This is a genomic window from Streptomyces sp. NPDC051576 (assembly GCF_040681835.1).
GTDB lineage: Bacteria > Actinomycetota > Actinomycetes > Streptomycetales > Streptomycetaceae > Streptomyces.
In genome coordinates this window covers 395,408-623,473 of sequence record NZ_JBFAZO010000005.1, presented here as the reverse complement: position 1 = coordinate 623,473, position 228,066 = coordinate 395,408, and the positions used below count along the sequence as shown (strand labels likewise).

Here is a 228,066-nt window from a genome sequence, read left to right as displayed (position 1 = left end):
TACGTCATCTACACCTCGGGCTCCACCGGCCGCCCCAAGGGCGTCGTCGTCACCCAGCGAGGCATCGCCAACCTCTTCCACAGCCACCGCCACGACCTGCACCAGGTGGCCAGGGAGCGCACCGGACTGCGGCGGCTGCGCGTCGGCCACGCCTGGTCGTTCTCCTTCGACGCCTCCTGGCAGCCGCAGTTGTGGCTGCTGGACGGACACGCGCTGCACATCGCGGACGACGAGACCCGCCGCGATCCCGAGCTCCTGGCCGCGTTCATCCGGGGCCGGGGCATCGACTTCATCGAGGTCACCCCCTCGCTGCTCGCGCAGATGGCGGACAGCGGTCTGATCGGCGCCGAGGGCGACTGCCCGCTCTCCGTGGTCGGCTTCGGCGGCGAGGCCGTACCCGAATCGCTGTGGACACGGCTGGCCGCACTGTCGGACACCGAGGCGTTCAACCTGTACGGCCCTACCGAGGCCACCGTCGACGCCCTCGTCGGCCGGGTCCGCGACAGCGCCTCCCCGGTCGTCGGACGCCCCGTCCACGAGTCCCGCGCCTACGTCCTCGACACCGCCCTGCGCCCCGTACCGCCCGGCGTCACCGGCGAGTTGTACCTGTCGGGCCCCGGCCTGGCCCGCGGCTACCTCGACCGCCCCGCCCTCACCGCCGAACGCTTCGTCGCCGACCCGTACGCCACCCGGCCCGGCGCGCGCATGTACCGCACCGGTGACCTGGCCCGCTGGACCGAGGACGGTCTGCTGGAGTTCGCCGGCCGCACCGACGACCAGGTCAAGATCCGCGGCTACCGCATCGAACTCGCCGAGATCGAGGCCGCGTTGGACACCCACCCGGCCGTCACCCGGACGGTCGTGGTCGCCCGCGAACACCGGCCCGGCATACGCCAGTTGATCGCCTACGCGGTCGCGGGCGGGACGGATGGCACTGAGCTGCGCGCCCATGCCGCCGCCGTACTGCCCGACTACATGGTCCCGGCCGCCGTGGTCGTCCTCGACCGACTGCCGCTGATGACCAACGGCAAGCTCGACCGATCCGCCCTGCCCGCACCGGACTTCACCGCGAGGGGCGGCGGTCGGGCCCCGGCGAACGACACCGAGCACACCCTGCGCGACCTGTTCGCGGACGCCCTCGGGCTGCCCGCCGAGGCGGTCGGGGCGGACGACGACTTCTTCACCTTCGGCGGCGACAGCATCGTCGCCATGCAACTCGTCGCCCGCGCAAGGGCGGGCGGCCTGCGCGTCACCCCGCGCCAGGTCTTCCAGCACCGCACCGTCGCCGCCCTCGCGGCCGTCGCCGTACCGCTCGGCACCGACGAACGCCACGCCGTGCACGACGACGGCACCGGCACCGTCTCCCTCACCCCGATCATGCGCGGCCTGCTGGAGCGCGGCGGACCCATCGCCGCCTACCACCAGGCGGCCCTGGTCCAGACCCCGGCCGACCTGACCGAACCCGGCCTGCTGGCCGTCCTCAAGGCCCTCGCCGACCGGCACGACATGCTCCGCGCCCGGCTCGACCGCGTACCCGAGTGGACCCTGCGGGTGCCGGCGGCGCGGGACACCGACGTCAGCACCTGGCTCACCCGGGCCGACGTCCGAGGCGCGGACGAGACCGCCCTGCGCGCCGCCATCTCCCGGCACGCCGAGACGGCCCGGGCCGGGCTCGACCCGGACAACGGGGCGATGGTGCGGGCCGTCTGGTTCGACGCCGGACCCGGACGGCCGGGACGGCTGCTGATCCTCGTCCACCACCTGGTGATCGACGGCGTCTCCTGGCGCGTCCTGCTGCCCGACCTGGCCACTGCCTGGGCGGCGGTCAGGGGCGGCCGTACGCCCGAACTCGCCCCCGTGGAGCTGTCGTTCGCCCGCTGGGCCCAGCTCCTCGGCACCCGCGCCACCGACCCCGCCACCGAGGACGAACTGCCCTGGTGGACCTCCACGCTCGCGGAGGGCGCCGAACTCCCGCTGGCCCGCCCGCTCGACCCGGCCCGCGACACGGTCGCCACCACCCGGTACCTCTCCCTGTCCCTGCCCGCCGACGTGACCGGCCCTCTGCTGAGCCGGGCACCGGCCGCCTTCGGCGCGACCGTCAACGACGTCTTGCTGACCGCGTTCGCACTCGCCGTCGGCGACTGGCGGGCAAGGGAGTCGGGCGCGGAACGGACAGGCGGGCCCGTCCTGGTGGACGTGGAGGGACACGGCCGCGAGGAGCGACTCGCGGGCGACGCCGACCTGTCCCGCACGGTCGGCTGGTTCACCAGCGTCGTACCCGTACGACTCGACCCGGGCGAGGGCGACTTGACGGACGCCTTCGCGGGCGGGCCCGCGCTGGACGCGGCCCTGTCCCGGATCCGCGACCACCTCGCCGCGCTGCCCACGGCCGGCATCGGACACGGACTGCTGCGGCACCTCAACCCCGGGACAGGTCCGCGGCTCGCCCAACTCGGTGAGCCGCAGATCGAGTTCAACTACATGGGTCGCTTCGACCGCCCGTCAGCGGCCGACTGGTCCTACGCCCCCGAGGACGACGCGGCCGACCTCGACGCCGACCCCGGTCAGCCGATGTCCCACGCGCTGACCCTCAACGCCATCACCGAGGACCGCCCCGAGGGCCCGGAACTGAGCGCCCACTGGGCGTACGCCGCCGAACTCCTCACCGAGGAGCAGGTGGCGGACCTGGCCCGCACCTGGTTCCGGGCGCTGGAGGCGGTCGTACACCGGGCATCCGCCCTGAACTCACCCACCACCCACGGCAATTGATCCCGACGGAAGGCAAGGAACCCCCGACATGAGCAACCCGTTCGAGAACCCCGAAGGCGTCTACTCCGTCCTCGTCAACGACGAGGGCCAGTACAGCCTGTGGCCCGACTTCGTGGACGTACCGGCAGGCTGGACGGTCGCGCACGGACCCGCCGGCCGGCAGGAGTGCCTGGACCACATCGAGACCAACTGGACGGACATGAGGCCGAAGAGCCTGGTCGACGGGGCCTGAGCACACGAAAGGGGGGCGGGTCCGAGTGAATTCGGACCCGCCCCCCATGCGTGTCTCGTCGGTCAGGAAGCGGGCTGCTCCACCTTCGTCGACGCCTTGCCGTCCACCGCCGCCGCGAGCTGCGGCACCAGCCGGTCCAGGACGTAGGGGATGCTCAACACGGTGGACAGGGACACGGCGTTGCCGTAGTCACTGGTCTCCTTGATGAAGACCTCGCGGCCCTGCTTCACCACGTTCAGATCGCCGTAGATCTTGTCGCTGTGCAGCTTGGTGACGGCCGTGGTGGTGTCCGGCACGATCCACACGGCGACCTTCTGGTCGAGCAGGTCGTAGCGTTCCTTGCTGATGTTCGCGCCGAACGTGTCACCGATGACCTTGTCGAGATCCTTCGGGAGCGAGAAGCCCAGGTCGGACAGGAGCCGGGAGCGCGGGTCCTGGCTGCCGTAGACGAAGACGCCCTCGTACGGGGTCGCCATGACGGCCGACGTACCGGCGAACGCGGGGTTGGCCTTCTTCGCGGCGGCGAACTTGGCTTCGACGCCCGACACCAGCGTCTTGGCCTCGGAGGCCTTGCCGAGCGCCTGGCCGATCTCCTCGGTCTGCTGCTGCCACGGCACGCCGTAGTCGTTGTACGCCTTCGGCTGGGCGACGACCGGCGCGAACTGCGACAGGCTCTGGTACTGGGCCTTGGTGAGGCCCGAGTAGACCGCGAGGATGAGATCGGGCTTCAGCGCGGCGATCTTCTCCACCTGCGGGCCCGTGCCGGTGTCCTTGAGGACGGTCGGCGCCGGTGAACTGCCCAGCTTGTCCTTGGCCCAGGGGCCGATGGCGCCCTTGTAGCCGCCCAGCCACTCGGTCGTGCCGACCGGCACCTTGCCCAGGGCGAGGACCGCGTCCTGGTCGGTGAGACCGACGGTGACGATGCGCTTGGGCTCGGACTTGATCGTCGTACTGCCGAACTTGTGGGCGATCGTCACGGGGAACGCGTCGGCGGACGCCTTCGAGTCCGACCCGGACGTGTTGGAGGCCGACGAGGAGGAGTCGGAGTCGGAGGAACCGCAGCCCACCGCCGTGACGGCCAGCAGGAGTACGGAGGCGAGCAGGCCGGACAGCCGGAAGGCTCTGGTGGCGCGGGGCATCGGATGATCCTTCTGTTCGTCGCGATGGGTCGGCGGGGGGTGGCGGATCTAGTGGGTGTCGGGGGCGGCCCCGGAGGAGCGGCTGCCGGACCAGGCCTGCCACAGGGCGGCGTACGGGCCCTGGGCGGTGAGGAGTTCGTCGTGCGTGCCGTTCTCCACGACCCGGCCGTCGTCCAGCACGATCACCCGGTCCGCGGTGGCGGCCTGGCTGAGCCGGTGCGCCACGACCAGTGCGGTACGGCCGCGCAGGGCCTGTTCGGCGGCCTCGTCCAACTGGCGGGCGCCCGAACTGCCCGCCTCCGCCGTCGCCTCGTCGAGGACGACGACCGGCGGGTCGGCCAACAGCAGCCGGGCCAGGGCGAGTTGCTGGGCGCGGTCGGCGGTCAGCCGGTGGCCGCCGTCGCCGACGACCGTGTCCAGGCCCTCCGGCAGCGCCTCGGCCCAGCCGAGCGCGCCCACCGTGTCCAGTGCCTCACGGAGTTCCTCGACATGCGCGTCCGGGCGGGCCAGCCGCAGATCGTCGGCGAGCGACCCGGCGAACACATGGACCTCCTGCGTCACCAACCCGACCAACTGCCCGGCCTCGTCCGGCTCCGCGCCGCCGACATCGATCCGGCCCGACTGCGAACGGTGCAGTCCCGCGACGAGTTTGGCGAGAGTCGTCTTGCCGGCACCCGTCGTGCCGACGAGCGCGACCCGTTCCTTGGGCCGGATCTCCAGATCGACGTCGTGCAGCACCGGGCGGCCCGGCACATACGCGTGGGAGACACCCGTCAGCGTCACGGACGGGGGCCCGGCGACGGCCGTACGGTCGTCCGCGCGGTCGGTGACGGTAGGCGCGGGCTCGTCCACTACACCAACAAGCCGTGCCAGTCCGGCCGTTGCCGACTGGGCGTCGTCCAGCAGCACCAGCGCGGTGTTGACCGGCCCGAAGAGACTGTGGAAGTACAGCGCGGCGGCGGTGGCCGTACCGACCGAGGCGGAACCGTCTCGGACCAGCAGGAACCCGGTCACCAGGACGGCGGACAGCCCCAGGTACTCGGCGATGTGCAGCCGACTGTAGAAGCGCAGCATCAGCCGCACCCCGCTCATCGTCAACTCCACGGCCGCACGCGAGCGTTCGGTGACCTGCCGGGTGTGCCCGTGCTGCAAGCGGTACGCCCGTACCGTCCGTGCCCCGCCGATGGTGTCCAGCAACTGCTGCTGCTGGGTCCCGGTCGCGATGCGCTCCTTGGCGTACAGGGGAACGGCGTTGCGCACATACCAGCGGGCCGTGTGCGCCTGCACCGGCACGGCGATCAGCGCCGCGAGCAGGAACCGCCAGTCCAGCAGGGCGAGCGCGCCCAGGGTCAGCAGGATCGACAACGCGGACCGCGCGAGTTCGGGCAGTGCCCCGCGCACCGCGTCGGCGACTCGTGAAACATCCCTGGTGACACGGGAGTTGAGGTCGCCGGAGCCGGCCTTTTCGATGCGGTCCAGGGGCAGTGACAGCGCCCGCTCCACGAACAGTTCACGGAGCCGGGCGAGCGCGGTCTCCCCGAGCCGGGACACCAGCGACATGCCGAGTGCGGTGGTCACGCCCTGCACCAGGGCGACCCCGGCGAGCGCGACCACCGGCAGGGTGAGCGCGTCGGGGGAGCGGTGCTCGGTGACCACGTCGACGATATGGCCCAGCAGGGGCTGGGTGAGCAGCCCGACGGCCGTGGCGACCACCATCAGACCGAACCCGGCGACGGCCAACCCTCGCTGAGGCCGCAGAAGTTCACGGACCGCGGCGCGGGTGCGGGCCGGGGTGGCGGTGGGGAGGAGGGCCCGGTCGGAGTCAGTCCCCAGGCCTTCCGGCCGTATGCCTTCCGCCGTCATGCCAGCACCGCCGTCCGGTAGGTCGCGTCGGTCCGTACGAGCTCCGCGTGGGTGCCCTCGGCGCCGACGCGTCCGGCGTCCAGGAGGACCACGTGGTCGGCGACGGCGAGCAGCGCGGGGCTGTTGGTCACCACGATCGTGGTGCGGCCCCGGCGCAGATCGCGCAGTCCGTCCGCGATACGGGCCTCGGTCACGGTGTCGACCGCCGTGGTCGGGTCGTGCACGACCAGGACGGACGGCTCGGCACGCAACGCCCTTGCCAGCAGCACGCGTTGGCGCTGTCCGCCGGACAGGGACCGGCCGCCCTCGCCGACACCGGTAGCGGTGCCGTGCGGCAGGGAGTCGGCCACCTCGTCGGCGCGGGCGGCGGCCATGGCGCGTTCGGTGAGGAGATCGGCCTCGCCACCTTGGGAGCCGTCCTCCGGTGTCACGTTCTCTGCCAACGAGCCCTCGAACAGGGCCGCGTCATGGGCGGCGACCAGCACCGCCGCCCGAAGTGCCGCCGGATCCAGGCGACTCAGCGGTACGCCGTCCAGCTCGACCGAACCCGACTCCGGGTCCGCCTCCCGGCCCAGACAGCGCAACAGGGCCTCGGCACCGGCCGGATCAGTCACCGCTATACCGGTCAACCGCCCTGCGCGCAGGGCGAGATCGACACCGTCGAGCCCACCGAGCCGTACGCCCCGCAGCCGCAGTTCGCCGCGCACGGGCTCGGCGACCGGGTCGTCGCCGTCCACGACGGCGGGACTGGTGGCGAGTACTTCGGCGACCCGCGCGGCCGATGCCCGGCCCTGCGCCAGTTCGGCGTTGACCCAGGCGAACGTCTCCAACGGCCCCAGCAGGAACAGCGCGAGCCCCACCGCCGACACCAACTGCCCCAACGTAAGAGATCCGTCGAGCGCGAGTCGACCACCCACCAGGGCGATCAGCGCGATGAACCCGCCGGTGAGCGCGAGCACAAGGCCGGTCTGCCAGGACTCGGCACGCGCCGAACGCAGCGTGGCGGCAAGGGAGATGCGACTTGTACGGCGGTACCGTTCGACGGCCGCCTGCTGTGCGCCGAGACCCTTCAGCACTCGGAGCCCGGCCACCAAGTCGGCGGCCACGCCCGACGCATGGGCGGCCCGGTCCTGCTCGGCCTCGCTGCGGCGCTCCAACGGCTTGCTGAGCAGATGCCCCAGCCACAGCAGAACCGGCGTGCCCAGCAGCACGATCAGCCCGAGCGTGACGGAGATCAGCAGGAGTGCGACGGCGCTCACGGCGACGCCCGAGACGGCCCAAATCCCGCTCATCAAGGCCATGTTGACGGCACCGACCCGCTTGGCGTCCTCGGTGGCGACATTGGCCAGCTCACCGGGCAGCCGTCCCACCTCGGCACCGCCGCGGGCATCGAGCACCCGGCCCACGATCGCCAACCGGAGTGTGTGCGCGGCCTCTTCGGCTCCGCGCTCCCCGGCCTTGGCACCCAGACGGAAGCTCCACGACAACGTCACGTACATGACGGCCAGGACGACGAGCCAGAGCACCAGACGTCCGGCCTTCTGACCGGCCACGGCCTGATCGATGACGACACCGATGAGCACCGGCACCAGGGCTTCCCCCAGTTGGTGCACGCATCCGAGCGCCGAGCCGAGAGCGACGCGCCGAACCTGTCCCTTGACCGAGCGCGTCAGGACGTCCCGCCCCGACAGTTCCCCTGCTCCCACCAGCCACCCTCCGGAAACCGGCCAACTTAGGCAAGGCTACCTTAAGTGAATTGAGGGCGATGGGAGCCCTTTCTACCCGCCCCATTGGTAACGGAGCGGTTCCGATACCGCCGATCGCCGGGGCGTCGGCGCCCGACGCCGAGCGGTACCCTTCCCGGAGTGCGCCCTTTTGCGCGGCGCACGCCGGCAAGGCAGTACGCGAATTCGGGAGGACCGGCGTTGCACGTCCAGGAATGGCTCGACACGGTTCCAGCGGTGGCCGTCTACGCCGTGGTGGCGCTGGTCATCGGGGTGGAGAGCCTGGGCATCCCGCTGCCGGGCGAGATCGTCCTGGTCTCGGCGGCGCTCCTCTCTTCCCAGCACTCCGGCATCAACCCCGTCGTCCTCGGCGCCTGCGCCAGCCTCGGCGCGGTCATCGGCGACTCGATCGGCTATGCGATCGGCCGCAAGGGCGGACGCCCCCTGCTCGCCTGGCTCGGCGACAGATTCCCCAAGCACTTCAGCGAAGGCCATGTCGCCACCGCCGAGCGCTCCTTCGAGAAGTGGGGCATGTGGGCCGTCTTCTTCGGCCGCTTCATCGCCCTGCTCCGCATCTTCGCCGGCCCGCTCGCGGGCGTACTGCGCATGCCGTACTGGAAGTTCCTGACCGCCAATCTCCTCGGCGGAGTCATCTGGGCGGGCGGCACCACGGCGGTCGTCTACTACGTGGGAATCGTCGCCGAGGACTGGCTCAAGCGCTTCTCGTACTTCGGCCTGGCGGCGGCGGTGCTGGTGGGCGCGGCCTCCATGCTGATCGTCCGCCGCAAGGCGCAGAAGATGTCAGCAGAGAAGAAGGAACCCGAGCCGGTCAGCGCCGCCGACTGAAAGCGCCCCTTCAGGGGCGCGGGGAACGGCGCAAAACCACAGGCAAACCGCACTCGCCACCGACCTACTCATGCACCCCCTGATGCGCCTTGGCCAACTCCGCGTACATGGTTCCGTTGAGGGTCAACCCCTCCCGTTCCTCACCGGTGAGAGCCCGCCGCACCTTCGCCGGCACCCCCGCGACCAGTGACCCCGCCGGCACAACCATCCCCTGTGGCACCAACGCCTGCGCCGCGACCAGCGAACCCGCCCCGATCACCGCGCCGTTGAGCACCGTGGCCCCCATCCCGATGAGGCAGTCGTCCTCGACGGTCGCTCCGTGCACGACGGCGTTGTGCCCGACGGACACCCGCTCCCCGACCGTCACCGGAAAGCCGGGGTCGGCATGCAGCGTGCAGTTGTCCTGAATATTGCTGCTGGCCCCCACCGCGATCCGCTCGACGTCACCGCGCAACACCGCTCCGTACCAGACACTCGCCCCCGCCGCCACGGTCACGTCCCCGATCACCGACGCCGTGGGCGCCACGAAAGCGCCCTCGTCGATCTTCGGTTCCCTGCCGCCGATACCCGTGATCAACGCCCTGTGCGTCATGGTGCCCTCGCTTCCGTCGGAGACACCCGCACGGTACGTCATCGGGTAGGGCGAAGATCACAGCGGCCGGACCTCATGGGTGTGGCTGACGCTGAGTACCGTGAGCGGGTGCCCAAGCGCAAGAACACGTTCTCAAAATGGCCGCGCCAGCTCGCGCAGCGCGCCGTCCACGCGGGCTGGGCCTGGGTGCAGCGCACGGGCTCGGTGACGGCCGAGAACCCCGGCCGCTTCCACTTCGGCTCCATCGGCGAAGCCACCCGGCTCGCCTTCCCGCTGGGCACGGTCTTCGGCGAACCCTGGATCCACCTCGGCGCCCACTGCATCGTCGGCGAACAGGTCACCCTCACCGCGGGCCTGATGCCCGACCTCGACCTCGGCCCCGACCCCATCCTGCGCCTCGGCGACGGTGTCGTCCTCGGCCGCGGCAGCCATGTCATCGCCGACACGACGGTCACCATCGGCAGCGACTGCTACTTCGGGCCGTACGTCTACGTCACCTCCACGAACCACTCCTACGACGACCCGCACGAGCCCATCGGCAAGCAGTGGCCGCGCATGGAACCCGTCGAGATCGGCCCCGGCTGCTGGATCGGCACCGGCGCGGTGATCCTGCCGGGCGCCCGCATCGGCCGGAACGTGGTGGTGGCCGCCGGCGCGGTGGTCCGCGGCACGGTCCCCGACCACTCCGTGGTGGCGGGCGCCCCCGCCCGGGTCGTACGCCGCTGGACCCCTGCCGAGGGCTGGCAGCCCCCGCTCCGCACCCCGGCCCCGGTCCCGATCCCCGCGGACGTGACCCCGGACCAACTCCGAGCCCTCGCGGACCTGGACGAGGAGAGCGCGGCACGGTTGGCCGAGCTGGACGACGACACGATCGCGCACTTGGCGAACTCGGACGCGGAGGCCTGAGCGGGCCTCCGGCCGGATGTCCGGTGTTGCCTCAGCCGGGGGCCGGGCGCCGCCCGCCCGGTGCTCCCTTCAGCTCGGTGTTCCCCTCAACCGGGTGCCGGGGGACGGGAGTTGGACCGGTGTTGCAGTCAGCAGGCAGCGCGGCCCTCACCCCGTCGCCAACAACACCGTCCCCACCAACGCCAACCCCGCCCCCGCGGCCTGCACCGCCCGAAGCCGCTCCCGCAGGAAGCCGCGTGCGGCGAGGGACGTCACCACCGGGTAGAGCGAGGCCAGCACCGCCGCCACCGTCACCGGACCGTGCTGCGCGGCGATCGCGTACGTTCCGTTGGCCGCCACATCGGCGAGGCCCACGAAGGCCAGTGCCGGTAGTGAACTCCAGGGGAAGCCGCCCTCAGGGAGCGCGGGCCCGCCCCGTCGTACGGAGACGTAGAGTGCTGCGCCACCCGTGGCCACGTTCGTCAGGCGCTGTACGAACAGGGCGAGGAAGAGGCCGGTGACCGTGGTGGACGCCTCCGCGATCAGGGCGAAGACCGTGCCGAAGCCGAGCGCGGCGACGAGGGCCAGCAGGATGGCTTGGCGTTGCACGGCCGCGCCCCGCAGTTGAGGGCCGCCCGCCAGGACGACCCCGGTGACGGCGACCGCGATCCCGGCCACCTGTATCAGCCCGGGCCGCTCCCCGAGGAAGAGCCCCACGCCGACCGGTACGGCCACGCTCAGTGTCGCGAGCGGGGAGACGACCCCCATCGGGCCGAGAGCGAGCGCTTTGTAGAAGGAGAGGAGGGCGATCGGCCCCACCAACCCGGCCGCGAACGCGAACCACAGCCGCGGCCCGGCCTCGCTCCAGCCGCCGGTGGCCACGACGACCGCGCCGAGCACGGCCGCCGCGATCCCCTGGGAGACGACGACCACCGTCAGGGCCGGGAACCGTCGGGTCAGCATGCCGCCGCCGAAGTCGGCCAACCCCCACAGGAGGCTGGTGGCCAGGGCGAAGAATGCTGTCACGGGGTGCCTCGCAGTACAGTTCGGTGAACAATCGGGTGCACCACACCGTAGTTCAGCTGAGTAAACTCTGTCATCCATAATATTGAACTGAAGGTAGGGGCGGAACGTTGTCGGACCTCGACCTGCTGACCCAGTCCCTGGCGCGCAACGTCAGGCACTGGCGCTCCGTGCGCGGCTTCACCCTGGACGTGCTCGCCGCCCGCGCGGCCGTCAGCCGGGGCATGCTCATCCAGATCGAGCAGGCCCGCACCAACCCGAGCATCGGTACGGTCGTCAAGATCGGCGACGCCCTCGGCGTCAGCATCACCACCCTCCTCGACTACGAACAGGGCCCGAAGGTCCGCATCGTCCCCGCCGAGCGGGCCGTACGGCTGTGGCACACCGACGCCGGCAGCTACAACCGCCTCCTCGCCGGCACCGAGGCCCCCGGTCCGCTGGAGATGTGGGACTGGCGGCTGATGCCGGGGGAGAGCAGTCCCTCCGAGCCGCACCCCACGGGCACGGTCGAGCTCGTCCATGTCACCACCGGCGAGCTGACCCTCACCGTGGACGGCGAGGACCACCTCGTCCCGGCCGGCGCGAGCGCCACCTTCGAGGCCAACACCCCGCACACCTACGGCAATCGGGGCGATGAGCCGATGGAGATGGTGATGGCGGTGTCCGTCCCGCCGGTGCACCGGGACACCCCGTGAAAGGCCGCCGTACGGCTGTTAGCGTGCCGCCATGCGCGCACCCATCGGACACTTCGACCACGCCACCCCCGCCCCCGACTGCCTCGACGAGCTGACCGGCCCGGTCGCCGACGCCGTGCGCGACTGGCGCGGCAGCGTCCCCGCCGACCAGATCGTCTACGTCGAGACGGACCCGGAGTGGGCCGACACCGCCACCTTCGTGGAGCACTACGGCCGCGAACTGCTGGAGCGGTCCGCCAACTGTGTCGTGGTCGCCGGAAAGCGCGGCGGCGAGACCATGCTCGCCGCATGTGTCGTCCTGTCCACCACCCGTGTCGACGTCAACGGCGCCGTACGCCGCCAACTCGGCGCCCGCAAGGCCTCGTTCGCGTCGATGGACACGGCGACCGGCGAGAGCGGCATGGAGTACGGCGGCATCACCCCCATCGGACTCCCCGCCGACTGGCCGGTGTTGGTGGACCCGGCCGTCGTCGACCTCCCGTACGTCCTGGTCGGCAGCGGGCGTCGACGCGGCAAACTCCTCGTCCCCGGAAAGGCGTTCGCCGAGATTCCGGGCGCGGTGGTACTGGAGGGACTCGGGGTCGCCTGACCTCAGGCCGTCGTGTGGTGGGCCAGCACCCCGTGCGGGTCCGCCTCGCCCGGCACCAGTGCCGGATCGGCGTGCACCAGGGCCGCAGTGAGCCGCGGCACCGCGTGCAGCAGCGCGTGTTCCGCCGCCACCGCGACCGCGTGGGCCTGCCGTACCGTCGCCTCCCCGTCCACGACCACCGCCACCTCGGCGCGCAACCGGTGCCCGATCCAGCGCAGCCTCAACTCGCCCACCCCGCGCACCCCTTCGACCTCCCGCACGGCGTGCTCGGCCCGGTCCACCAGCTCGGGATCGACGGCGTCCATCACGCGCCGGAACACCTCGCGCGCCGCGTCCCGCAGCACCAGGACGATCGCGGCCGTGATCGCCAACCCCACGATCGGGTCGGCGAGTTGCCAGCCCAGCGCCGAACCGCCGGCCCCGAGCAGTACGGCCAGCGAGGTGAACCCGTCCGTACGGGCATGGAGTCCGTCGGCGACCAGCGCGGCCGACCCGATGTCCCGGCCGACCCGCATCCGGTACCGGGCCACCCACTCGTTGCCCACGAACCCGGCCAACGCGGCCACCGCGACCGCCGCGACGTGCTGGACGGGACGCGGATCGAGCAGCCGGTCCACCGCCGCCCACGCCGCGAAGGCGGCGGACGCGGCGATCGTCAGCACGATCGCGATACCGGCCAGGTCCTCGGCGCGCCCGTAGCCGTACGTGAAGCGCCGGGTCGCCGCCCGGCGGCCGAGCACGAACGCGATGCCGAGCGGTACGGCGGTCAGCGCGTCCGCCGCGTTGTGCACCGTGTCGCCGAGCAGCGCCACCGACCCGGACATGACCACCACGACCGCCTGCACCAGCGCTGTCGCCCCGAGCACCGCGAGCGAGACCCAGAGGGCGCGCATACCGCGGGCGGAGGACTCCAGCGCGGAGTCGAGTTTGTCGGCGGTCTCGTGGGAGTGGGGGGTGAGGAGATGGCCGAGGCGGTGGCGGACGCCCCCGGGGGAGTGGCCGTGATGATGGTGGTGCTCGTGGTGGTGATGGTCGCTCACGTGCGTCCCCTTCCGGTGCGTGGGTGGACGTACGGCGCCCACAGGGCCATTATGTGCGTATGAGCGCACGCATGCACCTATCAACTGCGCATGATGCGCATCCGCGTACCCCGGGCGAGGAACAGTTCGCGCTCGCCGCCGAACTCCTCGCCCTTCTCGGTGACCGCACCCGCCTGACACTGCTGCACGCGCTGACGAGGGGCGAGTCCGATGTCTCCACCCTCACGGAGGTGTGCGACGCGGCCCGTCCGGCCGTCAGCCAGCACCTGGCGCGGCTGCGCCTCGCGGGCCTTGTGACCACCCGCAAGGAGGGCCGCCGGGTGATCTACTCGCTCGGCGACGGCCATCTGCGCAGGCTCGTGGACGAGGCCCTGAACGTGGCCGACCACCGGCTCAACGACCGTCCGCCGCACGACTGACGACCCGTCAGTGGCCGGGGTCCTTGCCCAGGTACGACTCCGCGAACGCGAGCCCGGCGGACGGGGATCGGAAGACGCGGCGCAGTCGGGCCAGCGTGGTGCCCGCGCGGTACGGGTCGCCGGACGAGGCGCCGTGGTACACCTCGGACAGCCACTGGGAGAACTCCTGGTACTCCCACACGCGGCCCAGGCAGGCGTCCGAATAGCCGTCCAGGCCCGCGGAGTCGCCCGACGTGGCATGCGCGACGAGCGCGTCGCCGAGCAGGAACGCGTCGTGCAGGGCGAGGTTCATGCCCTTCGCCGCGATCGGCGCGGTGAGATGGGCCGCGTCGCCCGCGAGGTGGAGCCGGCCGAACACCATGGGTTCGACCACGTAGTTGTGCATGTCGAGCACGCGCTTCTCGATCAGCCGGCCCTCGGTCAGCGGCGGGGCGCCGGTCGCGGCGAGCCGGTGCTGGAGTTCGGCCCAGACGCGGTCGTGCGGCCAGTTGTCGGGGTCGTCGCCGGGCGGGCACTCCAGGTAGTAGCGGGTGACTTCGGGGCTGCGCGCCATGTGCCCGGCGAAGCCACGCGGGTTGACGCCGAACAGCACACAGTCCGAGGACGGCGGTGCCTCGGCCAGCAGCGCGAGCCAGCCGATGCCGTAGTCGTGCCGTGCGACGCGGGCCCGCTCCACGGGTATCGCCGCCCGGCTCACCCCGCGCGCACCGTCGCAGCCCGCGATGAAGTCGCCGTACACGACCCGCCGTTGACCGCTCTCCGGGTCGGTGTACGACACCGCGGGCCGGTCGGTCTCCAGGTCGTGCAGCTCGACGTCCCGCACTCCGAAGCGGATCTCGCCGCCCCGCACGTCCGCGTACTCCCGCACCAGGTCCGTCACCAGCAACGGCTGCGGATAGACGAAGTGGTGATGGCCCGTCAACTCCGTGTAGGAGAACCGGTGCCGCTGCCCGCCGAAGCGGAACTCGCACTCGGTGTGCCGCTGCGCCCGCTCCAACAGGGTGTCGGCGAGGCCCCGTTGCTGAAGCCCGTGGACCGCCCACTCCTCGATGACTCCGGCCCGGGGGCGCCGCTCGATGAACTCGCGGGTCTCCGTCTCCAGTACCAGGCAGTCGAGGCCGGCCGCGCGCAGGATGTTGCCGATGGTGAGTCCGGCGGGACCGGCGCCTACGACGACGACCGAACGGCGTTCCGGGGGCGCGGAGTTGAGGTGGGGGGAGACAGGGCTGGTCACGCCCGCATTATGTCAGGGGCTGTGTGCCGCTCTGTGAAAGAGAGGGTCATCCCAGTCGGGGAATCTCGATCGCCGGGCAGCGGTCCATCACCATCTCCAGGCCCGCTGCCCGGGTCCGCTCGTACGCGGTCCCGTCGATCACGCCGAGCTGGAACCAGACGGCCTTCGCACCCTTGGCGACCGCCTCGTCGGCGACCGCGCCGGCGAGATCGCTGTTGACGAAGACATCGACGACGTCGACCTCGAAGGGGATGTCCGCGAGGGAGGCGTACCCCTGCTCGCCGTGGACCGTCTCCGCCTTGGGGTGCACGGGGATCACACTCTTGCCGAAGCGCTGCAACACGTCCGCGACGCCGTACGCCGCGCGGGACTGGTTCGAGGACAGCCCCACGACGGCCCAGGTGTCGCCGGACTCGGTGAGGATCTTGCGGACCGTTGCTGAGTCGCCGTACACGCTCGGCCTCCTGGGATTCGTTCGTCGCCTGCTGCCCGGGACAACAGCAGGCGACGCCCGGAGATTCCTTCAGTCCTGGACCACGGACGTGTTGAGGCCCTCGGCGTAGTGGTTGTGGGCGATCCGGATGCCCGAACTGCCATGGAAGACGAACAGCGGAGAGGTGTACGGCGGCTGGTCCGGTGCGGCGAGGCGGCGGACGGTGTTGTCGGTGAAGCTGAATCCGCCGACGCTCTTGGCGTTGACCACGGTGACGTCGCCGATGTCGAAGGTGTTGTGCTCGACCGAGATGTCGTGGTGCACCGGGTGCGCCGGGTCGACGACCTGGTTGGTCGGCTCCACGAAGATGACGGGACCGCTGGGCCGGGTGAAGGTGTTGTCGCGGATCGTGAGGTCGGAGACCGGCCCGGACTCGTACCACTGGTAGGCGTCGGCGGAGACGTAGACGCTGGCCATGGACATCGCGTCGAACCGGTTGCCGGTGATCAGGACGGGCTTGCGGGTGGTGACCAGGATGCCGCGGGTCGGCACGTTGCGGAACACGTTGCCGGAGATGACGACCGACGGCGTGGCCGTGATGTTCTCGACGACGGAGCCGCCGATCTGGACGCCTGCGGGCACCGGCCGGTCGAAGGTGACGGTCATCGAGGTCAGCGACTTCGAGTGGTCCATGCCGCTCGGCCCGTCGACGGCGGTGACCTTCGCGTGCGGGTCCGTCACCGGGGTCATCGTCCGCTGGTCGGTGAACTCGACCTCGTCACCCGGCGCGAACTGCGGGAAGCCGGCGGTCTGCGGGTGTTCGTAGGCGAGGGTGAGGGTGTTCGGGCCGGGCTTCCCGACGACTTCGAGGTAGGTGCCGTGGATGTTGATCGGGTCGTCGTGCGGTCCGTCGAAGACGCTGCGGGTGATGGAGACCTTGCCCTTCACGCCGGACATCTGCACGAAGTCCGCGAACGAGGCGCTGGACCGGCCGGACTTCGGATCGGGGGCGAAGTTCACCTTGTCGATGGAGATGTTCTCGCTGAACTGCCCGACCACGCCGAAGGATTGAAGGTAATAGGCGTTCATCGAGCGCATCGTGACGTTCTTGGACTGCCAGATGAAGGCGCCCGGTTCGGTCCGCTCGATATTGCGCATCTGGTAGACGAGCCCGGCGTCCGACGGCTGTGACGCGGTGGTGTAGTCGATGCGGATACGGCGGTCGCCGAGGTCGGTGACCGAGGAGACGTCGTTGAACAGAGGGTTGTCCCCGCGCCAGGTCTTCTGCGCCACCGGGTCGTGGATCTGCGTGTACTGGAGCCCGTCGACCCCCGACCAGTACGGCTGCCCGGTGGCCGGGCTCTTCTCGCCGAGCCAGGTGATGTGCGTGCCGTTCACCTCGTACGGGCTGCCGGCGGGGATCTTCAGGACGCGGTAGGCGTGCCCGTCGCTGACACCGGTGGTGGCGACGGTCGCGTCGATGACCTCGGGCGCCGCGTAGTCGAAGGAGAAGTTCTGGAAGGTCACATCGGTCGAGCGGATGGACGCGAACGCCGTCTGGAGACCGTGGTAGACGAGCTTGGCCCCGCCGCCGTCGACGGTGACATCGTGCATGTCCTCGATCAGCAGCCCGATCTTCTTGTCCCGGTAACGCTCGTCGGCGCCAACGGTGTTGGAGACATACAGCTCCCGCGTCTCGGCCCGCTCGGGGTAGAGCTGATAGGTGCCCTTCGAGAAGACGATCCGCACCGGCCGGTGGCGGTCGACGCTCTTGGCGTGCCGCAGCGCCGCGACGACGGCGGGCGTCGAGTCCGTCCGGCCCGTGGGGTCGGCGCCGTAGGCGTCCACGTCGACCACCGCGACCGACGGCGTCTGCCGCGCCGCGGCGACGGGAGTGCCGCCGCCCACGAGCAGCGCGAGCGCCACCCCGAGAAAAAGGTACCGAGACATAGCCCCTCCGGAGCATTCATGAGCACGAAACACCCGATGAATAGGCGGGGTTGGTGCCGATTTTCTGGCCTCAACTCCGAGAGGAGTGTCCATAGACCCGACCTCTAGGTCAATGGTCCGGACGAACGTTGGAGGCTCACGCCTTCGGCGGTGCCGTGCTCGCGCGGATCACCAACTCGGGGTCGAAGAGGAGCTCCCCGACGGGTACGTCACGGTTGCCGACCAGGGCGAGGACACTGCGGCCCACCTCCGAGGCCAGTCGGTCGGCCGGCTGGCGGACCGTGGTGAGCGGGGGGTCGACGAAGTCCATGATCATGGAGCCGTCGTAGCCGACGACCGACACATCACCCGGGACGTCGTACCCCTGCCGACGCGCTCCCCGGATCGCGCCCAGCGCCATGTAGTCGCTGGCGGCGACGACGGCGGTGGCACCCCGCGCCAGGAGCGAGATCGCGGCGGACTGTCCGCCCTCCACGGTGTAGGACTGCCGGACCACCCACTGCTCCGGGTCCTCGACGCCGCGCTTGGCCAGTGAGGCGACGAAGCCGCTGACCCGGCGGTCGGCTGGGCGGTTGCCGACCGGGCCCGAGGCCATCCCGATACGGCGGTGGCCCAGCCGGTACAGGTGGTCGACGGCGAGTTCGGCGGCGAGCAGATCGTCGGTGGAGAAGACCGGCGCCTCGCTCACGCCCTCGAACCGGCCGTTGACCCCGACGAACGGGATCCTGCGGGACAGCAGGAGTTCGTACGTCGCCGGGTCCGCGCCCTCCAGCGTGTTGCTGGCCGAGAGGAACACCACGGCGGCGACGCCCCGGTCGGCGAGCGAGGTCACGAAGTCCAACTCCTGAACTCCGCCCGGGAAGCACGGGCACAGCACCGTCTTCAATCCGTGCGGGGCGAGGATCGACTCGATGCGCTCGGCGACATCGGCGAAGAACGGGTTGGACACCAGCTCGGTGACGACCGCGACGAGTTGACCTCGGGTCTGTCGCTCGTACCCCAGCTCGGCCATGGCCCGCTCGACCGCCTCGCGGGTCGTGCGGGACACGCCCTGGCGCCGGTTGATGACCCGGCTGACCGTGGCCTCGCTCACCTGCGCCCGGTCCGCGACCTCGGTGATGCCGACCTTCATACGGTCCCTTCCGCCTTGACTTGCAGGATGGTGATGAAAACTTTCAGCTTGTTCCTCCGTGCAACGTAGCAGTTGAGTTGCGTGTCTTCCATGTTTCTCACGCATGACCATTGAACCGTCACTTCGGCCCCTGCTAGCTTTCCGGCCACCACTCGGCCCCCGCCCCGCAGTCACCGAAGACCGGGAGACCCGATGAAGCCCTCGCGGCTCATGCTGCTCACCGCTGTTGCCCTGCTCGCACCCCTGGCCCCCGCGCTGCCGGCCGCCGCCGCTGCTTCCGCCGCCCGTCCCCAACTCACCATCCCCGACCCGGGGTTCGAGAACGGGGGCACAGGCTGGACCTTCACCTCGGGCGCCGGAGTCGGCACCGGCAACAAGCACGGCGGCACCCGCTTCCTCTACCTCGACGCAGGAGCCGGCAAGAGTGCGGAACTGACCATCGTCGCGCCCCGGAACGGCGGCTACGACTTCTCCGCGTGGATCGGCAGTGCCGGCACCGGCGGCACGTACACGGTCCGGCGCAACGGGCAGACCGTCGAGACGATCACGCTGCCACAGCATCCCGGCTACGCCCGCTACACCATCAGCGGCGTCCGGTTGAGGACCGGCGACCGGCTCCAGATCGAATTCGGCTCCGGGACCTCCTGGGTCAACGCCGACGACCTGATGATTTCGCCCGCCGCGCCCGCCCACCCCGAGGTCACCTCGTCCGACCCCGAGATCGCCGAGATGTTCGCCTGGGCCCAGAAGAAGGCCAACAGCTGGGTCCAACTGCCCGGCACCGTGGGCCCGGTCAACGTCGACGAGTACCAGACCGGAGGCACCGGCACCGCGTCGTACGCGCCCACCTACTGGGCCGGATACGCCAACCGCAGCGCCTACTACTCCCGCGACATGACCCACCAGCTCGCCGGCGCCCATCTCATCGGCCTCGACGCCGAGAACGAGACGATGCTCCGCTCGTACGCGCAGTCGGCCACCGCCGAGCACAAGTACTTCCCGGTGTGGTCCCTCAACTTCGACGCCAAGACCTACCTGAGCATCGACTACAAGAGCCCGGACGATTTCGTGCGCGAGGTGCCCGCCGCCTTCGAACTCGTCGAGAAGGCGGCCCAGGCCTATCTCTGGACCGGCGACCGCAGATACGTCGACGACCCGGTGCTGTGGGACTTCTACCGGCACGCCACCGAGCAGTTCATCGACCTGCACAACTCCGCCAAGGACAACGGCAAGGTCAAGGTCGCCGAAGGCACCGGCCAGGGCATCTTCCAGGGCGCCGCCAGCTACAACGAGCAGGACGGCGACGGCCTCGCCGAGGCCGGGGACGGCATCGCCTCCGAGTACCAGGCGTATCTGGCGATGGCCGTCCTCGCGCGCGGCAAGGGTGACACCGCGCTGGCCAGGACCTACGACAAGCGTGCCGCCGACCTGAAGACGTACTTCAACGACGACTGGAGCGGCACCGGCAGCGGCGCCGACATGGTCCGCGCCTACACCCTGTCCGGCACCCCGGTCACCGGCTGGGGCAAGGAGAACAGCGTCTTCATGCCGATGAAGCAGATCATCGACCCCGGCCCGCGCAACGACGCCTATCTCGACTACATCCAGGCACAGGAGCTGGGCCCGGACGGCTCGCCCAACATCGAGTCGACGACCTACCTGCCCGACATGTTCTTCAAGAACAACCGCGCCGACACCGCGTGGTGGTGGATGAAGAAGATCTACGGCGAACGGGACACCCAGCACGTCAACGCCAGCCAGGGCCCCGACGGCGACTACCCCGAGGTGTCCTTCACCCTCGTCAGCCAGACCATCCAGGGCCTGATGGGCATCACCCCGGACGCGCCCAACCACAAGGTGACCACCCAGTCGCGGCTGCCCTCCGGCATGACGTGGCTCCAGGCGGCGGACGTCCCCATCGGTACGGGCACGGTCACCGTCCGCCACGACGGCGCGACGAAGACCACCCTCACGAACAACTCCCGCAAGGACGCCTACAGTTGGGAGGCCCGCTTCCCTGGCGTCCACAAGAAGATCAAGGTCAACGGCGTGCCGCAGCGCATCCGCACCGAGACCGTCGACGGGGTCACCTACACCTACGCGACGCCGACGGTACGGGCCGGGGCGACGGCGGTGGTGCAGGTGAGCGACTGACGCGAACTCCCGCTCAGCGAGGCGTCCGTAGCGCGGCGGCCAGATCGTCGAGGTGCCGCGCGACCGGACCGAGGGTGAGCAGGCCGCTGCCCGCTCCGGCCAACTCGGCTGCGGCGGGAGTCAGTTCCGCGTGTGCGCGCTCCATCGTGTCCCGGTCGTCCACGGCGAGCGCCGCGCGGGCGGCCAGGCACCACAGGGCTTCGAACAGCAGGTCGCGCGGCGGGTCGGGGAGCGAACGCAGCATGGCCCGGGCGTCGTCGGGGTGGTCCTGGGCCAGCAGTACGAGGGGGCGGGCCCACGGTTCGTACGGTCCCCAGTCGATGCGCTCGTCGGTCTGCGCGGGCTGCCCCTGCCGTAGTCGCAGGCTCAGCAACGCCAGCGGCAGCAGGCCGTGTTCGAGCCCGGGCATGCCGGCTCCGTCCAGCCGTCGTGCCGCTTCCCGGTAGGCCGCCGCCACCTCCGTCGGCTGCGCACCGCCGGTCTCGGCGAGCCGTAGCACCCGGTACCACTGGGTGAACACGCCCACCAGCGGCAGTTCATGACGTTCCGCCAGGTGATCTGCGGCCGTCGCGTGGCCGTCGGCCCCGGTGAAGTCCGAGAGGGCGCTGCGGGCCTGAAGCCGGACCAGATTGCCGAGAACCTCGTAGGTGACCATGCCGTGCCGGGCGGACAGGGTGATCAACTCGGCGCCGATCGCGTCCCGTTGCGGGGCCAGGCCGGCGCGGTGGAAGGTCTGCATGAACACCCCGTTGAGGGCGAAGGCCAGCAGCGCGGGGTCGTTCAGCTGCCGGGCCAGGTCCTCCGCCTGGCGGGCGGCCTGGGGGCCGCGTGCCGAACGGGTGCCGCGCGACTCCAGGGCGATCGTCGCCAACAGGCGGGCCCGCGCGGCGAGATGAGCCTCTGGCGGGAGCGCGGCCAGGGTGTGCTCGGCCGCCGCCACCGTGTCCGCCGCCTGCTGAGGGTCGTCGACGCGGGTCCAGATCGCCGGGACGTCGTAGGCGCCGATCACGCGGGCGGTGAGTTCGGTGTCGCCCAGTTCCCGTGCCGCCGTGATCGCCGCCAGACGGTGCTTGCGAGCGGCCTGAAGGCCACCGCCTCCGGTCACCGCGAGATCGCGCAGCAGCCCCACCGTCGACTCCAGGCGCGCACGGGCACCGGAGGCCACGGTCCGGTCGTAGGCGGCGGCAGCCTGCGCCCAGACGCGCTCCGCCGGACCGACGGGCCCCGGATCCAGATGCGCGGCATGGCCGAGGATGTCCGCCTCCAGGCGGCGCAGGGCCGGGCCCGGGTCCGCGCCGAGCTGTTCCACGAGGAGGGCGCGCGCCCGGCGCAGTACGGCGAGCGCGTCGCCCTGGCGGCCGGTGCGGTACAGGGCCAGCGCCAACAGCCGCCAGGCGTCCTCGCGCCACGGATGCTCGGCCACATGAGCGTCCAGGTCGGGCACCGCCTCGGCGCCCTGCCCCAGGCCGAGTTGGGCCTCGGCCCGGCGCTCGACGGCGTGCAGCCGCAGCTCGCCGAGGCGGGAGCGTTCCGCACGGGCCCAGGCCGCCTCGCCGAAGTCGGCGTAGGCGGGACCCCGCCACCAGCCCAGCGCCTCCTCCAGTTGGGCGAGCGCGGGCCGGTCCGGCAGGGTCCCGGCCGTGGTCACCGCCCGCTCGAACCGCCAGGCGTCCACGGCCTCCGGCCCGGCCCGCAGCGCGTACCCCGGACCCTCGGTGACCAGCAGCCGGGCCGGAGTACGCGGCGGACGCTCCGGTTCCAGTGCCCGCCGCAGCGCGGCCACGAAGGTGCGCATCGCGCCCAACGCGTCGGCGGGCGGCGCCTCTTGGTCCGCCCAGAGATCCTCGACGAGCCGCGCGACAGGGACGACCCGGCGCCGGGCGACGAGCAGCCGAGCCAGCACGGCCCGGTGCCGGGGACCCTTCAGGGCGATCGCGTCCCCGGCGCCGTCCCAGGCCGCCACCGGCCCCAGCACCCCGAACCCGACCTCCATCGCCGACCACCCTTTCCGGGGCATCGCCCCAGGTCACCGTAGCGCGCTCACTCGATGCTCATCGGCACGCGGCAGGCTCGACGGCGACGGAACAAGAGAAGTACGGAACAAGAGAAGTACGTACGAAGGAAGGGTGCACCATGCCACCGGCCATCCCCGGCTTCACCTACCACCGCGTCCCCGTCGCGGACGGCGTGTCCCTGAACGCGGCCGTGTCCGGCTCGGGCAGCCCGATCGTGCTGCTGCACGGCTTTCCGCAGACCCACCTCATGTGGCGCCATGTCGCCGCCGACCTCGCGGCCGACCACACCGTGATCTGCCCCGACCTGCGCGGCTACGGCGCGAGCGACAAGCCCGCCGAGACCGACGGCTCCGCTTACGCCAAGCGCACCATGGCCGCGGACGTCATCGCCCTCGCCCACGCCCTGGGACACGACCGCTTTGCCCTCGCCGGACACGACCGCGGCGCGCTGGTCGCCTTCCGCGCCGGACTCGACCACCCCGACACGATCACGCACCTGGCCTGTCTCGACGTACTCCCCACCCTGGACATGTGGGACGTCATGCACGGCGTCACCGCCGCCGTGGGCTTCCACCTCTATCTGATGGCCCAACCCCCGGGCCTGCCCGAGCAGTTGATCGCCGCCGCACCCGACGCGTTCTTCGGCCACTTCCTCGACCTCTGGACCAACGCCCCCCAGGCGATCCCCGCCGACATCCGCTCCGCCTACCTGGAAGCCTGCCGCGCCGCGATCCCCTCGATCGTCGCCGACTACCGCGCCTCCGCCGGCCTCGACCTCGCCCACGACCGGACGGACCGGGACGCCGGCCACCGGCTGCGGATGCCGGTCGCCGTACTCCAGCAGGACTGGGGCGCCGCCCTTGGCTTCGACGCGGCGGCGCTGTGGAGTGCATGGGCACCGGACCTGCGGCACTCCACCGTCGCCTGCGGCCACTTCATGGCGGAGGAGGCCCCTGCCATGGTGGCCAAGACACTGCGTGACCTGGTCGCCGCAGGCTGAAGGGGGAGACGGGCGAACGGGTGACCGCCGACCCGATCCCCAGGACGACCAGGACGACCAGGACGGCCGGACGAGTGCAATCGGCCCGGAGATCCGCGTCCCGTACCCGGATGCCGGAGGAACCACGCGGCAACGGCATCCTGGCGGACCGGGTCACCGCCCCCGGCAGGAACTGCGCCCGCACTCCTCGGACCCGGCCCGCACGACGGCACCCCAGGCGCATCGACCCGCAGGGTGAACCGCGCCACCCGGGCTGCAACAGAGCGAACATGCATGCGTACGGCCCTCCGCCCGCCTACGCTCAGGCCGTGCTGCGCATCATCGACGCCCGAACCGGCGAGCCCCTCGAAGCCGCCCCCGCCCGCCGTGGCCTGACCAGGGTCGAGGCGCACGCGTCCGGCCTCGATCCCACGGCACTACGCGTCCTCCTCGTCGCCGACCTCCTCGTGCGCGCCCTCGAACTCGGCGGCACCCCCGTGTTCGCCCTGCTCACCGGAGACCGGGAGAAACCCGAACTCCGGGCCGCCGCCCGCACGTTGGGCATCCGCCCCTTCGAGGACGGCGGAGACCTCGGCTCCGGACTCGGCGAGGCCCAGGTCCTGCACGTGACGGCCGAGGGCGGTGCCACACCCGGGGGAGTCCTGGTCGCCGTAGCGCCCGTCGAATCCCCTACGGCCGTCGCGGACCTCTCCGACCCGGGCGCGCTCCGCCTCGCCCTGCTCTCGCACGCACGGGACCTGCCGGTACGGCTCGACGCGGACGCGCTGGACGAGGCGCGGCGGACCCTGGCGCACTGGCGCGGGTCGGTCGCCGACTGGGCGCGCAGGCCCTCGCGGCCGGTGCCCGACGAGGTGCGCGGGCAGTTGCGGGCCGCGTGGGAGGACGACCTGAACGTGCCCGAGGTGCTGGAGGTGCTGCGCCGGGTGGAGAGCTGGCCCGGCCTGCCGGACGGCGCCCGCTTCGAGACCTACGCCTATGCCGACCGGCTGCTCGGTCTCGAACTCACCCGTGACATCGGGTCGTTGGCATGAGCGCCCGCGCCGGAGCCCGCCCGCTGCGCCGACTGGTCGTGCTGCGGCACGCCAAGTCCGCCTGGCCCGAGGGCGTTCCAGATCATCAGCGTCCCCTCGCCCCGCGTGGCCGCCGGGACGCGCCGGCCGCCGGTCTGGCGCTCGCCGCGGCCGACTCGCTGCCCGACCTCGCCCTCTGCTCCACGGCCGTACGCGCCCGCCAGACCTGGGAGTTGGCCTCCGCCGAGTGGGGCACGCCACCGCCGGTGCGGTACGAGCCGGGGCTGTACGCGGCCGACGCGGCGGAACTCCTCGATGCCGTCCGCCAAGTGCCGCACGAGGTCGAGACGTTGCTCCTGATCGGGCACAACCCCGGCCTGGAGGAACTGGTCCTGGACCTCGCCGGCGACAGCCTCGACGACGCTCTCGACGAGGTCCGCGTGAAGTTCCCGACCTCGGCGATCGCGGTCCTGGCCTGGCACGGCGACACCTGGCAGGACCTCGCCCCGGGCACGGCCCTGCTGACGGGCTTCGTCGTGCCGAGGGGCAGGAAGAAGTAGCCCTGTGGCTAGGGGAGTTGGAGGAACTCCCGGGCGCCGCGCAGCCGTGTGCGGATGTCCGCCTGTGTCGCGGCGCAGTCCAGACGCACCTCCAGAGCGGTGCCCTCCTTGCGCCCGGCGGGGAGACGGTCGGTGTCCAGTCCGTCGCGTCGGGCGATGAGCACGCCGAGTTCGTGTCGGCTCAGGGCGTCCGGGCCCGCGAGGTGGAACATGCCGGGCCGGTCGGACAGGGCGAGTTCCAGCAGGGCGGCGGCCAGATCCTCTACGTGGACCGGGCAGCGGACGACGTCGGTGAACAGGACGCCGTCGCGGGTACCGGCGGCCAGTTCGTGGACCATGCGCTCGTGCACGGAGTCGCCCGTCCCGATGATCAGTGAGGTGCGCGCGACCGCGGCGGCCGGTGCCAGCAGGCGTACGGCGGTCTCGGCGGCGGCCTTCGCCGCCCCGTAGGGGGTGACCGGGTCGGGCAGGCGGGACTCGTCGTAGGAGATCCGGGAACCGGAGAACACGGCGTCGCTGGAGACGTGGACCAGGCGGCACCCGTGGCGCACCGCAGCCGTCGTCACGCGGAACGAACCGTCGGCGGTGACCGCCCAGTCGCTCTGTCCGCTGGTCGCGTTGATGATCGCGTCCGGGGTCAACTCGGCGAGGAGGAAGTCGAGTTGGTCGGCATCGCGGAGGTCGAGCCGGTGCCAGGAGACGCCGGGCAGGTCACCGGGGCGGGAGGAACAGTATGTCGCCGCCGCGGACCATCCCGCCGCGCTCGCCCGGCGCAGGAGTTCCGTGCCCAGGAAGCCGCTGCCGCCGACGACCAGGATCTTCACGGCGGTCAGCCGACGTGCACGCGGGGCCGGCGTGCGGGGTCCGGTTCCGCGCGGCGCAGTACCTCGCGGGTGACCGGGGCGACCTCGCCGTCGCCGAAGATCAGGAAGCGGATCAGATGGCTTACGGGGTTGCCCTCGGTCCAGGTGAAGTAGGCGTGCGGGACCTCGCCGGTGCGGTCGCGCAGGGCGAGCAGGACGGCGGCGATCGCGTTGGGCACCGTAGGACCCTCGATCCGCAACCGTCGTACGCCGTGCTTCTCGTCGCCGTGCACGGCGATGTCCGCCGAGAAGTCCGAGGAGTCGCGGACGAGTACTTCCAGGAACAGCACCGGGCCGCCGTCCGGGATGTGGGTCTCCTCGCGCTGGCTGTACTCCTTGGCGCGGTACTCCCGAGTGCTGTGCTCCTGCGGCTCGTTGGCGATCAGTCGCAACGGGCCGCTGCGCGCCGCCTCCTCGACGAACCGGGCCGCCGCGCTGTCGAACGTGACCTCGGCGGCGCGCAGTTCGAAGGCGCGGTGGACGCGCGAACCGAACGACGTCACCAGGATCAGCACGATGAAGATGCCCGCGATCTTGATGCCGTCGGGCCGCTCGATGACGTTCGTGACCAGCGTGTAGCCGAACACGGCGGTGATCGCGCCGAACCCGAGGGTCGCCCTCCGATGGCCCCGCTTGTGCACGGTGACCGTGGAGGCGAACGCGGCGGAGAGCATCAGCACCAGCACACCGGTCGCGTACGCCCCGCTCTGCGCGTCGACGCTCGCGTGGAACCACAGCGTGATCAGCACGGCCGTGACCATGAACACGAGCACCAGCGGACGTACCGCCCGCGTCCACTCCGGGGCCATGCCGTAGCGCGGCAGATAGCGGGGGACGAGGTTCAGCAGTCCGGCGAGTGCGGAGGCGCCCGCGAACCACAGGATGGCGATCGTCGAGACGTCGTAGAGCGTGCCGAAGGCCTGGCCCAGGTGCTCGTGCGCGAGATAGGCGAGCGCGCGGCCGTTCGCCGGGCCGCCGGTCTTGAACGCGCTCTGCGGGATCAGGATGGTGGTCGCCAGGCTGGACAGGAGCAGAAAGCCGGACATGATCACGGCGGCCGTGGTGAGCAGCTTGCGGGTCTCCCGGATGCGGCCCGTCGGCTTCTCGTAGGTGTCCGTCGGATCACCCTTGACCTGCGGCATCACCGCCACACCCGTCTCGAAGCCGGACATGCCGAGCGCCAGCTTGGGGAACACGAGCAGGGCCACGCCGACCATCGCGAGCGGCGAGGAGTGCGCGGCCGTCATCGCGTCCGTCCAGTCGCCGATCCGCACCGGATGGCTCAGCACCTCCCAGGCGGACACCGCGAGGACGACGAGGTTGAGCGTGAGGTAGGTGCCCACCAGGACCACCGCGATCCCGATGGCCTCCCGGAACCCCTTGAGGAAGACCGCGCCCAGCGCGCCGACCAGCACCAGGGTGATCCAGGTGTTGCCACCCTGCATCCAGCCGGGCGCGAAGGGGTTCTCCACCACATGCGCCGCCGCGTCCGCCGCCGACAGGGTGACCGTGATCATGAAGTCCGTCGCCGCGAAGCCCAGCAGCACCAGGACGAAGATCTTCCCCGACCACCACGGCAGCAGCCGCTCCAGCATGGCGATCGACCCCTCGCCGTGCGGACTCTCGTGCGCCACCCGCCGGTAGACCGGCAGCGCCCCGAGCAGGGTCAGCCCGATCAGCACGACCGTCGCGAGCGGGGAGAGCAGTCCGGCGGCCAGCGCGGCGATGCCCGGCTGGTAGCCCAGTGTGGAGAAGTAGTCGACGCCGGTCAGGCACATGACCCGCCACCAGCGGTGGCCCTCGTGCTCCGGGTTCGGGGTGGCGTGCGGGCCCGGGTGCCGGGCGCTCTGCTCGCTCAGGCCGTCCAGGAGCCAGGCCCGGCAGCGGTCCGCGGCGGACTCGGGGCCGCCGGACCCGGTGGTCTCCGCGGGGTCCACCTGCGTGCCGGTCATGCTGAGAACTCCCTGTGATCGGACGACCGTGCCCGGTGCCCGGGCAACGAGGAGCGAGTATCCACCACATCGTCACCCGCACCCGGACCGGGGGCGACCCCTGGCGCTGCGCATAGGCTGGCCGGATGCAGGACGAGTACCGCACAGTGGCCCGCCAGGGCGTGCACGAGACCGAGGTCAACCGCTCCCGCTTCCTGTGCGCCCTCGCCCCCGCGGCCACCGAACAGGAGGCACAGGACTTCGTCGCCCGGATCCGCAAGGAGCACACGGACGCCACCCACAACTGCTTTGCCTACGTCATCGGCGCCGACGCCGCGATCCAGAAGGCGAGCGACGACGGCGAACCCGGCGGCACCGCGGGCGTCCCCATGCTCCAGATGCTGCTGCGCCGCGACATGCGCTACGTCGTCGCCGTCGTCACCCGCTACTACGGCGGCGTCAAGCTCGGCGCGGGCGGCCTCATCAGGGCCTACGGCGGCTCGGTCGGCGAAGCCCTCGACACCCTCGGCACTATCACCCGCCGCCGCTTCCGGCTGGCCACGGTCACCGTCGACCACCAGCGGGCCGGCAAGCTCCAGAACGACCTGCGCGCGACCGGCCGCGAGGTACGGGACGTCCGCTACGGCGAGGCCGTCACCATCGAGATCGGCCTGCCGGACGCCGATGTGGACGCCTTCCGGGGCTGGCTGGCCGACGCCACGGCGGGAACGGCGGGACTGGAACTGGGCGGCGAGGCGTACGGAGACGCGTGAGGTCTGTCAGGTTGCCCATGTCCAGACCTGGTTGGAGCTTCCCGCGCAGCCGAAGCCCTGCACGGTCTGACCGTCCTGCCCCGAGCCGGAGGCCTCCGCGTCCAGGCAGCAGTGGCTGTCCCGATTGACCACCTCGTACCGGGAGTTGTGCCCGGGCACCCGGTACGGCGCCCACTTCTGGGCCGCCGTGCCGTTGCACCCCCACACCTGCACGTTGTCGCCGTGGGCGTCGAGACACCGGGCGACATCGACGGCGTGCACGCTTCGACTGGCATGGGAACCCTGTGTCTCTCGCGTGGTGCGTGTGACGTGAGGTTGGCGCAACAGGCCTGTGCGACCGGGCAGTTGAGGGTGCCGGCTTGGTGAGCGCTCGGCGAGGGCGCACCCGGGGTGGTGTCACCGATCCGCATATTGCGCATATTTACTGTCATAAGCTCCCGAATGCGTGGGAACTCCGGGGTCAATGGTGGATCAGGGGCCGGCAGGCGCTAGCGTGGTGGCTCCATGAAACTGCTGCACACCTCCGACTGGCACCTGGGCCGGGCGTTCCATCGCGTGAACATGCTCGGGGCTCAGGCCGACTTCGTGGGCCATCTGATGACTACCGTGCGTGAGCACGAGGTGGATGCCGTGGTCGTGTCGGGGGATGTGTACGACCGGGCGGTGCCGCCCCTGGCCGCCGTCGAGCTGTTCGACGACACCCTGCACCGGCTCGCGGACCTGGGTGTGCCCACGGTGATGATCTCTGGCAACCACGACTCGGCCCGCCGCCTCGGTGTGGGCGCCGGTCTGATCGACCGCGCGGGCATCTTCCTGCGGACCGAGCCGTCGGCCTGCGGGACGCCCGTGGTGATCCCGGACGCGTTCGGCGACGTGGCCTTCTACGGTCTGCCGTATCTCGAACCCGCCCTGGTGAAGGCCGAGTTCGGGGTGGAGAAGGCCGGGCACGAAGCGGTGCTCGCCGCCGCCATGGACCGCGTCCGCGCCGATCTCGCCGCCCGTGCGCCCGGCACCCGTTCCGTGGTCCTCGCGCATGCCTTCGTCACCGGCGGCGAGGCCAGCGACAGCGAGCGGGACATCACCGTCGGCGGGGTCGCCGCCGTACCGGCCGGAGTCTTCGACGGCGTCGACTATGTGGCGCTGGGGCATCTGCACGGCTCCCAGACGATCACCGGGCGCGTGCGCTACTCGGGCTCCCCGCTGCCGTACTCCTTCTCCGAGGCCGACCACCGCAAGTCCATGTGGCTCGTCGACCTGGACGCCGGCGGGGCCGTCACCGCCGAACGCGTCGACTGTCCGGTGCCGCGTGAACTGGCCCGGATCCGGGGCACGTTGGAGGAACTGCTCGACGACCCCGACCTCGCCCGGCACGAGGAGGCGTGGGTCGAGGCGACGCTCACCGACCCGGTGCGCCCGGCCGAACCCATGGCCCGGCTCACCGAGCGTTTCCCGCACACGCTCACCCTCGTCTTCGACCCCGAGCGGTCCCCCGACGACCCCGACGTGTCCTACGCCAGACGTCTCGCGGGCCGCGACGACCGGGAGATCGCCGACGACTTCGTGGCCCATGTCCGCGGCGCCGGACCCGACGGGGACGAACAGGCCGTGCTCCAGGCCGCGTTCGACGCCGTGCGCGCGGACGCGGTCGTCCGGGAGGTGACGCCGTGAACGCGCGGCCGACGCGGACGGAGGGCGGTGCCCGGTGAGGCTGCATCGGCTCGACATCACCGCCTTCGGGCCCTTCGGCGGCTCCCAGACCGTCGACTTCGACGAACTGTCCGCCGCCGGCCTCTTCCTTCTGCACGGCCCGACCGGCGCCGGCAAGACCTCCGTCCTCGACGCCGTGTGCTACGCCCTCTACGGCTCGGTGCCGGGCGTCCGCCAGAGCGGCCAGGGGCTCACCCTGCGCAGCGACCACGCGGCGGCCGGCACCCGCACCGAGGTACGGCTCGAACTGACCGTCGCCGGGCGGCGGTTGGAACTCACCCGGCAGCCGCCCTGGGAGCGCCCCAAGAAGCGCGGCACGGGCAGCACCCTCGACAAGGCACAGAGCTGGCTGCGCGAGTACGACGCGACGGCCGGCACCTGGAAGGACCTCAGCCGCTCGCACCAGGAGATCGGCGAGGAGATCACCCAGCTCCTCGGGATGAGCAGGGAGCAGTTCTGCCAGGTCGTGCTGCTGCCTCAGGGGGAGTTCGCGCGCTTCCTGCGCTCCGACGCCGAGGCGCGCGGCAAGCTGCTTGGCCGGCTCTTCGACACCCACCGGTTCGCCGAGGTCGAGAAGCGGCTCGCCGAGCGGCGGCGTGCCACCGAGGCCCAGGTCCGTGAGGGCGACGGCGAGTTGCTGGCCGACGCGCACCGCATGCAGCAGGCCGCAGGCGACGCCATGGAGCTGCCGGACCTCTCCCCGGGTGAACCCGGCCTCGCCGAGGCGGTGTTGACCGCGGCGGCCGTCGCCCGCAGCACCGCACGCGAGCAACTGACCGTCGCGCGCAGCCGTCTCGCCGCCGCCGAGTCCGCCCAGGCCGCCGCCGACCGGGAACTGGCCGACGTCCGCGAACTGGCCCGTCTGCAACAGCGGTTCGCCCAGGCTCAGGAGCGGGCCGCGCTCATGGAGGAGCGGGCCGACGGCTACCGGCAGGCGCAGACGCGGATGGAACGGGCCCGCAAGGCGCAGGCCGTGGCACCCGCGCTGGAGCTGCGCGAGGCCGCCGACCGCGAGCACCGCGAAGCCGCCCGGGCCGAGGCACGCGCGCGCGACCTGCTGCCGGAGACCTTCGCGGCCGCCGGCGCGGCCGGACTCGCCGCCGCCGCACGCCGGGCCGCCGAGGAACTGGGCGGCCTGGAGTCGGCCCGTCGCGCCGAACAGCGGCTCGCCGAACTCGGCTCCGAGCGCGCGGAGTTGGACCGGCAGGAGCGCGCCGACGACGACGTACGGCAGGAGGGGGAGGCCTGGCTCGCGGAGTGGGACACGACCCGCACAGGACTCCAGGCGCGGATCGAGTCGGCGCAGGAGGCCGCCACCAGGGCCGAGCAGCTCGGCGTGCGGCGCGAGCCCGCCGAGCGGCGGCTGGCAGCGGCCCGGCAGCGGGACCAGTTCGCCGGAGACACGGAGGACACCCAGCGGCAGGTGCTCACCTTCGCCGAACGTGCCGTCGAGGCCCGCGACCACTGGCTCGACCTCAAGGAACAGCGGCTGAACGGCATCGCCGCCGAGCTCGCCGCCCACCTCACCGACGGCGCGCCCTGCGCCGTCTGCGGAGCCACCGAACACCCCGCGCCCGCCCGTAAATCCGCCGGACACGTCGACCGCGCGGCGGAGGAACAGGCCCTCGCCGCCCACCAGCGCGCCGAGGAGCAGCGCACCGAGGCCGAGCGGCGCCTGGGCCTCGTCCGGGAGGCGCTCGCCGCCGCCACCGCCGAGGCCGGTGACACACCGACCGGTCAACTCGCCGACGAGGTCGCCGAGTTGGAGCGACTGTACGAGCAGGCGCGCCGGGACGCGTCCTGGCTGCACCCCGCCACCGAGGAGCTGCGCCGGGCCGAGCAGGAGCACGACCGGCGGACCGCGATCCAGCAGCAGGCCGCCCTCAGAGCCGCTTCCCGCACCACCCTCCGCGACAGCCAGGACCGCGAACGGGCCGCGCTGGAGGAGGAGTTGGCGCACTCGCGGGGCACCGCCGACAGCGTCGCCGCCCGCGCCGCCCAACTGGAGCGGCAGGCCGCTCTTCTCACCGACGCGGCCGACACCGCGCGCGCCGCCGAGGACACCGCGCAGCGGCTCAAGGACGCCGACGCCCGGCTGGCCGACGCCGCCTTCCGCGCCGGGTTCGACACCCCGCAGGCAGCGGCGGACGCCCTCCTCGACGACAGCGCCCATCGCGAACTCCAACGGCGCCTGGACGCCTGGCAGTCCGAGGAGGCCGCCGTACGCGCCGTACTGGCCGAGCCCGAAACTGCGGCAGCCGCGCGACAGGCCCCCGCCGACCTGGACCAGGCGGAGCGCGTCGCGACCGCGGCCGTCCGGCGGACCCGCGAGGCCGCCTCCGGGTGCGACGCGGCGGCCCGGCGCTGCGCGGAACTCGACCGGCTCTCCGCCCGATCGGCGGCCGGAGCCCGGCAACTGGCGCCGCTGCGCGAGGAGTACGACCGGGTCGCCCGCCTCGCCGCCCTCACCGCGGGCACCTCGGCCGACAACGAACGCCGGATGCGCCTGGAGTCGTACGTCCTCGCGGCCCGTCTGGAACAGGTGGCCGCCGCCGCGACCGTACGGCTGCAGCGCATGTCGTCCGGCCGCTACACCCTCGTCCACTCCGACGACCGGGCCGGGCGCGGGCGCAGCGGACTCGGGCTGCATGTCGTCGACGCGTGGACCGGGCGGGAACGGGACACGGCGACGCTGTCAGGCGGCGAGACGTTCTTCGCCTCGCTCGCCCTCGCCCTCGGGCTCGCGGACGTGGTCACCGACGAGGCCGGCGGGGTCCGGCTCGACACCCTGTTCATCGACGAGGGCTTCGGCAGCCTCGACGAGCAGACTCTCGACGAGGTCCTCGACGTCCTCGACTCGCTGCGCGAACGGGACCGCAGCGTCGGCATCGTCAGCCATGTCGCCGATCTCCGGCGGCGCGTCCACGCGCAGTTGGAGATCGTGAAGGGGCGGGCGGGGTCGGCAGTGCGGCAGCGGGGTCAGTGACCGAGCGGTCGGCGGGCCAGCGGCGAGGAGTAGACGACACTGGTCGTGACCGATCCCAGGCCGCCGATCCGACCCGACACCTCCTCCAGATGCCGCATCGAGCGCGCCGCGACCTTGATCATGAAGCAGTCGTCGCCCGTCACATGATGCGCCTCCAGGATCTCCGGCGTCGCCGCGACCAGGTCGTGGAAGGGCTTGTAGTTGCCGTTCGGATACCGCAACCGCACGAACGCGAGGATCGGCAGCCCCAGCCGCTCCGGATCCACGACCGCCGCGTACCCCTGGATCACCCCCGCCTCCTCAAGCCGCCGCACCCGCTCGGTCACCGCGCTCGCGGACATGTCGACGGCACGGGCCAGCTCGGCGAAACTCACCCGGCCGTCCCGCTGGAGGACGTCGAGGATGCGCCAGTCCGTGGCGTCCGGGGAATACATGGTCATTCCTGAGAAATAGCAGGGAGATCCCCGGTCGATCAAGGGATATGCCGGTGATCACCACTTCAGGGAAGCGACCAGCGACCGTAGATTTCTGGCCGTAGAAGCCTCTCGCTGAAAGGCCGGACCATGAGCAGCACCACCGCCGTCAACCCTGTCCTACGGGTCGCCCCCGCCGCTCCCTCCGTAGCGGCCGCCCACTTCCGTGCGAGCCTCGCCTTCCACGCCGACGTCTCCGATGTGGCCGCCGCGCTGGCGACGGGCGGCGATCCCGGTTTCGTCGTGCTCGACTCCCGGTCCACCGAGTCCTGGGACCAGGGCCACGTCCCCGGCGCACTCCACCTCCCCACCGCCCTCATCCCCGAACAGGCCGAGCAACTCCTCGACCGCTCCGTGCCGGTCGTCACGTACTGCTGGGGCCCGGGCTGCAACGGCGCCACCCGAGCCGCCCTCGCCCTCGCCGAACTCGGCTTCCAGGTCAAGGAGATGCTCGGGGGCTTCGAGTACTGGGTGCGCGAGGGTTTCGAGTTCGAGACGTGGGAGGGCCGTGAACGGCGTGTGCCAGATCCGTTGACGGCGCCGGCGGAGGCGGCGGACTGCGGCTGCTGAAACCGCGACCGCACCCTGAACCGGCCGTCCGAGCAAGGGAGTTGATGGGCAGGCAACCCGACGCGCCGGACCCCGAAGGGTGAACTGTGGGATCGCTGTGCGTGTAGGTTCTGCCCATGGCGCGATACGTGGAACCGGACACGGTGGTGCAGTGGGTGGAGTCGGGCGGCGGGCCGCTCATAGCGGTGCCGGAGACGGTGCTGCCGTTCTGGACGGGAGCCGACGGCGATGAACTGGCCTCGGACTACGACCGGGCGTGCGAGGTCGGCGGTTGCGTAGGCCTCCTGCCCGTGGGGGACAGCGCGGCCCTGGTCCTCGGGGACGATCCCGCGACGACCTGCTTCCTGCCGGACCACGGCACGTTCGTACGGTGGGGTGCCGCGAACTCCGAGGACGACATGCTGGCCGGAGTGCCTGCCGCGCTCGCCACGGCGACCTGGGAGAACGAGGTGCGGTGGGACGTACCCGGACCGGTGGTGCTCTTCGACTCGGCGTGGCCGGGGCGGGACTCGGAGGGCACCGAGCATCTGAAGGTCGACCTGGAACCGGGCCGCTACGCCGTCCGCGAGGGGCGGGCCCAGCCGGGCCCGGAGACCTGGCTGGTCCTCGTCCATCTGCGACGACTCCCGGACTGAACCGACGCCCCGCCCGGGAGCAGTCGCACCCGCGTCAGAGCCGCGACAACTCGTCCACCAGGTCGTCCAGGCCCAGTGAACCCTGCGACAACGCGGCCATGTGCCACGCCTTCAGGTCGAAGGTGTCGCCGTGCCGCTGCCGCGCGTTCTCCCGGCCCAACAGCCAGGCCCGCTCGCCGAGTTTGTAGCCGATCGCCTGGCCCGGGATGGTCAGGTAGCGGGTCAGTTCGCTCTCCACGAAGTCCGCCGGACGGCTGCTGTGCGCGCCGAAGAACTCCTCGGCCAACTCCGGCGTCCACCGCTCACCGGGATGGAACGGCGAGTCGGCCGGAATCTCCAGCTCCAGGTGCATACCGATGTCGACGACGACCCGGGCGGCCCGCATCATCTGCGCGTCGAGATAGCCGAGCCGCTGCTCGGCGTCCTCCAGGAAGCCCAGCTCGTCCATCAGCCGCTCCGCGTACAGCGCCCAGCCCTCCGCGTTGGCGCTGACCTGGCCCACGGCCGCCTGGTAGCGCGACAGATCCTCGGCGACATGCGCCCACTGCGCGAGCTGGAGGTGATGGCCGGGGACGCCCTCGTGGTACCAGGTCGAGACGAGGTCGTAGACCGGGAAACGGGTCTGGCCCATCGTCGGCAGCCAGGTGCGGCCCGGGCGCGAGAAGTCCTCCGACGGCGGCGTGTAGTAGGGCGCCGCCGCACTGCCCGGAGGGGCGATGTGCGACTCCACCTTCCGCACCCGCTCGGCGAGTTCGAAGTGCGTGCCGTCCAGTTGCTCGATCGCCCGGTCCATCAGGCCCTGGAGCCACTCGCGGGCTTCGTCGACGCCCTCGATGTGCCGGCCGTGCTCGTCGAGGTGCGCGAGCGCCACCCACGGCGTGCTCGCGCCGGGCAGGACCTTCTCGGCCTCCCGCTTCATCTCGGCGAGCAGCCGGTGGTACTCGGACCAGCCGTACGCGTACGCCTCGTCGAGATCGAGGTCCGTACCGTTGAAGTAGCGCGACCAGCGCGCGTACCGCTCCCGGCCCACCGTGTTCGGCGCGCCCTCGATGGCCGGCGCGTACACATCGCGGAGCCAGTCCCGCAGTTCCACCAGGGCCGCGGTCGCCGCACGGGCCGCCTCGTCCAACTCGGGGCGCAGCGCCTCGGGGCCCGCCGAGGCGAAGTCCTCGAACCAGCCGCGTCCGTGGCCGTCCGTGTCCGACCACTCCGTGAGCTGGCCGATGAAGGTGGCCGTCGGCCGCGGACCCGCGTACAGCTTGCGGTCCAGGCCCAGCACGAGGGACTCGCGGTAACCCGCCAGCGCGGTCGGTACCGCGCGCAGCCGCTCGACGATCGCCGCCCAGTCCTCGTCGGTCCCGGTCGGTGTCACCGTGAACACCTCGCGCACCGAGTGCGCGGGCGTGTGCATGTTGCCGACCGTGCGCAGGCCCTCCTCGGCCTCGTGCACGGCGAGTTCGGCGGTGAGCCGCTCGCGCAGCAGGCGCGCGCAGCGGCGCTCGATGTCACTGTTCGCGCCGGGTTGGCGCTCCGCCTCGTCGAGCTTCGCGAGGGTCGCCCGCTGAAGCTCCGCGAGTCGTTCCTGACCTGCGGGGGAGAGATCGGGCAGGCGGCTCGAACTCTCCTTCACGCCGAGATACGTACCGGTCACCGGGTCGAGGGCGATGAGATCGTCGACATAGGCGTCGGCGACCTGCCGGGGCAGCGGAGTGTTGGTCTGAGACATGGGGACCATCCTCATACGGGGGACTCGGCGCCGTCACCCCGATATCACCCCGATTCAGCTACGGGCGTGGCAAGCGGCAGCAGGGGCCCGCAGTCCCACTGCTGGAAGATCAACCGGGTCTCCACCCGGGCCACTTCACGCCGCGACGTGAACTCGTCGATGACCAGTCGTTGCAGATCGGCCATGTCCGCGACGGCCACATGGACGAGATAGTCGTCGGGCCCGGTCAGATGGAACACGGTCCGCGACTCCGGCAGCGCCCGGATCCGCTCGACGAACGGCCCCACCAGCTCCCGCCGGTGCGGACGCACCTGCACCGACAGCAGTGCCTCCAGCCCGCGCCCCAACTTGGCGGGATCGACCCGCAGTTGATGCCCGAGGATCACACCGGCCCGGCGCAGCCTCGTCACCCGGTCCAGACACGTCGACGGAGCGACCCCGACCTGCGCGGCGAGATCCCGGTACGTAGCCCGGGCGTCGTTCTGCAACAACCGCAGCAGATGGAGGTCCACCGGATCCAGTACGATGGTTTCGCTCATCGATCGAACGTAACACGGGCTTGGCACCTCTGCGGCCGGTGATTGTTCACCCTTGAGCACATGGACTCAGCGAGCCTCCACCCCTCCCCGGCCCCGCGCGCACTGGCCACCGAAGCCGTGCACGCCGGCCGTGACGACCTCGCCCGGCAGGGCCTGCACGCCCCGCCCATCGACCTGTCGACCACCTACCCGTCGTACGACAGCCGTGGCGAGGCCGCCCGCATCGACGCCTTCGCCACCACCGGCGCCGAACCCGAAGGACCGCCCGTCTACGGCCGCCTCGGCAACCCGACCGTCGCCCGCTTCGAGACCGCCCTCGCCCGACTCGAAGGCACCGACAGCGCGGTGGCGTTCGCCAGCGGCATGGCGGCCCTGACCGCGGTCCTGCTGGCCCGCGCCTCGACCGGCTTGCGACACGTCGTGGCCGTACGACCCCTCTACGGCTGCAGCGACCACCTCCTCACCGCCGGGCTGCTCGGCTCCGAGGTGACCTGGACCGACCCGGCCGGGATCGCCGACGCGCTGCGCCCCGACACCGGCCTGGTGCTGGTCGAGTCCCCGGCCAACCCGACCCTCGCGGAACTCGACCTGCGCGCCGTCGCCCACTCCTGCGGCTCGGTGCCCCTCCTCGCGGACAACACCTTCGCCACACCCGTCCTGCAACGCCCCGCCGAACACGGCGCACGGCTCGTCCTGCACAGCGCCACCAAGTACCTCGGCGGGCACGGCGACGTGATGGCGGGAGTGGTGGCCTGCGACGAGGAGTTCGCCGGGCGACTGCGGCAGATCCGCTTCGCTACCGGCGGCGTACTCCATCCACTGGCCGGCTATCTGCTCCTGCGCGGCCTCGCGACCCTTCCGGTACGGGTGCGAGCCGCCTCCGCGAACGCCGCCGAACTCGCGCGCCGCCTCAGCGCGGACCCACGCGTCGCCCGCGTCCACTACCCGCGCATCGGCGGCGCGATGATCGCCTTCGAGGTCCACGGCGACCCCCACGAGGTCATCGCGGGGGTCCACCTAATCACCCCGGCGGTGAGCCTGGGCAGTGTCGACACCCTGATCCAGCATCCGGCCTCGATCAGCCATCGAGTGGTGGACGCGGAGGACAGGAGGGGAGCGGGCGTGAGCGACCGGTTGCTGAGGCTGTCGGTGGGCTTGGAGGACGTAGCGGACCTGTGGGCAGATTTGGATGGGGCGCTCGCGCCCCTCCCAAGGGGCGCGGGGCTGTCCTCATATGCGGCTCCGCCGCGGGGCGCACCTGGCTACAGAGCACCCGCACCTGTCAACAAAGCGGCAGCTTCTACGGAGCGTCGGCCCGCCCGAACTCCGTAACGTCCACAGAACTCGCCGCCGCCTCCAGTCGAGCGGTGACCACCAAGGTCCCCTCCTCGATCTGGTAATCGAGCGGCAGCCCAAGCCCCCGCATCGCCGCGACCATCCCCGTGTTGGACGCCTGAGTCACGGCATACACGCTCTCGCACCCGGCCTCGACGGCCATCGCCACCAGGCGTCCCAGCAACTCGCTCCCGATCCCGCGCCGTTGCCAGTCGTCCTCGACGAGGAGCGCGACCTCCGTCTCGTCGCCGTCCCACAGCAGGTGCCCGAGCCCGACGATCCGCCCGGAGGCCGTCTGCACGGCCAGCGTCCGGCCGAAGCGCGGGGAGAGCAGGTGGTTCAGATAGCGGTCGGCGTCGTCGACAGGGCCGTGATAGCGCATGCCGAGCGTCCGCGCCGAGCACCGCTCGTGCATGTCCCGGGCCGCGTCCAGATCGCCGGTGTCCGCACGCCGTACGGTGATCGCGTTGCCCTCGGGCAGCGTCAGTACGTCCTGGCTGCGCGGGATGCGGGGACCGAGCCGGGCGTCCAGCTCGACCAGCGCCCGTGCCCGGGCGAACTCGGTGGGCGTGAACGGCAGATACGGCCGCTCCACCGTGATCACTCCGCCCTCCGGGGCCCGCAGCCGCATGACCGTCTCCTCCAACGCCCCCTCCACCGGCACCGACTCCGGCTCGCGCCCCTTGCCCGCGACGGTCGCGGGCAGCGAACGGATGGTGCACCGGCCCAGCAACTGCCGCAGCGCCAGCGGCAGTTCCGCCGCGTCCAGGGCCGTCCGCGTGGCCAGGCCCAGGACACGGGTCGGCGCGTCCACCAGATCATGGGCGTCGGCCCGCTCGATCCAGGTGCCCGAACCGCCGGCCGACGACACCGCCCGGGTGATCTCGGACGCCGCGACCTCACCCGGCGCACGCAGCAGGAACTCGTCCACCGTGCCCTCGGCCAGCGGATGCGTCTGCAGGCTGAGGATGTCGACCTGCCGCCCGGCCAACGCGGTGCACAGGGCCGCCAGTGATCCCGGCGCGTCCCGCACGGTCGTCCGCATCCGCCACAGTGCCGCCGGCGCGGCGACGGCGTCGGGCGTCCCGGACGACTGCTCGGACTCGGAATGGGTCCCGGACGGGGACTGCGCCTCGGACGGCCCGGTCCGCCGCGCGTCAGCGGCCGGCCGGGCACCGGTATCGCCCGTCGGCGGCGCATGACCGTGGCGGCGTGACCACCATGTGTGGAACCCCGCCGTGGCGACCAGGGCCAGCGCGGAGATCGCCAGCAGTCCCGGGCCGTCGGGCCCGTGCCCCACCAGATCGGCCACGACGTCCGCCACCGCGACCGCCGTGAACAGCGCCGCCAGCTCCACCAGGTCCCGTCGCCAGTGGTGCACCGGACGCCCGTGCCTCGTGCGCGTCACATCAGACATGTCTCGATTCATGCAACCACTGTGAAGGAAGGGTGTTGCGTGATCACGAACGCTCTGTGACCGACCGGTAAAAGCGTGGTTCTGTACCTTTTGCTGTTCTTTTTACGAGTGCGGTGCACCGGAGGTCAGCCCGGTCGCCCTACGTCACGCGGCCACCTCCTCCACCAGCGCACTGCGCAGCCGACGCGCCTGGGTGACCAGTCGGGACGAACCGCTCCGGGCCGCCGTCTGCGCCAGATGCGGCAGCTCACCCCGCGCTCCGGACCGCTCCGCGCACTCTGCGGCCACGCCGAGCAGGTCCCCGAGCCCACGGGTGCGCGCGGGCCTGGCCTCGCCGTCGAGGTCGGCCAACAGCGCGGCCAGGGTGTGGCGGAGGATCCCCCAAATCGTCGCGTTCGCTCCGGTGGCCGCCCCGGTCCGCACCGACTCGGTGAGCCGCGACGGCTTCACGGCCCCGCTGCGCACCAGCTCCCCGAGATCCGTGCCCAGCCGCGCCACGTCCAACTGCCCACGTGCCGCGAGCACCAGCAACGCGTCCACGGCGGCGAGCCGGTCCTCGGGGTGACGGGCGCCGAGCCCGTACGCCACACACAGGTGCGTCGCCTCACCGGCCGCACCGTCGGACTCGGCCAGCGACGGGAGTACGGCGGCGGCGCCACGGGTGTCGTCCAGGGCGACGGCGGACAGGTCCCGCACCAGCCGGGCCGCGACCAGCTCACGCCGCTCGGGGAGTATCGCGAGCCAGTGCCGCTGCATGTCCCGGCTCCAGTGGTAGCAGTACCAGTGGTCGCCGTAGACGGTCACCGGCCGCCCCAGCGTCCGGAACTGCTCCGGGAACTCGTCCTGCACATCGAGGAGTTCACCGAACTCCAGCAGGACGCGCGGACCGAACGCGCGTCGTTTGCTCAGCGGCAGGGCGGGGCTGTCGGACATCAGCCAGCGGGCGAGCCGGGTGCCCTCCGCCGTGCCCAGGGCCTCCGCGCGCTCGGCGGCAGCGGCTGCCGCCGCCCGGTCCCCGCGGCGCACCCGCAGCAGCGCCTGCGCGAAGTCCGCGGCCGACACCCGTGCACCCAACTGCCGATAGGTGTCCAGCCGGCCCACCAACTCGTCCGGCTCCAGCAGGCCCGTGCTCCAGCTCGGAGTCGACAGCAGGAACGGCAGCGGCTCCGCGCGCAGCCGGTACGCCACCTCCCATACCCGGGCGTCGAAGGCCCGCGACAACGCGCTGTGTCCGCACTCCCGGGACCGGTGACTGTGGCGTGCCCCGTCGTGGAGCGTTGCGGTGAGCACTTTGCCCCGGACGGTGGCCAGCAGGAGTTCGAGCGCGGACTCCGTGCTGCCGAAGCTGTGGTGCGATCCCTTGAAGTAGTCGTCCGGACGCCGGGTGGACTCGGCATCGGTGCGCTCCCACCAGCGGCGCGCGACCACCGGTCCCAACGCCTCCGCCAGCGATGCGTGGTCCCGGTGCGCATGGCGGACGAGTCCGTCCAGCACGCGCTCGAACGCCGTCACGTCGCCCGCGCCCGCCAGCAACACCCCCACCTCCTCGGCGAGTTCGACCGCCGACTCGGGCGTGGGCGAGAGACGCACCGGCTCCGGCGCCGGTGGGAGCAGCTCCTCGTACACCGTCGAGGCCGCCGTCACCGGCGCGGCACCCAGCGTCTTGACCGCACGCGCGCGCAGAGCGGGGACCAACTGGTCGGCCGCTGCCGCGAGTTCGGCCAGCGCGTCGGGGGAGCCGATCTTCTTGGCATGTCGCTCGACCAGCTTCAGTGCCCGCTCCTGCACCTCCGCGTCCTCGTGTCCGAAGGCCTGCGCGAGGGCGGGCAGCACCTCGGCGGCGGCCGACGCGTCGCGCGCCAGCACCTTCCCCAGCAGCACGAGCTGTGCCCGGACGAGCTTCTTCTCGGATCGGAACAACACCGCGTCCGACAGCTCCGCGAGCCGACGCGGCGTCAACTCCCCGTCCAGAGCCAGCGAACCGAGCACCGCCTGAGCATGCGAGGCCACCATGGACACCCCGTCCGAGGCGAGCGCCAGCCAGTCGGCGATCCGCTCCCGCTGCTCCTCACGGGTCAGGGCGAGCGCCTTCAGCAGGCGCAGGAACACCCGGTTGTCGAGGGTCGTACCGCCCCGCAGCAGCCGGGCCACGCACGCGTCCACCGTCCGCCTCCTGTCCAGGGTGCCTTCGGCGGAGAGCTGGGCGAGCGCGTCGACCCAACTGTTCGGCCCCTCCGCCGAGGCCCACTCCAGCGGGCTGCCGATGTCCTCGGTCTCGAAGACCGCGGCCACCAGCTCCGCGAGGTGCGGGTCCTTGCGCAGCCGGTCGAGCAGTGTGTCCCCGCGCTGCCACAGGTGGCCGACGTGCTCCACCCAGCCCCGCACATAGGCGTCCGTCGTCGGCACCGGGCAGCCGGAGAGCCGTACCAGGCCGGCCATCAGCTCGTACGGCACGCTCGACGAGGCCGGGCGCCCGGCGAGGCGGTGCGTCACATCGGCGAGCCAGTCGGTGTCGCGGTCGCCCAGGATGTCGATCAGCAGCGCCGGGGACGACTGCCCCCAGCGCATGTCGGAGGCGGCGATCCAGGTCGCCGCGGCGGCCGCCCCTGTCTCGCAGGCGGCGCCGGCCGCGTGCAGCGCCGGGTAGGCGCGGCGGGACTTCACCTCCCAGGGCGCCTTGCGCAGCTCCTTGCGGAGTTCCTTCAACTCCGGCACGAACGCCCGCCGTTCGGTGTCCGTCAACCCGTCGAGCAGTCCGACCGCCTCGGCCGTCCGGCCCGCCCGCACCGCGTCCATCAGCGAACTCATCGCACACCCCCGTCGACCCGCACCTCGACCTGCTCCGCGGCGGCGCCCCGCCGCACCATCCGTACCGCCAGCGCGTGCTTGCACGGCCCGCGTCCGCCCCGGTACTTCGCCCACCACACGCAACTGCAACTCAGTACCCCCGCCTCGTCCCGCACCCGGTGGACATGCCCGTCCTCGGCGGTCACCGTCCCGAGCGCGCCCTCCAGAGTCACCGCCCCCGCGGCCACCAGCGCGCGGGCCGAACGCAGCCGCGGGTTGTGACGCTCCACGCGCCGCGCGTCGTACGGCAGTTCACGGTGGAAGTAGGCCGCCTCCGCCGTGTCGTACCCGACCCGGCCCGAGGTGCCCAGCCTGACCAGCGCGGCCCGGACCCGCTCGGGACTGAGCCCCGAAGAGGCGGCCAGGTCGGCGACGTCGATGCGGGGCTCCCAGGCCAGCAGCACGGCGATCAACTCGGCGTCCTCGCCCGCCTCGTCGGTGGCGAGCGCGTCCAGGACCCCGCCCTCGCCGGAGAATCCGCGCGACGCGTCCGGCGACAGGGTGAGGGTGAGCCGCATGCCCGGCAGGACGGCCTCCCAGGCACCGGCCGTGGCGGCGGCGCCGATGACCGAGGGGCCGTAGATCCGCAGGGCCGTCGCATGGCGCAGGACCCGCTGGAGTGCGATCAGCCGCTCCGGGCCCGGCAGGCACACCGCGCCCGGCACGGGGCGGGTGGTCGGACGCAGACCGCGCCCCGCCGGTACGACCCAGCGCGGGCCGCTGGCGGCGCCGCGAGCGCCCGCCTTCGGCAGCGAGCGCAGGAACCGCACCGCCTCCGCCGCGGGCAGCTCGGCCCGCAGGTCGAAGCCGGCCGCTATGACCTGGGCCTCCGCGAAGCCGCGCAGCCACCGGTCCGGCAGCGGCACCTTCTTCTCCACCACCGGGCCGTCCAGCGTGGTCACCGCCAACTCCTCGGGCCCGACGCGGAGATGGAGCGGATCGTCGGAGCCGATCCGGGACAGGGCCTCGCGCAGCGGGTTGTTCACGTCGACGTTCGTCGTGCCGTGTCCCACCTCGTCGCCGTCGAGGCCGGGGCCCAGGACGTCCAGTCGCGCGTACACCCCGCCGCAGCCCGAGAAGGACTCGAAGCGCAGCCGGTCGCCGCCCGCCGTCACCACCGGGTCGAGAGAGGAGGGCAGCTGGCGCTGGTAGTACCGCGCTGACGCCACGTCGGCCACCGCCAGCAGCGCGGCCGAGGCCACCTGAGGCGAGGTCAGGAAGCCCGCGAAGAAACGCGGATGATCGGTGCGGCCCGAAGGGGTCGCGCCGTGGGAGGTCTCGAGCCCGAGGCGCCGCTCACCCGCCGCCGACTCCAGCACGGAGGGTCGGCGATAGGTCACGGCCTGCAAAGATCGCGTCATGGAAAAACCGTAGAGGCCACCACTGACAATCGGCCCTGACCTGCGAAAACACGGTCCGCGAGGGGAGGTTGGGGTGGTCTGGGGCACGCCGCGCACCGGGGGATGACGCCGGTGCGCGGCCCACGTCCGAGGGTAGTGGAGTTACTGGCCGACCCGTCCCGGCTGAAGGGTCTGCGTGAACAGCACGGTGCCGTCCGACTCCCGCAGACGGACCGTCAGTTCCCCGCTGTGGCCGTCGATGTCGACCTCGCCGAAGAACTGGTAGCCCTCGGCCGGTGACACGTTCTGCGCGGTCGGCGCCTTCACGAACACCCGCTCCGGACCGAAGGTGTTGTCGAGGGTGCTGGCCGGGAAGGCCCCCGCGTTCAGCGGGCCGGAGACGAACTCCCAGAACGGCTCGAAGTCGGTGAACGCGGCCCGAGAGGGCTGGTAGTGCTGGGCGGAGGTGTGGTGCACGTCCGCCGTCAGCCACACCGTGCCAGTGATCCGCCGGTGCTTGATGTACCGCAGCAGCTCGGCGATCTGCAGCTCACGCCCCAGCGGCGCGCCCGGGTCGCCCTGTGCGACGGCCTCGATGTTGGCCTTGCCCTCGGTGGCGTCGGGCACGACCAGGCCGAGCGGCATGTCGGCGGCGATCACCTTCCACACCGCGCGGGACCGTGACAACTCCCGCTTCAGCCACTCCAGTTGCTCGTGGCCGAGGATGCCCTGCGGGTCCACGGTCTGTTTGTCGGGCGAGTTGGCGTTGCGGTAGGTCCGCATGTCCAGGACGAACACGTCGAGCAGCGGTCCGTGCCGCATCACACGCTGGACCCGGCCCTCCTTCGCGCCCGGCCGCAGCGTCGAGATCGGGAAGTACTCGCTGAACGCGCGCCGGGCCCGCACCGCCAGGGCGTCGACGCTCTTCTCGGTGTAGCGGGTGTCGGAGGCGGCGATCACCTCGCCCGGGTACCAGTTGTTGCGGACCTCGTGGTCGTCCCACTGGATGACCGACGGGACCTGGGCGTTGAACCGCTTCAGGTTCTCGTCGAGCAGGTTGTAGCGGAAGTTGCCGCGGAACTCGGCGAGGGTCTCGGCGACCTTGGACTTCTCCTCGGTGGTGATGTTCCGGTACAGGCTGCCGTCGGGCAGGGCCTGCGTCGCCGTGATCGGACCGTCGGCGTAGATGTTGTCGCCGCTGCACACGAAGAAGTCCGGGTCCAGCTTGGCCATCGCGTCGTAGATGCGGTAACCGCCGAGGTCCGGGTTGATGCCCCAGCCCTGGCCCGCGAGGTCGCCGGACCACAGGAACCGCACACCGCGCCGCCCGGTCGGCACCGTACGGAACGTGCCGGTGACCGGCTCGCCGGTACGGCGCGGGTCGTCGGGGTCGGCGAGCACCACGCGGTAGTGGATCTGCTGTCCCGAGGGCAGCCCGTGCAGCCGGGTGGTGCCGGTGAAGTCCGTGTCCGGGCCGAGCAGCGGGCCGTGCCAGCGGTGCGGGTCGCGGAACGACTCGGTGGCCGAGGTCTCCACGATCATCCGGGCGGGGCGGTCCGAACGCACCCACACCAGGCCGGAGTCGGAGGTCACGTCCCCCGCCTGCACACCCCAGCCCGCCTTAGGACGCCCGGACAGGGCGAAGGCCGGCGCGGCCCCGAGGGCGGCGGGCACGGTCAGGGCCGCCGACGCGGCGAGGGAGCCGCGCAGGACGCTGCGGCGGGCGGGGAACAGGCGATGCGACATGAGGATGCGCCTCCACGGACGGGATGCGGTCAGGGTGCACTGCCACAACTACTGGTGCGCCGCAGCGCACACGGAAACCACGGATGAACAACGGAACGCGACGAGATCAGCGCCCGCGCGGGTGCGTGGCGCCGGCCATCAGGCGTATCCCCGCACGGATCCGCGCGGGGGACTGGTGCGCGTACCCCAGGACCAGCCGTACGACCGCGTCGTCCGCACGCGCGTGTGCGTAGGCGGTGAGCGGGCGCACCGCGACACCGGCGGAGGCCGCGCGGTCCAGGAACTCCTCCTTGGGGCCGTACTTCTCGGGCAGTTCGGCGATGACGTGCAGTCCCGCGGCGATCCCGGTGACCTCCGCGCCGGGGAAGTGCTCCTCCAGGGCGGCCACGAGGGTGTCGCGGCGCTGCCGGTAGGCGCGCTGACAGCGGCGCAACTGGCGGTCGTAGTCGCCGCGTTCCAGGAAGCGGGCGAACAGCGCCTGGTCGAGGGTCGGATGGCCGAGGTCCATGGTCCGCTTGCGCTCGACGACCTCGTCGGCCAGCGACTCCGGCACCAGCAGCCAGCCGAGCCGCAGCCCCGGGGCGAGGGACTTGCTGACCGAGCCCGCGTAGGCGACACGCTCAGGGTCGAGGCCCTGGAGCGCGCCCACGGGTGCCCGGTCGTAGCGGAAGTCGCCGTCGTAGTCGTCCTCGAAGACCAGACCGTCCACCGACCGCGCCCAGTCCAGGAGTTGGGCCCGCCGTCGCGCGGAGTAGGCGATGCCCGTGGGGAACTGGTGGGCGGGCGTCGTCACCAAGGCCCGCACGCCGGACGCCCGCAGCGGCGCGAGAGCCAGGCCCTCCGCGTCCAGGGGCAGCGGTACGGTGCCCACGCCCGCCGAGGCGTACAGGGCGTCGTGCTGGGGGCTGCCCGGGTCCTCGACGCCGACGGTGCGCATCCCGCGCGCGTGGAGCACGAATCCCAGCAGCGTCGTCGCCTGCGCCACCCCGGAGACCACGACGAGCCGCTCCGGGTCGGCGACCACACCCCGGCGGCGCGCGAGGAGTTCCGCGAGAGCCGTACGCAGTCGGGGCAGCCCGCGCGGATCGGGATACCCGAGCACGTCGTGCGGCAACTCGGCCAGCACACCGCGCTGCGCGGCGGCCCAGGCCGCGCGCGGGAACAGCGACAGGTCCGGTGTCCCGGCCACGAAGTCGGCCCGGGCGCCGGGGGAGCGCGGCGCGAGGTCACGCGCGCGTGGCCGCGCCGCCCGCACGGCACCGCCCACCCAGGTGCCCGCGCCCCGGCCGCTGCGCAGATACCCCTCCGCCGTCAACTGCTCGTACGCCTCGGTGACCAGCCCCCGTGACACCCCGAGGTCGGCCGCCAGGTCCCGGCTCGACGGCAGCCGGGTGTCCGGCGCCAGCCGCCCGGTACGCACCGCCTCGCGCAGCGCCGCCTGAAGAGAGCGCCCACGCGCGCGTGCGGGTGCCGAGGCGGCCGGAAGGAGCAGTTCCCAAGCGGCGGAATTCGTCAGACCCTCCGGTTCGCTCGGCCTCTCCGGATTGGTCCGCGATGACGTCATGGAAGTGGACCTTAATCCGGACCGCCACCGTTCCTAGCGTCGCTGCCATGAACGCCACCACCGCGCGCGGCACCTCGCTCGCCGCCTTCGCCTGCGTCCTCGTCGGGGCGTCCTTCACGGCCAACAGCGTCCTGGGCCGCTATCCCTACGCCGGCGGCCAGTTCCTGCGCTACGGCCTCGCCTGTCTGCTGCTGCTCCCGTTCACCGGCAAGGGCGCGACGGCCCGGCTGCGCGCGCTCACGCCACGCCAGTGGGCCCGTCTCGCGCTGCTCGCCGCCGTCGGCATGGTCGGCTTCAACCTGGCCGTCATCGCCGCCGAGCGCAGCGCCGAACCGGCCGTCCCGGGTGTCTTCGTGGGCTGCGCTCCCGTGGCCGTCGCGGTCATCGTCCCTCTCCTGGAGGGACGCCGTCCCCGCCGGGTCGTGCTCCACGGGGCGTCGCTCGTCGCCGTCGGCGCGTTCACGGTCCAGGGGTGGGGCCGCACGGACGGCGCCGGAATCGCCTTCTCCGGGTGCGCACTCGCGGGGGAGGTCGGCTTCGCCGTACTCGCGGTTCCGGTACTGCGCCCGCTGGGCCCACGGCTGTTGTCGGCCACGGTGTGCGGTGTCGCCGCGATCGAGGCGGCGACGACCGGGCTGCTCCTCGACGGCTCCGGGTGGCTACGGCGACCCGACCACACCGAGGCCGCCGCGCTGCTGTGGCAGGCGGCGGTCGTCACTGTCGTCGGCTTCGTGTGCTGGTACATGGGCCTGCAACGGATCGGCGCGGAGCGCGCCACGCTCTTCTCCGGCCTCATCCCGGTCGCCGCGGCCGCCACCGCGCCGCTCGTCGGAACGGGCTCCTACGGCGCCGCCCAGGCCGTCGGCAGTGCCCTCGTCGGCGCCGGAGTCGCCCTGGGATCCGGCGCGTTGTCGCTGTTGTCGCGCCGGTCAGCGGCTGCCGTCGAGGATGACGCGCGCGACCAGCGCCGGGTCGTCGTTCATCGGGCAGTGCCCGCAGCCGGGCAGCCGCACCAGCCGGGAGCGGGGTATCAACCGCTTGGCGCGGACGCCCTGGCGGCGCAGCAGCAGCCGGTCCTGGGTGCCCCAGGCCACGGTGACCGGGATACCGGGGAGATCGTCGGTGAACTGGACGGTCGCACCGGACCGGAGGGTGGCGTCGAACCCGGGGGCGTTGACCAGCGCGAGCGTCTCGGCGACCACGGCCTCGGGTGAACGGCGGCCCGGGCGGGCGTAGATGGTGCTGGTGAGGGCGGTACGGCCGGCCGCCGTGCGGGCCAGCCGCTCGACCAGCGGGAGCGGCATGCCGCGGGCGATCCGCCGCATGGTGAGCAGCACACCGAAGGCGTAGCGACGCTCGGCCTGCGACCAGAACCCGGCCGGGGACAGCGCCGTGACGGACCGTACGACCTTCTCGCGGCCCAGCTCCAGGGCCATCAGCCCGCCCAGCGAGTTGCCCGCCACATGCGGACGCTCCAGCCCCAGCGCCTCACAGAAGGCCCGGAACACGGCGGCGGTCGTGGGCAGGTCGTACGACAGCCCCTCCGGCAGCGCGGGCGAGGCACCGAACCCGGGCAGGTCCACGGCGATCACGTCGCGCTCGGTGGCGAGGATGTCCACCACCGGGTCCCAGGCCTGCCGGTGGTGGCCTATGCCGTGCAGCAGGAGCAGCGGTTCGCCGCTGCCCACGCGCGCGTAGGACACGGTCACGGTCCGCGGGCCGTGCGGAGTGGGGACCGGGAAGGAGACGGTGGCGGACATGGGGGTGCTCCTCGTCTGGGACGCGCTGACGGACGGCGTACAGGCCGTGTAGACAGCTTGTCAGCAACTGCTACCGACCGGTAGCCCCGGGTGTCGTGAACATCGCACCCCTACGCTCATAGCGCGTCCCCCGACCCTCAACGCGCCCTGCGCACTTCCAGGTTGAACTCGCCGTGCCCGATGTTCCGGAACAGGTCCAGCCACAGTGGCAGGAACATCTCCACCGCCCGCGCCGACTCGATGCCGCCCAGGTCCAGCACCCGGTGCGCGGGCCAGCCGAACTCCCCGAGCAGGGACGTCACCTGTGCCTTGGCCGCCGCGTCCGCACCGGAGACGAACACCTGGTGCTCGCCCGGCACCAGCGAAGGCTCCACCATCACCCGGCAGTTGACGGTGTTCAGGGACTTCACCACGCGCGCGTGCGGGAACGTCCGCTGGATCTGCTCGCCCACACTGTCCGACTCCACGGGCGACAGCCTGAGCCGTCCGTCCTCGAACGCCATGGGATTGGAGACATCGAGAACGACCTTGCCGTCGAGGTGCTCCGCCCCGGCCGCCTCCAACGCCGCGAGCGCCACCCGGCCGCCCACGGCGTTCACGATCACCTCACCCGCCGCTGCCGCCTCCGCGAACGTACCGGTGCGCGCACCGGCACCCACGTCCTCGGCCCATTTCGCGGCGGCCGGATTGTCCTTCGTGCGCGAGCCCAGGGTCACCTCGTGTCCCAGCTCGACCAGCCTGCCGCCCAGCGTGCGGCCCACCTCGCCCGTACCCAGCACCGCATACCGCATGGTCACCTCCGAGAAGAGACGCCGGACAGCGCCGGCCCGCGGCCAATTCTGCTCCGGGACACACGGGTTTCTCCTAGACAGGGCCGCACGCGTCGCATGGGATGAGACGGTGACCACCGAAACCCCGACCGATGTCTTCGAAGAACACCGCCCCGTCCTCATGGGCGTCGCCTACCGCATGCTCGGGCGGGTGGCCGACGCCGAGGACGTGGTCCAGGAGGCCTGGCTGCGCTGGTCCGCAGCCGACCGCGGCCAGGTCCGCGAACCACGTGCCTACCTGGTGCGCGTCACCACCCGCCTCGCGATCGACCGGCTGCGCCAGGTCAAGGCGCGCGGCGAGGCCTATGTCGGCCCCTGGCTGCCCGAGCCGTATGTCACCGACTTCGGGGACACCGTCGAGGACACCGCCGAACGGGCCGTGCTCGCCGACTCCGTCTCCCTCGCCGTACTCGTCGTCCTGGAGTCGCTCTCGCCCCTGGAACGCGCCGTGTTCGTCCTCAGGGAGGCCTTCGGCTACCCCTACGCCGAGATCGCGGCGATGCTGGATCGCGAAGAGCCCGCGGTGCGCCAACTCTCCGGACGGGCCCGCAGACACGTCGACGAACGGCGCCCGCGCTACGAGGTCGACCCGGCCCAACGCCGCGATCTGACCGAGCGGTTCCTCGCGGCGGCGGCCGAGGGCGACCTGGCCGGCCTGATGGAACTGCTCGCCCCGGACGTCCGCCTGGTGGGCGACAGCGGCGGCAAGGCCAAGGCCCCGCTGCGGATCCTGGAGAGCGCCGACAACGTGGGCCGCTTCCTGGTCGCCGTCGCCGGCAAGGGCATCCCGGAGATCTCGTTCCGCTTCCTTGAGCTGAACGGCGGACCGGCGGTCCTGGTCCTTTCGGGTGACGCGCCCGACAGCGTTTTCCAGGTGGACGTTTTCGACGGACGCATCCGTTCCGTCTACATCGTCCGCAATCCCGACAAGCTCCGCTCGCTGGCTTCCGCTTAGCCATCCCGGGACAAGGCCCCCGTTTCGTGACGGGGGCTTTGCCGTCGCGTCACCAAACGGGCCGGGCGCCAACGCTCCATGAACGCTCGCGGGTAACCGCTCTCTGTGTTGCCTGTGGGATCGAGGATTGGTCTTGACCAAGGGTGTGGGCCGTCCTATGGTCGCTGATAAGTGAAACAACCTTTAATAAACAAGGGCGCTAAAACGCCGCCGGACCACGGCGATTGCGGAGGACAGGGTGGGGACCACGCAGTTGGAATCGGTGCCGGAGCCGAAGTACTGGCATCTCAAGACAGTGCTCAGTGAGGCACTGGACTCCGAGTTCTCCGTGGGCGAGATCCTGCCCAACGAGCGAGACCTGGCCGCCCGCTTCGGCGTCGCCCGGGCCACGCTCCGGCAGGCTCTGGAACAACTCGAACTCGAAGGCCGGCTCCAGCGCCGCCGCGGCGTCGGTACGACCGTCGCGCCGCCGCGCGTGGGTGTCGCCGTCGGCACCGAGCAGCAGGTCTGGCCGGGCGCCGCGGAGGACGCCTGGCAGTCCGTCGACTGTGTGCTGGCGGCTCCGCCGGCGGCCGTCGCGGGTGTCCTGGAGACCGGTTCCGAGGAACCGGTGCACATCGTGCGGCGCTCCCGGGTGAGCCACGGCCAACCGGTCGCCGCGGAGTTGCTCTACATCCCGGAGTCGTCGGTGCCCGACCTCTCCGCGATCGACACTCCGTCCGCGACGGCACGCGCGCGTGCGGTACTGCGCGAACTCCAGCGTCTCGAACTGGAGGGCCAGGACCGCGCCGTCGAACTCGGCTCGGCCCGCGCGGACGACGCCAAGGAGCTGGACCGCCTCCCCGGGGCGCCGGTTCTGGTCGTCACGACCCGCTTCTTCGCCGAGGGCCGCACGGCCGCGGTCTCCGTCGCGACCTACCGCGCGGACACCTGCCGGCTGACCTTCGCCGACTCCGGCGGCGTCGAAATACACCACGGCCCGGAGCGCCAGGCCTCCTGACCACTATCACTGCTCGTCCTTCGCGCCCCGGGAACTCCACCCGGGGCGCGACGATTTGGCGCACGAAGGGGCGCGGGGCGGTATCGATGTGCCCAGCCACAACGGCGCCGCGGGCGACAAACAACCACCGCGGCCGAGCTAGCGCCGCGTCACCGTGCCCTCCACCGCGAACAACTGCTCCTCGACATGGTCCAGGGCCAGCCGCAGCGCCCCCGTCGCCACGGCCGCCTCGCCGAGCAGCGACAGCGCCACCTTCGGCGGACGCAGGCAGTAGCGCGCCAACTCCCGCCGCAGCGGCTCCAGTACACCGTCCAGACCGGCCGCCCAGCCGCCCACCACGACCAGCTCCGGGTCGAGGGCCAGGACCAGCGCCGCCACGTCGTGGACCAGGCGCTGTATGAAACGGTCGACGGCCGCGCGGGCCCGCTGGTCGCCGTCGCGGGCCAGCGCGAAGACCTGCGCGACCGCCTGCTCGTCCAGCGGGTGCAGCGGCTCGTCCGTCGTCGACAGCAACGTCTCCGGAGTCACGTCCCGGCCCAGCAGATGCAGTGCGCCGATCTCACCGGCCGCCCCGCGATACCCCCGGTGCAGCCGCCCGCCGATCAGCGAACCGGCACCCGGGCTCAGCCCCGCCAGCACCATCACCATGTCGTCGGACTCGGTGGCGGCGCCCTTCCAATGCTCGGCCACCGCCGCCGCGTTGGCGTCGTTCTCGACCAGCACCGGGCACTTGAAGGAGCGGCTCAGCCGCTCGCCCAGGTGCAGTCCCGTCCACTGGGGCAGCGCGGTGCCCAGCCGTACGGTGCCGTCCGCCTCGACGATGCCCGGTGTGGCGACGCCCACCGCGCGCAGGGAACCGCGGGCGACTCCGGCCCGGCGCAGCAGCTCGGCGACCGCGGTCCGCAGCCGCTCCAGGCGCTCGTCCGCCGTGGCCGTCTCGTCGACGTCCTTGGCGATGGCGCCGAGCACCCGGCCGTCCAGGTCGGCGAGGAGCACGGCGACGCGATGTGCGCCGATCTCCAGCCCGAGCAGATGCCCGGCCTCGGCCCGGAACCTGAACCGGCGCGCCGGCCGCCCCTGTCGCCGTACAACGCTCTCGTCGGCCGCCTTCTCGACGACCAGCCCGGCCTCGATCAAGCCCTCGACGACACCTTCGACGGTCGGCCGGGACAGCCCGGTCACCCGGGTGATCTCCGTCAGCGTGGCGCAGTCCGTGGCACGCAGTGCGTGCAACACCACCGCGGAGTTGATCCTCCGCAGCAGTGAGGGGTCCCCGCCGGTCAGCCCCGCCAAGGTCTGTCCTCCCAGCTCGTGCGCGTGTTGGGCGGATCGTACTCGGCGCGGCGGACCCCGGCGAGTGCCGGGCGCTCCGGGCCCACCCGCCCCGCCGGTTCACCCGGGCGCCACGAACCCCGACTCGTAGGCCGCGATCACCGCCTGCGTACGGTCCCGCGCCCCCAGCTTCGCCAGCACGGCGCTCACATGCGACTTCACCGTCTCGGTCCCGACGACCAGCCGGCCGGCGATCTCCGCGTTCGACAACCCCCTGGCCATCAGCCGCAGCACCTCGGCCTCGCGCTCGGTCAACCGGGCCCGCTCCATCACCGCCCGCGCCGCCCGGTTCCCGCCGTCGTCGCCGTACTCCGCGGCCAACTGCCGTACGGACGCCGGGAAGAGCAGCGACTCGCCCTCGGCCACCAGCCGTACCGCGTGCACGATCTCGGCGGGCCGGGCCCGCTTCAGCAGGAAGCCGTCGGCACCGGCCCGCAGCGCCTCGTAGACGTACTCGTCGTTCTCGAAGGTCGTGATGACCAGGATCTTCGGCGGATCGTCGACCGTCCGCAGCACCGCGCGCGTGGCCTCGATGCCGTCCAGCAGCGGCATCCGCACATCCATGGCGACCACATCGGGCCGCAGCCGCCGCACCAGCGGGATCACCGCCGCCCCGTCGGCCGCCTCCCCGACCACCTCGATGTCCGGCTGCGCCTCCAGCACGGCCCGCAGACCCGCGCGTACGAGGGGTTCGTCATCGACCAGGAGAACGGTGACCGGCATCCGGCCAGCCTAGATCAGCCCAGCGGCAGCTCGGCGTGCACCTGCCAGTCACCCTCGTCGGGCCCAGTGTGCGCCCGGCCCCCGAGCAGCGCGGCCCGCTCCCGTATGCCCCGCAGCCCACTGCCCCGCCCGGGCCCGGATATCGCCGCCGTCAGCGGATTGCGGACCTCCAGATCGAGAGTGCCGTCCGCGACCTCGATACGGACCCGGACAGGCACGGCCCCCGCGTGCCGCAGCACATTGGTCAGCGCCTCCTGCAGAATCCGGTACCCCTCACGGGAGACCGGTCCCGGCACCGTCTCCAACGGCCCGGTCACCTCCGCGTCGACCTTCGCCCCGGAAGCCCGCGCGGACTCAAGCAGCCGGTCGGCGTCGACCAGCGTCGGCCGACTGCTCACCGGCCGCTCCGCCTCACGCAGCACGCCCAGCACCCGCTCCAGGTCCTCCAGCGCGGCCCGGCCGGTCTCCTCGATGGCGCCCAGCGCCCGCTCGGTGAACTCCGGATCGCCCGCCGCCCGGGCGGCACCCGCCTGCACCACGGCCACCGTCAGCGCGTGCCCGATGGAGTCGTGCAACTCCCGCGCGATGCGATTGCGTTCCAGTAGTTGCTCGGTGCGCTCCTCCAGCGCGGCGAGCCGCTCCGCGGGGGAGGGCCCGAGCATGCGTCTGGCCAACAGCGTGGCCAGCTCGCCGAGGCCGACCACGGCCGCGTACAGCGCGACCAGGGGGAGGGGCACCAACAAGGCGTACCAGCCGTGCGGCGCCGCCTCCTTGAGGAGCGGCACATCGTCGGGCACGTGTCCGCGCGCGATCTCGATCAGCTGGAACGCGATGATAGGCAGCCATACGCAGGCGAACGAGGTCGCCCAGCCCAGAGCCATCCTGGCCTCCAGCCACAGCACGATGCGGCCCCGGTCCCGCCAGGTCGCCGACCGCGCCACGGAGATCCCCGAGTCCTGCTCGCCCGGCGTCAGCAGCAACTGCGCCTGCACGCCTTCCCCGATCCGCACGGCCGGGATCAGACCGACCGGGATCAGCATGAGCGCGGGTGCGTACGGGGTCTCCGGACTGATGAGGATCCACACGCTGGTGAGCAGCATCGGCACCCAGAGGTGCAACAGACGTGTGTATGTCGTCCCCCGGAGCAGCGGGCGCAGGAAGCGGGCCATTCCGACATCGTGACAGCCGGCACCGACAATCGGCCTCCCCCGGGCGGGGGAGGCGATCTCCACCGGCGGGGGAGCAGCCAACTCCTTTGAACAGCCAGGCTGTTGGTCATGACCAGCATCGACGTACGAGACCTCACCAAGGAGTACGGCACCCGGCGGGCCGTGGACCATGTCACCTTCGACGTCCGGCCCGGCAAGGTCACCGGCTTCCTCGGCCCCAACGGCGCCGGGAAGTCCACCACCATGCGCCTCGTCCTCGGCCTCGACCGGCCCACCTCCGGAACCGCCACCATCGGAGGCCGCCCCTACGCCGCGCTCACCGAGCCGCTGCGCCATGTGGGCGCCCTGTTGGACGCGCAGGCCGCCCATGGCTCCCGCACCGGCCGTGACCATCTGCGCGCCTTGGCGGCGAGCAACCGCATCCCGGCCGCCCGGGCCGACGCGGTGCTGGAGGAGACGGGGCTCGCGTCGGTCGCGCGGCGCCGGGTGAGGACGTACTCCCTGGGCATGCGCCAGCGGCTGGGCATCGCCGGTGCCCTCCTGGGTGATCCCGAGGTGATCCTGCTGGACGAGCCGTCGAACGGACTCGACCCCGAAGGCATCGTCTGGATCCGGGAGTTGCTGCGCCGACTCGCCTCGGAGGGGCGCACGGTCCTGGTCTCAAGCCACCTGATGAACGAGACCGCCTCCTTCGCCGACCACCTCGTGGTCCTGGGACGAGGACGACTCCTGGCCGACACCCCGATGCGGGACTTCATCGACGCGCGCGTGCAACCCCACATACGCATCCGTACGACGGACCCCGGCGCCCTCAAGAGCGCGCTCGCCCAGCACGGCCACGACGCCGTGGAGCACGAGGAGGGGCACTGGACCGTGGCGCACGCCCGCGTGGAGGAGATCGGCGCCCTGCTGTCCGGCGCGGGCGTACCGATCCTCGAACTGGCGCCCGCCGAGGGCACGTTGGAGCAGGCCTACCTCGATCTGACGGCCGCCGAGACCGAGTTCACCGCACCCCACCAGGAGACCTGACCATGACGTTCGCACCCGTCTTCCACTCCGAGTGGATCAAGATCCGTACCCTGCGCTCGCTGCTCGCGGCCCTCGCCGCGATCCTCGCGGTGACGGCGCTCTTCTCCGCACTCGCCTCGTCCGACACCGGCGACGACTTCGACCCGCTCTTCTCGATCTTCTTCGGTGTGAGCTTCGGCCAGATCGCGGCGATCGCCTTCGGCACCACCGCCGTGTCCTCCGAGTTCCAGGGTGGAGCGCTACGGCTGTCGCTGGCCGCGGTGCCGCACCGGGGGCGCTGGTTCGCGGCCAAGGCGACGGCGATCGCCGCACCTGTGCTGGCCGTCGGCCTGGTCACCGGCGTCGTGACGCTGCTGGTGGGCAGGGCGGTGCTCGGCGCCGAGGCTGACGGACTCGGCTGGGCGGAGCAGATCCGCGGTGTGGTCGGCTGTGCCGTCTACCTCACGCTGATGGCCCTGTTCGCGGCCGGACTCACGGCATTGCTGCGCAGCGGCACGGCCACGCTGAGCATCCTCATTCCGTTCCTGTTGATCGTGTCCTTCGTCATCGGCGACATGTCGAACAACATCGCGGACCTGCTGCCCGACCGGGCCGGTCAGGTGGCGCTGCACGAGACCTGGGACGGCGCGATGGGCCCCTGGACCGGGCTCGCGGTGACGGCCCTGTGGACAGCGGCGGCGCTGGCGGCGGGGGCGTGGAGCGTACGGCGCCGGGACGCCTGACCGCGTCCGGGCTCCGGCGCCCCGTCCATTGTCAGTGGTGAGCGGTTCACTGGATCACATGGACATCGCACAGCGCACCAGGGCCCACCGAGACCGGCTAACCCCGCGCGGCTTCCCGCAGTCGGCCGAACTCCTCGGCCATCGTCGCCGCCGTCCAATGGGCGTTCAACCCGCTCGGGTTGGGCAGCACCCACACCCGCGTGTCCCCGAACATCCGCTCCTGCGGCCCTACTTGAGCCCGGCGGTCGTCAAAAGCGGTCCGGTAGGCGGTGACGCCCAGCACGGCCAGCCAGCGCGGCTTCCACCCCGTCAGCTTCGACGCGAGCACCTGCCCGCCCTCGCGGTACTCCTCGGCGCTCAGCTCGTCGGCCCGGGCCGACGCCCGCGCCACCACGTTGGTGATGCCGAGCCCGTACGACAGCAACTCACCCTGCTCCGCGGGCTTCATGAGCTTCGGCGTGAAGCCGGACAGGTGCAGCACCGGCCAGAAGCGGTTGCCCGGGCGGGCGAAGTGATGGCCCGTGGCCGCCGTCATCAGACCCGGGTTGATGCCGCAGAAGAGCACGGAGAGGCCGTCCGCGACGACGTCCGGTACGAGACGGTCGCGGGCGGCCTCCAACTCGGCCTGGGTGAAGCGGGTCAGAGGATCGCCCCCGGGGTGTATCCCGCGGCCTCCGGGTGCTGCTTGGCGATCTCCTCGACCCGGGCGACCACGGCGGCGACCTGATCGGCGGCGGCGCCCGTGAAGGACAGCTTGTCGGCCATCAGCGCGTCCAACTGGGCGCGGTCGAGCGGGATGCGCTCGTCGGCGGCGAGCTTGTCCAGCAACTCGTTGCGCTCGGCGCCCTGTTCACGCATCGCCAGCGCGGAGGCGACGGCGTTCTCCTTGATCGCCTCGTGCGCGACCTCCCGGCCGACACCGGCGCGAACGGCGGCCATCAGCACCTTCGTCGTCGCGAGGAACGGCAGATAGCGGTCCAGCTCACGCGCCACGACCGCCGGGAACGCACCGAACTCGTCGAGCACGGTCAGGAACGTCTCCAGCAGACCGTCGAGCGCGAAGAACGCGTCGGGCAGCGCGACCCGGCGCACCACCGAGCAGGACACGTCGCCCTCGTTCCACTGGTCGCCCGCCAGCTCGCCGGTCATCGACGCGTAGCCGCGCAGGATGACCATCAGGCCGTTGACGCGCTCGCAGGAGCGGGTGTTCATCTTGTGCGGCATCGCGGACGAGCCGACCTGGCCCGGCTTGAAGCCCTCGGTGACCAGCTCGATGCCGGCCATCAGCCGGATCGTCTTCGCCAGCGACGAGGGCGCCGCCGCGACCTGCACCAGCGCGGTCACGACCTCGTAGTCCAGCGAGCGCGGGTACACCTGGCCGACCGATGTGAATGCCTGCGAGAAGCCGAGGTGCGAGGCGATCCGCTGCTCCAGCTCCGCGAGCTTCGCCGCGTCACCGCCGAGCAGGTCCAGCATGTCCTGAGCCGTGCCCACCGGGCCCTTGATGCCGCGCAGCGGGTAGCGGCCGAGCAGCTCCTCGACCCGGCCGTACGCCACGAGCAGCTCGTCGGCGGCGGTCGCGAAACGCTTGCCGAGGGTGGTGGCCTGCGCGGCCACGTTGTGCGAGCGGCCGGCCATGACCAGCTCGCCGTACTCACCGGCCAGCTTGCCGAGCCGGGCCAGTACGGCCACCGTACGGTCCCGCATCAGCTCCAGGGAGAGCCGGATCTGCAACTGCTCGACGTTCTCCGTCAGATCCCGGGAAGTCATGCCTTTGTGCACCTGCTCGTGCCCGGCGAGGTCGTTGAACTCCTCGATCCGCGCCTTCACATCGTGCCGCGTGACCTTCTCGCGTTCGGCGATGGAGGCCAGGTCGACGGTGTCGAGCACCCGCTCGTAGTCGGCGATCGCGGCGTCCGGCACCTCGATCCCGAGGTCCTTCTGCGCCCGCAGCACAGCGAGCCAGAGCTGCCGCTCCAGCTTCACCTTCTGCTCGGGCGACCAGAGCGTGGCGAGCTCGGCGGAGGCGTAGCGTCCGGCGAGGACGTTCGGGATGCGGGGCTTGGCGGGAGCGGAAGTCACGTGTACGGATTCTACTGGCGATTCGTGCAGGCCAGCGCCACAGCTCTCTTCGTCGAAAGCTACGAGACCCACGTCACGGTGTGACAGTCGTCCTCGGTTACCGGGCCGCCGGACCCTCGTACGGCAGCAGGTCCGGGCGTTTGGGGGAGAGACCGTCCCCCGAGGAGCGGCCGGTGAGGCGGCGGGCTATCCAGGGGAGCAGGTACTGGCGGGTGAAGCGGGCGTCGGCGACGCGGCGGGCGGTCCAGTTCAGGGGTGGGGTCGGCGGCATCGGGGTGCGCCACTCGGTGTCCTCCGCGTCGTAACCGAGGGTCTGCCAGACCGCCTCGGCGACCCGGCGGTGGCCCTCGTCCGTGAGGTGCAGGCGGTCCACGTCCCACATGCGCTGGTCGGCGAGCGAGGGGGCGCCGTACAGGTCCACGACCAGGGCGCCGTGCCGCTCCGCGAGGTCGTCGACGCAGGCGAAGAGTTCCTCCATGCGGGGCCGGAAGCGCTGCTGGACCGGGCCCTCGCGGCCCGGGCTGCGCATCAGGACCAGTTGTTTGCAGGCGGGAGTGAGGCGTTCGACGGCCTCTTCCAGCAGGCCGCGCACCCGGCCCATGTCGACCTTGGGGCGCAGGGTGTCGTTGAGGCCGCCGACCAGCGTGATCACATCGGGCTGCATGGCGGCGGCCAGGCCGACCTGCTCGTCGACGATCTGCGCGATCAGCTTGCCGCGCACGGCGAGGTTGGCGTACCGGAAACCGGGCGCGTGGGCGGCCATCCGCCCGGCGAGGAGGTCGGCCCAGCCCCGGTAGGAGCCGTCCGGGAGCAGGTCCGACATGCCCTCGGTGAAGGAGTCGCCGATCGCGACCAGGCTGGTGTGCGTGGGATTCGTCTGCATGGCGACAGAGATGGTAACCCGCACGCATACCCGCCGGTCGGTCGGCCTCCACGCTCACCGGGCCGGGCTCACGCCCGCTGCCCGAAGAGCTCCCGCAGCACGTCCTCCATCGTCACAAGCCCGGTCAGCCGACCCTCCTCGTCGAGCACCGCCGCGAGATGCGTGCGGCTGCTGCGCATCGCGGTGAGGACGTCGTCCATGGGCGTGCTCTCCCGGATGTTCGCGATGGACCGCATGTCCTCCACCTTGAACGGCTCGTCGCGCGGTGAGGCGTCCAGGGCGTCCTTGACGTGGAGGTAGCCGATGATGCGGCGCTCGGCGTCCACCACAGGGAAGCGGGAGAAGCCTGACTCGGCCGACAGCACCTCCAGCTCGGCCGGGGTGACGCCCGCGACCACGTAGTCGACGCGTTCGAGGGGGAGCACGACGTCCTGTACCGGTCTGCTGCCCAGTTCCAGCGCGTCGTTCAGCCGCTCGCGGGCCCGTTCGTCGATGAGGCCCGCCTCACCGGAGTCCCGGACGATCCGGGCGAGTTCGGCGTCCGAGAAGGTCGCCGTGACCTCGTCCTTGACCTCGACCCGCAGCAGTTTGAGCAGCGTGTTGGCGAACGCGTTGACCGTGAAGATCACCGGGCGCAGCGCCCGCGACAGCGTCACCAGCGGCGGCCCCAGCAGCAGCGCGCTGCGCACCGGCTCGGCCAGGGCGATGTTCTTCGGCACCATCTCGCCGAGCAGCATGTGCAGATAGGTCGCCGCGGTCAGCGCGATCACGAAGGACACCGCGTGCCCCGCGCTCTCCGGCACGCCGACCGCGTGGAACACCGGCTCCAGCAGATGCGCGATCGCCGGCTCGGCGACGATGCCCAGCACCAGCGTGCACAGCGTGATGCCGAGCTGGGCCGCGGCCATCAGCGCCGAGACGTGCTGGAGACCCCACAGCACGCTCTTGGCGCGCCGGTCGCCCTGTTCGGCATGCGGCTCGATCTGGCTGCGGCGCACCGAGATCAGCGCGAACTCGGCGGCCACGAAGAAGGCGTTGACGACCAGCGTCGCCAACCCGATCAGCAGTTGTACGGCGGTCACAGCGCCCCCTTCGCAGAGCCGGGGCCGGAGCCCGAGCCCGAGCCGGAATCGGATCCGGAGCCGGAATCGGATCCGGTATCGCGCGGCGCGTGCAGCAGCAGCCGCGCGGCCCGGCGCCCGGACGCGTCCACCACGTCGATCCGCCACCCGACGACCTCGACGGTGTCCCCGACCTCCGGGATCCGCCCCAGCTCGGTGGCGACCAGACCGGCCAGCGTCTCGTACGGCCCCTCGGGTGCCCGCAGGCCGACGCGCGCGAGCTGGTCCACGCGGGCGGCGCCGTCCGCCGAGAACAGTGTGCGGCCCTCGTCGTCCTTCCCGGCCGGAGCGAGATCGGGCGTCTCGTGCGGATCGTGCTCGTCCCGCACCTCGCCCACGACTTCCTCGACGATGTCCTCCAGGGTCGCGACTCCCGCCGTACCGCCGTACTCGTCGATGACGACGGCCATCGTGCGCTTGCCGGAGAGCCGGTCCAGGAGGCGGTCCACGGTCAGGGACTCCGGGACGAGGAGGGGTTCGCGCAGCATCTCGGAGAGCGGGAAGCGGGCCCGCCGGTCCGCGGGCACCGCCAGGACGTCCTTGATGTGCACGGTGCCGACGACCTCGTCCAGGCTGCCGCGGTAGACGGGGAACCGGGACAGCCCGGTCGCCCGGGTCGCGTTGGCCACGTCCTCGCAGGTCGCCTGGGCGTCGAGGGCGACGACCTGGACGCGGGGCGTCATCACGTTCTCCGCGGTGAGGTCGGCGAGGTTCAGGGTGCGGACGAACAGCTCGGCCGTGTCCGGCTCCAGGGCGCCCTCCTTGGCGGAGTGCCGGGCCAGCGCGGCCAGCTCCTGCGGCCCGCGCGCGGAGGCCAGCTCCTCGGCCGGCTCCAGGCCGAAGGCGCGCACCACGTGGTTGGCCGTGTTGTTCAGATGGCTGATGAACGGGCGGAACGCGGCACTGAACCAGCGCTGCGCGTTGCCCACCCGCTTGGCCACGCCGAGCGGTGAGGAGATCGCCCAGTTCTTGGGCACCAGCTCGCCCACGACCATCAGGAACACCGTCGACAGCGCCGTACCCAGCACCAGAGCGACGGACTTCGACGCGGAGTGCGAGATGCCCAGCGACTCCAGGGGGCCCGCGATCAGCGCGGCGATCGACGGCTCGGAGAGCATGCCGACGACCAGGTTGGTGACGGTGATGCCGAGCTGCGCGCCGGAGAGCTGGAAGGTCAGATTCCGTACGGCCTTCAGGGCACCGGAGGCGCCGCGCTCGCCGCGCTCGACCGCGCGCTCCAGCTCGCCGCGCTCGACGGTGGTCAGCGAGAACTCGGCCGCGACGAAGGCACCGCAGAGGAGCGAGAGCAGGATCGCCACCAGCAGCAGAAGCACTTCGGTCATCGGGTCACCTCCGTCCCATGATCGGACAGGGCAGGGAGGATCGCGCGATGTCGCGTACTGGGAGGCTCGCCCATGGGCGGACGCTCACACCTTTCGAGGAGAATCAGAAGTTCCGAGTCGTCCGCCAATAGTAAAGGATGAGCAAAGCGATCAGGTGGTGAGGTGCTTCACCCAGCGCCGCCAGTGGTCCTCGCGTACGTACCCCGCCGCGCCCCAGGCATGCTGACCGGTCTCGTTGCGTTCCAGCACCATCGCGTCCCCGCGCCGTCCGCCCAACGCCACGAACCGCTCCTCGGCCGCCGTGAGCAGCGCCGAGCCGATGCCCCGGCGACGGTGCTCCGGGTGCACGGCCAGCCGGTACAGATGACAGCGCCAGCCGTCGAAGCCGGCGATCACGGACCCGACGAGCCGCCCGTCACGTTCCGCGAGGATCAGCGCGTCCGGATCCCTGTCGATGAGCCGGGCCACGCCGTCCCGGTCGTCGCTGATGCTCGTCCCTTCGGCGGCCTCACGCCAGAACGCCAGCACGGCGTCGATGTCGGAGTGGGCGGCACTGCGGATATGAAGATCACTCATGGGGTGAGCCAAGCAGAGGGAGGGCGGGTCAGGCGAGTTGGTTTCGGCGCAGTTCCTCGACGACCGGTGCGAACGCCTCCATGTACGGCTCCAGCACGGTGAGATAGGAGAACCCGTACCGGTCGCGCAGCGCGCGCAGCTTCGCGGTGATGTGGTCCAGGGTGCCGACCAGCATGGTGGGGAGGTCGAGCACCTGCTCCAGGGCGAGGTCCGGCCGGCGGTCCAGCAGCGGCCGGAGCGCGCTCGCGGGGTCGTCGGTCACCGCCACGAGCTGGATCAGCAGGTTCAGTTCGGCGGGCTCCTCGCGGCCGGCCGCGAACTCCCGGTACCGGCCGACCCGTTGGCCGAACGCGGTGGTGTCGAGCGGCACCAGTTTTCCGTCCCTGTCGTCCGGCACCAACCGCGCACCCGTGAACGCCGCGATGTCCGCGTGCTCGGCGGTCAGCCGGAGCATCCGGTCGCCGTTGCCGCCGAGGAGCAGCGGCACCCGGGGCTCAGCGGAGTCGAGCAGCCGCCCCAACTCCTCGACCGTGCGCCGCAGATGGTCCACCCGCTCGCCCGGCGAACCGAAGGGCAGCCCGGCCGTGTCGTGCTCCGCCTGTACGTAGCCGGTGCCGAGCCCGAGTTCGAGGCGGCCGCCCGTCAGGTCGTTGGTCGTCGTCACCTCACGGGCCAGCAGAGTCGGGTTCCAGAAACCCGCGTTGAGCACGAACGTGCCCACCCGGGGCCGCTGCGTCGCCTCCGCCGCCGCGACCAGCGCCGGGAACGGCGCGACCATGCCCAGATGGTCGGGGACCAGGAGCACGTCGTAGCCGAGTTCCTCGACCCGTCGGCATCTGGCGCGCCACTCGGCGGCGGGCGCGGACGTGAGCAGGCTGGCCCCGAAACGGAACGGTCGCGGCATGAACTCTCCCCGGTGACAACGGACTTGATCACGGTCGCCGCGATTCCATCACTCGTGCGCGATCGCCGCCAGCACATTCATGCGGGACGCACGCAACGCGGGCAGCAGTGCCGCGACGATGCCGACCACCGCCGAGCCGATCACCACCGCGACGATCGTGCTCCACGGCACCGCGAGCGCCTTCATGCCCTGGAGCGCCAGCACTTGTTGCGCGCACACGCCCCACACCAGCCCGAGCCCAAGCCCCAGCACCGCGCCGAACACCGCGATCACCACCGACTCCAGCCGGATCATCCGCCGCAGTTGGCGCCGGCCGAGCCCGATCGCGCGCAGCAGTCCGATCTCCCGGGTGCGCTCGACGACCGACAGAGCAAGGGTGTTGACCACACCGAGCACCGCGATGACGATGGCCAGCCCGAGCAGCGCGTACACCAGATACAGCAGTACGGCGATCTGATCGTGGACCAGCTTCTTGTAGTCGGCCTCGTCGCGCACCTGCACCTGCGGATAGGGCTTCAGCGTCGTGTCCAGCGCCTTGCGGAGCTGGTCGGCGCCGGTGCCGGAGGTGGCGTTCACGTACAGCGCGGAGTCCTGGCCGTTCGGGACGTACTTCTCGACCGTGGCGATCCCGAAGAACAGCCCGCCCTGCGTGCCGAACCCGCCCGACGACTCCTGGTCGGTGAGGGCGCCCACCGTCAACCGTGTGGTACGGCCGCCCGGGAACTCGACGGGGAGCACGCTGCCGAGCCGTACGCCGTGGTCCTTCGCGAAGTCGACGTCCATGGCGAGGTGTCCGGCCGCGAGCGCCGAAGTGGTGTTGCCCCGGGCGTACTTGATGTGGGCGACGTCGTCGAGCGGGGTGTCGTAACCGGCCGCCGTCGTCTCCACCCGCTTGCCGTCCGGCAGCCGGACCGCGAGCGGTGCGAAGCGGGCGCGTACGACGAGTCCGACGCCGTCGGTGGCGCGCACATGGTCCGTGACCTCATTCGAGAACGGCAGGAAGTTGCCGTTCTGGATCACGAAGTCGGCGCCCAGGGTCTTGTCGATCTGCTGGTCGAAGGACTTGGACATGGAGGCGCTCGCCACCGACATCCCACCCACCAGGGCCAGGCCCACCATCAGGGCCGCCGCGGTGGCGCCCGTACGGCGCGGGTTGCGCAGGGCGTTGCGCTGGCTCATCCGGCCGACCGAGCCGAACAGGGCGGGGAAGGCGCCGCCCAGGATCCGGATCATCGGGCGGACCAGGAGTGGGCCCGCGATCACGGTCGCGATGAGCGTCAGCACGATCCCGAGGCCCAGGAGCGAGGACGCCGAGGCGGTTTTCGTCGCGGCGGCGCAGCCCGCGAGCGCGGCCACACCGATCACGCCGACGATCGCACCCACGACGGCACGTACCCTCAACGGCTTTCCCACACCGGCGACTTCGGCGTCCGCGAGAGCCGCCATCGGCGAGACGACGGCGGCCCGCCGGGCCGGGAGATAGGCGGCGACGAAGGTGACACCGACACCAACCACGTACGCCGCCACGGGAGTCGGCCAACTGACCACCATCTCCGTGGTCTTGAGGTTCATCCCGAACGCGGTCATCAGCTTGATCAGCCCGGCCGCCAGCCCGATCCCGGCCGCCAGACCCAGCGTCGAGCCGACCAGACCGAGCAGCAGCGCCTCGGTGAGCACCGAGCGCCGCACCTGCTTGCGGTCGGCACCCAGGGCGCGCAACAGGCCCAGTTCTCGGGTGCGTTGGGCGATCAGCATCGAGAACGTGTTGACGATCAGGAAGATCCCGACCAGGACCGCGATCCCGGCGAAACCCAACATCACGTACTTGATGACGTCGAGGAAGCCGCCCAGGTCGGCGGCGGCCGACTTGGCCTGTTCGTCGGCGGTCTTGATGTCGTAGCTGCCGGACGAGCCGATCGCGGCCGTCACCCGCTGCTTGAGTACGGCGTCGGTGACGCCCTTGGCCGCGTCCACCGAGATGCTGGTGGCCCGGTCGGGTGCGCCGAGCAGCTGGTCCTTCGCGGTGGCGGGGTCGAGGAAGACCAGGGCGGCGCCGGGGTTGGTGGTGGTGAAGGTGGCGATGCCGACGATCTCGACCTTGAAGCTGCCGGGCTGCGCCTGCACGGTGAGCGTGTCACCGATCTTCACGTGCTTGGTGTCGGCGGTGTCCGCGTCCAGCAGGGCCTGACCGGCCCCCTGCGGGGCGTGTCCCGAGGTGAGTTTCACCGGGCTGCGGTCGGTGAGGTACCAGTCGGTGGCGATGGTGGGCGCGCCCGTGGTCGGGCCGACCGACTTGTCCCTGCTGTCGACGACCACGATGTTCTGCACGGACACGTCCGCGTGGGTCGCGGCGACCCCGGCCACCTTCGCCACCTGCCCGGCGAGTGCGGCGGGCACGGTCTCGGTCGCGCCGGTGGGTACCGAGGACTTGAGGTCCTGCTTCGGCTCGACGGTCACATCGGCGGACGTGGAGGCGAAGAGCCGGTCGAAGGTACGGGTCACCGTGTCGGAGAAGATCAGGCTGCCGGCCACGAACGCCACGGACAGCACGACGGCCAGCGCCGAGAGCAGCAGCCGTCCCTTGTGCGCGAGGAAGCTCCGGAGGGTCGCCTTCAGCACGGGTTCAGTCCTTGTCGAGGGATACGTCGGTCCCGTCCGCAGGGCCGTCGAATTGGCCGCGGGCCAGGTCGAACCGCTTCATCCGTTCCAGCACCGCCTCCGCCGTCGGGCGTTCCATCTCGTCCACGATCCGCCCGTCCCCGAGGAAGAGCACCAGGTCGGAGTGGGCGGCGGCGCCCGGGTCGTGGGTGACCATGACCACGGTCTGGCCCAGGTCGTCGACCGCGTCGCGCAGAAAGCCGAGCACCTCCAGACCGGCGCGCGAGTCGAGGTTGCCGGTCGGCTCGTCCGCGAAGATCAGCTCCGGGCGGGAGGCGAGCGCCCGCGCGCAGGCCACCCGCTGCTGCTGGCCGCCGGACAACTGGGACGGCCGGTGCTTGAGGCGGTCCCGCAGCCCGAGCGTGTCGATGACCTGGTCCAGCCACTTCTGGTCCGGCTTCTGGCCGGCGATGTCCATGGGCAGCGTGATGTTCTCGGCCGCGTTGAGGGTCGGGATGAGGTTGAACGACTGGAACATGAACCCGATCCGGTCCCGGCGCAGTCGGGTCAGCTCGCGGTCCTTCAGCCCCGTGATCTCGGTGTCGCCGAGCCACACCTGTCCGGCCGAGACGGTGTCGAGCCCCGCCAGGCAGTGCATCAGCGTGGACTTGCCGGAGCCCGAGGGGCCCATGACCGCGGTGAAGCGGCCGCGCGCGATGTCCACGTCCACCGAGTCCAGGGCGAGCACGGTCGTCTCGCCCGAGCCGTACGCCTTGGTCAGTCCGTGGGCGCGGGCCGCGATCCCGCCGGCCGAGGCGTGGCCCGGAGCGTGCTCCGCAGCAGATGTGGACAAGACAGCCCCCTGGGATTCCTTCGCTCGTTGACGTTCCGACGCCTTCGTCGCGCGCCGAGCTTAGTGTGACGCGCCGCACACCCGATATCCCCCGTGCGGCCGAGGCGGCCTCCACCCCAGGTCGGTCCCCCGATACCGGTGTAAGGGGCAATCTCCACCCGTCGGAGGACCGCTTGCCAGTGCTAGCGTTCCGGCGCTAGCGTCTAGGTATGGCGAAGACCCAGTTGAACGTACGCGTGGACGAGGGCACCGCCCGCGCGGCCCGTGAGCGTGCCCTGGCGCGGGGCATGAGCGTCAACCGGTACATAGAAGAGCTGGTCAGACAGGACACCGGCCAGGTCGGCCATACGTTCGTCGAGGCCGCGGCCGACTTCATGAAGCAGTACGAGTCCGTCTTCGCCGACGAGTTCGGCGCCGACGGGGAGAGCACTCGCGAAGGTCGCCGCTGATCCCTTTGAACAACCTCAGGATCGACCTCGCCTGGCTGCTGATGCTCGCCGAACAGAAGACCCCCGGAGACCCCCAGGTCACCGACTGGGGCGCACTCGTCGCCGCCGTCGCCCGCCACCAGGCCGACATATTCGACGTCCCGGTCTACGACAGCCCGCACGCCCGCGCCGCCGCTTTACTCCAACTCCTCATCCACGTCCCCGCGTTGGAGCGCTCCAACGCGCTCTTCGCCTCCGCGGTCGCCTACGCCTACCTGGTCGCCAGCGGCCTGAAGGTCGTCACCTCACCCGAACAGGTCCGCGACCTGGCCCGGTTGGTGAAGAGCGGCGAGGCGTCGGTCGACGACATCGCGCATGAGCTGCGGCAGTGGAGTCTGTGATCAGTCTTCTGTGACTGGTCGCCAGGTTGTGCCCCCCCGAGTGCGCAGTAGGAGGTCGGCAGTGTGGGGCCTTTCCCGGCCGCAGAGCGCAGTCCAGGCGCGCTGAGTGAAGGCCGTCACAGGTCCGCCGCCTCGGCCGTGCTCGGAGATTCGCAGGACCCCGCCGGGGCGGCAGCACCCCCCTGGCTCCGCGAGCGTTCGTGGCACAGCGCACGCGAGTTGTGCCGGTGGAGTCTGCGATCAGTCCTCCGTGACCGGGCGCCAGGCCGTGCCGAGGACGCAGTAGGAGGTCGGCAGCGTAGGTCCCTTCTCCGGGATCAACACCCTCCGGTACGGCCCGAGTTCGAACCCAGCGGCGCGTAGCGCGGCGATCGGGTCGCGGGACAGGTGGCAGCCGCCGTTCAGGGGTGGCCACAGGGTGCGGTCCAGGGCGCGCTGGGTGAAGGTCATCGCGGGGCCGCCGCCCCGGCCGTGCTCGAAGAAGCGCAGGACTCCGCCGGGGCGCAGTACCCGCCGTACCTCGGCGAGTGCTCGTGGCACATCGCGCACGCTGCACAGCACCAGGGAGAGGACGGCCGCGTCGAAGGCCTCACTCTTGACGGGGAGCTTCTCCGCGGCGCCCGGCACCACGTCGACGGGTACCTCGGAGCGGAGCGCGGACTCCACGGCCAACTGCCGCAGACTCCGCTCGGGCTCGATCGCGACGACCTCCGATACGGCGCTCGGGTAATGCGCGAAGTTCAGGCCGTTTCCGGCCCCGATCTCGATGACCCGCCCCGCGAGCCCGGCGAGCAGCCGGTCGCGCATTCCGGCCATGCCGAGCCGTGACTCGGCGGTCACACTGAAACGGGCGTAGTAACGGGCGAACAGCGGGTGGTGGACGGCGTCCCGCGGCACACTGCCGGAGCCTGCGGACCGTAGCGGCATGGCGACCTCCCGGACCGGACCGGACCGAAACCGGTCCCTACCGGGATTGTCCCCCCTGCCGTCCTTGACCACCCCCGCTGCCGCCCCGGGCGGGTCAGGAGATGAAGTCCCGGACCTGCTCGTAGACGCCGTGGTCGTCGTTCATGTCGGTGTGCGAGATGCACCCGACATCGACATTTGTCGCACCGCTCAGCTCGGCCGAGGTGTCCGGGTTGATCGCCTCGTCGCAGTCCGACCAGTAGGCCGCGTACGACACGCTGCCAGGCGTCTCGTCGCCCGAATTGAGTGCCGTCAGGAACGAACTTCCCGTCTGCATCTCCTTGCAGGACGTGTACAGCCACCCGCACAGGGAGGCGATGGAGGTGCCGTGGTTCACGCCGGCGACGGACACGAAGTGGTCCACGTACGAGGTCCCGCCCAGGTTCTTGAGGTAGTAGCGGCTGTTGAGCGCGCCCATGGAGTGGACCACCAGGTCGACCTTCGAGGCGCCGGTACTGGAGAGGACGGACTGGATGTAGGCCGACAGTGTCGAGGCGGTCGTGACGTTCGACTTCGTCCAGTCGTACGAGATCGCGTACAGCTCGGAGGACGAGTAGCCGTCGGCCTTGAAGTCCGCGATCCAGTCGTTCCAGCTGCTGGAGTCGCTGCTCAGACCGTGCACGAACACGATCGGATCGTGGCTCGCCGCGTGGGCGGGAGTAGAGGCCAGGGAGAGTGACAGAAGGAGCGAGGTGGTCACGGCCGACAGGGCCGTGGCGATGCGACGCTTGTGGCGCTGCATGAAGCCTCCTGATACGGGTGGGGTTGTCAGGAGTGTCAGCGGGGTCTACGCGCGCCGCATCGGCGAAATCGCCGGTCTTTACGGGTGAATTAACTCGCCAGTAACGTCAGTTGTGTGGTGACACCAGTGAACCCCCCACCTCTGGACCGCACTTCGGCACCGTCGCGCACCGACACGGGGCGAACCGGCCATCCCGCGCTCCCCGAAGGCGTCCGCATCCGGGTGTTGCGCGCGGCCTACGGCGATCCGCGCGCCGCCGCCGAACTCCTCCCGCGCCTGACCCCGCGCCAGGCCGCGGGCCACGACCCCCTCCCCACCGAACCGGCCTCCCTGGCACCGGAGTTGCTGAGCCGGCACCGACGGGAGATCCGGACGCTGCCCGACGGCACCCGCCTGCTCCTGCTGCTCGCGGCGGCGGACCAGTACCCGGTCCCCACCCACGCCTTCCTGCGCGCCGTCGCCGCGGGCCGGCTCGACACCCGGCACCTGGAAGCCGCCGAGACGGCCGGGGTCGCGCACGCGACAGCGGGCGGAGTCGTCTTCCGCGACGCGTGGACGCGGATCGCCGCCTACGAGACCGGCTCCCCGGCGGACCGGCGGGACGTCCACCGGCTGCTGGCACGGGTGTTGCGCGCCGAGGGCGAGACGCCCAGGCGCTCCTGGCACCGGGGCGCGGGCGCGCTCGGCCCCAGCACGCGGCTCACCGCGGAACTCCGCACGGCCGCGCAGCGGGCCCGCGACGCCGGTGAACACGCCCTCGCCTGCGCCCTGGTGGAACGCGCCGCCGCCCTCTGCCGCGACCCCCGCGAACAGTCCCGCCTCCTCAACCGCGCCGCCGGCGACGCATGGCAGTCCGGCGAGGGCGACCGGGCCCGAAGACTCGCCGCCGCGACCGACAGCGACGCGCTGAACGGGGTGTTCGCGCTACGGGCCGGCAACGCGGCCGAGGCGTTCGACGCGCTGCTGATCGCGGTGGCGCGGCGGGAGCCGGAGGAATCCGGCGCGGAACCGGGACCGACGTCCGGATCGACCGCAACACGTCGATCGACCGCGGCACCAGGATCGACCGCGGCACCTGAATCGACCGCGGCACGTCGAACGGCTGACGCACCTCGAACGGCTGACGCACCTCGAACGGCCGGCGCGCCGCGATCGGTCGAAGTGCCGGGGCCGGCTGAACGATCGCCGTCGGCCGGGGCACCCCGCAGGCCGGCCGCACCCCGAACTCCCGCGCCGGATCACGCCGTTCACCTCCTCGCCCGCGCCACCGAGGCCGCCGTCTACACCGGGGACCTGAGACGGTGCCGGGAGGCGGCGGCCGTCGCCTCCCGGCTCGGGATCGTGCCGCACGGGACGCTCGCGGGACTGGCCGCCGCCTTCGAGGGCCGGTACGAGGACGCGCGGGACCTGCTCAAGGCGGCCGCCGGGCGGTGCGGGCCCGGCGGCGACCCCACCCTCCTCATCCACGCCGGGATCGCCGCGCTGATGCTCGGCGACCACACCCGCGCCACCACCGCCACCGTGCGGGCGGCGGCCTCGGCCCGGGCCCGGGGCACCACCGTGGTCGTGGCGCAGGCGATGGAGTTCCGGGCCTACGCCGAGTTCTGGACCGGGCACCCGAAGGCCGCCGAGACGGCCACGGCCGACGCCCTGTGGCAGGCCCACGCCACCGGCCAGGACAACGGCGCCTGCCATCTGCAGGCCGCCCTCGCCATGTTCGCGGCCCTCACCGGCGACGGCGACCTCTGCCGGGAACGGGCCGCCGCCACCCGCGCCTACGCCCTCGGCCGCGGGCTGGGACTGCCCGCCGCGCTCGCCCAGTGGGCGCTCGCCTACCTCGACCTCAGCAGCGGACGGTTCGCCGCCGCAGCGGCCCGGCTGCGCGCGCTCGCCGGGTTCGGCCCGGGCCACGGCCACCGCGCGATCCGCCACCTGGCCACCCCGCACTACGTCGAGGCCGCCGCCCGCAGCGGCGACACCCGGATCGCCCGCGCCGCACACGCCGACTACGACCGCTGGGCCCGGGCCGTCCGCAGCCCCGACGACCTCGCCCTCAGCGCCCGCTGCCGGGCCCTGCTCGCACCCGGTGACGAAGCCGTCGAGCACTACCGCCACGCCCTCGACCTGCACGCGCGCGGCACCCGCGACTTCGAACGGGCCCGCACCGAGCTGCTGTTCGGCGGTGCGCTGCGCCGACTGCGCCGCCGCACCGAGGCCCGCGACCGGCTGCACACCTCGCTGGAGGCCTTCGAGTCCTTCGGCGCCCCGCACTGCGCCGCCCAGGCCCGCGCCGAACTCCGCGCCCTCGGCACACCGGTGGGCGCGACCGCCCTCCCCACACCTGCCGCTCGCCTCACGGCCCAGCAACTGATGGTCGCCCGCATGGCCGCCGACGGCGCCACCAACCGCGAGATCGCCGTCCGCCTCGCCCTCAGCCCGCGCACGATCGACCACCATCTCCGCGGTGTCTTCAGCCGGTTGGGCATCCGGTCGCGGATCGAACTGGTACGACTGCTCGCCGAGGGAGAGGCGTCGTAGAGCGCGCGCCGTACGCGATGCGAGGCGGGGCGCGCCTGGCGGGGAGACCTGCGGACGGCTCGCCGGAGGGCCGATTCCGCCGACGCGGGGTCTGCTAAGCCGCGCCGCTGTCCTGTGAAGGTGCCGGGTGTGGTGCGAGGTGGGGCGTGCCTACGGGGGACGCGCCCTGTGGGCCGCTGGCCGTGGGGCTGGCAGTCCGCGGATGCGGGGTCTGTTAGGCCGCGCTGCCATCCTGGGTAGGCGGCGCATGTGATGTGAGGCGGGGGCGCGCCTGGTGGGGAGGCCCTGGCGGCTGGTCACCGCAGGGCCGAGAGCCTGCCGATGTGGAGTCTGCTATGCCGCGTCACCCGTCCTGTGAAGGTGCCGCGTGTGGTGCCAGGTGGGGCGTGCCTACGGGGGACGCTCTGTGGGTCGCACGCCGGAGAGGCAGCTCCGCCGACGCGGGGTCTGCTAAGCCGCGCCGCTGTCCTGTGAAGGTGCCGGGTGTGGTGCGAGGTGGGGCGCGCCTGCCGGAGGCGCCCTGTGGGCCGCTCGCCGTAGGACGGCAGTCCGCCGATTTGGAGTCTCCTAGGCCGCGCCGCCGTCCCGCGAAGGCGGCGCATGTGGTGCGAGGTGGGGGCGCGCCTGGTGGGGAGGCGCTGCCGACTGCTCGCCGCAGGGCCGAGAGGCCGCCGAAGGGGAGTCTGCCGCGTCACCCGTCCTGTGAAGGTGCTGCATGTGGTGCGAGGTTGGGCGCGCCTGCGGGGGACGCTCTGTGGACCGCTCGCCGCAGGGCCGGCAGTCCGCCGATGCGGAGTTCGCTATGCCGCGCGACCGTCCCGCGAAGGCGCCGCATGTGATGCGAGGCGGGGCCTGCCTACCGGGGACGCCCGCGACCCGCTCGCCGTAGGGCGCCGCCCGTCGAAGGGGCACGCCCCCACCGGAGGACCGACGGCCCCCCCCCGAAGCGGAGTCCTCTAAGCCGCGCCGCCGTCCCAGGAAGGTGCCGCCTCCCGCCTCCGGAATCCCTCCGCGTCCCACGTCCCGTCCAGCCGCGCCGCCAGCCAACTCGGCGCCCCGGCACGGAAGTCGGCCGGTGTGAGAGCGCCCGCGCCCTCCGGTAGTGCGCCGAGCAGGGGTGCCCCGGCCACCTCCGGCAGGTCGGCCACATTGCAACGGGTGGCGAGATCGGGCTCGGTGGGCCAGCTGCCGATGACCACACCCAGCAAGTCGAGGCCCTGGGAACGGAGTTCACGGGACGTCAGTTCCGTCGTGTTCAGGGTGCCGAGACCCGCCGATGCCACGACCAGGACCGGCGCCCCCAGCAACCGTGCCGCGTCCGCCAGCGTGCCGCCCTCCGGGTCGAAGCGGACGAGCAGCCCGCCCGCTCCCTCGACCAGCACCAGATCGTGCTCGGTGGCCAACTTCTGCGCCGCTTCCGCCACTTCGTGCGGGCGGACCGGAGCCATACCGGCCCGCCGCGCCGCCGTGCCCGGTGCCAACGGCTCGGGGAAGCGCGCGAGTTCGGCGGGCGTCACGGCACCCGCGAGGCGGGCGACCTCGTCGGCGTCCCCGCGCTCGTCGGGCCGTAGACCCGTCTGGGCGGGCTTCAGGACTGCCACCGTGCGCCCCGTCGCGAGGGCCGTGGCGGCCACCGCTGCCGTGGTGATCGTCTTGCCGATCTCCGTGCCCGTGCCCGTGATCACCAGTACCGGCATGTCATCCCTCCCGTGCCGCCGCGCACACCGCGCGGGCGATCCGAGCGAGGTCGGCGTCGCCCGTGACGTACGGCGGCATCGTGTAGACGAGGTCGCGGAACGGCCGTAGCCACACGCCCTCGCGGACGGCCGCGTCCGTGGCGGCCTTCATGTCGACGTCGTGGTCGAGCTGGACCACGCCGATGGCGCCGAGGACGCGGACGTCCCGGACGCCGGGGATGCGTGAGGCAGGGGCCAGGCCCTCCCGCAGGCCCGCCTCGATGCGCTTGACCTCCGTCAACCAGTCCTGGTTCAGGAGGAGTTCGAGCGAGGCGCAGGCCACGGCCGCCGCCAGGGGATTGCCCATGAACGTCGGACCGTGGGCCAGCACCGGCACCTCGCCGCGCGAGATTCCCTCGGCCACGCGGGACGTGCACAGCGTCGCCGCCATCGTCATATAGCCGCCGGTCAACGCCTTGCCCACGCACATCACGTCCGGTGTGACGGCCGCGTGGTCCGCCGCGAACAGCGCGCCCGTGCGGCCGAAGCCGGTGGCGATCTCGTCGAACACCAGCAGCACGTCGTGCGCGTCGCACGCCTCGCGCAGCACCCGCAGATACGCGGGGGAGTGGAACCGCATCCCGCCCGCGCCCTGCACCACCGGCTCCACGATCACCGCGGCCAGTTCGTGCGCGTGCCGCTCGATCGCCGAGCGCAGTTCGTCGGCGTACGACTCCTCGTACCCGTCCGGAGGCGCGTCCACGAACACCTGCCGCGGCAGCACCCCCGACCACAGCTCGTGCATCCCGCCCTCGGGGTCGCACACCGACATCGGCTGCCAGGTGTCCCCGTGATAGCCGCCGCGCCAGGTCAGCAGGCGCTGCTTGGCCGGGCGGCCGAGGGAGCGCCAGTACTGGAGGCACATCTTCACCGCGACCTCGACCGACACCGAGCCCGAGTCGGCCAGGAACACATGCTCCAGGCCGTCGGGAGACATGTCGACAAGGAGCTTCGCCAGCCGTACGGCGGGCTCGTGGGTGAGCCCGCCGAACATCACATGGCTCATCCGGCCGAGCTGCTCTCGCGCGGCCTCGTTGAGCACGGGGTGGTTGTAGCCGTGGATCGCCGACCACCAGGACGACATCCCGTCGACCAGCTCGCCCGAGCCGTCCGCGAGCCGCAGCCGCACCCCGCTCGCCGACTCGACGACGAGCGGTTCGACGCGGCCGGGCATCGGACCGTAGGGATGCCAGACGTGCCGCCGGTCCAGTTCCAGCAGCTCCGGGACGGGCAGGGCGGTCCGGTCAGGCATTGGGCGCGAGATCCGTTCCGGCACCTCGACGGCGTACGGAGACCAGGTCCCGGCGGACCTCGTCGACCTGCGGCGCGGGAGCCGAGCCACAGACGCCCGCACCCTCGTGCGACCCGCAGCCCGCACCGGCCTCCGCGTGCGAGCCGCAACCGCCCGCCGTCGCCCGGTGCTCCGGCAGCGTCACCTCGCCCGCGCCCTCCACCTCGAAGCCCGCGTCCGCGATCATCTCCAGGTCGGCCTGGCCGGCCTGGCCCTCGCTGGTGAGGTAGTCGCCGAGGAAGATCGAGTTGGCGAGGTTCAGGGCGAGGGGCTGCATCGTGCGCAGGTGGACCTCACGGCCGCCCGCGATCCGCACCTCGACGTCCGGGCACACGAACCGCACCATCGCGAGGATGCGCAGACAGCGCTGCGGGGTGAGGTGCCACTCGGCGGCGAGCGGGGTGCCCTCCATCGGGATCAGGAAGTTCACCGGGACGGAGTCGGGGTCCAGCTCGCGCAGTGAGAAGACGACGTCGACCAGGTCCTCGTCGGTCTCTCCCATACCGGCGATCAGGCCGGAGCAGGCGGAGAGGCCCGCAGCGTGCGCCTTCTGCACGGTGTCGACGCGGTCGGCGTACGTGTGGGTGGTCGTGATGTCCCCGTACGTCCCCTCGGACGTGTTGAGGTTGTGGTTGTAGGCGTCCGCGCCCGCCTCGCGCAGCCGGTCGGCCTGGCCGTCGGAGAGGAGACCGAGACAGGCGCACACCTCGACGCCCTCGTTCTGGTCCTTGATCGCCTTGATGGTGCCCGCGACCCGGTCCACGTCCCGGTCGGTCGGACCCCGGCCGGAGGCCACCAGGCAGACCCGCTTGGCGCCGCCCGCCACTCCGGCCGCCGCGGCCTTCGAGGCATCGTCGGGTTTCAGCCACGTGTACTTCAGGATGTCGGCCTTGGAGCCGAGCCGCTGCGAGCAGTACGAGCAGTCCTCGGGGCACAGGCCGGACTTGAGGTTGACGAGATAGTTGAGCTTCACCCGTCGGCCGAACCAGTGCCGGCGCACCTTTCCGGCCGCGGCCACGACATCCAGCAGGTCGTCGTCGGAGGTCGAGAGGACGGCGAGAGCTTCCGCGCGGGTCGGCAGCTCGCGCCGAAGCCCCTTGTCCACGAGCGTGTTCAGCAGGTCCATGAGGCCCGATCCTGTCCTACGGAACCGCCCTCGGCCAAGGAGAGATCGGACAAGACACAGGGTTGGGTGTGTGGGTATTGCCACATCCTGGGCGGCCGGTCGTCCGATTAGTGTCTGTGCACTGCCTACAAAAGCCCCGGAGGAACCATGGCGTTCGGCTGGATCGACGACCAGGCGGAGCAGCGCCGCCGCGCCGGGCTCGTACGGACCCTGCGGCCGCGTCCCGCCGACTCGCCGCTCCTCGATCTCGCGAGCAACGACTACCTGGGTCTGGCCCACCACCCCGAGGTCGTCGAGGGGGCCGCGGCGGCGGCGCGTACCTGGGGCGGAGGGTCCACGGGGTCGCGGCTCGTCACCGGTACGACGGAGCTGCACGCTCAACTGGAGCGTGAACTGGCCGAGTTCTGCGGGTTCGAGGCGGCCCTCGTCTTCTCCTCCGGCTACGCGGCCAACCTCGCCGCGGTCACCACCCTCGCACCGCACGGCTCGCTGATCGTCTCCGACGCGGGCAACCACGCCTCCCTCATCGACGGCTGCAGGCTGGCCCGGGGCGGCACCCAGGTCGTAGGGCACGCCGATCCGGAAGGGGTGCGCAAGGCGCTGCGGACGCACGACGGGCAGGCCGTCGTGGTGTCCGACTCGGTGTTCTCGGTGGACGGGGACGCGGCGCCGGTCGCCGCGCTCGCCGAGGCGTGCCGGGAGCGCGGGGCCGGGCTGCTGCTCGACGACGCGCACGGGCTCGGGGTGCTGGGCGACGGCGGGCGCGGGGCGCCGTACGCGGCGGGGCTCGCGGGGGCCGAGGACGTGGTCGTGACCGTCACGCTGTCCAAGTCGCTTGGCAGCCAGGGCGGGGCCGTGCTCGGTCCGGCTCGGGTGATCGACCACCTGGTCAACGCGGCACGGACGTTCATCTTCGACACCGGTCTCGCCCCGGCGGCGGCCGGCGCCGCACTGGCCGCGCTCACCCTGCTGCGGCGGGAGCCCGAGCGGGCCGCGCGGGCCCGCGCGGTGGCGGGCGAACTGCACGCACGCCTGACCGCCGCGGGTCTGGAAGCGGTACGTCCGGACGCCGCGGTGGTCTCCGTGCGGGCACCGTCCCCGGAGGCGGCCGTCCGCTGGGCGGCCGACTGCCGTACGGCAGGGCTGGCCGTGGGCTGCTTCCGTCCTCCTTCCGTGCCCGACGGCATCTCACGGCTCAGGCTGACCGCCCGAGCGGACCTCTCCGGGGCCGAGATCGAACGCGCTGTACGTGTGATCGGCGAGACGCGACCATGAGTCGGCGTGACACGGCCGTGTGCCGCTGACGGGGGAACAGATCAGTGGAACGCGGTGAGGAAGCCCGTCCAGCTCTCGGGGGAGAAGAGCAGGGCGGGCCCTTGCGGGTCCTTCGAGTCGCGTACGGCGAGCAGCCCCGTGGCGGGGCCTGAGCGCGGACGGGCCGCCTCGACGCAGTTGTTCGCTCCCGTGCTGTAGCTGCTGCGCAGCCACCGCACACCGGACAGTTCGGTACTGGAAGGTACGTTCCGAGGCAGTGCAGACATGGTGCCTCCTTACGAGCCGTCACCTATCCCGGCGATGTGATCCAACGAATCCTCGGGCGAAAGGGCGTGGAACTGAAGGGTGTTGAAGGCCTCGCTGTAGGCCTCTAGGTCTTCTTTCCGTTCGAGGTAGAGGCTACTCGTCAAGTGGTCGAGAACAACCACGTCCAGATCAGAAGTGCTCGGAAAGGAGAAGATAACGAAAGGGCCGGTGATGCCGATGTGCGCTCCTGCGGCGAACGGCAGTACCTGAAGCCTGACTTGGGGCAGGCGCGCGGCCTCCACGAGCCGGTCGAGCTGCCGCGCCATCACGCCCGGCCCGCCGACCTCCCGCCGCAGCACCGCCTCGTCGAGGACCACGCTGAGCGACAGCGGCGGATCCGCGCGCAGCACGTCCTGCCGGGCCAGCCGCACCCGCACCAGCGTGTCGAGCCGCTCGGGCCCGTCGTTGTCGAGACCGCCCACCGCGGCCCGGGTCACCGCCCGGGCGTACTCGGGCGTCTGCAGCAGACCGGGGACCACCGACGTCTCCAGCGTGCGGATCGTGCTGGCCTGTGACTCCAGGCTGATGAAGTCCCGGTAGGCGGGCGGCAGTACACCGCGATAGGCGTGCCACCAGTGGTGCCGGCCGCCGCCGTCGTCCGAGCCCGCGAGCACGAGCAGCATGTCCCGGAGCTGCGCGTCACCGACCTGATAGGCGTCCAGAAGTAACCGGACGTCAGGCGGTTTCACGCCACTCGCGCCCGTCTCGATCCGGCTCACCTTCGACTGGTGCCAACCGACCAGCCGGGCCGCCTCCCCACTGGTGAGCCCCGCTTCCGCACGCAACGCGCGGAGTTCGGCGCCCAGTTTCCGGCGGCGCACCGCGGGACCGTACTGCATGGGTTTCTCCTTACTCCTTCCGAGCCGCCCAAATACGGTCTGAGGTCGCAGAGTTCACCGCTTCGAGCGACAGATATATGCATATCTTGGTGGATCGGCACCGTTACCGCCGAGGTAATGGCAGTCTGGCGAAGAAGCACCAGTCCGGGACCGTACTCGAACCATCCGCTCCGTGTCGGACACCGGTCCCGCGGGAAAGGGACGACCGCGCCATGGCAGACCATCTGGAAGCATCCGTCACTCTGCCGAGCGATCCCGCCTCGGTCTCCACCGCCCGCACCTACGTGGTCGGGACCCTCGTGGAATGGGGACTGCCGGCGGACACGGAGGCCGCCGACACCATCCGCCTCATCGTCTCCGAACTCGCCACCAACGCCGTACAGCACACCTTCGGACAGTCACCCACCTTCACGGTGGACATCGAGCTGGAGCGTGACGAACACCTGCGCATCGGAGTCACCGACAGCCACCCCCGCTTCCCCAAACGCCTGCCGGCCGCCGTCCAGCAGGACAACGGCCGGGGCATGGTCATCATCCGCTGGCTGACCGCGGAGTGCGGCGGCAAACTCAAGGTCAGGCCCACCAGGGAGGGCGGCAAGACGGTCTCCATCGAGGTGCCCTGGACGGTCCCGGCCCGGCCGGTGACCGCGGCGGGCCAGCAGGAGCCGTAGAACGCCCTGAAAACGTTTCGGGAACACCCGAGGGGGTGGCGGCCCGTCAGGTGGCCGCCACCCCCTCGGGAGGTTCAGCGAGGGTCAGCTGACCCGGCCGTACCAGACGCTCTTGGTCCAGATCTTCTGCAAGCGCACCACGTCCCCGGTCTTCGGGGCGTGCCAGATCTTTCCCTTCCCGGCGTAGATGCCGACGTGGTAGACGCTGGAACCCGAGTGGAAGAACACCAGGTCCCCGGCCTTGCGGCCCTTGGCCGAGACGTGGTGGGTCTTGTTGTACTGCTGGGCCGCCGTACGGGGCAGCCTCTTGCCCGCCTTCTTGTACGAGTAGAGCGTCAGCCCGGAGCAGTCGAAGCGGCTCGGCCCGGTGGCGCCGTACCGGTAGGGGGAGCCCTTCTTGGAAGCGGCCACCTGGAGTGCCTTCGTCGCGGGTGTCGCGGCCGCGGCGTCGGATGCGACGCCCGGGATCACGACGGAGCCGCCCACGGCGGCGATGGCGAAGGCCGAGGCCGTACCGGCCCGGACCATCAGCGACGGGACACGATTGAGCGCAGTCATGCGCAACCCTTCGTCAGCCGCCTGTGAAGGATGACCTGTCGGATTCGGGCTGGCGAAGTTGCCCGGCCGCAGACTCGCGGCTTCACCCCAAGGGCTGCTCGACCCGGTCATGGCGTGACCGTCCCGGCGACCCGTCGTGCTTGGGTCCTCCACTCCTGCCGATGCAATCCTGTCGACCTGTCATCCGGGCGGCGGCAGGACTCGGCGTCCGCCCGGATCGCCCCGCCGCTGCGGCGGGGTCTTGTCGTCAGACAGGGATCTTCACCTATCGATGTCCGAAAATCCCAACGGAACCGGGGATTTGTGGGGTTACTCACCACTCACCCGTTCGGGTGGACACCCCAGTGTTCGAAGGGGTGTCGAGGGGTGTGCACCCCTCGGACCAGCACCGGAGCACCTCATCCGGCCCTCGGTCTACGCCAGTTGCGCAAGCCCGGCGGCCTCACGGACGGAGGAGCGGCTACTCCGATCAGGGGTAAGCCGTTCGGCCCGTTTCGCCCACGCCCGCGAGGTCTCGGCGTGCCTCAACTGTCGGAGGGCGCGGGGACGGTGACGCGAGCCGTGCGGCGCTCCCCGTCCAGCACGCGCAGCGCCCGCGCGAGGGTGGGGGCGTGCAGCTCGGTCTCGCCCCGCTGGTGCATCAGGGCCAGCGCGTCCCGCAGCTCGGCCGCCTTGGCCACGAGTGCCTGAGCGGCCCTCAGGCCACGGTACGTGTCCCCGTGATGCGCCGGGTTGATACGGCCCAGCAGATCGGCCACATCCAGATAACGGTCGATCAACTCGCCCTCGGCACGCGTCAGCGCGGGCAGCGGCGGAAGCTCCGGCGGCAGCATCGCGGGCTCACTCCCCGCCCGGCTCGGTGAGCGAGGTCCTGCGGCTGGGCACGATCCGGTCCACCAGGCCGTATTCCAGGGCCTGTTGGGCGTCCAGGATCCGGTCCCGCTCGATGTCCGCGCTCACCTGCTCCACCGCCCGGCCCGTATGACGCGCCAGCAGTTCCTCCAGCCGGGACCGGGTGCGCGCCAACTCCTCGGCCTGGATGGCGAGATCACTCGCCTGACCCTGGACCGGCTCGGGCAGCGAGGGCTGGCGGATCACCATCCGCGCCCCCGGCAGCGCGGACCGCTTGCCCGGCGTCCCCGCCGCCAGCAGCACCGCGGCGGACGAGCCGGCCTGGCCCAGGCAGATCGTCTCCACGTCGCAACTGACGTACTGGAGCGTGTCGTAGATCGCCGACATCGCGGTGAACGAGCCGCCGGGCGAGTTGATGTACAGCGAGATGTCCCGGTCCGGTGCCTGGTGTTCGAGGTGCATGAACTGGGCCATCACATCGTTCGCCGAGATGTCGTCGATCGGCGTCCCGAGGAAGACGATCCGCTCCTCCAGGAGCTTCGAGTACGGGTCGAGTGTCCGGTGCCCGTTGCTGGTGCGCTCGGTGAACTCGGGCAGGACGTGGCGGGCGGACGGTCGGGTCATGGCACAGCCCCTCTCCGGCCGGACTCTCTGCGAAGACCGGCTCTGTACAAAATGTACAGGACGTATGGAACGTATGATGGCCTCATGGCCTACGAGATTCCGGTGACGCAAGCCAGGGCTGAGCTCGCCGACCTGATCAACCGGGTGGTGTACGGCGCCGAACGCGTCGTCGTGACACGGCACGGGAAGCCGCTCGTCGCCCTGGTCTCCGCCGCCGACCTGGAGCGACTGGAGGCGCTGGACCGGTCCGGCGAGGAGCGGGTGGTCAGTGCCGTCTCCGCCGTGCGCGAGGTCGCGTCCGCTCCCCGCGAACACCAGCGGTTCGGAATCGCGGCCGAACACCGGGGGCCGAACCCCTCTTAGCGGGGTCGCTCTCTACGGGCGTAGATCCGATGGCCCTGATCACGGCTCGGTTAACTTGCTTGAAACCCGGTCCAACTAGCCTGCCGATCCACGCCACCAGGGACTTTGCCCCGGGGCTGCGGCAGCCGGACCCCGCACGGTCCGGAGCGAGGACTGTGAGGTGGGAGCGTGCAACTGACCCCGCACGAGCAAGAGAGGCTGCTGATCCATGTGGCGGCCGACGTGGCAGAGAAGCGCCGGGCCCGTGGTCTGAAGCTGAACCACCCCGAGGCGGTCGCCCTCATCACGTCGCACATCCTCGAAGGCGCCCGTGACGGCCGCAGCGTCGCCGAGTTGATGGCCTCCGGGCGCACGCTGCTCACCAGGGACGACGTCATGGAGGGCATCCCCGAGATGATCCACGACGTGCAGGTCGAGGCGACCTTCCCGGACGGCACCAAGCTCGTCACCGTCCACGACCCGATCGTCTGAGGGGCCCTCGATGATTCCCGGCGAGATCCTGTTCGCGGACGACCCGATCGTCTACAACGCGGGCCGTGAGGTCACACGGATGACCGTCCTCAACGCCGCCGACCGGCCCGTCCAGGTCGGCTCCCACTACCACTTTGCCGAGGCCAACCCGGGCCTCGCATTCGACCGTGCCGCCGCGCGCGGCAAGCGGCTCAACGTCGCCGCCGGTACGGCCGTGCGCTTCGAGCCGGGGATCCCCGTCGACGTCGAACTCGTCCCGCTCGCCGGCGCCCGTGTCGTGCCCGGACTGCGCGGGGAGACCGGAGGTGCCCTCGATGCCTGAGATCTCCCGTGCCGCGTACGCGGACCTGTTCGGGCCGACCACCGGCGACCGGATCCGGCTCGCCGACACCGATCTGCTGATCGAGATCGAGGAGGACCGCTCGGGCGGTCCCGGACTCGCCGGCGACGAGGCCGTGTTCGGCGGCGGCAAGGTCATCCGCGAGTCGATGGGCCAGGCGCGTGCCACGCGTGCGGAGGGCACCCCCGACACCGTCGTCACGGGTGCCGTGATCGTCGACCACTGGGGCGTCGTCAAGGCCGACGTCGGCATCCGCGACGGCCGGATCACCGGGATCGGCAAGGCCGGCAACCCCGACACCATGGACGGCGTCCACCCCGACCTGGTGATCGGCCCCGAGACCGAGGTCATCGCGGGCAACGGACGCATCCTCACGGCCGGCGCAGTCGACGCGCACGTCCACTTCATCTGCCCGCAGATCGCCGACGAGGCGCTCTCCGCCGGTGTCACGACGCTGGTGGGTGGCGGCACCGGCCCCGCCGAGGGCTCCAAGGCGACGACCGTGACGCCCGGCCCCTGGCATCTGGCCCGGATGATGGCGGCGATGGAGCAGTACCCGCTCAACATCGGTTTCCTCGGCAAGGGCAACACCGTCTCGCACGACGCGATGCTGTCCCAGATCCGCGGCGGCGCCCTCGGCCTCAAGCTGCACGAGGACTGGGGCTCGACCCCGGCCGTCATCGACGCCTCGCTCACCGTCGCCGACCGCACGGGCATCCAAGTCGCCATCCACACCGACACGTTGAACGAAGCCGGGTTCGTCGGCGACACCCTCGCCGCCATCGCCGGACGCGGCATCCACGCCTACCACACCGAAGGCGCGGGCGGCGGGCACGCGCCGGACATCATGACCGTGGTCTCCGAGCCGCACGTGCTGCCCAGCTCGACCAACCCGACCCGGCCCTACACCGTCAACACCGCCGAGGAACACCTCGACATGCTGATGGTCTGCCACCACCTCAACCCGGCGGTGCCCGAGGACCTGGCCTTCGCCGAGTCCCGCATCCGCCCCTCCACGATCGGCGCGGAGGACATCCTCCACGACCTCGGCGCCATCTCGATCATCTCCTCCGACGCGCAGGCGATGGGCCGTGTCGGCGAGGTGATCCTGCGGACCTGGCAGACGGCCCATGTGATGAAGCGACGGCGCGGAGCGCTGCCCGGCGACGGGCGGGCCGACAACCACCGCGTCCGGCGCTACATCGCCAAGTACACGATCAACCCCGCCCTCGCCCAGGGCCTGGCCCGCGAGATCGGCTCCGTCGAGACCGGCAAGCTCGCCGACCTCGTGCTGTGGGAACCGGCGTTCTTCGGCGTCAAGCCGCACCTCGTCATCAAGGGCGGACAGATCGCCTACGCGCAGATGGGCGACGCCAACGCGTCCATCCCGACGCCCCAACCGATCCTGCCGCGGCCGATGTTCGGCGCGATCGGACGGGCTCCGGCCGCCAACTCGTTCAACTTCGTCGCACCGTTGGCGATCGAGGACGGGCTGCCCGAACGGCTCGACCTCGGCAAGAGGTTCGTCGCCATCGAGTCCACGCGCGGGGTCACCAAGGCCGACATGCGGGAGAACGACGCCCGCCCTCGCGTCCAGGTCGACCCCGACAGCTTCGCCGTGCACATCGACGGGGAACTCGTCGAGGCGACGCCGGCCGCCGAACTGCCCATGGCTCAGCGGTACTTCCTCTTCTGATGGTCAGGGGATTCTGATGTCCAGGGGCGCACTGCTGATCCTCGCCGACGGCCGCTTTCCCGCCGGCGGGCACGCCCACTCCGGCGGCGCGGAAGCGGCCGTCAAGGCAGGGCGGGTCACCGGGGCGGCGAGTCTCGGCGACTTCTGCCGGGGGCGGCTGCACACGGCCGGGCTGGTGTCCGCAGCGCTGGCGGCGGCGGCCGTACTCGGCGTCGACCCGGTCGAGTTGGACCGGGCGGCGGACGCGCGGACGCCGTCGCCCGCGCTGCGGGTGGCCGCACGGAAACTCGGCCGGCAGTTGACGCGGGCCGCCCGGGCGACCTGGCCGTCCGCCGAACTCGACGCCCTGGCACGGGAGTTCCCCAAGGGCGCGCATCAGCCGGTGGTGCTGGGCCTGGTGGCCCGGGCGGCAGGACTCGGCCCCGAGGACGCGGCGTACTGCGCGGCCTACGAAAGCGTGAGCGGACCGGCGTCCGCGACCGTACGGCTGCTCAGCCTCGACCCCTTCGACGCCACGGCCGTACTGGCCCGGTTGGCACCGGAGTTGGACCTCGTCGCCGACCGGGCGGTGGAGGCGGCCCGGCGGGTGGTCGCCGACGGGATCGACGAACTGCCCCGCGCCGCCGCGCCGTTGCTGGAGATCGGGGCGGAGGCGCATGCGGCATGGCCCGTGCGCCTGTTCGCCTCCTGAAGCACCGCAGAAGAACAGAAGGAGCCGCACCCATGCACCTCGACCACACCCACGACGGCCCCGCCGCCGTCAGCGCCGACGCCCGCCGTCCCGACGGCACCCGCCGCGCTCTGCGCATCGGCCTCGGCGGGCCGGTCGGTTCGGGCAAGACCGCCACCGTCGCCGCGCTCTGCCGGGCCCTGCGCGACGAACTGTCCCTCGCCGTCGTCACCAACGACATCTACACCCGCGAGGACGCCGAATTCCTGCTCCGGGAAGCCGTGTTGCCGCCCGAGCGGATCACCGCCGTGGAGACGGGCGCGTGCCCGCACACCGCGATCCGGGACGACATCTCGGCCAACCTCGAAGCGGTCGAGGACCTGGAGGACGCGGTCGGACCGCTGGACCTGATCCTCGTGGAGTCGGGCGGGGACAACCTCACCGCGACCTTCTCCAAGGGGCTCGTGGACGCGCAGATCTTCGTGATCGACGTCGCCGGCGGGGACGACATCCCGCGCAAGGGCGGACCCGGTGTGACCACGGCCGACCTGCTCGTGGTCAACAAGACCGACCTGGCGCCGTACGTCGGCTCCGATCTGGGCCGGATGGCCGCCGACGCGAAGGCGCAGCGGGCCGAACTGCCCGTCGTCCTCCAGTCGTTGCGGACCGAGGCGGGCGTCGCCGACGTCGCCGCCTGGGTGCGGGCGCGGCTCACCGCGTGGGCGGCGTGAGCGCGACCGGGGTACGGGCCACGGCACGGATCGTGGCCCGGGAGGACGGACGGGGCGGCACCGCGCTGCCCGTGCTGGCGGGCGACGGGCCCCTCGCGCTGCGCCGGACCCGGGCGAGCGGGGCCGAGGCGCGGGTCATGCTCGTCGGGGCGATGAGCGGGCCGCTCGGCGGTGACCACTTCGCCGTCGAGGCGGAGGTCGCACGAGGAGCGCGGCTGCGGGTCGGCTCGGCCGCCGCGACCATCGCGCTGCCGGGGCAGGCGAAGGGGGAGTCGCGGTACGACGTGCGGATCGACGTCGCCGAGGGCGGTGAACTGCACTGGCTGCCCGAGCAGTTGATCTCCGTGCGGGGCAGCGACCTGCTTGTCACGACCCGCGTCGAACTCGCCGCCTCCGCCCGGCTCGTGCTGCGCGAGGAGCAGGTGCTCGGGCGGGCCGGTGAGGAACCCGGGCGGCTCACCAGCCGGTTCGTGCTGCGGATCGGCCAACGCACCGTGCTGGACCAGGAGTTGGCCTGCGGGCCCGGAGCGCCGGGCGGCTGGGACGGGCCCGCCGTCCTCGCGGGACATCGCGCGGTGGGTCAACTCGTCGTCGTACGACCGGAGTTCACGCATGAGCCGCCCGCGGCGCGCATGCTGGGGGAGTGCGCGGCCCTGGCGCCGCTCGCCGGACCCGCCGTGTTGGTGACGGCCCTCGCGGCGGACGGGCTGCGGTTGCGGAGGGTGCTCGACGAGGCGCTGGCGGCGCTGGGGTGAGTATCCGCTGAGCGGTACGCACGTTTCCGCTTATCGGATTGGTAAAGAAGGTCAACCGCCTCTGTTCTCAGGTGGCTCACAGCCGCGAGGATCCTCCGAGACCATGTCGTAACGATGTACGGGGAGGGGCCCACTTGAGGCACATCAGACCGAAGAGCCGGGTGATGGCGTTCGGTTCGGCCGGATTCGCGGCGGCGGCACTGATAGCCGGCGCCGTCGTGGCACCCGCGGCGAACGCGCAGAGCGGCCACACGGCCGGCGGCGGTCAGGACCGTGCGGCCGCCCGCGGGGCCGCGCTCACGGCCGCACGCGCCGCCAAGGCAGGCATCAACTGGCAGGACTGTCCCACCGACTGGGCGCTGGCGAAGCCGGTCCAGTGCGGCTGGGTCACCGTGCCGGTCGACTACACCAAGCCCGACGGCAAGAAGATCAGGCTCGCCGTCGACCGTGCCGTCAGCACCGGCACCACGGCGGAGCGCCAGGGCGCGCTCGTCTACAACCCCGGCGGGCCGGGCGGCTCGGGCATGCGTTTCCCGCTCCGGGTCACCACCAAGAACCCGCTGTGGGTCAACACGTCCAAGGCGTACGACTTCGTGGGCTTCGACCCGCGCGGTGTCGGCCACTCGGCGCCCATCTCCTGCGTCGACCCGCAGGAGTTCGTCAAGGCGCCCAAGGCGGACCCGGTACCGGACAGCACCGCCGACAAGAACGCGCAGCGCAAGCTGGCCCGTGAGTACGCGGACGGCTGCGCCGAGCGCACCGGCACCACCATGCTCGCGCAGATGACCACGCCGAACACCGCGCGCGACCTGGACGTCATCCGGGCCGCCCTCGGCGAGAAGAAGCTCAACTACCTGGGCGTCTCCTACGGCACCTACCTCGGCGCCGTCTACGGCACCCTCTTCCCGGGCCACCTGCGCCGGATGGTCGTCGACAGCGTCGTCAACCCGGCGCGCGACAACATCTGGTACCAGGCCAACCTGGAACAGGACATCGCCTTCGAGGGCCGCTGGAAGGACTGGGAGGACTGGGTCGCCAAGAACGACGCGGCCTTCCACCTCGGCACCACCCGCGACGCCGTCCAGGCGAAGTGGCTCGAACTGCGCGCCACCGCCAAGAAGAGCCCGCTCGGCGGGGTCGTCGGCCCGAACGAGCTGATCGGCTTCTTCCAGAGCGCCCCGTACTACGACTCCTCGTGGGTGCCGGTCGCCACCGTCTTCAGCAAGTACTTCGCCGGAGACACCCAGGCGCTGATCGACGCGGCCTCGCCCGACCTGTCGGACACCGCGGGCAACATCACCGCGGAGAACGGCAACGCCGTCTACACGGCCGTCGAGTGCACCGACGCCAAGTGGCCCACCAGCTGGGCGAAGTGGGACAAGGACAACACCGCGCTCAACAAGAAGTACCCGTTCATGACCTGGGCCAACGCCTGGCTGAACCTGCCGTGCGCCACCTGGCCGGTCAAGCAGCAGTCCCCGGTCGAGGTGAGGACCGGCAAGGGTCTGCCGCGGGTGCTGATCGTGCAGTCCACGCGTGACGCCGCCACTCCGTACGCCGGCGCCGTCGAACTGCACAAGCGCTTCAAGGGCTCCCGCCTGATCACCGAGAAGGACGCGGGCTCCCACGGTGTGACCGGCCTGGTCAACCCGTGCATCAACACCCGGGTGGACACCTACCTGTTGACCGGCAAGGTCGACGCCGCCGATGTGACGTGCACCCCGCACGCGACGCCGGTGCCGTAGGCAGCAGCCATAGCAGTAGCCCTATGTGACGAGGGGCGGCCGGGTCTCCGGCCGCCCCTTCGGTGTCTCCCCCGGAGAGCGCACTCCACCGCGCGGGAACGGTCACGTTGCGTATCCAATGGACGGCATGCGGTATCTCCGCCGCAGCCGTACCCCGGGAGTGTCATGAGTACGCAACCCGAGTCACCGGGCCGCACGGGTTCGCGCGCCGGGCGGATCGCGCGGAGCACCGTCTCGGCCGTGCTGATCACACTGACCTGCGTCCTCGTACCGGTCTCCCTGATCACGGTCTGGGTGCACGACATCGCGCTCGACACCGACCGGTACGTGTCGACGGTCGCGCCGCTCGCCACCGACCCGGCCATCGAGGCGGCCGCCGTCCGGCGCATCACCCAGGCCGCGGACGTCCGGGTCGACGGCACCGAGGTCACCTCGGACATCGCGGCCTGGATGCAGTCCCAGGGGCTCCCGCCGAAGGCGGGCGTCGCGATCAGGTCGCTGGGTCCGCAGCTGGACTCGGCCATCGACCAGACGGTCACCAAGGTCGCCACCCGCTTCGTCGGGAGCGACAGGTTCGAGAAGATCTGGACCCGGGCCAACCGGCGGGCCCACTCCGCCGTGGTGCACGCGCTCACCGGGCAGGGCAGAGGGGCCGTGGGCGTCGGCGGCGGCACCGTCACCCTCGACGTCGGCACGGCGGTCGACCAGGTCAGGCAGGACCTGGTGGACGCGGGGCTCAGCCCGGCGGCGAAGATCCCGGACGTCGACCGGCAGTTGGTGCTCTTCCAGTCCGACCAGTTGAAGAAGATCAGGAGCGGTGCCCATCTGCTCGACGTCGTCGGCAACTGGCTGCCCGTCCTCACGGCCCTGCTCGGGGCGATCGGTGTGCTGCTCGCCCGTCGGCGCCGACGCGCCCTGGTGACCACCGCGCTGTGCGCCGCCGCGGCCTGCCTGGTCATCGCCGTCGTCCTGGTCGTCGCCCGCCGCTACTACCTCGACCACCTGCCGGCCCAGGTGCAGTCCCCGGCCGCGGCGGCGGCCGTCTTCGACACCCTGCTGCGCTTCCTGCGCGTGAGCCTCCGCACCACGATGGTCCTCGGCGTCGTGGTGGCGCTCGGCGCCTATCTGTCCGGCGCCGGCCGCCTGCCGCGTGCGCTGCGCGGGGCCGCCGACCGTACGGCGGACTCCGCCGCGCGCTGGAGCGGCGGCCACGGGGTGCGCACCGGGAGGACCGGCACCTGGGTGGAGGCCCACCGGCGGTGGCTCACCATCGGTGTGCTGCTCGTCGTAGCGCTCGTGTTCGCGCTGTGGAACCACCCGACGGTGCTCACCGTGTTGCTGCTGGTGATCGTGCTGCTCGTCGCCCTCGCCGTCCTCGCGCTGCTGGCGGCGGACGGGCGCAACGGTGAACCGGCCGAGCACACCGCCGAGCCGTAGCGTCCCGGGCGCGGAGTCAACCGGGCAGCTGCCGCATCTCGAGCACGCGCAGGCCGAGCGACTGGAAGCGGAGCAGCAGGCCGTACAGATGGGCCTCGTCCGTCACGGTGCCGAGCAAGAGCGTGTGGGCCTGCGCCGACGCGCTGTCGAGTTCGGGGAAGTTCTGGGCGAGTGCGTCCGGCACCACACCGGCGATGCGGAATTCGTAGCGCATGAGGGCACCCACTTCTCACGGAACCGCTGCCTTCCCTGCCAGGGTCCGCCTCCGCCACCGGCTAGGCATCGCCCGGTTCGGGCGACCCGGTCACAGCATCCCCAGGTCCCGGGCCCGGTGCACGGCCTCGCTGCGCCGGGTCACGGAGAGCTTGCGGTAGACGCTCTTCAGATGGGTTTTCACGGTGTTCGCGGAGATGTGCAGCTCGGCGCCGATCTCCTCGGTGGACAGCAGCTCGGCGGCCTTGCGCAGCACCTCCGTCTCCCGCTCACTGAGCGGTTCCACCACCAGGGGAAGCCGCCCGTTCACCGGCACGTGCGCGAACCCCGGCATGCGGGCGGACAACCAGCCGTGCGCCTGCGCCAGTTGGGGATCGTGGCGGAGCACGCGGCGCAGCCAGGGACCGCACTCCACGAACATCCGGCGCAGCTGCTCCGGGCGGGCGTGCCGGAGCGCCTCGCCGAGGAGGGGCCGCGCCTCCTCGGCACCGTTCGCGGCGGCGGCCTGCGCGCGGAGCAGGCAGCTCTGCGCCAGGCCCGACCGCGTGAGGGTCGCGTCGTCGGGCAGCGTGGCCAGGACCGCCAGCGCGCCGTCGGTGTCCTCGCCCGCGAGGAGCGCGCGGGCCCGGGCCATGGTGTGTTCGGGGCGGTCCGAGGCCGTCGCGTCCAGCACGGCCAGGGCCGCGGCCGGCTCACCGCGCGACAGATGGGCGGCGGACTCGGCGATGGCCAGCTCGTCCAGCGCCCAGTCGCTCAGCCGCGGGCGCGTGCCGACCGCGTGCAGCGCGGCGAACGCGCCCGCCCAGTCTCCCTCGGCACTCGCCAGCCGGGAGCCGATGACAGCGGCCTCGACCGCGGCGACGGGCTCCGGCGGTGGTCCTGCGGTCCCGGTCGCCAGGTCCAGGCGGGAGCGCGCCACCGTCAGGTCGTCATGCTCCAATGAGACGCCCGCCAGGACGAGTTGGTCGACTCCGGTGCGATGCTCGGGCGGGGAAGCGGACCGCTCGGCGGTGGCCAGCGAGCCACGTGCGTGCGACTCGGCCCGCCGCAGTTTCCCCCGCAGCAGTTCGGCCAGGGCCAGCGAGGCCAGCGCGTCGCCGAGCGGGCCGTCCAGGCCCGGCGGGCCGCACGCCTCGACGGCGGCGGTGAGATCGGACTCGGCACGATCGAGATGTCCGGCGTCCAGCCCCGCCGCGCCAAGACCGCCCAGCACCATGGCGTGGATCTCGGGATGCTCTCCGAGCAGGGGCGGCGGGGCCTCGTGCGCCAGACGGACGGCGTCGGCCGCCGCGCGACCGGTGGCCGCCGGGTCACCGGCCAGCCGGCCCGCGAGGACCCGGAGGATGGCGAGCCCGAGCTGCCGCGCCGGTTGTGGGGCGTCGGTGACGTACGCGTCCGCGCGGCCCAGTGCGGCCGTGCAGCCGGCGAGATCCCGCTCGGCCAGCCGGCAGGCCGCGGCGACCAGCGCCGGAGCCAGGCCCGGCACGCCGGCCGGCATCGCGGCGAACGCACCGCGCAGCCGGTCCGTCTCCAGGCCCGTGAAGAGCCGCCCGAGGGCCAGCCGATCCACCAGCTGCCCCGCCGCGAACTGCCAGTCCCCGGCGGCGCTCGCCTGCACCACCGCCTCCGTGAGCCGCCCGGTCCCGGCGAGCCAACGGGCCGCCCGGGCCCGCAGCACGGGTTCCAGGCCGGGGCGGCGCTGCCGCAGATGCGCGCGCAGGACCTCGGCGAACAGGGGATGCAGCCGGTACCAGGACGAGGCGCCGACCTGCTCCAGGAACGCGTTCGCACCGGCCAGTTCCGCCAGGGTCCGCTCGGCGTCGTGACGGCCGGTCAGCGCGTCCGCGAGGTCCGGGTGGACGCGGTCGGTGATCGAGGCCCGCAGCAGCAGGTCCTGGGTGAGCGGCAGCTGCGCGTCCAGGACCTCCGTGAGGAGATAGCCCGCGATGGTGGTGCGATCGGCGGCGAACTCCCGGACGAACGCCTCGGGATCGTCGCCGCGCTGCATGGCCAGCGCGCACAGCCGCAGCCCCGCCGCCCAGCCCTCGGTCCGCTCGACCAGCATCCGGATACCCTCCGCCGAGACCGCCAGGCGGTGTTCGCCGAGCAGCGCCTCGGCGTCCGCCGCCGTGAACCTCAGGTCCGCGTTGCGGATCTCGGTGAGCAGGCCCGCCGCCCGGTAGCGGTGCACCGGCAGCAGCGAGTCGGTGCGGCCGGTGAGGACGAGCCGGAGACCGTCGGCGGCGTGCCGCAGCACGAACTCCAGTCCTTCGGCGATCTCGGGCGCGCGCGCCGCGTCGAACTGGTCGAGCACCAGGACCGTCGGCTCCGGCCGCTGCGCCAGCCCCGCCGCGAGGGCCACGAGGAGCGAGCGGTCCACTCCCTCGGCGCGGGTGGGGCTGCCCACCTCGGCGGCCGGCCGTACCCCCTGCCGCCGGAACGCCTCCATGACGTACGCCCAGAACGCGCCCGGAGCATCCCCGGGCTCGACGGTCAGCCAGGCACAGGCGCGCGGTGCCGCGCCCCGGGCGATCCACTGGGCGGTGAGCACCGTCTTGCCCGCCCCCGCCGGACCGTTGACGAAGGTGAGCGGTCCGCGTACGCCGTCCGCCAGCCGCTTCAGCAGACCGGGGCGGTCGACGAGGACCTTCGGCTCGGCCGGGACCTCGAACCTGACCGCGAACATCGGATCACCGAACGGGGTCGTGCCGAGCCGCTCCGAGCGGGCTCCGTCCTCGCGTGACACCTTCCACTCAACGCCCCCTCCCCAGTGATCACCAGTCGGGGCCGCCCCGCCGACCACCTGCGCCGGGTGATGCGCCAGGGACGGCGGGGCACCGAGCCTGTACGGGGGCGCACCGACCGCCGGACGGCACCCGGTCGCCCCGCAGGAGGTGGCGATGAACGGCCTCGTGGCCGCCGGATGGGGTGCCCTGGCGGCGTTCTCCCTGGTCATAGGCGCCTGGCCGGCGTTGCACCGCTCGATCGTGCTCGGCGCCCCGCTCGACGGCATCCCCGAGTCCCTCGTGCTCGGGACGGGGCTGGCGGTGGGGGGTTCGGTCAGCGTCCCCTTCCTCGCCGCGGTGCTCCTGTCCAACCTGCCCGAGAGCCTCGGCGCCAGCGCCAGCGCCAGCGCCTGCATGCGGGCGGAGGGGCAGCGGCCCGGAGCGGCGCTGACCACGCCGGCGAACTCGATGATGCCGGAGTCCTTCGAACTGGGCGGCAGGCTCACCGGCCCGTACACCGCGGTCGGCTTCGCGGCGGCGGGCGCCCTGTCGCTCCCGGAGTGACCGTGCGACCCCCCGTCCGCCACGGCATCCCCCGCCGCAGACGCCGCCTGCGCGCGGGCCTCGTCCAACTGCTGTGCGTCCTCGCCGGCTTCGGCCTGGGGCTCGCCGTACCCCGGATCGGCCGCGGACCCGCGGTGCCGGCCCGCCAGGTGGCCGACATGCTGCTCGCCGTCGCCCTCGGGGTGCTGGGCACGACCACCGTCATCTTCTCGCTGCTGTTCCTGGTGGTGCAGTCGGCGGCCACCACCTTCACCCCGCGCCTGACGCTGTTCCGTGACGCCCCGATCGTGTGGCGCACGTTCGCCTGCGCCATCGGCCTGGCCGTCTTCTGCGGTACGGCCGCCCTCGCCGACGGCGGCCGCAGCGAGGTCTCGGCCGCCGTGCCGGTCCTCACCGGGCTGCTGCTGCTCACGCTGCTGGCGCTGCTGCGGAACCTGCAGCTGCGCGCCTTCGCCGCGATCCAGCTGGCACCGGTCCTCAACTCGGTCACGGAACGGGGCCGTACCGTCCTCGACACTCTCTACCGCGGACCGGCCGGGCCGACCGCCGCCCCGCTCTCCGCGCCGCGTTCGACGGTCACCTGGCCGAAGGCTCCCGCGGTGCTGCAACAGGTGGACGTGGACCGGCTGTTGGCCGCCGCGCGGGCCGCGGACACCCTGGTCGCGCTGCGGGCGACCCCGGGCGCCACCCTCCAGCACGGCACGCCGATCGCCGACGTGCACGGCGGGGAACTGCCCGCCTCCGCCGTCCTGGGCGGCCTGGTCACCGGGGACGAGCGGACCTTCGACCAGGATCCGATGCTCGCCTTCCGGCTGCTGGCCGACATCGCGCTACGGGCCCTCTCCCCGGCCGTGAACGACCCCGCCACGACGGTGCAGGCGCTGGACGGCATCGAGGACCTGCTCGGCCGGCCGGCGGCGGCGCGGGCCGGGCCGCGGCGGGTCGCCGACCGCACGGGCGTGGTCCGCGTGGTGATCCCGCTGCCCGGCTGGGAGGACTTCCTGCGGACCGGCCTCGACGACGTCATCGCCGCCGCCGTGACCGCGCCGATGGTGCTGCTGCGGCTCAGAGCGCTGCTGGCCCGCCTCCGGGACGGCGACCACGCCCCGAGCGACCCACTGCTCACCCGACGGCTGTCCTGGGTCGAGGAGGAACTGGCCGACCGCTTCCCCCGCCTGGTGAACGGGACCGGAGAGGAACGGCCCTGAGCGATCTTCACCCGCACAGGGTGAGGCGGGGGCACCGACACCGGCCGCAGGCTGGGACCAGCGCCGCGTACGACTCTGCCCACGGCGACGGTCCAGGGCCCCGCACCGGGCGGAAGGCGCAAGGAAGGCAACGCTCATGGCTGACATCCAGCGGCAGATCCCGCCGATACCGGACGTGCCGCGCCCGATCACCTACGACGCGAAGGGCCCGGACACGTCGTTCCGGCCCAACGAGCCGCTGCTGCCTCCGTCGGGCGCCCCGAACATCGTCATGATCATGCTCGACGACGTCGGCTACGGCGCGACCAGCCCCTCCCGCGGCCCCTGCCGGGCCCCCGTCTTCGAACGACTGGCCGACGGCGGCCTCCGTTTCACCCGCTTCCACACCACCGCCCTGTGCGCACCGACGCGCCAGGCCCTGCCGACGGGCCGCGACCACCACTCGGTCGGCATGGGCGGAGTACCCGAGACCGCCACCTCTGCCTCCGGCTACAACTCGATCCGGCCCACTGGCCGACCGGCCGGGGGCGGCTTCGAGCACTTCTACGGCTTCGTCGGCGGCGAGACCAACCAGCACGACAGCGAGAACGCCACCTTCACCGGCGACATCCACGGGGTCCAGCTCCACACGGGCCCGAACGACACCGACCACTTCATCAGGCCCCGAGGAGCGCAACCGCATCGCCATGGTCCGGCAGTGACCGGCACACACCACACAGGAGACGACCATGAACAGCGCGACATTCGACCTGGCGGCGGACTACCCGCTGCTCGACGTGTTCTGGACCACGATGTGGGTGTTCCTCTGGATCCTCTGGTTGGTCCTGCTCTTCCGCATCATCGGTGACATCTTCCGCGACGACGGCCTGAACGGCTGGGCCAAGGCGGGCTGGTGCGTCTTCGTCGTTGTCCTGCCCTACCTGGGCGTCTTCGTGTACCTGATCGCACGCGGTCGGTCCATGGGCGAGCGCGAGGTCAAGCGGGTCCAGCAGAACGAGCAGGCGTTCCGCTCGTACATCAGGGAGAACGCCGGTCCCACCGGCCGTGCCGAGGAACTGGCGCGGCTCGCCGAACTCAAGAACCACGGCGACCTCACGGCCGCCGAGTACGAGCAGGCCAAGGCCAAGGTCCTCGCGGCATGACCGATGGCCACCCCGCTTGCCGCACCCCCGCCCTGGCACGCCACCGGCCCCGCGAGGACCCGGCCGGCCCCCCGGCCGGCACGGCGCGTGCCCTGCGCGGCGGCTCCTACCTCTGCCACGCCTCCTACCGCCGCCGTTACCGCGTCTCGGCGAGGATGCCTGACACCCAGGAGTCAGCGACCGTACGGCCGACGGGCGCTGACGGCTAACTCAGCGGCAGCCGCGGGAACTTGCGCTCCTTGGCCGCGGCCGCCTCCTCCGCCTTCACGACGGCCGCGTACTGGTCGACGTACTCCTGCTCGGAGAGCTTGAGGATCGCGTACATGATCTCGTCGGTGATGGCGCGCAGGATCGCCTTCTCGTTCTCCATGCCGGCGTAGCGGGAGAAGTCGAGGGGCTTGCCGAAGCGGATGGTCACCGGGTGGATGTTCGGGATGACCTTGCCGGGCGGCTGGGCCTCGAAGGTGCCGATCATCGCGCAAGGGATGACGGGGACCTGGGCCCTCAGAGCCATCACCGCGACGCCGACCTTGCCCTTGTAGAGGCGGCCGTCGTGGGAGCGGGTCCCCTCCGGGTAGATGCCGAGCAGTTCGTCCTTGGCGAGGACGCCGAGACCCTCGCGGATCGCGGCCTGGCCGGCCTCCTTGCCGGAGCGGTCGACCGGGATCTGGCCCGCGCTGCGGAAGAAGGTCGCGGTGAGACGGCCCCTGATGCCGGGGCCGGTGAAGTACTCGGCCTTGGCGAGGAAGGTGATGCGGCGCTTGAGGACCGCCGGCATCAGGAAGTGGTCGGCGAAGGAGAGATGGTTGCCGGCGACGATCGCCGGGCCCGTCTCCGGTATGTGTTCGAGGCCCTCGATCCGGGGCCGGAAGGTCAGCCTGAGCAAAGGCCCGAGAATGACGTATTTCAGGAGGTAGTAGAACAAGGGGGGTCGCTCCTCACTCCGGCGGGTCGGCTCGACCGACCTGTTCTCGCAGGTCACCCGGTACCTCGTGAGGTGCCAGTGTAGGGGCAGCCGTCGTCTGGTGGAACCGGCGACGGAGGGCGGCGAGATCTCTCCCGCCGCCCTCCGTCGTGTGGTTCACCCGGGGTCACGTCACAGGGACGCGGTGGTCCCCCTGGCGTGCGTCCTGCGGCGGTACACGGCGAACGCGGTGGTCGCTCCTACGGCGGTGAGGAGACCGGCGCCGACCGCGATCGGCAGGGTCGTGGAGGAGGAGGTGCTGTCGGCGACGTTCTGCGCCTTCAGGTCCTGGACGTACGCCGGGTAGGGGGCCTCGGTGGCCGTAGACGACGTCTGGGAGTAGTGCGGGATCCGCTTGACCGACTTCACGGAGCCGTTCGTGTTGAGCAGCACCTGCTTGTCGTTCGGGTGCCGGAAGTCGAACATGTTGCTCAGGCTGCCCGCGCGCTGGTCGAAGGAGGCGTCACCGACGCGGCCGGTGTGCCAGTTGTCCTCGATGAACTTGGTGATCGAGGCCTGCTCGGTGGCGGTGTGGTCGATCTTGTTGACCTTGCTGTACGGCGAGATGACCAGCAGCGGCTGCCGGGTGCCGGGGCCGCAGCGGTCCGCGTAGCCGCCCTTGGCGGCCGGACCGGCCTGGCAGGCGGGGCTGTCCGTGGCCTTGCCGTTCGAGCCGACCGTCGAGTCCTTGGAGCCGTTCAGCACCTTCGAGGAGACGTGGTCGTACCAGCCGTCGGAGTCGTCGTAGGCGAGCACGACCGCCGTCGACTTCCACTCGGGCGACTTCTGGAGGGCGTTGATCTCCTTGATCAGGAAGTTCTGCTCGTCGGCCGGGTCGGAGTAACCGGCGTGCCCGTCCTGGTACTCGGCCGCCTTCAGGAAGCTCACCGAGGGAAGGTTGTCGGCCTTCAGCGCGGCGTCGAAGTCGGTCAGGTCGTAGTTGTGGTTGGCCCGGCCGTTGTGCCCGATCTCGGCGACGGACTTCGGGGCCAGGTGGTGCGGGTTCGACGTCGACTTGTAGTACTGGAACGGCGAGTGGTGCGGGCTGTAGTCCTCGGAGGCCGCGCCGCCGACGTTGGCGTGGGTGGTGCCGGCGCACTTGGCGTAGTCGCCGCTCTTGCCGTCCCAGGCGGTGCTGGGCCGGAAGCCGCCCTGGAACCAACCCCAGGTCACGTTCTTGGAGTTGAGCAGGTCACCGATGTTCTTGCCCTGCATCGACGCGAGCGCGCTGGTGGAGGTGTGGTCGGTGTCCGAGCAGTCGTCGTAGGCCGGGTCGGGGTCGTTGATGACCGTGCCGACACCCTTGGCGTTCGGCGAGACCACCGCGTACGGGTCCGGCGTCGACGTCTGCTTCGGGTTCTCCGTACCGGACTTCGGGTCCATGGAGATCACGCCGTGCGTCTGGCCCGAGATCAGGTTCAGGGCGCCGGGCGTGGAGGGGCCGAAGTTCGAGCTGAACGAGTTGTCGCTCAGCGAGTAGTTCTGGGCGTAGTTCCACAGGCCGGTGACGGTGTTGCCGTCGTAGTAGTCCGTCACCAGGCCGGGCTCACCGAAGAGGCCGCTGCACTTGTTGACCTCGGTGTTCTCGACGTACTTGTCGGCCTTGCCGCCGTCGGCCGCGTACTGCTCGGGGCCGTAGGAATGGTTCTGGTCGCAGGTCATCGCCTGCGAACTGCTCAGCCGCTTGGGGTTGTAGAGGTTCGGGTTCTTCGTCAGCAGCCCGGCGTTGAGCAGGTTGTCGGCCTTCGGCGTGTGCGGTGCGGCCTTGAACTTGGTGCCGTCGGTGTTCGCGGCCTGGGGGTAGGTCGCGAAGTAGTGGTCGAACGAGATGTTCTCGTCGTAGATCACGACCACGTGCTTGATCGGCGTCGACGTGTGTGTGCTGCCCGAGGGCTGGTGACCGCCGGAGTTCGCCGCCGCGGGGACGACTCCGCCCGCGCCGGCCAGCGCCGCGGCGCCGAACAGGGCGCCCATGCGCGTCAACCGGCGCCGAGCGCCCGGGTTTCTTCCTTTGCCGACTTTGCCGATCATGCTGTCTCGCCTTCCGGGAGCACTGGTTCTTGCTGTCACGCCGTGCGGGCCGCGACACCTACGACCGAAGCCTCGGCAATGGTGACGGCGGGGCGGGGGAGCGGCAATGAAGCGCGAGCGAACGCCCGGTCAGGAAATTCTCATGGTCTGTTGGCCTGTTCTTGACCGTGCTCTCAGGTCAGCAGGGTGCGGCCCAGCCAGTCGGACGCGTCGCGCACCCCGGGCAGAGCGAAGAAGTAGCCGCCGCCGTACGGCGAGATGTAGTCGACCAGCGGCTCACCGGCCAGCCGCTTCTGCACGGTCTCGAACTGCCGGGCCAGGTCCTGCTGGTAGCAGCAGAACAGCAGCCCCATGTCGAGGTTGCCGTTGCTGTCCATGCCCCGGTCGTAGTTGTAGCCGCGCCGCAGGATGCGCTGCTCGGCGCTCTGCGTGGTGCGCGGGTTGGCGAGCCGGATGTGGCTGTCGAGCGGGATCACATCGCCCTGCGGGTCCTGCGCGAAGTTCGGGGTGTCCTTCTCGTGGTGCCCGTCCAGCGGGGCGCCGGTGTCCCGGGCGCGGCCGAACATCCGCTCCTGCTCGGTGAGGGAGACCCGGTCCCAGAACTCGACCAGCATCCGGATCAGCCGTACGACCTGATAGCTGCCGCCGGCCGTCCACGCCGGTTCGCCGCTGTCGCTCCCCACCCACACCAGGTCGTTCATGGCGCGGGCGTCGGTCACCGCCGGGTTCGAGATGCCGTCCTTGAATCCCATGTGGTTGCGCGGGGTGCCCGAGGGGCGCGGCGGACTGATGAACCCGTCCATCCGCCAACGGACTTGGAGGCCGCCCCGGGTGTGCCGGGTGACATCGCGCAGAGCGTGCAGCACGGTGTCCGCGCTGTCGGCGCAGAACTGCGCGCTCATATCGCCGTGACACCAGGCGGCGTCGAGATCGTCGTCGGGGAACGACGGCATCGCGGTCAGCTTGCGGGGCGCGCGCTTCGCCAGCCCGTAGCGGTCGTCGAAGAGCGAGGCCCCCACGCCGACCGTGACGCTCAGCCGGTCGGACGGCAGGTCCGGGCCCAGGGTGCCGGAGTCGGTGGGCGGCGCGGTGATCCCCAGGTCCTCCGGACTGCCGCCGGAGGTCAGGAAACGCGCCCGCTCGGTGAACGTCCGCAGCAGATCGGTGAGTTCGGACCTGTTCGCGGCGGTCGTGTCGAAGGACACGAACGCGGTGGCGCGCTGCGCGGGGGTGAGGATCCCGGCCTGGTGCGCGCCGTGGAAGGGCACGGCCGCCCGCGCCTGGACGGCGGCCGCGGCGGCACCGTGATCGGCGGCCACCAGTCCGGCTCCGGCCACGGCCGCCGCACCCGCCAGGAAACCCCGGCGGCCCACCTCGTCCACGCGCTTCACGCGGTCCTCCGTACGTCCGTGAGGGCGGCCACGTCGGCCAGCCGCTCGACCAGTCCACCGAGATCGGCGTCGACCTTCTCCCGCTGCGCACGCGAGAGTTGGGACAACGGCGTCCACTTCCCGGAGTGGTCGAGGCCGTCCAGGGTGTGCTGGGCCCGGTCCATCCAGTCGCCGAGTTCGGCGAGGCCCGTGTCCCGGGTCTTCAGCAGCGGGCGCAGATACCCGAGCAGCACCCGGGTGCCGTCGAGGTTGGCGCGGGCGGTGGCCAGGTTGGTGCCGCTGCCGTAGTCGGTGCGGCCGGTCAACTCGAACTGCACGGTGTTCTCCAGGATTTCGTGCGCGCGCAGACCGGTGTCGGCCGGATCCATCCGCTGGTTTGGCCAGCTCGTCTCCAACGCGTGGACGTCCTTGGCGAGTTGATCGGCCGGCCCGCGCAGGCCGCTCGCCGACTCGCCGTGCCACAGCCCGTACTCGACCCGGTGGAACCCGGTGAACCCGGCGTCCCGCACCCCGCCGGCGAGGCCGGCCGTGGTGCCGTTGATCGCCCCGTCCCAGTCGCCGAACGTGCCGTAGGCGGCGCCCATCCGCTCGTAGACGAGATGCGCGGGCAGCCAGGCCCTGCGGGCCGCCGCGAGATCACCGCGGTCGACGGCGGCCCGCAACACGTCGGTCTTCTGGGCGAGTTCGACGGTTCGGCCCTGGATCCACTTCTGGTAGGCGAGCGTCGGCGGGATCAACTGCTGCTGGGTGATGGGGAGGGCGGCCGGTCCGCTCCTCACCTTCGAGCCGGTGATCCGCACGGTGGGCCCGGTCACGGCGTCGGCGTCGTCGGGCAGACACTTGAAGGCGTACGAGCCATTGCCCAGGGTCACCCCGAGCGGCCGGACCGTCCCCGGCGCTAGCCCCTCGACCTCGCCGTAGACCGTGCCGGTCGTCGGGTCGGTCAGATACACCTCGGCGGCCTGGCCGGACGTGTTGTGCAATTCGAAGACCTGGTGTCCCGCCTGCGGATGCGTCCAGCCGCTTCCGCACCCGGAGGTCGCGACCTCGACGGTGGTGTGCCGCAGCCCGTCGGCGGCGCGGCCCGGCCCCGCGCCGGCCCCGGCCCCCCGGGACGCCAGCACACCGGCCCCCACACCCACCACGGCGACCAGGGCACCGGCGGCGAGCAGCACGGTGCGGCGACGGGCGGCGGGAGCCGAAGGGGGCTCCGTCCGACCGGGCTCGGTCTCGGCGTCGGCGCCGCGCACGGTTTCGGGCACGCCGGGCCTCCAGGGGGAGTCGTACGAACGGTGGTGGCACCAGCGATCTTATGAGCGCTCCAAGACCCCCACCGCGCCCCTTGACCCTGTTCTGACCGGAGGGCGGGGCAGAATTCGCCCGGGGTTCACCCGTCGGCCCGCGACCACCACGGTCCGTCGCACGGGGCTGCACGGTGGGCTACGGCCGGGTTGCGCACGTGGACACCTGCTGGGCCTCCGCCACGGGAACCATGATCCGGGCCGGTCTGCGGCTCCGATGACGTGGTCGCTCGGCCCGGGTCGTACTCCGGCGCCGGGGTCCGGTCGACCGTTCCCACCGCCGGTCCGAACGGGCGTCGCCGCTGCGGCCCGGGAACAACCCGGACCCCTCCGGCGCTCCTCCTGATACCTCGCCGGATATTTCAGAGAAGGGTCGTGGACGAGATGGTTCGGTCAGGGCAGGAGCCGCTCCCGCCGTCGGTTGAAGCACCACTGGTGACCACCTGCGGCCGACAGGTCGCCGTGAAGCGCCTACGCCTGGCGATCCCGGAGCTGCCGATCACCCGGGTCACCTTGGACGTGGGCCCGGTCGTGCACGGCGAACCCGGCCTCTGGGCATCCCTGACCGTGGACGAGGCCCGCGACCTGGCCCGTCGACTGCTCGCGCAGGCTGCGCTGGCGGATGCGGGGGCTCGTGGGGCGGTGGGGGGATAGCTGTTGGGGGTGGGAGTTGCTCCCGCCGTCCGCCGGAGCACCTAGGCGACCGCGTCGGGTTCGACGGGTTGCGGCCCCGGCAGCCTGGGAGTTGTGTGACGTTGCGGAGGGGACGTCTCGTTCGGGGACCGAGTCGCTCCTGCCGTCCGGCGGAGCGCCGTTGGCGAGCGCGTCCGTTCCGACGGGTGGCGCCCCGAGCGGGCGCCGCTCGTGCCGTGGCGCGGAGCGTAGGGGCGGACAGCAGCTGCGCCCGCCGGGAGTTGTGCGACGTCGCCGACGAGAAGCCCCGCCCGGGACCTGCCGCGGAGGGAAGCGCAGCGGCAAAGCAGCCAAACCCGGCCCCCGACAAGTAGCCGCCAACCAAATACCCGCCTCCGCCCAGGAGTTGCCAGGCCGGCCGGATCGACCCCCGTGCGCCGATCCAGCCGTCCCGCGTATCACAACCCCTGCACTGCACCCTCCGCCTTACGCCCCCTGCGTCAGCACCTTCTCCAACGCGCCCACGGCCGACCGGAGTTCGTCCGCAGTGATGGTCAACGGCGGCGCGAGCCGGATCGTCGAGCCGTGGGTGTCCTTCGCCAGGACGCCCTCCCGCATGAGGCGTTCGCTGATCTCGCGCCCCGTGCCGATCGCCGGGTCGACGTCCACGCCCGCCCACAGGCCCCGCGCGCGGAAGGAGACCACGCCCTTGCCGACCAGCTCGGTCAGGCCGTCCCGCAGGACGACGCCCAACTCCGCCGCCCTGCGCTGGAATTCGCCGGTCTCCAGGAGTTCGACGACCGCCGTGCCGACCGCTGCGGCGAGGGGGTTTCCGCCAAAGGTCGAGCCGTGTTCGCCGGGCCGCAGTACGCCCAGTACCTCGCGGCGCGCGACGACCGCCGACACCGGCACGATGCCGCCGCCCAGCGCCTTGCCGAGGAGCAGCACGTCCGGGACCACACCCTCGTGGTCCACGGCGAGGGTGCGGCCGGTGCGGCCCAGCCCCGACTGGATCTCGTCCGCGATGAACAAGCAGCCCTTGCGGGTGGTGAGTTCGCGGACACCGGCCAGATAGCCCGCGTCCGGGATGATCACCCCCGCCTCGCCCTGGATTGGCTCGATCAGCACCGCCGCCGTCGTCTCGTCCACCGCCGCTTCCAGCGCCGCGAGGTCGTTGTACGGCACGATCCGGAAGCCCGGAGTGAACGGGCCGAAGCCCGCCCGCGCCGTCTCGTCGGTGGAGAAGCTGACGATCGTCGTCGTACGGCCGTGGAAGTTCTCCGCCGCGACGACGATGGTGGCCCTGTCGGCGGGTACGCCCTTCACGTCGTAGGCCCATTTGCGGGCCACCTTGATGCCGCTCTCGACCGCCTCCGTGCCCGTGTTCATCGGCAGCACCATGTCGAGGCCGGTCAACTCCGCGAGCCGCTCGGCGAATTCGGCGAGCCGGTCGTTGTGGAAGGCCCGGGAGGTGAGCGTGAGCTGGTCGAGCTGGCGGTGGGCCGCCTCGATCAACGCGGGGTGGCGGTGGCCGAAGTTGAGGGCCGAGTAGCCGGCGAGCATGTCGAGGTAGCGGCGGCCCTCGACGTCCTCCACCCAGGCGCCCTCGGCGCGGGCGACGACCACGGGCAGCGGGTGGTAGTTGTGCGCGAGGACCGGCTCCTCGGCGCGGATGAGGTCGGCGGACGTACGGGCGGCGGCGGGTGCGGTCATGAGCGGATCTCCTGAGTGCAGCACTTGATGCCGCCGCCGGCCTTGTGGAACTCCGACAGGTCGACGGGGACGGGGACATAGCCGTGGCCGGCGAGACGCGCGGCCAGGGCCTCGGACTGGGGCGCGATGAAGACATGACGGCCGTCGGACACGGAGTTGAGGCCGAACGTCATCGCGTCCTCGCGGGTCGCGAGCACCGCGTCCGGGAACAGTCGCGCGAGCACCTCGCGGCTGCCCGGCGAGAACGCCTCCGGGTAATAAGCGATGTTGTCCTCGTCCAGCACGAACAGCGCCGTGTCGAGGTGGTAGAGGTACGGGTCCACCAGCGTCAGGCTGATGACCGGGACGCCGAAGAACTCCTGCACCTCGCGATGGGCCTCGCGGGTGGTGCGGAAGCCGGTGCCGGCCAGCACATAGCGGCCGGTCGGGATCAGGTCCCCCTCGCCCTCGCTGACCGACTCGGGGCGGTACACGTCGTAGCCCGCCGTCTTGAACCACATGTCGTAGTGGTCGGACTCGGGGCGCCGCTCGGGGGCGTGGAAGAGGGAGCCGAAGACGCGGCCGTCGACGACGACCGCCGAGTTCGCGGCGAAGACCATGTCCGGGAGGCCGGGGGCCGGGGGCACGGTGTCGACGGTGTGGCCGTGGGAGCGGTAGGTGTCGATCAGCGTTCGCCACTGCTCCTGGGCGAGATCGACGTCCACCTGGGTGTCGGGATGCATCCAGGGGTTGATCGCGTACTGCACGGCGAAGTGTCTGGGTTCGCAGACGAGAAAGCGCCGCCGGCGCCGCACACGGGTCTCGGGCACAGAGGGGTTCCTCCGCTTCCTGTGATGTCGACTGAGGGTTGACATCACGGTAGGAAACGACAGATACGGGCGACAAGGGATGAACGCTGCGCGTCCGCGCAGGAACGCTGCGTCTTTCGTGGCGTCAGCGCATGTCTGATGCGTCGTCGGGAGCCGGATGGGTCGCGCCCGCCTCCGGGCTTTCCGGGAGAAGATGGGACAGCACCATCACGCTGATCGTCTTCCGGATGAAGGGCTCCTGCCGGATCCGCTCCAGCACCTCCTCGAAGTGGTCCACATCGGTCGCCCGTACATGCAGCAGCGCGTCCGCGCCACCGGTCACCGTCATCGCCGCGGTGATCTCCGGATGGTTGCGCACCACCTCCGCGAGCCGCCTGGGGGGCGCGGCGCCCTCGCAGTACACCTCCACGTACGCCTCCGTGCGCCACCCGAGCGCGGACGGCCGCACGGTCGCGGTGAAGCCGGTGATCACGCCCGTCTCCCGCAGCCGGTCCACCCGCCGCTTCACCGCCGTCGCGGACAGCCCGATCGCCGCGCCGATCTCGGCGAAACTGCTCCTGGCGTTCGCCATCAGCGCGGTGATGATCTTCCGGTCGAGGTCGTCGAACGGCGTGGTCCTGCTGTTCATGTCGGCACTGTATCCAGCGCGAACGTCCACGTAGGGCACACGCAGGACACATGTCCAGGCGTACGAATTCCTCCTACACTCCACGTTCATGCTGCGCGCCCTCGCCGTCGACGACGAACGCCCCTCACTGGAGGAGTTGCTCTATCTGCTGAACGCCGATCCACGCATCGGCAGCGCGGAGGGCGCGGGCGACGCGACCGAGGCGCTGCGCCGTATCAACCGCGCCCTGGAGTCGGGGCCGGCCGGACCGGAGGCCATCGACGTCGTCTTCCTCGACATCCAGATGCCGGGTCTCGACGGGCTGGACCTGGCACGGCTGTTGACGGGGTTCGCGCAGCCGCCGCTCGTCGTGTTCGTCACCGCGCACGAGGACTTCGCCGTACAGGCCTTCGATCTCAAGGCAGTTGACTACGTGCTGAAGCCGGTCCGGAAGGAACGGCTCGCGGAGGCCGTGCGCCGGGCGGCCGAACTCGGCGGCGCAGCACCGCGGATACCCGTGCACGAACCCGACCCCGACCACATAGCCGTCGAACTCGGCGGTGTCACGCGCTTCGTGGCCGTCGACGACATCACCCACGTCGAGGCACAGGGCGACTACGCCCGCCTGCACACCGACCGGGGCAGCCACCTCGTCCGCATTCCGGTCTCCACCCTGGAGGACCGCTGGCGCTCGCGCGGCTTCGTCCGCATCCACCGCCGCCATCTCGTCGCCCTGCGCCACATCGGCGAACTCCGCCTGGACGCGGGCACGGTGAGCGTTGTCGTGGGCGGCGAGGAACTCCAGGTGAGCCGCCGCCACACCCGCGAACTGCGGGACCTGCTGATGCGGAGGTCCTGACGGTGCCTCAAGAACCCGCCGAACGCAGGGTCGTAGTCACCGGCCCACCCCGCCGCACCCGGCGCGCCTCCGGCTACTCCCGCCCCCGCACCGAGATCGACGAACAGACCACCCTCGGCCACACCTACGTCCGCTCCCTCATGCGCACCCAACTCCGCGCCGCCCTCACGGTGTTCGCGGTTCTCGTGCTGCTCGTCGGCCCGCTGCCCCTGGTGTTCGCGGCGACCCCGGACTCCCGCCGCCTCGCCTGGCTGGTCCTCGGCTTCTGCCTCTACGCCCCGCTGGTCCTGCTCGCCCTCTGGTACGTGCGCCGCGCGGAGCGCAACGAACGCGACTTCGTACGCCTGGTAGAGGACCGCTGAGGCGTGTGAACCCCAGTTACGCGATACCGGCGGTCGCCCTCGTCGTCGTGGTCACCGTCCTCGTCGGCGCGTTCGGGCTGCGCATCTCCCGCACCACCTCCGACTTCTACGTCGCCTCCCGCACCGTCGGCCCCCGCCTCAACGCGGCCGCCATCAGCGGCGAATACCTCTCCGCGGCCTCCTTCCTCGGCATCGCCGGCCTGGTCCTCGTCCAGGGCCCCGACATGCTCTGGTACCCGGTCGGCTACACCGCCGGATACCTGGTGCTGCTGCTGTTCGTCGCCGCCCCGCTGCGCCGCTCCGGCGCCTACACCCTTCCCGACTTCGCCGAGGCCCGGCTCGCCTCGCACGGCGTACGACGACTCGCGGGGGCCTTCGTCGTCGGCGTCGGCTGGCTGTACCTGCTGCCCCAACTCCAGGGCGCTGGGCTTACGTTGACCGTGCTCACCGGCGCGCCTGACTCGCTCGGCGGGCTGATCGTCGCCGTCGTCGTGGTCGCGACCGTCGCCGCGGGCGGCATGCGCAGCATCACCTTCGTGCAGGCCTTCCAGTACTGGCTCAAGCTCACCGCGCTGCTCGTCCCCGCGCTCTTCCTGGTCCTCGCCTGGCAGAGCGAGGGAGCACCCCGGCACGCCTTCGAGGAACCGGCCACCTTCCGCGAACAGCGCGTCGTCCGCTTCGACGACACCCTCGACCTGAGACTCGACGACCCCCTGACCGTCACGGTGAACGGCACGGTCGACCACCACCGCTACGACACGGAGAAGCTCCAACTCCCCACCGGCGTCCACCACATCGGGCGCGGCACCCGCCTCACCTTCGCCAAGGGCGCCACCGTTCCCGTCGCCGCCCGCGGCACCAACGGCGGCATGTCGACCTCCCTCACCGCGAGCCGCGAGGAACGCCCCCTGTACGCCACGTACGGCCTCATCCTCGCCACCTTCCTCGGCACCATGGGCCTGCCGCACGTCGTGGTCCGCTTCTACACCAGCCCGCACGGTGTCGCCGCCCGCCGCACCACGGTCGCCGTCCTCGGCCTGATCGGCGCCTTCTACCTCCTTCCGCCCGTCTACGGCGCCCTCGGCCGCCTGTACACCCCCGAACTCACCATCGCGGGCGACGCCGACGCGGCCGTACTCCTGCTGCCCGACCGCATGATCGGCGGCGTCGGCGGCGATCTGCTCGGCGCGCTGGTGGCGGGCGGTGCCTTCGCGGCGTTCCTGTCCACCGCGTCGGGACTGACCATGGCCGTCGCCGGGGTCCTCACCCAGGACGTCCTCCCGTCGCGCGGGGTACGGCACTTCAGGCTCGGCACGGTCCTCGCCATGGCCGTACCGCTCGCCGCGAGTGTCCTGGTCGGCGGGCTGCCCGTCGCCGATGCCGTGGGACTCGCGTTCGCCGTGTCGGCGTCCTCCTTCTGCCCGTTGCTGGTCCTCGGCATCTGGTGGACCCGGCTCACCCCGCCCGGCGCGGCGGCCGGGATGCTGGTGGGCGGCGGGTCGGCGTTCGTCGCCGTGGCCGCGACCATGGCCGGCTTCCCCGGCACAGGACCCCTGCACGCCCTGCTCGCCTGGCCCGCGCTCTGGTCGGTCCCGCTGGGCTTCCTCACCATGGTGCTGGTGTCCCTGGCCACCCCGGGCCGGGTGCCCACGGGAACGGCGGCGATCCTGGCGCGGTTCCATCTGCCGGAGGAACTACGGGCGGAGGTGAAGGCGTGACAGCGCCTCGGGCGACGAAGGTGGGCGCATGAGCGGATTCCTGGCCGGCCTCTGCGTCGCCGTCCTCCCGCTGCTCGCCGCCGGCTTCTGGCTCGGGCGACACACCGCGCGCCCCGAGAGTCTGGGCGGACTCGGCACCCCCGTCGAACACGCCACCTTCCAGACCCTGCACACCGCCTCCCTCGCCGCACCCCCGTTGCGCGCCGGCCTCACCGGGGAGACGGCAGGCCGCTCGGCCCGTCGACTGCGCAGCCTGCTCGGCACCGACGCGCTGTGCCTGACCGACCAGAAACAGGTCCTCGCCTGGGACGGCGTCGGTGACCATCACCGGGCCGAGATCATGGAACGGCTCGCGGGCCCTCTGGAGACCGGCCGCGGCGAGGCGTTCCGCCTCAACTGCGATGCTCCCGACTGCCCGTTGCGCTGGGCGGTGGTCGCCCCGCTCACCGTCGACGACCGGGTCCACGGCGCGCTGGTGGCCTGTGCGCCGCGCGAGTCCGCCGTCCTTGTCCGGGCCGCCGGAGAGGTCGCCCGCTGGGTCTCCGTACAACTGGAGTTGGCCGATCTGGACCAGTCCCGCACCCGGCTGATCGAAGCCGAGATCAAGGCACTTCGGGCCCAGATCTCCCCGCACTTCATCTTCAACTCGCTCGCGGTGATCGCCTCGTTCGTCCGCACCGACCCCGAGCGCGCCCGCGAACTGCTTCTGGAATTCGCCGACTTCACCCGCTACTCGTTTCGCAGGCACGGAGACTTCACCACCCTCGCCGACGAACTCCACGCCATCGACCACTACTTGGCACTCGTCAGGGCCCGCTTCGGCGAACGACTCTCGGTCACCCTGCAGATCGCCCCCGAGGTACTGCCGGTCGCGCTTCCGTTCCTGTGCCTGCAACCGCTCGTCGAGAACGCCGTCAAGCACGGCCTCGAAGGCAAGGCGGCTTCTGCCGCGGGCAAGAGCCGCATCAGCATCACCGCGCAGGACGCGGGCGCCGAGGCCCTCGTCGTCATCGAGGACGACGGCACCGGCATGGACCCCGACCTGCTGCGCCGCATCCTGGCGGGGGAGGTCAGCCCCTCGGGCGGCATCGGCCTGTCCAACGTCGACGAGCGGCTCCGTCAGGTCTACGGCGACGACTACGGCCTCGTCATCGAGACCGCCGTGGGCGCGGGCATGAAGATCACCGCCCGGCTGCCGAAGTACCAGCCGGGCGTGCACTCGGCGAGCCGGCGCAGCGAGCAGTAGCGGGCGTCAGGTGCTGCGGGTGGCCACCATCCCGAGGGTGATGAGTCCCAGCACGACCCAGCCGAACCACAGCCAGCCGTTGCTGCCGAGCGCCACCGTGTAGGCCGTCACCACCACCAGCCCGCCGACGGTGATCACCCCCATGGTCTTCGTGGAACCGGGCATCGCGACACCCTCCTCATGGTTCGTTCCCCTCCATGGTGCCTCCGTTCTGCTTCCGCACGGCGCAGACGACGAAATGTGTGCCCGACTTCCACGGTCCCTGGCTGGTCCAGGAGGCGGACTCGTAGACCGAGGGATCGAAGCCGTAGTCGGCCGGCGGGAGGTCCCGCGCACATGCCGCGTCCGACTGAGTACGGGCCTGGGCCAGGGTGACGCCCGCACCCAACCGGGTGAACCCGACCACTTCCTGATCGTGCTTTCCCGCGCAGGAGACGAGGCTCGCGGCCCGGTTCGACGGTACGTCCAGACAGTCCCGCTTCTGCATGGTCGACGTGTCCGCGAACGCCGACCCGAGGGCCCGGTGGCTGCCCAGCGGCCCGTAGACCGGCCCGTGCGCACCCAGCACCAGACAGGCGCTGCGGTGTCCGGCCGCCTCGAAACCCGCGTCGGTCGGTACGACGGCGAGGCCCCGCACGTCCGCGAGCTTCTCCCGGATCTCCTGCGTCCGCTGCGCACACCGGTCCGCACCGACCTTGCGCGCCTCGTCGGCGGACGTGGTGGACACGAACGCCATGACTTGGCCGTCGGGCACGGTGTTGCGACACATGTGGTCTACGACCAGCCGTGGCGTTCCCCGGAAGCGGTGCCCGCCGGGCCAGTCGGCGGTGACACAGTCGCCGTCCCTGAGCGGCGCGGACAGCCCGACGGCGTCGCCGTACGGCCGACTGTCGCTGCCCGTGCCCGTGTTCCCGCCGGACTGCTGATGGGCCATCGCGTACCAGACACCGCCCAGGGCGAGGGCCAGCCCCAGGAGACCCGCGAGGACGGACCGCAAGACACGGGGACGTTGACGGCGGCGCCGGCCCGCAGACGGTGCGGGAGGCGTCATCGGTACCGGTGCGGGGGTCGCGACCGGCGTGGGCCCGGTGGCCAGGTCCTCCCAGGGCGACGGCGAGCCCAGGTCGGTCTGGGTCCTGGAATAGGCCTCCGCCACTGTCTGCGGGGTCACGATCCGCGACAGCGCCGCCTCCGCCTCCACCGCCGGGATCCGCCGTAGCGGGTCCTTCTCCAGCATCGCGTGGAGCACCGGCGCCAGCGCGCCCGCACGGGCCGGTGGCAGCGGGTCCTCCATCACCACGGCGGTGACCTCCGCGAGCGGCGACTCGCGGGCGAAGGGGCCGTGGCCCTCGACGGCGTGGTACAGCGTGCAGCCCAGCGAGAACAGGTCCGCGGCGGCGGTCGGCGGCCCGCCCGTGGCACGCTCCGGCGCCAGATAGCCCGCGGTGCCCACGAGCACGGACGTCAGCGTGTACCGCGTCTCCCCGGCGTCCGGCTGCACCGAGATGCCGTAGTCGGTGAGCAGCACCCGTGCGTACGGCGCACCGGTGCGGTCCGGTGCGAGCAGGATGTTCGCCGGTTTCACGTCCCGGTGCATCACGCCCCGCTCGTGGCCGGCGGTCAGCGCGTCGAGTACGGCGAGCCCGACGCGGGCGCACTCCGCGGGCGCCAACGGGCCCTGTCCGCCGACCAGTTCACGCAGGTCGACGGCGTTCGCCACGTACTCCATGACGATCCACGGCAGCCCGTCGTGTTCCAGCACGTCATGGACGGTCACCACATGGGGGTGACCGCGCAGCCCCGCCGCGTGCCGGGCCTCGGCCTGGGCCCGCGCCACCCGGGCCTCCCGCTCGGCGTCGGCGTAGGCGGGATTGCTGAACACGATCTCCTTGAGCGCGACTTCACAGGCCAGCCTCTGGTCATGTGCGAGCCACACATGTCCCATACCCCCACTGCCCAGCTTGTTCAGCAGCAGATAGCGGCCGGCGATGACCCGGCCCACTCCCCGGTCCACGTCACGTCTCGGTCGTGGCGGGCGTGCCGGTCACCGGGTCACTGGTGACCGGTTCCGTGGTGATCGGCACGCTGCTCGTGACAGGGGCGCTGCTCGTCACCGGCGCGCTGCTGGTGACGGGTGCGCTTGTCGGCGGCGAGCTGGTCACCACCGAGGGCGAGGCAGCCGTAGCCGAACTGCTCGACGGCGGTGGCGCGCTGGTCGGCGAGGACGGGGGAGAGGGCGGTGACGAGGACGGAGGCGGCGACGAAGGCGGCGCGGAAGACGGGGGTGGTGCCGACGTGGACGTCGTCGAGGGCGGTGCCGTGGACGTCGGCGGGCCCAGTGTCGGCCCGGAGGTCGTCGGAGCCGGGGGAGTGGACGTCGCCCCTCCGCTCACCCTTCCGCTCGTCCCGTCGGAGACACTCAGCAGCACGTACTGCCCGAACCGCAGCTCGGTCCCCGCGGGCGGGTCGGACGCGGTGACCCGCGCGTCGTCGGACGGCGCGGCGCTCCCCGCGTATCCGACGGCCAGACCGCTGTTCACCAGGTGCCGCCTGGCCTCCCCGAACGTCGTCCCCATGAGGTTCGGTACCGGGTGCCGCTGCCGGGTGTCGAAGGCGGTGTCGCGCTTGCCCGTCGTACCGACCGGACGCGTGATGCCCCGGTCGGGATCGTCGACGTCCACGAGGGCGAGTCGCTCCATCGGCCGCGGCGCCGGACGTACGGCCACCACGGAGGACGGCTCATATCCGTTCCACTTCCTGTTGCCGTCCGCGAACTTGACGGAAATCCGACCTGCGTCGCCCTTGAACGGACGCAGCGGATTTCCGCACGAGCACTTCGCGGCGGGTTCCCCCTGCTCGTCGACGAGAATCGCGATTCCCGCCTGCAGAAGGGAGTTGAAGGGCGTGGCCTTTCCCTTTTTGTAGTCGTGGTTCTGCACGAGAGTGTCGTGACGCAGGAGCACGGGTGTGAGCCGGTCGAGATAGGCCGGTATCTCGTCCGTCGTGATGCCGAGCACGGACGACCACGCCACCGCCTTCTGGTGGTTCGCGGGATCGGTCAGAAACCTCTTGAGCTTCGCCACGTCACAGATGGTCGGCTTCTTGGTGCCTCCGTACAGACCCGGTGTGTCCCCTTGCTGCAAGGTGCCCCGCACCGGCATCGAGCGGATGTCGGCGTCCTGCCCCAGTCCCTGTTTCTCGTCGAAGAAAGGCGCGAGCGACGGAACTCCGGCGGCGACCGCCTGCACGGCGAACATATGTGCGCCCCCGCCGCATCCACTCATGACCAGGACACAGACGAGCAGCACGGCGATCCTGCGGATCACCGGAATTCCGGTCCTTTGCACAACTGCGCGAAATGTCATTACCGCTCCCCCGGCGGCGGTTCCCCCATCGCGCTTTATGCTACTGAATGAAATTGCCGTTCAGTTGCCGCGTGTGTTCAATTGCCTCGTGTGTTCAATGAGGCCAAATAGGCGTTGTACGCCTCAAGTTCCTTGTCGCCGTCCCGGTCGGCGGCCCGGTCCTGCCGCTTGGCCTGCCGCTGCTCCGAGCTGTACCACTGGAACAACAGGGCGACCAGCACCAGCACGGAGGGCACCTCGCTGAACGCCCAGGCGATACCGCCGGCCGCGTTCTGGTCGGAGAGCGCGTCGATGCCGAGCGAGGCGGGCGGGTGCTTGAACGTCTCGACCATCGGCTCCGACGCCATCATCAACGCGATGCCGAAGAACGCGTGGAACGGCATCCCCGCGAACAGCTCCAGCATCCGCATCAGATAGCCCGGCCGGCTGGGCCCCGGGTCCACCCCCATGATCGGCCAGAAGAACACCACACCCACGGCGAGGAAGTGCACCATCATCGCGATGTGCCCGGTCTTCGAGCCCATCAGGAAGTCGAAGATCGGCGTGAAGTACAGGGCGTAGAGGCTCGCGATGAACAGCGGGATGGTGAACGCCGGATGCGTGATGACCTTCATGTACCGGCTGTGCAGGAACATCAGCAGCAGCTCGCGCGGCCCCTTGCGACCCCGCGCGGCGGGCGGCAGGGCGCGCAGCGCCAGGGTGACCGGGGCACCGAGCAGCAGCAGGATCGGCGACAGCATGCTGATGACCATGTGCTGCACCATGTGCACGCTGAACATGACCATGCCGTAGTCGTTGAGCTTGGTGCACATCACGAGACCGACGGTCAGCACACCGATGACGTACGAGATCGTCCGCCCCACGGGCCACGCGTCCCCGCGCCGCCGCAGCCGGACGACCCCCCAGCCGTACAGCCCGAGTCCGAGCAGGCAGGCCGTCAGGAAGAACGGGTCGGCCGACCACTCAAGCCCGCGCCCGAACGTGAACGGCGGCAGATCCATCGTCATGCCGTGCCCGCCGTGATCCATCGGACGGCTCCTGATTCGTGGGGGTTGTGCAAGTCTGTCCGCACCCAGACTAGAACCGCCCCCGGCCACGATCGTGACCGGGGGCGGTTTCGCTCAGGTACGAGCTACAGGACGCACTCCGCCTCTTCGTACCGGTCGGCGGGCACCGTCTTCAGCGTCTCCACCGCCTCCGCCAGCGAGACCATCCGGATGTCGGTGCCCCGCAGCGCGGTCATCTTCCCGAACTCGCCCCGATGCGCCGCCTCCACCGCGTGCCACCCGAACCGGGTCGCCAGCACCCGGTCGTACGCGGTGGGCGTACCCCCGCGCTGAACGTGCCCGAGGATCACCGGCCGCGCCTCCTTGCCGAGGCGCTCCTCCAGCTCGATCGACAGTTGCCGCGCGATACCCGCGAAGCGCTCGTGGCCGTAGACGTCCTTCTTGCCCTCGTCGAACTCCATGGAGCCCGCACGGGGCTTGGCGCCCTCCGCCGCGACCACGATCGCGAACCGCTTGCCCGCCTCGAAGCGTTCACCGACGCGGGCGGCCAACTCCTCGATGTCGAAGGGGCGTTCAGGTACGACGATGGCGTGCGCGCCGGCCGCCATGCCGGAGTGCAGCGCGATCCAGCCGGTGTGGCGGCCCATGACCTCCACGACCAGGACGCGCTGGTGGGACTCGGCGGTCGTCTTGAGCCGGTCGAGCGCCTCGGTGGCGACACCGACGGCGGTGTCGAAGCCGAAGGTGACGTCCGTGACCGCGATGTCGTTGTCGATGGTCTTGGGAACGCCGACTATCGGGAGACCGGCGTCGTACATCAGCTTGGCCGCCTTGAGCGTGCCCTCGCCGCCGATCGGGATGATCGCGTCGAGGCCCAGCTCTTCGACGTGACCCCTGGCCCGCTCCACACCGTCCCGCAGATGGGAGGGCTGGACGCGGGAGGAGCCGAGGATGGTGCCGCCGCGGGCGAGGATGCCGCTCACCGCGTCGAGGTCGAGCTTGAGGTAGTCGCACTCCAGGAGGCCCTTCCAGCCGTCCCGGAAGCCGATGACCTCGTCGCCGTGGTCCACGACGGCGCGGTGCACGACGGACCGGATGACGGCGTTCAGGCCGGGGCAGTCGCCGCCGGACGTGAGGACACCAATGCGCATAGCCCGAAGAACCTTATCGACGTGGGCCGGGACCGGACCACGCTGTCCGGTACGAACCCCGCCACCCTAACGGCAGGAGGGGGCGGGATCGTAGCGTGCGTCCGCCTGCTGGACGACCCCGCTCACCTGCGCGGACGAGCCGTCAGACGGGCTGGTTTCCGGGATCCGGCGACGAGATGTACGGCCGGCTCAGGCAGGTTGCTGAGCTGCGGCGATGCGCTCGTTGCGGAGCGCCTCGTACCAGCGGTCGTCGATCGGCGGCAGCGCGTTGACATCGAGGGCCAGCTTGAGGAGCAGGTCCGCGATCAGCGGGTTGCGGGCCAGCACGGGACCGTGCATGTACGTACCGAACACCGTGTCGTTGTACGCGCCCTCGGTGCCGTCGCCCGTGCCGTTGCCCTTGCCGAGGCGGACGTTGGCGAAGGGGCGGGCGGTGGGGCCGAGGTGGGTGATGCCCTGGTGGTTCTCGAAGCCGGTCAGCGGGGGCAGGCCCAGACGCGCGTCGATGTCGCCGAGGACGTCGCCGACGCACCGCTCGCCCTCGCCGCGTGTCGACACCACGTCGAGCAGGCCGAGACCGGGCTCGCGCTGGCCGAGGTCGTTGATGAACTCGTGGCCGAGGATCTGGTAGCCGGCGCAGACCGAGAAGACGATCGCGCCGTTGCCGACCGCCCGGTGCAGGCCGCCGTCGCGGCGCAGCCGCTCGGCCGCGAGCCGCTGCGGGCGGTCCTCGCCGCCGCCGATCAGATAGATGTCGCCCGAGGTCGGGATCGGCTGGTCGCTGCGCACGTCCAGCCGGGCCACGTCGAGGCCGCGCTGCCGCGCCCGGCGCTCCACGACGAGGGCGTTGCCCTGGTCGCCGTAGGTGCTCAGCAGGTCGGGGTAGATCCACACCAGACGGAGCTGGTTGTCGCTCATGGTCATTCGTCCTCTGGGGGTTCTGGGTCTCAGTTGCCGACGCGGCGGCGCAGGTCCTGGAACGCGGTGTAGTTGGCGATGACCTCGATCCGGCCGGGCGGTGCCATCTGCACGGCCTGGTCGAGGTTGTCGCAGACCTGGAAGTGCTGGCCCGCGACCTCCAGGCGGACCGCGAGGTCCAGCTTGCGGTCGCCCACGACGAAGATGGGGTGGCCGGTGAGGCGCGTGTAGTCGACGTCCCACAGCCAGGAGGTGTCGGTGCCGTCGGCGCCGCGCGCGTTCACCGAGAGGATCACCGGGGTGGGCGGCGGGTCGATCAGGCTGAACGTTTCGAGCCAGCCCGCCGGGTTCTTCGCCAGCAGCAGACGCAGATCGCGCTGCATGAACTGGACGACGTCGTACCGTCCGGCGACCGCCTGCACCCGGTACATGCGCTCCAGGGCGACCTGCGGCGGTACCCCGAAGACCGCGGCGACGGCGGCGGAGGAGGCGGCGTTGGCCTTGTTGGCGCGGCCCGGGAGCTGGAGGTGGATCGGCCAGGCGGAGCCGTGCGGGTCGAGGACGTGGTCCCCGGACAGGGCCCAACTCGGCGTCGGACGGCGGAATCCGCACTCACCGCAGAACCAGTCGTCGCCGGGTCGCTGCATCACGCCACCGCACGAAGGACACGACCACGCGTCGTCCTTCCACATCTGCCCCGCCGCGACCCAGATCACGTTGGGGGAGGAGGAGGCGGCCCACACGACCAGCGGGTCGTCGGCGTTGGCGACGATGACGGCCTTGGAACCGGCCAGCCCCTCACGCCAGTTCTCCGCGAGCATGCGGGTCTCGGCCGCGCGGTCCAACTGGTCGCGGGAGAGGTTGAGGAGCGCGATGCACTTGGGGTCGGTGTCCCGGGCGACGCCGGCGAGGTACTTCTCGTCGACCTCGATGACACCGAACTTGGCGTCGGAGCCGCCGGCCAGCGCCGAGGTGATACCGGCGGGCATGTTGGCACCGAGCGCGTTCGACACGACGGGTCCGGCGGCCCCCAGGGCTTCGGCGATCAGTCGTGTCGTCGTCGTCTTCCCGTTGGTCGCGGAGACGAGGGTCACATCCAGACTCTGTGCGAGCCGGGCCAGCAGGTCGGGGTCGAGTTTGAGTGCCACTCGGCCGCCGATCACCGATCCGCTGCCCCGCCCCGCCGCACGCGATGCCGCCGCGACCGCCTTGCCCGCCGTCACGGCGAGCTTGGCCCGCGGCGTGAGCGGGTCCGAGTTGCCTGCCATCAGTTCTCGATCCTCCTTGCGTACGCGCCGCGCCTCTGCCTCCGGCAACGTGGTGTGGACCTCAGCCTATCGAGATCCGTATCAGTGCCCGAACCGCGGCACCGCGAACGCCTCGCGGCGGGCGTGCGCCGTAGAGAACCGTACCCTTGCGCCCATGCGATACGGCTCCATCCCGGGCGCCCACGGGCGAGTCCGTCCCCTCACCCTGCTCGGCGACCCCCTGCTTCATGCCCCGTGCGAGGAAGTCACGGACTTCGGCCCGGAACTCGCCCGTCTCGTCGAGGACTTGTTCGCGACGATGTACGCGGCCCAGGGCGTGGGCCTGGCCGCGAACCAAGTGGGCGAGTCCCTACGGGTGTTCGTCTACGACTGCCCCGACGACGAGGAGATCCGCCACCTCGGCCATATGGTCAACCCACGCCTGGTCGAGGCGGACGGTGTGGTGCTGAGGGGTCCCGAGGGCTGTCTGTCCCTACCGGGCCTGGAGGCGGGGACGGAACGCTACGACCACGCGGTGGTCGAGGGTTTCACGGTGACCGGGGAGCCGATCACCGTGCATGGGACGGGGTGGTTCGCGCGGTGCCTGCAGCACGAGTACGACCACGTGGAGGGGACGGTGTACGCGGACCGGGTCACCGGCTGGCGGCACAGAAGACTGATGAGACAGGCGACCCGGGCCTCGTGGCACCGGTGAGCTGCGCGTGACCCTAGAACCCCGGCCCGCCGACCTTGTCCCCGGCGGCAGCCAGTCGCCCCCACAACAAATCAGCCAGACTCCGCACCAACTCGGCCCGACCGCAAGGCCGTTCCCCCAGCCACCAGTCCCCGGCCGCGTGCATCATGCCGACGATGCCGTGCCCCCACACCCGGGCGAGCTGCTGGCTGTTCGGTCCGAGATCGACCCGCTCCTCGATGACCTGGGCCAGCTCCTCGCCCATCCGCCGCAGCAACGGCACGGAGTGGTTCCCGGTGTCGAACCCCTGGTCCGCGGTCTGGCCGCCCTCCACGGGATGCATCAGGAACCGGTACACCTGAGGCAGTGCCTCGATCGCCGCGAGGTAGGTGTCGAGCGTGGCCTCGACCCGCTCCCGCCGCTCGGCGGGCGCGTCCAGCGCGGCCCGCAGCGAGGAGAGCAGGGCGTCCGTGTGCCGCTTGGCGAGGGCGGCGTAGAGTCCGCCCTTGTCACCGAAGTGCCGGTACAGGATGGGCTTGGTGATACCCGCCTCGGCCGCGATGGCGTTCATCGAGGCCTGCGGGCCGTCACGCAGCACCACTCTGTCCGCGGCCTCCAACAGCTCTCGCCGTCGGCGGTCGGCGGACCGTTGCTGATCGGTCCGCTGCGTGGTGTCCATGATCTCTCCCCACCCGTGCTGAATCGGTGACGCCTGCGCAAACTAGCACTCAATGTGCCCTACACCTCGAACGGGTTGTCGGGCTGCTGACCGGTCATCGGGAGTTGACTTTCCTACCCGTCGGTAACAGACTCTGTCGTTACCGCAAGTAACATGCTAGTGCGCTGCTGGAGGAGTCATGGCCGAGTTCACCATGGAACTCAACGACGAACAGAAGGAGGTGCGGGACTGGCTGCACGGCTTCGCCGCCGACGTCATCCGCCCCGCCGCCGCCGAATGGGACGAGCGTGAGGAAACTCCCTGGCCGGTCATCCAGGAGGCCGCGAAGGTCGGCATCTACTCCCTGGACTTCTACGCCCAGCAGTACTTCGACCCCACCGGCCTCGGTATCCCGATGGCCATGGAGGAGCTGTTCTGGGGCGACGCGGGCATAGCCCTCTCCATAGTCGGCACCGGTCTGGCCGCCGTCGGCGTCCTCGCCAACGGCACCGAGGAGCAGATCGGCACCTGGATCCCGCAGATGTACGGCGACGCCAACGACGTCAAGGTCGCCGCGTTCTGCTCCTCCGAGCCCGACGCCGGCTCCGACGTGGCCTCCATGCGCACGCGTGCCGTCTACGACGAGGCCAAGGACGAGTGGGTCCTGAACGGCACCAAGACCTGGGCGACCAACGGCGGTATCGCCAACGTCCATGTCGTCGTCGCGGTCGTCGACGCGGACCTCGGCTCCAAGGGCCACGCCTCCTTCATCGTCCCGGCCGGCACCCCGGGCCTGTCCCAGGGGCAGAAGTTCAAGAAGCACGGCATCCGCGCCTCGCACACCGCCGAGGTCGTCCTGGAGAACGCGCGCGTCCCCGGTTCCTGCCTGCTCGGCGGCAAGGAGAAGCTCGACGAGCGCCTCGCCCGCGCCCGTGAGCGCGCCAAGGCGGCCGGCGGCGAGCGCGTGAAGAACGCGGCGATGGCCACCTTCGAGGCGTCCCGCCCGGCCGTCGGCGCGATGGCGGTGGGCACCGCCCGCGCCGCCTACGAGGTCGCCCTCGACTACGCCAAGACGCGCGAGCAGTTCGGCCGCCCGATCATCGACAACCAGGGCGTCGCCTTCCAGCTCGCCGACATGCGTACGTCCATCGACGCGGCCCGGCTGCTGGTGTGGCGCGCCTCCTGGATGGCCGTCAACGGCAAGCAGTTCACCGCGGCCGAGGGCTCGATGTCGAAGCTGTTCGCCAGCGAGACCGCCAAGAAGGTCACCGGCCAGGCGATCCAGATCCTCGGCGGCAACGGCTACACCCGCGAGTACCCGGTCGAGCGGATGCACCGCGATGCCGCGATCTACACGATCTTCGAGGGCACGAGCGAGATCCAGCGCCTGGTGATCGCCCGCACCCTGTCGGGGATGCCGATCCGCTGATGCGGGGCGCAGCGCGGAACTACCGGTGTTTCAGGGGCGTGAGCTGCTCGATGTCGTAGCGCGACCGCAACTCCTCGATCGCCGCTTGGTCCGGCGGCCCCCCGCCCCCGAGGATCTCCAACAGCTCCTCGAAATACCGCTCGTGGTCCGGCGGCGGAGACGCCTGGAAGAACATCTTCGCGGGCGTCTGAGTCGGGTTCGCGAACGCGTGCGGGCACCCCGGCGGTACGACGATCACCGTCCCCGGTGTCGCCCGCACCACCCGGGTGCCCGAATTCGACTCCCAGCGCTGCCAGTTGTCCGGGGTCCGGATGCGCGGCTCGAAGGCGAGCACGTCCAGCTCGCCTTCGAGCACATAGAACAACTCCTCGCTGCGCGTGTGCACATGGGCCCCGACGTCGAACCCCGGCGGCACCACCACCTCGAAGGTGGATGCCGTCCGCGAGTGCGAGCCGGTCACCTTGAACGTCACGTGCTGCGCCGGTGTCTGCACGATCCGGCCGTGCCCCGGCGGCACCAGCAGCCCCTCCGTCGCCGTCACCGGCACCTCACCACGTCACGGGTAGTGCCTCGGGCCCGCGGATCAACGCGCCCTTCTTGAACGGCACTTGATCGGCCGGAATCGCGAGCCGCAGCCCCGGCAGCCGGTCCAGCAGCGCGTCCACCAGCAGCTCGGACTCCAGCCGCGCCAGCATGTTGCCGGGACAGAAGTGCGGGCCGAAGCCGAAGGACACATGCGGGTTCGGGCTGCGCGAGAAGTCGATCTTCTCGGGGTCCGGGAAGACGTCCGGGTCACGGTTGGCGGCCAGGTACGACACATACACCGGGTCGCCGGCCCGCATCCGTACGCCACGGATCTCCACGTCCTCCATGGCGATCCGGGACAACCCGACCGCGTTGCGGTGCGGGATGTAGCGCAGCAGCTCGTCGATGGCCTGCGGCCTCAACTCCCGCTCGGCGCGCAGTCGTTCGACGAGATCGGGCCGGGTCAGCAGCAGGTAGAACATCTGCCCGCTGTTGTTGGTGACCGCCTCGCCGCCGATCTGCAGCAGCACCGCGAGCCCGACGGCCTCCTCCAGGGTCATCTCCTCCCGGCCCACCGCCCCGCCGAGCAGCGAGGCGACGTCCTCGCCGTCGCTGCCCTCGCGCATGCCGATGAGATCGCCGAAGTAGGCGCCCATCTCCTCCTTCGCCCGCTCACTGACCTTCGCGCCGTGCGAGGAGGACAGGATGAGCTGGGTCCAGGTGTGCATGCCGTGCCGGTCGACGGCCGGCACCCCCATCAGCTCGCAGATCACCGCGATCGGGAAGGGGCTCAGCACTCTCTCGGTGAGGTCCGCGGGCGGCCCGTCCCGGAGCAGCTCGTCGACCAACTCGTCGAGCAGCAGCCGGGATTGCTCCCGCACCCGCTCCACCCCGCGCGTGGTGAAGGCCGGGGCCACCGAGCGCCGTAGCCGGGTGTGGTCCGGCGGATCGAGGAAGCCGACCGCGCCGCGGGCCGGGATGAAGTGCGGGGCGAGCCGGGTCACCGGCTGGTCCATCACCGCCTCGCGGCTGAACCGGGGGTCGTTGGTGACCATCCGCACGTCGTCGTGACGGGTGACCAGCCAGGCCCAGCCCTCGCCGTTGGGCAGCTTGATCCGGTTGACCGGACCCTCCCGCATCAGCTTGGCGAGGACCGGGTCGAAGTCCACCCCGGTCAGATCGAGGGCCGGCCAGGGCCGGACCGGGGGCAGGGTCTCGGTGAGCGTCTCGTCAGTCATGCCGTACTCAGGCCGTCTCTCGGTCGTCGCTGTGCCAGCGGCCCAGCGCCATCTCGGCGGTGATACCGGGTCCGAACCCGGCGAGCAGTCCACGCGCCCGGTGCTCGGCGCCGCCCTCGTCGAACAGCCGCCGCAGCGCGTCCAGGACGACCGCGCTGGCGATGTTGCCGTACTCGGTGAGGGTGGCCCGGCTGAACCGGAACGCGTGCGGGTCGACCTGGAGGAACTTGCTCAGGTCGTCGAGTATTCGGGGCCCGCCCGCGTGGACTATGTAGAAGTCCAGGTCGGCCGCGTCCCAGCCGTGCTGCCCCGCGAGGTCCTGGAGCGCCGGTGCGAGGGGCTCCATGGTGGCCGGCACCCGCTTGTCCAGCAGGAAGTGGAAGCCGGTGGCCCGGACGTCGTACATGATCCACTCTTCGGTCTTGGGGATCAGGTACGACCCGTTGCGTTCGAGCGTGATCCCGGTCCCGCCCCGCCCGCGCACCACGGCCGCGGCGATGCCGTCGCCGAACAGCCCGTTGGAGAGCAGGGAGCCGATGCCGAGGTCGGTCGGCTGGTAGCACAGCGAGCAGAACTCGCAGGCCACGATGAGCGCGTTGGCCTCGGGGTAGGCCGTGCAGAAGTCGTGCGCCCGGTTGATCGCCGCGCCGCCGGCCGCGCAGCCGAGCTGGGCGATGGGGATCTGGCGGGTGGTGGACTCGAAGGCCATCTCGTTGATCAGCCAGGCCGTGAGCGAGGGCATCATGAAGCCCGTGCACGAGACGTAGATGATCACGTCGATGTCGGTGGTGAGCAGCTCGGCCTCGTCGAGCGCGCGCTGGACGACCGCCGGGACCCGGGCCTTCGCCTCGGCCGTGTAGATCTTGTTGCGGTCCTCGAACCCCGGGTGCTTCAGGGTCTCCTCGATGGGCTGCACGATGTGCCGGGTCCGTACACCGGTGTTCTCGATCAGCCGGAGGGCCAGCGGCAGGTTGGGGTGGTCCGCGTGACGGGAGCGCGCCAGCTCCAGCGTCTCCTCCATCGTGATCACATGCTCGGGAACCGACACCGAGGGTTTGCACAAAGTCGCCATGAACCGTCCCTGCTTTCGCCTTCCGGTAGGCCTTCGCCCGCCGGTCAGAAGGTGGTTCACCTCAGAGGGTGGTGCACCCACGATCACCCTTGGGGGCGACGATCTCGCGGTGGACTACTCCAATTCAGGGACCCTGTGTAAAGGTCGGATCAGTGAACTCTGTGGACGCGCTGTGGGAGGATCCGCTGCCCGCCAACCCCCTCGTCCCCCTGATCGCGGCACACCGAGCGGCCACCGCCGAGTTCTTCACGCTGCTCGCGGAGGGCGAATCACTCGCGGCCGAGCACCTTGAGGCATACGCGGCAGCCTGCGGCATCGACGAGCCCCGCCTGCACACCTACCAGCCCCTCCCGGGCGGCGTGCGCTTCCAGCTACAGCGAACCCGCACTCACTCGCTCCCCTACGAGGACCCCCCGCTGCTGTGCGCGATACACGCAACGTCAATGCGATCGGCAAGCTTCGCCAGCTCGATCGTCAACGCGGCGACCGTGTCCTCGTCCAGCCCCTCATCCCCGGCCTCGACAAGGTGCAGCCAGCGACCACCCACCGTACGGAGCAGCTTGCTGACATCCGCCGCAGCCACCTGCAAGGTCCCGCGGTCGTCGACGATCAGAGGCAGAGTCACTTCGCGGTTCACAGAGGGGATCGTAGCCGCGGAATGCTCACGCTCCGTGCCATACCGTGGTGATGTTGCAGAACTCGCGGATTCCGTGCCCCGACAGCTCCCGCCCGTACCCGGACCGCTTCACCCCGCCGAACGGCAGCGCCGGATGGGACGCGGTCATCCCGTTGACGAACACCCCACCGGCCTCCAGATCGCGTACGAAACGGTCGACCTCGGCCTCGTCCCGCGTCCACACGTTGGAACTCAGCCCGAACGGCGTGTCGTTGGCGATCAGTACGGCCTCGTCGAGGTCAGCCGCGCGGTACAGGGTGGCGACGGGGCCGAAGGTCTCCTCGCGGTGGATGCGCATCTCGCGGGTGATGTCGCCGAGGACGGTCGGCGGGTAGAACCAGCCCGCCCCGTCGGGGCGCTCGCCGCCGCACAGCACGGTCGCCCCGCTCTCCACCGCGTCGTCGACGAGTTCCTCCAGATCGCTCCGGCCCTGTTCGCTCGCCAGCGGTCCGACCTCGGTCTCCTCCACCAGCGGATCGCCGACCGTCAGCGCCTTCATGCCGGCCACGAACCGCTCGGCGAAGGCGTCGAAGACGTCCGTGTGCACGATGAACCGCTTGGCGGCGATGCACGACTGCCCGTTGTTCTGCACCCGCGCGGTCACCGCGGTCTTCGCGGCCCGGTCGATGTCGGCGGACGGCATGACGACGTACGGGTCGCTGCCGCCCAGCTCCAGCACGGTCTTCTTGACCATGTCCCCGGCGACGGACGCGACCGCCCGCCCCGCCGGCTCGCTGCCGGTGAGGGTGGCCGCCTTCACCCGCTCGTCGCGCAGGATCTCCTCGACCGCGCCGGAGCCGATGAGGAGGGTCTGGAAGCACCCCTCGGGGAAGCCCGCGCGATGGAACAGGTCCTCCAGGTAGAGGGCGGTCTGCGGGACGTTCGAGGCGTGCTTGAGCAGGCCGACGTTGCCCGCCATCAGCGCGGGTGCCGCGAAGCGGATCACCTGCCAGAGGGGGAAGTTCCACGGCATCACCGCGAGCACCGGGCCGAGCGGCCGGTAGCGCACCAGGGCCCGGGAGGCGCCGGAGTCCTTCACGTCGGAGGCGGCGGGCTCCTCGTCGGCGAGCAGTTCCCGCGCGTGGTCGGCGTACCAGCGCATCGCCTTGGCGCACTTGGCGGCCTCCGCGCGGGCCTGCTTGACCGGCTTGCCCATCTCGGTGGTCATGATCCGGCCGATGTCCCGCTGGTCCTCGTCGAGGAGGTCGGCGGCCCGGTGCATGAACCGGGCGCGTTCGGCGAAGGCGGACGTCCGGTAGGTGCGGAAGGTGGCCTCCGCGAGCTGAAGCCGGCGCTCGATCTCCTCGGCACCCATGGCCTCGTACGTCTTGAGTGTCTCGCCGCTGGCCGGGTTGACCGTCGCGATGGGCATGGCTGACCTCCTGGAACGGGCTGTGCTTCGACCTTCCCGCGTAGCCGGAACGGCCGCAACGCGTACGCATCTGCTCAGTCCGAGTGCTCCGCCAACCGGTCGAGAAACGTGGCCTGCGCCGGGACGACGACGGCCCGCGCCCGGTCGAGGCCCATCCACTCGACCCGGTCCAGCTCCGGGAACTCCTGGACCTGCCCGGACTTCGGCGGCCACTCCATCTCGAAGGTGCCGGGCACCATGGTCGCCGGGTCCAGGTCGGCCTCGATCGCCCACGCGGTGACGACCTTCCCGTTGGTCTGCCTCACCTCGCCGAGATCGATCGCCACACCGTCGGGCGGCGCGAGCCCCAGCTCCTCCTGGAACTCCCGCCGGGCCGCGTCCCAGGCCGGTTCGTCGGGCTCGTACTCGCCCTTGGGCACACTCCACGCCCCGGCATCGCGCCGAGCGAAGAACGGGCCGCCCATATGGCCGAGCAATACCTCCAGGCCCTGATCGGTGTGCCGGAACAACAGCAGTCCGGCGCTCCGTTTCCCTTTCCCGGTACCCGCCGCGCTCACAGCTTCACCTCGGGGTGCGCGGCCAGCAGCGTCTCCACGGTGTCGGCGTCCTCCGGTCGCTTGTCCTCGCGGTAGCGCACGACCCGGGCGAAGCGGAGCGTGACACCGGCCGGGTAGCGGGTCGACTTCTGCAGACCGTCGTACGCGATCTCCACGACGAGTTCGGGCCGTACGGTCACCACGTGACTGTCGCTCTGCACGGCCAGCTCCCGGAGGCGCTCGGTCTGCCAGGTCAGCAGGGCGTCGGTCATGCCCTTGAAGGTCTTGCCGAGCATCACGAAGGAGCCGTCCGCCGTGCGGGCGCCCAGGTGGAGGTTGGAGAGCTTGCCGGTGCGGCGGCCGTGGCCCCATTCGGCGGCCAGCACGACCAGGTCGAGGGTGTGGACGGGTTTCACCTTCAGCCAGGAGGCGCCTCGGCGGCCCGCGCTGTAGGGGGCGTCCAGGCCCTTGGCCACGATCCCCTCGTGGCCGCGCTTCAGGGTCTCGGCGAGGAAGGCCTCGGCGGCGGGGACGTCGTCCGGGCCGGAGACGAGCGTGCGGCGGACGCGCATGGGTTCAGGGACCAACCGGGCCAGTTCCGCGTGCCGTTCGGCGAAGGGGAGGTCGAGCAGGTCGTGACCGTCGACCGACAGCGCGTCGAAGAACACCGGGGAGACGGGGACGGTCGCGGCGGCCGTCGCCACGTCCACCCGGGAGCCGACCCGGCCCGCCGTCTCCTGGAAGGAACGGGGGCGGCCGTCCGCGTCGAAGGAGATGACCTCACCGTCCAGGATGAACCGCTCACCTCTCAACTCCAGGGCGGCGGCGGTGAGTTCGGGCAGGCGGTCGGTGATGTCGTCGAGGGTGCGGGTGTAGAGCCGTACGACGTCGCCGTCGCGGTGGACCTGGACGCGGATGCCGTCGAGCTTCTCCTCGACCGCGCAGTGGCCCAGTTTCTCCACCGCCTCGGCGACGGACGAGGCGCTGTGCGCGAGCATCGGCAGGACCGGGCGGCCCACGGTCAGCCGGAAGCGGTCGAGGGAGGCGGGGCCCTCGGCGAGCAGGGCCTCGGCCACCGTCTGGAGCGAACCGGCCAGCATCACCGCCCGCCGTACGTCCGTCGCGGGGGTGCCGGTCGCCTCCGCGAGCCCCTCCACGGCGACCGCGTCCAGTGCGCCCTGCCGGACCTCGCCGGTGATCAGACCGAACAGGAAGCGCTGCTCCTCGGCGGTGGCCGCGCCCATCAACTCGCCCACCAGACGCGCCCGTTCGGCCTGTGAACCGGCGCCCGAGACCTTGCCGAGGTCGGTGAGGCGGACGTCCACCTCCCGCACGGTCAGGGTGGGTTCGCGGGCCGGGTCGACCGGCCTGCTCAGCACCTTCCAGCCGATGCCGAGCCGGCCCTGTGGCAGGCGGCCCGCCAGATACGGGATGACGATCGGGACGTCGTCGGCCTCCGCGTCCCGGAACAGCTCCGCGAGCAGAGCGATCTTCCGGGACCGCGCCGAGGTGGCGGCGACCTCCTGGGACACATGCGCGAGCCGGGTCAGCAGCATGCAGCCATCGTGCAACGGAGGCGGGCGGTCTACACCCGGACGGCGGCGTCGAGGTCGGCCATCAGCAGGTCCCCGTTGATCGTGGCGCCCGCGCGATAGCCGGCGGAGGCCGCGTTCACGACCTGCTCGGCGAAGCCCATCGCGTTACCGGCCGCCCACACCCCGGGCACGGTCGTCAGACCCGTCGGGTCGACCACCGGGTAGGCGCCGAACGGGGTCTCCTGCAATTCGGCGCCCAGTTGCTCGAGCAGGCCGGTCTGCGGGATTGCGCGGGGTGCGACGAACAGCGCCTCGCGGGGGTGCGTGGTGCCGTCCGTCAGGCGGACGCCGGTGAACCGGTCGTCCTCGACGGCCAGTCCCGCGACCTCGCCGGGCACCACGGTGACACCGGCGGCGGCCAGCCTGCGCAGGTCGTCGTCCGTCAGCTCGGACTCGGCGACCGTGTGCAGGAACAGGGTCACGTCCTTGGACCACTGCGAGACCATCAGCGCCTGGTGCACGCTCATCGGCGTCGTCGCGAGCACCCCGAAGGCCTGGTCGCGGACCTCCCAGCCGTGGCAGTACGGGCAGTGGATCACGTCCCGGCCGAAGCGCTCGGCGACTCCGGGAACGTCCGGCAGCTCGTCCTTGAGACCGGTCGCGATCACCAGCCGCCGCGCGTGCACGGTCTCCCCACCCGCCAGGGCTACGGCGAAGTCGGCGCCCTTCGTGACGTCGACCGCCCGGTCCCGGACCAGGTCGACGCCGTAGCGCGCGATCTCCTCGCGGCCCAGGGCCAGGAACTCGGCGGGTGACATGCCGTCCCGGGTGAGATAGCCCTGCATGTGCGCGGCGGGTGTGTTGCGCGGCTCGCCCGCGTCGACGACCAGTGTGCGGCGCCGGGCCCGGCCCAGGACCAGCGCGGCGGACAGACCGGCCGCGCCGCCGCCGATGACGACCACTTCGTATGTGCCGGACATGACTTCGTACGTGTCGGTCATGGTGACCACCTCCGCCCCCGAAGGTCGCCCCTCCCTGCCGCATTGACAAATGTGTTTGCCGAAACTGCAATATCGGTCATGAGCGACGACACGGACGAGGTCCTGGCGGAGGTCGGCCCGCGGCTGCGGCGGATCCGGAAGGAGCGGGGCGCCACCCTCGCCGGGCTCTCGGAGACGACCGGCATCTCGGTGAGCACGCTGTCCCGGCTGGAGTCGGGGCTGCGCAAGCCCAGCCTGGAGCTGCTGCTGCCGATCGCGCGGGCCCATCAGGTGCCGCTGGACGAGCTGGTGGGGACGCCGCCGGTGAGTGATCCCCGGGTGCGTTCCGAACCGATCCAGCGGCACGGGCGCACGTACTGGCCGCTCACCCGCCAGCCGGGCGGACTCCAGGCCTTCAAGGTGCTGGTGCCCCAGCGCCAGGAGGAACCCGAGGCGCGTACGCACGAGGGCTACGAGTGGCTGTATGTGCTGGCGGGGCGGTTGCGGCTGGTGCTCGGCGAGCATGATGTGGTGCTCGCGGCGGGGGAGGCGGTGGAGTTCGACACGCGGGTGCCGCACTGGTTCGGGTCGACGGGGGAGGGGCCGGCGGAGTTCCTGAGCCTGTTCGGGCCGCAGGGGGAGCGGATGCATGTGCGGGCGAAGCCCCGGCGGGCATGACACGCCGATGCCGTGCCATGCCGTCCGATGGTGTGCGTGACCCACGTGACTGTTCCCTGATCGGCAAGCGACCGCTTAGTATGCGAACGAGCCCGGATCGACGAAGCAGTCCCGTGGAGGCCCCGCATGCAGGCATGGCAAGTGCACCAGAACGGCGAGCCGAGTGAGGCGATGCGCCTGGAGGAGGTGCAGACGCCCACACCCGGCGACGGCCAGGTCCTGCTGAAGGTGCGTGCCGCGAACATCAACTTCCCGGATGTGCTGATGTGCCGGGGCCACTACCAGGTCAGGCCGCCGCTGCCGTTCACCCCGGGTGTGGAGATCTGCGGCGAGACCGAGGACGGCCGCCGCGTGATCGCCAACCCGGCGCTGCCGTACGGCGGTTTCGCCGAGTACGCCGTCGCGGACGCCGCCGCCCTGCTGCCCGCCCCCGAGTCGCTGGACGACGCGGAGACGGCCGCGCTCCACATCGGCTACCAGACGGGCTGGTTCGGCCTCCACCGGCGCGCCCACCTGGAGGCCGGCGAGACCCTGCTCGTGCACGCCGCCGCCGGCGGGGTCGGCAGCGCCGCCGTACAGCTCGGCAAGGCCGCCGGTGCCACCGTCATCGGTGTCGTGGGCGGTGCCGAAAAGGCAGCCGTGGCACGGGAGTTGGGCTGCGATGTAGTGATCGACCGGCGTACCGAGGACGTGGTCGCGGCCGTCAAGGAGGCCACCGGCGGACGCGGTGCCGACGTGGTCTACGACCCGGTCGGCGGCGACGCCTACACGCAGTCCACGAAGGTCGTCGCCTTCGAGGGCCGGATCGTGGTCGTCGGCTTCGCGAGCGGCACCATCCCCAGCCCGTCGCTGAACCACGCCCTCGTGAAGAACTACTCGATCCAGGGCCTGCACTGGGGCCTGTACGCCACCAAGAACCCGAAGCTGATCCAGCACTGCCACGAGCAGCTCACCGACCTGGCCGCCCGGGGTGTCATCAAGCCCCTGGTGAGCGAGCGCGTGCCGCTCAGCGGTGCGGCCGCCGCCGTGCAGCGGGTCGCCGACGGTGTCACGACCGGCCGGGTCACCATCCTGCCGTCGTCGGAGAACTCGTCGTTGGAGAACGGAGCCGCCGCATGACCATCGACGCAGCCGAACTCAGGCGTCTCACGGCCGAGTTGCTGACCGCGCACCCGCCCCTGGAGACCGACCGCCTCGACTTCCTCAAGGCCCGCTTCGACGCGGGACTTGCCTGGGTCCACTACCCCGAGGGCCTCGGCGGCCTCGGTGCCCCGCGCGCCCTCCAGGCCGTCGTGGACGCCGAGTTGGAGGCCGCGGGCGCCCCCGACAACGACCCGCGCCGGATCGGCATCGGCCTCGGCATGGCCGCCCCGACGATCCTCAAGTACGGCACGGAGGAGCAGAAGCAGCAGTTCCTGCGGCCGCTCTGGGTCGGCGAGGAGGTCTGGTGCCAGCTCTTCAGCGAGCCGGGCGCCGGGTCCGACCTGGCCGCGCTCGATACGCGCGCGGTGCGTGAAGGCGACGACTGGGTCGTCAACGGGCAGAAGGTGTGGACGTCCAGCGCCCATCTCGCCCGCTGGGCCATCCTCATCGCGCGCACCGACCCTGACGTGCCCAAGCACGCCGGCATCACCTACTTCGTCTGCGACATGACCGACCCCGGGGTCGAGGTCCGGCCGCTGCGCCAGATCACCGGCGAGGCCGAGTTCAACGAGGTCTTCCTCACGAACGTCCGTATTCCCGACGCGCACCGCCTCGGCGAGGTCGGCGACGGCTGGCGGGTCGCGCAGACCACGCTGATGAACGAGCGCGTCTCGATCGGCGGCATGCGCATCCCCCGCGAGGGCGGCATGATCGGCCCGATCAGCCGAACCTGGCGCGAGCGCCCCGAGCTGCGCACCCACGACCTCCACCAGCGCCTCCTCGAGCTCTGGGTCGAGGCCGAGGTCGCCCGGCTCTCCGGTGAACGGCTGCGGCAGCAGCTCGTGGCGGGCCAGCCCGGTCACGAGGGCTCCGGCATGAAGCTCTCCTTCGCCCGCCTCAACCAGGAGATCAGCGGCCTGGAGGTCGAACTCCGGGGCGAGGAAGGCCTGTTGTACGACGACTGGACCATGCGCCGCCCGGAACTGGTGGACTTCACCGGCCGCGACGCCGGATACCGCTACCTCCGCTCCAAGGGCAACAGCATCGAGGGCGGGACCAGCGAGGTCCTGCTGAACATCGTCGCCGAACGCGTCCTCGGCCTGCCGGCCGAGCCGCGCACCGACAAGGACGTCGCATGGAAGGACCTGGCCCGATGAACGCGCAGCCCGATCTTCTCTACTCGGAGGAGGAAGAGGCGCTCCGCGCCGCCGTCCGGGACCTGCTCACCGACCACTGCGACGCGGCGGGTGTCATCGCGCGCACCGAGTCGGACGCCCCGCACGACCTCGCCGCCTGGAAGGCCCTCGCGGAGGGCATGGGCCTGGCCGGACTCCTGGTGCCCGAGGCGCAGGGCGGCCAGGGTGCCACCCATCGCGAAGTCGCCGTCGTACTGGAGGAGTTGGGCCGCGCGGTCGCTCCCGTGCCGTATCTGACGAGCGCAGTTGTCGCCACCGAGGCACTGCTGGCCTGCGCTGCCGAAGGGGGCCTGCTCGCCGACCTCGCGTCCGGCCGCCGGATCGGGGCCCTCGCCGTCGCGCTCAGTGTCGCTCCCGGCCACGCCTACAAGGTCGTACGCCATGAAGGCGGCACGCTGCACGGGGAGTTGACCGGCATCGCGGACGGCGCCGCCGCGGATGTGCTGCTGGTGCCCGCGGACGACGGCGGGCTGTACGCGGTGGACGCGACGGCGGCGACCGTCACCCCGCAGGTGTCCCTGGACCTGACCCGACCGCTGGCGACCGTACGCCTGGACGGTGCCCCCGGACGCCTCCTCGGCGACGCCGAACCCGCCGTACGACGCGCCCTGCGGGCCGGTGCCGGGCTGCTCGCCTCCGAGCAACTCGGGCTCGCCGACTGGACGTTGACGGAGACGGTCCGGTATCTCAAGGAGCGCAAGCAGTTCAACCGGCCCGTCGGCGGATTCCAGGCGCTCAAGCACCGGCTCGCCCAGCTCTGGCTGGAGGTCGTCAGCCTGCGGGCCGCCGCACGCAACGCGGCCGACGCCCTCACCACCGGGGAGGACACCGACGTGGCGGTGGCCGTCGCCCAGGCCTACGCGGCGTCCGTCGCCGTCCACGCGGCGGAGGAGGCCGTGCAGTTGCACGGCGGCATCGGCATGACGTGGGAACACCCCGCGCACCTCTACCTGAAGCGGGCCAAGGCCGACTCGATCGCCTACGGCACGGCGGGCGCCCACCGCGAGGCCCTGGCGGAACTGGTCGATCTGCAAGCCCCCTGACCGTCGGCCGGACATCCGGTGAAGCCCGTCCCACCTGGGGCGGGCTTTTCCGTGCGCTCCCGCCGCAGGAGTGAACAAGCGAGGGCGGTCCGGCCAACTCCTGGCATGTACAGGTTCGTTGGCGTCCCGACAGCCTCATACTCCCTGTGGTTCGAACCCGCCCCACAGGGAGGAACACCATGGCCCTCATCACCCGCCGCAGAGCCCTCACCGCGTTCGGTGCCACCCTCGCGGCCGTCCTCGCCCCGCCCGCCGGCAGCGCGTTCGCCGGTGAACAGGGGCACCGCCCGCGCCCGTTGTGGCGCGCCCACGCCCACAACGACTACGAGCACCCCCGGCCGCTCTTCGACGCCCTCGACCACCGCTTCGGCAGCGTCGAGGCCGACATCTTCCTCGTCGGCGACCAACTCCTCATCGGCCACGACACCACCGAACTCGACCCGAGCCGCACGCTGGAATCCCTCTACCTCGACCCGCTCTCCGCCCTCGTGAAGGCCAACCACGGCTCGGTCTACCGGGGTTGGCACAAGCCGCTCCAACTCCTCATCGACATCAAGACCGAGGGCTCCTCGACGTACCTCGAACTCGACCGCCATCTCCAGCGCTACCAGCACCTGTTCACGACGTACGCCCACGGACGTGTCCACCAGGGCGCGGTCACCAACGTCATCTCCGGCGACCGTGCGGCCCGCACCCCCATGGAGGCGCAGACCGTGCGCCGCGCCTTCTACGACGGCCGGCTCGCCGACCTCGGCACCTCGGCGCCCGCCTCCTTCATCTCGCTCATCAGCGACGACTGGCAGGCCAACTTCACCTGGCTCGGCACCGGCGCCTTCCCCGACGCCGAGCGGCAGAAGCTGCGCTCCGTCGTCCGGCAGGCGCACGCGAACGGGCAGACCGTACGGTTCTGGAACACCCCGGACGTGGCGGGACCCGCCCGTGACGCGCTGTGGGAAGAACTGTTCGCGGCCGGTGTGGACTTCCTCAACACGGACGACCTGGCCGGACTGGAAGCGTTCCTGGACGCACACCACTCGGCGTGAGACGCGTCGTGTGACACCACTCGTTCGGGGGGCACGTCAGTAGGCCGATTGAACCCTCCGCTACGCCACACTTGCGGCCGAACGCCGCGAACCAGACATGCCGGCGTGGCGGAGGAGGACGTCGATGGCCATTTCCATCTCTGTGGTGCTGCTGCTCCTGATCCTTGCGGTGATCTTCATGCGCAGCGGCGGGCTGAAGCTCTCCCATGCGCTGGTCTGCGCACTGCTCGGGTTCTTCATGGCAAGCACCAGCGTGGCGCCCACGATCCACAGTGGCCTCACGGCCACCGCGGACCTGGTGAGCGGACTGCGTCCGTGAGGTCAGCGCGTCGAGAAGACCCCGACGCCGTTCGGTACGGGTCGTTCGGCGCCGCCGCTGGGGTGGTTCCGTACCGTGACGGCGCTCGCGCCGGACGCGCGGGCGACCAGGGTCGTGGAGCCGCCGCCGTCCAGGCTGAAGGCGTCGACCGAGCCCAACTTCCGCATCTGGGCGGCGACCTCGGCGATCGTCAGGCCGCTGCGGTACGCGACCGCGCCGTCCGTCGCGAACAGCAGCAGTCGGTGGCCCCTGTCGGCGATCCCCACGGCGGTGCGGACGGCCGAGGCCGTGTTGTCGAGGCCGGCCAGCGGCTGTCCGTTCCGCAGGACCGGGTAGCCGCCGAGGGCGAAGCGGTAGGCGATCCCTGATCTCGACGCCACCAGACGGTGCTGCACCTGCACCCGCTCGCCCCTGACCAGCCCCCGCAGCCGCTGCGCGCCCGCCTCGCGGCCGACGAGCACGGTGGTGCCCGCGGCGATGGCGCCGCTGCCCGGGGTGGTGGAGGACGATACGACCCGGCCGCCGCGAAGCGTCACTTCATAGGTGTTCGCACTACAGGCGGCGGCCCGGTCCGCGTCCGTGCCACATGTGGCACGCACCCGGGAGGCATTTCCCCACTGTGTGGTGAACGCACCGATGGAGTTCTCCGGCAGCGCGTACTGGTTGAACCCGCGGAGCGTCAGCCGCCCCGTCGGGGTGCGGATCGTCCCCCTGAGGGCGAGGCTGTCCAGCCGGGCCACCCGGTCGACACCCACACCGAGCACGTTCCGCGTGTTCGTACCCGGCGGCAGCGCGGGCCCGAAACGCTGGCCGTCCGGCACCGCCGCCTTGAGCGCGGCACCGCTCGCGATCTCCGGTCCGTCGGTGGAGCCGGTGGCCTCGACGCCCGGATGCTGGGTCTCGGTGATGTTGAAGAAGTCGCCGTTGACGCCCGCGACGGCACCCACCGAGTCGGCCAGCGCGGAGACGGGCTTCCGGGCCGCCACCGCACCCGGGTACAGCAGGTTGACCCGCACACGGGTGTTGCGCAGGTCGACGACGACCACATGGGCGTGGGTCACACCCTTGGCCGCCGTGATGTCGAACTGCTGGTAGGTGACGCCCGGCGCGAGCCGGGTGACGCCCTGCACGGCGCCGGCCGGTGCCGCCCCCACCAGGGCCGCACCGGCCAGCGCGCCGAATGCCGTGAGATATGTGAGTACCGATCTGCCGGCTCTGAACCGCTCTGCTCTGAAACGCTTTTGACGGTGCGTCACAGTGCCCCCTGATGTCTCGTCAACTCTCCCAGGACTCAGGGGAAGTGCATCAGAAGACAGTGACCGGCGGGGCTCCTAGGCGCCGACTACACGGGAACGGGTGAGAAAACGCACCCCCTCGGGTGCTTCCAGCGAGAAACCGCTGCCGCGACCCGCTACGACGTCCACGATCAGGCGCGTGTGGCTCCACACCTCGTACTGGCTGCGCGAGATCCAGAACCTCACGGGCTCCGGCACGCCCTCGACCTCCAGTGCGGCGAGCAGCACGTCCGAGCCGCCGGTTCGGAACTCGCCCTCCGGGTAGCACATGGGCGCACTGCCGTCGCAGCAGCCACCGGACTGATGGAACATCAGCGGGCCGTGCCGCTCGTGGAGTTGACGCAGCAGGTCGGCCGCCGCGGGGGTGAGTTCGACGCGCGGGGTGTTCTCGTCCATGTCAGCCGTCCCCAGGAAGCCGGATGCGGTGGCCCAGTGCAGCACGCGCAAGGTTGCGAGAGGGTTGCGTGTCCGGTCGGCCCGTCCGTCCGGCTCGGCTATTCGGCGCGCAGCGCGGTCGCCGTGCGGATGCGTGCCGCCCAGCCGGCCGGCAGCAGGGAACCGAGGACGGCGACGGCGACACCGGCGAGCCCGAGCAGGGCCAGGTCCCGGAGGTCGTAGACATCGACGACGGACCGGGGCAGCCGTAGGTCCGCCGCGTGGCCCATCGCGGGGATCACCGCGCTGTGCACGGCCAGGCCGAGCGGTACGCCGAGGGCGCCGCCGAGCAGCCCGGGCGGGACGACCGAGGCGACGACCATCGTGACGGTCTGCCGGGGTGTCATGCCGAGCGCCTTGTGGATGCCCAGGTCGCGGACGCGCTCGTGGGTGTCGAGGACGACCCCGCCCAGCACACCGAGTCCGGCGACGCACACCAGCATCAGGGTGAGCAGGGCCGTGAGCGAGTCGATGACGGTGACTGTCCCGCTGCCGTTGGAGTACTTGGTGCTGGTCGCGCTGACCCCCAAGGGCTTCAACTCGGCGTTGAGCGCGGTGACATACGCGTCCGTGTCCGTGCCGGGCCGCAGATCGACGTACTGGCTGGTGGACTTGAGGTCGGGTACGGCGGCCTTGAGCGTGGCGGCGTCGGTGAGGACCGTTCGGCCGTCGTGGCTGGTGTCGAAGACCTCGCCGACGATCCGGACCCCGACTGCCTTGCCCCGCACGGTGAGTGTGATGCCGTCGCCGACCTTCGCCCCGGTGGCGGTCAGGATCGTGCTCGGCACCACGACCTCGCCCGCCTTGCGGAGCCACCGCCCGTCGACCATCGTGAAACCGCCCCAGGACGCGTCGCCGTCGAACGAGGTCACGGTGACGGCTCCGCTCATCCCCGATACGGCCGCCTCCGTGGAGGTGCTGCCGTAGTACGCGCGGGTGCCCGGCTGGGCCGCGATCGCGGCGGTGACAGCGGCGGGGTCGACGTCGCTCGGCCGCTGCCCCGGCCTGACCGCCTCGCCGGGGCCGACCTGCCTCGCCGGTGCTCCGACGGTGACATCGGCGGCGTTGTGGTTCTTCGCCGCGATCACCTCGCCCAACGACGAGGACAGCCCGGTCGCGAAGGTGACGGCCGCGGTCCCGAACAGCACGGCGACGACCATGGCGACCGTACGCGCGGGCCGGGCGAAGGGCCGCGCGAGCCCCAGCCCGACGGGGCGCGACAGGGGGAGGCGGGCGGCGAGTTGGGCCGCGCGATGGCCCAGGGGCGTGGGAGGGGGAGGTGTTCGGGTGGGGAGCGTCGTCTGCGGGGCGTGGCTCGGGGCCGGGCTGTGCTCGACGGTCTGCCGGTCGTGGTGGTGCTCTGCGGCCGGGGAGCGGCTGACTGTCCTTCGGCGCTGGTCCGCCGTCCGGATGAGCCGGGTTGCCCACCGACGTCGGCCCGTCACCGGGGAGCCTCCGACCGTGAGGCGGTCCTGGCTTGCCGCCGGGGTGCGCCAGGCCGCCCGACGGCGGCGGCCTGCTGGGGATGTGTGCTCCGGCGCCCACCTGCCCTGACCCACCACCCCAACGCGCCCGACAGACCACCACCCCCTCCCCGACGCCGCAGCCCGGCCCACCGCCAACGCGTCGATCGTCCGTAGCCGTCCCGCTCGCCAGGCGCCTGCGCAGGCGGTGAGGGCGACCACCGTCAACACCCCGCCGACGACCGCGACATCGACCCACGTCTCGACGCCGAGCCCGGCCGTGCCGTAGGCGTCCGCGGTGTCGGAGAGGACGGGGACGGCGAGCAGGTGACCGGTGACCGTGCCGAGGGCCGCTCCGATCGCGGCCGGGATCAGGGCCTGGCCGGCGCAGGCCCGTACGACCTGGCCGGGTGTGCAGCCGACGGCCTTGAGGATGCCGATGCGGCGCAGCCCCGTGGCCACCGCGCCCGCGACCACGTTGCCGACGATCAGGACCGACATGACCAGGCCAAGCACCCCGAACGCGACGAGGAAGGGCACGAACAGGGAGGTGTTCCGGGTGGCGATCTTCCGTACGCCGAGCCAGGACTGAGCCCCCGTCAGCGACTTCGCGGGTACCGTCGCCGTCACCGCCGCGCGGTCCCGGGTCAGTTGGGCCGAGGTGTCGGCGTGGGTGAAGCGGTAGAGCATCTGGTAGCCGCCGACCTTGCCGGACGGCGTCAACTGCGCGATCTGCGACGGCAGTACCCATGCGTCGGCGGTCTGGCCGACCGAGCGGGCCACCCCGACCACCGTCAGCGTCGGAGTACCGGGCAGGTCGGGGAAGTCCAGCTTCTGACCGAGGGGTACCTCGGGGCCGGTGTCCGCGGACATGACGATCTCGCCGGGCTTCTGCGCCCAACGGCCCTTGGTCACCGCCAGCTTGTCGACCGTGCCCGCGGGTGTGGCGCGCCCGGCGACCGATATCGGCGATCCGCTCTGCCCGCCGAAACTCGGCGCGATGCTCGTGGTCGGGAAGGGGCCGGACGCGCCGGTGACCCCGAACGCCCGCGCTGAGGACGTCAGTTGAGCGGTCGTGACTCGGCGCGCGTCGAACTGCGCGGTCAACTGCGCCCCGTGCTGCCGGTCGAAGGCCTTCTCGAACGGTGCCTCGGACGACACCAGCAGTGCTCCGCCGAGCACGGACGAGGTCACGGCCAGCATCGTGGCCAGCCCGATCACCAGCGTCTGCACCCGGCGGCGGGCCATGCCCGAACGGATCACCCGGCCCAGCGCGCTCATCGGACGGACTCCGGCTCCGTGGTGGCGGTGGCCGCGTCCGAGGTGACGTCCGACGTGATCCGGCCGTCGACGAGGCGGACCGTGCGCCGCGTGCACGACCGCGCGAGCGCCAAGTCGTGCGTGACCACGAGGATCGCCTGCCCGTCGGCGTTCAACTCCCGCAGCAGTCGGCTGACTTCCTCGCCGGACGCGGAGTCCAGCGCGCCGGTCGGCTCGTCGGCCAGGAGCAGCGGTGGACGGTTCATCAACGCCCGTGCCACGGCGACCCGTTGGCGCTCGCCGCCGGACAGCCGTCCCGGGTGGGCCCGGGCGTGCCGGGCGATACCGAGCGACTCCAACAGCTCGGCCGCCCTGCTCTGCGACTCGCGCCGCCCGAGCCCCGCCAGTCGTGCGGGCAGGGCCACGTTGTCGGCGACCGACAGATCGTCCAGCAGATTGAAGAACTGGAACACCATCCCGATCTTCGCCCGCCGGTAACGGGCGGCCCCCGCCTCGCCCAACCGGTCCACGCGCACGCCGTCCACGGTGACGCTCCCGGAGTCGGGCCGGTCCAGACCGGCGACGAGATTCAGCAGCGTCGACTTGCCGCTGCCCGACGGTCCGAGGACCGCGACGGCCTCACCGGCCCGCACGCTCAGCGACGCGTCCTCCAGCGCGGGCGGCCCGCTGCCGTAGCGGCGGCTCACGTCGAGCAGTTCGACGATCGGTGTTGTCATGGTGGCCTTCCTCGGATTCGGGTGTCGGACCGGATGCCACCGACGCTAGGAAGGCGGCCCTGCCGGGCGCGCCGGTCGACCGGACCAATTGCCCTACCGCACTGGGACGATGGCCCGTGATGTCATCCCTGAGATGTAGGCGAAGGATGTATGCGGCCCGTCCGCCGGAGGGATTCCGGACGGGGCGGCGGGCCGAGAGAATGGGCCGGTGACAGTGGGAGAGGAAGTCCCGGCCCGGCTGCGCCGAGCGGCCGGCGCGCTGCTGCGCCCCGGTGGCCGACTGCCGCGCACCACCGGGCAGCAGCGGCTCGCGGACGCCGCTCTCGCGCTGGTCCTCACGGTCGTGGCGATGGAGTACGCGTGGGGCGACGGCTACGACGAGGCCCACCGGTACCGCATGACCGACCTGGTGATCCTCGTGTTCCTGTCCTCGGCGTCGCTGGCGTGGCGGCGCCGCTACCCCCTCGCCGTGTTGTCCATCGTGACGGTCGCGACGGCACTGACCCCGGACGAAGTGGCCCGGCTCACCTTCTACGCGTGTGTCATCGCCGCCTACAGCGCGGCGGCCTACAGTCCCCACCGGCTGCCGACGCTGGCCGGCCTCTGCGTGGTGGTCGCCCTCATGAGCGGGTCGGGCCAGGCCGGCCCGACCACCCCGTACATCTACGTCGCCCCCACCGTGCCCACCCAGTACGTCCCCCTGTTCATCTCGGTGCCGATCGTCGTGGCCGCCCTCGGCCTCAGGACCTGGAAACTACGGGCCGCCGAGACCCGCACCCGGCTGACCGCGGTGGAGAGCGCACGTGCCGAGGAGCTGCACCGGGCCGTGGAGCACGAACGCGCCCGGATAGCGCACGAGTTGCACGACGTGGTCACCCACAACGTGAGCGTGATGGTCATCCAGGCCGGCGCCGCCCGCAAGATCATGGACAAGTCACCCGACCTGGCCCGTGAGGCACTGCTCGCGGTCGAGGCGGGCGGCCGGGCGGCGATGGGGGAGCTGCGCAACGTGATGGGCCTGCTCACCATGGACCTGGACCTTGAGAGCGCGGAGCCGGAGAACCTCGCCCCGCAACCGGGCCTGGACCGGCTGGAGGCGCTGGTCGGCCGGATGCGCAGCGCCGGTGTGCCCGTCGAACTGACCGTCTCCGGAGCCCCCCGCCCCCTGCCCGCTGGAGTCGAACTCGCCGCGTACCGCGTGGTCCAGGAGGCCCTGACCAACACCGTCAAGCACGCGTCCGGAGCCGACGCGAGCGTCCGGGTGTCCTACGGCGACGACGAACTCCACGTCGAGATCACCGACACCGGCGGCAGACCCGGCCCGGCCGCGACCACCGGCAACGGCCGGGGCCTGATAGGCCTGCGCGAACGCCTCGCCGTCTACGGCGGCACCCTGCGCACCGGCCCCCGCCCGCTCGGCGGCTACCGGGTCCGGGCCCTGATCCCTCTGGAGGACCGGTGAACCGGTCACCGCGTGTCGTGGTCGCCGACGACCAGGCCCTCGTCCGCACGGGCTTCCGGCTGATCCTCGACGCCGACGGCATCGAGGTGGTGGCCGAGGCGATGGACGGCGCCGAAGCCGTCGACGCGGTCCGCCGCACCAGGCCCGACGTGGTGCTGATGGACATCCGGATGCCCGACATGGACGGCCTGGAGGCGACCCGGCGCATCCTCACCGGTTCGCCGGACGGGCCGCGTGTGGTCATGCTGACCACCTTCGACCTCGACCACTACGTCTACGCGGCGCTCGCCGCCGGCGCCAGCGGCTTCCTCCTCAAGGACGTCACCCCCGAACACCTCGTCGCCGCCATCCGCACGGTCCGCGCGGGCGACGCCCTGCTCGCCCCCGCCATCACCCGCCGCCTGGTCGAGCGCTTCGCCCACCGCACCCCGGAAACGGCCGCCCTCCACCGCGACCTCGCCGCCCTCACACCCCGCGAACTCGACGTCCTACGACTCCTCGCCCAAGGCCTGAGCAACGCCGAACTGGCCACTGGCCTCCACCTCTCCGAGGCCACGGTCAAGACCCACGTCTCCCACATCCTCGCCAAACTCTCCCTCCGCGACCGGGCCCAGGCGGTCGTGGTCGCGTACGAGACGGGACTTGTCAGCCCGGGCGAGCGGGACAGGGGGGACGGCGAGGACGGTCGCCGGTGAGCGAGGTGCGCTGTCGCCGGTGGAACCTTCAACGGCGGTCATGTCTGCGACGCGCCGGGGTTCCGGCCTGAGGGGCACGTACCGGTATCGGCACGTGCTGCGCGGTCGTAGGCGCTTGGTGAAGTGGGGCGATGTGCCGGGACGCCATGTGCCGTCGACCGCGCCTCTCGACGTCCAGCACATGGGGTCGGCAGACACGGCAGAGCCTCGACTCGTGGCGCCGCGCAACAGGAACACCGTCTGCCTAGCGGCGGGACCTGGACAGCAGCGTTCGGACAGGACCTTCGGCGGGTGCGGGACGTGGAGGCATCCGGCTGCTGCCGCTACGGCCCGCCCGGCTGGGCCGCCCGAGCACGACCCCCGCCAGGACCAGTGCCAGCCCGCACATTTGCCGGCCCGTCAGCACCTCCCCGGCGACCGCCGTGCCGAGCAGCACTCCCGTCACGGGGTTGAGGAGTCCGACCAGGCCCACCGTCCCTGCGGGAAGGTGCCGTAGACCCGTGAACCAGGCCGCGAAGGCGAGGGCCGTGGCGATGAGGGTGACGTAGCCGAACGCGAGGAGCGCGGGTGTGGAGAGGGCGGGCGGAGGGCCCTCGACGGCTGCCGCGACCGGGAGCAGGAACAGTCCACCAGCCGTGAGCTGCCAGGCGGTTGAGGCGAGGACATCGGTGCCGGTGTCGTTCCACCGCTTGGTGAGGATGTGGCCGAAGGCCGACACGAGCATGGCCGCGGCCGAGGCGAGGACACCCGGCACGCTCACCCCGTCCGCTCCCGTGAGCAGCATGAGACAGACCCCGGCGAGCCCGATCGCGGCGCCGACCAGGTGCGCGATGCCGGGCCGTTCGGACACCAGGGCCCAGGCGATGAGCATCATCGCCGGTGGGGACATCGCCATGACGGTCGAGGCGATGCTCGTCGGGAGCAGTTGGGAGGCGGCGTAGACGAGGACGAAGAACACGCTCACGTTGAGCAGCCCGAGTACCGCGGACCGCCACCACCACGCGCCGCGCGGTCGCTGCCTGCGCAGGGCCAGCAGGACGAGACCGGCGGGGAGCGCCCGCAGGGCCGCTCCGTAGAGGGGACTGTCGGGTGGCAGGAATTCATGGGTGACGTAGTAGTTGGCGCCCCAGGCCACCGGCGCGACGGCGGTCAGGGCCACCCATCGCAGATTGGCTTCCATGGAAGATAATATAGCTTCCTTGGAAGCTATTGTGTAGGCATGGACAATCCGCAAGCTCTGGACCGTGTGGCCCGCATCCAGGCCGACTGGCGTCGCGAGCGGCCCGACCTCGACATCTCCCCGCAGGGCGTGATCGGCCGCCTCCACCGCCTCGCCGACCATCTCACCGAGGAGCTCTGCCTCGTCTACGGGCGCTACGGACTCAGCGAGGGCGAGTTCGACGTCCTGTGCGCACTGCGTCGAGCCGGTGAACCCTACGAGCGCGCACCCGGCGAACTCGCCGCGCACACCATGGTCACCACGGGTGCGATGACGAAGCGGATCGACCGCCTGGAGCGGGCCGGACTCGTCACCCGCCGCCGTTCCGACGACGACCAGCGCGGCCGGATCGTCGCCCTCACCCAGCCCGGACGCGAGCTGATCGACCAGGCGTTCACCGACCACATGCGCAACGAACGCCGGCTGCTGGACTCGCTGACCCCTGCCGAGGCCGAGGCGCTCGAAGGGCTGCTCACCGCCTGGATCTCCCGTGTGGAGAATCCGCGTCCGTCCGACAGATCCTGATCCTTTGCGAGTTGCGCAAGCCGCGAACCATTACACTCGCCAACCCTCACCGCTCGCGCGGTCGGCTCCGGCTACCGCGGGCTTTCGTTCATCGGGGGAGATGCATGCCGGAACCTGAGCTTTCCGAGGCGGACGTCGATGTCGCTTTCGAGCGGGTCCTGGACCGGGCGCTGGACTCCGGGCGGGTCAGGGACGCGTGGGACCGGTCCCGCGCGCCGCTCGACCGCGAGGAACTGCGCGGGCAGGTGCTCCAGGCGCGCACCGACATCGCCGAGGCGGTCGCGGTGGAGTATCGCGCCCATCTGGAAGCCGGGAAGGCGGGGGACGACCGGCGCAACCCCGCTTCCCCGGCCGGGGCGCGCGGTGGTCGCCTGCTGCTGGCCGTACTCGTCCTGGTCACTGTCGTCGCGGCCGTGCTGCTGGTGCTCGGTTTCGGAATGCGCGGTCCAGGCGGGCGGCCCTACGTCGGTGACGGCCTGCTGACGGCGGGACTGATCGCCGGAGCCGTGGCCGTCGGGGCGATGGTGGGCGACTTCGCCTGGTCGCTCATGGGCGCGGCCGACGGGGCGTCCCGCACGGACGGGCCCGAGGACGTGTGGGTGCGGGAGGAGTGGGAACTGGCTCTGTCGGAGTGGGGGATCGTGCCGTTCCTGCTGGACCGCATCGAGGCGCGGTGCGCGCCGGAGCGAGACGGTCGCGGCGGTTCCCCGGCGCCGGGGCGGACGTCTCGGGGCACCTAGACTGGAGCGCCCCGAGTACGGCGGGTGACGATCAGGGCGGGACGGGAGAGGGCTGTGGCGGCGGACATCGGTGACTTCGAGGATCCGACTGCCGACGTGCTGGCGGAGGCGGCGGCCGCCTTCGGTCTGCTGGCGTCGGCCGCGCGGCTGCACCTCATGTGGGCGCTGGCACAGGGCGAGTGCGATGTCACCCACCTCGCGGACCGAGTCGGCGGAGCCCTGCCCGCCGTCAGCCAGCACCTGGCGAAGCTGAAACTCGCCGGCCTCGTCCGCTCCCGCCGGGAGGGCCGCCGGCAGATCTACTTCGTCGACGACCCCGACGTGGTGACCGTGGTGCGGTCGATGGTTGGGCAGTTGGCGGCGCGCGCCGACGCCCCGTCCGCACGCGTGCGCGAGCTGCGCGGGACCGGTGGCTGAGACCACCGCGGACCCGGGAGCGCAAGCGCCGACCGTGTTGCAGACCTTGCGGCGGCTGGACAGCGGGCCGCGTGGTCTGACGGAGGCGGCGGCCGAGGAGCGACAGGCGCGCTTCGGTGCGAACGTCACGCCGGACCACCGGGGCATCTCCTGGGCGCGCGTGCTGCTGCGCAGCCTGCGCGATCCGTTCACCGCCGTACTCCTGTGTCTCGGGCTGGTGTCGGCGCTCGTCGCCTCCTGGGGCACCGCCTGCGTGATCCTGCTGCTCGTCGCGGTGAGTTGTGTGCTGCGCACCTCGGGGGAGTACCGGGCCGACCGCTCCATGGCAGCGCTCCGCGAGCTGGTCGCCACCACCGCCACCGTCCTGCGCCGCGCGGACGAGGCCGCGCCGCCGGAGGCCCGGGAGATCCCCGTGGTCGAACTGGTGCCCGGCGACGTGATCCGGCTCGGCCCGGGCGACCTGGTCCCGGCCGACGTACGGCTGCTGCGCACGCAGGGCCTCACCGTGCACCAGGCCGCGCTCACGGGGGAGTCGGCGCCGGTCGCGAAGGACGCCGCCGATGCGGCGGTCGACCGTACGTCCTTCGACCGGCCCCAACTCTGCTTCCAGGGCACGAGCGTGACCTCCGGCAGCGCCACCGCCGTCGTCGTGGCGACCGGGGCGTGGACGCGGTTCGCCGCCGCCCACACGCATGCGGCGGTCCGGCGCGAGGCGAGCGCCTTCGACCGCACGGTGCACGGCATCTCCTGGATCCTCATCCGGTTCATGCTGCTGACCCCGCCGCTCGTCCTCATGGCCAACGCGGCCCTGCGCGATCGGGGACTGGAGACCCTGCCGTTCGCCGTCGCGGTGGCCGTCGGACTGACCCCCGAGATGCTGCCGGTCATCGTCACGACCTGTCTGGCACGCGGCGCCTCGCTGCTGGCCCGCACCCACGGGGTGATCGTCAAACGGCTGCCCGCGCTGCACGACCTGGGCGCGGTCGACGTGCTGTGCCTGGACAAGACCGGCACGCTCACCCAGGACCGGCCGGCCCTCGACCGCGCCCTCGGCCCGGACGGTCGGGACGACCCCGAGGTGCTGCGCTGGGCCGCGGTGAATGCCTGGTGGACCCTCCAACTCGCCGATCTGCCCCTGCCGGACGCCCTCGACGAGGCGGTCCTGGACGCCGTCGACGAGGACGACCTCATGGCCCACGACGGGGTGGCCGCCCTCCCCTTCGATCCGGTACGGCGGCTCGCGACCGCCGTCGTCCGGACGCCGGGCCGGCTGGGCACGCACACCCTGGTCGTCAAGGGCGCCGCCGAAGCCGTACTGGAACGCTGCGCGCTGACGCGGCCGGAACACGAACGGCTTCTCGCCCGCGCCGCCGAGCTGGCGGGCGACGGACTGCGGGTCCTGGCGGTCGCCGTCACCGAAGTCCCCGCCCGCACCCGCGCATACGGCCCGGCCGACGAACAGGGCCTGTCCTTCCGGGGTTTCCTCACCTTCGAGGACGCCCTCGCACCCACCGCAGCCGACGCGTTGAAGGTCCTCGCCGACCGGGGCGTCACCGTCAAGATCCTCACCGGCGACCACCCCGGCACGGCCGCCCGCGTCTGCCGCGACCTCGGCATCGCCGTCCCCGCCGACCACGTGCTCACCGCCGACCGCGTCGACCGGCTCGACGACACCGAACTCGCCGAGGTCGCCGCCCGCACCACCGTCTTCGCCCGCTGCGCCCCCGAACACAAGGCCCGCGTCTGCGCCGCCCTGCGCGCGGGCGGCCACACCGTCGGCTACCTCGGCGACGGCGTCAACGACCTGCCCGCCCTGCGCACCGCCGACGTCGGCCTCGCCCCGCGCGAGGCCGTGGCCGTCGCCCGGGAGAGCGCCGACGTGGTCCTCGCCGAGAAGGACCTCACCGCGATCGGCCACAGCATCGCGGCCGGCCGGCACGCGGGCGGCAACATCACCACGTATCTGCGCGTCGCGCTCTCCTCGAACCTCGGCAACGTCATCGCGATGCTCGCCGCCGGCCTCCTCCTGCCCTTCCTGCCGATGCTCCCGGCCCAGGTACTCGCGCAGAACCTGTGCTTCGACGCCGCCCAACTGGCCTTTGCCCACGACCGCCCGCATCCCTCGGTGCTGCGCCGGCCGACCGCGCTGCGCCCCCGCGAACTGCTCCGGTTCATCACCGGGTTCGGCGTCCTCAACGCCGTCGCCGACCTGGCCACCTTCGGCGTCCTCTTCCTCGCCCTGAACGGACCCGACGGCCTGGACGACGCGGCGGTGTTCCACTCCGGCTGGTTCACCGAGAACCTCATCACCCAGGCCCTCGTGATGCTGCTGCTGCGTTCCGGGCGACACACGGCCGAGGGCAACCGGCCGGGACCGATCGGCTGGGCAGCCGCCGCCCTCACCGCCGCAGGACTGCTGCTGCCCCTGTCCCCGCTCGGCTCACTGCTCGGCCTCACACCACTGCCGGCCCTCTACTACCTGCTGCTGGCAGCGGTTCTCGTCCTCTACGGGGCCGGGCTGACGGTGGTCGGAGCGCGCGACGAACAACGGCTGACCGACCATCCGTCGACGCGGTGAGCCGCTGACCCGGTGAGCCGCTCACCCGCCGAGGGGGCGCGGCCCGGCAGACGGCGAGAAGGCGGGAGATGACCGCACCGTGTGCACGGTGGCGATGGATCGTGTCGGTGGTCGGGTCCAACAGGCGGGTGTGAGCGGTCAGTTGGGGGCCCGGCAGAGGCGCAAGCAGGACGCGGCCTTCGGTGTCGCGAACATGCATCGCGCGACCTTCGACGAGGCCGGGCCAGGACTTCGCCGACCGGCGCCGGGACGAACTCCCCGACGACCGCGACCTCGCCGTCGAGGTCGAACCCTGGTACCTGTACGGCCTGGCGGCCCAACTCCCCACGGCCCGGCACACTTCCCCGACCGGTTGCAGGCCGACTGGGCCAAGGCGGGGCGGGCCGTGGGCAGTTGAGGCTCTCGCCGACCGAGGGTTCAGGGCGTGGCCGGGGTGGGGCTCGTGGTGCGGGGCGGATCCGTGGGTGGTGTGTCCGCCGAGCTGTGGTCGGGGGAGAACCACACCATGCCGACCAGCAGCGCGGCGAGGAAGACGACCACCGCGGCGACGGTGCCCACCGCCCTCGACCGGTGTCCGACGAAGGCGCGGACTCCCGTTCGCTGCCGACGGCGTGTCCGGTGGGCCGGAGCGGGACTGCCCGCGGAGGACGGGAAGGCGTACGTGGTCACGGAGCCGGGAGCCGAGTCCGGGGTGGGTTTCGTGGCCGCGTCCCAGGCGGCGGCGCGCGGTTTCGGCGCGGGGTGCGGTGCGGCTGCCGGGAGGGGCTCGGGACGTCCTCTCCAGGCACCTGAGGCGAACCACTCGGCGGCCTGACGTGCCGTAGGCCGGTCCTCGGGTCGCTTGGCGAGGAGGCCGAGCAGATAGTTCTCGAAGGCGGGCGGCAGGGTGACGCCGAGTTCCCGTGGCGGTACGGGGGCCGTGTCGAGGTGGTGGTGGAGTACCGCGATGGCGCTGCCGGCGTGGAACGGCGGCCGTCCGATGAGGAGTTGGTAGAGGACGCAGCCGAGCGAGTAGACGTCGGACGGCGGTCCTGCGGGCTGGCCGAGGGCGCGCTCGGGGGCGATGTACAGGCTGGTGCCGACGATCTGGCCGGTCGCGGTGAGCGCGCCACCGGGGTCGTTCATGAACTGCGCGATCCCGAAGTCGCCGATTTTCAGGTCGCCTTCGGCGTCGAGGAGGAGGTTGCCGGGCTTGATGTCCCGGTGCACGATGCCCTGTTCGTGCGCGGCGGCGAGCCCGGCGGCCGACTGGGCGGCGATACGGGCCACTTCCTCGGGAGCGAGGGAGCCCGCCTGGGCGAGCACGCGGGAGAGACTGTCTCCCGCGACCAGCTCCATCACCAGGAACAGCCGGCCCTCCTGCTCACCGAAGTCGAGGACACCCACCACGTGCGGGTGGTTGAGCCGGCCCGCGGTCTGGGCCTCCAGCCGGAACCGGGCGGCGGCGGTGGGTTCGGAGTTCTGGGCGTGCAGCAGCTTGACGGCCACCGGTCTCCCGGCGATCTCGTCGTACGCCTGCCAGACCTCTCCCATCGCGCCTCGCCCGATGGCGTTGCTCAGCCGGTACCGGCCCGCTATCAGCACCTGTTGCTTCATCCTCACGCAGTGAGTCGACTCGACCGCTGCTGGCCATGTCCCTTTGCAGGGACGGGTGTTGAAGGGGATACCGCAGCTTACCCAGCCTACTGGCGACCCGGCGGTGAACCGGCCGGATCGGGAAGGGTGCGGTGCGTCGGTGTGCGGGGGAATGGGCGGGAGCGTCCCGTGCCGTGGGCGCGGCGGGCGTGATGCGTGCTCGCGTTGCCCGTCACGATCCCGAGGGGCGAGGGGCGAGGGGCGGTGCGGGGTGACGGCGATGAAGGCTGCCGTCCGGCAGGCACGGCCGGCGCCGTAACCCTGCGCCTCCATGACGCTGCGGAGTGGATCGGCGTTCAGGCGTGGCCGATCCGCTACACAGGGCCCCGCGCGTTAGCGCGACCGGTGTGAATCCGGCGGCCGGAGCCCCGGACTCCGTCGGTTCCGGGCCCGTCCGACCGGGTCACGTGGCCCGAATCGGCCCGTCCCCACCTGCCCGCCGGCCTCTCCACCAGCGCCCTCGAAGATACCCACACGCAAGGACTAGAACGATTAAGTATTTTCCCCTAACCTGAGCTACCTAATCGATTTAGCATTCCTTTCTCGCGGCGGGACGCGAGGTCAAGGAGGTTGCCACCGATGCCAACCATGCAGGACGTCGCCGTCGGGCGACCGGGAACACGTAAGGAACTCGACGGGCTGCCCCGGCCCGGCCGGTGCCTGGTCATGGGGATCCTCAACGTCACGCCCGACTCGTTCTCCGACGGCGGCCTGTACGCGGACACCGGACGCGCCGTCGACCGGGGGCTGGGACTCGCCGCCCAGGGAGCGGACATCGTGGACGTGGGCGGCGAGTCCACGCGTCCGGGGGCGTACCCCGTGGGTCTGGACGAGGAGCTCGCCCGGACCGTCCCGGTGGTGCGCGCACTCGCCCGGGCCGGTGTGTGCACCAGCATCGACACCATGCACGCACCCGTGGCCCGGGCCGCCGTGGAGGCGGGCGCTCGTCTGGTCAACGACGTGAGCGGGGGACTGGCCGACCCGGCCATGGCGTCGACCGTCGCCGCGGCCGGCGTTCCGTACATCGCCATGCACTGGCGTGCGCCGAGCCGCGAGATGGACGGCCATGCCGAGTACGGTGACGTCGTCGCGGATGTCGTCGCCGAACTCGCCCTGCGGGTAAGGCGGTTGGCGGAAGCGGGAGTCGACCTGGACCGCGTCGTCCTCGACCCGGGGATCGGCTTCGCCAAGCGACCCGAGCACGACTGGGCGCTCCTCGCCCACCTGGGAGCCCTCCAGCGGCTGGGGTATCCGCTGCTCGTCGGCGCGTCGAGGAAGCGCTTCATCGGCGCGGCCCTCGCGGCCGGGGGCGCCGGTGAGGTGCCGCCCGCGGGACGGGACGTGGCGTCGGCGGCGGTCTCCGCGCTCGCCGCCGTCGGGGGTGCGTTCTGTGTGCGCGTCCATGATGTCCGCGCCGGTCTCGACGCGGTGCGCATGGCGGCCGCGTACCGCGCGCACCTCGACCGGGGACCGCACCGGGGTCCGTAGGAAATCCGTCATCCACCATCCGGCACTCGCCTTGGGCGGGGCCACTCTGCTAGCTTCCGCTGGATCGTTTTAGCGTCGCGATTCCCCCTCGAACCTGTCGAGTGAGGGATCCTTCACTGACTTACTAGATCGATTAAGTTCTCCTGAGCAAGACCGCTGAGAGTCGCTACGAGCAAGGAGTCACCATGGCAATGCCCACCCTCCAGGACGCCATCGACCAGGCCGGTTCACCGATCAAGCTGCTGTGGCAGCCCGACGCCGAACCGTGGACGCCCGAGGTCGTCGACCGCGAGTACTCCGGCTGGCGCCAGGAGCAGGCGGCCTGGCACGAGGGCGTGGCTCTCCTCAACCTCTCGCACCACATGTACGACATGTGGATCGAGGGACCGGACGCCACGAAGGTGCTCGCCGACCACGGGACCAACAACTTCGAGAAGTTCGCGATCGGCCAGGCCAAGCAGTACGTACCGGTCACCCGCGAAGGCAACATCGTCACCGACGGGATCCTCGCCCGGGAGGGCGAGAACAAGTACCTCCTCAGCGGGATCCCGGCCGCCCAGCACTGGGTGCAGTACCACGCCGAAAAGGGCGGCTACGACGTCGAGTTCGTCACCGACCCGTCCTCCGCCTTCCGTCCGGGCGGCGGCGACCCGAAGCTGTTCCGCTACCAGATCCAGGGCCCGCTCGCGGCGGAACTCGTCGAGCGGGTCTTCGGCGGGCCGCTGCCGGAGACGAAGTTCTTCCACTCCACCGCGGTCTCCCTCGACGGCCACCCCATCCGCGCCCTGCGGCACGGCATGGCCGGCCAGGCCGGCTACGAGTTCATCGGCCCGTGGGAGCACGCCGCGTACGTCCACGAGACGTTCCTCAAGGCGGGCGAGCCGCTCGGCCTTATCCAGGTCGGCGCCCTCGCCTACGCCACGCCCAGTGTGGAGAGCGGCTGGATCCCCTCGCCCGTCCCCGGCATCTACACCGACCCGGACCTGGCGGACTACCGCAAGTACCTGCCCATGTTCGGCATCGAGGGCAAGCGTCCGCTGAACGGCAGCTACTTCTCCGAGAACATCGAGGACTTCTACGTCTCCCCGTACGAGCTGGGCTACGGCAAGGTGATCCACTTCGGCCATGACTTCGTGGGCCGGGACGCGCTGCAGAAGGCCAAGGAGAAGCCGCTGCGCAGCAAGGTCACTCTCCTCCTCGACCAGGACGACGTGCGCACCGTCCTGGGACAGGGCGAGGACCCCGGCTTCGTCCTTTCCTACGCCCGTCACCGGGTGGAGAGCGCCACCGGTCTGGTCGGGATGACCATGCAGAGCGCGTCGATCGACCCGGTCGGGGCCGTGCTGGCGCAGACCCTGATCGACGCCGACCACGCCGCGCCGGGCACCGAGGTGACGGTGGTCTGGGGTGAGCACCCCGGTTCCGGCACCGACCCCGAGGCCGACCTCGGCTTCCCGCGCATCCGTGCCACCGTCCACCCCGCCCCGTTCAACCAGCACGCGCGCACCCTCTACCGCCGCAACCGCTGACTCCAGCCCACTTGGCGGCGCCGAGCCGGCCCGGCCCCTGACTCCTGATGCGGCGTCAGGTCGCCCGGGCCGCCTCGGCGGTGCCGCGGGTGTGCCCCGGACCCCGGCCCCCGCAGACGAGAGAGCGAGACGAAAGACGATGAATCCCGCGAGCACCGTACGAACAGCCGTCAGTACCTCACTGCTTGAGGACTTCTCCCTGGAGATGACGGGGAAGGACGTCCCCAAACTGGAGGAGGCCCGCGACAGCATCCCTCAGGGCACCCGGATCAATGTCACCTTCCTCGGCAACGAGAACCTCCAGATGCGCCTGGAGGCGGCCCGGGCGGTCAAGCGGCTCGGGTTCGTGCCGGTGCCGCACATATCGGCCCGCCGCCTGGGGTCGCGCGCCGACTTCGAGCAGTTCCTGGCCGGCCTGCGCGACGACGGCACCTCCGACAACGTGTTCGTCGTCGGGGGAGACCCGACGCATCCCGAAGGCCCCTACGCCGACTCGCTGTCCCTGATCGAGACGGGCCTGCTCCAGGAGTACGGCGTCCGCCACGTCAGCGTCAGCGGCTACCCGGAAGGGCATCCCGCGATCGACGACGGCGCGCTCTGGTCCGCGCTGCGCGACAAGCACGCCTCGCTCGCCGCCCAGCCCCTGGAGGGCGGCATCATCACGCAGTTCGGGTTCGACGTCGACCCCGTGCTCACCTGGGTGGAACAGGTCCGCGACCAGGGTGTCGAACTCCCCGTCCGGATCGGGGTGCCCGGGCCCGCCGGAGTGCGCCGGCTGATGTCGTACGCGGCCCGCTTCGGGGTCGGCACCAGCGCCTCGGTCGTCAAGAAGTACGGGCTCTCCCTGAGCAACCTCATGGGCACGGCGGGACCCGACCGCTTCCTGCGTGACCTCGCCGCGGCCCACGACCCGGGCCGCCACGGCGACTTGAAGATCCACTTCTATACGTTCGGCGGGCTCAAGGCCACCTCCGACTGGGCCGCCCGCTTCCGGAAGGAAAGCCCGGCATGACCCTCACCCAAGACGCTCCGGCCCGCACCACCACCGGCAAGCGCCCCGCCCAGCAGGCCTCGCTCGTCCTCCAGGGCGCCGACGCCACGGGCATCGTCGCCGCCGTGACCTCCGTCCTGAGCAGCCACGGCGCGAACATCGTCTCCCTCGACCAGTACTCCGACGACCCGCACGGCGGTGCCTTCTTCCAGCGCACGGTCTTCGGACTCGACGGTCTCCAGGCCGCGTTGCCCGCGCTGCGCGCCGATCTCGACGAGCACCTGGTGGACACGTTCGGACTGAGCTACACCCTGCGCGACCTGTCGGTGCCCAAGCGGGTCGCGATCTTCGCCTCGAAGTCCGACCACTGCCTGCTCGACCTGCTCTGGCGCCACCGGCAGGGCCAACTGCCCGTCACCGTCGCCATGGTGATCTCCAACCACCCCGATGTCGCCGAGGAGGTGCGGTCGTTCGGCATTCCCTTCTTCCATGTCCCCTGCCAGGGCGCGGACAAGTCCGCCGCGGAGGCGGAACACCTGCGGCTGCTCAAGGGCAACGTCGACTTCGTCGTCCTGGCCCGCTACATGCAGATCCTCTCGGGCGACTTCATCGAGAACGTCGGCATCCCGATCATCAACATCCACCACTCCTTCCTGCCCGCCTTCATCGGCGCCGGCCCCTACGCCAAGGCCAAGGAGCGGGGCGTGAAGTTGGTGGGAGCCACCGCCCACTACGTCACCCAGGACCTCGACGAGGGCCCGATCATCGAGCAGGACGTCGTCCGCGTCACCCACGCCCACTCGGCCACCGACCTCACCCGGCGCGGTGCCGACGTGGAACGCGCGGTGCTCTCCCGCGCCGTGCTGTGGCACGCCGAGGACCGGGTCATCCGGGACGGCAACCACACCATCGTGTTCGCCTGACGGCGACCCGGATCATCGGCTCCCGCCGGGCGACCGGGCCGGCCGCCGCGACGGTGGTGCGCGGGTGCCACGACGACGGCCGCCCGGTACGGCCGCGGTCGTACGGCCGCGGTCGCACCGACCGCACCCGGCACCCGCGCCCCTGTCGCCCGGGCGAATCGTTCCCCATCACACGAAGGCGGTTCGACCATGACCACCAGGATCGACGGCACCGGCATCGCCCGGCGGATCCGCTCGCAGGTCGCCGAGGAGGTCGCCGCGACCGCGGTCACGAGCCCGGGAAGCGTCCCCGGACTGGCGACCGTCCTTGTCGGCGACGACCCGGCCAGCGCCGTGTACGTCGCCGCGAAACGGCGTGCCATCAAGGAAGCCGGCATGCGTGACTTCCACCGCCACCTGCCTCAGGACGCGACCCACGACGACGTGGCCGCCGTGGTGGACGCGCTGGCCGCCGACCCGGAGGTCTCCGGCATCCTGCTCCAACTCCCGCTGCCCCGGCAGCTCGACGCGGCCGCGCTGATCGACCGTATCCCCGTCACCAAGGACGTCGACGGCCTCACCACCGCCAGTCTCGGCCTCCTCGCCCGCGGGGAGCGGGGGTTGCGCCCCTGCACGCCCAGCGGAGTCATCGAACTGCTCGATGCCGAGGGTGTTCCGCTCCAGGGCGCGAACGTCGCGGTGGTCGGCTGGGGCGAGCTGGTCGGCAAGCCCCTGACCCAGCTGCTGCTGCGGCGCGGGGCGACCGTGTCGGTGGCCCACGAGTTCACCGTCGACCTCGCCGCGGTCACCCGTCCCGCCGACATCGTCGTGGTCGCCACGGGCGTCCGCGGGCTCATCGGCCCCGAACATGTCGGACCCGGCGCGGTCGTCATCGACGTCGGCATCCACCGGACGCCCTCGGGCCTGGCCGGCGACGTCCGCTCCGAGGAACTCGACGGAATCGCCGACCGCATCACCCCCGTGCCCGGCGGAGTGGGCCCCATGACCATCGCGATGCTCCTGGTCAACACGCTGCGGGCCGCTCAGTGGAGTTCCGGGCGCGAGGCCGTCGCGGCGTGAGAACCCGCCGGAACGCGGGCCGCTCTCGGCAAAGGAGGTTCGCAATGGACCGCTTCCCCGCCATGGCCGTACTCGGCGGACAGCTCGCCACCGGTCTCATGGACGTCACCGACGACGCCTCGGCCCTGGACTCCGAGGGCTTCTGGGCCGTGGCGGCGGACTTCGAGGGACACCTGGCATGCGCCCGCTTCCGCGACGTACGACGCATGGACGTACGACGGACGGACGACCGCCACCTTCCTACGGCGCCCTGGCGCGGCCCGCGTGCCGAAGCGTGGACCACCTCGCTCGACCACCTCGCCTACACGGACGGGGTGACCCGTATCCGCGAGCACATCGCCGCCGGCGAGGTCTACCAGGCCAACCTGTGCCGGGTGCTGTCCGCCCCGATCGCGCCGGAGGCCGACGTCCTGGCGCTCTCCGGCCTGCTGACACGGCACAATCCGGCGCCGTACGCGGGTGTCATCCGCCTGCCGCACCACGGTGTGGAGGTGGCCACCGCGTCGCCGGAACTCTTCCTGCGGCGAACCGGGAGAGACCTGGTCTCGGGGCCCATCAAGGGAACCGGCCGCACCGAGGCGGATCTGCTGGAGAAGGACTACGCCGAGAACGTGATGATCGTCGACCTGGTCCGCAACGACCTCGGCCGCGTCTGTGTCCCCGGCACCGTGGTCGTACCCGAGCTGTGCGCGGTCGAGAAGCATCCAGGGCTCGTCCATCTCGTGTCGACGGTGCGAGGGCGACTGCGTGAGGGGGTGGGCTGGCCCGAGCTCCTGGAGGCGACGTTCCCGCCCGGTTCGGTCACCGGGGCGCCCAAGGAGAGCGCCCTGCGGATCATCGGCGCGTTGGAGACGGCGCCCCGTGGTCCCTACTGCGGCGGCATCGGCTGGGTCGACGCGGACCGTGGACGCGGTGAACTGGCGGTCGGCATCCGCACGTTCTGGATCGACCGTGGCGAAGGGCTCCTCAGGTTCGGCACCGGAGCGGGCATCACCTGGGGCTCGGAACCCGAGCGGGAATGGCAGGAGACCGAGCTCAAGGCGCATCGGTTGCTGGCCATAGCGAGCGGCGGGTCGGGTCGTGATCCGGAGAGCTGAAACGATCTAGCGCGTACAGTTGACTCAGCGTGGTGGAGCGTGGAAGGCCGACGGATGGGAGTGTTCCGGCATGGGGCGTGCGGGCCGGGTGACATTGACCGACGTGGCCAAGGCGTCCGGTGTGTCACGGGCGACGGTGAGTTTCGTACTGAACGACGACCCGCGCCAGACGATTTCCGCGGCCACCCGGGAGCGGGTCATGGAGGCCGCCCAGGATCTGGGCTACGTCCCGCACGGCATCGCCCGCGCACTGCGTGAGGGTTCCTCGCGCATCGTCGTGCTCAACGTCGACTGGGGCATGGAGGGCAACTTCTCCCGCAGCTACGTCCGCGGCCTGGACGAGGAGCTGGCCGAACACGACCACATCCTGCTGGTCCGGCACGGGCACTCGATCCCGGAGGCCACGCAGAAGGTCCTGGACACCATCGCGCCACGGGCGGTGCTGCGGCTCGGCGAGGCCTATATGCGGGGACACGAACCGATCGAGGACGACTGGGAGAACGGCTTCGCCGCCAACGCCGCGCTCCAGATCGGGTTCCTCGCCGACCGGGGGCACACCCGGATCAGCCTGGCGATGCCCGATCACGACTTCCCCCTGACCGAGGCCCGGCTCGGCTTCGCCCAGGAGGCCGCCCGCCGTCTGGGACTTCCACCGTTGGAACGCCTGGTCGTCCCAAGGCCCCGCGAGGCAGGCGCCGCCGCCATCGAGTCGTTCCTGGCGACCCACCCCGACGTGACCGCCCTGGCAGCCTTCGACGACGACATCGCCCACCGCAGCCTCGCCGCCCTCCGGGACCTCGGACTCCGAGTCCCCCAAGACATGGCCGTGATCGGCTTCGACGAGACCGAACACGGCTCCCTGTCCACCCCCGCCCTCACCACCGTCCACATCGACGCGGAGATCCTTGGCAGGATCGCGGCTCGTGATGCTCTGGGGATCGGTACTGGGGGGTTGGCACCGGTGCGGGGGTGGATTGTGGAGCGAGGGTCGGTGTGATCGGTGTGTGGTGACGGTTCGCCGTTGGCTGGTGGGGTCGTTGCCCGCGACGCGCTGGGTATCAGTACCGGGGCCGGCGGCCGTGCTCGGCGGGATGTTTGAGCGGGCCTGGGTGTGATGGGCGGGGACTGTGAGGGGGCGATGGTTGGCCGGTCCCTGGCCGTGGTTGGCTGGTGCGTGGGGCGGTGGCCCGCGACGCCCCGGGTTTCGGACAGCGCGTGCCCCAACTGGCTTTGGCGGTACGCCTGTTGCCCGCCGAGTCGACCGCCGACGCCCACCTCGCCTCCGGCTCGCAGCCGTACCGCACCAGCCCAAACCGGCAGTGCCGGTCTGGCGCCCGTTGCTTCATGCGACCTGCTCCGCCTTGGCAGGTCGGAGGGGTGGTTGGGGCAGTGTGCGTCCCGACGGGCGTTGGTGGTGGGCCTGTTGTCCGCCGCATCGGGCACTGACGCCTGTATCAGCCCCCGCTGACCAGTACCGGTCTGACGCCGTTCCTACCGGCGACCCGCTCCGCCGCACCGGCCCCCTAGCAACAGTTCGGACACCACGAGCTCCAACAGGCCCGAGCGATAAGCCTGTTGCCCCCGCCGAAGCGCGATCCGCAACCCCTGCTCACGAACTGGAGCGAACCACCGGCCACATCGCCTCGTACGCGGGATCCTCCCCCTCCAACGCGACCAGCACCTTGCGTAGTTGGCCGATGATCTCGTCCTTCCCACCGCCGCCGAGGATCTCGGCGAGGGCGCCGTCGATCGCGGCGATGCGGGCGCGGCCGTCCGCGACGCCGGCCAGGCCCGCTTCGGTGAGTTCGTGGAGGATGACGCGCTTGTGCACCGGGTGGGGCAGTCGGCGGACCCACCCGGCGCGTTCGAGCTGGGCGAGCGCCGTTGTCGCGCTCTGCGGTGTGATGTGAAAGCGGCGTGACAGGTCCGAGGCGGACATCAGGCCGAGTTCGTCGATGTGGACGGCCAGACCGAGCTGGGTCACCGTGACGCCGAGTCCGTCGAGTGCGCCCTGAAGCCTGCCGTGCACGGCCTGCTGTGTGCGCCACAGGACGTACGGCAGTCCGTCCTGCCATGCGGAACCCGTGCTGTCCATTGCCGAAGACATCGTCACCCTCCGTTTGTACGGGACGCCAGTATCCGCCATCCGCCCGAGAACATTGTTTCAGACGCCTTAAAACTTTACAGGCATCTGTTATATGGTCTCAGGGCACAGCGACGAGGCTGTGCGCCGGTGACCGAGAGGAATCCCATGGCCAGTCTCGAAGAAGAGATCAACAAGGCTGGAGGGGCGCTCGCCCTGCTGCGGCAGGGGCGCTCCGGGGCGTACCCGTTCCCGATCAAGGCCGAGTTCAGCAACTGGCGTGACGAGCAGGAGGCGTGGCGCAACAGCGCGGCGCTGATGGACCTGTCGCACCACATGACGGACCTCGTCGTGCAGGGGCCCGACACGTACCGGCTGCTGGAGCACCTCGGCGCGAACAGCTTCCAGGGCTTCGGCCCCGGCAGCGCCAAGCAGCTCATCACGGTCCGCCCCGACGGCTACATGATCGGCGACTGCATCCTGTTCTGCGTCGGCGACCGTCACGTCCGGATCGTCGGCCGCCCGCCGGCCCTCAACTGGGTCCAGTTCAACGCGGACACCGGCGACTGGGACGTCACCGTCCGCCGCGACGAGCGCACCGTGAACAACCCCAAGGGCCGTGAGCTGTTCCGGCTCCAGCTCCAGGGCCCGCACGCCGCGGCGATCTTCGACAAGGTCAACGGCGGCCCGATGCCGGACATCCCGTTCTTCACCATGGGCAGCTTCAACGTCGGCCCGCACAAGGTCACCGCGCTGAACCACCGGATGTCCGGCTTCCCGGGCTACGAGTTCACCGGCCCGTACGCCGACATCGAGTCGGTGCGGGACATCATCGTGGAGGCCGGCGCCGAATACGGCCTGCGCCAGATCGGTTCCCGCGCCTACGCCTCGGTCGCCACCGAGTCGGGCTGGATCGCCAACACCCTGCCGGCGACCTACACCGGCGACGACATGAAGGCGTTCCGGGAGTGGCAGTCGGCGCGCTCCTTCGAGGGCAACCTCGCGCTCGGCGGCAGCTACGTGGCCGACCGTATCGAGGACTACTACCTCACCCCCTGGGACCTCGGCTACGGCCACATCCTCAAGTTCGACCACGACTTCGTCGGGCGCGAGGGCCTTGAGGCCATCAAGGACCAGCCGCACCGCCGCAAGGCCTGGGTGCTCTGGGACCGCGACGACGTCGCGAAGATCTTCGCGAGCATGTACGAGCAGGGCGACCAGCGCTTCAAGTACATCGAGATGCCGGCGGCGTTCTACACCGCCTGCCAGTTCGACCGCGTGGAGAAGGACGGCGAGTTCGTGGGCGCCGCGATGCTCACCTCGTACTCCGCGAACGTACGCGGCTGGATCTCGCTCGGCACGATCGACCCCTCGGCCGCGGCTGGCGACCAGGTGGAGATCGTCTGGGGCGAGCCGAACGGCGGCTCGCCGAACCCGGCCGTCGAGCGCCACGCCCAGACCCGCGTGCGCGGAACGGTCATGTCGCGTCCCTTCGCGACGAAGAAGCACTGATCAGGGGCGCGGGGGAGGCGCGGGCCTCGCGGTCGTGAGGGCTCTCTGCTAGGGTCGCTAGATCGATCTAGCGACCCTAGTCGAACGCCGACCGGCTCCGCCCGACCCACACCGCCTCTGTTCACGCGGCCCGGAGGGGCCCCGGCGCCGTGGACGACCGGAGGAATGCCATGGACCGTCTGCTCCTCATGCGCAGCTTCGTCATCGTCGCCGACCTCGGCAGCTTCAACGGAGCCGCCAAGGCGCTGGGGTCGTCCGGCTCGCTGGTGTCACGGCATGTCGCCGAGCTGGAGCGGCAGGTCGGCGTCCGGCTCGTCAACCGCACGGCCCGCTCGGTCAGCCTGACCGAACCGGGCCTGCGGTACGCCGAGTTCGCCGCCCGCATCGTCAAGGAGATCGACGCCGAGGACTCCAACATCGCGGATCTGCACGACCGGGCGGAGGGCGTCCTCAGCATCATCTGCCCGAAGTGGATCGGGAGCCTGGACCTCGGTGACGCCATCGCGGCGTTCTCCGCAGCTCACCCGAAGATCCACATCCGCTACGAGCTGGGAGGCGTCTCCGACCGGACGTACGACTTCCTGGACGGCGGTTTCGACCTGGCGTTCCACACCCGGGACCTGCGGGACTCCAATGTGCGCCTGAAGAAGATCGCCTCGCTGCCCTTCGTCCTGTGCGCGTCGAAGGCGTACGTCGACGAACACGGCCCCCTGACGCATCCCAACGACCTGGCCACCCGTGACTGCCTGGTGCACGTCAACGACCCGGTCTGGCGCATCGGACACGGCCACACCTCCACGCTGCACAAGATCCGCAACGTGGCCTTCTCGTCCAACTCGTACATCGCGCTCCAGAAGGCGGCCGTCCACGGGCGCGGCATCGCCCTGCTGCCGCAGCGGTCCGTCTACGACGATCTCGTCTCCGGTGCCTTGCAGGTCCAGCTCCCCGAGCTGGCCGCACCCGACCGGCCGCTCTACGCGATCCACGGTCCCGGCCCCGGCACCCAGCGTAAGATCACGGTCTTCCTGGACTTCCTCGCCGAGTGGTTCGCCAAGAACCCGATCCCCACGATCGCCTGCTGACCTCCGCCGAGGCCTGCCCGGAGCGAAACCTTATAGTTCGCCCCGAGAACTTATATTTTGTGCCAAGTGATGGACAGCCGTGCTCCAAGTGACCACTGTGGCAACGCGAATCGAGCCGCGAAGGAGCTGTCTCTACATGTGCGAACCCTTGGGTGAACCGACGTCCCGCCGGACGATACTGGGCGCGATGGCGGCATCCGCCGCTGCCGCGGTCGCCGTACCACTGCTCGCCGCCGAGCCGGCCGCCGCGGCGACCACCACCGCGTCCTCCGGAACGGGCCTGTCGGTGACACTGCTCGGCACCAACGGCGGACCGCCGCCCCTGGCCACCCGCTACGGCATCTCCTCGGCGCTGACGGTGAACGGCAAGACGTATGTCGTCGACTGCGGCCGAGGAGCGGTGACCCAGTACCTGCGCGCCGGTCTGTCGATGCCGGCGCTCGCCGGCATCTTCCTGACCCACCTGCACGCGGACCACGTCGTCGACTACTACTCGTTCCCGCTGCTGTCGGCGGGCGCCTCGGGCGCGCAGGGCTTCCAGACCCCGATCCAGGTCTACGGCCCCGGTCCCGTCGGTGTCGCCTCCACCGTCGCCGGGGCTCCCGGACCCGTGCCGGGCACCGTCGAGATGACGAAGCTGGCCGGTCAGGCGTACGCGGCCTCGCCGACCTTCTTCATGACCGAGCACGCGGGCATCGACCCGGCGACCCTGCTGGACGTCCACGACGTACTGCCGCCGTCCGGTGTCGGCGCCTCGGCGACGAACACCGCGCCGACCATGGCGCCGTTCACCGTGATGGAGAACGACGACATGAAGGTCACCGCCGTCCTGGTCCCGCACGGCGCGGTGTTCCCCGCCTACGCGTACCGCTTCGACACGGACCACGGCAGCGTCGTCTTCTCCGGCGACACGTCACCGACCCCGAACATCATCACGCTCGCGGCGGACGCGGACGTCCTGGTCCACGAGGCCCTGTACCCGGCGGGTCTCGCGAGTCTCGGCCTGCCCCAGACGCTGATCGACCACATCCTCTCGACCCACACGGACGTGGCGGAACTCGGCCGGATCGCGGCCGAGTCGAACGCCGGAACGCTGGTCGCGACCCACCTCGGTCCGGGACAGGAGTCCGTGGTCTCCGACGCGACCTGGCGCCGCCTGCTCCGCGACAGCGCGCTCCGGGCCGGCTTCGGCGGCTCGATGGTGCTGGGTAAGGACCTGCTGCAGGTGCCGGTACGGAAGCGGGGGTCCCGGCGGTCCTGACCGACCCGGTACCGCGCGGAAGTTCCGCATTGCTTGCACCGCGCGACCGATCACCGGTGCGTCACGACACTCGCCTCGCCCCGAACTGGCTGTTACCGTCCAACTAAATCGATCTAGCAAGAAGGCGGCGCTCCGGACGGCGCTCCGGACGCCGTCCTGGACGACGGCCACTCGACGGAGAGTGAAATGGACCTTTTCTCACAGCAGCGCAGCACCTACGAGGCGGTCCTCCGGCTGCGTGACGCACCGTTCATCACCGAGCGGCCGGCGCTGTTCAGCCCGGCCGCCGCGGCCCAGGACGAGGGCAACACACGGGGCACCTACGGCCGCTTCGCGCAGTTGCTGCTCCCCGAGGAGTACTCGGACTGGGTCGAGGAGAGCGCCGCCCATGTCGGTTCCTGCTACGTCGGCGACTGGACCGCGCTGCACAAGGTGAAGGTGCACGGCCCGCAGGCGCTCGCGTTCCTGGGCCAGTTGGGGATGCGGGACCTGTCCCGTTTCGAGACCGGGCAGATCAAGCACCATGTGCAGCTCGACGAGAACGGCTGGATCGCCTCCGAGGGCGTGCTGTGCCGGCTCGGGCCCGATGAGTTCGTCTACACCGCGGGCAGTTGCGACTGGCTGTTGTGGCAACTGGGCCTGGGCAGTTGGGACGCGGCGGCCACCGACATCAGCCCCGACGTGTTCATCTTCGGCGTCCAGGGCCCGGCGTCCCTGGCCGTGCTGGAGAAGCTGACGGGGGACGATCTCCGCGACATCGGCTTCAGCCGCAGCCGGATGTCGACGGTCGACGGGGTCCCGGTACGGGTACTGCGCACCGGGATCTCGGGCGAACTCGGGTACGAGCTGCACGGGCCGACCGGGCACGCCAACGAGATCTGGGCGGCGGTCGTGGCGAGCGGGCAGGACGCCGGCATCCGTCAACTCGGCTTCCGGGCCCAGCCCGTTCAGCACATCGAGGCCGGGATCGCGACCAACGGCCTTGACTATCTGCCGGCGTCGATCCTCACACCGGGTGCGCCGAGGCAGTTCCGCAAGGGCGTGCCCACCGGCAGTTTCGTCCCGGTCAACGGGGTGACCGACTACTTCCGCAAGCCGGCCGAGCTGGGCTGGGGGTTCCGCAAGGGTGTCCCCGACCGCGACTTCATCGGCCGCGACGCACTCGCCCGGGACGCCGAAAGCGGCGCCCCCTCCCGCCAGTTGGTGGGCCTGCGCTGGAACGAGCAGGACATCGCCGGCATCCTCACCTCGCTCCTGAGCGAGGCCGAGCTGCCCGACCAGATGGAGATGCCGCGCGGCCGCGGACCGCACTTCGACCAGGTCCTGGTCTCCGGCGAACCGGTGGGCGTGGCCACGGGCCGGACGGTGAGTCCCACCCTGCGGGCGATGATCTCCCTGTGCGTCCTCGACCCCGCGCACACCACACCCGGCACGGAGGTCGTCGTCCTGTGGGGCCGCCCCGGCACCCCCCAGCGGGAGATCCGGGCGGCGGTGACCCCGCTCCCCTTCAAGCCGGACAACCGGCGCACCGACGTCACCAAGCGGTGACGTCCCCCTCGCGCGTGCGTTCGCGGCACCGCGTGAGGGCTGGGAGGCTGATGGTGTAGCGGGCTACACCATCAGCTCGGGAGCGTGCTCCCTCGTGGGTTCGAGCGGGCGACGGAATCGTAGAGGACAGAGATTCCGAGAGCGCTCAGCTCCCCGTCCCGAAGGAAATCCCATCATGTCGAAGTCGCCTCTGGCCCGTGTGAAGTCGTTCTTCGCCGATCTGTTCCTCTGGTCGTTCTTCGTCGTCGGCCTGGCCACCAGCATGGGAGGGGCGGGAGCGGTCCTGGACGGCACGGCGAAGACCGCCGCGACGTTCGTGGGTATCGCCGTCGCGCTGTTCACGGGCTCGAAGATCACGAAGAAGCCGAAGATCAAGGCGTTCCTGTCGTCGCGGCCGGTGCTGTGGTTCCTCTTCCTGTTCAACGGCGGCGTGGCCGCGGTCTCCTACCTCACGATGGACGGCGCGAAGGGCATCGCGACCGCGGCCGGCATGGGACTGGTCTCCCTGGGAGCGGCCGGCGGCCTCGTCTCGAACTACCGCAACGGCGGCCAGGCGGCCCCCGAGGAGCCGGTGTCCGAGGCCCCCTTCCAGCAGCAGCCCGGCTACGAGGCCCAGTACCCGCAGCCGGTCTACGACGCCCCGTACGAGCACCCGGCCTACGGCACCCAGTACCCGCAGCCGACCTACGACGCCCCCGCCCCGTACCAGCAGCAGCCGGTCCGCGGGACCTCGAACCGTCCGGGGGACGACACGCACTGGGCGTGAACCGGGAACACCTGCCCCACGGCTCTTCAGCCCTGCCGAGAACCAGCGAACCAAAGAACCAAAGAACCAAAGAACCAGAGAACCAGAGAACCAGAGAAAGCGAACCTTCCCATGGCCACGATGAAGTCCCTCCGGACCGGCGGTGTCGACAAGGTCGAGGTGGTGGACGTCGAAAGGCCCGCCCCCGGCCCGCGAGACGCCCTGGTACGCATCCGGGCCTGCGGCATCTGCGGCACCGACGTCAGCTTCCTGCACATGGGCGGCATGCCCGCCCGCGCACACCTGGGCGGGGAGATCGTCCCCGTACCCCTGGGACACGAGCCGGCCGGGGAGATCGTCGAGGTCGGCGCCGAGGTCGCGGACCTCAAGGCCGGTGACCGCGTCGTGATCGACCCCACCGGTCACCCGTCCGGCCTCATCGGCTGCGGCGGCGCACAGGGCGCCATGAGCGAGTACCTGCTCGTCGAGAACGCCGTCATCGGGCAGAACGTGGCCGTCTTCCCCGGCCACCTGCCCTTCGCGGTGGCCGCGCTGAACGAGCCGATGGCGGTGGCCCGGCACGCCGTCAACCGCTCCGAGGCCAAGCCCGGCGACAAGGTGGTCGTCTTCGGCGCCGGGCCCATCGGCCTGGGCGCGGCGATCTGGCTGAAGCTGCGCGGGGTCGAGCACGTCGTCGTCGCCGACGTCATCCCGTCCCGCCTGGAGAAGGCGCTGGCCGTCGGCGCGGACGCCGTGATCAACTCCGCCGAGGAGGATGTGACGACCCGGCTGACCGAGCTGCACGGTCAGGCCGCCAACGCGCTCGGCCAGCCCCGCCCCGGCACCGACATCTACATCGACGCCGCCGGCGCCCCGGCGGTCTTCAACGCGGTGATCGCCAACGCCAAGTGGCACGCCAAGCTGGTCATGGTCGCCGTACAGAAGCAGGGCTCCGACATCGACCTCGGCGGCATGCTGCGCAGCGAACTGACCCTCGTCGCCTCCCAGGGCTACCCCACCGAGATCTTCGAGGTCACCCCCGAACTCGCCGAACACCACGAGCGGTTCGAGAAGCTGATCAGCCACCGCGTGCCCTTCGACGAGGCCGAGCGCGCGTACGAGCTGACGCTCACGCCGGGCGCGGCCGAGAAGGTCGTCGTCACCTTCGACGAGTAGACCCGGCCACGCTGATCCGCTGTCGGACCGACTGCCGCGAACCGCTCTGGCGCGATCGAGGGATGGTGGGCGAGGACGGTCTCCTCGAAGTCCCTCCGGGGATTCCACCGTCTTCCGATCGGCCGGATCAGCAGACAGCCCGAGTCGACGAGAACGGCGCGGAGATCCTCCGGGGAGGACGGTCGTGTCGTCAGCCACCCAGTCAGGTGAGCGGACGCCCCATCGGTCATCAACAGGCCGGGCGAGCCCGGTGCCGGCCGGGGACCCGCGAGGGTGTCGCTGAGTACGTCCAGTACGGAGACCGAGGACATGTTGCCGTTGCGGGACAGCGAGGCCCGGGTCCGTGACAGGGAGTCCGGTGGTAGCCGTAGGGAGCGGATCACGGCGTCCACGATCTTCGGCCCGCCGGGGTGGCACACCCAGGTCGCCACGCCCCGGATGTCGTGGCCGTGGTCAGCGAGGAACGCCCGGACGTCCTCGCCCAGGTACCGCTCGGTCAGGTCCGGGATCTCCCGGGACAGCACCAGGTGGAAACCGTCGGCGCCGATGTCCCAGAGCATGAGCTGTTCGCTGCGGGGATAGAGGCGACTGCGGGTGGCGACGACGACGGGACCCGGGACGCCCGGCGCTGCCGCTCCGTCGCCGAACAGGCTCGCACCGGCGAGAGCGGCGGCGTCGGCCTTCGGCTGGGAGGTCAGCGAGCACATTCGACACAGAGCAGCACGGCCATCTGGTCCGGCCAGGCACGCAGATAGTCGTGGACACGGGCGAGCCCGGCGGCACCGCCGCCGCCGAACGCGCCTCCCCGGAGGTGACGCGCGCCGCTCGGGCCCGGCCCCCCGGGTCAGTGCGTAGGGTTCGGCTCGATGCCGAGGATGGCGGTCGGCGCGGACAGGTCGGCGTAGCGGCCCAGCAAGGCCAGAAGACCGCCCGGCTCGTCCACCGGACCCCCTGCGGCGCTGCCCGGAGACACCGCCCACTCGAAGGCCGGGAGCATGTCGTCGGTGCTGCGGAACCACTCCACGCCGAAGCCGTCGGGCACACCGCCGCCGAAGCGGGTGGCCCCGGTCGCGGCCACGGTGAGTTCGTCGTCGCACTGCAGAGCCACATAGCCGACGCGCGTCGGGTGGTGCGCGGCGACCACAGGTCCGACGTTCTTCTCCCAGCTCTCGATGAACTCCTCGTGCGAAAGGTGGGGTTGGCGGACGAGCGGATGCAGGTACTTGAGCCTGGTCCGGCGGTCGTCGAAGAGCTTCTCGCGCGCTACGGCGACCATCGAGGCCTCGGTCGACACCAGCGGGGCGAGCCGCTCGACGAAGGTGGCCAGCGACTTGGTCACCGTGGCCTTGTCGGGCCGCGCCACCAGCACCACCTCGGCCGCCACGTCGTAGTCCGACTCGGGGATGCCCTCGTGCGGACCCCGTTCACCGGGACCGGCGACGTGTCCCACGATGACCTCAGTGGCCCTCGCTCCGAGTCCGTCGCCCAGCTCCGCCATCTCGCCGCGGACCTTCTCCACGAGCGCGGGGACCTCCGCCCGGTCACATGCGCGCAGCAGTGCCACGATCCGCCAGTCACGGGTGGTCGGAACCGCCATGACGTCCTCCCTCTGTCCATCGACGTTCCCGGTGAGGGTAAGGAGCGGGCGCCCGGATCCTGGACGGCTCCTCTCGGTCAGCGGGACGACCGGGACCCCGCCGGCCCCAGGCGGCGCGAGTCATGTCCTGACGTAACGTCAAGAAGGCCTGAAATAAAAGGCGTTGCTGCGGGAAAGTTGCCGCGCGGTGCTCGTCGTGACGAGATCCGGTCTGCTAGTTTCCGGGGCTGGATCGATTTAGTACCGGTCTGTGCCTGATCGGCGTCTCTGTCCGTGCCTGCGTCTGCGTCTGTGTGCCCTCGCGGCCTGGAGCCGAGCTGCCCGGACCGGCCAGAACTAGATCGTTCCAGTTACCGGTTCGGCCGATGGTGGGCATCGGCCGGGCTCCCGACAACCGCCGACGCCGACCCCACGGTTCCGGGGCGCCGCGTCGGGACGAAAGGCTCGCTTCTCATGTCGAAACTCGCCCGACGGATCAGACCGATGTCCGCGGCGGTCTGCGGTCTCGGCCTCCTGCTGTGCGGCTGCGGTCTGCAGTCCGACACCGGTGCCACTTACTCGGGCCCGGTGCGGCTGGGATTCGTGAACGGCGGCTCGTCGCAGTTCAACAGCTGCCTGCAGAAGGCGGTCGTGGAGTCCGCGGGTGACAATCTGGCCCGGGTGCGGACGGCCAACTCCCGGCAGAGCCCGACGATCGAACTGTCCAACGTGAAGGACATGATCGCGCACAAGGTGAACGCCATCATTCTGATGACCGTCGACGCCAGTGCGCTCAAGGCCGACATCGCCGCGGCCAAGAAGGCCGGTATACCTGTCGTGCTCACGGCGCTGCTGCCGCCGGACGGGGACAAGGACATCCTGGGTGCCGTTCTCGGCCAGGTCGCCGAGGCCGGCAAGCTGGACGCCCAGTGGGTCGCCCAGGACGCCGACGGGGAGTCGGTGCAGGCCGGTGTCGTGTTCGGTGACGGCAGCACGTCGTCCGACCTGATGGCCGGCGGATTCACCAAGAACCTGCCGCACAACGTCGAGGTGGTCGCGAGCGAGCCAGGCGGGTTCAACAAGCCGGAGGCGAATGCCGCGGCGGCCCGGATGATCCAGGCTCACCCCGATATTCGCTATGTGTTCGTCGCCAGCGAGGAGATGGCGTTCGGTGTCCGTGAGGCGTTGGACGCGGCGGGCGCCGGAACGGTGAAGATCGTCACCGTCAACGGCAGCGACGCGGGGCTCGCCGCACTGAAGGACGGGCGCTTCTCCGCCACGGTCTCCAGCTCGGTCAAGGACCTCGGTGACCTGGCGGTGACGCAGACCCTCTCCCTGTTGCGGAAGGACAAGACACAGAAGATCGTGTACGTCCCGAGCCGCCTGGTGACCAAGGACAGCGCGGACACGGCTCCCCTGTACTGCCCGTCCGACTGAGCGGCGGTCGGACAGCGGCACGGGGCCGTCCGCTTCGGTGGGCGGTCGCCTCGTGCCGGGATAGGTGTCGGGCTTCGTGGAGAAGGTCGTAGAACAGGTCGTGGAGCGAGGGGTCTACGGCGCGGCCGACGAGGCGGCGGAGCGGACCGCGCCCAGGGCGTCGGAGTAGAGGCCGAGGATGTCGGCGTCGCCCTCCGCCCGTACCCATTCGTGGATCGCCGCGTCGGCGCAGCCGAGGGCGGCGGTGACGAGGGCACGGGCGCGGGCATCGGGAGCGGTGCCGGCGCGGTGACCGAGGCGCGAGCGGACCTCGGGGACGAGCAGGTCCTGCCACAGAAGCTGTTTCTCGATACGGCGCGCCCGCAGGGAAGGCGTGTGGGTGAGCATCGCGTTGGCGCGCAGGCTGCGTTCGGGGTCGTCGACGAAACCGCGCAACGGAAGGGCAACCGCGTGCCCCAGCGCCTCCCATACCGACTCCTGGGCCGGACGGGCGTGGAGGGCTTCGCGGATGCGTTCGCCCGCGTCGGCGATGCTTTCGAGGACGACGTCCTCCTTGGCCGGGAAATGGCGGAAGAAGCTGCTGCGGGAGACGCCGGCCGCCTCGGCGATCTGGTCGACGGTGGTCGCTTCGAAGCCGTCGGCCAGGAACAACTCCATTGCGGCGGTGGTGATTTCGGCGCGCACGGTGGCGCGCTGTCGTTCCCGCAGGGAGGGCTTGGGACTCGTCGGACTCGCCTTCATGGAGGCATCCTAGCTTTCGGCTCAATCTGGCACTGAGTTCCATGTAGGGTCTGAGTGTCATCATCGCCGTATCGCCCTGTGATCGCAGGAGGACCCCATGCAGTACCGGACTCTCGGGCGCACCGGCGTCCATGTCAGTTCGCTCGCCCTCGGGACGATGAACTTCGGACCCTTCGGCAGCACCACCGAGGCGGAGACCACCGCCCTGGTGCGACGAGCCCTGGACGCCGGCGTCAACCTCATCGACACCGCCGACGCGTACTCCGACGGGATCTCGGAGGAACTGGTCGGCAAGGCGCTCAAGGGCGTCGACCGGGACGACGTGGTGCTCGCCACCAAGTTCCGGCTGCCCGGCGGGATGCTCCGGCAGAGCGGGAGCGACCAGCGGAACGGGACGACGCTGAACAGGCAGGGTGGCTCGCGCCGTTGGATCGTCAAGGCCGTCGAGGCCAGCCTGCGCCGGCTGGGCACCGACCACATCGACCTCTACCAGATGCACCGCCCCGACCCGGCAACGGACATCGAGGAGTCGCTGTCGGCGCTGACGGACCTTCAGCGCGCGGGCAAGGTGCTCTACATCGGGACGTCGACGTTCTCGGCCGCGGAGATCGTCGAGGCGCAGTGGACGTCCGAGCGGCGCGCGCTGACGCGCTTCGTCACCGAGCAGCCGTTGTACTCGATCCTCGCCCGCGGCATCGAGGCCGATGTGCTGCCCACCGCGCGGAAATACGGCATGGGCGTGCTGACGTGGAGTCCGCTGTCGGGCGGGTTCCTCTCAGGCAAGTACCGGCCGGGCGCCGAGCCTGAGCGGTCCCACCGGGACAAGCTCGGAGCGGGCAGGCCGGTGCCGGTCAGCGGCGACGACGCCCTCAAGCGGGAGGCCGCGGAGAAGCTCTACGTCCTTGCCGAGGAGCACGGCATGTCGCTGGTCGAGATGTCGCTCGCCTTCGTCACCGGTCACCCCGCCGTCACCAGCGCGCTGATCGGCCCTCGAACCCTCGACCAGTTGGAGTCCCAACTGCCCGCCGGCGACCGCGTACTGACCACCGAGGTCCTCGACCGGATAGACGAGGTGGTCGCCCCCGGCCGCAGCGTCAACGCCGGCGACGCCCATGCCGTCAACCCGGCCCTCCAGGCGGTCAATCGGCGTCGCTGACTGTGTCGTGGGTGGGCAGCCGCGGGGAGCGGAGCACGAGCAGGGTGATCTCGCTGGGGGCGAAGACGCGGAACGGTGGGCCCCAGAAGCCGGTGCCGCGGCTGGTGTAGAGGAGTGTGCGGGCGCCGTGGCGGCTGAGGCCGGCGACGGCGGGCTGGTCGAGGCGGACCAAGTAGTGGAAGGGCCAGATCTGGCCGCCGTGGGTGTGGCCGGACAGCTGGAGGTCGACACCGCCCGCCGCGGCCCGGTCGATGAACTTGGGCTGGTGGGCCAGGAGCAGGACGGGCAGTTCGGGGTCGGCGCCCTCCAGGGCTCCGGCGAGGTGGGCGCGGTGCCCGGCCAGGCCGGAGGACTCGGCGGTGACGTCGTCCACGCCGGCCACCACGAGGGTGTCGCCGCCGCGTTCGAGCAGCAGATGGCGGTTGCGCAGCGGCTCCCAGCCCAGCTCGGCCATCAGGTCGACCCAGCCCTGGGCCTCGCTGTAGTACTCGTGGTTCCCGGTGACGTACACCCGGGCCCGGGTCGCCCGCACGGTACCGAGGGGGACGGCCTGGGCGCGGCGGCGCTCGGCGGTGCCGTCCGCGATGTCGCCGGTGTGGCAGACCACGTCGGCTTCCAGCGTGTTCACCGTCTCGCACACCCGCGCCGACCAGCGAGCGCGATCGAGGGGGCCGTAGTGGGTGTCGGTGATGAGGACGACCCGGAGGCCGTCCAACCCGGCACCCAGGCGCGGGAGTTGCACGTCGAGGCGGCGCACGCGCGGCACGCGGCGGGCCTCGGCGTACCCCCAGCCGAGCAGCACGGCGCTGACGGCGAGGACGGCCCAGGTGACGATACGGGCCCGGTCCTGGCCCCCGCCGACGCCGGCCACGGTCAGGGCGAGCCGCAGGAGGACACCGAGCAGGACGGACCAGGTGAACAGGATCCAGCCGGTGCCCAGGAGGGTGTCGCCGATGATCGCCGCCCGGTCCTGCTGGCGCCGGCCGTGGCCGCGCATCATCGCGAGCGGCATACCGATGAGACCGAGGGCGAACAGGGTGGTGCCGACCAGCGTGACCGGCAGCGGCCAGTGCTGGCCGGTGTACAGGAGCACCAGGCAGGGCACGGCCCACAGCAGGACGGGGGCGATCAGGGGGATGTAGCGCATCAGGCGGCGCAGCAGGCTCCGCCGCGGCCGTTGCGCCTCACCCTCGGCGGGCCGGGTGTTGCTGGTGTCGGTCACGCTTCCCCTCCGGACCAGGACTGCCGTCCCGCGCACTGTATCCGGTCGCCTCGGGCCGGCCGGACGGGCGTTCATGCGCGCGGCCCAGGTCGATGACGGCGAGTGCCGGCCGAACGGAAGGCGGTCGATGCGCTCCCGCAACTGGGCATCGACATAACCCGAGTTGGGAAGGTGCGTGCGGCCGTCGCACCGGACGGTGGTGTGTCTGTTCCCCCGGCGACAGGTACCTGGCTCGTGGGGCGGGGGCCGCTCGGACTCCCGCCCCCAGCGCCCCGGCTCCGAAGACGAACCCGATGGCCACGGGTAATGCGATGTTCCCGCGGTGGCTGGACTGGCTGAAGCGGCTTCCCGTGACGGACGGCACGCGGCGGTCGGTGCCGCCGACGCAGGACTTCAGCCCGCTGGTGCAGCGCGCGTACGCGGACGGCGAGGCCGCTCCGGCCGGCTGGGCGGAGGCGATGGACGCGGCGTGGCAACGGCACGAGGAGCATCGCTAGGACCAGGCTGAGCGGGCCGGTGCGTTCCGGCTGGACGCGGCGGGCCGGCCGGGGCGCGTGCTGATCGGCCGGATGGCGGCCGGGGTGGGGGACGCGGACGACACGCGCGCGGGCCGGGCCAGGTCAGTGACAGCAGGGAGAGCTCGGAAGTCGTGGTCGTGCGGCGGCGGGCGGATGGGGAGCCGGCCACCGTGGACCGGATCGCGCCGGACAAGGCCGGCCCGGACCGGCCTCCCGCCCCTCGGACGGGGCGGCCTGCGGCTGCCGATCCAGTTCTCGTACACGGACGTGATGGACCGCGCCGTCGCCGAACTGGACGAACTCCACGTTCCCGCCCGGCAGATGAAGGACCGTCACTGGCCGTCCTGTCAGCTGATTCTCGCTCTGGACGCCGATTGGCAGACCCGCTTGGCAGGGTTCCGACTCCGCCGCAGCCCCTCCGGCGGACTTGAGGTGACGCGTGCCTGACGCGAGTGAAAGCCGTGGGAACGGCCCGTTGTCGTTCGACCTGACTCCTGCTACGGCTGCTGCTGGATGAGGAACTCGACCGGGTCGCCTCTGGCCCCGCCGGTGCGCCAACGCTCTTCCCGCTGAGGTGAGTTCGGACGGGCCGCGACGGGAACGACGCCTTGCCGGTCGACGCCTGCCTCATCGTCTCCCCGCGTGAGCGGAACGGTGAAGTTCCCTTTCCGGTGCTGTCGATCAGTTCCGGACAAGTTCGGTTGCCAGTGCCAACGGTCCGGAGAACTCCCGCCGTCACTGGGCGCACGCCATGTTTTCCGTCCCCGAAGCACCTGCGGGCAGTCGCAGTTCTATCGACTCGGCGTCAAATGTTGTGCACAAATTCCACACAGACCTCTCTCCAGGAGGGCACACATGGTCTAGATTGACCTTGCTTCGCACAGTGTGACACCGGGCGACAAAAGATGATCTATGCGTCCGGCGATGCGGATGGCCAGCGGTTGTGCCTCTCGCGTCGGACGTGGGGGTTACCAATTCCGTTGGCCCGAGGGGGGCTTGGGGCATGGAGAGCATCCGAAGTCGCGCCGGGTTCCCGTGCGTTTCAGGAGTCTGGTGGGACCTGCGAGTCCAATGTCGCCAGGGTGGGGTGCTCGCGAAGTTCTGACACGGCCGGGAGGTCATGCGCCGGGGGCGTGGGCTTCCCGAGGGGGAACAGCGGAGGGAGAGCTTCCGTGGGGGGAGCTGCAGTGCGGGGGGCGGGGGCCTTCCGCAGGGGCGAAACAGTGTGTGGCGACCAACGTCACACCACTGGGGACCTTGGGGGGTTCTGTGCGGCAGGGGGGAATAGTCGGCCCTTTTCCGTCGGCGCGCGGGCGTCTGGCGGACGGGGCGATTGGACAGCCGGCGATCGAGTGGGAGCAGCGGTACAGACGTACCGTGATCTTCAGCGACACCGTGGCCACCGCTTCCGTGGTGGCGGCGATCGGAGACTTCTTCGGGGCCCGGGACGCGGCCAACTGGCATGAGAAATGGGGCATTCTCGCCTTCGGCACCCAGGTGCTGGTGCTGGGTGCCCTCGCGGTGAGCCGCTCGTGGGCGCCGGCCGTACTCGGCCAAGGCGCCGAGGAATTCCGCCGGTTGGGGCGCTCGCTGTTCACGGCGACCGTCGTCCTGGCGCTCGGCGGGATCGCGCTGACCTCGCGCAACATCAAGCTCTGGATCTTCGTCGCGATCCCGGCGATCGCGATCGTCACCATGACGGAGCGGTATGTGCTCCGTCTCTGGCTGCACAAACAGCGCAACGAAGGACGCTGCCTGAGACCGGTGCTCGCCGCCGGGAGCCCGGCAACCGTGCGCGACCTGATCAGCCGGACCCGCAAGTTCCCGCACCTCGGCTGGCGGGTGGAGGCCGTGTGCACGACGGACGGCCGCGGGGTCGACGGCGGCCAAGGCGGCCTGGACGGCGACCAGTTGGACGGAGTGCCGGTCATCGGTCTGCTGGAGGACGTCGCCAAGCACGTCCGCCACGACGGCTACCGGGTCGTCGCGGTCACACCGGACCCGCACTGGTCACCGGACCGGCTGCAGCGCCTCGCCTGGAACCTCGAAGGCAGCGACGCCGAGATGATCGTGGCCCCCGTGCTGATGGAGGTGGCCGGCCCGCGGCTGCACGTCGACGCGGTGCTCGGGATACCGCTGCTGCGGGTCAGCATGCCGACCTTCACCGGAGGCCGCCGGGCCATCAAGGGAGTCGTCGACCGGCTGGGCTCCGCGATCCTGCTGCTCCTGTTCGCGCCGCTGATGATCCTCGTCGCCCTGTTAGTGCTGATGGACAGCCGGGGCGGAGTGTTCTACCGCCAGCGCCGGGTCGGCAAGGACGGCCAGGAGTTCACCATGCTCAAGTTCCGCAGCATGGTCGCCGACGCCCACCGGGCACGCGCGGAACTCGCCGACCGCAACGAGGGCGCGGGCCTGCTGTTCAAGCTCCGCCGGGATCCGCGGGTGACCCGGGTCGGTACGGTGCTGCGCCGGTACTCGATCGACGAACTCCCGCAGCTCTTCAACGTACTCACCGGATCCATGTCGCTCGTCGGACCCCGGCCCCCGCTGCCGGAGGAGTCCGCCGCGTACGACCCGGACATCCGAAGACGGCTGCTGGTCAAGCCCGGGCTCACCGGCCTGTGGCAGATCAGCGGACGCAGCGACCTGTCGTGGGACGAGGCCGTCCGCCTCGACCTGCGGTACGTGGAGGACTGGTCGCTCGCCCTGGACACAGTGATCTTGTGGAAGACCTTGCGTGCCGTGATCCACGGGCAGGGGGCCTACTGATGCGCGCGGGTCGTCCGACCGGCGCGCGGACCGCAGGCCGCAGGGGCCTGCGTGGGGGGAGAGAGCGGTCATGAGAGTCAGCGTTTTCGGGCTCGGCTACGTGGGCTGTGTGTCGGCCGCGTGCCTGGCCGGCATGGGCCACGAGGTCATCGGGGTGGACGTCAACCAGGTGAAGGTCGACCTGGTCAACGACGGCAAGGCGCCGGTGGTGGAGGAACGTATCGGCGAGCTCATCGCCGAGGTCGTACGGACCGGAGCGCTGCGCGCCACCGACGACGTCCGCGAGGCGATCGCCGGCAGCGAGGTGTCGCTGATCTGTGTCGGCACCCCGTCGGAGCCCAACGGCAGCCTGTGCACGACCTACTTGGAGCGGGTCACCGAGGAGATCGGCGCCGCGCTCGCCGAGCGGGGCGGGCGGCACACCGTCGTGTTCCGCAGCACCATGCTCCCCGGCACCTGCCTGAACCTGCTGGTGCCGATCCTGGAGAAGCACGTCGGCGGCACCGCCGGCGTGGACTTCGGGGTCGCGGTCAACCCGGAGTTCCTGCGCGAGGGAACCAGCGTGAAGGACTTCTTCGACCCGCCGAAGACCGTCATCGGCGAACTCGACCCGGCGAGCGGCGACACGGTCGCGGCACTGTACGAGGGCCTGCCCGGCGAGGTGTTCCGGGTGCCGATACCGACCGCCGAGGCCATCAAGTACGCGGACAACGCGTTCCACGGCCTCAAGATCGGCTTCGCGAACGAGCTGGGCGCCGTGTGCCAGGCACTCGGCGTGGACTCGCACCAGGTGATGGACGTCTTCCTCGCCGACCGCAAGCTCAACATCAGCCCCGCCTATCTGCGGCCCGGCTTCGCCTTCGGCGGTTCCTGCCTGCCGAAGGACCTGCGCAGCCTGGTCCACGCGGCGCAGCGGGCCGACGTCTCGGTGCCCATCCTCTCCCACGTGCTGGCCTCCAACTCCGACCACCTCCAGCGCGCGGTGGACCTGGTCGAGCGCACCGGCAAACGCCGGGTGGGCCTGTTCGGACTCTCCTTCAAACCCGGCACCGACGACCTCCGCGAGAGCCCGCTCGTCGAGCTGGCCGAGCGGCTCTTCGGCAAGGGCTACGACCTCAAGATCTACGACGCCAACGTGAGCCTCTCCCGGCTCCTCGGCGCGAACCGCGAGTACATCGAGAGCCGCCTGCCGCATCTCGCGCAACTCCTCGCCGACTCCGTCGACGAGGTGCTCGACCACGCGGAGGTGTGCCTGGTCGGGAGCAAGGACCCGGCCGTACTGGCGGCGCTGCCCCACGCGGGCGAACCGCTGATCGTCGACCTCATCCGCCTTCCCGACGCCGACGCGCGCCGGACCGAACCGGGATACATGGGCCTTGCTTGGTAACGCGACCAGCGGCGACGGTACGAACCGTCGCGCGCTGATCCTGGTGGAGAACCTCTCGGTCCCCTTCGACCGGCGGGTGTGGCAGGAATGCACCACGCTGCGCGACGCGGGCTGGGACGTGCACGTCATCTGCCCCCAGGGAGAGAAACGCGACACGGAACCGGAGGCGGTGATCGACGGGGTGCGGATCCACCGCTACCCGTTGCGCGCCGCCACCGGAGGACCGGCCGGCTACCTGCGGGAGTACGGTTCGGCGCTGTGGCACACCCTCCGGCTGGCCCGCAAGGTCGGGCCGGTCGACGTGGTCCACGCCTGCAACCCGCCCGACCTGCTGTTCCTGCCCGCCCTGTGGATGAAGCGGCGCGGCGCACGGTTCGTCTTCGACCAGCACGACCTGGTGCCCGAGCTGTACCTCTCCCGGTTCGACCGCGGCGAGGACCTGCTCTACCGCGCCGTGTGCGCGCTGGAACGGCGCACCTACCGGGCCGCGGACATCGTGCTGGCCACGAACGAGAGCTACAAGGACGTCGCGCTCACCCGCGGCGGCCGGCGCCCCGAGGACGTCTTCGTGGTGCGCAGCGCGCCCGCGACCGACCGGTTCCAACCGGTGCCGCCGGAGCCGGAGTTGAAGCGCGGCAAGCCCCATCTGCTGTGCTACCTCGGCGTCATGGGCCCCCAGGACGGCGTCGACTACGCCCTGCGGGCCCTGGCGAAACTGCGCGACGAGGTCGGGCGGACCGACTGGCACGCGGTCTTCGTCGGGGCCGGCGACGCCTTCGACGCGATGGTGGAACTGTCCCGGCAGCTCGGTCTCTCCGAGCAGGTGCAGTTCACCGGACGGATACCGGACGCCGACCTGGTGCGTTACCTGTGCACCGCCGACGTGTGCCTTTCCCCCGACCCGCACAATCCGCTCAACGACGTGTCGACCATGAACAAAGTCCTGGAGTACATGGCGATGGGACGGCCGATCGTCTCGTTCGACCTCCGGGAGGCGCGGGTCTCCGCCGCCGACGCCGCCGTCTACGCGCCCGCCAACGACGAGGCCCAGTTCGCCAAGCTCATCGCGCTCCTCCTCGACGATCCCGAGAAACGGGCCCGGATGGGGAAGACCGGCCAGGAGCGGATCAGCGGTCCGCTGTCCTGGAAGAACTCGCAAGCGTCACTGCTCGCCGCCTACGCCGCCGCCTGCCGGGACCGAGCCCCGGTGTCGGCGAGCGGGCCGGTCCGTACGGGGAAGAGGCCGCACCATTGAATGACGACACGATCCGTCTGGTCACGATCGGACGGATTCTCCGCCGGCGATGGCGGCTTCTCGCCGTCCTCGCCGTAGTGGGCGCGCTCTTCGGCTACGGCACCTCGGTGCTGCTGCTTCCGCCGCGCTACACGGCAGAGGCATCGGTCCTGCTGCCGGGGCAGTGGGAAGAGCGCGAACTGCTGACCCAGGTGGACATCGCGACCAGTTCGGCGGTGGTCGACCGCGCGGCCGCCGCGTTGAAGTGGGGCGTCAACGGCACCGAGCTGCAGAAAGACGTGAGTGCCAAGGCGGACGACGGGAACATCATCAAGGTCTCCGGTACGGCCGACACCCCGGAGCGCGCGCAGCGTCTCTCCGACCAGCTGGCCCAGCAGTTCGTCACCTTCGCCACCCGTATCGCGGGCGGCAGCACCGACCCCGCGGCGGACACGGCCACCGAGGCGCTGCGCAAGCAGGTGGCCGAGACCAACCGCCGTATCACCGAGCTGGCCGACGCGGCCGACCCCGGGCAGACCGTGGAGGGCGTGCAGGCCCGCACCGAACTCGAGGGTCTGCGCACCGGGCTGGCGGACGCCATGAAGAAGCTGGAGGAGGCCAACCCGGCGTCCGCCAAGGCCAGCATGGTCGTCATGGGACCGGCACCCCGGCCGACCGGCGCGTCGGCGCCGACGAGGACACAGCTCATCGCCGCCGGGGCGCTGCTGTTCTTCCTGCTCGCGATCGTCGGCCATCTCGCCGCGGCACGGGTGAGTCGCCGGCTGCGCACCGAACCGGAGATCGCCGCCGCGCTCGGCTCACCGTTCCTCGGCACCGTCGACGTACCCGGCGAACGGCACGGGCACCGGCCCGAGAGCCACGGCGCACGGGCCCGGCTCCGCCGGCTGCTCGGCACCGACACCCGGTGGGACGTACCGGCCCCGCTGCGCTCCGGCGACGAGGCCGAGCGGCGGATCCGCTACCGGCGGGTGTGCGCCCGCCTCCGGGACCAACTGCCCGCCCCCCGGCGGCTGCTGGTCGTCGTACCGGAAGGCGACGAGGTCGCCCGGCTGGCCGCCGCACAGCTCGTCGCCGAGGCCACCGGCGACCCCCGGCTGCGGGTCGTGGAGGTCTCGGTGGACCGGCCGATCGTGCCGGACCGCGACACCGAGTCCGGTGCCCTGGCCGTCCTCAGCGCCGGGAGCTGGACCGCCGGAGAACTCGCCGGCATCGCCGAGGCGTGCGCGGACGGCGGGCACGAGCTCGTCGGCGTCGTCGTCGCCGGCACGGTCCGCACCCGACCGACGGACACCGCCGACCGACTTTCCGACGACGCCACTTTGACGTTCGCGGTCCATGGCCACGCGACAGGAGATCCAGCGTGACGACGAGTACGACTTCGGAGTCGTCGGCCGCCACCCCGCTCCTCGACCTCCAGGCACTGGTGGTCGCGGTGCGCAGACGCCGCCGCCTGTGGGGCGCCATGGCGCTCCTCGGGATGCTGGCCGGCGCGGCCGTGGCGGTCCTGATGCCGCCCGCCCCCGCCGCCGTGACCAAGGTGCTGGTCGCGCATCAGGAGGACCAGCCCAACGACACCGGAACGCTGATCCGCACCGACGCCCAGCTGCTGGCGACCTCGCGGATCGCCGGTCAGGCCCTGAAGATCCTCAAGTCCCCGGAAAAACCGGAGGACTTCATGAAGGACTACCGGGGCACCGGACTGACCAACAACGTCCTAGAGATCGATGTGACGGGCAAGACCGACGCGGAGGCGGTGGCCCGGGCCAAGGCACTGGCTGAGGCGTTCGTAGCGGACCACGCCAAGCGCATCCAGGACATCGCCGACGCCAACGCCCAGGGTCTGCTCGACCAGCGCGACCGCATGCAGACGGAGCTCGCCGACGTCAACAAGGCGATCGGCGGCCGGTCGCCCGACAGCGACCCCAAGGACGCGGCGAACCTCGAATCACTCTTCGCCCGGCGGGCCGAACTCACCTCGCAGATCTCCGACTTCGGCCAGCGCGCCGAGGAGGCGCGCGTCGGCGCGCCCCAGCTCGTCGCCGGCACCCAGATCGTGGACGCCGCGCGCGCGGTACGGCACTCCCTGCCCAAGGCCCTCGTCACCGACGGCGTGGTCGGACTCGTCCTCGGGCTCTTCCTCGGGCTCGCGCTGGCCGCGGTCGGCGTGGTCGTCGCGGACCGCCCCGTGCTGCGCCGGGACATCGCGGCGAACCTCGGCGCCTCGGTCATCGCGGAACTGCCCCGCCGGTCGGGCAGGTTGTGGCAGCGCCGGCGGACCCGGGTGGCACGGGAGCGGCTCACCACGACGCTGGCCCGCACCGCGCGCGGCTCGGCGGAACCGCTGTCGCTGCTGGAACTGGGCTGCGCGCGCGGCACGACCGCGATCGCCCTCGGTCTCGCCCGGGCCCTGGGGGAGGACGGTCCGGTGACCGTCGTCGACGGTCTCCCCGGCACACAGCTCTCGGGCCGCCGCCCGAAACCGGGAGACCCCACCGTGGTCGGCGGCGAACACGCCGCGACCGTGTCCCCCCAGGACCAGCGGATCGGCGTCGGCTCGGTGGCACCCGGCACGGCGTGGACCGACCTCCAGTACCTCGGCACCCGCACCGTGCTCGTCGTACGGGCCGGGCACGGCAGTGCCGCCTGGCTGCACACCGTGGCACGCCAGCTCGCGGACCAGGGCATCCCGGTCGTCGGTGTGGTGCTGATCGATCCCGATCCGCGCGACCGGACCGACGGCACTCTGTGGGACGGGCTGTCCAACGCGCTGCGCGGCCGGACCGAGCGGCCGACCTGGCAGAACGCGCAGGGCCGCCGTCGCACCGAACGGCAGCCGATACGGGCCGCACGGGTCCCGGACAACGACCAGGAGGTGCGGTAGACGTGTGTGGCATCGCGGGCACGTACCGATGGCCGGACGGAAAGGCCGTCACCGACCGGCTCACCGACACCCTCGCCCACCGCGGCCCCGACGGCTCGGGCCGCTACGGCCACCCCCTGGGTGACGGCGAAGTACAGCTCGGACACCGCCGGTTGGCCATCGTCGACCTGTCCGAGACCGGCGCCCAGCCGATGGTCTCGGACGGCCTCGCCCTGACGTACAACGGCGAGCTGTACAACGCGCCCGAACTCCGCGCCGAGTTGGAGGCCACCGGGGTGCGCTTCCGCGGCACCTCCGACACCGAGGTGGTCCTGGAGGCCTGGCGGCGCTGGGGCACGGACTGCCTGCCCCGGCTGCGCGGCATGTTCGCGTTCGGCATCTTCGACGAGCGCACCGGTGACCTGGTGCTCGTCCGCGACCAGCTCGGCATCAAGCCCCTGTTCCTGCTCCGGCGCGGCGAGGGCCTGATGTTCGCCTCCGAGCTCAAGGCGCTCGCCGCCGTCACCGGAAAATCGCTGGAGGTGGACCCGGCGGCCCTGGTGGCCTCGCTGCTCTACTACTGGGTGCCGGACTCGCGCTGCGCGTTCCGCGAGGCGGAGAAGCTGCCGCCCGGGAGCTGGCTGCGGTGCCGACCCGACGGCCGGGTGGAGCGCGGCAGTTTCTGGAACCTGAAGGACGTCGCCGCCGAGGGCCGGGCGCGGGCCTTGGCCGGTGAACAGCCCGACCTCGCGGCCATCGTCGAGGAGTCGACCCGCCGCCACCTCATCTCCGACGTACCCGTGGCCACCTTCCTTTCCGGCGGCCTCGACTCCAGCTATCTGACCGCGCTGGCCGCCCGCCACCAGCCCGGGATCTCCGCGTACACGATCGGATTCCGCGCCGAGGACGCCAAGTTCGAGGCGATGCCGGACGACCTGCGCTACGCCCGGCAGGTCGCCGAGAAGTTCGGCGTCGACCTGCACGAGATCGAGATCGCCCCGAACGTGCTCGACCTGCTGCCGCAGATGACGTACAGCCTGGACGAGCCGATAGGCGACCCCGCCGCGATCAACACGTACCTGATCTGTATGGCCGCCCGGGAGGCCGGGGTCAAGGTGATGCTCTCGGGGATGGGCGCCGACGAGTTGTTCGCCGGGTACCGCAAGCACTTCGCGAACCTGCTCGCGCTGCGTTACCAGCGCGTCCCCCGACCGTTGCGGCGCGGGGTTTCCGGGGTGGTGGACCGGCTGCCCGTCGCCTCGGCGACCCGGGGCTACCGGTCGGTGCGGTTCGCGAAGCGGTTCCTCTCCTTCGCCGATCTGCCGGAGGAGACCGCGTTCCGGCGCAGCTACACCATGTACGACCAGGACGAGCTGCTCGCTTTGCTCAACCCGGATCTGGCCGGGACGGTCGACGACGTGGTCACCGAGCACACGGACGTCTACCAGGACAACGACCTCGACGACTTCGTCAACCGCATGTGCCTGACCGATGCCCGCATGTTCCTGCCGGGCCTGAACCTGGCCTACACGGACCGCTCCAGCATGGCCGCCTCCACCGAGGTGCGGGTGCCGTACGTGGACATCGAGGTGGTCAAGGCGGCGTTCGCCGTACCCGGCAATCGCAAGATCGTCGGGCGACAGGGCAAGGCCGTCCTCAAGGAGGCGGCCACCTCGATTCTGCCCCGCGAGATCGTGTACCGGCCCAAGGGCCTGTTCAGCGCCCCGCTGCGGGCCTGGATGAGCCGGGACCTGGCACCGCTGGTGCGCGAGGTGGTCAACGACGGCGAGCTCGTCCGCTCCGGGCTGCTGCGCCGCGACGCGCTGGCCCGGATGGTCGCCGAGGACGCCGCCGGACAGGCGGACTACTCCAAGCATCTGTGGCACGTACTGACCCTCGAGTACTGGTATCGCGACGCGACCTCTGGCTCCGCCCAGAACGCTCGGACGACGGCTTAGAAAACAGGAGTTCCGGTGAAGCAGGTTGTACAGAACTACAAGAGCGGCGAGCTGGCGGTGCTCGACGTTCCGGTACCGGGGTGCAAGCCGGGCGGGGTGCTGGTGCGCAGCGCCTACTCGCTGATATCCACCGGGACCGAGCTCATGAAGGTCTCCGAGGCCGGCATGTCGATGCTGGGCAAGGCCCGCTCCCGGCCGGACCAGGTGGCCAAGGTCATGCAGAGCGTGGCCACCAACGGGCTGCCCGCCACCTACCGCAAGGTGATGGGCAAGCTGGACTCCTACACCCCGCTCGGCTACTCGCTGTGCGGGGTGGTCGAGCAGGTCGGCGCCGGGATCGACGACGTGAAGGTCGGCGACCTCGTGGCCTGCGCGGGCAACGAACACGCGCTGCACGCCGAGCTGAACTGGGTCCCGAAGAACCTCTACGCCCCGGTCCCTGAAGGCCTCGCGCCGCCGCACGCCGCGTTCGGCACCGTCGGCTCGATCGCGATGCAGGGCGTCCGCCAGGGCGAGCCGCAGCTCGGCGAGGTGGCGCTGGTCATCGGCCTCGGCCTGATCGGACAGCTGGTGGTGCAGCTCCTCACGGCCGCCGGAGTCCGCGTGGTCGGCGCCGACCCGGATCCGGCGCGCTGCGAGCTCGCCGAGCAGCTGGGTGCCGCGGCCTGCGGCGACCCCGCCTCGGCCGCTGTCGAAGCCGCCGTCGCCGAACTCACCGACGGCCACGGCGTGGACCAGGTGTTCCTGGCCGCCGGCGGCGGCAGCAACCAGCCCGTCGAACTGGCCGCCCGGCTCGCCCGGGACCGCGGCCGGGTCGTCGACATCGGCAAGTGCCGCCTGGACCTGCCGTGGAACGCGTACTACGAGAAGGAACTCGACGTCCGCTTCTCACGCTCCTACGGCCCCGGCCGCTACGACCCGTCGTACGAGCTGGAGGGACGCGACTACCCGATCGGCTACGTCCGCTGGACCGAGCGCCGCAACCTGGCCTGCTTCCTCGACCTCGTCGCCCGGGGCCGCGTCGACGTCGAGCCCCTGGTCTCCCACATCGCCGACTTCGACGACGCCGTGGAGACGTACCAGCGGCTGAAGGACGGCGAACTCAAGGCCGTCGCCGTGCTGTTCCGGTATCCCGAGCAGGAGGAGGAAGCGGGGGAGGCTCAGGCCCCGTCGGTGACCGTGCCCGCAGCGCCTCCTGCCGCCAAGGTGTCCACCCCGGCCAGGTCCGCGAAGACTCCGGTCCGTCTCGCGTTCGTCGGCGCCGGCAACTACGCGACGTCGATGCTGTTGCCGCATCTGGCCCGGCGCGAGGGCGTCGAGCTGTCGACCGTCGTCACCACGACGGCGCTCTCCGGGGCCAACGCGCAGCGGAAGTTCGGCTTCGCGAAGGCGACCACCGACCTCGACGTTGTCCTCGGCGACAAGTCCGTCGACGCGGTGTTCGTCGTCACCCGGCACAGCTCGCACGCCGAACTGACCCGGCAGGCACTGCTGGCCGGGAAGACCGTGTTCGTGGAGAAGCCCCTGGCCCTCACCGAGGACGAGCTGGCCGGCGTACTCGCGGCGGTGGAGGAGTCCGGCAACGACCGCCTCCAGGTGGGCTTCAACCGCCGCTTCGCGCCGCTGCTGACGGAGGCCAAGGAGCGGTTCGGCGTCCGGACCGGTCCGGCGAGCCTGCGCTACCTGGTCAACGCGGGCAAGCTCCAGCACGGCAGCTGGTATCTCCAACAGGGCGCCGAGGGCTCACGGTTCGCCGGCGAGGGCGGCCACTTCATCGATACGGCGAGCTTGCTCCTCGAAGCCGACCCGGTCTCCGTGTACGCGACGGCCGCGCCCGGAAACGACGACCTCCAGGTCGTCCTGCGCTACCCGGACGGATCGACCGCCACCATCAGCTACGTCACCACCGGCGCCCCCGGCTTCCCCAAGGAGACCCTGGACCTGCTCGCGGACGGCAAGGTCCTGCGGCTCGACGACTTCGTCCGTGCCTCGGTCCACGGCCGTAAGAAGTGGGTCAGTTCGCGGCTGCCCAAGGCCCGGGACAAGGGGCAGAACGCCGAACTCGCCGCGTTCGTCAAGGCCGTTCGGACCGGCGGGCCGATGCCGGTGCCGCTGGAGTCGCTGGTCGCCACCACGGCGGCCACCCTCGCCGTGCAGACCGGCCTGGCCGCCGGTACTCCGGTGACCTTGGCGAGGACGCCATGACCATGAGCGCGGGCTGGTACCTGCGCCGGCTGTCCCGGATGGGTCCGCGCGAGATCGCGGGCCGGGCGGGCGACACCGTGCGCCGACGGCGCTGGCGGTCGGCGCCGCCCGACTGCCCGACCGTCACCGGCGTCCGGTTCACCGCGGTCCTGCCCACGGGCACGATCGCCGAGGTGCCGCCGGACGCCGTGAAACGACTCGTCGCCGAGGCGGACCGACTGATGGCCGGGCACGCCGAGTTCTTCGGGGTGGACCGCGACGACCTCACCGACCCGGACTGGTCCTACGACCCGAAGACCGGACGCCGGGCGCCGTCCGGCTACGCCTTCGACGTGCCGTACCGCGACGAGGACGTGGCCGGGGACATCAAGCAGATCTGGGAGCCGTCCCGGCACCAGTACCTCACCGTGCTCGCCGCCGCCTACGCGGTCACCGGGGACGAGCGGTACGCCGAGCGCGTCGCCGGGCACCTGCGTTCGTGGTGGGCGGCCAACCCGCCGCTGCGCGGTGTGCACTGGATCAGCGGCATCGAGCTGGGCATCCGGCTGCTGTCCTGGGTGTGGATCCGCCGGCTGCTCGACGGCTGGCCGGGCGCGGCCGAGCTGTTCGAGGACAACCCGGTCGCGCTGAACCAGATCTGGCACCACCAGCGCTGGCTGGCCGCCTTCCCCAGCCGGGGCTCCTCGGCGAACAACCACGTCATCGCCGAGACCGCCGGACAGTTCGCCGCGGCCTGCGCCTTCGACTGGTTCCCCGCGTCGGCGCGTTGGCGGTCCGACGCGCTGCGGTCGCTGGAGCGGCAACTGCGCGCCAACACCTTCGACTCCGGTCTCAACCGCGAGCTGGCCACCGAGTACCACGGACTCGTCCTGGAACTCGGTCTGGCCGCGCTGGCCGAGGCCGATGCCGCCGGCGTGCCGGTTCCCGCCTCGCTCCGGCTGGTGCTGCTGCGGATGACCGACGCGCTGGCCGCCGTGGTGGACAACCGGCTGCGACCGCCCCGCCAGGGCGACGCGGACGACGGCTTCGGCCTGATCGTGGACGGCGCGGGCACCGACCGCTGGGCCTCGCTCCTGACCACGGGCGAGGCCGTGTTCGGCCGGCTCGACTGGTGGCCGGCGGTGACCGCCACCGACGTGCGCACCCCGCTGCTGGCCGCGCTCATCAGGCCGTACGCGAAGGACGGAACCGTCCGCCCGGCGACCAGGCCCGCCCACTTCGCCGACGCGGGGCTCACCGTCCTGCGCGGTCCGGAGGAGATCTGGTGCCGCTGCGACGGTGGTCCGCACGGCTTCCTGTCCATCGCCGCGCACGCCCACGCGGACGCGCTGTCCGTGGAGGTCCGGCACGACGGGATCGACGTGCTCGCCGATCCGGGGACGTACTGCTACCACGGGCAGCCCGAGTGGCGGCAGTACTTCCGCTCGACCCTCGGCCACAACACCCTGGAACTGGACGGTGGTGACCAGTCCGTCTCCGGCGGCCCGTTCCTGTGGGCCCGGCACGCCCGCACCCGCGTCCTGGACGTGGGCAACTCCGGTGCGGAGGTGGCCCATTGGGCCGCCGAGCACGACGGCTACCAGGGCTCGACGCACCGCCGCCGGGTGGAGCTGACGGCCGCGAGCCGGGAGCTGCGGATCGTCGACGAGGTGCGTGGCCCGCGCCGCGACGTGCGGTTGGCGTTCCACCTCGGCCCGGCGATCGCCGCGGACCTGGCCGGGCACCGGGCGGTGCTCACCTGGATCCGGGACGGCGAGGGGCGTTCCGCGGTGCTCGACCTGCCGAAGCAGTTGTCCTGGCGGGCGCACCACGGCGAGAGCGCACCGCCGCTGGGCTGGTACTCCGCCGGATTCGGGCGCAAGGAACCCACCACCACGCTGGTCGGCACCGGCTTCGCCGACGGCACGGACGGGTTCACCACCGTGCTCGGGTTCCGCGGCCAGGGGGCCGCGTGAGGAACAGGAGACGGCTCTGGGCGTCGGCGGCGGCACCGCTGGCGCTGGTCCTGCTGACGGCGACCGGCTGCGACAGTACGTCGAGCGCCCCGGCCAGGACGAAGCCGGCCGCCGCGCCGTCCACGGCCACGTCCGCCGCCCGGTCCGTGACCCGGGTGTGCGCCAACCCCGCCGCCGGACCGGCGAAGGCGCCGGCGGGCGCGGTGACCGTGGACCCCAAGGTGGTCGGCGACCTGGCGGCGAAGACCAAGAGCAGCCCTCCGAACACCACGTTCTGGCTCAAGCCCGGCACGCACAGACTTGAGCGGGACCGCTACGCCCAGGTCATCCCCAAGAAGGGGGATCACTACATCGGCGCGCCGGGCGCGGTGCTCGACGGCCGGAAGGTCAACCAGTACGCCTTCACCGGCAACGCCGCCGACGTCACCATCCGCTATCTCACCGTGCGGGGCTTCGTCGCGCCGCAGGACGAGGGCGTCGTCAACCACGACTCGGCCGACGGGTGGGTCATCGAACACTCGACGATCCAGGACAACTCCGGCGCCGGGCTGATGGCCGGTGCCCACCAGCAGGTCCGCGCCGACTGCCTGCGCGACAACGGCCAGTACGGCATGAACGCCTACAAGGGCAACGGCCGTATCACCGGCCTGGTGGTCGAGGGCAACGAGATCGTCGGCAACAACACCGGTGACTGGGAGCGGAAGCAGAAGGGCTGCGGCTGCACCGGAGGCATCAAGTTCTGGGAGGTCGACGGCGCCGAGATCAGCGGCAACTGGGTGCACGACAACCGGGGCACCGGGCTGTGGGCCGACACCAACAACAACGACTTCCGTATCGAGAACAACGTGATCGAGGCCAACGACGGCGCCGCACTGATCTACGAGACGAGCTACAACGCGGTCATCCGGGACAACACGATCCGGCGGAACAACTGGGTCGAGGGCCGCAAGGCGGCCGACAGCGGCGACAACTTCCCGTACGCGACCGTCTACCTGTCCGAGTCCGGCGGCGAACCGCGGGTCAAGGCGCGCACCCACAAGATCGAGATCTACGGGAACGTGCTGGAGGACAACTGGTCCGGGATCACCCTGTGGGAGAACGCCGACCGGTTCTGCAACAGCCCGGCCAACACCTCCTCCGGTGACTGCACCCTGCTGGTGAAGAAGACGAGCAGCTGTGTGAGCCCGGCGATCACCAAGGCCCCGCTCTACTCGGACTGCCGGTGGAAGACCCAGCGGGTGGACATCCACGACAACCGCTTCGTGCTCGACCAGTCCGTCGTCAAGTGCACGGAGATGTGCGACCGCATGGCGGTGCTGTCCAACTACGGCACCTATCCGGACTGGTCGCCCTACCACGGCGAAGGGGTGGCCGACGCCATCACCGAGAAGCAGCACAACAGTTGGCACGACAACGTCTACGTCGGGCCGTGGAAGTTCGTCGCCGAGGACCAGAGCAAGGTGCTCGACTTCGGGCAGTGGCAGGCGCCGCCGTACCAGCAGGACAAGGGCAGCACCCTCGACCTACAGGCCGGTGGTTGAGATGAGTGAGAACCTGACGCGCGGAACGGCCACGACGGAGACGCGGCCGGAAGACGAACCGCGCACCGCCGGCACACCGAAGATCGTCGGGATCGTCTGGGGGCTGCTGGTCCTCAACACGCTCGGCTCCGCCGGGGCCAAGACCATCGTCCCGCTGCCCCGCTCCCTCATCCAGATGGTCACCATGGGCTCGCTGGTCGCCGCGTTCGGCCTGGCGCTCCTGGTCAACCAGCGGGTGCGCATCAGATCCAGCGCCTACGTGCTGCTGCTCAGCCTGCTGCTGGTGTCGAGCGTGATCTCCAGCGCGAGCCTGGAGTCCGGGATGGGCGCGCTGTTCCGCTGCTTCCGGCTGACCCTCTTCGTCGGCACGCTGTGGCTGCTCAGCCGCTGGTGGGACGGCAGCCTCACGTTCGTCCGCTACCACATCCGGGCCTATTTCGCGGTCCTCGGCTCGGTCGCCCTCGGCCTGGTCGTCTCCCCGGGCAAGGCCCTGCCCGGCCTCTACGGCGGACGCCTCGTCGGCGCGCTGTGGCCGCTCACCCCGCCGCAGATCGGGCAGTACGCGGCGGTCATCATCGGGCTCACCGCGCTGCTCGTCATCGGCAGACGGACCGACCGGACCAGCGCCGTGCTGGTCATCGTGCCGTCACTGGTGCTGCTCGCGCTGACCCACACCCGGACGGCCACGCTCGGCCTGCTGCTCGGGCTGGCGCTGGCGATCGGCTCGCTCATCCTGACCAGCGCCGCGGCCCGCCGCTTCTTCAGCTGGTCGGTGCTGATCTCCGTGGTGGCCGCGGTCGGCTTCGCCTCCGCGCTGCAGACCTGGTTCCTGCGCGGCCAGAGCCAGGAGAACTTCTCCAGTCTCACCGGCCGGGCCAAGGTCTGGAACGCCCTGCTGGCCGAGCCCCGGTCGACCGCGCAGCAGCTGTTCGGCGTGGGCCTCGGCGACAAGTCCTTCGGCGGGCTGCCCATCGACAACAGCTGGCTGGCCGTCTACAACGAGCAGGGTCTGGTCGGTGTCACCCTCGTCGCGGTGATCATCGTCGTGCTCGGCGGTGTCGCGCTGCTGCGCCCGCCGTCGTTGCAGCGGGCCTGCGCGATCTTCCTGATCAGCTACTGCGCGATCGCCTCGTACACCGAGGCCGGTCTCGGGGACGCCTCGCCGTATCTGCTCCATCTGGCCCTGGCCGCCTCGCTGTTGGCGGCACCCGTCAAGGCCGCTCCGCTCGCGCTGCCCGAAGCCCCCCGACGGCACGTTCCGCGCTGGGCCCGTAGATCGGAGGTGAACTGAGCATGCACGTTCTCGTGGTGCACAACCGCTACAACTCGGCGCAACCGAGCGGGGAGAACAAGGTCGTCGACCAGGAGGTGGAGCTGCTGCGCGCGGCCGGCCACCGGGTCGAGCTGTTCGAGCGGCGCAGCGACGACATCGGCGCCCGCTCCCTCCTCGGCAAGGTCGCGGTACCGCTCCTGGTTCCGTGGAACCCGGCGGTCCGCAAGGAGTTGGCAGCCAGACTGCGCGCGGACCAGCCGGACGTGGTGCACGTCCACAACGTGTTCCCGCTCCTGTCGCCCGCGGTGCTGGCCGCCTGCGCCGACGCCGGAGTGCCCGCCGTCGCCACCCTGCACAACTACACGCAGGTGTGCCCGCCCGGCACCCTCCAGCGGGACGGCCGCCCGTGCACCGAGTGCGTCGGCTCGACACCGCTGCCCGCCGTCCGGCACGGCTGCTACCGCGACTCCCGCCTCGCGACCGTGCCGCTCGCGGTCAGCCTTTCGGCCAACCGGCGGCGCTGGTGGACCGGCGTGGAGCGCTTCCTGTGCATCTCCGCCGCGCAGCGCGACGTCCTGGTGCGCTCCGGCATGCCGGCCGAACGCCTGGCGGTGAAGCACAACTTCGTCCCCGAACCCGACATCCGCCGGGAGGGCGGGGGCGAGCAGGTGCTCTTTCTCGGCCGGCTCGCCGAGGCCAAGGGCGTACGGCTGCTCATGGCCGCATGGGACGAGGTCGCGGCGGGCGGCGGGGTGGGCGTCCCGCTAGCGATCGCCGGCACCGGGCCGCTGGAGAAAGACATCACCGCCTGGGCGTCCGGCCGGGACGACGTGCGCCACGTCGGCCTGCTGGACCCGGCGGAGTGCCGAAAGGCCATCGCGCGGTCGGTCGCCGTGGTGGCGCCCTCGACCTGGCTGGAGGCGTTCGGCCTGGTGGTCGTGGAGGCGATGGCGGCCGGGGTGCCCACCGTCGCCGCCGGGCACGGCGCCTTCGTCGAACTCGTCGAGGACGGCGTCACCGGGCTGCTGCACCGGCCCGGCGACGCCGCCTCGCTCGCGTCCGGCATCCGCCGGATCGCGGCCGACCCGGACCGCAACCGGGAGATGGGGCAGGCGGCCCGGCGCCGCTACGAGCAGGGATTCAGCCCGGCCGTCGGCCTGGAGCGCCTGCTGGAGGAGTACCGCACCGCGATCGCGGGACGGTCAGCACTGGCTCGCGGTGGGGACACCCACGCGGGCAGGGGGGATGGGGACAGCACATGACACGATGCCGACTCTGCGGCTCGGAGGCGACGGCGAGCGTCGTCGACCTCGGGGCGACACCGCCGTGCGAGAGCTTTCTCGCCGCGGACCAACTGGACCGGCCGGAGCCGGCGTACCCGCTGCACCTGCGGGTCTGCACCGACTGCTGGCTGGCGCAGATACCGCCGCTGATCACTCCGGAGGAGACGTTCAAGGAGTACGCGTACTTCTCCTCGTTCTCGACCTCCTGGGTGGAGCACGCGCGCACCTTCGTCGACGGCGCCGTACAGCGGCTGGATCTCGGCACCGACGCCTTCGTGGTCGAGGTCGCGAGCAACGACGGCTACCTGCTGCGACACGTGGTGGACCGGGGGATCCGCTGCCTGGGCATCGAGCCCTCGGTGAACGTCGGTGCCGCGGCGCGGGAGGCGGGCGTGCCCACGTTCACGGACTTCCTGAGCCCCGACACCGGCTCCGCCATCCGCGCCGAGCACGGCCCGGCGGACCTGGTCGTGGCCAACAACGTGTACGCGCACATCCCCGACGTGGTCGGGTTCACCCAGGGACTGCGTGCGCTGGTCGCCGACGACGGCTGGGTCTCCATCGAGGTGCAGCACCTGCTGACCCTGATCGAGGAGAACCAGTACGACACGATCTACCACGAGCACTTCCAGTACTACACGGTCGCCTCCGCGATCCGGGCCCTCGCCAGCGGCGGACTCGCCCTCGTGGACGTCGAGTTGCTGCCCACGCACGGTGGCTCCATCCGCCTGTGGGCCCGGCCGGCCGAGGTCGCGGGGGAGCCCTCGCAGCGGGTGGCCGACGTGCTGGCCCGCGAAAAGGCCGCCGGGCTGCAGGAGTTGGCCGGGTACACCGAGTTCTCCGCCCGGGTCGCCAAGGTGCGCCGCGACCTGCTCCGGTTCCTCATCGACGCGGCCGAGCGCGGCGAGACGGTCGTCGGCTACGGCGCCCCCGGCAAGGGCAACACCCTGCTCAACCACTGCGGCATCCGCCCCGACCTGCTCGCGTACACGGTCGACCGCAACCCGTACAAGCACGGCCGGTTCACCCCCGGCACCCGCATCCCGATCCTGCCGCCCGAGCAGATCGCCGTCGACAAACCGGACTACGTCCTCGTCCTCCCGTGGAACCTGCGGGCCGAACTGGTCGAGCAGCTCTCCTACGTCCACGAGTGGGGCGGCCGGCTCGTCTTCCCCATCCCGGAACTGAGCATCGTCGAGGTCGCGCACGCGAAAGAGGTCACAGCATGAAGGTCGTCCTGTTCTGCGGCGGTTACGGGATGCGCATGCGCAACGGAACCTCCGACGACGTCCCCAAGCCGATGGCGATGGTCGGACCGAGACCCCTGATCTGGCATGTCATGCGCTACTACGCGCACTTCGGGCACAAGGAGTTCATCCTGTGCCTCGGCTACGGCGCCCACCACATCAAGAACTTCTTCCTCACCTACGAGGAGACCGCCTCCAACGACTTCGTCCTGCGCGGCGGGCAGACCGAGCTGCTCTCCACCGACATCGCCGACTGGACGATCACCTTCGCGCAGACCGGCATCGAGTCGCCCATCGGGGAGCGGCTGCGCCGAGTGCGCCACCACCTCGACGGCGACGAGATGTTCCTCGCCAACTACGCCGACGTCCTCACCGACGCCCCGCTGCCGGAGATGATCGACCGGTTCGCCCAGCGAGACGCGGGCGCGTCGATGATGGTCGTACCGCCCCAATCCTCCTTTCACTGCGTGGAGTTGGGCGAGGACGGCCTGGTGGGCGGCATCACCGCGGTGAGCGACATGCCGCTGTGGGAGAACGGCGGCTACTTCGTGCTCCGCCAGGAGGTCTTCGACCACATACCGGAGAACGGCGACCTGGTCGCCGACGGCTGCTCCCAACTCGCCAAGCGGGGGCGGCTGGTGGCCCACCAGCACCGCGGTTTCTGGAAGCCGACCGACACCGTGAAGGAGCGGGCCGCGCTCGACGAGGCCTACGCGCGGGGCGACCGCCCGTGGGCCGTGTGGGAGCGGGACAGCGCGGGGGTGCGTGCGTGATCAGGCTCGGAGCCGGTCGGCTCGACCGGATCGTCGTCGTGGGCGCCCACTGCGACGACATCGCCATCGGCGCCGGCGGCACCCTGCTGACGCTGTGCCGGGCGCGGCCGGGTATCCAGGTCGACGCGCTGGTGCTCTCCGGCGGCGGCAGCGAACGGGAGCAGGAGGAACAGGCCGCGCTCACCGCCTTCTGCCCGGACGCCGACCTGCGGCTGACCGTGCACAAGCTGCCGGACGGCCGACTACCCGCGCACTGGGAGGAGGCCAAGGCCGCCGTCGAGGAACTGCGCGAGCGGACCGAGCCGGAACTGGTCCTCGCACCGCGCACCGATGACGCCCACCAGGACCACCGCGGCCTGGCGAAACTGATGACCACCGCGTTCCGTGACCACCTCGTGCTCGGCTACGAGATCGTCAAGTGGGACGGCGACCTCGGCCGGCCGGCGGCCTACCAGCCGCTGGAGACCGAGACCGCCGAACAGAAGGTACGGCTGCTGCAGGAGCACTACCCCTCGCAGCGGCACCGCCCGTGGTACGACCGGGAGGCCTTCCTCGGCCTCGCCCGGATCCGCGGTATCGAATGCCACGCGCGCTACGCCGAGGCCTTCGCCGTCACCAAACTCACGCTCAACCTGGGGGGTTGAACACCTTGCGCGTACTACTGACCGGACACCAGGGATATCTGGGCACCGTGATGGCACCCGTCCTCACCGCCGCCGGACACGAGGTCGTCGGCCTCGACTCCGGCCTGTTCGCCGACTCCGTCCTCGGCCCGCGGCCCGCCGACCCGCCCGGGGTGCGGGTGGACCTGCGCGACCTCACCGCCGAGCACGTGGCCGGGGTGGACGCCGTGATCCACCTGGCCGCGCTGTCCAACGACCCGCTCGGCTCGCTGGCGCCGGAACTGACCTACGACATCAACCACCACGCGTCCGTACGACTGGCAAAGCTGGCCCGTGACGCGGGAGTTCGGCGCTTCCTCTACGCGTCGACCTGCTCCGTCTACGGCGCCTCGGGCGGCGACGGCCTGGTGACCGAGGACGCCCCGCTGCGCCCCGTGACGCCGTACGCGGAGTCGAAGGTGCGGGTCGAGGACGACGTGCACGCGCTGGCCGACGACGACTTCACCCCGGTGTTCATGCGCAACGCCACCGCCTTCGGCTACTCGCCCCGGCTGCGCGCCGACATCGTGCTGAACAACCTGGTGGGCCACGCGCTGCTCTCCGGCGAGGTGTTGGTCCTCTCCGACGGCACCCCCTGGCGCCCGCTGGTGCACGCCGCCGACATCGCGCGCGCCTTCACGGCCGCGCTGACCGCGCCCCGCGAGGCGGTCCACGACAGGGCGTTCAACATCGGCAGCGAGATCAACAACGTCACGGTCGCCGAGATCGCCGAGCAGGTCGCCGAGGCGGTGTCCGGCGCGAAGGTCGTGATCACCGGGGAGAACGGTGCCGACCCGCGCTCGTACCGGGTGGACTTCTCCCGCTTCCGCGCCGCGATACCCGACTTCGACTGCGAGTGGACGGTGAAGCAGGGTGCCCTCGAACTCGCCGACGCCTACCGGAAGTTCGGGCTCACCCGGGAGCACTTCGAGCAGCGCTTCACCCGCCTCGCCGTACTGCGCGCGGCCACCGAGGCCGGCACCGTCGACGACACCCTGCGGTGGCGCCGATGACCGGAGTCGGCGAGGAGATGCACGCACTGGTGGAGCGGCTGTACCCGCTCTGCCGGAGCATCACCGGCGACGGGGTGCGCGCCACCCTGGACATCGTCGGCGAGTACGTCCCGTTGCGGGTGCACGAGGTGCCGACCGGGACGCAGGTGCTCGACTGGACGGTTCCGCAGGAGTGGAACATCCGGGACGCGTACATCGCCGACAGCACCGGCCGGCGGGTCGTCGACTTCGCCGAGTCCAGCCTGCACGTGCTCGGCTACAGCGTGCCGGTGGCGCGGACCATGCCGCTCACCGAGCTGCGCGCACACCTGCACACGCTGCCGGACCACCCGAACTGGGTGCCGTACCGCACGAGTTACTACAAGCCGGAGTGGGGTTTCTGCCTGGCGCAGGAGACCCTGGACGCGCTGCCCGACGGCGACTACGAGGTGCGGATCGACTCCACCCTCGCGGACGGCCACCTCACCTACGCCGAGCACGTGGTCCCCGGACAGGTGGCCGACGAGGTCATCGTCTCCTGCCACACCTGCCACCCGTCGCTGGCCAACGACAACCTCGCCGGCATCGCGGTCGCGACCTTCCTGGCCCGCGCGCTGGCGCGGGAAACGCCGTACTACACCTACCGGTTCATCTACGCGCCCGGCACCATCGGGGCCATCACCTGGCTGGCCCGCAACGCGGAACGGGTGGACCGGGTCAAGCACGGGCTCGTCCTTGCCTGCGCAGGCGACTCGGGTCAACTGACGTACAAGCAGAGCAGACGCGGCGACGCGGAGATCGACCGCGTGCTGCGGCATGTACTGACCGCCTCCGAACGCCCGCACCACATCAACGAGTTCACGCCGTACGGCTACGACGAGCGGCAGTACTGCTCACCCGGGTTCAACCTCGGCGTGGGCTCGCTCAGCCGGACCCCGTACGCGGGCTACCCCGAGTACCACACCTCGGCGGACAACCCGGACTTCGTCTCCCCGGAGGCGATGACCGACACTCTCGCCGTCTGCCGCGAGGCGTTCGCCGTACTCGACCGCAACCGGCGCTACCTCAACCTCAGCCCCTACGGCGAACCCCAGCTTGGCCGACGCGGGTTGTACGACGCGCTCGGCGGACGCAGCGACACCAAGCAGGCGCAGATGGCCATGCTCTGGGTGCTCAACCTCTCCGACGGCGAGCACAGTCTGCTGGACGTGGCCGAGCGGTCCGGGCTGTCCTTCGACAGCGTCGCCGGAGCGGCCGACGCCCTGCACGAGGCCGGGCTGATCAAGACATGACATCGACGACCACCGACGGGGAGAAGGCGGCGCCGGTTCGCTCCGCCAAGCGGGCCCTCGTCGGCCGGCTCTCCTGGGGACTGGCCGACCAGGCGGCCTCCAGCATCAGCAACTTCGCGGTGGGCATCTACGTGGCCCGCTCGCTGGGCGTGACCGCGTTCGGCGTGTTCAGCCTCGCCTGGGTGACCTACGGCGTGGTGCTCAACGTCTCCCGCGGCCTTGCCACCGACCCGCTCGTGGTCCGCTTCAGCGGAGTGCCGGAGCCGTCCTGGCGCGGGGCGGTGGCCCGCTCGACGGGTACCGCGCTCTGCGTCGGCACGGCTCTCGGCGTGCTGTGCCTGGCGGCCGGGCTCGGGCTCGGCGGCCGGGTCGGGCCCGCGTTCGCCGCCCTCGGTCTCATGATGCCGGGACTGCTGCTCCAGGACGCCTGGCGGTTCTCGTTCTTCGCCGCCGGCGACGGCCGGAAGGCGTTCGTCAATGACATCGTGTGGGGCATCGCGCTGATCCCCGCCATGGTGGTGGCGGCCCATGTCGACACCGTGGCCGCCTTCGTGCTCGCCTGGGGCGCGTCCGCCACGGTCGCGGCGGGATACGGCTGCGTCCAGTCCGGCATCCGGCCCCGCACGGCACAGGCTCGCGGCTGGCTGCGCGAACAGCGTGACCTCGGCTACCGGTATCTGGTCGAGAACGTCAGCCTCAGCGGCGCCAGCCAGCTCCGGGCGTACGGCCTCGGCGTGATCGTCGGAGTGAGCGCGGTCGGCGCGGTGCGCGGTGCCGAACTCCTCCTCGGCCCCTTCCTCGCCGTACTGATGGGGCTGTCGCTGGTCACCGTCCCCGAGGCGGCCCGCGTGCTGCGGCAGGCCCCGGACCGACTGGGCCGGTTCTGCCTCTACCTCGGCGGGGGACAGGCCACCGGAGCGCTGCTCTGGGGCTCGGCGCTGCTGCTGATGCCGGGCCGGCTCGGCGAGTTGGCGCTCGGCGACGTCTGGCACTCCTCCTCGCACCTCATCGTGCAGATCACCCTCAGTGTCGCGGGAGCGGGTCTCGGCACCGGCGCGGCGGCCGGACTGCGCGCGCTCGGCGCGGCTCGCCGCAGCCTGCGCTGCCAGCTCTTCGCCTCCGCCTGCTACGTCGGCGGCGGCCTCGGCGGAGCGGCCCTCGGCGGTACGGCGGGCTCGGCCTGGGGCGTCGCCGCCGCGACCATCAGCGGCTCGGCCGTGTGGTGGCTGCAACTGCGCTCCGCCCTGCGCGAGCACCACCGCGAACCCATCCCCGAAGTGAGGACCTCATGACCGACCGACCGAGGCTGAGCATCGGCCTGCCCGTGTACAACGGCGAGGAGTACCTGGCCGAGTCGTTCGACGCCCTGCTCGGCCAGACCTACGAGGACTTCGAACTGGTCGTCTCCGACAACGCCTCGACCGACGGCACCGAGGCCATCTGCCGCAAGTACGCCGCGCAGGACTCCCGCATCCGCTACCTCCGGCTGCCCCGCAACATCGGCGCCACGCCGAACCACAACCACGTCTTCGCCGAGTCCCGCGGCGAGCTCTTCAAGTGGGCCTCGCACGACGACCTCTACGGCCGTGACCTGCTGACGCGCTGCATAGAAGCACTGGACGAGCGTCCGGACGTCATCCTCGCCCACACCGACCAGGCGGTCATCGACGGCGACGGCCAGGTGACGGTGCCCTACGAGTACACGCTCGCCACCGGCTCCCCGAGCGCGCCGGAACGCTTCCGCAGCCTGCTGTTCGAGCCCGGCGGCGACGACTTCTACGGAGTCATACGGGCCGACGTGCTGCGCCGGGTGAAGCCGATGGACAGCTACCACCACGCGGACCGCACGTTCGTCGCCGAGATCACCCTGCACGGACGCTTCCACCAGGTGCCGGAACTGCTCTACTTCCGCCGCGACCACCCCACCCGCGCCGAACGCGCCAACCCCTCCAAGCGCGCCCGCTGCGTCAACCTCGACCCGCGCCGGGCCGGCGCGCTGCACCCGACGCCCCGGCTGCTCGCCGAGTACATCTGGGGCTTCGCGTCCGCGATCCGGCGGGCCCCGCTCTCCCCGGCCGACCGGCGTGCCTGCTACCGCCACCTGGCTTCGTGGATGACCAGCCGGGTCCGCCCGGGCGCCGGCGAGCGGGTCGAGGACCGCGCCCCCGTCGACCCCGCCCAGCTCACTGTCTCCGTGGACGCCCTCGTCGCCGGCCGCGAGGGGAGGCACACATGACCTCCGCGCCCCAACAGCCGGTGCGCGTCGGGGTGTTCGGCCTCCTCGGCTCCGGCAACCTCGGCAACGACGGATCGCTCGAAGCCGTCCTCGGATACCTCCGCGCCGACCACCCGGACGCGGTCGTGGACGCCCTGTGCGGCGGACCCGAGGCCGTGACGGCCCGGTTCGGTATCCCCGCCACCCGGATGCACTGGAACCGCGCCGAGTACCGCACCGCGTCCCGCGTGGGCTCGATCGCGTCCAAGGGCCTGGGCAAGTTCGTCGACATCTTCCGCACCGCCGCCTGGGTACGCCGCCACGACGTGGTGATCGTGCCGGGCATGGGCGTCCTGGAAGCCACCCTGCCGCTACGGCCGTGGGGCTTCCCGTACTCCCTGTTCCTGCTCTGCGCGAGCGGGAAGCTGACGCGCACCCGGGTCGCGCTGGTCAGCGTCGGCGCCGCCGAGATCCGCAACCGGCCCACCCGCGCCCTGGTCCGCTGGTCGGGGCGCCTGGCCGCCTACCGGTCCTACCGGGACGCCCAGTCCCGGGACGCGATGCGGGCGATGGGCGTGAACACCGCGCGCGACGAGGTCTACCCGGACCTCGCGTTCTCCCTGCCGGCGCCGCCCGCGGGCACGCCCTCGGACGTGCCGGGCACGGTCTGCGTCGGTGTCATGGACTTCCACGGCGGCAACGACGACCGCGCCCGGGCCGACGAGATATACCGGCGCTACCTCGACGGGACGATCCGGTTCGTGCGCACCCTGGTCGAGGAGGGCAGACCGGTCCGGCTGCTCACCGGCGACCGGTGCGACGCCACGGTGGTCGCCGCGATCCTCGAAACAGTCGGCTCACCCCTGGTCACCGCCGCCGAACCGGCCTCCCTGGCCGACCTGATGAAGGAGATGACAGCCGCCGACACCGTGGTCGCGGTCCGCTACCACAACCTGATCTGCGCGCTGAAGACCGGCACACCCGTGCTCGCCCTCAGCTACGCGGCGAAGAGCGACGCCCTCATGGAGCGGATGGGCCTCGGCGCGTACTGCCACCCGGCGCGCGAGGTCGACGCCGACCGGTTGCTGGAGCAATTCCGGGCGCTGGAGAAGCGATCGGCCGAACTTCGGCAGACCCTCGCCGAGCGGAACCAGGCCGCCGCCCGCCAACTGGACGACCAGTTCAGCTCGTTGACCGCTGCCGTGTTCCCCACGACCGACCACACCCACGCCCACGCTCGGCAGGAGTCTCCATGAAAGCGACCGAAGTCCCGGAGATCGCCGGCGCGTTCCTCTTCGACCCGACGCCGTACACCGACGAACGCGGCTTCTTCTGCCGCACGTTCGACGCCGACGTGGTCCGCTCGGTGGGCCTCGACCCGAACGCCTTCGTCCAGGACAGCCTGTCCCGCTCGGTGCGGGGCGTGGTGCGCGGCCTGCACCTGCGATCCGGCGCGGGCGAGGCCAAGTTGGTGCGGTGCTCGTACGGGCGGATCTTCGACGTGGTCGTGGATCTACGGCAGGATTCCCCGACTTACCGCCATTGGGCCTCCTTTGAACTCACAGGAGAATCACAACCAACTCTTTACATTCCCGCTGGATGCGCGCACGGTTTTCAGGCACTGACCGACACCGCCGACACCTCGTACCGGATCGACCGCCCGCACGATCCGGCGGAGGACGTGACCATCGCCTACGACGACCCGGAGCTGGCCATTCCCTGGCCGCTGCCGGTTGCGCTGATGTCCCAACGGGACCGGGAGGCACCGAGCCTCGCCGAGGTCCTGAAGCACAGAGAAAGCTGAGGTCCGCGTGGACACCGAAGTGCTTGACCTGCCCCTGTCGCGGACAGCCAACGAACGGCTGCACGCCATGATCCCCGGGGGCGCTCACACCTATGCCAAGGGCGACGACCAGTACCCCGAGAACCTGGCCCCGGTCATCAGCCACGGCAGCGGTGCCCACGTGTGGGACGTAGACGGCAACCGCTACATCGAGTACGGCTCCGGCCTGCGGTCGGTCAGCCTCGGCCATGCCCACCCGCGCGTGATCGAGGCGGTGCGCCGCGAACTCGGCCGCGGCAGCAACTTCGTCCGGCCGTCCATCGTGGAGGTCGCAGCCGCCGAACGCTTCCTCGCCACCGTGCCGACCGCCGAGATGGTGAAGTTCGCGAAGAACGGCTCCGACGCCACCTCCGCCGCGGTACGCCTCGCCCGCGCCGCCACCGGCCGTTCACGGGTGGCCCTCTGCTCCGACCATCCGTTCTTCTCCGTCGACGACTGGTTCATCGGCACCACACCGATGTCCGCGGGCATCCCGTCGACGACCACCGAGCTCATCGCGTCCTTTCCCTACGGCGACCTGGCCGCCACGGAGGAGATGCTCACCCGGTACCCGGACGAGATCGCCTGTCTGATCCTCGAACCCGCCACCCACACCGAGCCGCCGCCGGGCTACCTCGCCGGCCTGCGCGAACTGGCCGACCGGCACGGCTGCGTACTGATCTTCGACGAGATGATCACCGGCTTCCGCTGGTCCGAGGCGGGCGCCCAGGGCCTCTACGGCGTCGTCCCCGACCTCTCCACGTTCGGCAAGGCGCTGGGCAACGGATTCGCCGTCTCCGCGCTGGCGGGGCGCCGCGACCTGATGGAGCGTGGCGGGCTGCGCGACTCCGGCGACCGGGTCTTCCTGCTGTCCACCACCCACGGCGCCGAGACGCACTCCCTGGCGGCCGCGATGGCCGTGCAGAGCACCTACGTCGAAGAGGGCATCACCGCGCGGCTGCACACTCTCGGCGAACGGCTGGCGGCCGGTGTCCGTGACGTCGCGGCGGCCATGGGTGTCGGCGATCACGTCGTCGTCCGGGGCCGGGCCAGCAACCTGGTCTTCGCCACCCTCGACGAGAACCTGCGGCCGTCGCAGCAGTACCGCACCCTGTTCCTGCGCCGGCTTCTCGCGGGCGGAGTGCTGGCCCCGTCCTTCGTGGTGAGCAGCGCACTGGACGACGAGGACATCGACCGCACCGTCGACGTGGTGGCCCAGGCCTGCGCGGTGTACCGGAAGGCACTGGACGCAGCCGACCCCACCCCCTGGCTGGCCGGTCGGGCGGTGAAGCCGGTGTTCCGCCGCCTGGCGTGAGGTGACGTCAGAGGGGCGCGCGCCGACCGGCGTCGGCCCTCCGACCGGACGGCCGGCCGCCCAGCCGGTCGGCGGTCCGGTCGACCAGCCACGCGGTCGCCGGAACCACCGCCAGCGCGGTGCACCAGCCGCCGAAAGCGTCGGTCGGATAGTGCGCGCCCAGCCCGACCTCCGCCCACCCCATGACCACGCCGGCCACCAGCCCCGCCCCGAGCACGAGCGACGTACCGGCCGCCCTCCCGAGGCCGAGCCGGTCCGTCGCGAACAGCGCCGCCATGAGGGCGAGCGCGGTGGCGAAGGCGGTGTGCCCGCTCGGGTAGGACAGGTTGCCGGGGCCGTGGATGGTGCGTCCCACCACATGCTTGAGCAGCGTGGTCGTCCCCACGGTCGCGCCGGCACCGGCGAGGACGAGCACCGCCGCACGGGGACGCCGAACCAGCAGACAGCCCGCCACACCGGCCGCGATCACCGTCGCCGATCCCACGGGTTCCCCCAAGAAGTCCAGGACCAGGGCGACTTGGCGCCACGGCGGGCCCACGTTGTCCGCCGTGGGCCGGTGGATCCAGCTGTCCACCGCGCCGGGTGCGCTGTGGCCGGAGTACCGGACCCCGAGCGTGACGACCACCAGCGCGGCGAGGACCGCGATCAGTCCGAACCGGGGGCGCAGCGACGGGGGCAGCACCGCGCGCGCCGTGAACCGGCCCGGGTCGGCTTCCAGGTCCTCACCTGCCGGACGATCCAACGCGAGCCCCCCGCCATGTCCCCTTTGTGAGCCATCAGCACCCTAACCGCAATCCGGTTGCGAGGCCTGGGCGTTGGGACGCGCGTGCGCAGGCTGCGATGTTCTGACTGCCCTGTGTCGCGGGTTGGTCGGCGAGGTGAACGGGGGCAGGGGCTGCCACCAGGGACGCGGTCCGCCATCCATCCGTTGGAGCCCGGTGTGCTCGACGCGGAAGAGCGCGAAGACCGACTCCAACTCCGCAGCCCAGCTTGCCTGTACGCGGTCGCGGGTCGTGAGAGTGCCGGGTTGCCGGGAGCGTGACGAACCCTCCCGGCAACCGACTTCAGGCTCTAGAAGAAGCCCAGCCTCTTCGGCGAGTAGGACACGAGGAGGTTCTTGGTCTGCTGCTGCAACGCGCCGACATGACCGCTCCGTTGGAGGCCGGGGGCTGCTGGGCGACTGCTCCCTGGCGGCCGAGCGTGGCGGCCGAGCGGAAGAGCCGTGCGGACACCGTCTGGTCCTGGGCCGAGGCCAAGCGAGAGTCCTTCGCGTCCTGGTTCCCGTTACAGATCGTTCGACCTCGGCGCAGTACCCTGACCTTCCAGACAGACCGAGTCGGGGGACCCGGCTGATGGGGGGAACGTGGAGTTCATCGGTCGGGATGATCAGCTGGATCTGTTGCGCCGGCTGCTGGCCGAGCCGCGAAGCCACGGGAGCGCGGTGCTGGTCCGCGGGACGCCCGGTATCGGGAAGACGGCGTTGCTCGCCGAGACCGCCGCCCTCGCCGAGGAGCTCGGCTACCGGGTCCTGCGCACCAGCGGTGTGGAGGCCGAGAGCGACATCCCGTACGCCGGTCTGCAGCTTGTCCTCCGCCCATTGGCCGCAGGAGCTGCTGATCTCGCAGTCCCGCACCGGCAGGCCCTGGACACCGCTCTCGGGCACGCCGAGGCCGGTGTCCCCGACATCTTCCTGGTCGGTCTGGCGGTCCTCAACCTGCTGGCGGACGCGGCCGCGGTCGCGCCGGTGCTGGTCCTGGTCGACGACGTCCAGTGGCTCGACGACGCCACCGCCAGTGTCCTGGCTTTCGTGGCGCGCCGAGTCGGCACGGAGCCGGTGGTCATAGTGGGAGCCGCACGCGACGGCTACCGGTCGCGCCTCAACTCCGACGAAGTCACCTCCGTACCCCTGGGCCCGCTCACGGACGGCCAGGCCGCGGAGATCCTGGCGGACCGCGCCCCGGATCTGCGCCCGACCGCGCATCGCCGACTGCTGGCCGAGGCTGCCGGGAACCCCTTGGCCCTGACCGAGCTCTCCCGCACACTCGGCGTGTCGGCCGATCCGCACATCTCCCAACTGCCTCTCACCGAGCGGCTCGAACGGGCCTTCACCGACCGCCTGGAGACCTTGCCCGACATCACCCGCGGTCTGCTACGGATCGCGGCCCTCAACGACAGCTCGTCGCTCCCCGAGATCTACCGCGCGACCCGGCTGTTCACCGGCGCGACGGTCGGAGCCGCGGAACTCGACCCGGCCGTGTGCGCACGGCTCGTCCAAGTCGTCGGCAGCGAACTCCGGTTCGGACATCCGCTGATGCGGTCGGCGATCCACCAGACCATGCCCACCGGCGTCCGCCATGCCGTACATGCCGCGCTCGCCGCTGTGCTCGACGAACACCCGGACCGGCAACTGCGTCACCGGGCTGCCGCGGCCGACGACCCGGAGGAGGCGGTTGCCGCCGCGTTGGAGGACGCCGCTCACCGGGCCGCACGCCGCGGCGGCATGGCGGCGGCCGTCACGGTCCTCGAACAGGCCGCCGCGCTCAGCGAGGACGCCGACCGCCGAGCGGAACGGCTGTTGCGTGCCGCCGACTTCGCCGTCGAGCTCGGCCGGCCCGAGACCGTGACCCGGCTGCTGGACCAGGCGCTCACCGGGCCGTTGTCGCGGCGGCAGCATGCCACGGTCGTCTGGCTTCGCGGCAGCTTCGACGAGGGACTGCACAGCCACTCGTCAGGGGCCAACTCCCTGACGGTCCTCGCCGAGGCGATGGCCGCGGAAGACGCTGCGCTGGCGCTGCGGATCCTGTGGAGCGCCGCGCAGTTGTGCTTCTGGTCCGAACCGGGCCCGGAGGGCCGCCGCAGGGTCCTGCGGGCAGTGGAGCGGATGGAGCTGGACGAACTCGATCCGTGGCGTCTGGCCATCTGCGCCTACGTCGCGCCGGTCGACCGCGGCGCCTTCGTCCTGGACCGTGTCCGGCACGTCGCCCTGAAGGAGGGCGACGACGGCCGTGCCTACCGGATGCTCAGCACCGCCGCGCTCCTCGTCGGCGGCTTCGACCTGGCGCGGGCGTTCTCGGCGGCCGGTGGCGCGCCGCTGCGTGCCCAGGGACGCCTGGGGCTGTTGGCCCGGACGGTCGGCGCGGACGCGTGGAGCGCTCTCGTGGTCGGTGACCTCGGCGCGGCGATCGCCGCGACCGAGGAGTCGCGAAGGCTGGCGCGCGAGACCAGCCAGACGATGATGTACGCCTTGATGACCGCCACCGCGGCCAAGCTGGCCGCGTTGCGCGGTGAGGCGGATTCCGCCCTGGAGCTGGCCGGTGAGGCGGAGGAGATCGGGCTGCCGGCCGGGGCACGTCCGGTGCTGGCCACCGCGTCGATGGCACGCGGGCTGGCGGCGTTGGGCGCGGGCCGGTTCGAGGAGGCCTTCGGCCATTTCCGCCGGCTGCACGATCCGGCGGATCCCGCGTTCCAGGTCGCCCTGCGGCTGACGGCCGTGGGTGACCTTGTCGACGCGGCGACGCACTGCGGGCGGCTGGAGGCCGTGCGCCCGATCGTGACAGAGCTGGAGGAGGTCGCCACGGTGACCTCCGCGCCCGTGCTCCACGCCGACCTGCGACTGGTCCGGGCGCTGCTGGCCGCCGACGAAGACGCCGAGCCGCTCTTCGCGGCCGCGTTGAGCGCCGACCTCAGCGCCTGGCCGCTGATCAGGGCTCGTACGCATTTGGCCTACGGCGAATGGCTGCGGCGTCGGCGACGCAGTGTCGAGTCCCGCGACCACCTCCGTGCCGCCCGCGACATGTTCGACGCCCTCGGCGTGATCCCTTGGGGGGAGAGGGCCCGCCGGGAACTACGCGCCGCGGGCGAGACCAGCCGCCGCCGGGCCCCGGACGCCCGGGACCGATTGACCGCCCACGAGCTGCAGATCGTCCAGCTCGCGGCCGACGGGCTGACCAACCGCGAGATAGGCCAGCGGCTCTACCTGTCGCACCGTACCGTCAGCTCGCATCTCCACCGGATCTTCCCCAAGCTGGGCGTGGTCTCGCGCGCCGAGCTGCGGACGGTGGTCAGCGCACCGCGTTGACCACCGTCACATGACGCTCGCTTCCGCCTGCGCGGCGTTCCTAATGTTCCCCATGTCAGGACATCGACAAGCGGGGGAGCGCTCCCATGGTGTGGAACGGCATCCAGCACGCATCCGGGCCGCCGATGGTCGGCCGCCACGCCGAACGCGAAGCCATCGGACGACTGCTCGACGCGGTGCGCGACGGCCTCAGCGGAGTCCTGGTGCTGACCGGCGAACCCGGGATCGGCAAGACCCGACTGCTGGAGTACGCCGCGGCTCAGGCCGCTGAGCTGCGCGTGGTCCGGCTGACCGCGGTCGAGACCGAGACCGGTCTCGGCTTCGGCGCGCTGCACCGGTTGCTGCGGCCGTTCCTGAACCGGGCGGGCCGCCTGCCCGGGCCGCAGCGGGCCGCGCTGGACGCGGCCCTGGGCCTGGTGTCGGGGCCGCCCGCGGACCGCTATCTGGTCGGCCTGGCGACGCTGACATTGCTGTCTGCGGCCGCCGCCGATCAGCCGCTGCTGTTCCTGCTGGACGATGCGCAGTGGCTGGACCGGGAGTCGGCGGAGGCGCTCGCCTTCACCGCTCGCCGGCTGCACGCCGACTCGCTGGGCCTGATCATCGCCGTCCGCGACGGGCTCGCGGACAACGGCCTGTTCGACGCGCTGAGCGTGCACTCCGTGACCGGTCTGCCCGGGCCGGAGGCCAAGGTACTGCTCTCCTCGGCGCCCCGGCGGATGGACGCGGACGTGGCCGACCGGATCGTCGCCGGCACCGGCGGCAATCCGCTCGCGCTGCTGGAGTTGGCCGACGCCCTGGCCGGCGAGCAACTGTCCGGTATCGCCCCGCTGCCCGACCCGCTGCCGGTGAGCCGCCTGATCGAGGGCCACTTCCGGCGCCTGGTCCGCGCCCTGCCATCGGAGACCTCAACCCTGTTGCTGCTGCTCGCGGCGGCCCCCTCGGACGACACGGGATTGATATGGCTGGCCGCCGGGCGGCTGGGCCTGTCCGCCCGCGCCGTCCAGCCGGCGGTCCGCGCGGGAATCCTCGGCCGGGACACGACGACGGCCTTCCGGCATCCCCTTATCCGCTCGACGGTCTACGCCGGAGCCGAACCCGGCGAGCGCCGCCGGGTGCACGCGGCACTGGCCGCCGCCTGCGACGCCGTGCGGGACGCCGACCGCCGCGCCTGGCACCGGGCCGAGGCCGCCGAGGGCCTGGACGACGGCGTCGCCGACGACCTGGAGGCCGCCTCCGAGCGAGCTCGTTCCCGCGGCGGCTACTCCCAGCAGGCCCTGTTCCTGTCGCGCGCCGCCGATTTCACCAAGGTCTCGGACAAACGGGCCGAGCGGCTGCTCGACACGGCGCAGGCCCATCTGATGTCCGGCGACGCGCCTGCGGCACGGACCGCGCTGGACGTGGCCGGCGCCGACATCCGTGGACCGGTGATGCGGACGCGCGAGCTGCGGATGCGGGCGACCGTGCTGATGTTCCAGATCGCCGTCGCCGACGTCCCGGCGATGCTGATGGACGCGGTGACCAGGCTGGGCCCACAGGACCCGCGGCTGACCTGGGAGTTGCTCTGCGAGGCGCTGCACGCCGCGCTGGTCGCCCACGACTGCACGCGGGGCACGACGCTGACCGAGGTCGCGGCGGCTACGGTCGCCGCGCGGCACGCCCTGGACTCCCCGGTGCGCGGCCGTGACCTGCTGATGGAGGGTCTGGCCCGTCGCGTGGCCGAAGGTTATGAGCGCGGCGCGCCCGTGCTGCGTACCGCTCTGGACGAACTGCGGAGCGGCGGCGGGATCGGGGACGCGAACAGTCCGTTCGCGGTGATGCTGTTGATGGCCTGCGACGATCTGTGGGACGTCGAGGCCGCGCGTGAAATCACCGACCGCCTGGTGGCGGCGGACCGCGATGCCGGCGCGCTGTACGCGCTGAGCATCGCGCTGCTCGTCGAGGCGCGCTACGAACTCCTGGACAGACGGTTCGCGGAGGCGGAGGTCCGCTACGCGGAGTTCGACGACATCGTGACTGCCACCGGGTTCCCCGGCGGCGGAGACATCAACAGGCTCCACCTGTTCGCCCTGACCGGCCGGGAGGCCGGGCTGCGGGCGGCGGTGCGGCGGACAGCGGAGATGAGGAGCATCGGCCTGGGTCTGCATCAGTTGATGGCACAGCACGCGCTGGCCTCGTTCGAGCTGGGGCAGGGCCACTACCAGCAGGCGATGGAGCACGCCCGGGCGGTTTTCGAGGAGGACCCTCCGACGTGCGGCAACCTCGTTCTGCCGCTGCTCATCGAGGCCGGCGTGCGCACCGGCGACCGGGTCGGCGCGGCCGGAGCCTTGGCCCGGCTGGAGGAACGCACCCCGCTCGCCGGTACTCCTTGGGCCCTGGGCACCCTGGCTCTGGGCCGGGCGCTGATGGCCGAGGGTGACGATGCCGAGAAGTTCTACGAGGAGTCGGTCGAACTGCTGGGGCAGGGGCCGCTGGGCCTGGAACTGGCCCGGTCCCGGCTGCTGTTCGGCGAGTGGTTGCGCCGCCGCAAGCGGCGTTCCGATGCCAGGAGGCAGTTGCGCGCCGCGTACGAGAGCTTCGACGCCTGCGGTGCGGTGCCGTATGCCGAGCGGGCCCGGATCGAGCTGCTGGCGACCGGCGAGACAGCCCGCAGGCGGACGGAGGAGACCAGGTTCGATCTCACACCGCGGGAACGTCAGGTGGCCTCCATGGCTGCCTCGGGGCTGACCAACGGGGAGATCGCGACGCGGTTGTTCGTCACCGCCTCGACCGTCGAGTTCCATCTGAACAAGGTGTTCCGCAAGCTCGGCATCACCTCCCGGAAGCAGATCCCCCGGGCGATCGGCGAACCGGGCGTGGTGACCGGGGACTGACCCCCGAGGAACTCATAGCTGTCAGGAGGGTTCTGTGGGAGAGACAGGCGTCGTTCACCTGAAGTCACACCCAACACGGATGACGCCGATTCAGGAGGTGGCGCGCGCGACGGCCTCGATGACGTGCGCGGTGGCGTCGGGATGCGAGACGAGGACCGCGTGCGAGGCGCCGCGGACCACCTCGGTGTGAGAACCCGCGCGAAGCGCCATGGCCTGCTCGGCAGCCGGCGGGATGGCGTGGTCGGCGCCCGCGACCAGGAACCAGGAGGGAATGGTCTTCCATGCCGGCGTGCCGCTGGGTTCCGCGAACGCGGCCACCACACCGCCGGCCGTCGTCCGGCCGCCATCAGCCGGGCCTTGCCGGCCGGCACGTCGGCGGCGAAGACCTGCCGGAAGTCCGCGGGGTTGACATAGGCGTCCTGCCCGCCCGGGAACGGCCGGACCGTCAGCGCCGACGGGAGCTGGCTGCCGGGCTATTCCCCGAGGACCGCCAGGCTGGACTCGCCCTGGTCGGGAGCGAACGCGGCGATGTACACCAGGGCCTTGACGTTGGGATGGCCCACCGCGGCGTCGGTGATGACGGCGCCGCCGTAGGAATGGCCGACCAGGACGACCGGCCCGGGAATGGTGTCCAGGACACTGGACACTCAGGCCGAGTCGCCGGCCAGGCCACGGAGCGGGTTCGCGACGCCGATCACGGGATACCCCTGGCGCTGGAGCCGCGATACCACCGCGTCCCAGCTCGACGAGTCCGCGAAGGCACCGTGGACCAGGACCACGGTCGGCCTCGGTGTGCTCGGTGTGGCTGACGCCGTCGCGGCGTTTGCGGCGGAGGCCGAGTCGGCGGGCGTGGCGGCGGACAGCGTCGGGATCGCGAGCAGTGTCCCGATCGCCAGCGCCATGAGCATCAGCTTTCTGCGGCGTTTCCCATCCTTGTGTGCGATCGGACGGGTTCGATGCCTGTCATCACTGTTCTCCTCGTCCTCCTCGTGTTTCCTGCTCTTTCGGTGCCGTCCGACTCACAAGGACGGCGGCGGTCCGGTGACGCGCAGGTGGAAGGCCTCGGCGGAGGCCACGACCGCCGCGAGATCGGACTCCGGCGGCAGATCCCCGGCCTCGGCCACCGGGGTGCCGTTGGCCCTGAAGTACTCCTCGATGCAGGCCGGGCTGAACAGCACCGCTATCCGCGCCCCCTCGGGCGAGCGCACCAGATAGCTGTGCGGAACCCCGCGCGGCCCGTACGCGACCTGCCCGGGCACCAGGTCGTGGCGCTGGTCACCGACGAAGAACGTCACCTCGCCGTCGAGGACGAACCAGACCTCCTCCTCGTCCTCGTGGACGTGGTGCGGGGGCGCGTGGCCGGCCGGGTCGGCGAACTCCATCAGGCTGAGCCGGTTGTCGGTCGCGGTGCCGGGCAGCAGAATCCTGGCCTGGCCGCCGAGGAACCAGAAGGGTTCGCGCTCGGCCGTCGGGCCGAAGGTCGGGAAGAACCGGGTCATTTCCGCTCCTGAGGTCATCGGTGGCTGCCGAGGAAGTGCAGCAACATGTCAGTCATTTCTTTCGGGTGTTCTTCGTAGATCCAGTGGCCGGAGTCGGGGACGACAGCCGGGGTGACGTGGGTGGCGTAGTGGCGCACCTGGTCCGCGACCGCCGAACCGAGGCTTCCGGAGGCGCCGATCGCGAGCACCGGCATGGTCAGGGGCTTCTTCTGGAACCGCGCGTTGTCGGCGATGTCCTGCGGGAACGTCCGGAACCACGCGAAGCTCGCTTCCAGATGTGCATAGTCGCGCAGGTAGGAGGCGAAGACCGTGAGGTCGTCCGGGGTCAGGGCGTCCTTGTGTACCGCGATGCCCCGCATGAAGCCCGACGTCCAGGCCAGCTCGCGGCCCCGGATCAGGCTCTCCGGGAGGCCGGTCTGCAACGAGAAGAAGCCGAAGTTCCACACCCCGGGTCCCTTGGCCGTCAGCGCCGGGAACTTGTAGATGCCCGGGTCAGGGATCGGGGCCTCGCTGAGCACGAGCTTTTTGACGCTGTGCGGGTACTGCGCGGCGTAGGAGTAGGCGACCATCGTGCCGATGTCGTGGCCGACGACATTCACGTCGTGGTCCTTGCCGAGCGACACCAGGAGGGCGTGCAGCGTGGCGGCCATGGTCTTCTTGTCGTAGCCGGACGCCGGGGCGTCACTTAGGCCCGCGCCGGGCAGGTCGGGCGCGATGACGGTGTAGTGCTTGGCGAGCGCGGGCATGATGCCGTGCCACTCGTACCAGGTCTGGGGGTAGCCGTGGATCAGGACCAGGGTCGGGCCGTGGCCGCCGATCACGTAGTCGATGCCGGTCCCGGCGACCTGGGTCTTGTGTTCGCTGAAGCCGGCGGGTAGCCGCTCGCCGGCCGGCGCTGCCGGCTTGGTGGAGGCCGCGGCCGTGAGGGTGGTCGAGCCGAGGCCGACGGCCAGGGCGAAGACCGCGGCCACCAGGCGGCGGGATCTGGGCATGCGGAATCTCACTGATCGCTCCAAAGGATGCGAGGAGAGGCGAGGCACGGCGGGCTTGGCGCCCGCCGTGTCGTGACGGCCGGTCAGAGGGATTCGACGAGGCCGCCGTCGATGACGAAGTCGGCGCCGGTGATGTTCGCCGCCTGCGGACCGGCGAGGTACAGCACGAGATCGGCCACCTCCGACGGCCGGGTGAAGCGGCCGGTCACCGACTGTTTGGCCGCACCGCGGGCCACCTCCTTGGGGTCGACGCCGCGGGACTGGCCGACCGTGGCGGCGACACCGCCGGCGCCCTGCCACAGAGCCGTCTCCACCGGGCCGGGACCGATGGTGTTCACCCGCACACCGCGTGGCCCCACCTCCTTGGACAGGGCCTTGCAGAAGTTGGTCAGCGCTGCTTTCGCCGCGCCGTAGTCGATGACCAGCGGGTCCGGCAGCCGGGCGTTGACCGAGGAGACGGTGACGATACGGCCCGCGCCGGTGGCGAGCAGGTGCGGCAGCGCGGCCCGGGTGGTGCGGACGGCGGCCATGAAGTTGACCGTGAACGTCCACTCCCAGTCCTCGTCCGTCACGCCCAGGAAGCCGTCGATCCGCGGTCGCACCGCCCCTACGTTGTTCACCAGGACGTCGACCCCGCCATGGACCGCGACGGCCTCGGCGACCAGCGCGGCTGGACCGTCGGGCGCCGCGAGGTCGAGCTCCACGACGGTGAGTTCAGCACCCTGCTTCACATGCTGGTCGAGGGCATCGGTGCGTTCCCTCGATCCCGCGACGACGCGGGAGCCGGCCGCGAGGAAGGCCTCGACGACGGCCAGTCCGATGCCGCGCCCGGCGCCGGTGACCACAACGGTCCGCCCGGCCAGGCCCGCGTCGGCACCGGATGTTCCGGCAGTCCGGGGCGCACGGGAACTCATCGTCCGGTCTCCGGACTCTGCTGCCGCAGCCAGGTCAGAACGGTGTCTGCGACCTCGCGCCAGCCGCCGTCGATCGTCAGGGAGTGCCCGCGGTCGGGGAAGTTGATGATGTCGGTGACGGCATCGGAGTGCCGGTACTGCTTGAGGGTGGCCCGGGTGACCACCTCCGGCACCGTGTGATCCTTGCCGCCGGAGATGAGCAGCAGCGGGCCGCGTCCGCTGTTGTCCGTGTCGACCTTCGCCGGCGAGTGGGGGTTGAAGTTGGCGGAGGCGGCTTCGTACAGCGGCTTGCCCGGCGCGGGGATGGTCCAGCGCTCGTACAGGGCTGCCGATTCCTCCTCCGCGATGGCGTTGCCGAACGCGAAGCGGAACTGCTCCGCGGTCAGGGAGACCGACCGGCGCTTGTTGGTCGGGTTCTTGAAGACCGGGAAGGTCGCCTTCAGCGCGGACAGCGGCAAGGGCAGAACGCCCTTGATCTGTGCGGCGTCGATCGCGACCGCCGCGGCGGCGCGGTCCTGGCCGAGCAGCTTCTGCGCGATCATCCCGCCGAACGAGTGACCGATCACGATGGGCCGCACGGGCAGGGCCTCGATCAGGGCCGCGTAGTGCTCGACGACATCGTCGATGCCATAGCCGGCGACGCTCTCGGGGTTCTGGCGCGCCTCCTCGACGGTGTCGGGATCGCCGGGCCACCCGGGCGCGGACGGGTCGTAGCCCTCCTCGCGGAACAGATCGGTCCAAGGCTGCCAGGAGGTGCTGTGCAGCCAGAGTCCGTGAACGAAGACCACGGGAAGCGGGACGGTCATGGCTGGGCCTCTCTTGTGTGGGTGTCGTGACCCGGATGTGCCCACGAAACCGGGAACCCCGGTGCTCTCGCACCGGGGAGGCACCCCAGTGGTCCAGGGGTGGACGCCGAGACCCGCGTCGATGCGCAGGGGTCACGCGTGCACTACGAACTCAGTGTCTTCCACGACAGCACCTGTCTGAGCGTGGCCGACGCCATCGGCCCACGCGGCAAACTGACGGCCGAAGCCCTGGAAGTGGCCCTGGTGGCGGACTGACCACGGTCTCTCGGGGACAGGCCCAGGTTCATCCCGGCATCGCGGCGCCACTGGCCCCCGATCCTCGCCTGCGGAGAAACGCCACGAATCTGGGGCTCGACCCAGGTGACAGCGTCATGAGACAACCGAGAAACCCCGGGCCAACGAAGATCGACGTGTCACGCGGTTTGGGAGCCTACAGGTCTGGTACGGCTCTTTGCTCTGAACAGATCGCTGAGCTGCGGGAGTTGGTGGGTTCGCGGGATGTGCCAGCTGTCGTGGGGCTTCGCGCACGGACCGTGCTGTGGTCGGTTGAGGGGCGGCGGCGCAAGGACATCGCCGAACTCGCCGGTGTGGCGCCGCTGACGGTGGCCCGCTGCAAAGCGCGTTATGTCGAGCGGGGTGTTGCCGGTCTGGAGGACAAGCGCCGGGGCGAGCCACGAACCCAGGTGCCGCCTCGGGCGCGGGCCCGGGTGATCGCCTTGACGAGGAATGGCCCCGCTCGCGGATTCCGGGCATCTCACACTGGTCGACGCGAACGCTGGCTGACCACTTGAAGCGGCGCGAGGGCATTTTTCGGTGTCCTGGCATTACGTTGCCCGCATCTGGCGTGAGGAGTACGTGGCGGGGTTGCACCAGCAGCTGTCAGACGTCGTCAACGGCTTCCCGCCCGCACTCCCGGCTCGGGGTTAGCGCCACCTCTTCCCCCCCCACGGACTTCCACCCCCAAGCAATCACCCATTGTGTGCGGGCGGTCGGCAATTCCGGTCGCGCGATGGCGTCGATGGGATAAGGTGTCCGGGATTTCACGCGGCAGGTTCTCTGCCGCCCCGTTCGGCGCGCTCGGCGTCGACACGCACCGCGTGCCCTGCCCGGAAGGAGGCGAAAGACATGGACCGTGCTGAATGCGTTGCGGCCATAGTTGCCTCCGGCCGTGTGCCCTCCCTCCTCTGCGGCGCGCGATAACTCTTCCCCCTTCTTGTTTCTTGGCTTTGGCATCTTCCTGAGATGCCCTGTCACGAGATGTCCTGGCCTGCGCGGTTCGCGCCGTGCGGGCCGCGGGGGCGCGTGCCCGAAGACGGGCCCTTCTTCTGCTGGTCACCGTGATCTCGGCACTCTCCGCCTCACGGCCAGCAAGAGCGTCGGCGTGAGTGACACGCGGCTGGCGAGGCAGGCCCTGGGTGCTGTTCGCGGTTTCCGCTGCCCCACCGCCATGCCGTGTCCCCGTGCTGCGTACACCGGCCCGTCGTCACCACTGCGACCGTCCCTGGCCGGCTGTCTCGACAGCACTTCGACACGAAACGTGCGTGATCGCCATGATCAAGAAACGTCCCGGAGGGGAATCCCTTCCGTCCGCCCCTTCCACGGCCACCGACCGTTCCCCGGACCGCGAGGTTCCCGCCGCGACTCCGGCACCGGATCCGAAGCGCTGGTGGGCGCTGGCCGTCATCGCCCTCGCCCAGCTGATGGTGATCCTTGACGGCACCATCGTGAACATCGCGCTGCCCTCCGCCCAGCACGCTCTCGGCATGTCGGACGCCGACCGGCAGTGGGTGATCACCGCCTACACGCTGGCCTTCGGCGGGCTGCTGCTGCTCGGCGGCCGGATCGCCGATCTGGTGGGCCGCAAGCGCACCTTCGTCATCGGTCTGGCCGGGTTCGCCGCGGCCTCCGCGCTGGGCGGCGCGGCGGCCGGTCCCGGGATGCTGTTCGCGGCGCGGGCCCTGCAAGGTGCGTTCGCGGCGGTCCTGGCGCCCTCGGCCCTGTCGCTGCTGACGACGACGTTCACCGACCCCAAGGAGCGGGCCAGGGCGTTCGGGGTCTACGGTGCGCTGGCCGGCGGCGGCAGCGCGGTCGGACTGATCGTGGGCGGTCTGCTGACCGAGTACCTGAACTGGCGCTGGTCCCTGTACGTCAACGTGCCCATCGCGCTGGCCGCCCTGCTCGGCGCACCGGCCTTCCTGCGCGACCGTTCCGGCCGCCGGGGCGGGCACCTGGACGTGCCGGGCACGCTGCTGGGCTGCGGCGGGCTCGTCGCCCTCGTGTACGGCTTCAGCGAGGCCGAACCTCGCGGCTGGACCAGCCCGTCGGTGCTCACGCTGCTCGTGGCCGGCGTGATCCTGCTCGCCGCCTTCGTGTGGTGGCAGAGCCGCGCGGCGAGTCCGCTGCTGCCGCTGCGCATCGTCAAGGACCGTGTCCGGGCCGGTTCGCACGCGACGATGGGCTTGGCCACCATCGGCATGTTCGGCGTCTTCCTGTTCCTGACGTACTACCTGCAGGTCGGCCTCGGCTACCCGCCGGTGCGGACGGGCCTGGCCTTCCTGCCGATTTCGATCGGTATCGTCATCGGCGCGACCCAGATCGCGGCCCGCCTGCTGCCACGCACGGCGCCGCGCATCCTGATGTCGTCCGGCATGGTGCTGGCCGCCGCCGGCATGCTGCTGCTCAGCAGCCTGACCGTGCATGCGCAGTACGTCCCGCACGTGCTGCCCGCCCTGCTGCTGCTCGGTCTGGGCATGGGCCTGACCTTCATGCCGGTCTACGCGACGGCCACCGCCGGCGTGCCCGCGCAGGACGCCGGTGTGGCCTCGGCTGTCCTCAACACCGTTCAGCAGATGGGCGCTTCGCTGGGCACCGTACTGCTCAACACGATCGCCACCGGCGCCACCAGCCGTTACGTCCACTCGCACGTGCACGATCCGGCCCACGGCGGCGCGATCCTCGACGAAGGCATAGTGCACGGCTTCTCCGTCGCTTACCGGTGCTCGGCGGGCGTTCTGCTTCTCGCCGCCCTGGTAGCGGGCCTCACCGTACGGCACAAGACGTCGAAGCACGCCGGACACGGCGCACCGGCCTAGCGAGCCGGGGTCATGTCCCGCCACCGTTTCGCCTCGCCCCTCGAAGGATCCTCCATGAAACCCCTGTCCGAGCACGACATCCGCACGTCGTTCGCCAACTGCTCGAAGGGCGAGGCCAAACGCCTCCCCCTGCCCAAGAACCTGGCGGACCTCGACCACTGGGACGACCTGGACTTCCTGGGCTGGTTCGATCTGTCCGCACCCGACCGCAAGTATCTCGTCGTCGAACGCGCCGATGAACTCGTCGGCCTTTCTCTGCGCTCCGCTTCCGGTAACCGCGGCTTCCTGCGCCGCAGCCTGTGCTCGCTGTGCCTGACCACGCATCCCGGCAGCGGCGTCTCCCTCATGACCGCCCCCAAGGCAGGCCCGGCCGGCCGCGCAGGCAACTCGGTGGGCCTCTACATCTGCGCCGACCTGGACTGTTCGTTGTACGTACGGGGCAAGAAGACGGCGGCACCGGGCGGGCGCATGGAGGAGTCCCTCACTGTCGAGCAGCAGATCGAGCGCCTGCGCGGCAACCTCGACGCGTTCGTGGAGCGGGTCTTCCACTGAGGCCGACAGGGGCTCGACGGCCATCGTCGCCGAGCCCCTGTCCACTCCTTGAACCGCCGTCTCCTCGCGGCTCCTCCGGTCTTACGCGCCGGACGCCAGAGGGCCTTTGACGTGGGCGGCCTGAGGGCGCTGCTGGCTGACGGCGCCGACCCGGGGGCTGTCGACGCCGAGGGTTGGACTCCGCTGCATTTTGCTGCCCATGCGCAAGCTCCCTTGGTCGTCGAAGCGTTGCTGGCCGCGGGGGCGGCGGTCGATGTCGTGGACCGTCATGGCAATACGCCGTTGTGGAGGGCGGTGTTCTGTTCGCGGGGCGAAGGCGGGACGATTCGGCTCCTTCTGGGAGCCGGTGCTGACCCTGGCCGGGACAACGTTCATGGCGTGAGCCCGAGGGCACTGGCGGGAGGGACTGCCAACTATGACGTGGCTGTCCACCTTCCGGCCGGGGACGGGACTTCGTCCTAGAGGCCGTCTGCCGTGGCTGGCTGGGATTCGTAGAGGGTTCCGTCGCGGAGCATGGCGAAGAGGACGTCGGCCCGTCGTCGGGCGAGGCAGAGCAGGGCTTGGGTGTGGTGCTTGCCCTGTCGTCGCAGGGGAAAAGTCTCCGAGGGATCGGGAACGGGCGGCATCCGTCCGGCGCCGGTGGATCGACCTGCCATCCGGCCTGTGTCACCCCCGGCGGACAGTGCGGGAGGCCGGCTCGTACGTATGCCGAACGTGACGCTAAATGCCGGTGTTTGTGCGGTCTGACGGTGTCGTCGCGTACGGATCAGGTCGTGGCCGCGTCTCCCACGGCGCCTCCCGTGGCGCTGCGGACCGCCTGGGCCAGGAGCTGGTGCGCATGGGCGAACTGGCGCACGTCGGCACCGCCGAGCAGGGCCTCGCTGATTTCCTCGTTGACGACCCGTAGGGCGCCCGAGGCGGCCGCCGCGTGCATCTGCACCCTGAAGTCGTCGGCCGGCAGGTCGAGTCGGCCGGCAATGCTCCTGGCCAGTTCGCGTTCTACATGGTCACAGGCCATCAGCCAGGCCGTGCGGAGTGCGGGCTCCCTCGTGCTGAGCGCGATCATCTTCATCGCGAGCGCGTCGTCGGCGCGCTCCGCCCTGTCGGCGCCGCGGCCATGCCTGCTCATCTCATCGGCGAGATGGTCAGCGAGGGAGAGTTCGGGTTTCCAGCGTCGCAGGGCGGCCATCTCCCATTCGACGCCATGCAAGATGATCGGCTCGGCGCAGCTCTCCTTGCTCCGGAAGTGGCGCCAGATGGTACGCGTCGACAGGCCCACTGCTTCGCCGATCTGGTCGCCCCTGGTCGCGGCGACGCCCTGCTCCCAGAAGAGACGCGACGCCTCCCGAGAGATCTCCAACCGGATCCGGCAGCGCCGCTGCTCGCTCATCCCAGGTCCGACGCAACTGCTCACCTGCATGGGTTCACCTCGTCATTCATCCGTGGGACAAAGGCGTCGCTCAGGTGCGGCTGCCGGCAAAGGGCCAGGAAGTGCCCGGCCGCATGCCCGTAGCGGCGGTGCGGGCGTCGGCAACCCCACAGGGGACGACGCCCGAATCGGTCCTGGTCGCTGCGCGGTGCGGACGCGTGTGCCCGGACGGGCCGTGTGGGGCCCGTCCGGCACGGACGAGGAGCGGAAGCCGTCGGTCAGCTGCGCTTGGCGGGCAGCAGCCCTACGGCCTTCAGTCGCTTGTCGGAAGCCCGGGCGGCCCAGGCGACGGCCAGGAAGCCGACGGCGAGGAGCGGGTAACCCATGGCGATCTTGGCGAAGCCCAGTGAGCCGACCTCGTCGGCCCGGTAGAGGTACTGCTGGACGCCGAACCGGGCGCCGAAGATGGTGGCCAGCACCAGGGTGGCGACGTCGTAGTAGATCCGCGAACGCTTGTCCGCCCGCCAGACGGTGCCCTTGCCCGTCGTCGAGTTCCAGATCAGGCCCGCCAGGGGCCAGCGCAGCACCACGGAGAGGACGAAGGCGACGGCGCCGACCAGGCTCGCCCAGATGCCGATGAGGAAGAAGTCCTTGGCGGATCCCGTGTACCAGGAGATGCCGGCGGCGATCGCCACGCCGAACACGCCGCCGAGCGCGGGCTGGATCGACTCCTTGCGCATCAGCCGCTCTACCGCGATGCCACAGGCGACGAGTAGAGCGGCGAGGATGCCCACCTTCAGTCCACCGGCGTTGTTGGCGACGACGAACACCACGGCAGGCAGCGCCGAGTAGATGACCCCCTTGGTGCCGCCCGCCTGTTCGAGCGCCGACTTCTTCTTCGGGTGGCCTTCTGTGTGCATGTCGGTCGCCGCCTCCTGGGGACTGGTGGTCTGCATGATGATCAGCTCTTCCGGGTGCGTCTTGGGGGCCAAGCGTTCGTCACTAAGTGACATATTGGCAGTGAGTGACGAGCGAAGCCACCTTGCGCGACGTGGCCTGAGTCACACCTCGGGGAAGTCCCCGCCCAGCGAGTCGCCCGTCATCAGGTATGGCGATCACGGTCCGTACGGCGGTTCGGCGATCGCTGTCGACCCGCTCCCGCGCCGGCCGTCTCGCTCAGTTCGTCGCCGACTTGCCGTAGAGGTTGCGGCCGTCGAGGTGGCGCGGGAGCGGGTCGTCGGACGCCGATGTCCGAGCGCCGGAGAACGGCATCGGGTCCTAGGACATTGGCCACGTTGACCTCGGGCTTTCACCGACGATCATGAACACAACTCCGACTCCGGAGGTGTACGGATGCGACTCTCCATACGGGGCCGTGCCTCGGAGTCCGCAGGGCCAAGGCAGAGTGTGGGCATGGATGTACTCGACCTTGCACGTGCCCTTGTTCTGGAGCGCCACCCCCACGCCCGCGCCGCATTCCTCGGCGGCAGTGTCCTGACGAGCCGACGTACTGCCTGGTCCGACCTGGACATCGTCGTGCTGCTCGACGGCCCGCCCGCCCCGTACCGAGAGAGCCTGCGGTACGGGGACTGGCCGGTGGAGTTGTTCGTGCACACCGAGGACTCCTGGCACACCTTTGTGACCCCAGAGATCGTGCAGCGGAACTCGCCCCTGTTGTGGATGTGCGCCGAGGGGGCGCTGCTGCTCGACGCCGACGGGACAGGAGCACGGATCGCGGAGACGGCGAAACGCCTCGCGGCCTCAGGCCCGCCCCCGGTCACCGACACGGCCCTCGAAGACGCCCGGTACGCGCTGACGGACCTGCTCGACGACTTTGCAGCCTGTACCGATGTGGGGGAGCGGCTGTTCGTCGTGGCCGAACTCGTCCGGCGGAGTGGCGAGCTGGCGCTGCTGACCCACGGCACATGGCTCGGCGGCGGCAAGTGGCTGGCCCGGCGCCTCGAACCCGTCGCGCCGGACCTGGCCACGCGCCTGGACGAGACGGCGCAAGCCGCGCTGCGCGGCGCACCGGAGGGCCTCACCTCGCTGGTCACGGAGGTCCTCGACGCGGCGGGCGGCCCGGTCTGGGAGGGGTACCGCCGCAGCGGACCGCGTGAGACGACCTGAACTCGTCGCGCCTAAGAACCCGTGTGTCGAGCGTTGCCGCGCAGGCCGCTGCCCGTGATCACGCAGATGCTCGATCGGTGCTCATGATCACGCGGAAGTGCTCGCGAATCTGCGGAATCTACAGCAGGGCCAGGCGCCACCGGCCGCCGTAGCCGGGATGGAGGGCCGAGGTCTTCGTCGGACTGGCCGAAATGACGCCCTGGGCCACAGAGTTCATATGGGCGCTACGGCGTTGTCGTGCCCTGGGAGATCGGCGGTCGAGCGGCGTACAGGGTGCGTGGGGCAGCGGCCGGGTCCCTCCTGCCTCCGTGGCTGAGCCGGTCGGAGTGTCCGCTCAGGGGGCACCGTTTACTCCTGTCGATCGGGGGCGCCCTCGTCCGGCTCGGCGGGCGCCTCGTCGATGTGGACCGGGTCGCCCACCGCGCCCCCGGTGGCCGTGCGGACAGCGTCCGCGATGAAGGCGAAATTCTCGTCGCCGAGCTTCTGCGGATCGGTGCCGTCCAGAAGGCCGGCTCCGACGTACTCGTTGATGACTCGCAGGGCGGCAGCGGCGGCCGCGGCGTGCAGACGTACCTGCAGGTCGTCGGGCTTGAGTCCGAGCCGAGTCCCGATGACCGCGGCCAGTTCGTGTTCCACCTGATCGCAGGCCATCAGCCAGGCCGTGCGCAGGGCCGGTTCGGTCTCGGCCAATCGAATCATCTTGACGCCCAGCCCGGCATCGGCCTGCTCCGACGGGCTGATCTCGCTGACCAACCGCTTCGCCTCCGTGGCGAAGTGCTCCTCCAAAGAGCGGTGCAGCGGCCAACTGCGCAGAGTGGCCAGCTCCCACTCCACGCTCTGCGCAACGATCGGCTCGGCGCAGCTCTCCTTGCTACGGAAATGACGCCAGATGGTGCGGGTCGACAGACCCACCGCCTCCGCGATCTGGTCACCGCTCGTGCCGTCGACGCCCTGCGCCCAGAACAGGCGTGCCGCCTCCCGCGAGATCTCCAGACGTACACGACGGCGCCGCTGCTCACTCATCCCGCCACGGCTGCGTCCGGTCGATGCCACGTCGTCGGTCATCTTTTCGCCGCCCTTTCACCAGCACAATCACTCAGTGTCATATTGGCATTAAGTGACACCATGCGCCAGCTAGATGAATGAGTCCGGTGTCCCAGCTGGTCGCGACCATGGCGAAGCGCGCCGAACTCGGCGTCGGTGACCGGCAGGTCCAGCCAGCGGTAGTAGGGCTGTCTGGCGAGCTTGAGAACCCGGCACGTCACCGTGACGGGCACTTCGTCCACGGCAAGCTCTTTCACGAGCGAGTAGATCGTTTTCCCGGCAGATGAGCCTGCGACAGTAGGCTGCGCCCCGGCGAAGGACCTCGTTCTCCTGCTCCAGCAGCTTGATCCGTCGGCGCGCTTCCCGGAGCTCCGCGCTCTCCTGGCTGGGCGTTCCGGGCTTTGTCCCGTCGTCGATGTCCGCGCGGCGCACCCACTTCCACAGCGTCATCGCGTGGACTCCGAAGTCGGCGGCCACCTGCTCGACCGTCACGCCCGGGCCGCGGTTCCTCGCGACCTGCACGACGTACTGACGGAACTCTTCCGGATAGTGCTTGGGTGCAGCGACATCCTTCCCACCCGCCCTACAGGGCAAGCCAGTTCAGATGTCACCCGATCGTGCAGCAGACCCTCGAGGCCAACAAGGACTGGCTGACCGTCTTCCAACTCCCGTCCTACGCGCCGGACCTCAACCCACAAGAAGGCATCTGGTCGCTGGCCAAGCGCACCATCGGCAACCTCGCCGCCGCCGACCTCGACCAACTCGCCCGAGCCGTCAAGCGCAGCCTGAAGCAGATCCAGTACCGACCCCACCTGGTCGACGGATGCCTTGCCGCCACTGGGCTGGTCATGGACGGCTGACCACCATGGGATCAACACGACGTGGGTGTAGTTCTTCTGCAGTGAGCGCGCGGGGCAGGCGGTGAAGGTATCTGTCCTGGCGGGTGGCGAGGTGGAAGCAGAAGTAGTCGACGAGGCGTCAGTTTCCAGCTGTCAGAGCGTGAAGCTCCCTGTGCAGGACTTCCGCGCCCACCGCCGACCCTAATTACGACGACGGCTGCCCAGCGCGCGAGTTCGCCGACTGGCGCGAGGATGTGTCCGCCATCGCCCGCGCACCACCATACGGCCGTACCATCTCGCTCCGAGCCGTGGACGCCGAGGTCATGCCGGGGACAAACCGGCCAGACCTGCCAGGTCCACTCGAGCAGGCTCTCCTCGATCATGATCGCCAGGCTGGTCAGTGCCATGGTCGGTCGTCGCACATGCCCGGCAAGATGGGGCCGCCCCAGTTGAGCCGTTCGCCGTCGGCAAGGCGGACGTTCGACTCCGCGCGGCGCTCCGGCACGTCCACCGGCGCGCCGTCCACTGCTTCGTCCGGTGCGGAATGGCTCGAGGTGAGCCGGCATCTGCGGCGTGAGGGATGCTGCGATCCGGGGACCGCGCTGTGAGAGATGCGGAGAGACACGGAGAGACAGGCGGCGATACGGGTCTGACGCCTGCGCGCCCGGGGGGCGCCGGATCTGACTTGTCCGATTCCGGTGCGGCGCGCACTCTGGGTCTGTGAGGCACCTCACCGCGCGAATAGAGCAAGAATGGCCACATTCGATCAAGGGAACGGTCACAGCGGGTGGTCATCGGATGTCGCGACGGTCACCCTCGGTCTGGACGGCGTGGTCACAGGGTGGAGCGAAGGCGCTCGACGACTGTTGGGCCACCGTGCCCCGGAGGTCGTAGGGCGCCCCGCGACCGAGCTGCTCCTCGGTGCGGGAACTCCCGAGGCGACCGGACTCTCCCTCACCGGCTCCCAGGAATGGCGGGGCACGGCGGCACTGCGGCATCGGGACGGCCACCGCGTCGCCACGACCCTGCACGCCCAGCCCTCGCTGGACGTCGACGGCAGAGCCCGGTCCTTCGTCGTGGCCCTCTCCCAGGACCCGGGCCCGCCCCTGGTGCAGTGGGCCTTCGACCAGTCCTCGATCGCGCTCTCCACCCACGCCACGGCGTCCGGCGCATGGCAGCGGAACGCGGTCGCGCATGGCGGAGGGGAGCGCGCTCCCCTGACGGGCGGTGAGCGGCGGGCGCCGGCCCTCGCCGACGAAGGCTTCCTCCGGTGTGTGCGCCAGGTCGCCGAGGAGGGTGTCCCGCTGCACTACGAGTGTCTTTCCCCGGAGCCGTCCTGCGGCCCCGGAGACACGTCCGCCGTCCTCCTCAGCTCGGCCCGTCACCGGGCCTGGGTCATCGAGCTGTGGCCCGTTCGCGACCCCGGCACCGGTGAGGTCGTCGGGGTGGGCACCGCCGCGTTCGACAGCAGTGACCAGCACGCGGCCCGGCAGCGGCTCGCCCTGTTGCAGGAGGCCGGCACCCTCATCGGCACCACCCTGAACGTGGCCCGTACCGCCCAGGAGCTCGCCGACCTCGCCGTGCCCCGCCTCGCCGACTTCGTCAGCGTGGACCTGCTCGACTCGGTGCTGCGCGGCGAGGAGCCGGTGCCGGGACAGGTCGACGCGGCCGTGGTGCTGCGCAGGGTGGCCCACCAGTCCAGCGCCGAGGGGGAGGACGTGCCCGAGGCCGCCATCGACCTCGGCGACATGGACACCTACCCGCCGTTCTCACCGCCCGCCCGCTGCCTGGCCGACGGCAAACCGGTGCTCAGCGGCGTGGACGACCCCGACTTCGCCGCCTGGATCGCGGGACACGAGAGGCGCACCGCCCGGGTGGCGGAGTTCGGGTTCCACTCCGTCATGGCCACCCCGCTGCGCGCCCGGGGCATCACCCTCGGCGTCGCGGTCTTCACCCGCAGCGGCGGCTCCCCGCCCTTCGAACCGGACGACCTGATCCTCGCCGAGGAACTCGCAGGCCGGGCGGCGGTCGGCGTCGACAACGCCCGCCGCTACACCCGCGAACGCACCAACGCCCTCACGCTCCAGCGCAGCCTGCTGCCCCGCGACCTGCCCAAACAGGCGGCCGTCGAGGCGGCGTACCGCTATCTGCCCGCCGGAACCGGCGCGGGCGTCGGCGGTGACTGGTTCGACGTCGTGCCGCTGTCCGGCACCCGCGTGGCCCTGGTCGTCGGGGACGTCGTCGGACACGGCATCCACGCCTCCGCCACCATGGGCCGGCTGCGCACCGCCGTCCGCACCCTCGCCGACGTCGACCTGCCCCCGGACGAACTCCTCACCCATCTGGACGACCTGGTCGCGCATCTCGCCACGGACCTGGAGGACATCCACCCGGACGAGCCCTACCTCGTCAGCGGCGAGATCGGCGCCACGTGTCTGTACGCCGTCTACGACCCGGTGTCCCGCGTGTGCACCTTCGCCAGCGCCGGACACGTCCCGCCCGTCGTGCTGCTCCCCGACGGCACGGCCCGCGTGGTCGAGCTGACCCCCGGCCCGCTGCTCGGGGTCGGCGGGCTGCCCTTCGAGTGCACCGAGCTGGAGCTGCCCGAGGGAAGTCTGCTGGCCTTCTGCACCGACGGCCTGGTCGAGGCGCGGGAGCGTGACGTCGGCCTGGGGCTCGACCGGCTCTGCGAGGCCCTGGCCGGTCCCGTCACCTCGCTGGAAGCCACCTGCGACACCATCCTGAAGGCCCTGCTGCCCGCGAGTCCCTACGACGACGTGGCTCTGCTCCTCGCCCGCACCCGCGCCCTGCACGCCGACCAGGTCGCCGCCTGGTCGCTGCCCTCCGACCCGGCGGTGGTGGCCGACGCCCGGGCCCAGGTCACCCGCCAGCTCACCGCGTGGGGACTGGAGGAGGTGGCGTTCGTCACCGAGCTGGTGGTGAGCGAGCTGGTCACCAACGCCATCCGTTACGGCGCCGTACCGATCGGCCTGCGGCTCATCCGTGACCGCACCCTGATCTGCGAGGTCTCCGACGCCAGCAACACCGCCCCGCATCTGCGCCGTGCCCGCACCTACGACGAGGGCGGTCGCGGGCTGCACATGGTCGCCCAGCTCACCCAGGGCTGGGGCACCCGGCAGGGCCCCATGGGCAAGACCATCTGGGCCGAACAGTCCCTCCCGGCCGGCTGACCATGGCAGCGCGACCCGGAACCGACGACGCCGGCCGTGGCACCCACACGCTCGGGCTCCTCTATCCGCCCGCCGGCCGCCTCGGCGAGTACACCACCATGCAGCTCGCCTTCGTCGGCGGGGTGGCCGAGGCCGCCGCCCAGCAGGGCTACGACCTGCTGCTCGCGCCCGCCGGACGTCACGACGACCCCTCTTTCCCGCGCATGGTCGACGACCGGCGTGTGGACGGCGTCATCGTCATGGAGATCCGCCGGGAGGACGACCGCGTCGCGTACCTGGCCGAGGCGGGCTTCCCCTTCGTGGCAATTGGCCGCAACCACCGGGCCGACGTGGCCGGCTGGGTCGACCTGGACTTCGCCGGTCTGGCCGGCGGCTGCGTCCAGCACCTGGCCGACCTCGGCCACCGCGGGATCGCCTTCGTCAACCGGTCCGAACAGCTCTTCGACAGCGGCTACGGCTTCGCCCGCCTCGGGGACGAGGGCTACACCGAGACGATGAAGAAACTGCTGCTCACCCCGCATGCCTACCTGTGCGGCGACGACCTCGCCTCGGGGGAGGAGGTCGTGGAACGCATCCTGAGCGAGGACCCGGCGACGACCTCGCTGGTCACCATGAACGAAGCGGCCCTGGAGGGGGTCTACCGCGGACTCACCCGGAACGGCCGCGCCGTGCCGCGCGACTTCTCCGTCGTCGGCGTGGCGGCGAGCCCCTGGGCCGAACAGGTGAACCCGCCGCTCACCGCCGCCGAGATACCCGCCAAGGAGATGAGCCGGGTCGCCGTCGACCTGATGATGAGGCGGCTGCGCGCACCGGACTCACCTCCCCGGCACGTCCTGCTGAAACCGCTGATCACCCTGCGCGGGAGCACCGGACGCTGCCGACCGGTGCCGGGTTCGGAACCCGAGTCCGACCTCCCCGAGTTCCCCGATATCGACATGAATTTCTGATATGTCGGTTTCTGTGCCCGATCATCGAACCACTGGGAGCAGACCATGTCGTACCCCGTCGACCGCCGTGATTTCCTGCGTGTCTCCGGCGCGGCGGCGGCCACCGCCGCTCTCGGTCTGACCTCCTGCAGCTCGGACACCTCGGGGCCGGTGACCCTGAGGTGGTGGGACTACTTCACCCTGGACAACTTCCAGCCCGGAATGAACCGGCTGATCAAGGACATCGAGGCCGGTGTCCCGGACGTGCGCATCGAGCGGCGGACTTTCCCCTTCGCCGAGCTGGAACGACAGATCACCCTGGGCGCGATCTCCGGCGACCTGCCCGACCTCGCCATCGTCGACAACGTCGCCATGAACACCCTCGGCGGCAGCCGGCTGCTGGCCGACCTCACCGCCAGAGTCGAGAAATGGGGCCAGGCCGACCAGTACTACAAGGGACCCTGGTCCGGTTGCCAGGTCGGCGGAAAGACCCTCGGCATCCCCAACAACAGCAACTGCCTCGCCCTCTACTGCAACACCCGCATGCTCAAGTCCGCCGGCGTCGAACCTCCCACCACCTGGGACGAACTGGCCTCCGCCGCCCAGAGGCTGACCAGCGGGGACCGCTACGGCCTGGCACTGAGCGCGATCAAGACCGAGGAGGGCGTCTTCCAGTTCCTGCCGTTCCTCTGGCAGGCGGGCGGTGACCTGGACACCTTCCGCACCTACGGCGCCACCGCGCTCGCCTTCCTCGACGAACTGATCGCCAAGGGCTCCCTGTCCGAACAGTGCGTGGGCTGGACCCAGCAGGACGTCAACACCCGCTTCCTCAACCAGCGCGCCGCGATGCAGATCAACGGCCCCTGGCAGATCCCGACCCTCAAGAAGGCCGACTTCGACTGGGACGTCGTCGCCCTGCCCCGCGACAAGGAGGCCGCCACCTGCCTGGGCGGGGAGAACTGGGTCGCGATGGCGAACAGCAAGCACGTGGACAAGGTGTGGGAGGTCCTGGAGTACACCCAACGCCCCTCGGTCCTGGTGCCGTACCTGGTGTCCTTCGGTGAACTCCCGGCCCGCAAGGACCTCGCCGACCGGGGCAGCTGGGCTTCCGACCCGGCTCTGCGGCTCTTCCTCAGCCAGCTGCCCCTGGCCCGGCCACGCCAGTACGGCGCCCATTACGCCGAGGCCTCGCAGGCCGTCGCAGAGGCGGAGCAGGGCGTGCTCACCGGCTCCGCGTCCGCGTCCGCCGCGGCCAGGACTGCCGCCGGAAAGATCGACAAAGCTCTGGGCGCGCCATGAGACAGCCCCTGTCGCTCTCCACGCGCCGCCGCCGCACCGGCTACCTTTTCTGCCTGCCGGGCCTGGCCTTCCTCGCCCTCTTCCTGGCCTACCCGCTCCTGTACAACGTGTGGACCTCCGTCCACGATGTCGACCTGGGCCAACTCCTCGGCGGCGCCGAGCGGTTCAACGGACTGGACAACTACCGGTCCGTGACCGACGACCCGGCCTTCTGGCACTCCGTACGCCTCTCCCTGGTCTTCACCCTGGCCTCGCTGCTGCTCCAGTTCACGATCGGTTTCGCCCTGGCCCTGCTCTTCGCCCGCCCTTTCCCTTTCAACGGCCTGCTGCGTTCCCTCCTGCTGGTCGCCTGGCTGCTGCCCCCGGTGGTCAGCGGCACTCTCTTCCGCTGGATGCTGGACGCCGAGTCCGGCGCCTACAACGCCCTGTTCCAGGCGGTCGGTCTGAGCGGCCTCTCCCACGACTGGCTCACCGACCCCTCCACCTCGATGGCGGCGGTGGTCTTCGCCAACGTCTGGGTCGGCGTGCCCTTCAACATGCTGCTGCTCCTGGTGGGACTGCACACCATCGACCCCGAACTCCACGAGGCCGCGGCCATCGACGGAGCGAACGCCTGGCAGCGCTTCCGCCACCTCACCCTCCCGCTGATGCGGCCCGTCTCGGTGACCGTCCTCCTGCTCGGTCTCCTCTACACCTTCAAGGTCTTCGACCTCGTCTTCGTGATGACCGGCGGCGGCCCCGTCGACGCCACCCGCGTGCTGTCCCTCTACGTCTACGAGGTCTTCTTCACGTTCTTCCGGTTCGGCCAGGGCGCGGCGGCGGGCCTGCTGCTGCTCGTCCTCCCCCTGCTGGCAGGGGCCTGGTACGTACGACGGCTGCGGCGTGAGGAAGAGGCGCCGGCGGGAGGTGCCGGATGAGACCACCGCGCCACCCCTGGCTGTTGACCGCGCTCGCCACGCTGATCACCGCCGCCTTCCTGCTGCCGGTGTACTGGATGGTGAAGACCGGCCTCACGCGGCCCGACCGCATCCAGACCCCCGACCCGCAGTGGGTGCCCGCCCCTCTCACCGGCGAGAACTACTCGACGGCTCTGGGCTACGAGGGCCTGACCCGCGCCCTGTTCAACAGTCTCGTCATCTGCTGCGGGGTGGTCGCCCTCACCCTGCTGCTCGGCGTCCCGCTCGCCTACGCCCTCGCCCGGATCCGGATGCGCGGTTCGGGCGCGATGGTGCTCGCGCTCCTCGTCTCCCAGCTCCCGCCCGCCATCGTGCTGGCGGCCCCGCTGTTCATCCTCGAACGCCGGGCCGGCCTCACCGACACCTATCTGGGCCTGATCGCCGCCGACACCACGCTCACGCTGCCCTTCGCGGTGATCGTGCTGCGTCCCGTGATGCGCAGCGTCGCTCCGGAACTGGAGGAGGCGGCCCTGGTCGACGGCTGCGGACTGCCCGGTGTGCTGCTGCGGGTCGTGCTGCCGCTCATGGTGCCCGGTGTGGTCGCGGCGGCCGGACTGTCCTTCCTGATCGGCTGGGGCGAGTTCCTGTTCGGGCTCACGCTCGCCGAGGGGCCCGACGTCCAGCCCGTCACCGTCCTGCTGAACGCCTTCATCGGACAGCACGGGACGTCCTGGGGCGCCCTGATGGCCACCGCCACCCTCATCAGCATCCCGGTGGTCTGCGTCTTCGCCGTCTTCCAGCGCTTCATCGTCGGCGGGCTCACCGCGGGCAGCGTGAGGGGCTGAAGGCCATGCACCCCCGTGACTGCACGCCCTGGGTGGCACCGCCCCCACTCCTCGTCCCGGCCCTGCTGGATCCCCTGGCCACTGCCTGTGTCGCCGCCGCCGGCAAGGACGGCGCGAGCCTCGACGTACGCACGGCGGCCGGACGTACGGGCACGCTCCGCCTGCGCCCGGCGACGGACAACTCCCTGCGCATCACCCTGCGGTTGGACGGGGTACCGAGGGCACCCAGGGTCTCCGTCGTGACCGCACCGGCCGACACCGGCTGTCTGGTCGAGCGGTCACCGGACACGCTCACCCTCCGACTGGGCGCTCTGACGCTCGACGTCCAACTCCCGTCCCTGACACTGGAACTGAGGGGCTGTCGTCTACGACAGGCGACCGACGTGAGCGACCCTGGCGACCGCACGACCGTCCTGCCCCTCGGGGTCACCGAGCTCGCCGACGGGCAACTCGCCTACCACGACAGCTGGTTCACCGAGCCCGACGAGCACTTCTACGGCCTCGGCGAACGCTTCACCGGTCCCGACCTGCGCGGACAGCGCGTGGACTGCTGGGTCGAGGACGCCCAGGGCTCGACCGGCACCCGCTCCTACAAGGCGGTCCCGTTCCTGCTGTCCAGCCGGGGCTACGCCGTCCTCGTGGACACCACCACCGCGGCCTCCTTCGACCTCGCGCACAGCAACACCGGCGCCTGGTCGCTCACCGTCCCCGACGAGGAACTCGACTACTACCTGATCACCGGCACCCCCTCCGAGTGCCTGCGCGCCTACCGCGATCTGACCGGACCCGCCCTGCTGCCCCCGGGGTGG

Annotated in this window: 203 protein-coding genes, 3 pseudogenes and 1 riboswitch (2 of these 207 only partly in view); of the genes and pseudogenes, 111 read left to right on the top strand and 95 right to left on the bottom strand. The window is 71.3% G+C overall.

Annotation, left to right across the window (positions count from 1 at the left end; all coding sequences use genetic code 11):
* On the top strand, positions 1 to 2,769 hold the 3' portion of the coding sequence (locus tag AB0M63_RS20125) for a non-ribosomal peptide synthase/polyketide synthase (RefSeq protein ID WP_366020294.1). The gene continues 19,158 nt to the left of window position 1, outside the view; only the last 2,769 of its 21,927 coding nucleotides appear in the window; its start codon lies beyond the left edge, outside the window; it ends in the stop codon at positions 2,767 to 2,769.
* A gap of 28 nt (positions 2,770 to 2,797) precedes the next feature.
* Positions 2,798 to 3,001 (top strand): MbtH family protein, encoded by a 204-nt coding sequence (locus tag AB0M63_RS20120; RefSeq protein ID WP_355904127.1) that lies wholly within the window; start codon positions 2,798 to 2,800, stop codon positions 2,999 to 3,001.
* Positions 3,002 to 3,063: 62 nt separating this feature from the next.
* On the opposite strand, the gene AB0M63_RS20115 is transcribed toward AB0M63_RS20120, so the two are convergent.
* Genes AB0M63_RS20115 through AB0M63_RS20105 form a run of 3 tightly spaced genes read right to left on the bottom strand, consistent with a single transcriptional unit; the run spans position 3,064 to position 7,709 of the window.
* Positions 3,064 to 4,140, bottom strand: coding sequence for an iron-siderophore ABC transporter substrate-binding protein (locus AB0M63_RS20115; protein ID WP_366020293.1), 1,077 nt, complete (start codon positions 4,138 to 4,140; stop codon positions 3,064 to 3,066).
* Between the two features lie 48 nt (positions 4,141 to 4,188).
* Positions 4,189 to 6,003 (bottom strand): ABC transporter ATP-binding protein, encoded by a 1,815-nt coding sequence (locus tag AB0M63_RS20110; protein WP_366020292.1) that lies wholly within the window; start codon positions 6,001 to 6,003, stop codon positions 4,189 to 4,191.
* Positions 6,000 to 7,709: an ABC transporter ATP-binding protein gene (locus AB0M63_RS20105; protein WP_366020291.1), complete on the bottom strand. Its 1,710-nt coding sequence runs from the start codon at positions 7,707 to 7,709 to the stop codon at positions 6,000 to 6,002. Before AB0M63_RS20105 ends, AB0M63_RS20110 begins: the two co-directional genes overlap by 4 nt.
* A 219-nt stretch (positions 7,710 to 7,928) precedes the next feature.
* On the opposite strand from AB0M63_RS20105, the gene AB0M63_RS20100 reads away from it, so the two are divergent.
* Positions 7,929 to 8,573, top strand: a complete 645-nt coding sequence (locus tag AB0M63_RS20100) for a DedA family protein (protein ID WP_366020290.1) — start codon at positions 7,929 to 7,931, stop codon at positions 8,571 to 8,573.
* A gap of 64 nt (positions 8,574 to 8,637) precedes the next feature.
* Here AB0M63_RS20100 and AB0M63_RS20095 read toward each other — a convergent pair whose 3' ends face one another.
* Positions 8,638 to 9,165: a gamma carbonic anhydrase family protein gene (locus tag AB0M63_RS20095; protein WP_366020396.1), complete on the bottom strand. Its 528-nt coding sequence runs from the start codon at positions 9,163 to 9,165 to the stop codon at positions 8,638 to 8,640.
* A 108-nt stretch (positions 9,166 to 9,273) separates the two neighbouring features.
* Between AB0M63_RS20095 and AB0M63_RS20090 the strand changes: the two genes are divergently transcribed.
* Positions 9,274 to 10,071 carry an acyltransferase gene (locus AB0M63_RS20090; protein WP_355904142.1) on the top strand — a complete coding sequence of 266 codons (798 nt, stop codon included), beginning with the start codon at positions 9,274 to 9,276 and terminating at the stop codon, positions 10,069 to 10,071.
* Positions 10,072 to 10,218: 147 nt separating this feature from the next.
* Here AB0M63_RS20090 and AB0M63_RS20085 read toward each other — a convergent pair whose 3' ends face one another.
* Positions 10,219 to 11,076 (bottom strand): EamA family transporter, encoded by an 858-nt coding sequence (locus tag AB0M63_RS20085; RefSeq protein ID WP_366020289.1) that lies wholly within the window; start codon positions 11,074 to 11,076, stop codon positions 10,219 to 10,221.
* A gap of 107 nt (positions 11,077 to 11,183) precedes the next feature.
* Here AB0M63_RS20085 and AB0M63_RS20080 point away from each other — a divergent pair, with 107 nt between their 5' ends.
* Positions 11,184 to 11,768, top strand: a complete 585-nt coding sequence (locus tag AB0M63_RS20080) for an XRE family transcriptional regulator (protein WP_355904148.1) — start codon at positions 11,184 to 11,186, stop codon at positions 11,766 to 11,768.
* Between the two features lie 31 nt (positions 11,769 to 11,799).
* Positions 11,800 to 12,357, top strand: coding sequence for a YbaK/EbsC family protein (locus tag AB0M63_RS20075; RefSeq protein WP_366020288.1), 558 nt, complete (start codon positions 11,800 to 11,802; stop codon positions 12,355 to 12,357).
* A 2-nt stretch (positions 12,358 to 12,359) separates the two neighbouring features.
* Here the strand turns inward: AB0M63_RS20075 and AB0M63_RS20070 are convergent, their stop codons facing one another.
* Positions 12,360 to 13,397 carry a cation diffusion facilitator family transporter gene (locus AB0M63_RS20070; protein WP_366020287.1) on the bottom strand — a complete coding sequence of 346 codons (1,038 nt, stop codon included), beginning with the start codon at positions 13,395 to 13,397 and terminating at the stop codon, positions 12,360 to 12,362.
* Between the two features lie 59 nt (positions 13,398 to 13,456).
* Between AB0M63_RS20070 and AB0M63_RS20065 the strand changes: the two genes are divergently transcribed.
* Positions 13,457 to 13,816 carry a metalloregulator ArsR/SmtB family transcription factor gene (locus tag AB0M63_RS20065; protein WP_366020286.1) on the top strand — a complete coding sequence of 120 codons (360 nt, stop codon included), beginning with the start codon at positions 13,457 to 13,459 and terminating at the stop codon, positions 13,814 to 13,816.
* A 7-nt stretch (positions 13,817 to 13,823) separates the two neighbouring features.
* On the opposite strand, the gene AB0M63_RS20060 is transcribed toward AB0M63_RS20065, so the two are convergent.
* From AB0M63_RS20060 to AB0M63_RS20045, 4 genes are all read right to left on the bottom strand, one after another.
* Positions 13,824 to 15,050: a 4-hydroxybenzoate 3-monooxygenase gene (locus tag AB0M63_RS20060; RefSeq protein ID WP_366020285.1), complete on the bottom strand. Its 1,227-nt coding sequence runs from the start codon at positions 15,048 to 15,050 to the stop codon at positions 13,824 to 13,826.
* A gap of 46 nt (positions 15,051 to 15,096) precedes the next feature.
* Positions 15,097 to 15,504 (bottom strand): CoA-binding protein, encoded by a 408-nt coding sequence (locus AB0M63_RS20055; protein WP_366020283.1) that lies wholly within the window; start codon positions 15,502 to 15,504, stop codon positions 15,097 to 15,099.
* Positions 15,505 to 15,573: 69 nt separating this feature from the next.
* A complete protein-coding gene (locus AB0M63_RS20050; RefSeq protein ID WP_366020282.1) occupies positions 15,574 to 17,433 on the bottom strand; it encodes a right-handed parallel beta-helix repeat-containing protein in 1,860 nt (619 codons plus the stop codon).
* Between the two features lie 136 nt (positions 17,434 to 17,569).
* The gene (locus AB0M63_RS20045; protein WP_355904167.1) at positions 17,570 to 18,565 is read right to left on the bottom strand and encodes a LacI family DNA-binding transcriptional regulator; all 996 of its coding nucleotides are present in this window, start codon (positions 18,563 to 18,565) and stop codon (positions 17,570 to 17,572) included.
* Positions 18,566 to 18,757: 192 nt separating this feature from the next.
* Here AB0M63_RS20045 and AB0M63_RS20040 point away from each other — a divergent pair, with 192 nt between their 5' ends.
* Complete coding sequence (locus tag AB0M63_RS20040) at positions 18,758 to 20,719, top strand: hypothetical protein (RefSeq protein ID WP_366020281.1); 1,962 nt, start codon at positions 18,758 to 18,760, stop codon at positions 20,717 to 20,719.
* A gap of 13 nt (positions 20,720 to 20,732) precedes the next feature.
* Here the strand turns inward: AB0M63_RS20040 and AB0M63_RS20035 are convergent, their stop codons facing one another.
* Complete coding sequence (locus AB0M63_RS20035) at positions 20,733 to 22,712, bottom strand: AfsR/SARP family transcriptional regulator (RefSeq protein WP_366020280.1); 1,980 nt, start codon at positions 22,710 to 22,712, stop codon at positions 20,733 to 20,735.
* 140 nt (positions 22,713 to 22,852) lie between these two features.
* Between AB0M63_RS20035 and AB0M63_RS20030 the strand changes: the two genes are divergently transcribed.
* The 3 genes from AB0M63_RS20030 (at position 22,853) to AB0M63_RS20020 (ending at position 25,304) form a co-directional block, all read left to right on the top strand.
* The gene (locus AB0M63_RS20030) at positions 22,853 to 23,734 is read left to right on the top strand and encodes an alpha/beta hydrolase (protein ID WP_366020279.1); all 882 of its coding nucleotides are present in this window, start codon (positions 22,853 to 22,855) and stop codon (positions 23,732 to 23,734) included.
* 269 nt (positions 23,735 to 24,003) lie between these two features.
* The gene (locus AB0M63_RS20025) at positions 24,004 to 24,765 is read left to right on the top strand and encodes a hypothetical protein (protein WP_366020395.1); all 762 of its coding nucleotides are present in this window, start codon (positions 24,004 to 24,006) and stop codon (positions 24,763 to 24,765) included.
* Positions 24,762 to 25,304: a histidine phosphatase family protein gene (locus tag AB0M63_RS20020; RefSeq protein ID WP_366020278.1), complete on the top strand. Its 543-nt coding sequence runs from the start codon at positions 24,762 to 24,764 to the stop codon at positions 25,302 to 25,304. The genes AB0M63_RS20025 and AB0M63_RS20020 overlap by 4 nt, the downstream gene beginning before the upstream one ends.
* A gap of 8 nt (positions 25,305 to 25,312) precedes the next feature.
* Here AB0M63_RS20020 and AB0M63_RS20015 read toward each other — a convergent pair whose 3' ends face one another.
* Both AB0M63_RS20015 and AB0M63_RS20010 read right to left on the bottom strand, forming a co-directional pair.
* Positions 25,313 to 26,128, bottom strand: a complete 816-nt coding sequence (locus tag AB0M63_RS20015; RefSeq protein ID WP_366020277.1) for a sugar nucleotide-binding protein — start codon at positions 26,126 to 26,128, stop codon at positions 25,313 to 25,315.
* Positions 26,129 to 26,133: 5 nt separating this feature from the next.
* The gene (locus AB0M63_RS20010; RefSeq protein WP_366020276.1) at positions 26,134 to 28,119 is read right to left on the bottom strand and encodes an amino acid transporter; all 1,986 of its coding nucleotides are present in this window, start codon (positions 28,117 to 28,119) and stop codon (positions 26,134 to 26,136) included.
* Between the two features lie 125 nt (positions 28,120 to 28,244).
* Between AB0M63_RS20010 and AB0M63_RS20005 the strand changes: the two genes are divergently transcribed.
* The gene (locus AB0M63_RS20005; RefSeq protein ID WP_366020275.1) at positions 28,245 to 28,871 is read left to right on the top strand and encodes a YigZ family protein; all 627 of its coding nucleotides are present in this window, start codon (positions 28,245 to 28,247) and stop codon (positions 28,869 to 28,871) included.
* A gap of 6 nt (positions 28,872 to 28,877) precedes the next feature.
* Here AB0M63_RS20005 and AB0M63_RS20000 read toward each other — a convergent pair whose 3' ends face one another.
* Positions 28,878 to 29,132, bottom strand: a complete 255-nt coding sequence (locus AB0M63_RS20000; RefSeq protein WP_366020274.1) for an RICIN domain-containing protein — start codon at positions 29,130 to 29,132, stop codon at positions 28,878 to 28,880.
* A 243-nt stretch (positions 29,133 to 29,375) separates the two neighbouring features.
* Here AB0M63_RS20000 and AB0M63_RS19995 point away from each other — a divergent pair, with 243 nt between their 5' ends.
* Both AB0M63_RS19995 and AB0M63_RS19990 read left to right on the top strand, forming a co-directional pair.
* Positions 29,376 to 30,539, top strand: a complete 1,164-nt coding sequence (locus tag AB0M63_RS19995; protein ID WP_366020273.1) for an exonuclease SbcCD subunit D — start codon at positions 29,376 to 29,378, stop codon at positions 30,537 to 30,539.
* 34 nt (positions 30,540 to 30,573) lie between these two features.
* Positions 30,574 to 33,564 (top strand): SMC family ATPase, encoded by a 2,991-nt coding sequence (locus AB0M63_RS19990; protein WP_366020272.1) that lies wholly within the window; start codon positions 30,574 to 30,576, stop codon positions 33,562 to 33,564.
* On the opposite strand, the gene AB0M63_RS19985 is transcribed toward AB0M63_RS19990, so the two are convergent.
* The gene (locus tag AB0M63_RS19985) at positions 33,558 to 34,004 is read right to left on the bottom strand and encodes an Lrp/AsnC family transcriptional regulator (RefSeq protein WP_355904200.1); all 447 of its coding nucleotides are present in this window, start codon (positions 34,002 to 34,004) and stop codon (positions 33,558 to 33,560) included. The two genes, AB0M63_RS19990 and AB0M63_RS19985, sit on opposite strands and share 7 nt — an antisense overlap.
* A gap of 123 nt (positions 34,005 to 34,127) precedes the next feature.
* On the opposite strand from AB0M63_RS19985, the gene AB0M63_RS19980 reads away from it, so the two are divergent.
* Together AB0M63_RS19980 and AB0M63_RS19975 are read left to right on the top strand one after the other, a co-directional pair.
* Complete coding sequence (locus AB0M63_RS19980) at positions 34,128 to 34,607, top strand: rhodanese-like domain-containing protein (RefSeq protein ID WP_366020271.1); 480 nt, start codon at positions 34,128 to 34,130, stop codon at positions 34,605 to 34,607.
* Between the two features lie 116 nt (positions 34,608 to 34,723).
* Positions 34,724 to 35,242: an immunity 21 family protein gene (locus AB0M63_RS19975; protein WP_355904206.1), complete on the top strand. Its 519-nt coding sequence runs from the start codon at positions 34,724 to 34,726 to the stop codon at positions 35,240 to 35,242.
* A gap of 34 nt (positions 35,243 to 35,276) precedes the next feature.
* On the opposite strand, the gene AB0M63_RS19970 is transcribed toward AB0M63_RS19975, so the two are convergent.
* The gene (locus AB0M63_RS19970) at positions 35,277 to 36,968 is read right to left on the bottom strand and encodes a DUF885 domain-containing protein (RefSeq protein WP_366020270.1); all 1,692 of its coding nucleotides are present in this window, start codon (positions 36,966 to 36,968) and stop codon (positions 35,277 to 35,279) included.
* 44 nt (positions 36,969 to 37,012) lie between these two features.
* Positions 37,013 to 37,507, bottom strand: a complete 495-nt coding sequence (locus tag AB0M63_RS19965) for an Lrp/AsnC family transcriptional regulator (RefSeq protein WP_366020269.1) — start codon at positions 37,505 to 37,507, stop codon at positions 37,013 to 37,015.
* A 60-nt stretch (positions 37,508 to 37,567) separates the two neighbouring features.
* Between AB0M63_RS19965 and AB0M63_RS19960 the strand changes: the two genes are divergently transcribed.
* Positions 37,568 to 38,839: a PLP-dependent transferase gene (locus tag AB0M63_RS19960; protein WP_366020268.1), complete on the top strand. Its 1,272-nt coding sequence runs from the start codon at positions 37,568 to 37,570 to the stop codon at positions 38,837 to 38,839.
* On the opposite strand, the gene AB0M63_RS19955 is transcribed toward AB0M63_RS19960, so the two are convergent.
* From AB0M63_RS19955 to AB0M63_RS19935, 5 genes are all read right to left on the bottom strand, one after another.
* Positions 38,808 to 40,223, bottom strand: a complete 1,416-nt coding sequence (locus AB0M63_RS19955; RefSeq protein WP_355904494.1) for a GNAT family N-acetyltransferase — start codon at positions 40,221 to 40,223, stop codon at positions 38,808 to 38,810. The two genes, AB0M63_RS19960 and AB0M63_RS19955, sit on opposite strands and share 32 nt — an antisense overlap.
* 180 nt (positions 40,224 to 40,403) lie before the next feature.
* Complete coding sequence (locus tag AB0M63_RS19950) at positions 40,404 to 43,067, bottom strand: DUF6493 family protein (RefSeq protein ID WP_366020267.1); 2,664 nt, start codon at positions 43,065 to 43,067, stop codon at positions 40,404 to 40,406.
* On the bottom strand, positions 43,064 to 44,467 hold the full coding sequence (locus AB0M63_RS19945; protein ID WP_366020266.1) for an SWIM zinc finger family protein: 1,404 nt from the start codon (positions 44,465 to 44,467) through the stop codon (positions 43,064 to 43,066). Before AB0M63_RS19945 ends, AB0M63_RS19950 begins: the two co-directional genes overlap by 4 nt.
* Positions 44,468 to 44,608: 141 nt before the next feature.
* Positions 44,609 to 46,192: an alkaline phosphatase D family protein gene (locus AB0M63_RS19940; protein WP_366020265.1), complete on the bottom strand. Its 1,584-nt coding sequence runs from the start codon at positions 46,190 to 46,192 to the stop codon at positions 44,609 to 44,611.
* 106 nt (positions 46,193 to 46,298) lie between these two features.
* On the bottom strand, positions 46,299 to 47,756 hold the full coding sequence (locus tag AB0M63_RS19935) for a PLP-dependent aminotransferase family protein (RefSeq protein WP_366020264.1): 1,458 nt from the start codon (positions 47,754 to 47,756) through the stop codon (positions 46,299 to 46,301).
* Here AB0M63_RS19935 and AB0M63_RS19930 point away from each other — a divergent pair.
* Positions 47,747 to 48,640, top strand: a pseudogene (locus AB0M63_RS19930) (DMT family transporter); the annotation flags it as partial. The gene AB0M63_RS19935 and the pseudogene AB0M63_RS19930 sit on opposite strands and share 10 nt — an antisense overlap.
* A gap of 45 nt (positions 48,641 to 48,685) precedes the next feature.
* Here the strand turns inward: AB0M63_RS19930 and AB0M63_RS19925 are convergent.
* Positions 48,686 to 49,516: an alpha/beta hydrolase gene (locus tag AB0M63_RS19925; RefSeq protein WP_355904230.1), complete on the bottom strand. Its 831-nt coding sequence runs from the start codon at positions 49,514 to 49,516 to the stop codon at positions 48,686 to 48,688.
* A gap of 137 nt (positions 49,517 to 49,653) precedes the next feature.
* A complete protein-coding gene (locus AB0M63_RS19920; RefSeq protein WP_355904233.1) occupies positions 49,654 to 50,307 on the bottom strand; it encodes an NAD(P)-binding domain-containing protein in 654 nt (217 codons plus the stop codon).
* 109 nt (positions 50,308 to 50,416) lie between these two features.
* Between AB0M63_RS19920 and AB0M63_RS19915 the strand changes: the two genes are divergently transcribed.
* Both AB0M63_RS19915 and AB0M63_RS19910 read left to right on the top strand, forming a co-directional pair.
* Positions 50,417 to 51,301, top strand: coding sequence for an RNA polymerase sigma-70 factor (locus tag AB0M63_RS19915; protein WP_355904236.1), 885 nt, complete (start codon positions 50,417 to 50,419; stop codon positions 51,299 to 51,301).
* Positions 51,302 to 51,539: 238 nt separating this feature from the next.
* Positions 51,540 to 52,301, top strand: coding sequence for a GntR family transcriptional regulator (locus tag AB0M63_RS19910; RefSeq protein ID WP_355904239.1), 762 nt, complete (start codon positions 51,540 to 51,542; stop codon positions 52,299 to 52,301).
* Positions 52,302 to 52,439: 138 nt separating this feature from the next.
* On the opposite strand, the gene AB0M63_RS19905 is transcribed toward AB0M63_RS19910, so the two are convergent.
* From AB0M63_RS19905 to AB0M63_RS19895, 3 genes are all read right to left on the bottom strand, one after another.
* Positions 52,440 to 53,594 carry an ROK family transcriptional regulator gene (locus tag AB0M63_RS19905; protein WP_355904242.1) on the bottom strand — a complete coding sequence of 385 codons (1,155 nt, stop codon included), beginning with the start codon at positions 53,592 to 53,594 and terminating at the stop codon, positions 52,440 to 52,442.
* A 99-nt stretch (positions 53,595 to 53,693) separates the two neighbouring features.
* Positions 53,694 to 54,356, bottom strand: a complete 663-nt coding sequence (locus AB0M63_RS19900; protein WP_355904245.1) for a response regulator transcription factor — start codon at positions 54,354 to 54,356, stop codon at positions 53,694 to 53,696.
* A 14-nt stretch (positions 54,357 to 54,370) separates the two neighbouring features.
* Positions 54,371 to 55,525 carry a histidine kinase gene (locus AB0M63_RS19895; RefSeq protein ID WP_355904248.1) on the bottom strand — a complete coding sequence of 385 codons (1,155 nt, stop codon included), beginning with the start codon at positions 55,523 to 55,525 and terminating at the stop codon, positions 54,371 to 54,373.
* Between the two features lie 108 nt (positions 55,526 to 55,633).
* On the opposite strand from AB0M63_RS19895, the gene AB0M63_RS19890 reads away from it, so the two are divergent.
* Both AB0M63_RS19890 and AB0M63_RS19885 read left to right on the top strand, forming a co-directional pair.
* Positions 55,634 to 56,554 (top strand): ABC transporter ATP-binding protein, encoded by a 921-nt coding sequence (locus AB0M63_RS19890; protein WP_355904251.1) that lies wholly within the window; start codon positions 55,634 to 55,636, stop codon positions 56,552 to 56,554.
* A 2-nt stretch (positions 56,555 to 56,556) separates the two neighbouring features.
* On the top strand, positions 56,557 to 57,276 hold the full coding sequence (locus AB0M63_RS19885) for an ABC transporter permease (protein ID WP_366020263.1): 720 nt from the start codon (positions 56,557 to 56,559) through the stop codon (positions 57,274 to 57,276).
* A gap of 97 nt (positions 57,277 to 57,373) precedes the next feature.
* Here the strand turns inward: AB0M63_RS19885 and mug are convergent, their stop codons facing one another.
* The 9 genes from mug to AB0M63_RS19840 form a co-directional block, all read right to left on the bottom strand.
* A complete protein-coding gene (gene mug, locus AB0M63_RS19880; RefSeq protein ID WP_366020394.1) occupies positions 57,374 to 57,919 on the bottom strand; it encodes a G/U mismatch-specific DNA glycosylase in 546 nt (181 codons plus the stop codon).
* Positions 57,916 to 59,358, bottom strand: coding sequence for an adenylosuccinate lyase (purB, locus tag AB0M63_RS19875; protein WP_355904257.1), 1,443 nt, complete (start codon positions 59,356 to 59,358; stop codon positions 57,916 to 57,918). Before purB ends, mug begins: the two co-directional genes overlap by 4 nt.
* Positions 59,359 to 59,455: 97 nt before the next feature.
* Positions 59,456 to 60,241, bottom strand: coding sequence for an SGNH/GDSL hydrolase family protein (locus AB0M63_RS19870; RefSeq protein WP_355904260.1), 786 nt, complete (start codon positions 60,239 to 60,241; stop codon positions 59,456 to 59,458).
* A gap of 68 nt (positions 60,242 to 60,309) precedes the next feature.
* Positions 60,310 to 61,323: a hemolysin family protein gene (locus AB0M63_RS19865; protein WP_355904263.1), complete on the bottom strand. Its 1,014-nt coding sequence runs from the start codon at positions 61,321 to 61,323 to the stop codon at positions 60,310 to 60,312.
* Positions 61,320 to 62,705 (bottom strand): hemolysin family protein, encoded by a 1,386-nt coding sequence (locus AB0M63_RS19860; protein WP_366020262.1) that lies wholly within the window; start codon positions 62,703 to 62,705, stop codon positions 61,320 to 61,322. Before AB0M63_RS19860 ends, AB0M63_RS19865 begins: the two co-directional genes overlap by 4 nt.
* A gap of 150 nt (positions 62,706 to 62,855) precedes the next feature.
* Positions 62,856 to 63,281 carry a GNAT family N-acetyltransferase gene (locus AB0M63_RS19855; RefSeq protein ID WP_366020261.1) on the bottom strand — a complete coding sequence of 142 codons (426 nt, stop codon included), beginning with the start codon at positions 63,279 to 63,281 and terminating at the stop codon, positions 62,856 to 62,858.
* A gap of 28 nt (positions 63,282 to 63,309) precedes the next feature.
* Positions 63,310 to 64,185, bottom strand: coding sequence for an LLM class F420-dependent oxidoreductase (locus AB0M63_RS19850; RefSeq protein WP_366020260.1), 876 nt, complete (start codon positions 64,183 to 64,185; stop codon positions 63,310 to 63,312).
* 48 nt (positions 64,186 to 64,233) lie between these two features.
* Positions 64,234 to 66,804 carry an ABC transporter permease gene (locus tag AB0M63_RS19845; RefSeq protein ID WP_366020259.1) on the bottom strand — a complete coding sequence of 857 codons (2,571 nt, stop codon included), beginning with the start codon at positions 66,802 to 66,804 and terminating at the stop codon, positions 64,234 to 64,236.
* Between the two features lie 4 nt (positions 66,805 to 66,808).
* Positions 66,809 to 67,636 carry an ABC transporter ATP-binding protein gene (locus tag AB0M63_RS19840; RefSeq protein WP_366020258.1) on the bottom strand — a complete coding sequence of 276 codons (828 nt, stop codon included), beginning with the start codon at positions 67,634 to 67,636 and terminating at the stop codon, positions 66,809 to 66,811.
* Between the two features lie 209 nt (positions 67,637 to 67,845).
* On the opposite strand from AB0M63_RS19840, the gene AB0M63_RS19835 reads away from it, so the two are divergent.
* A complete protein-coding gene (locus AB0M63_RS19835; protein WP_355904281.1) occupies positions 67,846 to 68,085 on the top strand; it encodes a toxin-antitoxin system HicB family antitoxin in 240 nt (79 codons plus the stop codon).
* Positions 68,086 to 68,090: 5 nt separating this feature from the next.
* Positions 68,091 to 68,465 carry a fic family toxin-antitoxin system, toxin component gene (locus AB0M63_RS19830; protein WP_355904284.1) on the top strand — a complete coding sequence of 125 codons (375 nt, stop codon included), beginning with the start codon at positions 68,091 to 68,093 and terminating at the stop codon, positions 68,463 to 68,465.
* Between the two features lie 240 nt (positions 68,466 to 68,705).
* Here the strand turns inward: AB0M63_RS19830 and AB0M63_RS19825 are convergent, their stop codons facing one another.
* Entirely contained in the window at positions 68,706 to 69,392 is a 687-nt protein-coding gene (locus AB0M63_RS19825; RefSeq protein ID WP_355904287.1) for a class I SAM-dependent methyltransferase, read from the bottom strand.
* A 94-nt stretch (positions 69,393 to 69,486) separates the two neighbouring features.
* Positions 69,487 to 70,173, bottom strand: a complete 687-nt coding sequence (locus tag AB0M63_RS19820) for a triacylglycerol lipase (protein WP_355904290.1) — start codon at positions 70,171 to 70,173, stop codon at positions 69,487 to 69,489.
* Positions 70,174 to 70,389: 216 nt separating this feature from the next.
* Here AB0M63_RS19820 and AB0M63_RS19815 point away from each other — a divergent pair, with 216 nt between their 5' ends.
* Positions 70,390 to 72,711 (top strand): LuxR C-terminal-related transcriptional regulator, encoded by a 2,322-nt coding sequence (locus AB0M63_RS19815; protein ID WP_366020393.1) that lies wholly within the window; start codon positions 70,390 to 70,392, stop codon positions 72,709 to 72,711.
* Between the two features lie 956 nt (positions 72,712 to 73,667).
* Here AB0M63_RS19815 and bioD read toward each other — a convergent pair.
* Genes bioD through bioB form a run of 3 tightly spaced genes read right to left on the bottom strand, consistent with a single transcriptional unit; the run spans position 73,668 to position 76,864 of the window.
* Positions 73,668 to 74,408, bottom strand: a complete 741-nt coding sequence (gene bioD, locus AB0M63_RS19810; protein WP_366020256.1) for a dethiobiotin synthase — start codon at positions 74,406 to 74,408, stop codon at positions 73,668 to 73,670.
* Between the two features lies 1 nt (position 74,409).
* Positions 74,410 to 75,699 (bottom strand): adenosylmethionine--8-amino-7-oxononanoate transaminase, encoded by a 1,290-nt coding sequence (locus AB0M63_RS19805; protein WP_366020255.1) that lies wholly within the window; start codon positions 75,697 to 75,699, stop codon positions 74,410 to 74,412.
* Complete coding sequence (bioB, locus tag AB0M63_RS19800) at positions 75,692 to 76,864, bottom strand: biotin synthase BioB (protein ID WP_366020254.1); 1,173 nt, start codon at positions 76,862 to 76,864, stop codon at positions 75,692 to 75,694. Before bioB ends, AB0M63_RS19805 begins: the two co-directional genes overlap by 8 nt.
* Positions 76,865 to 77,011: 147 nt before the next feature.
* On the opposite strand from bioB, the gene AB0M63_RS19795 reads away from it, so the two are divergent.
* A complete protein-coding gene (locus tag AB0M63_RS19795; RefSeq protein ID WP_366020253.1) occupies positions 77,012 to 78,139 on the top strand; it encodes an 8-amino-7-oxononanoate synthase in 1,128 nt (375 codons plus the stop codon).
* Positions 78,140 to 78,180: 41 nt separating this feature from the next.
* On the opposite strand, the gene AB0M63_RS19790 is transcribed toward AB0M63_RS19795, so the two are convergent.
* On the bottom strand, positions 78,181 to 78,405 hold the full coding sequence (locus AB0M63_RS19790; RefSeq protein ID WP_355904308.1) for a DUF397 domain-containing protein: 225 nt from the start codon (positions 78,403 to 78,405) through the stop codon (positions 78,181 to 78,183).
* Between the two features lie 9 nt (positions 78,406 to 78,414).
* On the bottom strand, positions 78,415 to 79,284 hold the full coding sequence (locus AB0M63_RS19785; RefSeq protein ID WP_355904311.1) for a helix-turn-helix transcriptional regulator: 870 nt from the start codon (positions 79,282 to 79,284) through the stop codon (positions 78,415 to 78,417).
* Between the two features lie 212 nt (positions 79,285 to 79,496).
* On the opposite strand from AB0M63_RS19785, the gene AB0M63_RS19780 reads away from it, so the two are divergent.
* Positions 79,497 to 79,955, top strand: coding sequence for an ATP-binding protein (locus AB0M63_RS19780; RefSeq protein ID WP_355904314.1), 459 nt, complete (start codon positions 79,497 to 79,499; stop codon positions 79,953 to 79,955).
* A gap of 84 nt (positions 79,956 to 80,039) precedes the next feature.
* Here AB0M63_RS19780 and AB0M63_RS19775 read toward each other — a convergent pair whose 3' ends face one another.
* The 3 genes from AB0M63_RS19775 to AB0M63_RS19765 form a co-directional block, all read right to left on the bottom strand.
* The gene (locus AB0M63_RS19775; protein WP_355904317.1) at positions 80,040 to 80,513 is read right to left on the bottom strand and encodes a C40 family peptidase; all 474 of its coding nucleotides are present in this window, start codon (positions 80,511 to 80,513) and stop codon (positions 80,040 to 80,042) included.
* A gap of 3 nt (positions 80,514 to 80,516) precedes the next feature.
* A riboswitch (cyclic di-AMP (ydaO/yuaA leader) is annotated at positions 80,517 to 80,698 on the bottom strand.
* A gap of 339 nt (positions 80,699 to 81,037) precedes the next feature.
* Positions 81,038 to 81,346, bottom strand: coding sequence for a hypothetical protein (locus tag AB0M63_RS19770; RefSeq protein ID WP_355904321.1), 309 nt, complete (start codon positions 81,344 to 81,346; stop codon positions 81,038 to 81,040).
* Positions 81,347 to 81,353: 7 nt separating this feature from the next.
* Complete coding sequence (locus AB0M63_RS19765; protein WP_355904324.1) at positions 81,354 to 81,989, bottom strand: ATP-dependent Clp protease proteolytic subunit; 636 nt, start codon at positions 81,987 to 81,989, stop codon at positions 81,354 to 81,356.
* A gap of 84 nt (positions 81,990 to 82,073) precedes the next feature.
* Here AB0M63_RS19765 and AB0M63_RS19760 point away from each other — a divergent pair, with 84 nt between their 5' ends.
* The 9 genes from AB0M63_RS19760 to AB0M63_RS19720 all read left to right on the top strand — a co-directional run bounded on the left by AB0M63_RS19760 (position 82,074) and on the right by AB0M63_RS19720 (position 90,197).
* Positions 82,074 to 82,352: a type II toxin-antitoxin system Phd/YefM family antitoxin gene (locus AB0M63_RS19760; RefSeq protein WP_355904327.1), complete on the top strand. Its 279-nt coding sequence runs from the start codon at positions 82,074 to 82,076 to the stop codon at positions 82,350 to 82,352.
* Positions 82,353 to 82,520: 168 nt separating this feature from the next.
* Positions 82,521 to 82,823, top strand: a complete 303-nt coding sequence (locus tag AB0M63_RS19755) for an urease subunit gamma (RefSeq protein ID WP_355904330.1) — start codon at positions 82,521 to 82,523, stop codon at positions 82,821 to 82,823.
* A gap of 10 nt (positions 82,824 to 82,833) precedes the next feature.
* Positions 82,834 to 83,145, top strand: coding sequence for an urease subunit beta (locus AB0M63_RS19750; RefSeq protein ID WP_262059643.1), 312 nt, complete (start codon positions 82,834 to 82,836; stop codon positions 83,143 to 83,145).
* Positions 83,138 to 84,859 carry an urease subunit alpha gene (locus AB0M63_RS19745; protein ID WP_355904334.1) on the top strand — a complete coding sequence of 574 codons (1,722 nt, stop codon included), beginning with the start codon at positions 83,138 to 83,140 and terminating at the stop codon, positions 84,857 to 84,859. The genes AB0M63_RS19750 and AB0M63_RS19745 overlap by 8 nt, the downstream gene beginning before the upstream one ends.
* A 16-nt stretch (positions 84,860 to 84,875) precedes the next feature.
* Complete coding sequence (locus AB0M63_RS19740) at positions 84,876 to 85,550, top strand: urease accessory UreF family protein (protein WP_366020252.1); 675 nt, start codon at positions 84,876 to 84,878, stop codon at positions 85,548 to 85,550.
* Positions 85,551 to 85,582: 32 nt separating this feature from the next.
* Positions 85,583 to 86,260, top strand: a complete 678-nt coding sequence (ureG, locus tag AB0M63_RS19735; RefSeq protein WP_355904340.1) for an urease accessory protein UreG — start codon at positions 85,583 to 85,585, stop codon at positions 86,258 to 86,260.
* Positions 86,248 to 87,015 (top strand): urease accessory protein UreD, encoded by a 768-nt coding sequence (locus AB0M63_RS19730; RefSeq protein ID WP_366020251.1) that lies wholly within the window; start codon positions 86,248 to 86,250, stop codon positions 87,013 to 87,015. The genes ureG and AB0M63_RS19730 overlap by 13 nt, the downstream gene beginning before the upstream one ends.
* Positions 87,016 to 87,149: 134 nt before the next feature.
* Positions 87,150 to 88,760, top strand: coding sequence for an alpha/beta hydrolase (locus AB0M63_RS19725; protein ID WP_366020250.1), 1,611 nt, complete (start codon positions 87,150 to 87,152; stop codon positions 88,758 to 88,760).
* A 165-nt stretch (positions 88,761 to 88,925) separates the two neighbouring features.
* Positions 88,926 to 90,197 carry a hypothetical protein gene (locus AB0M63_RS19720; RefSeq protein WP_366020249.1) on the top strand — a complete coding sequence of 424 codons (1,272 nt, stop codon included), beginning with the start codon at positions 88,926 to 88,928 and terminating at the stop codon, positions 90,195 to 90,197.
* A gap of 16 nt (positions 90,198 to 90,213) precedes the next feature.
* Here the strand turns inward: AB0M63_RS19720 and AB0M63_RS19715 are convergent, their stop codons facing one another.
* Positions 90,214 to 90,411 carry a hypothetical protein gene (locus AB0M63_RS19715; RefSeq protein ID WP_355904351.1) on the bottom strand — a complete coding sequence of 66 codons (198 nt, stop codon included), beginning with the start codon at positions 90,409 to 90,411 and terminating at the stop codon, positions 90,214 to 90,216.
* A 90-nt stretch (positions 90,412 to 90,501) separates the two neighbouring features.
* On the bottom strand, positions 90,502 to 93,156 hold the full coding sequence (locus AB0M63_RS19710; protein ID WP_366020248.1) for a LuxR C-terminal-related transcriptional regulator: 2,655 nt from the start codon (positions 93,154 to 93,156) through the stop codon (positions 90,502 to 90,504).
* A gap of 154 nt (positions 93,157 to 93,310) precedes the next feature.
* On the opposite strand from AB0M63_RS19710, the gene AB0M63_RS19705 reads away from it, so the two are divergent.
* The 5 genes from AB0M63_RS19705 (at position 93,311) to AB0M63_RS19685 (ending at position 96,259) form a co-directional block, all read left to right on the top strand.
* Positions 93,311 to 93,700 (top strand): hypothetical protein, encoded by a 390-nt coding sequence (locus AB0M63_RS19705; RefSeq protein WP_366020247.1) that lies wholly within the window; start codon positions 93,311 to 93,313, stop codon positions 93,698 to 93,700.
* A gap of 2 nt (positions 93,701 to 93,702) precedes the next feature.
* Complete coding sequence (locus AB0M63_RS19700) at positions 93,703 to 94,908, top strand: DUF2254 family protein (protein ID WP_366020246.1); 1,206 nt, start codon at positions 93,703 to 93,705, stop codon at positions 94,906 to 94,908.
* A gap of 136 nt (positions 94,909 to 95,044) precedes the next feature.
* A complete protein-coding gene (locus AB0M63_RS19695; RefSeq protein WP_366020245.1) occupies positions 95,045 to 95,755 on the top strand; it encodes a sulfatase-like hydrolase/transferase in 711 nt (236 codons plus the stop codon).
* Entirely contained in the window at positions 95,637 to 96,050 is a 414-nt protein-coding gene (locus tag AB0M63_RS19690) for an SHOCT domain-containing protein (protein WP_355904362.1), read from the top strand. Before AB0M63_RS19695 ends, AB0M63_RS19690 begins: the two co-directional genes overlap by 119 nt.
* Positions 96,047 to 96,259 carry a hypothetical protein gene (locus tag AB0M63_RS19685; RefSeq protein WP_366020244.1) on the top strand — a complete coding sequence of 71 codons (213 nt, stop codon included), beginning with the start codon at positions 96,047 to 96,049 and terminating at the stop codon, positions 96,257 to 96,259. Before AB0M63_RS19690 ends, AB0M63_RS19685 begins: the two co-directional genes overlap by 4 nt.
* On the opposite strand, the gene AB0M63_RS19680 is transcribed toward AB0M63_RS19685, so the two are convergent.
* From AB0M63_RS19680 to AB0M63_RS19665, 4 genes are all read right to left on the bottom strand, one after another.
* Entirely contained in the window at positions 96,256 to 96,975 is a 720-nt protein-coding gene (locus AB0M63_RS19680; RefSeq protein WP_355904368.1) for a lysophospholipid acyltransferase family protein, read from the bottom strand. The two genes, AB0M63_RS19685 and AB0M63_RS19680, sit on opposite strands and share 4 nt — an antisense overlap.
* Positions 96,976 to 97,146: 171 nt before the next feature.
* Positions 97,147 to 98,988 carry an alkaline phosphatase family protein gene (locus AB0M63_RS19675; RefSeq protein ID WP_366020392.1) on the bottom strand — a complete coding sequence of 614 codons (1,842 nt, stop codon included), beginning with the start codon at positions 98,986 to 98,988 and terminating at the stop codon, positions 97,147 to 97,149.
* A gap of 230 nt (positions 98,989 to 99,218) precedes the next feature.
* Positions 99,219 to 100,436, bottom strand: a complete 1,218-nt coding sequence (gene efeB / locus AB0M63_RS19670; protein ID WP_366020243.1) for an iron uptake transporter deferrochelatase/peroxidase subunit — start codon at positions 100,434 to 100,436, stop codon at positions 99,219 to 99,221.
* On the bottom strand, positions 100,433 to 101,698 hold the full coding sequence (locus AB0M63_RS19665; protein WP_366020242.1) for an EfeM/EfeO family lipoprotein: 1,266 nt from the start codon (positions 101,696 to 101,698) through the stop codon (positions 100,433 to 100,435). The genes efeB and AB0M63_RS19665 overlap by 4 nt, the downstream gene beginning before the upstream one ends.
* A 474-nt stretch (positions 101,699 to 102,172) precedes the next feature.
* Between AB0M63_RS19665 and AB0M63_RS19660 the strand changes: the two genes are divergently transcribed.
* The gene (locus tag AB0M63_RS19660) at positions 102,173 to 102,391 is read left to right on the top strand and encodes a hypothetical protein (RefSeq protein WP_355904376.1); all 219 of its coding nucleotides are present in this window, start codon (positions 102,173 to 102,175) and stop codon (positions 102,389 to 102,391) included.
* Positions 102,392 to 102,856: 465 nt separating this feature from the next.
* Here the strand turns inward: AB0M63_RS19660 and rocD are convergent, their stop codons facing one another.
* The 3 genes from rocD to AB0M63_RS19645 form a co-directional block, all read right to left on the bottom strand.
* A complete protein-coding gene (gene rocD, locus AB0M63_RS19655) occupies positions 102,857 to 104,083 on the bottom strand; it encodes an ornithine--oxo-acid transaminase (RefSeq protein WP_366020241.1) in 1,227 nt (408 codons plus the stop codon).
* The gene (ddaH, locus tag AB0M63_RS19650; RefSeq protein WP_355904382.1) at positions 104,080 to 104,892 is read right to left on the bottom strand and encodes a dimethylargininase; all 813 of its coding nucleotides are present in this window, start codon (positions 104,890 to 104,892) and stop codon (positions 104,080 to 104,082) included. The genes rocD and ddaH overlap by 4 nt, the downstream gene beginning before the upstream one ends.
* 124 nt (positions 104,893 to 105,016) lie before the next feature.
* On the bottom strand, positions 105,017 to 105,520 hold the full coding sequence (locus tag AB0M63_RS19645; RefSeq protein ID WP_355904385.1) for an Lrp/AsnC family transcriptional regulator: 504 nt from the start codon (positions 105,518 to 105,520) through the stop codon (positions 105,017 to 105,019).
* Positions 105,521 to 105,608: 88 nt separating this feature from the next.
* Here AB0M63_RS19645 and AB0M63_RS19640 point away from each other — a divergent pair, with 88 nt between their 5' ends.
* The 4 genes from AB0M63_RS19640 to AB0M63_RS19625 are packed head-to-tail and all read left to right on the top strand — an operon-like array spanning position 105,609 to position 109,684.
* Entirely contained in the window at positions 105,609 to 106,358 is a 750-nt protein-coding gene (locus tag AB0M63_RS19640) for a LytTR family transcriptional regulator DNA-binding domain-containing protein (RefSeq protein ID WP_355904388.1), read from the top strand.
* A 2-nt stretch (positions 106,359 to 106,360) separates the two neighbouring features.
* A complete protein-coding gene (locus tag AB0M63_RS19635) occupies positions 106,361 to 106,720 on the top strand; it encodes a hypothetical protein (RefSeq protein WP_366020238.1) in 360 nt (119 codons plus the stop codon).
* Positions 106,721 to 106,725: 5 nt separating this feature from the next.
* Complete coding sequence (locus AB0M63_RS19630) at positions 106,726 to 108,438, top strand: cation acetate symporter (protein WP_355904394.1); 1,713 nt, start codon at positions 106,726 to 106,728, stop codon at positions 108,436 to 108,438.
* Positions 108,439 to 108,466: 28 nt separating this feature from the next.
* The gene (locus AB0M63_RS19625) at positions 108,467 to 109,684 is read left to right on the top strand and encodes a histidine kinase (RefSeq protein ID WP_366020237.1); all 1,218 of its coding nucleotides are present in this window, start codon (positions 108,467 to 108,469) and stop codon (positions 109,682 to 109,684) included.
* Positions 109,685 to 109,690: 6 nt separating this feature from the next.
* Here AB0M63_RS19625 and AB0M63_RS19620 read toward each other — a convergent pair whose 3' ends face one another.
* From AB0M63_RS19620 to AB0M63_RS19590, 7 genes are all read right to left on the bottom strand, one after another.
* The gene (locus tag AB0M63_RS19620) at positions 109,691 to 109,849 is read right to left on the bottom strand and encodes a hypothetical protein (protein ID WP_019070924.1); all 159 of its coding nucleotides are present in this window, start codon (positions 109,847 to 109,849) and stop codon (positions 109,691 to 109,693) included.
* A gap of 13 nt (positions 109,850 to 109,862) precedes the next feature.
* Positions 109,863 to 111,686, bottom strand: a complete 1,824-nt coding sequence (locus AB0M63_RS19615; RefSeq protein ID WP_366020391.1) for a septum formation family protein — start codon at positions 111,684 to 111,686, stop codon at positions 109,863 to 109,865.
* Positions 111,687 to 111,699: 13 nt separating this feature from the next.
* Entirely contained in the window at positions 111,700 to 113,010 is a 1,311-nt protein-coding gene (locus tag AB0M63_RS19610; protein ID WP_366020236.1) for a PASTA domain-containing protein, read from the bottom strand.
* A gap of 116 nt (positions 113,011 to 113,126) precedes the next feature.
* Positions 113,127 to 114,077, bottom strand: coding sequence for a cytochrome c oxidase assembly protein (locus tag AB0M63_RS19605; RefSeq protein WP_355904405.1), 951 nt, complete (start codon positions 114,075 to 114,077; stop codon positions 113,127 to 113,129).
* Between the two features lie 104 nt (positions 114,078 to 114,181).
* Entirely contained in the window at positions 114,182 to 115,207 is a 1,026-nt protein-coding gene (locus tag AB0M63_RS19600) for a 6-phosphofructokinase (RefSeq protein WP_355904408.1), read from the bottom strand.
* Between the two features lie 189 nt (positions 115,208 to 115,396).
* Positions 115,397 to 116,125, bottom strand: coding sequence for a glutamine amidotransferase (locus AB0M63_RS19595; protein ID WP_355904411.1), 729 nt, complete (start codon positions 116,123 to 116,125; stop codon positions 115,397 to 115,399).
* A 29-nt stretch (positions 116,126 to 116,154) separates the two neighbouring features.
* Entirely contained in the window at positions 116,155 to 117,393 is a 1,239-nt protein-coding gene (locus tag AB0M63_RS19590; protein ID WP_356056075.1) for a MurT ligase domain-containing protein, read from the bottom strand.
* A gap of 154 nt (positions 117,394 to 117,547) precedes the next feature.
* Here AB0M63_RS19590 and def point away from each other — a divergent pair, with 154 nt between their 5' ends.
* Complete coding sequence (def, locus tag AB0M63_RS19585) at positions 117,548 to 118,087, top strand: peptide deformylase (RefSeq protein WP_355904417.1); 540 nt, start codon at positions 117,548 to 117,550, stop codon at positions 118,085 to 118,087.
* A gap of 13 nt (positions 118,088 to 118,100) precedes the next feature.
* On the opposite strand, the gene AB0M63_RS19580 is transcribed toward def, so the two are convergent.
* Entirely contained in the window at positions 118,101 to 118,745 is a 645-nt protein-coding gene (locus tag AB0M63_RS19580; RefSeq protein WP_355904420.1) for a TetR family transcriptional regulator, read from the bottom strand.
* A 178-nt stretch (positions 118,746 to 118,923) separates the two neighbouring features.
* Between AB0M63_RS19580 and AB0M63_RS19575 the strand changes: the two genes are divergently transcribed.
* Positions 118,924 to 120,153, top strand: a complete 1,230-nt coding sequence (locus AB0M63_RS19575; protein WP_355904423.1) for an acyl-CoA dehydrogenase family protein — start codon at positions 118,924 to 118,926, stop codon at positions 120,151 to 120,153.
* A gap of 19 nt (positions 120,154 to 120,172) precedes the next feature.
* Here AB0M63_RS19575 and AB0M63_RS19570 read toward each other — a convergent pair whose 3' ends face one another.
* The 8 genes from AB0M63_RS19570 to AB0M63_RS19535 all read right to left on the bottom strand — a co-directional run bounded on the left by AB0M63_RS19570 (position 120,173) and on the right by AB0M63_RS19535 (position 128,108).
* Positions 120,173 to 120,694 carry a cupin domain-containing protein gene (locus AB0M63_RS19570; RefSeq protein ID WP_366020235.1) on the bottom strand — a complete coding sequence of 174 codons (522 nt, stop codon included), beginning with the start codon at positions 120,692 to 120,694 and terminating at the stop codon, positions 120,173 to 120,175.
* 7 nt (positions 120,695 to 120,701) lie between these two features.
* Positions 120,702 to 121,916, bottom strand: coding sequence for a cytochrome P450 (locus AB0M63_RS19565; RefSeq protein ID WP_355904429.1), 1,215 nt, complete (start codon positions 121,914 to 121,916; stop codon positions 120,702 to 120,704).
* A gap of 7 nt (positions 121,917 to 121,923) precedes the next feature.
* Entirely contained in the window at positions 121,924 to 122,988 is a 1,065-nt protein-coding gene (locus AB0M63_RS19560; RefSeq protein WP_355904432.1) for a type III polyketide synthase, read from the bottom strand.
* A gap of 400 nt (positions 122,989 to 123,388) precedes the next feature.
* Entirely contained in the window at positions 123,389 to 123,625 is a 237-nt protein-coding gene (locus tag AB0M63_RS19555; protein WP_355904435.1) for a DUF6213 family protein, read from the bottom strand.
* Between the two features lie 25 nt (positions 123,626 to 123,650).
* A complete protein-coding gene (locus AB0M63_RS19550; protein ID WP_355904439.1) occupies positions 123,651 to 125,036 on the bottom strand; it encodes an NADP-dependent succinic semialdehyde dehydrogenase in 1,386 nt (461 codons plus the stop codon).
* A 74-nt stretch (positions 125,037 to 125,110) separates the two neighbouring features.
* The gene (locus AB0M63_RS19545) at positions 125,111 to 125,593 is read right to left on the bottom strand and encodes an NUDIX domain-containing protein (RefSeq protein WP_366020234.1); all 483 of its coding nucleotides are present in this window, start codon (positions 125,591 to 125,593) and stop codon (positions 125,111 to 125,113) included.
* On the bottom strand, positions 125,590 to 127,128 hold the full coding sequence (locus AB0M63_RS19540) for an ATP-dependent DNA ligase (RefSeq protein WP_366020233.1): 1,539 nt from the start codon (positions 127,126 to 127,128) through the stop codon (positions 125,590 to 125,592). The genes AB0M63_RS19545 and AB0M63_RS19540 overlap by 4 nt, the downstream gene beginning before the upstream one ends.
* Positions 127,129 to 127,157: 29 nt before the next feature.
* On the bottom strand, positions 127,158 to 128,108 hold the full coding sequence (locus AB0M63_RS19535; RefSeq protein WP_366020232.1) for an NAD(P)/FAD-dependent oxidoreductase: 951 nt from the start codon (positions 128,106 to 128,108) through the stop codon (positions 127,158 to 127,160).
* Between the two features lie 78 nt (positions 128,109 to 128,186).
* Here AB0M63_RS19535 and AB0M63_RS19530 point away from each other — a divergent pair, with 78 nt between their 5' ends.
* The 6 genes from AB0M63_RS19530 to AB0M63_RS19505 all read left to right on the top strand — a co-directional run bounded on the left by AB0M63_RS19530 (position 128,187) and on the right by AB0M63_RS19505 (position 133,509).
* Positions 128,187 to 128,765, top strand: a complete 579-nt coding sequence (locus AB0M63_RS19530) for an XRE family transcriptional regulator (RefSeq protein ID WP_355904450.1) — start codon at positions 128,187 to 128,189, stop codon at positions 128,763 to 128,765.
* Between the two features lie 126 nt (positions 128,766 to 128,891).
* Positions 128,892 to 129,884 (top strand): NADPH:quinone oxidoreductase family protein, encoded by a 993-nt coding sequence (locus AB0M63_RS19525; protein ID WP_355904453.1) that lies wholly within the window; start codon positions 128,892 to 128,894, stop codon positions 129,882 to 129,884.
* The gene (locus AB0M63_RS19520) at positions 129,881 to 131,065 is read left to right on the top strand and encodes an acyl-CoA dehydrogenase family protein (RefSeq protein WP_366020231.1); all 1,185 of its coding nucleotides are present in this window, start codon (positions 129,881 to 129,883) and stop codon (positions 131,063 to 131,065) included. Before AB0M63_RS19525 ends, AB0M63_RS19520 begins: the two co-directional genes overlap by 4 nt.
* Positions 131,062 to 132,147, top strand: a complete 1,086-nt coding sequence (locus tag AB0M63_RS19515) for an acyl-CoA dehydrogenase family protein (protein ID WP_366020230.1) — start codon at positions 131,062 to 131,064, stop codon at positions 132,145 to 132,147. The genes AB0M63_RS19520 and AB0M63_RS19515 overlap by 4 nt, the downstream gene beginning before the upstream one ends.
* A gap of 179 nt (positions 132,148 to 132,326) precedes the next feature.
* A complete protein-coding gene (locus tag AB0M63_RS19510; RefSeq protein WP_366020229.1) occupies positions 132,327 to 133,190 on the top strand; it encodes a phosphatidylinositol-specific phospholipase C/glycerophosphodiester phosphodiesterase family protein in 864 nt (287 codons plus the stop codon).
* Positions 133,191 to 133,314: 124 nt separating this feature from the next.
* Positions 133,315 to 133,509: a hypothetical protein gene (locus AB0M63_RS19505; RefSeq protein ID WP_355921189.1), complete on the top strand. Its 195-nt coding sequence runs from the start codon at positions 133,315 to 133,317 to the stop codon at positions 133,507 to 133,509.
* A gap of 2 nt (positions 133,510 to 133,511) precedes the next feature.
* Here AB0M63_RS19505 and AB0M63_RS19500 read toward each other — a convergent pair whose 3' ends face one another.
* The 4 genes from AB0M63_RS19500 to AB0M63_RS19485 all read right to left on the bottom strand — a co-directional run bounded on the left by AB0M63_RS19500 (position 133,512) and on the right by AB0M63_RS19485 (position 138,699).
* Complete coding sequence (locus AB0M63_RS19500; RefSeq protein ID WP_366020390.1) at positions 133,512 to 134,663, bottom strand: phosphodiester glycosidase family protein; 1,152 nt, start codon at positions 134,661 to 134,663, stop codon at positions 133,512 to 133,514.
* 177 nt (positions 134,664 to 134,840) lie between these two features.
* Positions 134,841 to 135,200 (bottom strand): DUF779 domain-containing protein, encoded by a 360-nt coding sequence (locus AB0M63_RS19495; RefSeq protein ID WP_355921192.1) that lies wholly within the window; start codon positions 135,198 to 135,200, stop codon positions 134,841 to 134,843.
* Between the two features lie 98 nt (positions 135,201 to 135,298).
* Positions 135,299 to 137,983: an FtsX-like permease family protein gene (locus tag AB0M63_RS19490; protein ID WP_366020228.1), complete on the bottom strand. Its 2,685-nt coding sequence runs from the start codon at positions 137,981 to 137,983 to the stop codon at positions 135,299 to 135,301.
* Positions 137,980 to 138,699: an ABC transporter ATP-binding protein gene (locus AB0M63_RS19485; protein ID WP_366020227.1), complete on the bottom strand. Its 720-nt coding sequence runs from the start codon at positions 138,697 to 138,699 to the stop codon at positions 137,980 to 137,982. The genes AB0M63_RS19490 and AB0M63_RS19485 overlap by 4 nt, the downstream gene beginning before the upstream one ends.
* A 208-nt stretch (positions 138,700 to 138,907) precedes the next feature.
* Between AB0M63_RS19485 and AB0M63_RS19480 the strand changes: the two genes are divergently transcribed.
* Positions 138,908 to 140,161, top strand: coding sequence for a histidine kinase (locus AB0M63_RS19480; RefSeq protein WP_366020226.1), 1,254 nt, complete (start codon positions 138,908 to 138,910; stop codon positions 140,159 to 140,161).
* The gene (locus AB0M63_RS19475) at positions 140,158 to 140,856 is read left to right on the top strand and encodes a response regulator transcription factor (protein WP_366020225.1); all 699 of its coding nucleotides are present in this window, start codon (positions 140,158 to 140,160) and stop codon (positions 140,854 to 140,856) included. The genes AB0M63_RS19480 and AB0M63_RS19475 overlap by 4 nt, the downstream gene beginning before the upstream one ends.
* 244 nt (positions 140,857 to 141,100) lie before the next feature.
* Here AB0M63_RS19475 and AB0M63_RS19470 read toward each other — a convergent pair whose 3' ends face one another.
* Positions 141,101 to 142,036, bottom strand: coding sequence for an EamA family transporter (locus AB0M63_RS19470; RefSeq protein ID WP_366020224.1), 936 nt, complete (start codon positions 142,034 to 142,036; stop codon positions 141,101 to 141,103).
* A gap of 39 nt (positions 142,037 to 142,075) precedes the next feature.
* Between AB0M63_RS19470 and AB0M63_RS19465 the strand changes: the two genes are divergently transcribed.
* The 4 genes from AB0M63_RS19465 to mgtA all read left to right on the top strand — a co-directional run bounded on the left by AB0M63_RS19465 (position 142,076) and on the right by mgtA (position 146,335).
* Positions 142,076 to 142,600 carry a MarR family transcriptional regulator gene (locus tag AB0M63_RS19465; RefSeq protein WP_366020223.1) on the top strand — a complete coding sequence of 175 codons (525 nt, stop codon included), beginning with the start codon at positions 142,076 to 142,078 and terminating at the stop codon, positions 142,598 to 142,600.
* Between the two features lie 104 nt (positions 142,601 to 142,704).
* Entirely contained in the window at positions 142,705 to 143,340 is a 636-nt protein-coding gene (locus tag AB0M63_RS19460) for a hypothetical protein (protein ID WP_366020222.1), read from the top strand.
* A gap of 54 nt (positions 143,341 to 143,394) precedes the next feature.
* Positions 143,395 to 143,757: a metalloregulator ArsR/SmtB family transcription factor gene (locus tag AB0M63_RS19455; RefSeq protein ID WP_355921214.1), complete on the top strand. Its 363-nt coding sequence runs from the start codon at positions 143,395 to 143,397 to the stop codon at positions 143,755 to 143,757.
* The gene (gene mgtA / locus AB0M63_RS19450; protein WP_366020221.1) at positions 143,750 to 146,335 is read left to right on the top strand and encodes a magnesium-translocating P-type ATPase; all 2,586 of its coding nucleotides are present in this window, start codon (positions 143,750 to 143,752) and stop codon (positions 146,333 to 146,335) included. Before AB0M63_RS19455 ends, mgtA begins: the two co-directional genes overlap by 8 nt.
* A 417-nt stretch (positions 146,336 to 146,752) precedes the next feature.
* Here mgtA and AB0M63_RS19445 read toward each other — a convergent pair whose 3' ends face one another.
* Positions 146,753 to 147,919 (bottom strand): serine/threonine-protein kinase, encoded by a 1,167-nt coding sequence (locus AB0M63_RS19445; protein ID WP_366020389.1) that lies wholly within the window; start codon positions 147,917 to 147,919, stop codon positions 146,753 to 146,755.
* Between the two features lie 639 nt (positions 147,920 to 148,558).
* Here AB0M63_RS19445 and folP point away from each other — a divergent pair.
* The 7 genes from folP (at position 148,559) to AB0M63_RS19410 (ending at position 156,054) form a co-directional block, all read left to right on the top strand.
* A complete protein-coding gene (gene folP, locus AB0M63_RS19440) occupies positions 148,559 to 149,458 on the top strand; it encodes a dihydropteroate synthase (RefSeq protein WP_355921366.1) in 900 nt (299 codons plus the stop codon).
* 185 nt (positions 149,459 to 149,643) lie between these two features.
* Positions 149,644 to 150,987: an aminomethyl transferase family protein gene (locus tag AB0M63_RS19435; protein WP_355921219.1), complete on the top strand. Its 1,344-nt coding sequence runs from the start codon at positions 149,644 to 149,646 to the stop codon at positions 150,985 to 150,987.
* A 139-nt stretch (positions 150,988 to 151,126) separates the two neighbouring features.
* Positions 151,127 to 151,999 carry a methylenetetrahydrofolate reductase gene (locus AB0M63_RS19430; protein ID WP_366020220.1) on the top strand — a complete coding sequence of 291 codons (873 nt, stop codon included), beginning with the start codon at positions 151,127 to 151,129 and terminating at the stop codon, positions 151,997 to 151,999.
* A complete protein-coding gene (gene purU / locus AB0M63_RS19425) occupies positions 151,996 to 152,901 on the top strand; it encodes a formyltetrahydrofolate deformylase (RefSeq protein ID WP_355921224.1) in 906 nt (301 codons plus the stop codon). Before AB0M63_RS19430 ends, purU begins: the two co-directional genes overlap by 4 nt.
* 189 nt (positions 152,902 to 153,090) lie before the next feature.
* Positions 153,091 to 153,960, top strand: a complete 870-nt coding sequence (locus tag AB0M63_RS19420) for a bifunctional 5,10-methylenetetrahydrofolate dehydrogenase/5,10-methenyltetrahydrofolate cyclohydrolase (protein WP_355921226.1) — start codon at positions 153,091 to 153,093, stop codon at positions 153,958 to 153,960.
* 44 nt (positions 153,961 to 154,004) lie between these two features.
* Positions 154,005 to 155,057, top strand: a complete 1,053-nt coding sequence (locus AB0M63_RS19415; RefSeq protein ID WP_366020219.1) for a chorismate-binding protein — start codon at positions 154,005 to 154,007, stop codon at positions 155,055 to 155,057.
* A gap of 70 nt (positions 155,058 to 155,127) precedes the next feature.
* Entirely contained in the window at positions 155,128 to 156,054 is a 927-nt protein-coding gene (locus AB0M63_RS19410) for a LacI family DNA-binding transcriptional regulator (RefSeq protein ID WP_355921230.1), read from the top strand.
* Positions 156,055 to 156,666: 612 nt separating this feature from the next.
* Here AB0M63_RS19410 and AB0M63_RS19405 read toward each other — a convergent pair.
* Positions 156,667 to 157,164, bottom strand: coding sequence for a MarR family winged helix-turn-helix transcriptional regulator (locus tag AB0M63_RS19405; RefSeq protein ID WP_366020218.1), 498 nt, complete (start codon positions 157,162 to 157,164; stop codon positions 156,667 to 156,669).
* A gap of 144 nt (positions 157,165 to 157,308) precedes the next feature.
* Here AB0M63_RS19405 and AB0M63_RS19400 point away from each other — a divergent pair, with 144 nt between their 5' ends.
* From AB0M63_RS19400 to AB0M63_RS19375, 6 genes are all read left to right on the top strand, one after another.
* Entirely contained in the window at positions 157,309 to 158,652 is a 1,344-nt protein-coding gene (locus AB0M63_RS19400) for an aminomethyl transferase family protein (RefSeq protein WP_366020217.1), read from the top strand.
* 170 nt (positions 158,653 to 158,822) lie between these two features.
* Positions 158,823 to 159,734 carry a LysR family transcriptional regulator gene (locus tag AB0M63_RS19395; RefSeq protein WP_355921237.1) on the top strand — a complete coding sequence of 304 codons (912 nt, stop codon included), beginning with the start codon at positions 158,823 to 158,825 and terminating at the stop codon, positions 159,732 to 159,734.
* A gap of 187 nt (positions 159,735 to 159,921) precedes the next feature.
* Positions 159,922 to 160,995: an MBL fold metallo-hydrolase gene (locus AB0M63_RS19390; RefSeq protein WP_366020216.1), complete on the top strand. Its 1,074-nt coding sequence runs from the start codon at positions 159,922 to 159,924 to the stop codon at positions 160,993 to 160,995.
* Positions 160,996 to 161,181: 186 nt separating this feature from the next.
* Positions 161,182 to 162,543 carry an aminomethyl transferase family protein gene (locus AB0M63_RS19385; protein ID WP_355921243.1) on the top strand — a complete coding sequence of 454 codons (1,362 nt, stop codon included), beginning with the start codon at positions 161,182 to 161,184 and terminating at the stop codon, positions 162,541 to 162,543.
* Positions 162,544 to 162,718: 175 nt separating this feature from the next.
* The gene (locus AB0M63_RS19380; protein WP_366020215.1) at positions 162,719 to 163,309 is read left to right on the top strand and encodes a hypothetical protein; all 591 of its coding nucleotides are present in this window, start codon (positions 162,719 to 162,721) and stop codon (positions 163,307 to 163,309) included.
* A gap of 111 nt (positions 163,310 to 163,420) precedes the next feature.
* The gene (locus AB0M63_RS19375) at positions 163,421 to 164,464 is read left to right on the top strand and encodes a zinc-binding dehydrogenase (RefSeq protein ID WP_366020214.1); all 1,044 of its coding nucleotides are present in this window, start codon (positions 163,421 to 163,423) and stop codon (positions 164,462 to 164,464) included.
* Positions 164,465 to 164,802: 338 nt separating this feature from the next.
* Here the strand turns inward: AB0M63_RS19375 and AB0M63_RS19370 are convergent.
* Together AB0M63_RS19370 and AB0M63_RS19365 are read right to left on the bottom strand one after the other, a co-directional pair.
* Positions 164,803 to 165,024, bottom strand: a pseudogene (locus AB0M63_RS19370) (type III polyketide synthase); the annotation flags it as partial.
* Between the two features lie 284 nt (positions 165,025 to 165,308).
* On the bottom strand, positions 165,309 to 166,061 hold the full coding sequence (locus AB0M63_RS19365; RefSeq protein ID WP_366020213.1) for a hypothetical protein: 753 nt from the start codon (positions 166,059 to 166,061) through the stop codon (positions 165,309 to 165,311).
* A 483-nt stretch (positions 166,062 to 166,544) separates the two neighbouring features.
* On the opposite strand from AB0M63_RS19365, the gene AB0M63_RS19360 reads away from it, so the two are divergent.
* The gene (locus tag AB0M63_RS19360) at positions 166,545 to 167,477 is read left to right on the top strand and encodes a substrate-binding domain-containing protein (protein ID WP_366020212.1); all 933 of its coding nucleotides are present in this window, start codon (positions 166,545 to 166,547) and stop codon (positions 167,475 to 167,477) included.
* Between the two features lie 114 nt (positions 167,478 to 167,591).
* Here AB0M63_RS19360 and AB0M63_RS19355 read toward each other — a convergent pair whose 3' ends face one another.
* Positions 167,592 to 168,218 (bottom strand): TetR family transcriptional regulator, encoded by a 627-nt coding sequence (locus tag AB0M63_RS19355; RefSeq protein WP_366020211.1) that lies wholly within the window; start codon positions 168,216 to 168,218, stop codon positions 167,592 to 167,594.
* Positions 168,219 to 168,315: 97 nt separating this feature from the next.
* Here AB0M63_RS19355 and AB0M63_RS19350 point away from each other — a divergent pair, with 97 nt between their 5' ends.
* Positions 168,316 to 169,374 carry an aldo/keto reductase gene (locus AB0M63_RS19350; protein ID WP_366020210.1) on the top strand — a complete coding sequence of 353 codons (1,059 nt, stop codon included), beginning with the start codon at positions 168,316 to 168,318 and terminating at the stop codon, positions 169,372 to 169,374.
* Here AB0M63_RS19350 and AB0M63_RS19345 read toward each other — a convergent pair.
* Entirely contained in the window at positions 169,358 to 170,596 is a 1,239-nt protein-coding gene (locus AB0M63_RS19345) for a metallophosphoesterase (RefSeq protein ID WP_366020209.1), read from the bottom strand. The genes AB0M63_RS19350 and AB0M63_RS19345 overlap by 17 nt on opposite strands.
* A gap of 293 nt (positions 170,597 to 170,889) precedes the next feature.
* Here AB0M63_RS19345 and AB0M63_RS19340 point away from each other — a divergent pair, with 293 nt between their 5' ends.
* The 22 genes from AB0M63_RS19340 (at position 170,890) to AB0M63_RS19235 (ending at position 199,918) form a co-directional block, all read left to right on the top strand.
* Complete coding sequence (locus AB0M63_RS19340) at positions 170,890 to 171,093, top strand: hypothetical protein (RefSeq protein WP_366020208.1); 204 nt, start codon at positions 170,890 to 170,892, stop codon at positions 171,091 to 171,093.
* A gap of 1,290 nt (positions 171,094 to 172,383) precedes the next feature.
* Entirely contained in the window at positions 172,384 to 173,883 is a 1,500-nt protein-coding gene (locus tag AB0M63_RS19335) for a sugar transferase (protein ID WP_366020207.1), read from the top strand.
* Between the two features lie 70 nt (positions 173,884 to 173,953).
* Positions 173,954 to 175,270 carry a nucleotide sugar dehydrogenase gene (locus AB0M63_RS19330; protein ID WP_355921270.1) on the top strand — a complete coding sequence of 439 codons (1,317 nt, stop codon included), beginning with the start codon at positions 173,954 to 173,956 and terminating at the stop codon, positions 175,268 to 175,270.
* Positions 175,260 to 176,525, top strand: coding sequence for a glycosyltransferase family 4 protein (locus tag AB0M63_RS19325; RefSeq protein WP_355921273.1), 1,266 nt, complete (start codon positions 175,260 to 175,262; stop codon positions 176,523 to 176,525). Before AB0M63_RS19330 ends, AB0M63_RS19325 begins: the two co-directional genes overlap by 11 nt.
* Positions 176,522 to 177,889 (top strand): Wzz/FepE/Etk N-terminal domain-containing protein, encoded by a 1,368-nt coding sequence (locus AB0M63_RS19320; protein ID WP_366020206.1) that lies wholly within the window; start codon positions 176,522 to 176,524, stop codon positions 177,887 to 177,889. Before AB0M63_RS19325 ends, AB0M63_RS19320 begins: the two co-directional genes overlap by 4 nt.
* On the top strand, positions 177,886 to 179,406 hold the full coding sequence (locus AB0M63_RS19315; protein WP_355921278.1) for a Wzz/FepE/Etk N-terminal domain-containing protein: 1,521 nt from the start codon (positions 177,886 to 177,888) through the stop codon (positions 179,404 to 179,406). Before AB0M63_RS19320 ends, AB0M63_RS19315 begins: the two co-directional genes overlap by 4 nt.
* A 2-nt stretch (positions 179,407 to 179,408) precedes the next feature.
* Entirely contained in the window at positions 179,409 to 181,343 is a 1,935-nt protein-coding gene (asnB, locus tag AB0M63_RS19310) for an asparagine synthase (glutamine-hydrolyzing) (RefSeq protein WP_366020205.1), read from the top strand.
* 15 nt (positions 181,344 to 181,358) lie between these two features.
* Positions 181,359 to 183,548 carry a bi-domain-containing oxidoreductase gene (locus AB0M63_RS19305; RefSeq protein ID WP_366020204.1) on the top strand — a complete coding sequence of 730 codons (2,190 nt, stop codon included), beginning with the start codon at positions 181,359 to 181,361 and terminating at the stop codon, positions 183,546 to 183,548.
* Positions 183,545 to 185,503, top strand: a complete 1,959-nt coding sequence (locus AB0M63_RS19300; RefSeq protein WP_366020203.1) for an alginate lyase family protein — start codon at positions 183,545 to 183,547, stop codon at positions 185,501 to 185,503. Before AB0M63_RS19305 ends, AB0M63_RS19300 begins: the two co-directional genes overlap by 4 nt.
* Positions 185,500 to 187,044, top strand: a complete 1,545-nt coding sequence (locus AB0M63_RS19295) for a right-handed parallel beta-helix repeat-containing protein (RefSeq protein ID WP_366020202.1) — start codon at positions 185,500 to 185,502, stop codon at positions 187,042 to 187,044. Before AB0M63_RS19300 ends, AB0M63_RS19295 begins: the two co-directional genes overlap by 4 nt.
* A 1-nt stretch (position 187,045) precedes the next feature.
* Positions 187,046 to 188,335, top strand: a complete 1,290-nt coding sequence (locus AB0M63_RS19290; RefSeq protein ID WP_366020201.1) for an O-antigen ligase domain-containing protein — start codon at positions 187,046 to 187,048, stop codon at positions 188,333 to 188,335.
* Positions 188,336 to 188,337: 2 nt separating this feature from the next.
* The gene (locus AB0M63_RS19285) at positions 188,338 to 189,579 is read left to right on the top strand and encodes a glycosyltransferase family 4 protein (protein ID WP_366020200.1); all 1,242 of its coding nucleotides are present in this window, start codon (positions 188,338 to 188,340) and stop codon (positions 189,577 to 189,579) included.
* Positions 189,576 to 190,829, top strand: a complete 1,254-nt coding sequence (locus AB0M63_RS19280; RefSeq protein ID WP_366020199.1) for a class I SAM-dependent methyltransferase — start codon at positions 189,576 to 189,578, stop codon at positions 190,827 to 190,829. Before AB0M63_RS19285 ends, AB0M63_RS19280 begins: the two co-directional genes overlap by 4 nt.
* A complete protein-coding gene (locus AB0M63_RS19275) occupies positions 190,826 to 191,620 on the top strand; it encodes a sugar phosphate nucleotidyltransferase (protein WP_355921300.1) in 795 nt (264 codons plus the stop codon). Before AB0M63_RS19280 ends, AB0M63_RS19275 begins: the two co-directional genes overlap by 4 nt.
* Positions 191,617 to 192,264 (top strand): PIG-L deacetylase family protein, encoded by a 648-nt coding sequence (locus AB0M63_RS19270; protein ID WP_355921303.1) that lies wholly within the window; start codon positions 191,617 to 191,619, stop codon positions 192,262 to 192,264. Before AB0M63_RS19275 ends, AB0M63_RS19270 begins: the two co-directional genes overlap by 4 nt.
* 5 nt (positions 192,265 to 192,269) lie before the next feature.
* Positions 192,270 to 193,295: an SDR family oxidoreductase gene (locus AB0M63_RS19265; protein ID WP_366020388.1), complete on the top strand. Its 1,026-nt coding sequence runs from the start codon at positions 192,270 to 192,272 to the stop codon at positions 193,293 to 193,295.
* Positions 193,292 to 194,566, top strand: a complete 1,275-nt coding sequence (locus AB0M63_RS19260; RefSeq protein ID WP_366020198.1) for a DUF4910 domain-containing protein — start codon at positions 193,292 to 193,294, stop codon at positions 194,564 to 194,566. Before AB0M63_RS19265 ends, AB0M63_RS19260 begins: the two co-directional genes overlap by 4 nt.
* Complete coding sequence (locus AB0M63_RS19255) at positions 194,563 to 195,858, top strand: hypothetical protein (RefSeq protein WP_355921309.1); 1,296 nt, start codon at positions 194,563 to 194,565, stop codon at positions 195,856 to 195,858. The genes AB0M63_RS19260 and AB0M63_RS19255 overlap by 4 nt, the downstream gene beginning before the upstream one ends.
* Positions 195,855 to 196,802 carry a glycosyltransferase family 2 protein gene (locus AB0M63_RS19250; protein ID WP_366020197.1) on the top strand — a complete coding sequence of 316 codons (948 nt, stop codon included), beginning with the start codon at positions 195,855 to 195,857 and terminating at the stop codon, positions 196,800 to 196,802. Before AB0M63_RS19255 ends, AB0M63_RS19250 begins: the two co-directional genes overlap by 4 nt.
* Positions 196,799 to 198,037 carry a polysaccharide pyruvyl transferase family protein gene (locus AB0M63_RS19245; RefSeq protein ID WP_366020195.1) on the top strand — a complete coding sequence of 413 codons (1,239 nt, stop codon included), beginning with the start codon at positions 196,799 to 196,801 and terminating at the stop codon, positions 198,035 to 198,037. Before AB0M63_RS19250 ends, AB0M63_RS19245 begins: the two co-directional genes overlap by 4 nt.
* The gene (gene rfbC / locus AB0M63_RS19240; RefSeq protein ID WP_366020194.1) at positions 198,034 to 198,585 is read left to right on the top strand and encodes a dTDP-4-dehydrorhamnose 3,5-epimerase; all 552 of its coding nucleotides are present in this window, start codon (positions 198,034 to 198,036) and stop codon (positions 198,583 to 198,585) included. Before AB0M63_RS19245 ends, rfbC begins: the two co-directional genes overlap by 4 nt.
* 7 nt (positions 198,586 to 198,592) lie before the next feature.
* Positions 198,593 to 199,918: a glutamate-1-semialdehyde 2,1-aminomutase gene (locus AB0M63_RS19235; protein ID WP_366020192.1), complete on the top strand. Its 1,326-nt coding sequence runs from the start codon at positions 198,593 to 198,595 to the stop codon at positions 199,916 to 199,918.
* 7 nt (positions 199,919 to 199,925) lie between these two features.
* On the opposite strand, the gene AB0M63_RS19230 is transcribed toward AB0M63_RS19235, so the two are convergent.
* On the bottom strand, positions 199,926 to 200,660 hold the full coding sequence (locus AB0M63_RS19230; protein ID WP_366020191.1) for a phosphatase PAP2 family protein: 735 nt from the start codon (positions 200,658 to 200,660) through the stop codon (positions 199,926 to 199,928).
* 621 nt (positions 200,661 to 201,281) lie between these two features.
* Between AB0M63_RS19230 and AB0M63_RS19225 the strand changes: the two genes are divergently transcribed.
* Positions 201,282 to 203,996, top strand: a complete 2,715-nt coding sequence (locus AB0M63_RS19225) for an AAA family ATPase (RefSeq protein WP_366020190.1) — start codon at positions 201,282 to 201,284, stop codon at positions 203,994 to 203,996.
* An 86-nt stretch (positions 203,997 to 204,082) separates the two neighbouring features.
* Positions 204,083 to 206,866: an AAA family ATPase gene (locus tag AB0M63_RS19220; RefSeq protein WP_366020189.1), complete on the top strand. Its 2,784-nt coding sequence runs from the start codon at positions 204,083 to 204,085 to the stop codon at positions 206,864 to 206,866.
* A gap of 90 nt (positions 206,867 to 206,956) precedes the next feature.
* Here the strand turns inward: AB0M63_RS19220 and AB0M63_RS19215 are convergent, their stop codons facing one another.
* The 7 genes from AB0M63_RS19215 to AB0M63_RS19185 all read right to left on the bottom strand — a co-directional run bounded on the left by AB0M63_RS19215 (position 206,957) and on the right by AB0M63_RS19185 (position 211,077).
* Positions 206,957 to 207,184 (bottom strand): alpha/beta fold hydrolase, encoded by a 228-nt coding sequence (locus tag AB0M63_RS19215; protein WP_366020188.1) that lies wholly within the window; start codon positions 207,182 to 207,184, stop codon positions 206,957 to 206,959.
* Between the two features lie 155 nt (positions 207,185 to 207,339).
* Positions 207,340 to 207,513, bottom strand: a complete 174-nt coding sequence (locus AB0M63_RS19210; protein WP_366020187.1) for an alpha/beta hydrolase — start codon at positions 207,511 to 207,513, stop codon at positions 207,340 to 207,342.
* Positions 207,514 to 207,768: a hypothetical protein gene (locus AB0M63_RS19205; RefSeq protein WP_366020186.1), complete on the bottom strand. Its 255-nt coding sequence runs from the start codon at positions 207,766 to 207,768 to the stop codon at positions 207,514 to 207,516. It abuts the gene before it with no gap.
* A gap of 117 nt (positions 207,769 to 207,885) precedes the next feature.
* Positions 207,886 to 208,365: a cupin domain-containing protein gene (locus tag AB0M63_RS19200; RefSeq protein WP_366020185.1), complete on the bottom strand. Its 480-nt coding sequence runs from the start codon at positions 208,363 to 208,365 to the stop codon at positions 207,886 to 207,888.
* A 14-nt stretch (positions 208,366 to 208,379) separates the two neighbouring features.
* On the bottom strand, positions 208,380 to 209,357 hold the full coding sequence (locus AB0M63_RS19195; protein WP_366020184.1) for an alpha/beta hydrolase: 978 nt from the start codon (positions 209,355 to 209,357) through the stop codon (positions 208,380 to 208,382).
* An 83-nt stretch (positions 209,358 to 209,440) separates the two neighbouring features.
* The gene (locus AB0M63_RS19190) at positions 209,441 to 210,271 is read right to left on the bottom strand and encodes an SDR family oxidoreductase (protein WP_366020183.1); all 831 of its coding nucleotides are present in this window, start codon (positions 210,269 to 210,271) and stop codon (positions 209,441 to 209,443) included.
* Positions 210,268 to 211,077 carry an alpha/beta hydrolase gene (locus tag AB0M63_RS19185; RefSeq protein ID WP_366020182.1) on the bottom strand — a complete coding sequence of 270 codons (810 nt, stop codon included), beginning with the start codon at positions 211,075 to 211,077 and terminating at the stop codon, positions 210,268 to 210,270. Before AB0M63_RS19185 ends, AB0M63_RS19190 begins: the two co-directional genes overlap by 4 nt.
* Positions 211,078 to 211,448: 371 nt before the next feature.
* On the opposite strand from AB0M63_RS19185, the gene AB0M63_RS19180 reads away from it, so the two are divergent.
* The 4 genes from AB0M63_RS19180 (at position 211,449) to AB0M63_RS19165 (ending at position 215,183) form a co-directional block, all read left to right on the top strand.
* Entirely contained in the window at positions 211,449 to 211,868 is a 420-nt protein-coding gene (locus tag AB0M63_RS19180) for a helix-turn-helix domain-containing protein (RefSeq protein WP_366020181.1), read from the top strand.
* Positions 211,869 to 212,627: 759 nt separating this feature from the next.
* On the top strand, positions 212,628 to 214,169 hold the full coding sequence (locus AB0M63_RS19175) for an MFS transporter (RefSeq protein ID WP_366020180.1): 1,542 nt from the start codon (positions 212,628 to 212,630) through the stop codon (positions 214,167 to 214,169).
* Between the two features lie 54 nt (positions 214,170 to 214,223).
* On the top strand, positions 214,224 to 214,721 hold the full coding sequence (locus AB0M63_RS19170; RefSeq protein ID WP_366020179.1) for an FBP domain-containing protein: 498 nt from the start codon (positions 214,224 to 214,226) through the stop codon (positions 214,719 to 214,721).
* A 111-nt stretch (positions 214,722 to 214,832) separates the two neighbouring features.
* The gene (locus AB0M63_RS19165; protein WP_366020178.1) at positions 214,833 to 215,183 is read left to right on the top strand and encodes an ankyrin repeat domain-containing protein; all 351 of its coding nucleotides are present in this window, start codon (positions 214,833 to 214,835) and stop codon (positions 215,181 to 215,183) included.
* Between the two features lie 304 nt (positions 215,184 to 215,487).
* On the opposite strand, the gene AB0M63_RS19160 is transcribed toward AB0M63_RS19165, so the two are convergent.
* Positions 215,488 to 216,111 carry a helix-turn-helix domain-containing protein gene (locus AB0M63_RS19160; RefSeq protein WP_366020177.1) on the bottom strand — a complete coding sequence of 208 codons (624 nt, stop codon included), beginning with the start codon at positions 216,109 to 216,111 and terminating at the stop codon, positions 215,488 to 215,490.
* A gap of 257 nt (positions 216,112 to 216,368) precedes the next feature.
* On the bottom strand, positions 216,369 to 217,046 hold the full coding sequence (locus AB0M63_RS19155) for a DUF3159 domain-containing protein (RefSeq protein WP_366020387.1): 678 nt from the start codon (positions 217,044 to 217,046) through the stop codon (positions 216,369 to 216,371).
* A 457-nt stretch (positions 217,047 to 217,503) separates the two neighbouring features.
* Here AB0M63_RS19155 and AB0M63_RS19150 point away from each other — a divergent pair, with 457 nt between their 5' ends.
* Positions 217,504 to 218,217 (top strand): nucleotidyltransferase domain-containing protein, encoded by a 714-nt coding sequence (locus AB0M63_RS19150; protein ID WP_366020176.1) that lies wholly within the window; start codon positions 217,504 to 217,506, stop codon positions 218,215 to 218,217.
* 348 nt (positions 218,218 to 218,565) lie between these two features.
* Here AB0M63_RS19150 and AB0M63_RS19145 read toward each other — a convergent pair whose 3' ends face one another.
* The 3 genes and pseudogenes from AB0M63_RS19145 to AB0M63_RS19135 all read right to left on the bottom strand — a co-directional run.
* Positions 218,566 to 219,282, bottom strand: a complete 717-nt coding sequence (locus AB0M63_RS19145; RefSeq protein WP_366020175.1) for a helix-turn-helix domain-containing protein — start codon at positions 219,280 to 219,282, stop codon at positions 218,566 to 218,568.
* On the bottom strand, positions 219,279 to 219,503 hold the full coding sequence (locus AB0M63_RS19140) for a hypothetical protein (protein WP_366020400.1): 225 nt from the start codon (positions 219,501 to 219,503) through the stop codon (positions 219,279 to 219,281). Before AB0M63_RS19140 ends, AB0M63_RS19145 begins: the two co-directional genes overlap by 4 nt.
* Positions 219,504 to 219,600: 97 nt before the next feature.
* Positions 219,601 to 219,855, bottom strand: a pseudogene (locus tag AB0M63_RS19135) (transposase); the annotation flags it as partial.
* A gap of 23 nt (positions 219,856 to 219,878) precedes the next feature.
* On the opposite strand from AB0M63_RS19135, the gene AB0M63_RS19130 reads away from it, so the two are divergent.
* From AB0M63_RS19130 to AB0M63_RS19100, 7 genes are all read left to right on the top strand, one after another.
* Positions 219,879 to 220,121, top strand: a complete 243-nt coding sequence (locus AB0M63_RS19130) for a transposase (protein ID WP_366020174.1) — start codon at positions 219,879 to 219,881, stop codon at positions 220,119 to 220,121.
* Between the two features lie 731 nt (positions 220,122 to 220,852).
* The gene (locus AB0M63_RS19125) at positions 220,853 to 223,291 is read left to right on the top strand and encodes a SpoIIE family protein phosphatase (RefSeq protein WP_366020173.1); all 2,439 of its coding nucleotides are present in this window, start codon (positions 220,853 to 220,855) and stop codon (positions 223,289 to 223,291) included.
* 2 nt (positions 223,292 to 223,293) lie between these two features.
* Positions 223,294 to 224,238: a substrate-binding domain-containing protein gene (locus tag AB0M63_RS19120; RefSeq protein ID WP_366020172.1), complete on the top strand. Its 945-nt coding sequence runs from the start codon at positions 223,294 to 223,296 to the stop codon at positions 224,236 to 224,238.
* Positions 224,239 to 224,283: 45 nt separating this feature from the next.
* Positions 224,284 to 225,516 carry a sugar ABC transporter substrate-binding protein gene (locus AB0M63_RS19115; RefSeq protein WP_366020171.1) on the top strand — a complete coding sequence of 411 codons (1,233 nt, stop codon included), beginning with the start codon at positions 224,284 to 224,286 and terminating at the stop codon, positions 225,514 to 225,516.
* Complete coding sequence (locus tag AB0M63_RS19110) at positions 225,513 to 226,433, top strand: sugar ABC transporter permease (RefSeq protein WP_355921347.1); 921 nt, start codon at positions 225,513 to 225,515, stop codon at positions 226,431 to 226,433. The genes AB0M63_RS19115 and AB0M63_RS19110 overlap by 4 nt, the downstream gene beginning before the upstream one ends.
* Positions 226,430 to 227,257 (top strand): carbohydrate ABC transporter permease, encoded by an 828-nt coding sequence (locus AB0M63_RS19105; protein WP_355921350.1) that lies wholly within the window; start codon positions 226,430 to 226,432, stop codon positions 227,255 to 227,257. The genes AB0M63_RS19110 and AB0M63_RS19105 overlap by 4 nt, the downstream gene beginning before the upstream one ends.
* 5 nt (positions 227,258 to 227,262) lie before the next feature.
* Positions 227,263 to 228,066 carry the start of a TIM-barrel domain-containing protein gene (locus AB0M63_RS19100; protein WP_366020170.1) on the top strand. The gene runs 1,212 nt beyond the window's last position, so only the first 804 of its 2,016 coding nucleotides appear in the window; it begins with the start codon at positions 227,263 to 227,265; its stop codon lies beyond the right edge, outside the window.

Bases quoted from the DNA above. Each gene is read 5' to 3' on its own strand.
- AB0M63_RS20120 (WP_355904127.1), top strand. From the start codon at position 2,798: ATGAGCAACCCGTTCGAGAACCCCGAAGGCGTCTACTCCGTCCTCGTC.
- AB0M63_RS20115 (WP_366020293.1), bottom strand. From the start codon at position 4,140: ATGCCCCGCGCCACCAGAGCCTTCCGGCTGTCCGGCCTGCTCGCCTCC.
- AB0M63_RS20110 (WP_366020292.1), bottom strand. From the start codon at position 6,003: ATGACGGCGGAAGGCATACGGCCGGAAGGCCTGGGGACTGACTCCGAC.
- AB0M63_RS20095 (WP_366020396.1), bottom strand. From the start codon at position 9,165: ATGACGCACAGGGCGTTGATCACGGGTATCGGCGGCAGGGAACCGAAG.
- AB0M63_RS20075 (WP_366020288.1), top strand. From the start codon at position 11,800: ATGCGCGCACCCATCGGACACTTCGACCACGCCACCCCCGCCCCCGAC.
- AB0M63_RS20065 (WP_366020286.1), top strand. From the start codon at position 13,457: ATGAGCGCACGCATGCACCTATCAACTGCGCATGATGCGCATCCGCGT.
- AB0M63_RS20050 (WP_366020282.1), bottom strand. From the start codon at position 17,433: ATGTCTCGGTACCTTTTTCTCGGGGTGGCGCTCGCGCTGCTCGTGGGC.
- AB0M63_RS20045 (WP_355904167.1), bottom strand. From the start codon at position 18,565: ATGAAGGTCGGCATCACCGAGGTCGCGGACCGGGCGCAGGTGAGCGAG.
- AB0M63_RS20040 (WP_366020281.1), top strand. From the start codon at position 18,758: ATGAAGCCCTCGCGGCTCATGCTGCTCACCGCTGTTGCCCTGCTCGCA.
- AB0M63_RS20035 (WP_366020280.1), bottom strand. From the start codon at position 22,712: ATGGAGGTCGGGTTCGGGGTGCTGGGGCCGGTGGCGGCCTGGGACGGC.
- AB0M63_RS20030 (WP_366020279.1), top strand. From the start codon at position 22,853: ATGCCACCGGCCATCCCCGGCTTCACCTACCACCGCGTCCCCGTCGCG.
- AB0M63_RS20025 (WP_366020395.1), top strand. From the start codon at position 24,004: ATGCATGCGTACGGCCCTCCGCCCGCCTACGCTCAGGCCGTGCTGCGC.
- AB0M63_RS20020 (WP_366020278.1), top strand. From the start codon at position 24,762: ATGAGCGCCCGCGCCGGAGCCCGCCCGCTGCGCCGACTGGTCGTGCTG.
- AB0M63_RS20010 (WP_366020276.1), bottom strand. From the start codon at position 28,119: ATGACCGGCACGCAGGTGGACCCCGCGGAGACCACCGGGTCCGGCGGC.
- AB0M63_RS20005 (WP_366020275.1), top strand. From the start codon at position 28,245: ATGCAGGACGAGTACCGCACAGTGGCCCGCCAGGGCGTGCACGAGACC.
- AB0M63_RS19995 (WP_366020273.1), top strand. From the start codon at position 29,376: ATGAAACTGCTGCACACCTCCGACTGGCACCTGGGCCGGGCGTTCCAT.
- AB0M63_RS19985 (WP_355904200.1), bottom strand. From the start codon at position 34,004: ATGACCATGTATTCCCCGGACGCCACGGACTGGCGCATCCTCGACGTC.
- AB0M63_RS19980 (WP_366020271.1), top strand. From the start codon at position 34,128: ATGAGCAGCACCACCGCCGTCAACCCTGTCCTACGGGTCGCCCCCGCC.
- AB0M63_RS19975 (WP_355904206.1), top strand. From the start codon at position 34,724: ATGGCGCGATACGTGGAACCGGACACGGTGGTGCAGTGGGTGGAGTCG.
- AB0M63_RS19970 (WP_366020270.1), bottom strand. From the start codon at position 36,968: ATGTCTCAGACCAACACTCCGCTGCCCCGGCAGGTCGCCGACGCCTAT.
- AB0M63_RS19965 (WP_366020269.1), bottom strand. From the start codon at position 37,507: ATGAGCGAAACCATCGTACTGGATCCGGTGGACCTCCATCTGCTGCGG.
- AB0M63_RS19960 (WP_366020268.1), top strand. From the start codon at position 37,568: ATGGACTCAGCGAGCCTCCACCCCTCCCCGGCCCCGCGCGCACTGGCC.
- AB0M63_RS19950 (WP_366020267.1), bottom strand. From the start codon at position 43,067: ATGAGTTCGCTGATGGACGCGGTGCGGGCGGGCCGGACGGCCGAGGCG.
- AB0M63_RS19945 (WP_366020266.1), bottom strand. From the start codon at position 44,467: ATGACGCGATCTTTGCAGGCCGTGACCTATCGCCGACCCTCCGTGCTG.
- AB0M63_RS19940 (WP_366020265.1), bottom strand. From the start codon at position 46,192: ATGTCGCATCGCCTGTTCCCCGCCCGCCGCAGCGTCCTGCGCGGCTCC.
- AB0M63_RS19935 (WP_366020264.1), bottom strand. From the start codon at position 47,756: ATGACGTCATCGCGGACCAATCCGGAGAGGCCGAGCGAACCGGAGGGT.
- AB0M63_RS19925 (WP_355904230.1), bottom strand. From the start codon at position 49,516: ATGTCCGCCACCGTCTCCTTCCCGGTCCCCACTCCGCACGGCCCGCGG.
- AB0M63_RS19920 (WP_355904233.1), bottom strand. From the start codon at position 50,307: ATGCGGTATGCGGTGCTGGGTACGGGCGAGGTGGGCCGCACGCTGGGC.
- AB0M63_RS19900 (WP_355904245.1), bottom strand. From the start codon at position 54,356: ATGCCGGTCACCGTTCTCCTGGTCGATGACGAACCCCTCGTACGCGCG.
- AB0M63_RS19895 (WP_355904248.1), bottom strand. From the start codon at position 55,525: ATGGCCCGCTTCCTGCGCCCGCTGCTCCGGGGGACGACATACACACGT.
- AB0M63_RS19890 (WP_355904251.1), top strand. From the start codon at position 55,634: ATGACCAGCATCGACGTACGAGACCTCACCAAGGAGTACGGCACCCGG.
- AB0M63_RS19885 (WP_366020263.1), top strand. From the start codon at position 56,557: ATGACGTTCGCACCCGTCTTCCACTCCGAGTGGATCAAGATCCGTACC.
- AB0M63_RS19870 (WP_355904260.1), bottom strand. From the start codon at position 60,241: ATGCAGACGAATCCCACGCACACCAGCCTGGTCGCGATCGGCGACTCC.
- AB0M63_RS19860 (WP_366020262.1), bottom strand. From the start codon at position 62,705: ATGACCGAAGTGCTTCTGCTGCTGGTGGCGATCCTGCTCTCGCTCCTC.
- AB0M63_RS19855 (WP_366020261.1), bottom strand. From the start codon at position 63,281: ATGAGTGATCTTCATATCCGCAGTGCCGCCCACTCCGACATCGACGCC.
- AB0M63_RS19850 (WP_366020260.1), bottom strand. From the start codon at position 64,185: ATGCCGCGACCGTTCCGTTTCGGGGCCAGCCTGCTCACGTCCGCGCCC.
- AB0M63_RS19835 (WP_355904281.1), top strand. From the start codon at position 67,846: ATGGCGAAGACCCAGTTGAACGTACGCGTGGACGAGGGCACCGCCCGC.
- AB0M63_RS19825 (WP_355904287.1), bottom strand. From the start codon at position 69,392: ATGCCGCTACGGTCCGCAGGCTCCGGCAGTGTGCCGCGGGACGCCGTC.
- AB0M63_RS19820 (WP_355904290.1), bottom strand. From the start codon at position 70,173: ATGCAGCGCCACAAGCGTCGCATCGCCACGGCCCTGTCGGCCGTGACC.
- bioD (WP_366020256.1), bottom strand. From the start codon at position 74,408: ATGCCGGTACTGGTGATCACGGGCACGGGCACGGAGATCGGCAAGACG.
- AB0M63_RS19805 (WP_366020255.1), bottom strand. From the start codon at position 75,699: ATGCCTGACCGGACCGCCCTGCCCGTCCCGGAGCTGCTGGAACTGGAC.
- bioB (WP_366020254.1), bottom strand. From the start codon at position 76,864: ATGGACCTGCTGAACACGCTCGTGGACAAGGGGCTTCGGCGCGAGCTG.
- AB0M63_RS19795 (WP_366020253.1), top strand. From the start codon at position 77,012: ATGGCGTTCGGCTGGATCGACGACCAGGCGGAGCAGCGCCGCCGCGCC.
- AB0M63_RS19790 (WP_355904308.1), bottom strand. From the start codon at position 78,405: ATGTCTGCACTGCCTCGGAACGTACCTTCCAGTACCGAACTGTCCGGT.
- AB0M63_RS19785 (WP_355904311.1), bottom strand. From the start codon at position 79,284: ATGCAGTACGGTCCCGCGGTGCGCCGCCGGAAACTGGGCGCCGAACTC.
- AB0M63_RS19780 (WP_355904314.1), top strand. From the start codon at position 79,497: ATGGCAGACCATCTGGAAGCATCCGTCACTCTGCCGAGCGATCCCGCC.
- AB0M63_RS19775 (WP_355904317.1), bottom strand. From the start codon at position 80,513: ATGACTGCGCTCAATCGTGTCCCGTCGCTGATGGTCCGGGCCGGTACG.
- AB0M63_RS19770 (WP_355904321.1), bottom strand. From the start codon at position 81,346: ATGCTGCCGCCGGAGCTTCCGCCGCTGCCCGCGCTGACGCGTGCCGAG.
- AB0M63_RS19765 (WP_355904324.1), bottom strand. From the start codon at position 81,989: ATGACCCGACCGTCCGCCCGCCACGTCCTGCCCGAGTTCACCGAGCGC.
- AB0M63_RS19760 (WP_355904327.1), top strand. From the start codon at position 82,074: ATGGCCTACGAGATTCCGGTGACGCAAGCCAGGGCTGAGCTCGCCGAC.
- AB0M63_RS19750 (WP_262059643.1), top strand. From the start codon at position 82,834: ATGATTCCCGGCGAGATCCTGTTCGCGGACGACCCGATCGTCTACAAC.
- AB0M63_RS19745 (WP_355904334.1), top strand. From the start codon at position 83,138: ATGCCTGAGATCTCCCGTGCCGCGTACGCGGACCTGTTCGGGCCGACC.
- AB0M63_RS19740 (WP_366020252.1), top strand. From the start codon at position 84,876: ATGTCCAGGGGCGCACTGCTGATCCTCGCCGACGGCCGCTTTCCCGCC.
- ureG (WP_355904340.1), top strand. From the start codon at position 85,583: ATGCACCTCGACCACACCCACGACGGCCCCGCCGCCGTCAGCGCCGAC.
- AB0M63_RS19720 (WP_366020249.1), top strand. From the start codon at position 88,926: ATGAGTACGCAACCCGAGTCACCGGGCCGCACGGGTTCGCGCGCCGGG.
- AB0M63_RS19715 (WP_355904351.1), bottom strand. From the start codon at position 90,411: ATGCGCTACGAATTCCGCATCGCCGGTGTGGTGCCGGACGCACTCGCC.
- AB0M63_RS19705 (WP_366020247.1), top strand. From the start codon at position 93,311: ATGAACGGCCTCGTGGCCGCCGGATGGGGTGCCCTGGCGGCGTTCTCC.
- AB0M63_RS19695 (WP_366020245.1), top strand. From the start codon at position 95,045: ATGGCTGACATCCAGCGGCAGATCCCGCCGATACCGGACGTGCCGCGC.
- AB0M63_RS19690 (WP_355904362.1), top strand. From the start codon at position 95,637: ATGAACAGCGCGACATTCGACCTGGCGGCGGACTACCCGCTGCTCGAC.
- AB0M63_RS19685 (WP_366020244.1), top strand. From the start codon at position 96,047: ATGACCGATGGCCACCCCGCTTGCCGCACCCCCGCCCTGGCACGCCAC.
- AB0M63_RS19675 (WP_366020392.1), bottom strand. From the start codon at position 98,988: ATGGGCGCCCTGTTCGGCGCCGCGGCGCTGGCCGGCGCGGGCGGAGTC.
- rocD (WP_366020241.1), bottom strand. From the start codon at position 104,083: ATGACCGCACCCGCCGCCGCCCGTACGTCCGCCGACCTCATCCGCGCC.
- AB0M63_RS19645 (WP_355904385.1), bottom strand. From the start codon at position 105,520: ATGAACAGCAGGACCACGCCGTTCGACGACCTCGACCGGAAGATCATC.
- AB0M63_RS19640 (WP_355904388.1), top strand. From the start codon at position 105,609: ATGCTGCGCGCCCTCGCCGTCGACGACGAACGCCCCTCACTGGAGGAG.
- AB0M63_RS19625 (WP_366020237.1), top strand. From the start codon at position 108,467: ATGAGCGGATTCCTGGCCGGCCTCTGCGTCGCCGTCCTCCCGCTGCTC.
- AB0M63_RS19620 (WP_019070924.1), bottom strand. From the start codon at position 109,849: ATGCCCGGTTCCACGAAGACCATGGGGGTGATCACCGTCGGCGGGCTG.
- AB0M63_RS19605 (WP_355904405.1), bottom strand. From the start codon at position 114,077: ATGGATCACGGCGGGCACGGCATGACGATGGATCTGCCGCCGTTCACG.
- AB0M63_RS19600 (WP_355904408.1), bottom strand. From the start codon at position 115,207: ATGCGCATTGGTGTCCTCACGTCCGGCGGCGACTGCCCCGGCCTGAAC.
- AB0M63_RS19595 (WP_355904411.1), bottom strand. From the start codon at position 116,125: ATGAGCGACAACCAGCTCCGTCTGGTGTGGATCTACCCCGACCTGCTG.
- AB0M63_RS19590 (WP_356056075.1), bottom strand. From the start codon at position 117,393: ATGGCAGGCAACTCGGACCCGCTCACGCCGCGGGCCAAGCTCGCCGTG.
- def (WP_355904417.1), top strand. From the start codon at position 117,548: ATGCGATACGGCTCCATCCCGGGCGCCCACGGGCGAGTCCGTCCCCTC.
- AB0M63_RS19580 (WP_355904420.1), bottom strand. From the start codon at position 118,745: ATGGACACCACGCAGCGGACCGATCAGCAACGGTCCGCCGACCGCCGA.
- AB0M63_RS19575 (WP_355904423.1), top strand. From the start codon at position 118,924: ATGGCCGAGTTCACCATGGAACTCAACGACGAACAGAAGGAGGTGCGG.
- AB0M63_RS19565 (WP_355904429.1), bottom strand. From the start codon at position 121,916: ATGACTGACGAGACGCTCACCGAGACCCTGCCCCCGGTCCGGCCCTGG.
- AB0M63_RS19560 (WP_355904432.1), bottom strand. From the start codon at position 122,988: ATGGCGACTTTGTGCAAACCCTCGGTGTCGGTTCCCGAGCATGTGATC.
- AB0M63_RS19550 (WP_355904439.1), bottom strand. From the start codon at position 125,036: ATGCCCATCGCGACGGTCAACCCGGCCAGCGGCGAGACACTCAAGACG.
- AB0M63_RS19540 (WP_366020233.1), bottom strand. From the start codon at position 127,128: ATGCTGCTGACCCGGCTCGCGCATGTGTCCCAGGAGGTCGCCGCCACC.
- AB0M63_RS19535 (WP_366020232.1), bottom strand. From the start codon at position 128,108: ATGACCGACACGTACGAAGTCATGTCCGGCACATACGAAGTGGTCGTC.
- AB0M63_RS19530 (WP_355904450.1), top strand. From the start codon at position 128,187: ATGAGCGACGACACGGACGAGGTCCTGGCGGAGGTCGGCCCGCGGCTG.
- AB0M63_RS19525 (WP_355904453.1), top strand. From the start codon at position 128,892: ATGCAGGCATGGCAAGTGCACCAGAACGGCGAGCCGAGTGAGGCGATG.
- AB0M63_RS19520 (WP_366020231.1), top strand. From the start codon at position 129,881: ATGACCATCGACGCAGCCGAACTCAGGCGTCTCACGGCCGAGTTGCTG.
- AB0M63_RS19515 (WP_366020230.1), top strand. From the start codon at position 131,062: ATGAACGCGCAGCCCGATCTTCTCTACTCGGAGGAGGAAGAGGCGCTC.
- AB0M63_RS19510 (WP_366020229.1), top strand. From the start codon at position 132,327: ATGGCCCTCATCACCCGCCGCAGAGCCCTCACCGCGTTCGGTGCCACC.
- AB0M63_RS19505 (WP_355921189.1), top strand. From the start codon at position 133,315: ATGGCCATTTCCATCTCTGTGGTGCTGCTGCTCCTGATCCTTGCGGTG.
- AB0M63_RS19495 (WP_355921192.1), bottom strand. From the start codon at position 135,200: ATGGACGAGAACACCCCGCGCGTCGAACTCACCCCCGCGGCGGCCGAC.
- AB0M63_RS19490 (WP_366020228.1), bottom strand. From the start codon at position 137,983: ATGAGCGCGCTGGGCCGGGTGATCCGTTCGGGCATGGCCCGCCGCCGG.
- AB0M63_RS19485 (WP_366020227.1), bottom strand. From the start codon at position 138,699: ATGACAACACCGATCGTCGAACTGCTCGACGTGAGCCGCCGCTACGGC.
- AB0M63_RS19470 (WP_366020224.1), bottom strand. From the start codon at position 142,036: ATGGAAGCCAATCTGCGATGGGTGGCCCTGACCGCCGTCGCGCCGGTG.
- AB0M63_RS19465 (WP_366020223.1), top strand. From the start codon at position 142,076: ATGGACAATCCGCAAGCTCTGGACCGTGTGGCCCGCATCCAGGCCGAC.
- AB0M63_RS19460 (WP_366020222.1), top strand. From the start codon at position 142,705: ATGCCGGAACCTGAGCTTTCCGAGGCGGACGTCGATGTCGCTTTCGAG.
- folP (WP_355921366.1), top strand. From the start codon at position 148,559: ATGCAGGACGTCGCCGTCGGGCGACCGGGAACACGTAAGGAACTCGAC.
- AB0M63_RS19435 (WP_355921219.1), top strand. From the start codon at position 149,644: ATGGCAATGCCCACCCTCCAGGACGCCATCGACCAGGCCGGTTCACCG.
- AB0M63_RS19430 (WP_366020220.1), top strand. From the start codon at position 151,127: ATGAATCCCGCGAGCACCGTACGAACAGCCGTCAGTACCTCACTGCTT.
- purU (WP_355921224.1), top strand. From the start codon at position 151,996: ATGACCCTCACCCAAGACGCTCCGGCCCGCACCACCACCGGCAAGCGC.
- AB0M63_RS19420 (WP_355921226.1), top strand. From the start codon at position 153,091: ATGACCACCAGGATCGACGGCACCGGCATCGCCCGGCGGATCCGCTCG.
- AB0M63_RS19415 (WP_366020219.1), top strand. From the start codon at position 154,005: ATGGACCGCTTCCCCGCCATGGCCGTACTCGGCGGACAGCTCGCCACC.
- AB0M63_RS19410 (WP_355921230.1), top strand. From the start codon at position 155,128: ATGGGGCGTGCGGGCCGGGTGACATTGACCGACGTGGCCAAGGCGTCC.
- AB0M63_RS19405 (WP_366020218.1), bottom strand. From the start codon at position 157,164: ATGTCTTCGGCAATGGACAGCACGGGTTCCGCATGGCAGGACGGACTG.
- AB0M63_RS19400 (WP_366020217.1), top strand. From the start codon at position 157,309: ATGGCCAGTCTCGAAGAAGAGATCAACAAGGCTGGAGGGGCGCTCGCC.
- AB0M63_RS19395 (WP_355921237.1), top strand. From the start codon at position 158,823: ATGGACCGTCTGCTCCTCATGCGCAGCTTCGTCATCGTCGCCGACCTC.
- AB0M63_RS19390 (WP_366020216.1), top strand. From the start codon at position 159,922: ATGGCGGCATCCGCCGCTGCCGCGGTCGCCGTACCACTGCTCGCCGCC.
- AB0M63_RS19385 (WP_355921243.1), top strand. From the start codon at position 161,182: ATGGACCTTTTCTCACAGCAGCGCAGCACCTACGAGGCGGTCCTCCGG.
- AB0M63_RS19380 (WP_366020215.1), top strand. From the start codon at position 162,719: ATGTCGAAGTCGCCTCTGGCCCGTGTGAAGTCGTTCTTCGCCGATCTG.
- AB0M63_RS19375 (WP_366020214.1), top strand. From the start codon at position 163,421: ATGGCCACGATGAAGTCCCTCCGGACCGGCGGTGTCGACAAGGTCGAG.
- AB0M63_RS19365 (WP_366020213.1), bottom strand. From the start codon at position 166,061: ATGGCGGTTCCGACCACCCGTGACTGGCGGATCGTGGCACTGCTGCGC.
- AB0M63_RS19360 (WP_366020212.1), top strand. From the start codon at position 166,545: ATGTCCGCGGCGGTCTGCGGTCTCGGCCTCCTGCTGTGCGGCTGCGGT.
- AB0M63_RS19355 (WP_366020211.1), bottom strand. From the start codon at position 168,218: ATGAAGGCGAGTCCGACGAGTCCCAAGCCCTCCCTGCGGGAACGACAG.
- AB0M63_RS19350 (WP_366020210.1), top strand. From the start codon at position 168,316: ATGCAGTACCGGACTCTCGGGCGCACCGGCGTCCATGTCAGTTCGCTC.
- AB0M63_RS19340 (WP_366020208.1), top strand. From the start codon at position 170,890: ATGGCCACGGGTAATGCGATGTTCCCGCGGTGGCTGGACTGGCTGAAG.
- AB0M63_RS19330 (WP_355921270.1), top strand. From the start codon at position 173,954: ATGAGAGTCAGCGTTTTCGGGCTCGGCTACGTGGGCTGTGTGTCGGCC.
- AB0M63_RS19300 (WP_366020203.1), top strand. From the start codon at position 183,545: ATGACCATGAGCGCGGGCTGGTACCTGCGCCGGCTGTCCCGGATGGGT.
- AB0M63_RS19290 (WP_366020201.1), top strand. From the start codon at position 187,046: ATGAGTGAGAACCTGACGCGCGGAACGGCCACGACGGAGACGCGGCCG.
- AB0M63_RS19285 (WP_366020200.1), top strand. From the start codon at position 188,338: ATGCACGTTCTCGTGGTGCACAACCGCTACAACTCGGCGCAACCGAGC.
- AB0M63_RS19280 (WP_366020199.1), top strand. From the start codon at position 189,576: ATGACACGATGCCGACTCTGCGGCTCGGAGGCGACGGCGAGCGTCGTC.
- AB0M63_RS19275 (WP_355921300.1), top strand. From the start codon at position 190,826: ATGAAGGTCGTCCTGTTCTGCGGCGGTTACGGGATGCGCATGCGCAAC.
- AB0M63_RS19260 (WP_366020198.1), top strand. From the start codon at position 193,292: ATGACCGGAGTCGGCGAGGAGATGCACGCACTGGTGGAGCGGCTGTAC.
- AB0M63_RS19255 (WP_355921309.1), top strand. From the start codon at position 194,563: ATGACATCGACGACCACCGACGGGGAGAAGGCGGCGCCGGTTCGCTCC.
- AB0M63_RS19250 (WP_366020197.1), top strand. From the start codon at position 195,855: ATGACCGACCGACCGAGGCTGAGCATCGGCCTGCCCGTGTACAACGGC.
- AB0M63_RS19245 (WP_366020195.1), top strand. From the start codon at position 196,799: ATGACCTCCGCGCCCCAACAGCCGGTGCGCGTCGGGGTGTTCGGCCTC.
- rfbC (WP_366020194.1), top strand. From the start codon at position 198,034: ATGAAAGCGACCGAAGTCCCGGAGATCGCCGGCGCGTTCCTCTTCGAC.
- AB0M63_RS19220 (WP_366020189.1), top strand. From the start codon at position 204,083: ATGGTGTGGAACGGCATCCAGCACGCATCCGGGCCGCCGATGGTCGGC.
- AB0M63_RS19205 (WP_366020186.1), bottom strand. From the start codon at position 207,768: ATGGCGCTGGCGATCGGGACACTGCTCGCGATCCCGACGCTGTCCGCC.
- AB0M63_RS19200 (WP_366020185.1), bottom strand. From the start codon at position 208,365: ATGACCCGGTTCTTCCCGACCTTCGGCCCGACGGCCGAGCGCGAACCC.
- AB0M63_RS19195 (WP_366020184.1), bottom strand. From the start codon at position 209,357: ATGCCCAGATCCCGCCGCCTGGTGGCCGCGGTCTTCGCCCTGGCCGTC.
- AB0M63_RS19190 (WP_366020183.1), bottom strand. From the start codon at position 210,271: ATGAGTTCCCGTGCGCCCCGGACTGCCGGAACATCCGGTGCCGACGCG.
- AB0M63_RS19185 (WP_366020182.1), bottom strand. From the start codon at position 211,077: ATGACCGTCCCGCTTCCCGTGGTCTTCGTTCACGGACTCTGGCTGCAC.
- AB0M63_RS19180 (WP_366020181.1), top strand. From the start codon at position 211,449: ATGAGACAACCGAGAAACCCCGGGCCAACGAAGATCGACGTGTCACGC.
- AB0M63_RS19175 (WP_366020180.1), top strand. From the start codon at position 212,628: ATGATCAAGAAACGTCCCGGAGGGGAATCCCTTCCGTCCGCCCCTTCC.
- AB0M63_RS19170 (WP_366020179.1), top strand. From the start codon at position 214,224: ATGAAACCCCTGTCCGAGCACGACATCCGCACGTCGTTCGCCAACTGC.
- AB0M63_RS19160 (WP_366020177.1), bottom strand. From the start codon at position 216,111: ATGAGCGAGCAGCGGCGCTGCCGGATCCGGTTGGAGATCTCTCGGGAG.
- AB0M63_RS19155 (WP_366020387.1), bottom strand. From the start codon at position 217,046: ATGCAGACCACCAGTCCCCAGGAGGCGGCGACCGACATGCACACAGAA.
- AB0M63_RS19150 (WP_366020176.1), top strand. From the start codon at position 217,504: ATGGATGTACTCGACCTTGCACGTGCCCTTGTTCTGGAGCGCCACCCC.
- AB0M63_RS19145 (WP_366020175.1), bottom strand. From the start codon at position 219,282: ATGACCGACGACGTGGCATCGACCGGACGCAGCCGTGGCGGGATGAGT.
- AB0M63_RS19125 (WP_366020173.1), top strand. From the start codon at position 220,853: ATGGCCACATTCGATCAAGGGAACGGTCACAGCGGGTGGTCATCGGAT.
- AB0M63_RS19120 (WP_366020172.1), top strand. From the start codon at position 223,294: ATGGCAGCGCGACCCGGAACCGACGACGCCGGCCGTGGCACCCACACG.
- AB0M63_RS19115 (WP_366020171.1), top strand. From the start codon at position 224,284: ATGTCGTACCCCGTCGACCGCCGTGATTTCCTGCGTGTCTCCGGCGCG.
- AB0M63_RS19110 (WP_355921347.1), top strand. From the start codon at position 225,513: ATGAGACAGCCCCTGTCGCTCTCCACGCGCCGCCGCCGCACCGGCTAC.
- AB0M63_RS19105 (WP_355921350.1), top strand. From the start codon at position 226,430: ATGAGACCACCGCGCCACCCCTGGCTGTTGACCGCGCTCGCCACGCTG.